This window comes from Pantoea sp. Mb-10 (genome assembly GCF_021272205.1).
In the GTDB taxonomy this organism is placed as follows: Bacteria; Pseudomonadota; Gammaproteobacteria; order Enterobacterales; family Enterobacteriaceae; genus Pantoea.
The window spans coordinates 57125-286552 of record NZ_JAJSDX010000006.1 but is presented as its reverse complement, the minus strand read 5'-3'; the positions used below and the strand labels follow the sequence as shown (position 1 = coordinate 286552).

214 protein-coding genes, 1 pseudogene and 1 riboswitch (1 of these 216 running past the window's edge) are annotated in these 229428 nt (G+C 55.0%); of the genes and pseudogenes, 115 read left to right on the top strand and 100 right to left on the bottom strand.

Annotation, left to right across the window (positions count from 1 at the left end; translation table 11 throughout):
- Both LU196_RS14595 and LU196_RS14590 read left to right on the top strand, forming a co-directional pair.
- A protein-coding gene (locus LU196_RS14595) for an ATP-binding protein (protein ID WP_232760475.1) crosses the window boundary here: on the top strand, positions 1-2212 show its 3' portion. 1088 nt of this gene lie to the left of the window's left edge; 2212 of the gene's 3300 nt are visible here — the last part of the coding sequence; the start codon falls outside the window, past its left edge; the stop codon is at positions 2210-2212.
- Between the two features lie 784 nt (positions 2213-2996).
- A complete protein-coding gene (locus LU196_RS14590; RefSeq protein ID WP_232760473.1) occupies positions 2997-3617 on the top strand; it encodes a LuxR C-terminal-related transcriptional regulator in 621 nt (206 codons plus the stop codon).
- Between the two features lie 646 nt (positions 3618-4263).
- Here LU196_RS14590 and LU196_RS14585 read toward each other — a convergent pair.
- Complete coding sequence (locus LU196_RS14585) at positions 4264-4419, bottom strand: hypothetical protein (protein ID WP_232760472.1); 156 nt, start codon at positions 4417-4419, stop codon at positions 4264-4266.
- A gap of 392 nt (positions 4420-4811) precedes the next feature.
- On the opposite strand from LU196_RS14585, the gene LU196_RS14580 reads away from it, so the two are divergent.
- The 9 genes from LU196_RS14580 to LU196_RS14540 all read left to right on the top strand — a co-directional run bounded on the left by LU196_RS14580 (position 4812) and on the right by LU196_RS14540 (position 16312).
- A complete protein-coding gene (locus LU196_RS14580) occupies positions 4812-6092 on the top strand; it encodes an HlyD family secretion protein (protein WP_232760470.1) in 1281 nt (426 codons plus the stop codon).
- Positions 6073-8202: a peptidase domain-containing ABC transporter gene (locus LU196_RS14575; RefSeq protein WP_232760469.1), complete on the top strand. Its 2130-nt coding sequence runs from the start codon at positions 6073-6075 to the stop codon at positions 8200-8202. Before LU196_RS14580 ends, LU196_RS14575 begins: the two co-directional genes overlap by 20 nt.
- A 421-nt stretch (positions 8203-8623) precedes the next feature.
- Entirely contained in the window at positions 8624-8989 is a 366-nt protein-coding gene (locus tag LU196_RS14570; RefSeq protein WP_232760467.1) for a hypothetical protein, read from the top strand.
- A 135-nt stretch (positions 8990-9124) separates the two neighbouring features.
- On the top strand, positions 9125-10273 hold the full coding sequence (locus LU196_RS14565; RefSeq protein WP_232760465.1) for a dienelactone hydrolase family protein: 1149 nt from the start codon (positions 9125-9127) through the stop codon (positions 10271-10273).
- 94 nt (positions 10274-10367) lie between these two features.
- Positions 10368-11696 carry an FAD-binding oxidoreductase gene (locus LU196_RS14560; RefSeq protein ID WP_232760463.1) on the top strand — a complete coding sequence of 443 codons (1329 nt, stop codon included), beginning with the start codon at positions 10368-10370 and terminating at the stop codon, positions 11694-11696.
- 190 nt (positions 11697-11886) lie between these two features.
- Positions 11887-12828, top strand: coding sequence for an ATP-binding protein (locus LU196_RS14555; RefSeq protein WP_232760462.1), 942 nt, complete (start codon positions 11887-11889; stop codon positions 12826-12828).
- Between the two features lie 9 nt (positions 12829-12837).
- Positions 12838-14094: a hypothetical protein gene (locus LU196_RS14550; RefSeq protein WP_232760460.1), complete on the top strand. Its 1257-nt coding sequence runs from the start codon at positions 12838-12840 to the stop codon at positions 14092-14094.
- A complete protein-coding gene (locus LU196_RS14545; RefSeq protein ID WP_232760458.1) occupies positions 14091-15668 on the top strand; it encodes a methyl-accepting chemotaxis protein in 1578 nt (525 codons plus the stop codon). The genes LU196_RS14550 and LU196_RS14545 overlap by 4 nt, the downstream gene beginning before the upstream one ends.
- Positions 15665-16312, top strand: coding sequence for an OmpA family protein (locus LU196_RS14540; RefSeq protein WP_232760456.1), 648 nt, complete (start codon positions 15665-15667; stop codon positions 16310-16312). The genes LU196_RS14545 and LU196_RS14540 overlap by 4 nt, the downstream gene beginning before the upstream one ends.
- A 258-nt stretch (positions 16313-16570) precedes the next feature.
- Here LU196_RS14540 and LU196_RS14535 read toward each other — a convergent pair whose 3' ends face one another.
- Entirely contained in the window at positions 16571-17857 is a 1287-nt protein-coding gene (locus tag LU196_RS14535; RefSeq protein WP_232760455.1) for a PAS domain-containing methyl-accepting chemotaxis protein, read from the bottom strand.
- Between the two features lie 487 nt (positions 17858-18344).
- On the opposite strand from LU196_RS14535, the gene LU196_RS14530 reads away from it, so the two are divergent.
- Positions 18345-20315, top strand: a complete 1971-nt coding sequence (locus LU196_RS14530; RefSeq protein WP_232760452.1) for an autotransporter outer membrane beta-barrel domain-containing protein — start codon at positions 18345-18347, stop codon at positions 20313-20315.
- A gap of 25 nt (positions 20316-20340) precedes the next feature.
- Here the strand turns inward: LU196_RS14530 and LU196_RS14525 are convergent, their stop codons facing one another.
- Positions 20341-21642, bottom strand: a complete 1302-nt coding sequence (locus tag LU196_RS14525; protein ID WP_232760450.1) for a glycoside hydrolase family 10 protein — start codon at positions 21640-21642, stop codon at positions 20341-20343.
- 218 nt (positions 21643-21860) lie between these two features.
- Between LU196_RS14525 and LU196_RS14520 the strand changes: the two genes are divergently transcribed.
- The gene (locus tag LU196_RS14520; RefSeq protein WP_232760449.1) at positions 21861-22190 is read left to right on the top strand and encodes a hypothetical protein; all 330 of its coding nucleotides are present in this window, start codon (positions 21861-21863) and stop codon (positions 22188-22190) included.
- Positions 22191-22220: 30 nt separating this feature from the next.
- Here LU196_RS14520 and gabP read toward each other — a convergent pair whose 3' ends face one another.
- On the bottom strand, positions 22221-23615 hold the full coding sequence (gene gabP / locus LU196_RS14515) for a GABA permease (protein WP_232760447.1): 1395 nt from the start codon (positions 23613-23615) through the stop codon (positions 22221-22223).
- Between the two features lie 81 nt (positions 23616-23696).
- Positions 23697-24959, bottom strand: a complete 1263-nt coding sequence (gene gabT, locus LU196_RS14510; protein ID WP_232760446.1) for a 4-aminobutyrate--2-oxoglutarate transaminase — start codon at positions 24957-24959, stop codon at positions 23697-23699.
- Between the two features lie 109 nt (positions 24960-25068).
- Between gabT and LU196_RS14505 the strand changes: the two genes are divergently transcribed.
- The gene (locus tag LU196_RS14505) at positions 25069-26577 is read left to right on the top strand and encodes a PLP-dependent aminotransferase family protein (RefSeq protein WP_232760444.1); all 1509 of its coding nucleotides are present in this window, start codon (positions 25069-25071) and stop codon (positions 26575-26577) included.
- A gap of 100 nt (positions 26578-26677) precedes the next feature.
- Here the strand turns inward: LU196_RS14505 and LU196_RS14500 are convergent, their stop codons facing one another.
- From LU196_RS14500 to LU196_RS14490, 3 genes are all read right to left on the bottom strand, one after another.
- On the bottom strand, positions 26678-28144 hold the full coding sequence (locus LU196_RS14500) for an aspartate aminotransferase family protein (protein WP_232760442.1): 1467 nt from the start codon (positions 28142-28144) through the stop codon (positions 26678-26680).
- A gap of 12 nt (positions 28145-28156) precedes the next feature.
- A complete protein-coding gene (locus LU196_RS14495) occupies positions 28157-29542 on the bottom strand; it encodes a diaminobutyrate--2-oxoglutarate transaminase (protein WP_232760441.1) in 1386 nt (461 codons plus the stop codon).
- Positions 29543-29888: 346 nt separating this feature from the next.
- On the bottom strand, positions 29889-30092 hold the full coding sequence (locus tag LU196_RS14490; RefSeq protein ID WP_232760439.1) for a hypothetical protein: 204 nt from the start codon (positions 30090-30092) through the stop codon (positions 29889-29891).
- A 490-nt stretch (positions 30093-30582) separates the two neighbouring features.
- Here LU196_RS14490 and arnB point away from each other — a divergent pair, with 490 nt between their 5' ends.
- The 10 genes from arnB to LU196_RS14440 all read left to right on the top strand — a co-directional run bounded on the left by arnB (position 30583) and on the right by LU196_RS14440 (position 41347).
- Positions 30583-31719, top strand: coding sequence for a UDP-4-amino-4-deoxy-L-arabinose aminotransferase (arnB, locus tag LU196_RS14485; protein ID WP_232760437.1), 1137 nt, complete (start codon positions 30583-30585; stop codon positions 31717-31719).
- 1 nt (position 31720) lies between these two features.
- Positions 31721-32707, top strand: coding sequence for an undecaprenyl-phosphate 4-deoxy-4-formamido-L-arabinose transferase (gene arnC, locus LU196_RS14480; protein ID WP_232760435.1), 987 nt, complete (start codon positions 31721-31723; stop codon positions 32705-32707).
- On the top strand, positions 32704-34683 hold the full coding sequence (arnA, locus tag LU196_RS14475) for a bifunctional UDP-4-amino-4-deoxy-L-arabinose formyltransferase/UDP-glucuronic acid oxidase ArnA (protein WP_232760433.1): 1980 nt from the start codon (positions 32704-32706) through the stop codon (positions 34681-34683). The genes arnC and arnA overlap by 4 nt, the downstream gene beginning before the upstream one ends.
- Positions 34680-35570 carry a 4-deoxy-4-formamido-L-arabinose-phosphoundecaprenol deformylase gene (arnD, locus tag LU196_RS14470; RefSeq protein WP_232760431.1) on the top strand — a complete coding sequence of 297 codons (891 nt, stop codon included), beginning with the start codon at positions 34680-34682 and terminating at the stop codon, positions 35568-35570. The genes arnA and arnD overlap by 4 nt, the downstream gene beginning before the upstream one ends.
- Positions 35571-35582: 12 nt before the next feature.
- Positions 35583-37229, top strand: coding sequence for a lipid IV(A) 4-amino-4-deoxy-L-arabinosyltransferase (gene arnT, locus LU196_RS14465; protein WP_232760429.1), 1647 nt, complete (start codon positions 35583-35585; stop codon positions 37227-37229).
- On the top strand, positions 37226-37558 hold the full coding sequence (arnE, locus tag LU196_RS14460) for a 4-amino-4-deoxy-L-arabinose-phosphoundecaprenol flippase subunit ArnE (RefSeq protein WP_232760427.1): 333 nt from the start codon (positions 37226-37228) through the stop codon (positions 37556-37558). Before arnT ends, arnE begins: the two co-directional genes overlap by 4 nt.
- Positions 37555-37917: a 4-amino-4-deoxy-L-arabinose-phosphoundecaprenol flippase subunit ArnF gene (arnF, locus tag LU196_RS14455; RefSeq protein ID WP_232760425.1), complete on the top strand. Its 363-nt coding sequence runs from the start codon at positions 37555-37557 to the stop codon at positions 37915-37917. Before arnE ends, arnF begins: the two co-directional genes overlap by 4 nt.
- A gap of 175 nt (positions 37918-38092) precedes the next feature.
- Positions 38093-38914 (top strand): TIM barrel protein, encoded by an 822-nt coding sequence (locus tag LU196_RS14450; protein ID WP_232760424.1) that lies wholly within the window; start codon positions 38093-38095, stop codon positions 38912-38914.
- A gap of 28 nt (positions 38915-38942) precedes the next feature.
- Positions 38943-39953, top strand: coding sequence for a Gfo/Idh/MocA family protein (locus LU196_RS14445; RefSeq protein WP_232760423.1), 1011 nt, complete (start codon positions 38943-38945; stop codon positions 39951-39953).
- A 152-nt stretch (positions 39954-40105) separates the two neighbouring features.
- Entirely contained in the window at positions 40106-41347 is a 1242-nt protein-coding gene (locus LU196_RS14440) for an aromatic amino acid transporter (protein ID WP_232760421.1), read from the top strand.
- Between the two features lie 193 nt (positions 41348-41540).
- Here LU196_RS14440 and LU196_RS14435 read toward each other — a convergent pair whose 3' ends face one another.
- The 5 genes from LU196_RS14435 to LU196_RS14415 form a co-directional block, all read right to left on the bottom strand.
- Positions 41541-44318, bottom strand: coding sequence for an autotransporter outer membrane beta-barrel domain-containing protein (locus LU196_RS14435; RefSeq protein WP_232760419.1), 2778 nt, complete (start codon positions 44316-44318; stop codon positions 41541-41543).
- A gap of 178 nt (positions 44319-44496) precedes the next feature.
- The gene (locus tag LU196_RS14430; RefSeq protein WP_232760418.1) at positions 44497-47946 is read right to left on the bottom strand and encodes an ATP-binding protein; all 3450 of its coding nucleotides are present in this window, start codon (positions 47944-47946) and stop codon (positions 44497-44499) included.
- 71 nt (positions 47947-48017) lie between these two features.
- On the bottom strand, positions 48018-48641 hold the full coding sequence (locus LU196_RS14425; RefSeq protein ID WP_232760416.1) for a response regulator transcription factor: 624 nt from the start codon (positions 48639-48641) through the stop codon (positions 48018-48020).
- A 642-nt stretch (positions 48642-49283) separates the two neighbouring features.
- Positions 49284-49853 (bottom strand): hypothetical protein, encoded by a 570-nt coding sequence (locus LU196_RS14420; protein WP_232760415.1) that lies wholly within the window; start codon positions 49851-49853, stop codon positions 49284-49286.
- A 255-nt stretch (positions 49854-50108) separates the two neighbouring features.
- On the bottom strand, positions 50109-51131 hold the full coding sequence (locus LU196_RS14415) for a tyrosine-type recombinase/integrase (RefSeq protein ID WP_232760413.1): 1023 nt from the start codon (positions 51129-51131) through the stop codon (positions 50109-50111).
- A 419-nt stretch (positions 51132-51550) separates the two neighbouring features.
- Here LU196_RS14415 and LU196_RS14410 point away from each other — a divergent pair.
- Positions 51551-51640: pseudogene (locus tag LU196_RS14410) on the top strand (LysR family transcriptional regulator); the annotation flags it as partial.
- Between the two features lie 31 nt (positions 51641-51671).
- Here LU196_RS14410 and LU196_RS14405 read toward each other — a convergent pair.
- Complete coding sequence (locus LU196_RS14405) at positions 51672-52073, bottom strand: VOC family protein (RefSeq protein WP_232760412.1); 402 nt, start codon at positions 52071-52073, stop codon at positions 51672-51674.
- Between the two features lie 177 nt (positions 52074-52250).
- Here LU196_RS14405 and LU196_RS14400 point away from each other — a divergent pair, with 177 nt between their 5' ends.
- From LU196_RS14400 to LU196_RS14385, 4 genes are all read left to right on the top strand, one after another.
- On the top strand, positions 52251-53051 hold the full coding sequence (locus LU196_RS14400) for a restriction endonuclease (RefSeq protein ID WP_232760410.1): 801 nt from the start codon (positions 52251-52253) through the stop codon (positions 53049-53051).
- A gap of 571 nt (positions 53052-53622) precedes the next feature.
- On the top strand, positions 53623-54303 hold the full coding sequence (locus tag LU196_RS14395) for a type 1 glutamine amidotransferase domain-containing protein (RefSeq protein ID WP_232760408.1): 681 nt from the start codon (positions 53623-53625) through the stop codon (positions 54301-54303).
- A gap of 154 nt (positions 54304-54457) precedes the next feature.
- Positions 54458-54787 carry a gamma-glutamylcyclotransferase family protein gene (locus LU196_RS14390; protein ID WP_232760406.1) on the top strand — a complete coding sequence of 110 codons (330 nt, stop codon included), beginning with the start codon at positions 54458-54460 and terminating at the stop codon, positions 54785-54787.
- A 53-nt stretch (positions 54788-54840) separates the two neighbouring features.
- Complete coding sequence (locus LU196_RS14385) at positions 54841-55632, top strand: MBL fold metallo-hydrolase (protein WP_232760404.1); 792 nt, start codon at positions 54841-54843, stop codon at positions 55630-55632.
- Here the strand turns inward: LU196_RS14385 and LU196_RS14380 are convergent.
- Positions 55624-56517, bottom strand: coding sequence for an ABC transporter six-transmembrane domain-containing protein (locus LU196_RS14380; protein ID WP_232760403.1), 894 nt, complete (start codon positions 56515-56517; stop codon positions 55624-55626). The genes LU196_RS14385 and LU196_RS14380 overlap by 9 nt on opposite strands.
- Before the next feature lie 85 nt (positions 56518-56602).
- Between LU196_RS14380 and LU196_RS14375 the strand changes: the two genes are divergently transcribed.
- From LU196_RS14375 to mqo, 5 genes are all read left to right on the top strand, one after another.
- Complete coding sequence (locus tag LU196_RS14375) at positions 56603-57175, top strand: TetR/AcrR family transcriptional regulator (RefSeq protein ID WP_232760402.1); 573 nt, start codon at positions 56603-56605, stop codon at positions 57173-57175.
- Between the two features lie 119 nt (positions 57176-57294).
- Positions 57295-58095 carry a MetQ/NlpA family ABC transporter substrate-binding protein gene (locus tag LU196_RS14370; RefSeq protein WP_232760400.1) on the top strand — a complete coding sequence of 267 codons (801 nt, stop codon included), beginning with the start codon at positions 57295-57297 and terminating at the stop codon, positions 58093-58095.
- Between the two features lie 204 nt (positions 58096-58299).
- Positions 58300-60168: a low affinity potassium transporter Kup gene (gene kup / locus LU196_RS14365; protein ID WP_232760399.1), complete on the top strand. Its 1869-nt coding sequence runs from the start codon at positions 58300-58302 to the stop codon at positions 60166-60168.
- 308 nt (positions 60169-60476) lie between these two features.
- The gene (locus LU196_RS14360) at positions 60477-60782 is read left to right on the top strand and encodes a DUF1471 domain-containing protein (RefSeq protein ID WP_232760397.1); all 306 of its coding nucleotides are present in this window, start codon (positions 60477-60479) and stop codon (positions 60780-60782) included.
- Between the two features lie 344 nt (positions 60783-61126).
- Positions 61127-62773, top strand: a complete 1647-nt coding sequence (gene mqo / locus LU196_RS14355; protein ID WP_232760395.1) for a malate dehydrogenase (quinone) — start codon at positions 61127-61129, stop codon at positions 62771-62773.
- Positions 62774-62845: 72 nt separating this feature from the next.
- On the opposite strand, the gene LU196_RS14350 is transcribed toward mqo, so the two are convergent.
- Positions 62846-63862, bottom strand: a complete 1017-nt coding sequence (locus LU196_RS14350; protein ID WP_232760393.1) for a LacI family DNA-binding transcriptional regulator — start codon at positions 63860-63862, stop codon at positions 62846-62848.
- A 231-nt stretch (positions 63863-64093) separates the two neighbouring features.
- Between LU196_RS14350 and ascF the strand changes: the two genes are divergently transcribed.
- Positions 64094-65530 carry a PTS cellobiose/arbutin/salicin transporter subunit IIBC gene (ascF, locus tag LU196_RS14345; protein WP_232760391.1) on the top strand — a complete coding sequence of 479 codons (1437 nt, stop codon included), beginning with the start codon at positions 64094-64096 and terminating at the stop codon, positions 65528-65530.
- Positions 65531-65544: 14 nt separating this feature from the next.
- Positions 65545-66981: a 6-phospho-beta-glucosidase gene (locus LU196_RS14340; protein WP_232760390.1), complete on the top strand. Its 1437-nt coding sequence runs from the start codon at positions 65545-65547 to the stop codon at positions 66979-66981.
- Between the two features lie 54 nt (positions 66982-67035).
- Here the strand turns inward: LU196_RS14340 and LU196_RS14335 are convergent, their stop codons facing one another.
- Complete coding sequence (locus tag LU196_RS14335; RefSeq protein WP_232760389.1) at positions 67036-68007, bottom strand: UV damage endonuclease UvsE; 972 nt, start codon at positions 68005-68007, stop codon at positions 67036-67038.
- Between the two features lie 1298 nt (positions 68008-69305).
- The gene (locus LU196_RS14330; protein ID WP_232760387.1) at positions 69306-71336 is read right to left on the bottom strand and encodes a choline transporter; all 2031 of its coding nucleotides are present in this window, start codon (positions 71334-71336) and stop codon (positions 69306-69308) included.
- A gap of 243 nt (positions 71337-71579) precedes the next feature.
- Here LU196_RS14330 and betI point away from each other — a divergent pair, with 243 nt between their 5' ends.
- Genes betI through betA form a run of 3 tightly spaced genes read left to right on the top strand, consistent with a single transcriptional unit; the run spans position 71580 to position 75369 of the window.
- On the top strand, positions 71580-72176 hold the full coding sequence (gene betI, locus LU196_RS14325) for a transcriptional regulator BetI (RefSeq protein WP_232760385.1): 597 nt from the start codon (positions 71580-71582) through the stop codon (positions 72174-72176).
- A 13-nt stretch (positions 72177-72189) separates the two neighbouring features.
- Complete coding sequence (gene betB / locus LU196_RS14320) at positions 72190-73662, top strand: betaine-aldehyde dehydrogenase (protein ID WP_232760384.1); 1473 nt, start codon at positions 72190-72192, stop codon at positions 73660-73662.
- Between the two features lie 27 nt (positions 73663-73689).
- Positions 73690-75369, top strand: coding sequence for a choline dehydrogenase (gene betA / locus LU196_RS14315; protein ID WP_232760382.1), 1680 nt, complete (start codon positions 73690-73692; stop codon positions 75367-75369).
- A 126-nt stretch (positions 75370-75495) separates the two neighbouring features.
- Here betA and LU196_RS14310 read toward each other — a convergent pair whose 3' ends face one another.
- The gene (locus LU196_RS14310) at positions 75496-76398 is read right to left on the bottom strand and encodes a LysR family transcriptional regulator (protein ID WP_232760380.1); all 903 of its coding nucleotides are present in this window, start codon (positions 76396-76398) and stop codon (positions 75496-75498) included.
- A gap of 98 nt (positions 76399-76496) precedes the next feature.
- Between LU196_RS14310 and LU196_RS14305 the strand changes: the two genes are divergently transcribed.
- Positions 76497-77828 (top strand): aspartate aminotransferase family protein, encoded by a 1332-nt coding sequence (locus LU196_RS14305; protein ID WP_232760379.1) that lies wholly within the window; start codon positions 76497-76499, stop codon positions 77826-77828.
- A gap of 2 nt (positions 77829-77830) precedes the next feature.
- On the opposite strand, the gene LU196_RS14300 is transcribed toward LU196_RS14305, so the two are convergent.
- The 5 genes from LU196_RS14300 to LU196_RS14280 all read right to left on the bottom strand — a co-directional run bounded on the left by LU196_RS14300 (position 77831) and on the right by LU196_RS14280 (position 84188).
- A complete protein-coding gene (locus tag LU196_RS14300; RefSeq protein WP_232760378.1) occupies positions 77831-78514 on the bottom strand; it encodes a cysteine hydrolase family protein in 684 nt (227 codons plus the stop codon).
- Complete coding sequence (locus LU196_RS14295; RefSeq protein WP_232760376.1) at positions 78507-79817, bottom strand: cytosine permease; 1311 nt, start codon at positions 79815-79817, stop codon at positions 78507-78509. The genes LU196_RS14300 and LU196_RS14295 overlap by 8 nt, the downstream gene beginning before the upstream one ends.
- Positions 79810-81258 (bottom strand): amidase, encoded by a 1449-nt coding sequence (locus tag LU196_RS14290; RefSeq protein ID WP_232760375.1) that lies wholly within the window; start codon positions 81256-81258, stop codon positions 79810-79812. The genes LU196_RS14295 and LU196_RS14290 overlap by 8 nt, the downstream gene beginning before the upstream one ends.
- Before the next feature lie 775 nt (positions 81259-82033).
- Positions 82034-82672 carry a leucine efflux protein LeuE gene (gene leuE, locus LU196_RS14285; RefSeq protein WP_232760373.1) on the bottom strand — a complete coding sequence of 213 codons (639 nt, stop codon included), beginning with the start codon at positions 82670-82672 and terminating at the stop codon, positions 82034-82036.
- A gap of 160 nt (positions 82673-82832) precedes the next feature.
- Positions 82833-84188 (bottom strand): hypothetical protein, encoded by a 1356-nt coding sequence (locus LU196_RS14280; RefSeq protein WP_232760371.1) that lies wholly within the window; start codon positions 84186-84188, stop codon positions 82833-82835.
- A gap of 308 nt (positions 84189-84496) precedes the next feature.
- On the opposite strand from LU196_RS14280, the gene yddG reads away from it, so the two are divergent.
- Together yddG and LU196_RS14270 are read left to right on the top strand one after the other, a co-directional pair.
- Positions 84497-85399: an aromatic amino acid DMT transporter YddG gene (gene yddG, locus LU196_RS14275; RefSeq protein WP_232760369.1), complete on the top strand. Its 903-nt coding sequence runs from the start codon at positions 84497-84499 to the stop codon at positions 85397-85399.
- Between the two features lie 87 nt (positions 85400-85486).
- Positions 85487-85948 carry a YlaC family protein gene (locus tag LU196_RS14270; protein ID WP_232760366.1) on the top strand — a complete coding sequence of 154 codons (462 nt, stop codon included), beginning with the start codon at positions 85487-85489 and terminating at the stop codon, positions 85946-85948.
- Between the two features lie 46 nt (positions 85949-85994).
- Here LU196_RS14270 and LU196_RS14265 read toward each other — a convergent pair whose 3' ends face one another.
- Positions 85995-87194, bottom strand: a complete 1200-nt coding sequence (locus tag LU196_RS14265) for an FAD-dependent oxidoreductase (RefSeq protein WP_232760364.1) — start codon at positions 87192-87194, stop codon at positions 85995-85997.
- A gap of 207 nt (positions 87195-87401) precedes the next feature.
- Between LU196_RS14265 and LU196_RS14260 the strand changes: the two genes are divergently transcribed.
- The 5 genes from LU196_RS14260 to LU196_RS14240 all read left to right on the top strand — a co-directional run bounded on the left by LU196_RS14260 (position 87402) and on the right by LU196_RS14240 (position 93688).
- Positions 87402-89729 (top strand): FdhF/YdeP family oxidoreductase, encoded by a 2328-nt coding sequence (locus tag LU196_RS14260; RefSeq protein ID WP_232760363.1) that lies wholly within the window; start codon positions 87402-87404, stop codon positions 89727-89729.
- A 271-nt stretch (positions 89730-90000) separates the two neighbouring features.
- A complete protein-coding gene (locus LU196_RS14255; RefSeq protein ID WP_232760361.1) occupies positions 90001-90294 on the top strand; it encodes a hypothetical protein in 294 nt (97 codons plus the stop codon).
- Positions 90295-90369: 75 nt separating this feature from the next.
- On the top strand, positions 90370-91071 hold the full coding sequence (locus LU196_RS14250; RefSeq protein WP_232760359.1) for a hypothetical protein: 702 nt from the start codon (positions 90370-90372) through the stop codon (positions 91069-91071).
- 68 nt (positions 91072-91139) lie between these two features.
- The gene (blc, locus tag LU196_RS14245) at positions 91140-91667 is read left to right on the top strand and encodes an outer membrane lipoprotein Blc (protein ID WP_232760357.1); all 528 of its coding nucleotides are present in this window, start codon (positions 91140-91142) and stop codon (positions 91665-91667) included.
- A 311-nt stretch (positions 91668-91978) separates the two neighbouring features.
- On the top strand, positions 91979-93688 hold the full coding sequence (locus LU196_RS14240; protein ID WP_232760355.1) for an ABC-F family ATP-binding cassette domain-containing protein: 1710 nt from the start codon (positions 91979-91981) through the stop codon (positions 93686-93688).
- A 170-nt stretch (positions 93689-93858) separates the two neighbouring features.
- On the opposite strand, the gene LU196_RS14235 is transcribed toward LU196_RS14240, so the two are convergent.
- From LU196_RS14235 to LU196_RS14205, 7 genes are all read right to left on the bottom strand, one after another.
- Positions 93859-94074 (bottom strand): DUF1471 domain-containing protein, encoded by a 216-nt coding sequence (locus LU196_RS14235; RefSeq protein ID WP_232760353.1) that lies wholly within the window; start codon positions 94072-94074, stop codon positions 93859-93861.
- A 111-nt stretch (positions 94075-94185) separates the two neighbouring features.
- Positions 94186-94395, bottom strand: a complete 210-nt coding sequence (locus LU196_RS14230; RefSeq protein WP_232760351.1) for a YdgH/BhsA/McbA-like domain containing protein — start codon at positions 94393-94395, stop codon at positions 94186-94188.
- A 387-nt stretch (positions 94396-94782) separates the two neighbouring features.
- Positions 94783-95676, bottom strand: a complete 894-nt coding sequence (locus LU196_RS14225; RefSeq protein WP_232760349.1) for a dihydrodipicolinate synthase family protein — start codon at positions 95674-95676, stop codon at positions 94783-94785.
- 268 nt (positions 95677-95944) lie between these two features.
- Positions 95945-96184: a transcriptional regulator gene (locus LU196_RS14220; protein WP_232760347.1), complete on the bottom strand. Its 240-nt coding sequence runs from the start codon at positions 96182-96184 to the stop codon at positions 95945-95947.
- 185 nt (positions 96185-96369) lie between these two features.
- A complete protein-coding gene (locus LU196_RS14215; RefSeq protein WP_232760345.1) occupies positions 96370-96927 on the bottom strand; it encodes a rhodanese family protein in 558 nt (185 codons plus the stop codon).
- Positions 96917-97234 carry a helix-turn-helix transcriptional regulator gene (locus tag LU196_RS14210; protein ID WP_232760344.1) on the bottom strand — a complete coding sequence of 106 codons (318 nt, stop codon included), beginning with the start codon at positions 97232-97234 and terminating at the stop codon, positions 96917-96919. Before LU196_RS14210 ends, LU196_RS14215 begins: the two co-directional genes overlap by 11 nt.
- Before the next feature lie 115 nt (positions 97235-97349).
- On the bottom strand, positions 97350-97901 hold the full coding sequence (locus LU196_RS14205; protein WP_232760343.1) for a C40 family peptidase: 552 nt from the start codon (positions 97899-97901) through the stop codon (positions 97350-97352).
- 368 nt (positions 97902-98269) lie between these two features.
- On the opposite strand from LU196_RS14205, the gene hipB reads away from it, so the two are divergent.
- Positions 98270-98503, top strand: coding sequence for a type II toxin-antitoxin system antitoxin HipB (gene hipB / locus LU196_RS14200; protein ID WP_232760554.1), 234 nt, complete (start codon positions 98270-98272; stop codon positions 98501-98503).
- A complete protein-coding gene (locus tag LU196_RS14195) occupies positions 98500-99810 on the top strand; it encodes a type II toxin-antitoxin system HipA family toxin (protein ID WP_370641003.1) in 1311 nt (436 codons plus the stop codon). Before hipB ends, LU196_RS14195 begins: the two co-directional genes overlap by 4 nt.
- Here the strand turns inward: LU196_RS14195 and LU196_RS14190 are convergent.
- Positions 99807-100346, bottom strand: a complete 540-nt coding sequence (locus tag LU196_RS14190; RefSeq protein WP_232760342.1) for a chorismate mutase — start codon at positions 100344-100346, stop codon at positions 99807-99809. The genes LU196_RS14195 and LU196_RS14190 overlap by 4 nt on opposite strands.
- A 136-nt stretch (positions 100347-100482) precedes the next feature.
- On the opposite strand from LU196_RS14190, the gene LU196_RS14185 reads away from it, so the two are divergent.
- The 4 genes from LU196_RS14185 to LU196_RS14170 are packed head-to-tail and all read left to right on the top strand — an operon-like array spanning position 100483 to position 103485.
- The gene (locus tag LU196_RS14185) at positions 100483-101055 is read left to right on the top strand and encodes a peroxiredoxin (protein ID WP_232760340.1); all 573 of its coding nucleotides are present in this window, start codon (positions 100483-100485) and stop codon (positions 101053-101055) included.
- 15 nt (positions 101056-101070) lie between these two features.
- Positions 101071-102297: a protein-disulfide reductase DsbD gene (locus LU196_RS14180; RefSeq protein ID WP_232760339.1), complete on the top strand. Its 1227-nt coding sequence runs from the start codon at positions 101071-101073 to the stop codon at positions 102295-102297.
- Between the two features lie 13 nt (positions 102298-102310).
- The gene (locus tag LU196_RS14175) at positions 102311-102859 is read left to right on the top strand and encodes a sigma-70 family RNA polymerase sigma factor (protein ID WP_232760337.1); all 549 of its coding nucleotides are present in this window, start codon (positions 102311-102313) and stop codon (positions 102857-102859) included.
- Complete coding sequence (locus tag LU196_RS14170; RefSeq protein WP_232760336.1) at positions 102856-103485, top strand: NrsF family protein; 630 nt, start codon at positions 102856-102858, stop codon at positions 103483-103485. Before LU196_RS14175 ends, LU196_RS14170 begins: the two co-directional genes overlap by 4 nt.
- Positions 103486-103565: 80 nt before the next feature.
- Here the strand turns inward: LU196_RS14170 and LU196_RS14165 are convergent, their stop codons facing one another.
- The 8 genes from LU196_RS14165 to kleE form a co-directional block, all read right to left on the bottom strand.
- Entirely contained in the window at positions 103566-104030 is a 465-nt protein-coding gene (locus LU196_RS14165; protein WP_232760334.1) for a KfrB domain-containing protein, read from the bottom strand.
- A gap of 135 nt (positions 104031-104165) precedes the next feature.
- Complete coding sequence (traF, locus tag LU196_RS14160) at positions 104166-104723, bottom strand: conjugative transfer signal peptidase TraF (RefSeq protein WP_232760332.1); 558 nt, start codon at positions 104721-104723, stop codon at positions 104166-104168.
- Complete coding sequence (locus tag LU196_RS14155; RefSeq protein WP_232760331.1) at positions 104720-106636, bottom strand: type IV secretory system conjugative DNA transfer family protein; 1917 nt, start codon at positions 106634-106636, stop codon at positions 104720-104722. The genes traF and LU196_RS14155 overlap by 4 nt, the downstream gene beginning before the upstream one ends.
- A gap of 559 nt (positions 106637-107195) precedes the next feature.
- On the bottom strand, positions 107196-107879 hold the full coding sequence (locus LU196_RS14150) for an IncP plasmid survival protein KfrC family protein (RefSeq protein WP_232760329.1): 684 nt from the start codon (positions 107877-107879) through the stop codon (positions 107196-107198).
- Positions 107880-107900: 21 nt separating this feature from the next.
- Positions 107901-108251 carry a KfrB domain-containing protein gene (locus LU196_RS14145; RefSeq protein ID WP_232760328.1) on the bottom strand — a complete coding sequence of 117 codons (351 nt, stop codon included), beginning with the start codon at positions 108249-108251 and terminating at the stop codon, positions 107901-107903.
- A gap of 500 nt (positions 108252-108751) precedes the next feature.
- Entirely contained in the window at positions 108752-109756 is a 1005-nt protein-coding gene (locus LU196_RS14140) for a ParB/RepB/Spo0J family partition protein (protein WP_232760325.1), read from the bottom strand.
- Between the two features lie 243 nt (positions 109757-109999).
- Positions 110000-110356 (bottom strand): TrfB-related DNA-binding protein, encoded by a 357-nt coding sequence (locus tag LU196_RS14135; protein WP_232760323.1) that lies wholly within the window; start codon positions 110354-110356, stop codon positions 110000-110002.
- Positions 110357-110548: 192 nt separating this feature from the next.
- Positions 110549-110881 carry a KleE stable inheritance protein gene (kleE, locus tag LU196_RS14130; protein ID WP_232760321.1) on the bottom strand — a complete coding sequence of 111 codons (333 nt, stop codon included), beginning with the start codon at positions 110879-110881 and terminating at the stop codon, positions 110549-110551.
- Positions 110882-111301: 420 nt separating this feature from the next.
- Between kleE and LU196_RS14125 the strand changes: the two genes are divergently transcribed.
- The 15 genes from LU196_RS14125 to LU196_RS14055 all read left to right on the top strand — a co-directional run bounded on the left by LU196_RS14125 (position 111302) and on the right by LU196_RS14055 (position 124024).
- A complete protein-coding gene (locus LU196_RS14125; RefSeq protein WP_370641002.1) occupies positions 111302-111715 on the top strand; it encodes a transcriptional regulator in 414 nt (137 codons plus the stop codon).
- 184 nt (positions 111716-111899) lie between these two features.
- The gene (gene trbB / locus LU196_RS14120) at positions 111900-112871 is read left to right on the top strand and encodes a P-type conjugative transfer ATPase TrbB (protein ID WP_255697870.1); all 972 of its coding nucleotides are present in this window, start codon (positions 111900-111902) and stop codon (positions 112869-112871) included.
- A gap of 100 nt (positions 112872-112971) precedes the next feature.
- Positions 112972-113355, top strand: coding sequence for a TrbC/VirB2 family protein (locus tag LU196_RS14115; RefSeq protein ID WP_304622739.1), 384 nt, complete (start codon positions 112972-112974; stop codon positions 113353-113355).
- Positions 113356-113357: 2 nt separating this feature from the next.
- The gene (locus LU196_RS14110; protein WP_232760318.1) at positions 113358-113672 is read left to right on the top strand and encodes a conjugal transfer protein TrbD; all 315 of its coding nucleotides are present in this window, start codon (positions 113358-113360) and stop codon (positions 113670-113672) included.
- Complete coding sequence (locus LU196_RS14105; RefSeq protein WP_232760317.1) at positions 113669-116206, top strand: VirB4 family type IV secretion/conjugal transfer ATPase; 2538 nt, start codon at positions 113669-113671, stop codon at positions 116204-116206. Before LU196_RS14110 ends, LU196_RS14105 begins: the two co-directional genes overlap by 4 nt.
- Positions 116203-116910, top strand: a complete 708-nt coding sequence (locus LU196_RS14100) for a VirB8/TrbF family protein (protein WP_232760315.1) — start codon at positions 116203-116205, stop codon at positions 116908-116910. Before LU196_RS14105 ends, LU196_RS14100 begins: the two co-directional genes overlap by 4 nt.
- A 15-nt stretch (positions 116911-116925) precedes the next feature.
- Positions 116926-117816, top strand: a complete 891-nt coding sequence (gene trbG / locus LU196_RS14095; RefSeq protein WP_232760314.1) for a P-type conjugative transfer protein TrbG — start codon at positions 116926-116928, stop codon at positions 117814-117816.
- Positions 117817-117818: 2 nt separating this feature from the next.
- Complete coding sequence (locus LU196_RS14090; RefSeq protein ID WP_232760310.1) at positions 117819-118250, top strand: conjugal transfer protein TrbH; 432 nt, start codon at positions 117819-117821, stop codon at positions 118248-118250.
- 3 nt (positions 118251-118253) lie between these two features.
- Positions 118254-119690 (top strand): TrbI/VirB10 family protein, encoded by a 1437-nt coding sequence (locus LU196_RS14085; protein WP_232760308.1) that lies wholly within the window; start codon positions 118254-118256, stop codon positions 119688-119690.
- Positions 119691-119701: 11 nt separating this feature from the next.
- On the top strand, positions 119702-120472 hold the full coding sequence (trbJ, locus tag LU196_RS14080) for a P-type conjugative transfer protein TrbJ (RefSeq protein ID WP_232760306.1): 771 nt from the start codon (positions 119702-119704) through the stop codon (positions 120470-120472).
- 15 nt (positions 120473-120487) lie between these two features.
- Entirely contained in the window at positions 120488-120670 is a 183-nt protein-coding gene (locus tag LU196_RS14075; protein WP_232760304.1) for an entry exclusion lipoprotein TrbK, read from the top strand.
- 4 nt (positions 120671-120674) lie between these two features.
- Positions 120675-122234 (top strand): P-type conjugative transfer protein TrbL, encoded by a 1560-nt coding sequence (trbL, locus tag LU196_RS14070; protein ID WP_370641008.1) that lies wholly within the window; start codon positions 120675-120677, stop codon positions 122232-122234.
- Positions 122203-122550, top strand: coding sequence for a TrbM/KikA/MpfK family conjugal transfer protein (locus tag LU196_RS14065; protein WP_232760302.1), 348 nt, complete (start codon positions 122203-122205; stop codon positions 122548-122550). Before trbL ends, LU196_RS14065 begins: the two co-directional genes overlap by 32 nt.
- Before the next feature lie 14 nt (positions 122551-122564).
- Positions 122565-123320 (top strand): conjugal transfer protein, encoded by a 756-nt coding sequence (locus LU196_RS14060; protein ID WP_232760300.1) that lies wholly within the window; start codon positions 122565-122567, stop codon positions 123318-123320.
- A 14-nt stretch (positions 123321-123334) separates the two neighbouring features.
- Positions 123335-124024 carry a TraX family protein gene (locus tag LU196_RS14055; protein WP_370641001.1) on the top strand — a complete coding sequence of 230 codons (690 nt, stop codon included), beginning with the start codon at positions 123335-123337 and terminating at the stop codon, positions 124022-124024.
- A gap of 162 nt (positions 124025-124186) precedes the next feature.
- On the opposite strand, the gene LU196_RS14050 is transcribed toward LU196_RS14055, so the two are convergent.
- The 9 genes from LU196_RS14050 to LU196_RS14010 all read right to left on the bottom strand — a co-directional run bounded on the left by LU196_RS14050 (position 124187) and on the right by LU196_RS14010 (position 130048).
- A complete protein-coding gene (locus tag LU196_RS14050; RefSeq protein WP_232760299.1) occupies positions 124187-124987 on the bottom strand; it encodes a zeta toxin family protein in 801 nt (266 codons plus the stop codon).
- Between the two features lies 1 nt (position 124988).
- A complete protein-coding gene (locus tag LU196_RS14045; protein WP_232760298.1) occupies positions 124989-125240 on the bottom strand; it encodes a hypothetical protein in 252 nt (83 codons plus the stop codon).
- A 232-nt stretch (positions 125241-125472) separates the two neighbouring features.
- A complete protein-coding gene (locus LU196_RS14040; protein ID WP_232760296.1) occupies positions 125473-125724 on the bottom strand; it encodes a hypothetical protein in 252 nt (83 codons plus the stop codon).
- A 240-nt stretch (positions 125725-125964) separates the two neighbouring features.
- On the bottom strand, positions 125965-126216 hold the full coding sequence (locus LU196_RS14035; protein ID WP_232760294.1) for a hypothetical protein: 252 nt from the start codon (positions 126214-126216) through the stop codon (positions 125965-125967).
- Positions 126217-126440: 224 nt separating this feature from the next.
- Positions 126441-126692, bottom strand: coding sequence for a hypothetical protein (locus LU196_RS14030; protein WP_232760293.1), 252 nt, complete (start codon positions 126690-126692; stop codon positions 126441-126443).
- A 160-nt stretch (positions 126693-126852) separates the two neighbouring features.
- Positions 126853-127125: a hypothetical protein gene (locus tag LU196_RS14025; RefSeq protein WP_232760291.1), complete on the bottom strand. Its 273-nt coding sequence runs from the start codon at positions 127123-127125 to the stop codon at positions 126853-126855.
- A gap of 215 nt (positions 127126-127340) precedes the next feature.
- Positions 127341-127592, bottom strand: coding sequence for a hypothetical protein (locus tag LU196_RS14020; protein WP_232760289.1), 252 nt, complete (start codon positions 127590-127592; stop codon positions 127341-127343).
- A 639-nt stretch (positions 127593-128231) separates the two neighbouring features.
- Complete coding sequence (locus tag LU196_RS14015; RefSeq protein WP_232760288.1) at positions 128232-128828, bottom strand: NAD(P)H-dependent oxidoreductase; 597 nt, start codon at positions 128826-128828, stop codon at positions 128232-128234.
- Between the two features lie 152 nt (positions 128829-128980).
- Entirely contained in the window at positions 128981-130048 is a 1068-nt protein-coding gene (locus LU196_RS14010) for an SDR family oxidoreductase (RefSeq protein ID WP_232760286.1), read from the bottom strand.
- Positions 130049-130148: 100 nt separating this feature from the next.
- On the opposite strand from LU196_RS14010, the gene LU196_RS14005 reads away from it, so the two are divergent.
- Positions 130149-131051: a LysR family transcriptional regulator gene (locus tag LU196_RS14005; RefSeq protein WP_232760284.1), complete on the top strand. Its 903-nt coding sequence runs from the start codon at positions 130149-130151 to the stop codon at positions 131049-131051.
- Positions 131052-131084: 33 nt separating this feature from the next.
- On the opposite strand, the gene LU196_RS14000 is transcribed toward LU196_RS14005, so the two are convergent.
- A complete protein-coding gene (locus tag LU196_RS14000; RefSeq protein WP_232760282.1) occupies positions 131085-132194 on the bottom strand; it encodes a lactonase family protein in 1110 nt (369 codons plus the stop codon).
- A gap of 343 nt (positions 132195-132537) precedes the next feature.
- On the opposite strand from LU196_RS14000, the gene LU196_RS13995 reads away from it, so the two are divergent.
- Positions 132538-132783 carry a DUF2543 family protein gene (locus tag LU196_RS13995; protein ID WP_232760280.1) on the top strand — a complete coding sequence of 82 codons (246 nt, stop codon included), beginning with the start codon at positions 132538-132540 and terminating at the stop codon, positions 132781-132783.
- A 48-nt stretch (positions 132784-132831) separates the two neighbouring features.
- Here LU196_RS13995 and LU196_RS13990 read toward each other — a convergent pair whose 3' ends face one another.
- Together LU196_RS13990 and LU196_RS13985 are read right to left on the bottom strand one after the other, a co-directional pair.
- A complete protein-coding gene (locus tag LU196_RS13990; RefSeq protein ID WP_232760278.1) occupies positions 132832-133644 on the bottom strand; it encodes an SDR family oxidoreductase in 813 nt (270 codons plus the stop codon).
- A 498-nt stretch (positions 133645-134142) separates the two neighbouring features.
- Positions 134143-135966: a methyl-accepting chemotaxis protein gene (locus tag LU196_RS13985; protein ID WP_232760276.1), complete on the bottom strand. Its 1824-nt coding sequence runs from the start codon at positions 135964-135966 to the stop codon at positions 134143-134145.
- A gap of 370 nt (positions 135967-136336) precedes the next feature.
- Here LU196_RS13985 and LU196_RS13980 point away from each other — a divergent pair, with 370 nt between their 5' ends.
- Positions 136337-137227: an oxidoreductase gene (locus LU196_RS13980; protein ID WP_232760275.1), complete on the top strand. Its 891-nt coding sequence runs from the start codon at positions 136337-136339 to the stop codon at positions 137225-137227.
- A gap of 65 nt (positions 137228-137292) precedes the next feature.
- Here LU196_RS13980 and LU196_RS13975 read toward each other — a convergent pair whose 3' ends face one another.
- Positions 137293-137826 (bottom strand): GNAT family N-acetyltransferase, encoded by a 534-nt coding sequence (locus LU196_RS13975; protein WP_232760273.1) that lies wholly within the window; start codon positions 137824-137826, stop codon positions 137293-137295.
- Between the two features lie 172 nt (positions 137827-137998).
- Between LU196_RS13975 and LU196_RS13970 the strand changes: the two genes are divergently transcribed.
- Complete coding sequence (locus LU196_RS13970; RefSeq protein ID WP_232760271.1) at positions 137999-138640, top strand: LysE family translocator; 642 nt, start codon at positions 137999-138001, stop codon at positions 138638-138640.
- Here LU196_RS13970 and LU196_RS13965 read toward each other — a convergent pair.
- The 5 genes from LU196_RS13965 to LU196_RS13945 form a co-directional block, all read right to left on the bottom strand.
- On the bottom strand, positions 138611-139429 hold the full coding sequence (locus LU196_RS13965) for an AraC family transcriptional regulator (RefSeq protein ID WP_232760269.1): 819 nt from the start codon (positions 139427-139429) through the stop codon (positions 138611-138613). The two genes, LU196_RS13970 and LU196_RS13965, sit on opposite strands and share 30 nt — an antisense overlap.
- 77 nt (positions 139430-139506) lie before the next feature.
- On the bottom strand, positions 139507-140307 hold the full coding sequence (locus LU196_RS13960; protein WP_232760268.1) for an inositol monophosphatase family protein: 801 nt from the start codon (positions 140305-140307) through the stop codon (positions 139507-139509).
- 14 nt (positions 140308-140321) lie between these two features.
- Positions 140322-141383: an ABC transporter ATP-binding protein gene (locus LU196_RS13955; RefSeq protein WP_232760266.1), complete on the bottom strand. Its 1062-nt coding sequence runs from the start codon at positions 141381-141383 to the stop codon at positions 140322-140324.
- A complete protein-coding gene (locus LU196_RS13950) occupies positions 141380-143602 on the bottom strand; it encodes an iron ABC transporter permease (RefSeq protein ID WP_232760265.1) in 2223 nt (740 codons plus the stop codon). The genes LU196_RS13955 and LU196_RS13950 overlap by 4 nt, the downstream gene beginning before the upstream one ends.
- Positions 143603-143671: 69 nt before the next feature.
- Positions 143672-144700, bottom strand: coding sequence for an ABC transporter substrate-binding protein (locus LU196_RS13945; protein WP_232760263.1), 1029 nt, complete (start codon positions 144698-144700; stop codon positions 143672-143674).
- 216 nt (positions 144701-144916) lie between these two features.
- On the opposite strand from LU196_RS13945, the gene LU196_RS13940 reads away from it, so the two are divergent.
- Positions 144917-145948: a LacI family DNA-binding transcriptional regulator gene (locus tag LU196_RS13940; RefSeq protein WP_232760260.1), complete on the top strand. Its 1032-nt coding sequence runs from the start codon at positions 144917-144919 to the stop codon at positions 145946-145948.
- 49 nt (positions 145949-145997) lie between these two features.
- The gene (locus LU196_RS13935) at positions 145998-147269 is read left to right on the top strand and encodes a histidine-type phosphatase (protein ID WP_232760258.1); all 1272 of its coding nucleotides are present in this window, start codon (positions 145998-146000) and stop codon (positions 147267-147269) included.
- 51 nt (positions 147270-147320) lie between these two features.
- Here LU196_RS13935 and LU196_RS13930 read toward each other — a convergent pair whose 3' ends face one another.
- The 6 genes from LU196_RS13930 to LU196_RS13905 form a co-directional block, all read right to left on the bottom strand.
- Positions 147321-147728, bottom strand: a complete 408-nt coding sequence (locus LU196_RS13930; protein WP_232760256.1) for a DUF2000 domain-containing protein — start codon at positions 147726-147728, stop codon at positions 147321-147323.
- Positions 147729-147775: 47 nt separating this feature from the next.
- The gene (locus tag LU196_RS13925) at positions 147776-148624 is read right to left on the bottom strand and encodes an AraC family transcriptional regulator (RefSeq protein WP_232760255.1); all 849 of its coding nucleotides are present in this window, start codon (positions 148622-148624) and stop codon (positions 147776-147778) included.
- Entirely contained in the window at positions 148593-150398 is a 1806-nt protein-coding gene (locus tag LU196_RS13920; protein ID WP_232760253.1) for a sensor domain-containing phosphodiesterase, read from the bottom strand. Before LU196_RS13920 ends, LU196_RS13925 begins: the two co-directional genes overlap by 32 nt.
- A gap of 435 nt (positions 150399-150833) precedes the next feature.
- On the bottom strand, positions 150834-151835 hold the full coding sequence (locus LU196_RS13915) for a zinc-binding alcohol dehydrogenase family protein (RefSeq protein ID WP_232760251.1): 1002 nt from the start codon (positions 151833-151835) through the stop codon (positions 150834-150836).
- A 123-nt stretch (positions 151836-151958) separates the two neighbouring features.
- Positions 151959-152555, bottom strand: a complete 597-nt coding sequence (locus tag LU196_RS13910; RefSeq protein WP_232760249.1) for a DUF1349 domain-containing protein — start codon at positions 152553-152555, stop codon at positions 151959-151961.
- Between the two features lie 158 nt (positions 152556-152713).
- Positions 152714-153571 (bottom strand): glucose 1-dehydrogenase, encoded by an 858-nt coding sequence (locus tag LU196_RS13905; RefSeq protein ID WP_232760246.1) that lies wholly within the window; start codon positions 153569-153571, stop codon positions 152714-152716.
- Positions 153572-153910: 339 nt separating this feature from the next.
- On the opposite strand from LU196_RS13905, the gene LU196_RS13900 reads away from it, so the two are divergent.
- A complete protein-coding gene (locus tag LU196_RS13900; protein ID WP_232760245.1) occupies positions 153911-154534 on the top strand; it encodes a pyridoxamine 5'-phosphate oxidase family protein in 624 nt (207 codons plus the stop codon).
- Positions 154535-154580: 46 nt separating this feature from the next.
- On the opposite strand, the gene LU196_RS13895 is transcribed toward LU196_RS13900, so the two are convergent.
- On the bottom strand, positions 154581-155753 hold the full coding sequence (locus tag LU196_RS13895; RefSeq protein WP_232760243.1) for an alpha/beta hydrolase-fold protein: 1173 nt from the start codon (positions 155751-155753) through the stop codon (positions 154581-154583).
- A 164-nt stretch (positions 155754-155917) separates the two neighbouring features.
- Positions 155918-156817 (bottom strand): lipid kinase, encoded by a 900-nt coding sequence (locus LU196_RS13890; RefSeq protein ID WP_232760242.1) that lies wholly within the window; start codon positions 156815-156817, stop codon positions 155918-155920.
- 212 nt (positions 156818-157029) lie between these two features.
- Between LU196_RS13890 and LU196_RS13885 the strand changes: the two genes are divergently transcribed.
- Together LU196_RS13885 and LU196_RS13880 are read left to right on the top strand one after the other, a co-directional pair.
- Entirely contained in the window at positions 157030-157779 is a 750-nt protein-coding gene (locus LU196_RS13885) for a YoaK family protein (protein ID WP_232760241.1), read from the top strand.
- Positions 157780-157854: 75 nt separating this feature from the next.
- Positions 157855-158484 carry a LysE family translocator gene (locus LU196_RS13880; protein WP_232760239.1) on the top strand — a complete coding sequence of 210 codons (630 nt, stop codon included), beginning with the start codon at positions 157855-157857 and terminating at the stop codon, positions 158482-158484.
- Between the two features lie 44 nt (positions 158485-158528).
- Here LU196_RS13880 and LU196_RS13875 read toward each other — a convergent pair whose 3' ends face one another.
- The 5 genes from LU196_RS13875 to LU196_RS13855 all read right to left on the bottom strand — a co-directional run bounded on the left by LU196_RS13875 (position 158529) and on the right by LU196_RS13855 (position 162005).
- On the bottom strand, positions 158529-158984 hold the full coding sequence (locus LU196_RS13875) for a hypothetical protein (protein ID WP_232760237.1): 456 nt from the start codon (positions 158982-158984) through the stop codon (positions 158529-158531).
- A 161-nt stretch (positions 158985-159145) separates the two neighbouring features.
- Entirely contained in the window at positions 159146-160111 is a 966-nt protein-coding gene (locus tag LU196_RS13870) for a HesA/MoeB/ThiF family protein (RefSeq protein WP_232760236.1), read from the bottom strand.
- 9 nt (positions 160112-160120) lie between these two features.
- A complete protein-coding gene (locus tag LU196_RS13865) occupies positions 160121-160879 on the bottom strand; it encodes a thiazole synthase (RefSeq protein WP_232760235.1) in 759 nt (252 codons plus the stop codon).
- Between the two features lie 3 nt (positions 160880-160882).
- On the bottom strand, positions 160883-161080 hold the full coding sequence (thiS, locus tag LU196_RS13860) for a sulfur carrier protein ThiS (RefSeq protein WP_232760233.1): 198 nt from the start codon (positions 161078-161080) through the stop codon (positions 160883-160885).
- Positions 161064-162005, bottom strand: a complete 942-nt coding sequence (locus LU196_RS13855; protein ID WP_232760231.1) for an FAD-dependent oxidoreductase — start codon at positions 162003-162005, stop codon at positions 161064-161066. Before LU196_RS13855 ends, thiS begins: the two co-directional genes overlap by 17 nt.
- 109 nt (positions 162006-162114) lie before the next feature.
- A riboswitch (TPP riboswitch) is annotated at positions 162115-162234 on the bottom strand.
- A 171-nt stretch (positions 162235-162405) separates the two neighbouring features.
- On the opposite strand from LU196_RS13855, the gene LU196_RS13850 reads away from it, so the two are divergent.
- The 5 genes from LU196_RS13850 to LU196_RS13830 all read left to right on the top strand — a co-directional run bounded on the left by LU196_RS13850 (position 162406) and on the right by LU196_RS13830 (position 166339).
- Positions 162406-162834 carry a 6,7-dimethyl-8-ribityllumazine synthase gene (locus tag LU196_RS13850; protein WP_232760230.1) on the top strand — a complete coding sequence of 143 codons (429 nt, stop codon included), beginning with the start codon at positions 162406-162408 and terminating at the stop codon, positions 162832-162834.
- A 171-nt stretch (positions 162835-163005) separates the two neighbouring features.
- Positions 163006-163902 carry a metal ABC transporter substrate-binding protein gene (locus tag LU196_RS13845; RefSeq protein ID WP_232760229.1) on the top strand — a complete coding sequence of 299 codons (897 nt, stop codon included), beginning with the start codon at positions 163006-163008 and terminating at the stop codon, positions 163900-163902.
- Positions 163899-164669: a manganese/iron ABC transporter ATP-binding protein gene (locus LU196_RS13840; protein ID WP_304622738.1), complete on the top strand. Its 771-nt coding sequence runs from the start codon at positions 163899-163901 to the stop codon at positions 164667-164669. The genes LU196_RS13845 and LU196_RS13840 overlap by 4 nt, the downstream gene beginning before the upstream one ends.
- The gene (locus tag LU196_RS13835; protein WP_232760227.1) at positions 164653-165516 is read left to right on the top strand and encodes a metal ABC transporter permease; all 864 of its coding nucleotides are present in this window, start codon (positions 164653-164655) and stop codon (positions 165514-165516) included. Before LU196_RS13840 ends, LU196_RS13835 begins: the two co-directional genes overlap by 17 nt.
- Positions 165509-166339, top strand: a complete 831-nt coding sequence (locus LU196_RS13830; protein WP_232760226.1) for a metal ABC transporter permease — start codon at positions 165509-165511, stop codon at positions 166337-166339. Before LU196_RS13835 ends, LU196_RS13830 begins: the two co-directional genes overlap by 8 nt.
- A gap of 33 nt (positions 166340-166372) precedes the next feature.
- On the opposite strand, the gene LU196_RS13825 is transcribed toward LU196_RS13830, so the two are convergent.
- Positions 166373-167098 (bottom strand): pirin family protein, encoded by a 726-nt coding sequence (locus tag LU196_RS13825; protein WP_232760225.1) that lies wholly within the window; start codon positions 167096-167098, stop codon positions 166373-166375.
- Between the two features lie 122 nt (positions 167099-167220).
- Between LU196_RS13825 and LU196_RS13820 the strand changes: the two genes are divergently transcribed.
- Entirely contained in the window at positions 167221-168099 is an 879-nt protein-coding gene (locus LU196_RS13820; RefSeq protein WP_232760224.1) for a LysR family transcriptional regulator, read from the top strand.
- A gap of 35 nt (positions 168100-168134) precedes the next feature.
- On the opposite strand, the gene LU196_RS13815 is transcribed toward LU196_RS13820, so the two are convergent.
- Positions 168135-169370, bottom strand: coding sequence for an MFS transporter (locus LU196_RS13815; RefSeq protein ID WP_232760223.1), 1236 nt, complete (start codon positions 169368-169370; stop codon positions 168135-168137).
- 174 nt (positions 169371-169544) lie between these two features.
- Between LU196_RS13815 and LU196_RS13810 the strand changes: the two genes are divergently transcribed.
- Positions 169545-170258: a GNAT family N-acetyltransferase gene (locus LU196_RS13810; protein ID WP_232760222.1), complete on the top strand. Its 714-nt coding sequence runs from the start codon at positions 169545-169547 to the stop codon at positions 170256-170258.
- Between the two features lie 16 nt (positions 170259-170274).
- Here the strand turns inward: LU196_RS13810 and LU196_RS13805 are convergent, their stop codons facing one another.
- Positions 170275-171444, bottom strand: a complete 1170-nt coding sequence (locus tag LU196_RS13805; RefSeq protein ID WP_232760221.1) for an ROK family transcriptional regulator — start codon at positions 171442-171444, stop codon at positions 170275-170277.
- Between the two features lie 327 nt (positions 171445-171771).
- Between LU196_RS13805 and LU196_RS13800 the strand changes: the two genes are divergently transcribed.
- Genes LU196_RS13800 through LU196_RS13780 form a run of 5 tightly spaced genes read left to right on the top strand, consistent with a single transcriptional unit; the run spans position 171772 to position 176727 of the window.
- A complete protein-coding gene (locus tag LU196_RS13800; RefSeq protein WP_370641007.1) occupies positions 171772-172947 on the top strand; it encodes an extracellular solute-binding protein in 1176 nt (391 codons plus the stop codon).
- Between the two features lie 9 nt (positions 172948-172956).
- On the top strand, positions 172957-173862 hold the full coding sequence (locus LU196_RS13795; RefSeq protein WP_232760219.1) for a carbohydrate ABC transporter permease: 906 nt from the start codon (positions 172957-172959) through the stop codon (positions 173860-173862).
- Positions 173852-174691 (top strand): carbohydrate ABC transporter permease, encoded by an 840-nt coding sequence (locus tag LU196_RS13790; protein ID WP_232760218.1) that lies wholly within the window; start codon positions 173852-173854, stop codon positions 174689-174691. Before LU196_RS13795 ends, LU196_RS13790 begins: the two co-directional genes overlap by 11 nt.
- Entirely contained in the window at positions 174688-175632 is a 945-nt protein-coding gene (locus LU196_RS13785) for a carbohydrate kinase family protein (RefSeq protein WP_232760217.1), read from the top strand. Before LU196_RS13790 ends, LU196_RS13785 begins: the two co-directional genes overlap by 4 nt.
- Positions 175633-175635: 3 nt before the next feature.
- Positions 175636-176727: an ABC transporter ATP-binding protein gene (locus tag LU196_RS13780; protein WP_232760216.1), complete on the top strand. Its 1092-nt coding sequence runs from the start codon at positions 175636-175638 to the stop codon at positions 176725-176727.
- Between the two features lie 42 nt (positions 176728-176769).
- Here the strand turns inward: LU196_RS13780 and LU196_RS13775 are convergent, their stop codons facing one another.
- Positions 176770-178179, bottom strand: a complete 1410-nt coding sequence (locus tag LU196_RS13775; protein WP_232760215.1) for an MFS transporter — start codon at positions 178177-178179, stop codon at positions 176770-176772.
- A 118-nt stretch (positions 178180-178297) separates the two neighbouring features.
- On the opposite strand from LU196_RS13775, the gene LU196_RS13770 reads away from it, so the two are divergent.
- Together LU196_RS13770 and LU196_RS13765 are read left to right on the top strand one after the other, a co-directional pair.
- On the top strand, positions 178298-179146 hold the full coding sequence (locus LU196_RS13770; protein ID WP_370641006.1) for a helix-turn-helix transcriptional regulator: 849 nt from the start codon (positions 178298-178300) through the stop codon (positions 179144-179146).
- Between the two features lie 307 nt (positions 179147-179453).
- Positions 179454-179801 (top strand): hypothetical protein, encoded by a 348-nt coding sequence (locus tag LU196_RS13765; protein WP_232760213.1) that lies wholly within the window; start codon positions 179454-179456, stop codon positions 179799-179801.
- A gap of 33 nt (positions 179802-179834) precedes the next feature.
- Here the strand turns inward: LU196_RS13765 and LU196_RS13760 are convergent, their stop codons facing one another.
- Positions 179835-181028 carry a zinc-dependent alcohol dehydrogenase gene (locus tag LU196_RS13760; RefSeq protein ID WP_232760212.1) on the bottom strand — a complete coding sequence of 398 codons (1194 nt, stop codon included), beginning with the start codon at positions 181026-181028 and terminating at the stop codon, positions 179835-179837.
- Between the two features lie 204 nt (positions 181029-181232).
- On the opposite strand from LU196_RS13760, the gene LU196_RS13755 reads away from it, so the two are divergent.
- A complete protein-coding gene (locus LU196_RS13755) occupies positions 181233-181940 on the top strand; it encodes a phage antirepressor KilAC domain-containing protein (protein ID WP_232760211.1) in 708 nt (235 codons plus the stop codon).
- A 92-nt stretch (positions 181941-182032) separates the two neighbouring features.
- On the opposite strand, the gene LU196_RS13750 is transcribed toward LU196_RS13755, so the two are convergent.
- Complete coding sequence (locus LU196_RS13750) at positions 182033-182263, bottom strand: hypothetical protein (protein ID WP_232760210.1); 231 nt, start codon at positions 182261-182263, stop codon at positions 182033-182035.
- Positions 182264-182630: 367 nt separating this feature from the next.
- Here LU196_RS13750 and LU196_RS13745 point away from each other — a divergent pair, with 367 nt between their 5' ends.
- The 5 genes from LU196_RS13745 to crtB are packed head-to-tail and all read left to right on the top strand — an operon-like array spanning position 182631 to position 188397.
- A complete protein-coding gene (locus LU196_RS13745; RefSeq protein ID WP_232760209.1) occupies positions 182631-183536 on the top strand; it encodes a polyprenyl synthetase family protein in 906 nt (301 codons plus the stop codon).
- Positions 183537-183555: 19 nt separating this feature from the next.
- Positions 183556-184848, top strand: coding sequence for a glycosyltransferase (locus LU196_RS13740; protein ID WP_232760208.1), 1293 nt, complete (start codon positions 183556-183558; stop codon positions 184846-184848).
- Positions 184827-185990, top strand: a complete 1164-nt coding sequence (gene crtY, locus LU196_RS13735) for a lycopene beta-cyclase CrtY (RefSeq protein WP_232760207.1) — start codon at positions 184827-184829, stop codon at positions 185988-185990. The genes LU196_RS13740 and crtY overlap by 22 nt, the downstream gene beginning before the upstream one ends.
- Positions 185990-187471, top strand: coding sequence for a phytoene desaturase (locus LU196_RS13730; protein ID WP_232760206.1), 1482 nt, complete (start codon positions 185990-185992; stop codon positions 187469-187471). Before crtY ends, LU196_RS13730 begins: the two co-directional genes overlap by 1 nt.
- Entirely contained in the window at positions 187468-188397 is a 930-nt protein-coding gene (gene crtB, locus LU196_RS13725; RefSeq protein ID WP_232760205.1) for a 15-cis-phytoene synthase CrtB, read from the top strand. Before LU196_RS13730 ends, crtB begins: the two co-directional genes overlap by 4 nt.
- Here crtB and LU196_RS13720 read toward each other — a convergent pair.
- Positions 188336-188866: a sterol desaturase family protein gene (locus LU196_RS13720; RefSeq protein ID WP_232760204.1), complete on the bottom strand. Its 531-nt coding sequence runs from the start codon at positions 188864-188866 to the stop codon at positions 188336-188338. The two genes, crtB and LU196_RS13720, sit on opposite strands and share 62 nt — an antisense overlap.
- Positions 188867-189125: 259 nt before the next feature.
- On the opposite strand from LU196_RS13720, the gene glsB reads away from it, so the two are divergent.
- Positions 189126-190049 (top strand): glutaminase B, encoded by a 924-nt coding sequence (glsB, locus tag LU196_RS13715; protein ID WP_232760203.1) that lies wholly within the window; start codon positions 189126-189128, stop codon positions 190047-190049.
- A 3-nt stretch (positions 190050-190052) separates the two neighbouring features.
- Here the strand turns inward: glsB and LU196_RS13710 are convergent, their stop codons facing one another.
- Complete coding sequence (locus LU196_RS13710; protein ID WP_232760202.1) at positions 190053-190994, bottom strand: D-2-hydroxyacid dehydrogenase; 942 nt, start codon at positions 190992-190994, stop codon at positions 190053-190055.
- A gap of 184 nt (positions 190995-191178) precedes the next feature.
- Between LU196_RS13710 and LU196_RS13705 the strand changes: the two genes are divergently transcribed.
- Positions 191179-191643 (top strand): DUF2946 domain-containing protein, encoded by a 465-nt coding sequence (locus tag LU196_RS13705; protein ID WP_232760201.1) that lies wholly within the window; start codon positions 191179-191181, stop codon positions 191641-191643.
- Positions 191644-191742: 99 nt separating this feature from the next.
- A complete protein-coding gene (locus LU196_RS13700) occupies positions 191743-193479 on the top strand; it encodes a DUF2534 family protein (RefSeq protein WP_232760200.1) in 1737 nt (578 codons plus the stop codon).
- A gap of 52 nt (positions 193480-193531) precedes the next feature.
- On the opposite strand, the gene LU196_RS13695 is transcribed toward LU196_RS13700, so the two are convergent.
- On the bottom strand, positions 193532-194548 hold the full coding sequence (locus LU196_RS13695) for an NAD(P)-dependent alcohol dehydrogenase (protein WP_232760199.1): 1017 nt from the start codon (positions 194546-194548) through the stop codon (positions 193532-193534).
- Positions 194549-194655: 107 nt separating this feature from the next.
- On the bottom strand, positions 194656-194925 hold the full coding sequence (locus LU196_RS13690) for a hypothetical protein (protein ID WP_232760198.1): 270 nt from the start codon (positions 194923-194925) through the stop codon (positions 194656-194658).
- 248 nt (positions 194926-195173) lie between these two features.
- Here LU196_RS13690 and LU196_RS13685 point away from each other — a divergent pair, with 248 nt between their 5' ends.
- Entirely contained in the window at positions 195174-195734 is a 561-nt protein-coding gene (locus tag LU196_RS13685) for a thioredoxin domain-containing protein (protein WP_232760197.1), read from the top strand.
- A gap of 7 nt (positions 195735-195741) precedes the next feature.
- Here LU196_RS13685 and LU196_RS13680 read toward each other — a convergent pair whose 3' ends face one another.
- From LU196_RS13680 to LU196_RS13650, 7 genes are all read right to left on the bottom strand, one after another.
- Complete coding sequence (locus LU196_RS13680; protein ID WP_232760196.1) at positions 195742-196128, bottom strand: response regulator; 387 nt, start codon at positions 196126-196128, stop codon at positions 195742-195744.
- Positions 196129-196437: 309 nt separating this feature from the next.
- On the bottom strand, positions 196438-197214 hold the full coding sequence (locus LU196_RS13675; protein WP_232760195.1) for an amino acid ABC transporter ATP-binding protein: 777 nt from the start codon (positions 197212-197214) through the stop codon (positions 196438-196440).
- Positions 197211-197897: an ABC transporter permease gene (locus LU196_RS13670; RefSeq protein ID WP_232760194.1), complete on the bottom strand. Its 687-nt coding sequence runs from the start codon at positions 197895-197897 to the stop codon at positions 197211-197213. Before LU196_RS13670 ends, LU196_RS13675 begins: the two co-directional genes overlap by 4 nt.
- A 12-nt stretch (positions 197898-197909) precedes the next feature.
- On the bottom strand, positions 197910-198629 hold the full coding sequence (locus LU196_RS13665; protein ID WP_232760193.1) for an ABC transporter permease: 720 nt from the start codon (positions 198627-198629) through the stop codon (positions 197910-197912).
- A 12-nt stretch (positions 198630-198641) separates the two neighbouring features.
- Positions 198642-199484 (bottom strand): transporter substrate-binding domain-containing protein, encoded by an 843-nt coding sequence (locus LU196_RS13660; RefSeq protein ID WP_232760192.1) that lies wholly within the window; start codon positions 199482-199484, stop codon positions 198642-198644.
- Between the two features lie 7 nt (positions 199485-199491).
- A complete protein-coding gene (locus LU196_RS13655; protein ID WP_232760191.1) occupies positions 199492-200691 on the bottom strand; it encodes a M20 family metallopeptidase in 1200 nt (399 codons plus the stop codon).
- 286 nt (positions 200692-200977) lie between these two features.
- Positions 200978-201910, bottom strand: a complete 933-nt coding sequence (locus tag LU196_RS13650) for an AraC family transcriptional regulator (RefSeq protein ID WP_232760190.1) — start codon at positions 201908-201910, stop codon at positions 200978-200980.
- 160 nt (positions 201911-202070) lie between these two features.
- On the opposite strand from LU196_RS13650, the gene LU196_RS13645 reads away from it, so the two are divergent.
- Positions 202071-202793 (top strand): SDR family oxidoreductase, encoded by a 723-nt coding sequence (locus LU196_RS13645; RefSeq protein ID WP_232760189.1) that lies wholly within the window; start codon positions 202071-202073, stop codon positions 202791-202793.
- Between the two features lie 41 nt (positions 202794-202834).
- Here LU196_RS13645 and LU196_RS13640 read toward each other — a convergent pair whose 3' ends face one another.
- From LU196_RS13640 to LU196_RS13620, 5 genes are all read right to left on the bottom strand, one after another.
- On the bottom strand, positions 202835-203527 hold the full coding sequence (locus tag LU196_RS13640; protein WP_232760188.1) for a DJ-1/PfpI family protein: 693 nt from the start codon (positions 203525-203527) through the stop codon (positions 202835-202837).
- 65 nt (positions 203528-203592) lie between these two features.
- Positions 203593-204597: a magnesium/cobalt transporter CorA gene (gene corA, locus LU196_RS13635; protein WP_370641000.1), complete on the bottom strand. Its 1005-nt coding sequence runs from the start codon at positions 204595-204597 to the stop codon at positions 203593-203595.
- On the bottom strand, positions 204575-205069 hold the full coding sequence (locus tag LU196_RS13630) for a GNAT family N-acetyltransferase (RefSeq protein WP_232760186.1): 495 nt from the start codon (positions 205067-205069) through the stop codon (positions 204575-204577). Before LU196_RS13630 ends, corA begins: the two co-directional genes overlap by 23 nt.
- A gap of 80 nt (positions 205070-205149) precedes the next feature.
- Complete coding sequence (locus tag LU196_RS13625; protein ID WP_232760185.1) at positions 205150-205470, bottom strand: AzlD domain-containing protein; 321 nt, start codon at positions 205468-205470, stop codon at positions 205150-205152.
- Positions 205460-206134 carry an AzlC family ABC transporter permease gene (locus LU196_RS13620; RefSeq protein ID WP_232760544.1) on the bottom strand — a complete coding sequence of 225 codons (675 nt, stop codon included), beginning with the start codon at positions 206132-206134 and terminating at the stop codon, positions 205460-205462. Before LU196_RS13620 ends, LU196_RS13625 begins: the two co-directional genes overlap by 11 nt.
- Positions 206135-206236: 102 nt before the next feature.
- Between LU196_RS13620 and LU196_RS13615 the strand changes: the two genes are divergently transcribed.
- A complete protein-coding gene (locus tag LU196_RS13615; protein WP_232760184.1) occupies positions 206237-206782 on the top strand; it encodes an XRE family transcriptional regulator in 546 nt (181 codons plus the stop codon).
- 88 nt (positions 206783-206870) lie between these two features.
- The gene (locus LU196_RS13610) at positions 206871-207431 is read left to right on the top strand and encodes a GNAT family N-acetyltransferase (protein ID WP_232760542.1); all 561 of its coding nucleotides are present in this window, start codon (positions 206871-206873) and stop codon (positions 207429-207431) included.
- Between the two features lie 51 nt (positions 207432-207482).
- Here the strand turns inward: LU196_RS13610 and LU196_RS13605 are convergent, their stop codons facing one another.
- Positions 207483-208859, bottom strand: a complete 1377-nt coding sequence (locus tag LU196_RS13605) for an aldehyde dehydrogenase family protein (protein WP_232760183.1) — start codon at positions 208857-208859, stop codon at positions 207483-207485.
- A 464-nt stretch (positions 208860-209323) separates the two neighbouring features.
- Here LU196_RS13605 and LU196_RS13600 point away from each other — a divergent pair, with 464 nt between their 5' ends.
- The 6 genes from LU196_RS13600 to LU196_RS13575 all read left to right on the top strand — a co-directional run bounded on the left by LU196_RS13600 (position 209324) and on the right by LU196_RS13575 (position 217594).
- Positions 209324-210253, top strand: coding sequence for a RepB family plasmid replication initiator protein (locus LU196_RS13600; RefSeq protein WP_232760182.1), 930 nt, complete (start codon positions 209324-209326; stop codon positions 210251-210253).
- Between the two features lie 1463 nt (positions 210254-211716).
- Entirely contained in the window at positions 211717-212916 is a 1200-nt protein-coding gene (locus LU196_RS13595; protein ID WP_232760181.1) for an AAA family ATPase, read from the top strand.
- A gap of 7 nt (positions 212917-212923) precedes the next feature.
- A complete protein-coding gene (locus tag LU196_RS13590; protein WP_232760180.1) occupies positions 212924-213895 on the top strand; it encodes a ParB family protein in 972 nt (323 codons plus the stop codon).
- A 468-nt stretch (positions 213896-214363) separates the two neighbouring features.
- Positions 214364-215065 carry an aspartate/glutamate racemase family protein gene (locus LU196_RS13585; protein WP_232760179.1) on the top strand — a complete coding sequence of 234 codons (702 nt, stop codon included), beginning with the start codon at positions 214364-214366 and terminating at the stop codon, positions 215063-215065.
- A gap of 343 nt (positions 215066-215408) precedes the next feature.
- Positions 215409-216515, top strand: coding sequence for an ABC transporter substrate-binding protein (locus LU196_RS13580; protein ID WP_232760178.1), 1107 nt, complete (start codon positions 215409-215411; stop codon positions 216513-216515).
- 257 nt (positions 216516-216772) lie between these two features.
- Positions 216773-217594: a Cof-type HAD-IIB family hydrolase gene (locus LU196_RS13575; protein WP_232760177.1), complete on the top strand. Its 822-nt coding sequence runs from the start codon at positions 216773-216775 to the stop codon at positions 217592-217594.
- 28 nt (positions 217595-217622) lie between these two features.
- Here LU196_RS13575 and LU196_RS13570 read toward each other — a convergent pair whose 3' ends face one another.
- Positions 217623-218030 carry a helix-turn-helix domain-containing protein gene (locus tag LU196_RS13570; protein ID WP_232760176.1) on the bottom strand — a complete coding sequence of 136 codons (408 nt, stop codon included), beginning with the start codon at positions 218028-218030 and terminating at the stop codon, positions 217623-217625.
- Positions 218031-218199: 169 nt separating this feature from the next.
- Between LU196_RS13570 and LU196_RS13565 the strand changes: the two genes are divergently transcribed.
- The 3 genes from LU196_RS13565 to LU196_RS13555 all read left to right on the top strand — a co-directional run bounded on the left by LU196_RS13565 (position 218200) and on the right by LU196_RS13555 (position 222670).
- Complete coding sequence (locus LU196_RS13565) at positions 218200-219252, top strand: NAD(P)-dependent alcohol dehydrogenase (protein ID WP_232760175.1); 1053 nt, start codon at positions 218200-218202, stop codon at positions 219250-219252.
- A 156-nt stretch (positions 219253-219408) separates the two neighbouring features.
- On the top strand, positions 219409-221238 hold the full coding sequence (locus LU196_RS13560; RefSeq protein ID WP_232760174.1) for a methyl-accepting chemotaxis protein: 1830 nt from the start codon (positions 219409-219411) through the stop codon (positions 221236-221238).
- A gap of 364 nt (positions 221239-221602) precedes the next feature.
- On the top strand, positions 221603-222670 hold the full coding sequence (locus LU196_RS13555; protein WP_232760173.1) for a diguanylate cyclase: 1068 nt from the start codon (positions 221603-221605) through the stop codon (positions 222668-222670).
- Between the two features lie 44 nt (positions 222671-222714).
- On the opposite strand, the gene LU196_RS13550 is transcribed toward LU196_RS13555, so the two are convergent.
- Both LU196_RS13550 and LU196_RS13545 read right to left on the bottom strand, forming a co-directional pair.
- Positions 222715-222981 (bottom strand): DksA/TraR family C4-type zinc finger protein, encoded by a 267-nt coding sequence (locus tag LU196_RS13550; protein ID WP_232760172.1) that lies wholly within the window; start codon positions 222979-222981, stop codon positions 222715-222717.
- Positions 222982-223491: 510 nt separating this feature from the next.
- Positions 223492-223695 carry a general stress protein gene (locus tag LU196_RS13545; RefSeq protein ID WP_232760171.1) on the bottom strand — a complete coding sequence of 68 codons (204 nt, stop codon included), beginning with the start codon at positions 223693-223695 and terminating at the stop codon, positions 223492-223494.
- A gap of 721 nt (positions 223696-224416) precedes the next feature.
- Here LU196_RS13545 and LU196_RS13540 point away from each other — a divergent pair.
- Positions 224417-225985 (top strand): methyl-accepting chemotaxis protein, encoded by a 1569-nt coding sequence (locus LU196_RS13540; RefSeq protein WP_232760170.1) that lies wholly within the window; start codon positions 224417-224419, stop codon positions 225983-225985.
- Here the strand turns inward: LU196_RS13540 and LU196_RS13535 are convergent.
- Both LU196_RS13535 and hpxD read right to left on the bottom strand, forming a co-directional pair.
- Positions 225982-226950: a PDR/VanB family oxidoreductase gene (locus tag LU196_RS13535; RefSeq protein ID WP_232760169.1), complete on the bottom strand. Its 969-nt coding sequence runs from the start codon at positions 226948-226950 to the stop codon at positions 225982-225984. The two genes, LU196_RS13540 and LU196_RS13535, sit on opposite strands and share 4 nt — an antisense overlap.
- Positions 226951-226960: 10 nt before the next feature.
- On the bottom strand, positions 226961-227992 hold the full coding sequence (gene hpxD, locus LU196_RS13530) for a molybdenum cofactor-independent xanthine hydroxylase subunit HpxD (RefSeq protein ID WP_232760168.1): 1032 nt from the start codon (positions 227990-227992) through the stop codon (positions 226961-226963).
- Positions 227993-228115: 123 nt separating this feature from the next.
- On the opposite strand from hpxD, the gene LU196_RS13525 reads away from it, so the two are divergent.
- Positions 228116-229030: a LysR family transcriptional regulator gene (locus LU196_RS13525; protein ID WP_232760167.1), complete on the top strand. Its 915-nt coding sequence runs from the start codon at positions 228116-228118 to the stop codon at positions 229028-229030.
- The last annotated feature ends 398 nt before the right edge of the window (positions 229031-229428 follow it).

Below are 229428 nucleotides of genomic sequence, written 5' to 3'. Positions count from 1 at the left end.
CGACGCTACTTTCACCACCCTTATAAATGCACGCTACATTATGCAGGGCTTATACCGGGGACAGCTACATCTTCATCAAGGCCTACCGGTTGCAGATGCAGCTATAGTTTTTGGTGTACGGCACGCTGACCCGGAGCTACGTAGCATACTAAATAAAACCATAGCGTCCTTACCACCAAGAATCATTACTGATGTTCTGGCACATTGGCAATCTACACCGGGCGTTCGTTACGATACATGGAAAATTTATCGTCAAGAGTTTTATGCAGGTGTGGCTGGGGCGTTGGTACTCATAATCGTTACAGTAATTTGGGCTGTAATGCTGCGCCAACAGGTTAGACGTACGCAAGGCGCTAAAACTCAGCTTCGCCAGGAAATTATGTTTCGTGACAGATTGATTAATGGTCCCCCGCGTCCGGTATATGTTGCTCGCTCAGATGGCGAAATTATTCACAGTAATGTTGCTTTTAAGAGCTGCTTTAGCGGAGAAGCTGCAGAGCATCTGAATTTGTCGTTATACGATATCCGCCATCCTCTTCATGAGGTGTGGAGGAACTGCATGCAGAACCCGCCAGTTAACGGCATCCCACAGGAGGCTGAATTTATGATTGAGCCGTGTAGCGGCATGCATCAAAACATACGTCACTGGATAACAAGTTTTGGGGAAGATGGTGGAGGTGAACTAGGCTATATTGCAGGGTGGCAGGACGTCACAGAATACCTCAATATGCAATCTGCCCTACAGCAGTCCCAATGCGATGCTGAGCATGCTAACCGGGCTAAAAGTCATTTTCTCGCAATGATGAGTCATGAAATACGTACACCACTCAGTGCTGTTATTGGATTGCTGGAACTGCAGGTGCAGGAAAAACGGGCCGACACTGAGCTTATACGGGTGGCTCATGAGTCAGCCTTAACTCTCATGTCATTAATAGGTGACGTGCTTGACATAGTGCGTATTGAATCCGGAAAGATGGTTTTGCACCCTCGCTGGAGTTCTCTAGAAGCACTGGTGCGGCCTGTCGTTCAGGCATTTAGCAGTTTGGCACGTCAGAAAAATATTATACTGCATCTTGACATGCCTGATGGCTATGAAATTTATACTGACGATAATCGTCTTCGGCAGGTAATAGCGAACCTTATAAGTAATGCCGTAAAATTTACAGAGCAGGGCAGGGTTCACGTGCAAGTCATTCTTAATGAAGATAAACTTCAAGTTATAGTAAAAGACACTGGCTGCGGTATATCTGAGCAAGATCAAGCACGTTTATTTGAACGCTTTGAGCAGGCAGTAGACCAGACTGCGGGCGGTAGTGGACTAGGGCTTGCCATTTGTCGGGAAATTGCTTCGCTTATGGAAGGAACCCTCATTCTTGAAAGTAAGCTGACTCATGGTAGCACTTTTACACTATGTATACCTGTACAGAGCCGAGCTTACTTGCAGTCTGAATGTATTGATTCGTCGCTACCTACCTTAAATTACTCCCGTAACATACTAATAGTAGATGATCATCCTGCAAACCTTCTATTGATCTCACGTCAGCTTACATTGCTTGGCCATCAACCTTTCACAGCCTCTGATGGTGTAGAAGGAATGCAAATTTGGCGAGCGAAACGTCCTGAAATTATCATTACTGACTGCAGCATGCCAGAGCTAGACGGTTTAGAAATGACTCGTCTTATTAGAAAGGAAGATCAAAATGTGGTTATCATTGGTATTACTGCCAACGCGCAGGAGACCGAACGAGTGCGATGTCTGGCCGCAGGCATGAACCAGTGTCTTTTCAGACCGGTAAAACTCTCTAGCCTATCAGAAGCCATTAATACTTATGAATTTAGCTCTGAACAGGAGAGCGACCTGAGTTGCTGGCTAGATTCAGCGACCTTGGCGTCCTATATTCCTGACAGTCCTAAAGAAGGTAAACAATTTATTCAAACTGTCATTTATGAAACCCGGAATGACCTCCAGGCTGCACGTAAGGCCGTTATGGCAAAAGAGCTATCATCGGCATACCGTTTGTTTCACCGTATGGCAGGTACATTACGTGTAATAGGTGTTGAAAAACTAAGTGATCAGTGTTCAAAATTGGAGGAACTCGCAGAGATGGAAGAAGAAGAACAATTTTTACTCCATAACATTTCAATAGCAGAAGGTCTGCTTGAGGCTTTCAATGACGCTTTTTTGGCAACGTTTAATAATGAATCAGACTAAGACATTACTTACAGCATTGACCGACAATATCTGATTTTATTTTGATCCCACATATCGTGTAATGGTTTCAACAAAATATACGGAATTAAGAATGTTAATCTTGATATAACGAGGAATTATAGCTTTTTTTTTGATATTGTTGGCCACTCTCGTAATAGTTATGCGGGGTTGATCGATAAATATATGGCAAGGAATGAAATTCTGAAAGATCTTCTAAATTAAGTTTTTTAAGAGCCATTTTAAAACATTTCGCAGAGGTCAAAAACACTTAAAATGCTTTCTCTTTTCTTGCAGGCTTTCCACCTGGCACTAGTCAAATCGAAATTATTAATATTTAGGATGAACAGTAATAGGCTACATGAAAATATTTTTTGAAGCAATAGATACATCTCAAAACTTACTTATCGCGATAAAACTAGCGGATATTTTTATTACACGCGACCATTAAGGTAATCTAGTGGTCTTAAAGTTATATAATTAAAAAAACAAATCCTAGCAAAAAACATAGCAATGATAAGGGTGCTAAGGAAAAATTAAAATATTCATCCTTAAAATAATATCCACAAACTCTCCACCCTGAATACATTCTAATGCCGACCATGGAATGTAAAACCAAAAGAATAAAAATTTGAAAGGTAAAGAAACAGCTTGTGTAGGCATGCTTATACAGAACACTCCTAAGCAAATATAAATAATAATATCTATCTTGAATTTACGTTGCACATTCAGGAAAGATGTCAATTCAAAAATAAAAAAACTTAACTATTAAGCAGGGTATGAAAAAATGTTTAAAATAACTGTCTTAGATAACAACGTTTGGGTGTCTGAGGGGATTAGATGCTACTTCAAAAGTAAATATGTTGAAGTCAACATGGTACAATATAACCATTTAGAGAGCGCCTTTGAAAAGATCTACCATTCTGATGTTATTGTTAGTGAGTTATTAATATTCAACCGCAAAAGACCATGCTCTTTTGAGAATATCATGGCTTTGAGAAAAACACTCCGCTCAAAATGCATGATTATACTAACAACCATAGAAGATGAAGCTCTTGTTAATTATGTAAGAAAGAAAATCCCGCAAGCAACTATTTTGAACAAAAAAACAAAAACTTGCGAATTAGCCTTGAAGATTATAACCAAGCTCACCAATGGCGAAAACACAAAAGAGGAGTTAAAAACAAAACCGGGTAAATTAATTTGCCTTACGGACAAAGAGATGGAGATACTACAGCATTTATTAATGGATAAAAAAATAAATGACATTGCTTCACATTTTAGAATTCTGCCAAAAACAGTATGTCACCACAGGAAAAATATAATGCTTAAGCTTAAATGCAAAAGTTCCATCGATTTAAACAACTACATAATAAAAATAAAGCATAAGCTTGGGATTGATAATTAGTTTATTTTTCGACTAAAACATATCGCAGTGTTTTAATTTTTTTAACGGAGATATAAAAACAGGGTTATCAAATGACTTCACCTATATAGTATTTTTTTATGGAAATCTTTGGTTAGGGAATGCCTCTTTTGCTGTATACTTATCAACTCTAACTATGAACATTCCACTATTCATTTCACTGCGGATTGTAGCTGTGTTGATTTCTAGGCCATTAATCTACATGGCGGCATGGCGGCATGGCGGCATGGAGGCATGGAGGCATGGAGGCATGGAGACATGGAGGCATGGAGGCATGGAGGCATGGAGGCATGGAGGCGCCAGATGATGTCAGAGCAGAGTACAGTGGTCAGACGGCGCCGTACGCCCGGCGCAGCCAGTTACTGACTGATATATTGCGCTACCTAACCGCTTCCTTGTATCTGCTAAGCTTGGTCTCATTTTTCTCTTCCTTGAAAAAACTGCCGGGTACAATTTCAAGTGCTTCATTGTAGCATGCAGGGCAGCGCCAGTGCGGAATCGTGTCTTCAGTAAACGCTGTATAGAGAAGAGGGATGCTCTTGGTAGCGTATCTTCTTTAAAGGCGGTCATAGTAAAATGATACACAATTTAGGCTTTGAACCTCCAGTGACCTGCCCCCCGTTGATTTCTATAGGTTCTGGCGTAATTTCGAATCCAAACTTCTTTGATGACGCTTCAAAAGGCCAGGGCCTTGTTGAATGTCAATCGTGGAAATACGTCCAGAAGTGTTTTGTGCAGCCATCCCTTGTGCAACAAGGGTTTTATCAAATATCCATTTGAACATTTTTAATTCTCCTTCTACAAAAAGATTAAGCCATAGGCTCCTCTCCATATTGATTGAAGAACCATCCCTGCCGTGCTTGCCCTTCAAGGTTCATGAGACCACGTGCGTCTCACTCTCGATTATACCCAGATATTTTCTGTTTCAGGAAGTTAAGGGTGTTTTAAAACGCTTAGCTGGCCTTCTTGATAGAGTGGTTGTATTTATTACGCGATCGATTAAATATATTCGATAAATAAAAATTAAAAATTCTTAAATATAAAATTATCTATTTTTTGCTTTACAGTGAAGGTGCTAACCCCTAACTTCATGTCGCGGTTAATGCATTAAATAGAAAGGCCGTTATTTAATGTGCGCACTGTATTGTTTGATGTTTATTTATCTATGGAAAGCTTATGTTCAGAAAGGATGCGGTCACACACCACGCCTGGCATGCACGTGTATTGCTGCTTCCCGGCGTTCCGTGGGGGTGGGTAGCGAGCGGATGTGCGCTGTTTATGGCACTGCTGTTGCTGTTTTTGATCTACGGCAGCTACACGCGACGGGTAACGGTGAGCGGTGAAGTCTCGACTTTTCCCCGTGCGGCTAACCTCTACGCCACCGTGCAAGGCGTGGTGGTCAAGCAGTTTGTCAAAGAGGGGCAGAACGTCAGCGTGGGGATGCCGCTGTATGAGATTAACGTGAGTAAAAGCAGTAAGCAGGGCGTAATGAGCGACAACCAGCGTAAGGAAGTGGAAGCCCAACTCACGCGCATCACGCAAATTATCGATCGCCTACAGCAGAGCAAAAGCAGCGCGCTGGCGATGCTGACGCAGCAAAAAAAGCAGTACGAGCAGGCGTATCGCCGCTCAAGCGACATCGTTACGCGCGCGCAAGAAGGCGTTCGTCTAATGAAAAGCACGCTGGATAATTATCGCGATTACCAGCGCCAAGGCTTAATTACCCGCGATCAGCTCACCAATCAGGCCGCGCTTTACTACCAGCAGCAAAATGGCCTTCTTAATTTGTCGAGTCAGAACGAGCAAAACGCACTGCAAATTGTTGCGTTGGAGAACCAGCTCACTCTGCAGGCCGCGGATTTTGACAATCAAATTCATCAGATGGCGCTTCAGCGTGCCGAACGGCAAAAAGAGCTGCTGACCATCGCGGCCACGGAAAGCGTCATTGTCCACGCCGTGGCCGAGGGGTACGTCAACGCCTTGAGTGTCACCGAAGGACAGATGGTTAACGTTGGGGATAGCCTGATGCAGCTTTTGCCGCAGCGCATTGACCATTATGCGCTGGTGCTATGGGTGCCGAATCATGCGGTTCCTTATCTGGCCGTAGGGGATGGCGTCAATATCCGCTACGAAGCTTTTCCCGCACAAACGTTCGGTCAGTTCGCGGGCACCCTTTCACTGATCTCAACCGTGCCGGCCACCGCGCAGGAGATGCTGACTTGGCAGGGCGCGCCACGCACCGCCATTACGGGCAGCGAGCCGCTGTATAAGGTGGTGGTGCGTCCGGCAAAGCAGACCATCGTGTATCAAGGCAAAAGCGTGGCGCTGAAAAACGGCATGAAAGCGGAAAGCATTCTTTTGCTGGAAACACGCCCACTTTGGCAATGGATGTTCTCACCGTTTTACGATCTCAAACACAGCGCAGCGGGGAGAACTGATGCCTGGTTCGCGGTTTAAGCGCCTGGTCGATCAGCTGGCGATACGGCCGATAAGGCGAAGCACCTTGGTGCAGCAAACTGAAGCGGCAGAGTGCGGACTCGCGTGTCTGGCGATGATGTGTCGCCACTACGGTAAACCCGTGGACTTAATGAGCCTGCGCCATCAATATGCGCGCTCTTCGCGCGGTACGACGCTTGCCAGCTTGTGCGACATCGCCCAGCAGCTCGGCTTAGCCACGCGGCCGCTCTCGCTCGATCTGGATGAAATCACTGCGCTGCGGCTCCCTTGCCTGCTGCACTGGGAATTTAATCATTTCGTGGTGCTGGTGCGCGTAAGCAGGCGACGCATAACGTTGGACGATCCGGCGTTGGGGCGGCGGCATCTCACGTGGAAAGCCTTCTCGAACGGCTTTACCGGCGTAGCTCTCGAGGCGTGGCCAGACAGTCATTTCACTCCCATGGCCGTCCGTCATCAGTTCAGTCCGGGCAAACTGCTGCGCGGGGTTCACGGGCTGAAACCCGCCCTGGCAAAAATCTTCTGCCTGTCGCTGGTGCTGGAAAGCATTACCCTGCTACTGCCCGTCGGCACGCAATTAGTGATGGATCACGCGATCCCTGCCAACGATCGCAGCTTACTCACGCTGATATGTCTTGCTCTGCTGCTCTTCATTCTACTGCAGGGCGCTGTGAGCATGGTGCGCGTCTGGTCCTCGCTGGTACTGGGCACGCTCATCAATGTGCAATGGCAATCCAAACTCTTTACACATCTATTGCGCTTGCCGCTGGACTATTTTGCGCGGCGGAAGCTGGGCGATATTCAGGCGCGCTTTGCCTCACTGGGCGCACTGCGTGACACGTTCACTGCCAGCATTGTCGGCGCGATGATGGACAGCATTATGGTGGTCGGTGTGCTGGTGATGATGCTGCTTTACGGCGGCTGGCTCACCGCGGTTGTCACGGCCTTCATGTTGATTTATGTGCTGATTCGGCTTGTCAGTTACCCCTATTATCGGGCGCTTTCGGAGGAGGCGCTGGTTAAAGACGCGCGCGCCAGCTCGTTTTTTATGGAGACGCTTTTTGGTATTGGCACCGTTAAAATGCAGGGCATGGGGGCGCGCCGCGCTGAACACTGGCTTAATTTGCATATCGACAGTATCAACACCGGTATCCGTCTCAGCAAGGTGGAGATGCTGCTGGGCGGGCTGAACTCGCTCATTGTGGCGTGTGATAACGTGGTGATTTTATGGCTGGGTACGCGGCTGGTCATGGACAACCAGATGACCCTCGGGATGTTCGTCGCCTTCGGCGTGTTTCGCAGCCAATTCTCCGATCGCATCCGCTCGCTGATCGAATTTCTGCTGCAGCTACGCATGACGAGCCTGCATAACGAGCGCATCGCCGATATTGCACTACATCAACCAGAACCGCGCCGCGTTGATATTCCTTATCTCGCAGCCTTGCAGCCCGTCACGCTGCAGGTGCACGCTCTGCATTATGGCTACGAGGGTGATGCGCCCCGCGTATTGCACGACCTTACGTTCACGCTTGCCGCCGGGGAAAGCGTGGCGCTCGTAGGGCCGTCCGGCTGCGGGAAAACCACTTTGATGAAAGTACTCTGTGGACTGATCCGACCTGACAGCGGCAGGATCGAGGTGGACGGTATTGATATTCAGCAATTAGGCATCAACAACTACCAGAAACGTATCGCCTGCGTGATGCAAGACGACAAGCTATTTGCCGGGTCGATTCGGCAAAATATCTGCGCCTTCAGCGAAGAGGTGGATGAAGCGTGGATGCTGACCTGCGCGCGCATGAGCGCGCTGCACGAGGTGATTGACGCCCTGCCTATGCGCTACGAGACGCTGGTTGGCGAGCTAGGGGAAGGGCTCTCCGGCGGCCAGAAGCAGCGGCTGTTTATCGCCCGCGCGCTGTATAAAAAACCGGGACTGCTATTAATGGATGAAGCTACCAGCGCGCTGGATGCTGAAAGTGAGCATCAGGTGAGCTTGGCCATCAAGCAGTTATGTATTACGCGCCTCATCATCGCGCATCGTCAGACCACCATCGCCTCAGCCGATCGCGTGATTGTTTTGTCACCGCCAAACGCGATCGCGCATGCGGCAAGGTAAGCGTTTAATGCGCGCGTGTGCCGCTCAGGGGGGCTGTGTAGAGAGATAGACCTCTGACCAGGCCGCAAAGAACTGAATGAGGTTCACGCCGCGGCACTCACCCGTGACTTGTAAACCTATTCGCCTCATTTATGTTTACAATGCCGCGGCATTTAAGGGTAGTTTGAGGGGCTAAACCGCGAACAGTGACTGCGCGCGCGATAGCGCCGCACCCTGCCGATCGGCCATAAAAGAAACGTGCAGTTATATTATCTTTATTGGTTAACAGTATTAAAAATCACCCTCGGCTTTTATTATTTACTCAACCCTTAACTTAGCTGTTTGTAATTATTTTCAACACTTTTGCACATTGACGCTGTTTACGGATTTCGCTAAATCAAAGCAATATTATTTTAAGGGGTAAGCGCCCGGGTATTTTCTTATGATCGGTGTTCATCATCTTACGCAGACGTTAATCGCCAGATTCAGACAATCCCATAATCTTCTGTTTGCCGCGCACCAGCTGGCGGATAACGATCCCGATTTGGGCTTGATGCTCAGAAGCCTCGCCGACATCTCCGTTGAAATTGAGACGGAGGCACATTTTCTTTCTGTTATTGCTCACGAGCACAACGCGCTGGGTTATCTGGCACCCATCATCAACGCTCAGCACTCGCTGTGGCAATGTATCTGGAATGTGAGTCACTGCAACGAAGCATTAACCTGTCGTGAAGATTTGCTGTGCCTGCGTAGCGATCTCGACGCGTTAGAAATGCTCGCTCCCTCTCTCGCGAAACGGCTCTCTTAAAACAAAGGCGTGTTTATTAACTTAACGACACGATGGCACCTATTAGCCGTATTGAGGACGGGAAATGCTAAAAATAACATCGATCCACCGCATCAAGCATGTCGCGTGCGGAAAGCCATTATGAGGTATGCAGCCATGAAAAGCCCCATTGTCACTTTCACCACGCTTATTGTGACGCTGTTATTCTTATCGGCTCCCGCGCTGAGCGAGAGGTCTTCACAGCAGCAATTCGCTGGCCTTGTGCGAGAGCCTCTCCGCTTGCAGGTGACGTTGAGCAACGGGCAACCGGCGATGCTGGATGCCTTTGTGACGCGCCCGGCAGGGAAAACCGCGCTGCCGGTGGCGTTAATCACGCAAGGTTCTACCGGCAACGCGAAATTCGACCGTGGCGTGATGAACCCGAATTATTTGTCTTCAACGGCGCTGGCATTTGCGCAGCATGGCTATGCGGCGGTAGCGGTCATGCGTGAAGGGTATGGTGACTCCAGCGGCGAGGCGGAATATACCCATGGCACCTGTGCACAGCCGCGTCATACGTTGGCTGGTCAACAGGACACCCGGGATCTGCTCGCGGCGCTGGCTGGCGTAAGAAAACAGCCGTGGGCGTCCGCCGATACGGCGGTGCTGGTGGGCATGTCGGCGGGCGGCTTTGCCGTGCTTGCCGCTGGTGCCGTCAATCCTCCGGGCGTCAAGGCCCTGATTAATTTCGCAGGCGGCAGAGGCGCTATCGATGGCAAACGGCTGTGCGATAAACCGGGCCTGCTGGCCGCTTTTTCTGCCTACGGTAACGGTGTTAACGTGCCTTCGCTGTGGCTGTATGCCGCGAACGATAGCGACTTTTCGCCGACCATGGCGCAGGATTTTTACACGGCTTATACCGCACACCGCGCGCCCGCGCGCTTCAGCGCCTTACCCGCTTTCGGCAACAATGGTCACGTGGTGATGGATACCGCGCCGTCCGCGTTTTGGTGGCCGCCGGTTGGCGCGTTTCTGAAAGAAAACGGTCTGCCGTATCGTGAACAGATCGCGCTGCCTGACAGCCCGCTCACCGCACCCACTCAACTCAACAATGCTGGCGGCAAACAGGCTTTCGCGGCATATCAGCGCGCGCGGCGCTACGAAAAAGCGTTTGCCGTCGGCGAGGACGGCAGCTGGGGCGCCGCCTACTGGGCCCGCACCGCCGATGCCGCCGCAGCAAAAGCGCTAAGCAACTGCAATCAGCACCACGCGGGGCACGTCGGTTGCCGCATCTATGCGGTGGGCGATGCGATCGCGGGAGCTTAACTCGCGCGCGGAATAAAGGCTGCTAACGCACGGGAGATTGGTTACAGTGCAGGGCGAGACTCCGTGCACCCGTTAGAAAAGGTCCCCTTTAGCTATGCGTATTACACTTCGTTGCGTTGCAAACAGTGAGCGTTTTCCCGAAGCCGTGGATGTGGTGGTGATTGGCGGCGGTATTATCGGCGCGTCGGTGAGCTATGAGCTGGCGAAGCAGGGCGTGTCGGTGGCGCTGTTTGAAAAGGGAGTGATTGCAGGCGAGCAGTCTGGCCGGAACTGGGGCTGGGTACGCCAGCAAAATCGTGACCTCTATGAGCTGCCGATGGCGATGCAGAGTCTCGCGCGTTGGGCGGCATTGCGCGCGGAAACAGGACTCGATTTGGGCTTTCGTCGCGCGGGGATCGCCTACGGTACGGTGCATGAACAGGATGTGGCGCGCTGGGAAGCGTGGGGCGCCAAGGCGAAAGAAATGGGGTTTGTGAGTGAGATTCTCACGGCCGAACAAACGCGTGCGCGTCTTGGCACCGGAGCCGCCTGGAAAGGCGGACTGTGGTCGCCGCTGGATGGCCGCGCCGAGCCTGCCCTGGCTGCGCCAGCCATCGCCACCGGGGCTCAGCAACTGGGCGCGTTTATTCATCAACGCTGCGCCGTGCGTGCGCTGGATATCAGCAACGGGCGCGTGTCAGGCGTATGGACCGAGCGCGGTCGCGTAAAAGCCGAGCGAGTGATTTGCTGCGGTGGTGCCTGGAGTTCACGCTTCTGCAAGCAGTACGATATTGAGTTACCGAGCGCGAACATTCTCGGCACCGCCTTCAAAACTACCCCGGCAGCAGAGATTACACAGGGCTGCTTGAGCACCGGCAGCGTTTGCCTGCGCCGCCGCGAAGATGGCTGCTATACCGTGGCGCTGGCGGGCCGCGGTCAGGTCGATCTTGCGCCGCAGAATATCCGCTACGCCCTGAAATTTTATCCGCTTTATCGCAGCAAAATCGCCAAAAAACTGGGCTTCCGGCTGAATCGCGCATTTTTCAGCGGCCCGGAAGCGGCAGGGCGCTGGACGCACCGCGACGTCTCTCCGTTTGAGAAAATGCGCGTGCTCGATCCCACGCCGGATAGCGCGCAAATCCGCGAGGCGCTACAGCAGTTGGTGCAGCTTTTTCCCCCGTTGCAGGGGATTGCGGTCGATCACGCCTGGGGCGGTTGGATCGATACCACGCCGGATTTGGTGCCCGTAATCGATCGCATAGACAGCGTACCGGGCCTGTTTATCGCGTCCGGTTTCAGCGGCCACGGCTTCGGCATTGGCCCAGGCGCAGGCCAGCTGTGTGCGCAACTGGTCAATGAACAGCCGTTGTTCACGGATATCACGCCTTACCGGCTGGCGCGTTTCGCGCAAGGCGCGTCGCTGCGCCAACCGCAGATGATGTGAGCCCTAGGCCAGCCGTGAGTCAAACGAGGCTGCGGCTGGCGCCAGGCAGACACGCAAAAGGTTATCATGCCACCCTCCCGCCTTACGTTACCGTCATACCGCCCACGCTTCTGTTATCACTTAAATTTCATTAAACCTTTTATTAAGCGAGCCGATAAACGTTCCCATAGCGATCAACCAAGGATTGGGTATGTCAACGGCTAAAGCACCCTCTACGCTTCTTAATCAGGCCCGTGAGTTCAATAAGGCCCCGGAAAAACCCCCGACGCAAATACGCAGCCGCACGCCGCGCTTTACGCTTGAACAGGATGTTACGCTGTCGCTAACGGTACAGCAGCAGTTGGCCGAGGCGATGACCAAAATCCAGCACTATGACACCATTTATCACCAGTGGGGTTTTGCAGCGGTCGATCCCACCGGGCAGGGCGTGGCGCTCAATTTTTACGGTCCGCCGGGCACGGGTAAAACCTTGACCGCTGAGGCGCTGGCCGGGTCGCTGCAACAGCCCATCATGATGGTCAGCATCGCCGACCTTGAGAGCAAATTCATGGGGGAAACGGCGAAAAACATCGCCAGCTTGTTCCGCCAGGCGAGCGAAGAGGGGGCCATTCTTTTCTTTGATGAGGCCGATACGCTGCTCGGTAAACGCCTCTCCTCGGTGACGCAGGGCATCGATAACGAAGTCAACGCTATGCGCTCAACGTTATTGATTGAACTGGAAAAACATCAGGGCATTGCGATCTTTGCCACTAACTTCGTTAAAAACTACGATCCTGCCTTTCTTAGCCGCATTACTCAGCATATTGGCTTTGAACTCCCCGGTGAGGCAGAACGGCTGGCGATTTGGTCGAAAATGCTGGTCAGTGGCATTCCACTGGCGGGCGACCGGCAATCTTACCTGCACGAGCTGGTGATGCTCTCTGACGCCCTTTCCGGGCGGGATATCCGTAACTGCCTGCGTCTTGCCTTACCCAAAGCGTTAATGGGGGAAGGCCCACCTCGCTTGACCCTCAGCCACCTTAGCGAGTCGATCGCCCGGGTGCGCCAGGCGTACAGCGCCATAAATTCGGGCGCTGGCAATGCCGCGTCTTCGCAAATTGATGTTGCTAAAAAATTACTCGGTGTGAGCTAAGGAAAAATCATGGGTTGGATAAGAAACGTGTGGTCGTCAGTGAAATCAACCGTCGTGGAGATCGGTTCGTCGCTGGTGGAAAAGGCCAAAAGTTTGGCGAATAAAGCCATCGACTTTATGGCGGAGAAAGCCGAGGGTTTTATCGGTGAGGTCAATCAAATGTGGCAGCGGGTGAAACCGTTCATCTCAACGATACGCATCGTGGTGCAAAAGATCGGCAATCTGATGCCGTTTCCTTGGCTCAGAGGCGCGCTAGTGCTGCTGGACAAAGCGCTGGCCCTACTGGAAAGCATCGACAAAAGTCCCTTGGCGAAAAAAGTGAAGCAGGCCATTGAATGGATCATTAATTGGGCGAAAGAGCAGCAGAAAAAGCGCATGGATGAGGAGGCGATGGCCGAAGCGCGCCGTCATGCAGAGGTGCTGGCAGAAGCGCAGCAGCACCTGCAGGGTGACGCGCGCGGCGCGATCGATGCCATGGCGCTACTCAATAACTATCTGGTGGTCAAGGCCAGCGTCGAGCGCGCGGTTGAGCAAGACGATCTGCAAGACTTTGAATACTACCTGCGGCTGCGCGCCGTACAAAAACTGCTGGCGTATTACGACAGCGCAATGCTGAAAATTGAGCAGGCAGACGATATCAATCAGGATATGTATTTTATCGTTGAAGCGGCACAGGCTCTGATAGAACAGCATGCATCGTTCAGCGATGCGCAAACCCTCCAGCTGGATCACATGACCCAACGCCTGTTCGGCAAACCCATTATTCCGTTTATTTTTGAAGAGATGATCATCGCCTGGGAGATTAACCGTAAGGCGGTAGAAGAAGAGTGGGCGCTGCTGAATAGGCATCTTGCGAAAGACAACATGTTGTTCCGGCGCTTACAGCGTGCCAAAGCCAACGAAGAGTTGGAGCCCGAAGAGGGGGTGCAGCTCAACGATCTCAGCCTAAGTCTGCCACGTGACACCCAGCGGCTCGAGGCGCTGGGTCAGGATTCGCTGGAGAAACGCTTCTACGTCAATGCGGCGGAAGGTTTCCTGCAGATGCTGGAGAAAGACGAAGCCACGCTACTGGCGGAAGGGCGCGACTATCTGCTGGAGCAAGGCGCCATCGTGGGTCAGCTATTGATCGATTGCGCGCAGAACGGTCGCAGCTGGGGATCGCTGTCCGATCAGGAACAGGGGTTGATCGTCGATTTTGCCAACATCTTCGAGCAGGACTGTCAGGCGCGCACTCAACAGGCCCAGCTGGTTGAGGTGGCGGCATGAGTATGCTTCAGGAGGTCGGCCATTTTTTGGTGCCCGGCAACGATCCGATCCAGCTGACGTTTTTTGTCATTATTGCTTTATTGGTCGTGGTGAGCTGTGGGTGTGTCATGAAGAATGCCCGGGAGAGAAACTGGCAGCAAAATTGGCTGCACGGTGCAGCAGAGGGCGAGCCAGCGGGGCTAACCGCGGAGCATGGATCGGCGGCAGAACTCAGCCAGGCGATTGCAACCAAAGCGGAAAAAGTCGCGGTGATCATGCCCGGTATGCTGCTAATCATTGGCCTGCTTGGCACCTTTCTCGGTCTGGGTCTGGCGCTGGATAAAGCGTCGGATATCCTGCAAAACAGCGGCAACTCCGTCGGGGCGATGGACAGCTCAATGCAGGATCTGATGAGTATGATGCAGGGTCTTGGCACCAAATTTAAGACCTCAACGTGGGGAATCATTGCCTTTATCCTGTTGAAAGTATGGGAGTCGCTGTACGGCTTTGAGGAACGTCGGCTGAACTGGTGCATCAACAAGATGAAAGAGGTGATGAACCTCAGCCAGCAGCAGCGCGACGATGCGCAGCGCCAGCAAACAATCCAGCAGCAGGAGCACCGTTTGGCGGCATCCGGGCAGATCGTGGAGGCGCTTTCTGCTCAGACGGCGACTTTGCGTGAGACGTTTACCGCGCAGACAGCGGCACTGCGGGATGAATTTGCGCTGCAGGCCAAGCGCGCAGAAGAGAGCGATGTGCTGCGCCATCAGCATCAGCTGGCGGTGTTACATGATATTGCCGGCATCAACGAGCAGTCACGCGCGCTGCTGGAAATCTATACCACCAGCAGCCAGGAGAATATGGCCGCGCTTCAGCAGGCAGCCAGTACCATGAGCGATGCCTCACAGCGAGTGGCCGGTTCAGCCAGCAGCTTGCAACAGGTGGTGGACACGTTAGGCACCGAGTTGGGCAGCATGATGCAGGGCGTCAGTAAAGAGCTGAGCCAGGTGGTGAACAGCATGAGCGCTGACTTCAACCAAAACATTCAGCAAATGCGGACGCAGCTTGCGCAGTCCAGCGCGGAAATGACGCGCACCATGACCGCAATAAAGGATTCATTGAGCACGTCCATCAGCAATATGGATCAGGCGTTTGTCAACAACATGGGGCAGATGTCGCAGGCGCTGACCGAAACCACCGGAGAAATCAGTCACTCCGTTAACAATATGTCTGCGCAGATCGATCGCACAATGAATCAGGTTAGCGAGGAGACGAAAAAATCCGCCAATAATCTGAAGAATGCCATGAGTGAGTTCTCCGACACGAGCTTGGATCTCAACAGCAAGGTTACCGCGATGACCAAATTCATCGAAAAGGTCACCGCAGAAATTCAGCTGGGGCTACGCGCTGTCTCTAACAGTAATCAGCATACGGAAATGCTGCTTAAACGCTTTGGTGAGATTGCCGAAGCACAGCAAAATCTTCCGCGCGTGCTGGGTGAAGTTGGCGAGCAGATGAGCGGTGTACAAATGGAAGCGCGCCACATGCGTATGCTGCTGACAGAGAAAAAGAGTGAGGCGCTGCCGACAGTATGAAAGAGAAACCCAGTGAGTGGATCTCCATTTCAGACCTGATGGCGGGCGTGATGGCGGTGGTCATGTTGATGCTGGTGCTGTCGGTGTTGCAGAACAAGTTTGCTGCGTTCAAGCGGGAGCAGGAAAAAAATACCGGGCAGGCCGCCGAGCAGCGCAAGTTAAACGATCTGATGCACAGTATGCAGGACGCCGTCGCGCAGCAGGGTGACAGCGGCTTGGTGGCGTTTGATATTGGCAACGGTAAAATTACGCTGCGCGATAAAATCTTCGCCCGCGGCAGCGCGTGCATTACACCACAGGCCAAAGAGGCGTTGGCAAAGATCGCGCCGCGCGTGGCGGAGTTTATTCAGGGATCACCCTCGGCGCAGGTCTTTGTTGAAGGTCACACGGACAATCTGCAGGTTAGTAATCCGGTCACCGACTTTAGCCGATTCTGCACGGTTTATGACGATAACTTTACGCTCTCCGCCGCGCGCGCGCGCGAGGCGCGCAAGTTACTGATCGGCAGCCTTGACGGGCAAAGGGCTACGCGCGTGATCGTGGCGGGGTTTGGTGATTCGCAGCCGCTGCGCAACCTGTCACCAGACGATGAGCGTAACCGGCGAGTGGAAGTCCAGTTTCAAACCCGGCCGATTCGCGAATAACGGTGCTGCGGCATCATTCCTGCGCGAGCGTGGCGGGAATAATGCCGCATAAAGGTGAGTTTTAGGCAGGGTCGGGTTTCCTCAACGGCGCTGCTGTCGTGCTTTTGGGGGGCGCCATAAACGTCAGGCGGGAGCTTGGATTAACACAACGCATTATTCTGGCATTGGCGTGAGGCCCGGAGGCGTCAATGAAAATAGTGATACGGTATGCGGCTTCGCGCTCATGCCAAAGGGGCGCCGCGAAGCGCCCCTCGACCGCTACACATCCAGACGGTTAATCACATTGACAAACTCATGCACGCCGCTGTTGATCTCACGCAAATTGCGCGCCAGCACGCTGATTTTGTCCTGCTCGGAGACCACAAACTGTTTCACCTCACCTAACTGCTGATCCATCTGCTGAATCAGCTGGGTGTTGAGCTCCACCACTTGGGTGATCTTTTTGGTGGCGCTGGCGGTTGAGGCGGCCAGGCGGCGTACTTCATCGGCCACCACGCTGAACCCGCGTCCGGCTTCACCCGCGCGTGCGGCTTCGATTGCGGCGTTGAGCGCCAGAATGTTGGTCTGGCCGGCAATCATGTTGATGGTTTCGACCACTTCATTGATGCTTTTCGCGGAGTCATTCAGCTCAATGCCGATGTCGGTGGCCGCCTTGACCTGCACCGCAACCAGCCCGGAATTACGCACCGTCTCTTCCAGCACTTCATTGGCGTTGTCGGTGATTTGTGAGGTCTCTTCCGAGGTGGTCAGGGCGATATCCGCCACGCGCTTGGCGGCTTCTACGCGTGCGGTAATGTCGGAGGCGATCTTAATGACCTTATAGACATTGCCCTCGGCATCGAACACCGGGTTATAACTCGCCTCCAGCCAGATACGTTCGCCGCTGGCGGTTTTACGCTCAAAGCGGCCAACAAAATGCTGTCCGCGCGCAATTTTGCGCCAGAAATCCGGATTCTCCGCGTAAAACGCGTCAAAGCAGAACAGGCGATGGTGCTGCCCGGCGAGGGCGGGAAGCGTATATCCCATGTGGGTGAGAAAATTGTCGTTAGCGGTGAGAATATGGCCGTCTGGCGTAAACTCAATCACCGCCATGGATCGATCCAGCGCGGCGATCACCGCTTCTTTGTGCTCCAACTCCTGATGACGCTGCGTGATATCGCTGGCGAGTTTAATCACCTTATACACGTGGTCTTTTTCATCGCGCACCGGGAAATAGGTGGCGCTGAGGTAAAAACGCTGCTGCGCTTTATTGATTCGCTCGAAAATACCGGTCACGGACTCACCTGAGGCCAGCGTTTGCCAGAACGCGGCATATTCAGGTGTTTGAGAAAAGGCCGGCGGACAAAACATGCGGTGATGCTGGCCCTGAATGTCACGCAGCGAATAACCGGTAACATCGAGAAATTGCGGGTTTGCCGTCAAAATGTCGCCGTTAGGCGTAAATTCGATCCAGGCGACGTGCTGCTTGATCGCATTAACATCTCTCAGGACATTGCCACCTTTGGAAAAGGGCAGTGGAAGGTTAGCTGTCTTTACCCCGAACATGTGAGACCTCAGGCAAATAGTGATGGTTGAACGAAAAGGCACAGCGGCATACGTTGCGGCTGCGCGGGTTAACTCCGGCCGGACACTTAGGTGCCTCTTTGCGTTTTCGCTGGCCGGGATAGTGTTAAATACTGCCTGGTGTTGGAGTCATTCGCCCTGTTGGGGGCGCGCATAGTCCCTCGCTGTGATTATTATCGGCGTGCTTAAATGAAACTTAAGCTGCGCGCAGCCAGGTAAATCATCGCGCGTGTCACGCAGCGGTAAAAACAGAACAATATGCTCATGCTGAGATGAAATCTTACTCACACAGCTCGCAATTTCAGTTAAGTAAACTGGTATTGCGTTTCCTTCCTGTCTACACCTTAAACGTCCTTGTTCTTACATTAGTTTTTCGCATCACTGATGACAGTTGTTGGCGCGCGCCGCTGCGGTATGACGTGCGCGCCTCCTTGGTATGTCGGGCATTTAGCCTATTACGGAGTGGATAATGAAAAATCGCACTTTCGCGCTGTCTGCGTTGCGCCTTGCAACTTGTGCAGCGCTGCTGTCGTCGGCTTCGGCGCTGGCGTGGGACAATCTCACGGTGTTCGGCGATAGCCTGAGCGACGGCGGCAACGTGGGGCGTTACACCTTTGACGGCAGTCAGCATGCGCTCTACGACGAAATCCTCGCCGCACGGCTGGGGGAAAATTTACAACCGTCTTCCGCAGGTGGGCGCAATTATGCGCAGGGCGGCGCGGTGGCGGTGCCGGCGCTTGATCCTCAGCTCAATACCCAAGATCAGCTGGCGGCGTATCTGCAGTCCACCGGTGGGCGGGCTGACAGCAACGGGCTCTACATTCACTGGATAGGGGCGAATGATATCGGCCAGGCGGTGCTGATGACGCCGTTAACGGCGCGGACGACCGTCACGAACAGCGCGACGGCGGCGGCGTCACAGGTGGGCACGCTGTTGAACGCAGGCGCAGGCACCGTCATCGTGCCCAATGTGCCGCAGTTAGGCGTTACGCCGCTGATCGTGGAATTGATCGCTACCCCGCTGGGGGCTTCGGCACTGACGGCCGCGTTTCAGTCGCTGGATAACGCCACGACGCCGACGCTGGCGGCGCGCAACCAGGCGGCGCTCACGGCCTTTACGGCGGCGGCCGGAGAACTCTCCAGCATCCCGCTGGTGCGCGATGCGCTGGCGCAGCAGTTATACCAACTGTGGCAATCCTCCAGCGCGCTCGCTACGTCGCTGGCGGAGCAATATAACCAGCAGGAGGAAGCACAGTTAGCGACACTCAACGGTAACATTGTGCGCGCGGATATTGCCGGGTTGCTGAATGAGGTGATCGCCGATCCCTACCGCTATGGTCTCACCAACACCTTGGGGTTCGCGTGTCCGGTGGGCACCTCGGCCGCCGATTGCCGCTCCTCAGACGCCGGTTTTAGCACTGAGCAGGCGTATCTGTTTGCCGACCGTTTGCATCCCAGCCCGGCGGTACACGCCATGATTGCGCAATACATTCAGTCGATTCTTGATGCGCCTGCTCAGGTGGCGTCACTGTCACAATCGCCGCTGATGATGACGCGTGATATGCACAACACGCTGGACGGTCATCTGCAGCAGCAGCGCAAGCGTCCTGCGTCCGCGGGTGATGTTACGGTGTTCGGCGGCTATGCGGGACAGCGGCTGGATTATCGCGGCAGCGAACAGGCGGGCGATGCCACCAGCGCCAATCTCAGCGTTGGGGTCGGGTATCAAATCACCGACAACTGGCAAACCGGTGTGCTGCTCTCGGCCAGCGACCAGCGGATGAAGCCTTCCGCCAAATTCGATTATAAATTACGCGGTAACCTGGTGGCACTCTACAGCCAGCTTACCGTGTTTGACCAAGGCTGGGTGAATGCCGATCTGCATTACGCGGATTTGGATGTCGACAGTATTGAGCGCCGTATCGCGATTGGACCGGCCACGCGCAGTGAGCAGGGCAACAGCAGCGGTAAACTGCTGGGGGCGCGGGTGCAGGCCGGATGGGATATTCCTCTCGGCACCCACCTGACCACCGGGCCGGTCGCCAGCTACGCGCTGGATTATGGCCGCATTGGCGGGTACAGCGAAAACGGTGATAGCAGCACGGCGATGCGCTTTTCCGACCAAACTCAGCATTCCCAGATCGGTGCGCTAGGCTGGCGTATTGACAGTCAACAATGGCCTGTTAACCCGTGGGCGCAAGTCACCATGAACCATCAGTTTGGCGATACCGATACTGCCGTACGCGGTGGCTTGAAATCGACCCGCACGGCGTTTACCCGCCGCGTGGATTCAGGGGACAAAAACTGGGTCGATCTGTCGCTGGGTGCCAGCGTGCCGATCGGCGAGACGGTCAGCGCTTTTGCCGGGGTCTCTAGCGTCGCAGGCAATAGCGATTACCATCAGGTGAGCTGGAACGTTGGCCTGAACGCGACGTTTTAACCGTTAGCTCAGCGCCGCCAATACCTTAGTGCTGGCGGCGCATTTCGCTACTGCTTTCCCCCCAGCGCTGGCGCAGATAGTCCACGGCCTGCTGGGTTTGCGGCAGATTGAGGTAATTTTCCCGGAACAATATCGTGCCGCTGATCTGCGGCAGTGCGTCGTTGAGATCGAGCTGCCTTTTCAATTCCGGCACGCCGCCTGCGTCCGTCCATTCAGGCTCGAGCCGCGACGGTTCGCCCACTTTATACAGCGCGAGGCCGATATAGAGGCGCGTATGCGTGGGTTTCACCACGTTGGCCCACCACTTCGCCAGCACATCGTAGCGCGCCGCCTGGCGTGAGAATGGCCAATAAATCTGCGGCGCAATGTAATCCAGCAGCCCCATTTGTACCCAGCGGCGCGTATCGGCATACGCTTCATCGTAGGCGGCGGCACCGCGCGTGTCAGAGCCCGCCGGATCGTGGGACAGGTTGCGCCAAACGCCCGCCGGACTGACGCCGAATTCCACCTGCGGTTTAAGCTGCTTAATGGTACGTGAGACCTGCTCGATCAACTGCTGCGTGTTATGGCGTCGCCAGTCGGCTTTGGTGGCAAATCCCTGACCGTATGCGCGAAAGGTGGCGCTGTCATTCAGGGTTGAACCCGGCGTCTCCGCGTAGAAATAGTCGTCAAACTGCACGCCGTCGATGTCATAGTGCGCCACCACTTCCGCAATGATGCTGGTGATCCAGTCGCGCGCCGCCGGAATACCGGGGTCAAGCACGAAGCGATCGCTGGCGGTGCGGATCCAGTCTCGGTGCAGCACAAACACGCTGGCGGGCTGATCGGATAACGTCTTGTTCAGCGCGTTGACCGTGGCGGGTTTCACATTGGTTGAAACACGGTAGGGGTTAAACCAGGCATGCACGCGCATACCGCGTTTGTGTGCTTCATCCAGCATAAATTGCAGCGGATCGTAGCCGGGATCCTCGCCAATCGTCCCGGTCAGCATATCCGACCACGGCAGGATGCGCGAACGCCACAGCGCGGTGCCATCGGGCTTGACCTGGAAGAACACGGTGTTAATGCCAAGACGCTGTAACGCATCGAGCTTGGTGATGAGGGCCGCTTGCTGCAGGCGAATACGGCTGGCGGGCGCGGCGTTCACCGATGAGACCGGCGGCCAGTCGAGGCGTGATACCGTGGTCAGCCACACGCCGCGTACCGGCGCCTGCGGTGCCACTGACGGTGCCGAGGGAGAAGGCGGAGTCACCGTGGGAAGCGGCGTGACCAGCGACTTAGGGCGCTCCGACGAACAGCTCGCCAGCAGCGCGGCGGCCAGCAGCATTGCCGCGCCTTTTACGCGACCGGGGCGTGAAAAACAGGATGAACAGGCTATGATAAACTCCCTTTCTTTTTAACTTACTGCTCGGGTGGCTCATTCTCCGATCGTCTGCCTTAAAGTCAATCGATCGGCTGATGAATACCGCACGAGAAAGCCTACAGCGCAGGGTGGCCAGTCAAGCGGACGCTGCGGCTGTAGGCGTATTCGCCAGGAATGTCACTATGAATTATGAAGATCTTTATCGTCGCATCGCGCAAATCGTTTTCAGCTGTGGGCCGCAAGGGGCGCAGGCGCTGTATGTTAACGCGGAACTCTTTGCCGACGGCGAAGGGGGACAGTATCAATTTAACTACCTTGATGAAGCAGGGGAGATGGACTGGTTTGAGCCGGATGCGCAGGCGATTGGCGATCTCACTGAGGCGTTGAAAGCGTTCCAGGCCTACTTTGTTGAGCACAATCTGACGGAGGGTAAACCGGTGTGGAATAGCTGCCTGGTGACGATCAACGTACCGGAAGAGTCCATCAGTATTGATGTCCAGTACGCCTCATAGTTCAGGGCATCCTTGCCCGGAAGATGAACCTTAGGAACGCAGCGCGAACACTTTGCTGTTTTTGTGCGCCGCGCGCTTACGGTGAACCAGGCGGCTGGCCGCCAGTACCGCGAGCGTCAGCAGGCCGGTGGCGATGATTTCGTAGCGGTGCTGCGGGTTAAACAGCATGGACGTCAGGACGCCAACGATAAAAATGATGGTTGCCCACGTCAGGCCAGGGAACAGCCACATGCGGTAGCGCAGGACCTGGCCACGCGCCTCTTTCTTTTTACGCAGCACCAGATGCGATGCGGCAATCACCAGATACACCAGCAGGGCGATGGCACCGGAGCTGGCCAGCAAAAATTCAAATACTGCCGCGGGGGCGAGATAGTTGGCGATAACCGTCAGGAACGCGGCGGCAGTGGACGCCAGTACCGCAACCCACGGGGTGCCGCTGGCCGTGGTGCGCGAGGCAGAGGCTGGCGCTTCCTGGCGGCGCGACAGCGAGTAAAGCATGCGTGAGGCGGTGTAAAGCGCCGAGTTCAGACAGCTGCACACGGCAACCAGCACCACGACATCCACAATCTGACGCGCATACGGAATGTTCATCATCTCCATGGCCGTTTGATAAGATCCATTTTTCATCAGGGCTGGGCTATTCCACGGCACCAGCGCCACCACAAAGAAAATAGAGAGCAGATAAAACAGCGCAATACGCCAGATAACCGAATTAGTGGCTTGGGTTATCTGCTTTTGCGGCTCGCGGGATTCCGCTGCGGCAATGGTGACGATCTCAGTGCCCATAAAAGAGAACATGGTGGTAAGGATGGCCGCCAGCACCGCACTGATGCCATTAGGCATGAAACCGTGCGTGTCATAAACATGGGAGATGCCTTGGGTGCTACTGCCCGGCAACAGACCCAATACCGCCAGACTGCCGATCACCAGGAACGTCACGATGGCGACCACTTTCAGCAGCGCAAACCAGAACTCAAACTCACCGTAGTTCTTCACGCTGAACAGGTTACTGACGGTCAATATGATGGTAATGGCCAGCGTGTATTCCCAAACGGCAACCTGCGGAAACCAGGCGTGCAAAATGGTGCCTGCGGCATTGGCTTCCAGCGGAATAACCAGCACCCAAAACCACCAGTAGAGCCAGCCGATGGTGAAACCGGCCCAGCGACCCAGCGACTTCGCCGCATAGGTTGAAAAGGACCCTGAATCCGGCGAGGCGACCGCCATTTCTGCCAGCATACGCATAATCAGCACCACCAGCGTTCCGGCGGCGATATAGGCCAGCAGCACGGCGGGGCCCGCTTCGGCAATGGCGTGGCCCGAGCCAACAAACAGTCCGGCGCCAATCACACCGGCAATGGATAACATTCTGACATGACGTGGCTTAAGGCCTTGCGCCAGCGCATCGGTATTCTGTGAACTCATAAATCATTCTCCAGCGCGTTTTCAGGTGACGTGCAGCAAGATGCCCAACCCGACCTACACTAGGTCGGGCATTTTCAAGGCTTAACCGTTCTGATGCTGACGCAGAACGGCGCTAAGGATATCCAGCGCTTGGCTAAACTGCGCGTCGGGGATAGTGAGGGGATACAGGAAGCGGATCACATTGCCGTGCGGTCCACAGGTCAGCAGCAGCAAGCCGCGCGCCATGGCGTCCTGCTGGATGGCCTGCGCGATCTGCGCACGGGTGAACTCGACCGCCACCATCGAGCCCAGACCGCGGATGTCCGTGATGCTGCTGTTATTGGCGCGCGCGCCCTGCAGAAAATCGTTGAGCTGCGCACCCAGCCGCGCGGAACGATCGCACAGCTGCTCATCGGCAATAATATCCAGCACTGCGTGCGCGGCGGCGATGGCCAGCGGGTTGCCTGCGTAAGTGCCACCCAAGCCGCCCGGACCGGGCGCGTCCATGATCTCAGCACGTCCGCTCACCGCAGACAGCGGCATCCCGCCCGCCAGGCTTTTCGCCATGGTGATGAGGTCGGGCTTCACGCTGTAGTGCTCCATGGCGAAAATTTTGCCGGTGCGGGCAAAACCGCTCTGGACTTCATCGGCAATCAGCAAGATCCCGTGCTCATCGGCCAACTGACGCAGTGCCACCATGAACTCAGGTGGGGCAACGTGAAAACCGCCTTCACCCTGCACCGGTTCCAGCACTATGGCCGCAACATCATGCGGAGCGATATCCTGCGTGAAAATGTCCTGCAAGCTGGCAAGCGCCGCTTCCGTCGTGATACCGGTCACGCTGTTGGGGTAGCGCGCATGCCACACTGAAGCTGGCATAGGCCCAAAATCACGTTTGTACGGTGCGACTTTGCCGGTCATCGCCATGGTCATGAAGGTGCGACCGTGAAACGCGTTGCCAAAGGTGATGATGCCGTGACGACGCGTGGCGGCGCGCGCCACTTTAACCGCGTTTTCGACCGCCTCCGCGCCCGTTGAGAAAAAGGCCGTTTTGGCTTTGCCTTCAATCGGCACCATACGGTTAATGCGTTCTGCGAGCGCGACATAGCTTTCATAGGGCGTCACCTGGAACGCCGTATGGGTAAATTTGGTTAACTGTTCTGCAACCGCCTGAACGATGCGTGGATGACGATGCCCGGTGTTTAATACCGCGATGCCGCCCGCAAAGTCGATCCAGCTGTTGCCTTCAACGTCGCGCAGCGTGGCATTCTCTGCGTGCTCGACATACCACTGACAAAGATTGCCGGTGCCGCGCGGCAGGGCGTCATCTTTGCGTTGCTGCAGTTGGCTGTTTTTACCTTGCATAACCTTTCCTTAGCGATAAGCGTCTTTACAAAACACGACAAACACGCTTATTTATGCCTGCACGGCGCCACGTTGCCAGAGCCACTTTTAGAGAAAAGGAGGGAGCCAATTGCGGAGTTTGTACGCCGATCATGTATTGGAGCGCTTGCAGTTTGTCACGGAGGGAACGTTGCAGCAGCGACTGCTCACCTGCATGCAAACCGCTATCGCCGAAGGGGTGTTTCCCCGTGCGACGCGCTTGCCAGCGACGCGCGATTTGGCGCGGGAGTTATCGGTGTCGCGCAATACGGTACTGAATGTTTATGAAAATTTGATGGCACAGGGCTATGTGACCGCCCGTACCGGCAGCGGCACCTGGATTGCTGAGAACCTGCCCGAGGGCTCGTTAAACAGTCAGCGCACGCCTGAGCCATTTACGGCCTCTCCGCGCAGCTTAGCGGCGATCTCGAAGCGCGGGGCCTCTCTGCTCGGCCACGCCAATGCGTCGCCTTACCAGTGGGGCGCGTTTGTGCCTGGCGCGCCGGATGTTACTCAATTTCCCCATAAGTTGTTCAGTCAGATTCAGGCGCGACTCAGCCGCGAGCCGGAGATAGATCGTCTGATTTACAGCAGCAACGGCGGTTGTCCTCAGCTGCGCGAGGCGCTGGCGGATTACCTCAGCGTCGCCCGGTCTGTGCGTGCGGAACCCGATCAGATCATCATTACCGAAGGCATTCACCAGGCAGTGGATCTGGTGACCCGCGTGCTGTGCGATGCAGGGGATACCGTGTGGATCGAGGAGCCGGGTTACTGGGGCACGCGTAATCTGTTGCGCATCAACGGCCTAAAAATCCAGGCGCGCGAAGTCGACGCGCAGGGCATCGTGCCCGATTTGGCACCGCGAGCGCGGGCACCCAAGATGATTTTCGTGACACCGTCACACCAATACCCGCTGGGGGTCCATCTCAGTCTTGAGCGCCGCAAGCAGCTGCTTGATCTGGCGCGTAAGCACAAGACGTGGCTGGTGGAAGATGATTACGACAGCGAGTTTCGTTTTTCAGGGCAGCCTTTTCCCGCCCTGCAGGGGTTTGAGCCGGATGCCCCGGTGATTTACATGGGAACCTTTAGTAAGACGCTCTATCCCGCGCTGCGCATCGGCTATTTGGTGGTGCCGAAGTCACTGGCACAGCCGCTGCGTATCGCGGCGGCAGAGCTCTATCGCGGCGGGCATCTGCTGGTACAGCGTGCGCTGGCAGAATTTATTCAAAAAGGCCATTACGTGGCGCACATTCGCCGCATGCGTAAGCTTTACAGTCAGCGCCGCCGCTTTCTTGCCGGCTTAATTGAGCGTTATTTGGGGCCGGCATTTATGCCTCAGGCATCCCACGAAGCCGGTTTGCACCTGGTTATCCCTTTGCCGGCAGGCTGTGATGATGTGGCGATTGCGGCGCTGGCGCTGCGGCGCGGCGTGAAGGTGCGTCCGCTGTCGCAATACTACATGCTGCCACAAGAGCGTCGCGGATTGCTGCTGGGCTATGCCTGCGTGGACGAACGCCAGTGTCAGGATGCGTTTGGCACTCTGAAAGCGTGCTTGGTTGACGCGGGGATCCTAAGAAAAGAGGGCGTAGAGCGGGTCTGAGAGGGGCAAACCGCCGCATCATACAGATATACGGTGCGCGGTGCGCCAATAAAAAAGCCGGTCAGGGTGGCCCGTGACCGGCTTGATGCGCTTATCGCACTCAGGCGTTAAGCAGCTGATTGGCGGTTTTTTCCACCAGCGCCAGCAGCAGCGTAATGTCATCCAACGTGACCGTGGGGTTCAGCAGCGTCAGCTTGAGGCACGTCACGCCCTGATGTTCAGTCACGCCCACGTTTGCACGGCCAGATTCCAGCAGCGCATCGCCGATACGCTGATTGAACAGCGCGATTTGCGCGGTATCAGACATCTGCTCAGGGCGATAACGGAACAGAACGCTAGCCAGCTGCGGCTGCATCACCAGCTCAAAGCGCGGCGTTGCGTTGACATACTGTGCCACATCCTGCGCCAGCGTCACGCCATGATCGATGATGGCTGCGTACTGTTTCTGCCCCAGCGCTTCCAGGCCCATCCACAGTTTCAGCGCGTCGAAACGGCGGGTGGTTTGCAGCGATTTGGACACCAGGTTTGGTACGCCAGCCTCTTCGTCAAACTCAGAGTTCAGATAGGCTGCCTGATAGCGCATCAGCTCGTAGTGACGCGCATCTTTCAGCAGGAAGGCGCCACAGCTGATGGTCTGGAAATACTGCTTGTGGAAATCCAGCGTGACAGAGTCCACGCGCTCCAGACCGTTAAGATAGTCACGGTATTTCTCAGACAGCAGCAGGGCGCCGCCCCATGCCGCATCCACGTGCACCCAGATATTGTGCTCAGCAGCGATATCCGCGATCTCTCCCAGCGGATCAATCGCGCCTGCATCGGTGGTGCCCGCAGTGGCGACAATGGCCAGAACTTGCTCGCCGTTGGCCTGCGCCTGCGCCAGTTTGGCTTTCAGGTCATTGAGATCCATGCGCGCAAAGGCGTCTGATTTCACCTGCACCACGGACTGATAGCCGTGGCCGAGCAGCGCCATGTTTTTCTGCACGGAGAAGTGGGCATTTTCCGAGCAAAATACTTTGATTTTGCGCAGATCGCCCGTGATGCCATCCTGCTGGACCGAATGGCCCTGACGCGCAAAGAAAGCATCGCGCGCCAGCATCAGACCCATCAAGTTACTTTGCGTGCCGCCGCTGGTGAACACGCCCGCATCGCCCGCCGGATAACCCACCTGCGCACGCAGCCATTCAATGAGTTTGATCTCGATGATGGTGGCGGACGGGCTTTGATCCCATGAGTCCATGCTCTGGTTGGTCGCGTTAATCAGCACTTCTGCTGCCTGGCTGACGACCAGGCTTGGGCAGTGCAGGTGCGCCACACATTGCGGGTGGTGCACGGACAGGCTGTCTTTCAAAAAATATTCAATCGCGCGTTCAATCGCGGCCTGGTTACCCAGGCCGTTTGGATTGAAGTCGAGCGTGATACGCTCGCGCAGTTCGGCAACGGTTTTGCCTTGGTACATTTCAGGCTGTTGCAGCCACTGCACAACCGCGGCGCTGCTTTGGGCAATCGCCTGCTGGTACGCCTCAATGCTCGATGCGGAGGCGGCCAGAATCGGGTTTACTTCAGACATTTACTCTTCCAATTACACAGGTTTGACGCCAGCGCCAATCAGCGCCTGCTCAAATTTATCCAGGAAAATCGCCAGCTCTTCGTCAGTGATCAGCAGCGATGGCAGCAGGCGCAGTACCGCACCGTGGCGGCCGCCGCGCTCCAGGATCAGACCCGCTTCAAAACACTTCTTCTGCAGCAGCGCAGAGAGTTCACCGTCAGCAGGCAGGCTGCCCATGTGATCGGCGGCTTCGTGCGGCTTGACAATTTCGATACCGATCATCATGCCGAGACCGCGCACGTGGCCGATCACCGGGAAGCGCTTGGCCATCTCTTTCAGCTGTGCTTTCAGCCATTCGCCCTGAGCGGCGACTTTCGCTGCGATGTTCTGCTCGGTCAGAATCTTCAGCGTGGCCAGGCCAGTGGCCATCGCCAGCTGGTTGCCGCGGAAGGTGCCGGTATGGTGACCAGGCGACCAGGCATCAAATTTCTTCTTGATACCCAGCACGGCCAATGGCAAACCGCCGCCGACCGCTTTGGACATCACAATGATGTCTGGCTGAATGCCAGCGTGTTCGAACGCGAAGAATTTACCGGTACGCGCGAAGCCTGCCTGGACTTCATCGAGGATCAGCAGAATGCCGTGCTCTTCTGTCACTTTACGGATGCGCTGCAGCCATTCAGCCGGTGCCGGGTTCACGCCGCCTTCGCCCTGAACGGCTTCCAGAATCACCGCCGCAGGCTTGCGAACGCCGCTCTCAACGTCGTTGATCAGGTTGTCGAAGTAGTAGGTCAGTGCTTTGACGCCTGCTTCACCACCAATGCCCAGCGGGCAGCGGTACTGGTGTGGATACGGCATAAACTGCACTTCAGGCATCATGCCATCCACGGCTTCTTTCGGTGAAAGGTTGCCGGTGACCGACAGGGCGCCATGGGTCATGCCGTGATAGCCGCCAGAGAAGCTGATGACGCCGCTACGGCCGGTGACTTTCTTGGCCAGCTTCAGCGCGGCTTCTACGGCGTCTGCACCAGAAGGTCCGGTGAATTGCAGGCAATACTCTTTGCCCTGACCCGGCAGCAGCGAGAGCAGCGATTCAGAGAACTGGTCTTTCAGAGGTGTCGTAAGATCCAGAGTATGTAACGGCAAGCCGCTGGTAATGACATTTTGAATGCTCTGCAGAACATCAGGATGGTTATGACCAAGTGCCAGCGTCCCTGCGCCGGCCAGGCAGTCAAGATATTGTTTATTCTCAACATCTGTGATCCACACGCCGTTGGCTTTGGCGATCGCTAAAGGCAACTTGCGCGGGTAACTCCTGACGTTAGATTCAAACTCGGCTTGACGAGCCAAGAATGCGTCGTTGTTTCCGTTGAATGAATGGGCACCAAAATTATCAATACGGACTTTATCCGTCATCATATCTCTCCTTCAACCGGGGCTCGTCATGGCTGGCCGATTGACTAAATTGAACAAAAAAGTATCAGCTTTGTAAAAAGCGCGGCCAATATAGAGCCTTTTGACCTACATCACAATCATTAATTTTGTTTTGAAATGTTTATTGTTTTTATAAAAGAATCAGGGCCTTGGCCAGATTTTAGCCACCCTAATTGGGTAAGCGTCTCGGCGCAAAAAGTAAATTATCGAGGGAATGGAATAACTTATCGCTGTCAGGACGTTTTTGGCACCGATTGTAAGCGTCCGATCGCGGTCACATAGGCGAGCGCGCAAGGGGATTTCTCTCTAAAAGGGTGGGGGGTAAAACGCGTTATAACTGCTGCTTAAATTGCGCAATCGCCTCAAGCAAATGGCGGGTGGCGAGAGACATCACGCGTTGTTCATCGAGGAACACCTCATAGTGTCCCGCACTGTAGCGGAACACATAGTGCGCGCCGCGGAAGCGCACGCCTTTGGTTTTGACGCCAATATGGTGACGACGTAGCGCCGCCTCGCCCAATCTGTCTGCTGCCATGCTGCTCTCAATGCTCTGTCAGGATCGTGGGTGGAACTTAGGGAATCAAACTTAATTTAACCTTAAGCCGTGTAGGTATTAGCGGTTAATCCCCTCTTTTGCATCCTCTTTTCTTCCAACCTGCGCGCCTTCGCTTTACGCCATCTGAACGCGGATTCATCTCACTGAAACCAAAGGCGTGCTGAATAGCGGCGGTTCACACAAGAAACTTCTACCAATCTTCAACAGATAAGAAAAAGGCCAAAGAACGCGCGCTTATTTAATGTTGCGTTAAGTTTTCCACCGTAGAGTATTTAGCATTAAATAATAAAGCGTGACTTATGCTTTTATTGGGGTTGCTGGAACTTGACATTTTGTGCTATTTGACCGATTTTCATAAATGTCATGCCTTACATCACCTTAATTGGCGAGTTTTTTCGATGTCTGGTTGGGATGAGTTTAATTGCATTATTTTAGCAACGATGTTTCGCGCAAAATATAAGGTGAGTTTATGACTTTTCTTCCCTTCTCTCGACCATCTCTGGGTGAGGAAGAGCTTGAAGCCGTGAAAGCGGTCTTTGAATCCGGCTGGATTACCACCGGACCTAAGAATGCGGCGTTAGAGCAGGCTTTTTGCGAATTAACCGGCAATCAGCACGCGATCGCGGTCAGTTCCGCCACCGCCGGGATGCACGTCACGCTGATGGCGCTCAATATTCAGCCCGGGGATGAAGTGATTACGCCTTCGCTCACTTGGGTATCCACCATTAACATCATCACGCTGCTGGGCGCCACGCCGGTGATGATCGATGTTGACCGCAATACGCTGATGGTCACGCCAGAAGCGGTTGAGGCGGCGATTACGCCCCGTACCCGCGCCATTATTCCCGTGCACTATGCCGGTGCGCCTGCTGATATCGAGGCGCTGCGCGCCATTGGGGAGCGTCACGGTATTCCCATTATCGATGATGCGGCCCACGCGGCGGGCTGTTATTACAAAGGCCAACACATCGGCGCACAAGGCACCGCCATTTTCTCGTTCCACGCCATTAAAAACATGACCTGCGCAGAAGGCGGTCTGGTGGTGACGGATGACGCAGCGCTGGCCGATCGGATACGTAGCCTGAAATTCCACGGCTTGGGCGTCGATGCCTACGATCGCCACACTCATGGCCGCAAGCCGCAGGCTGAAGTGATGATGCCGGGGTTCAAATATAACCTGCCCGATATCAGCGCCGCGATTGCGCTGGTCCAGCTCAAGAAACTGTCATCTATTAATGCGCGCCGGGCGGCGATCGCCCAGCGCTACCTGCGCGAACTGGCGGATACGCCATTTCTTCCGCTGGCGCAGCCGCACTGGCCGCATCAGCACGCGTGGCACCTTTTCATCATCCGCGTCGATGAAGCCACCTGTGGGCTTAACCGCGATGCACTGATGGAAGCCCTTAAAGCGCAGGATATCGGTACCGGTCTGCATTTCCGCGCCGCCCACACCCACAAGTATTACCGTGAGCGCTACCCGCAGCTTTCGCTGCCAAACACGGAGTGGAACAGCGATCGCATCTGTTCGATACCGCTGTTCCCGGATATGCGCGATGACGATGTTACGCGAGTCATCAGTGCGCTACGCGCGATTGCTGGAGTGTGAGATGTTGGAAGAAAAACCCATTGGTAAAGTTTCGGTTGTCATCCCCGTTTATAACGAACAAGAGAGTCTGCCGGAGCTGGTGCGCCGCACCGATGCAGCCTGTGCCGTTCTGGATATGGATTACGAGATTCTGCTGGTCGATGACGGCAGCGCCGACCGCTCAGGCGAGATGATCGCTGATGCCGCGGACATGCCCGGCAGTCATGTGGTCGGGGTGCTGTTAAATCGTAACTACGGCCAGCACTCTGCCATCATGGCGGGTTTCAGCCACGTCAGCGGCGATCTGATTATCACACTCGATGCCGACCTGCAAAATCCGCCGGAAGAGATCCCGAATCTGGTGCGCGCTGCGCAGCAGGGGTATGACGTTGTAGGCACGGTGCGGCAGAACCGTCAGGATAGCTGGTTCCGTCGTCGCGCCTCGCGCACCATTAACCAGTTAATCCAACGCGTGACCGGCAAAGCGATGGGCGATTACGGCTGTATGCTGCGCGCCTACCGCCGCCATATCGTTGACGCGATGCTGAACTGCCATGAGCGGAGCACCTTTATCCCGATTCTGGCGAACACGTTTGCCCGACGTACCATTGAACTCCCCGTCGCCCACGCCGAGCGTGAATTTGGCGACTCTAAATACAGCTTTATGAAGCTGATTAACCTGATGTATGACCTGGTGACCTGCCTGACCACCACGCCGCTGCGCTTACTCAGCATCGTCGGCAGCATCATTGCGCTGGCGGGGTTTGGGTTCTCGCTGGTGCTGATCCTGCTGCGTTTGGTGCTGGGTGCCGACTGGGCGGGCGATGGCGTCTTTATGCTGTTTGCCGTGCTGTTTATTTTCATCGGCGCGCAGTTTATCGGTATGGGCCTGCTTGGCGAATATATTGGCCGTATTTATAACGATGTCCGCGCGCGGCCGCGCTACTTCATCCAACGTGTGATTCACCCTCAGAAAGATGCCTCCTCTGTACAGGAAATTGAGCAATGAAAACAATTGTCTTCGCTTACGCTGAAATGGGTTGCGCAGGTATTGCTGCGCTGTTGAAAAGCGGTTTTGAAATCGACGCGATTTTTACCCATGCGGATACCTCTTCCGAAAGCCACTTTTTTGACTCTGTGGCGCGTTTGGCGGCAGAACAGGGGATCCCGGTACATGCACCGGAAGATGTGAATCACCCGCTGTGGGTGGAGCGCATTAAAGCCATGGCGCCGGACTATATTTTCTCATTTTATTACCGGGCGCTGCTGAGCGACGCGATTCTGAACAGCGCTCAACGCGGCGCATTCAACCTGCACGGTTCACTGCTGCCTAAATACCGCGGCCGGGCCCCGCTGAACTGGGTATTGGTCAACGGGGAAACGGAAACGGGCGTTACCCTGCACCATATGGTGAAACGCGCCGATGCCGGTGACATTGTTGCCCAACAGCGCGTGGCGATTGATGAGCAAGACAATGCGCTGACGCTGCATCGCAAGCTGGTGGCCTGTGCCACTCAGCTGTTAGAAGGCACGCTGCCGCTGCTGAAATCCGGTGAAGTCACCCCCACGCCACAGAACGATGCCGAGGCCACGGTGGTCGGCCGCCGCACGGCGGAGGATGGGCGCATTTATTGGGAAAAATCTGCGCAACAGGTAAATAACCTGGTGCGTGCTGTGACCTATCCCTGGCCTGGAGCATTTGCCTACGCCGGTACCGTGAAATTCATGGTGTGGAAAGGGCGCGTTCACGCCGATGCACCCGCCGCGAAGCCGGGTACGGTGATCTCGGTTGAACCTTTCCTGATCGCCTGCGGCGAGGGGGCCTTGGAAGTGGTCACCGGACAAAGTGACAACGGCGTCTTTATGAACGGCAGCCAGCTAGCGCAGAGCTTAGGCATGGTGCCGGGCGCGCTGCTCTATTCTCAACCGGTGGCGGCGGTGAAGCGCCGTACCCGCGTATTGATTCTTGGGGTCAACGGTTTTATTGGCAACCATCTCACAGAGCGCCTGTTACAGGATGATAATTTTGAGGTCTATGGGCTGGATATCAGTTCCGACGCTATCAGCCGTTTCCTCGACCAGCCGCGCTTCCACTTTGTGGAGGGCGATATCAGCATCCACTCTGAGTGGATCGAGTACCATATCAAGAAATGCGATGTCGTACTGCCGCTGGTGGCTATTGCTACGCCGATTGAGTACACCCGTAATCCGCTGCGCGTGTTTGAGCTGGATTTCGAAGAGAACCTGAAGATTATTCGTGACTGCGTGAAATACAAAAAGCGCATCATCTTCCCGTCGACGTCCGAAGTGTACGGCATGTGTACCGATCAGCATTTCGACGAGGATCACTCCAATCTGGTGGTCGGCCCGATCAACAAACAGCGCTGGATTTATTCGGTCTCCAAACAGCTGCTGGATCGCGTGATCTGGGCGTATGGCGAGAAAGAAGGTTTGCGCTTTACGCTGTTCCGTCCCTTTAACTGGATGGGGCCGCGCCTGGATAACCTCAATGCCGCGCGCATCGGCAGTTCGCGTGCCATTACCCAGCTGATCTTAAATCTGGTGGAAGGGTCGCCAATCAAGCTCATTGATGGCGGCGCGCAAAAACGCTGCTTTACCGATATCCGCGATGGCATTGAAGCGTTGTTCCGCATCATTGAGAACAAACATCAGAACTGCGACGGGCAAATCGTTAATATTGGCAATCCTGATAATGAAGCCAGTATCAAAGAGTTGGCTGAGCACCTGCTGGCCAGTTTTGAACGCCATCCGCTGCGCGATCGTTTCCCGCCGTTTGCAGGTTTCCGCGAAGTTGAAAGCAGCAGCTATTACGGCAAAGGTTATCAAGATGTTGAGCACCGCAAGCCGTCAATTAAAAATGCGCGTCGCCTGCTGGACTGGACGCCGACGGTTGAGATGGATACCACCATCGATAACACGTTGGACTTCTTCTTGCGCACCGTCGAGTTGCAGGACAAGCCATGAGAAAAGTCGGGTTGCGCGTTGATGTCGATACCTGGCGCGGTACCCAACAAGGCGTACCGGCGCTGCTTGAACAATTCAGCCTGCATCAGCTGCAAGCCAGTTTCTTTTTCACCGTAGGGCCGGACAATATGGGGCGCCATTTATGGCGCCTGCTGAAGCCGCGCTTTTTGTGGAAAATGCTGCGCTCGCGGGCAGCGTCTCTCTATGGATGGGATATTTTGCTGGCCGGCACCGCGTGGCCAGGCCGTGAAATTGGTCGTGGCCTGGAGGCGATTATTCGCGCCACCGCAGATCATCATGAAGTGGGACTGCACGCGTGGGATCACTTTGCCTGGCAAACCTGGGCGGGCGTCTGGCCGGAAGAGAAGCTTCACGCGCAAATCTTACGTGGAAAAGAGGCGCTGGAAGCGATCATCGGTGACAAGGTCACGTGTTCCGCCGTGGCGGGCTGGCGCGCCGATCAACGCGTGGTGCAGGCAAAACAGCCCTTCGGATTTCGCTACAACAGCGATTGTCGCGGCACCGGGCCCTTTGTACCGGTGATGCGTGATGGCAGTGACGGCGCGGTACAAATTCCGGTGACGTTACCCACGTGGGACGAGGTGGTTGGCCAGTCCGTCAGTGCCGAAGACTATAACGACTTTATCCTCGCCCAAATCCACGCGGATACCGGCACCCCGGTTTACACCATTCATGCAGAAGTGGAAGGCATCGTGGGGATTAACGCGTTCGGTGAACTTCTGAAGCGCGCGCGCGAGCAGGGGATTGCGTTTTGCCCGCTGAGTCAGCTGTTACCGGACAATCTCAGCGCGCTCCCGCGCGGTAAAGTGGTACGTGGTCACTTGCCAGGCCGCGAAGGCTGGCTGGGATATCAGGCTTCTCTCTAACAGGAAACAGGGATGCGAACAGGTAGTAAAATCACACTGCTTTTTGCGCTTTTTGCGCTCTATTATCTGATACCCATTGAGTTTCGTAGCTTATGGCAGCCTGACGAAACCCGTTATGCTGAGATCAGTCGCGAGATGATCATCAGTGGCAACTGGATCGTCCCGCACTTCTTTGACCTGCGCTATTTTGAAAAACCCATTGCCGGCTACTGGGTAAATAACATTGGGCAGTTGCTGTTTGGTCATACCAATTTCGGTGTGCGTGCGGGATCGATATTCTGTACGACGCTCACTGCCATTTTGGTTTACTGGCTGGGGCGGCAGATGTTTGCCAGCCGCAAAGTGGCGTTAACTGCTAGCGTGATTTTTCTGACTTCACTGCTGGTGTATGGCATCGGCACCTATGCCGTGCTGGATCCCATTCTACAGCTGTGGCTGATCGCCGCCATGTGCAGCTACTGGTATGCAGCGCAAGCCGTGACGACGCGGCAGCGCTTTATCGGCTACCTGCTGTTGGGATTGGCCTGTGCGATGGGCTTTATGACCAAAGGTTTTTTGGCGCTGGCGGTGCCGGTGCTGGCGATTGTGCCGTGGGCGCTGTGGCAACGGCGTATCGGCGAATTGCTGCGCTGGGGACCCTTTACCGTGCTGGTTGCCGCCGCAGCCAGTGCGCCTTGGGCGTTGGCGATTCACCATCAGGAAGGGGATTTCTGGCACTACTTCTTCTGGGTGGAGCACATTCAGCGTTTTGCGGAAGACGATGCACAACATAAAGCCCCTTTTTGGTACTACGTTCCCGTGCTGCTTGCGGGCTGTCTACCCTGGCTGGCGTTGCTGCCCGGCGCGTTTAAGCACGCATGGCAGCAGCGCAGCCAGCACACGTCGGGCGTCTATTTGCTGAGTTGGGTAGTGTTGCCCTTTGTCTTTTTCAGCATCGCCAAAGGTAAACTGCCGACCTACATCCTGCCGTGCTTTGCGCCGCTGGCGCTGCTGATGGCGCATTATGCGCAGAAAGCGTCCGCGCGGGCTTTTCGCGTAAACGGCTGGATTAATCTACTGTTCGGTGCCGTTACGGCGCTGGTGGCGCTGGTGGTGATTGCGCCTTGGGGAATCGCTAAACATCCGGTCTACGGCAGCGACGATACCACGGCGGTAATCTGTGCCACGCTGGCGTTTGCCGGGTGGGGCCTCGTGGGCGCGCTGAGCCTTAAAACCGGTCGCTGGCAGTTCGCGGCGCTGTGCCCGCTGGCGTTGGCGCTCCTGGTGGGCTTCGCGATCCCGCATAAAGTTCGCGATAGCAAACAGCCGCAGAATTTTGTCCAGGCCATTCATCGCCAGCTTGTCGATAGCCGCTATGTGCTGGTGGATAACCCCGGTATTGCCGCCGCCGTTTCGTGGGAAGCGCGCCGCAGCGATATCACCTTTTTCGACGCCAAAGGTGAGTTGCAATACGGTCTGAGCTATCTCGATGCGCAATCACGCTATGTCGATGGGCAGGCATTTGCCGACTGGTTGCGCGAACATCGTCGTCACGGTCGTGTATCGCTGGTGATGCTGCTGGATTCACACCAGCCGACGCCGGATGCGACATTGCCGCTGCCGGATGATGTTTATCGTCAGGGCCGTTTGGTTTACTACGGTTATAACGCCGCGCCATGAATCTGCTGCTGATCCTGCTCGTGAGCTTGCTAAGCTGCGCCGCCCAGCTGTGCCAGAAACAGGCCGCGCTGGTGAGTCTGCGAAATGATAAACGTGGGCTCATCCTTTGGGTGGGGCTGAGTTTGCTGCTGCTGGGCGTGGCGATGTTGCTGTGGTTGACGGTATTGCAACAGGTGCCGGTTAGCGTGGCCTATCCTATGCTGAGCCTGAACTTTGTGCTGGTCGCGGTGGCTGCGCGCCTGATTTGGCGTGAGACCTTTACGCTGCGACAGTGGATCGGTACGGGGATCATTGTCGTGGGCGTCGCGCTGATGGGAAGCTATCTATGAAAGGGGTGTTATTGGCGCTAGCCAGCGTGCTGCTGGTCACGCTGGCGCAATTAACCCTGCGCGCAGCGATGAGTGATTTTCCGCCGCTGACGTTACTGGCAAGACACCCCTACGCCGTATTGCGGTTGGCGGTTGGCCTGGGCCTGTATGGGCTGTCGATGCTGTTTTGGATGTTGGCGCTGCGCCACATGCCGCTGAATCGACTTTATCCACTCCTCAGCCTGAGCTATGTGCTGGTATGGCTGGCGGCTATCCTGCTGCCGCAGTTTGCAGAACCCTTCCACTGGCAGAGTTTGGCGGGCGTGATCTGTATTGTCGCCGGGCTACTGTGCGTGTCATTACCCGCGCGCAAAATCTAACCTGTCTTCCCCGTCTCAAGCGCAATCGCGAGTCATCGCCATTGCGCTTTTTTTTAGCCCGTCCCTTGATGTAATTCCATCAAGCTTGTACGCGTCTGCGGCGTCTCGACCCTCTATGATTCCACGTACTCCGCCTTTGGTACGCTCAATAAAGCCGATTATTTCAGGAAAAAGCATGACGACTAAAATCAGCAATGAACGCTTCTGCATAAACCGTAAAATCGCCCCTGGCCTCAGTATTGCGCAATTTTTCTCGCTGGTGAGCGGGCTGGGTTTGCACCATGTGGAGTTGCGCAATGACATGAAAAGCGGCAGCGTGACTGATGCCTTGGGTGGTGAAGCGGTACGGCAGTTGGCCGCCCAGCATGCGCTGTCGATTGAAACCATCAATGCGGTCTACCCCTTTAATCAGCTCACCGACGCCGTGCTCGAAACGACTCGCGGCTTACTGGAAGATGCACGACAAACGGGGGCGAAAGCACTGGTGCTCTGTCCTCTGAACGACGGCACCGTCATCTCCGATGCGCAAACCGTGTCGGCATTGAAGACGCTGGGGCCGCTGTTTGCCGAATATGGCATTGCGGGACTGGTTGAGCCGTTGGGCTTTCCGCAAAGCGCTTTACGTTCCGCGGCACAGGCGCAGCGGTTGATTCGCGAGGCCGGCGTGCCGTTCAAAATCGTGTTAGATACCTTCCATCATTACCTGTATGAAGAGGCAGAGCGGGAGTTCGAGAGCGGCGTTGACGTCGCAAATGTCGGGTTGGTGCATCTTTCTGGGGTGCGAGATACGCGTCCCGCGTCGCAGCTCACTGATGAAGAGCGCGTGATGTTGAGTGCACAAGATCGCCTCGGTTCAAAAGAGCAGCTCGCCCGGCTGGAAGCGCGAGGTTATCGCGGTCTGTATGCCTTTGAGCCGTTCTCATCTTGCATGGAGGCATGGCGTGAAGATGACATTGTTCGCGAAATCCAGCACAGCATTGACTACCTCAACCAGTAATTTCCCCTTGATGGACTAAGGAAAAGTGATGACGTTAAATCTCGGCGTAATTGGTACAGGTGCCATTGGGCGTGAACATATTCGCCGCTGCAGCCAAGTGCTGCGCCACGCAAAAGTGGTGGCGCTAAACGATATCAATCGCAGTCAGTGCGAGCAGGTTAACCGCGATCTGGATTTACAGGCGACAATCTATGATAAGCCCGACGATCTTATCGCCGCGCCGGAGGTGCAGGCCGTGATGGTGACGTCGTGGGGCCCTACGCATGAAGCGTTTGTGCTGGCCGCGATTCAAGCGGGCAAAGCGGTGTTTTGCGAGAAACCGTTGGCCGTGACTGCCCAAGGCTGCCTAAACATTGTTGAGGCAGAAATGGCTGCGGGGAAGAGGCTTGTGCAGGTGGGCTTTATGCGCCCTTACGACAGTGGCTATCGCGCCCTTAAACAGGTTATTGAACAGGGCGAGATAGGCCAACCCCTGATGCTGCACTGCGCGCACCGTAATCCCGCTGTGGGTGAGGCATATACCACGGAGATGGCGATTACCGATACGCTCATTCATGAACTCGACGTGCTCCGTTGGTTACTCAACGATGAGTACGTTAGTGCGCAAGTGGTGTATCCGCGCAAGACGTCACGCGCCGCGCCGCACCTCAACGATCCGCAGATCGTGCTGCTGGAAACCACGCAGGGCGTGCGCATCGACGTGGAAATTTTCGTCAATTGTCAGTATGGCTATGATATCCAGTGTGAAGTGGTCGGTGAGAGCGGAGTCGCGCGCCTGCCGGAGCCGATGTCGGTGTCAACGCGCCGTGCGGCCATGCTGGGCAGTGGCATTCTGACCGACTGGAAACAGCGCTTCATTGCTGCCTATGACGTCGAACTGCAAGACTTCATTAACGGTGCGCGAGCGGGGCAGCTCGGCGGCCCTTCCGCCTGGGATGGCTATGCAGCGGCGGTGGCGGCCGACGCCTGTGTGGAAGCGCAAAACAGTGGGGAGATCGTAACCATCACTCTGCCGACGCGCCCTGCGTTTTACGCCTGAAGGCACAGGGTGTCGCCTATCCCATCAACCGAATACGCGTTAGCTGTCAGCCCACGCTGACAGCTCCTTAAAAATAACCTCACCGCGACATGCTGACATTCTCCCTTTCCGCTGTATCATCGCGGCCTTTATGATTTTGCAGGGATTTGGAGATGCCAGAACGTATGCATCAGCGTCAGCCATCGGTGTGGTGGGGCGCGATGATGATCTGCGGCACCGTGGTAGGGGCAGGCATGTTTACCTTGCCGGTGGTCATGGCGGGCGCATGGTTTGGTTGGTCATTGCTGCTGCTGGCCTTTAGCTGGGGTGCCATGCTGCTTTCCGGCCTGCTGTTTATGCAGGTTAGCGTGCAATATTCCCCTGGCGCAGGGTATGACACGATAACGCGTGATTTACTTGGGCGCGGCTGGGCCAGCGTGAATGGGATTAGCATTCTGTTTGTTCTGGGCATTTTGACCTATGCCTATATCTCGGCCAGCGGGCCAGTTTATCAACATTCGCTTAACCAGCTAGGTGTTCCGCTCTCTACTGGCGCCACCAAAGTCACCTTAACGCTTTGCGTTGCCGCGGTGGTGTGTTTGGGCACGCGGGAAGTCAGCCGTTTGGTGACCGGTTGTGTGCTGATCAAAATCGTGTTGTTAATCCTGCTGTTTGGCGGGTTACTGATGCAGATTGATGCGCCTTCATTATTTAGCGCACCGCCGACGGGCGATCGTTATTGGCCTTATGCGTTGGGGGTAGTGCCATTCTGCCTTGCCTCATTCGGCTATCACGGCAATATCACCGGGCTGGTCCGTTATTACCGTCGTCATCGCGGTAAGCTCACGCAGGCGCTTACGCTGGGCACGGTGTTATCACTTACGCTTTACGTGTTTTGGCTGACCTGCACTATGGGCAATGTGCCGCGCAGCGCCTTTCCGCAGGTTGTGCAGCAGGGGGGTGATATTGCCGCGTTGATGTCCGCCCTCGGGGCCAATCAGTATGGCCATGGGGCGAAGATCATGTTGTCCCTGTTTTCCCATTTTGCGGTGATTGCCTCTTTTCTTGGCGTGACTGCCGGACTGTTTGATTTCATCCGCGATCGTTTGGGATGGGGGGATTCACTGTCCGCACGGCTTAAAACGGCGGGCTTAACGTTTTTACCGCCGCTAATGGCATCGCTTTTTTGGCCGGACGGATTTGTGGCGGCCATCGGCTTTGCCGGGCTATTCGCGACACTTTGGGCGGTGATTTGCCCGGCACTCCTCGCGCGTAAAGCAGAGCGGCGCTTTACGTCAATGCCGCGCATGAAGGCGGCTATCTTGCTGGTATTCCTGTTTGGTGGAGTCAATATTCTGGCCTGGCTACTGAGCTGGCTCCATTTGCTGCCTGTGTTTGGACAGGGTAGAGAATAATAGGCATTAAGTTACAACATACAGTTAAGCATTTGTTTAAGATTCCCGTCAGCAGCCACAGCAGATCGATTAAGTTAGCCAAGAAAAATGCCCGGCTCAGTGCCGGGCATTAACGTACATCAAAGTGGTTTTCATCACATTTAACGCATCTTTATCGCGGTGTCTCACACAACACCTTAGTTGAAACACATCGTTAAAAATCGATTTTCAACCCCAGCATCCCTTGCGTATCACGATAGCCATGTGATCCCTGCTGGTATGCTACCCCGGCCCACAGATTCACGCTTTTATTCAGTCTGGCATTGATACCCGCTTTCACTTCAATCCGATTGCGGACGCCAGCTTGCGTAACGTTCGCACCGTCAAGTGACACCGCCGGCGCCTTGCTGCTCTGAAGCCAGTTCACTTCAACCCAAGGCAGCAGAGCAGTGTTGACATTGTCACTCGCCGACAGTGACGCGCGCAGACCCAGTGACGTTTGCAGACCGCGCGCGGAGCGATCTTTTACCTCGGTGCCGTTACGCTCTTTATGTGTCCCGGCAGAGACACCGTGCCAGCTCACACTGGCTTTAGGCTGCAGCCACAGTGCGAAGTCCTGGTTGAAGGTCGCCACTTTCGCACGATAACCAAACTCGGTTGCTCCAGTAAAACCACGCGAGCGGTAGTGCTCCTGAGCCAAGCCTTCGCCAGATACGCTGTTTTTAAACGTGTTATACATCAGCCAGCTGTCAACATAGGCGCCATTCTGATCCGCATCACGTTGTTGCCAGTTGGCATACACACCAAAGCCGTATCCGTTTACGTTCGATCGGGCTTGATACCCCGTCACAGACGATCGCGAGACGTTTTGTGCCTGCGCCATTCCGGCCATTGCACCCACCCGCAGTCGATCTGACCCGGTGAAGCTGTTTTCCAGCAGGTCTGCACCGAGGATAAACGCCGAATAATGGCCTTTTGTTGCAATCTGATTGCTGGAGTCCTTGAATTGGTTACGTCCAGCGACGCTGCGCAGCCACAATCTTTCATCACCGCGAGAGAGGCGATCGTTCAGCGCTGCACCAAACAGGGTGTTTGCCGCGGCCGCGTTAGCAAGGTAGCCTGCTGCTTCCGGTCGCACGGTCATTGCCTTCACGCCTCCCTCAGCCGAGCCGGCAGCAGGCGCAACAGGCACCGACGACACAGGAGAGGGGGAGTGTTCTTCCATTCCTGTATCGCCAACGGGTGCGCTGGTCTTGGCTTCATCCTCTGATGCAACAGGCGCAGTATCACTGTTAACCGGTTCTGCTGGCTGCACAGGTTCGGACGGCGTTTCGCTATTGTCCGGCGTATCATTCTGATGGTCGCCCGGTAAATCCTGCCTGAACTGTGGCTGGCTGGTCAGCATCCAGCGGTGACGGTCGCTGCTGTGCTGAAGCGCGTAGTCGTAGGCACCAGCGACAATGCGGCCTGCTTGTCTGAATTCACCGCCAGCTTGACCGTCCACCTGAATGAGCGTGATGCCCTCGAGGGTTTGCGCGCCGCTACCGCCAATATTGTTCACGGCCACCTCGGTTACGCCGCTGCTGTTGCCCATGATATGCACTTTATCCGTAGGCGAGTTGTCGCCGCCTAATGCACCATTGAGTAACATTTTGGCATTCTCTGCCACATAATCACCCACAATCGTCAGCATCTTAAATCCGGCAGTATTATTGTCGAATCGCAGTTCGCTGTTGCTGATGTTCACTGCATCTACCGATGAATCGCCCGTGATTTCCCAGCGGCTATTGCGATTTAACGTGAGCGATTGCAGACCCTGAATACTTCCGTGCAATACGGAATCATTATCAAGGTTAATTTGGTGATTTTGACGCTGGGCTCGCGTCAGAAACACATTCCCCTCTAATACAGAGCGATCGTTCGCATTGAGCGTAAAGGATTGCGGGATAAAATCGGGGTTACCATCGGTATAGGAGTTGACCAATAACGTTTTACTGGCAATTTCACTGTGATTGAGATTGACGGAAAAGTCAGATTTATTGCCGACTGTAATTGCCGTGCCCGTCGCCAGAGAGAGCCGCGTATCATCAAAATTAACAATTCCGAAAGCTTTTTCTGCAGCAATGCCCACGGCGTTATCGCCTGAAATGTCGATTTCCCCACGATTAAAATATAAATTTGTATTCGGCGCGGTGTAGTCAAAATTAATAAATCTGTTGTTCGCATAACCGGCATCATTACTCAGTGTTGCTTTAAAATTCTCAGCAAGAACAGTTCCAGAATGGCGGATATCGAATAGCGTACCACCTTCTGTTCCCGTTATCTCTCCACCCTTTAACTCGATCACACCACTATTTGCGGTAGCCAACGCTGTGTTATTACTCTGCAAAGTGATATTTGTGTTTTGCAGGTTGAGATAACCCGCATCAGAAAAAGCAGCGGTACCCTCCGCACCGCTTACGTTAATTTGACTATTGGTCAGCGAGCCTGAGGCGTTTTTACCGCTGTAAACAGCATCATAGCCGTTGGTGACGATCTTGACCTCGTCGCCTGTAAAGGTGCCACCGATGGAATCAATACCACGCATTTCAGGGAAAATTTCAACGTGATAAAGATTGGCATGAGCCCCGTCGCGAAGGACTGCCGCGGAACCCGCGTTGGTGAGGGTACTTATCTTACTGTCACTGATATCCAGCAGGGACCCTTGACCCGTGGCATAGAAGCCATCACCCGCAGCACCCGATGCCGTTAGCGTTGAATCGATAACCTGCGCGTATCCACCGTTCTCGATATATAACGCGTGGCTATTATCAACGGTGGTTGTGATGTCTTGCTGATAGATAATTAATGTATTTCCCGCGCCAGAGACTGAAGCCCCATGAAGAGGAGTTACTGCCCCCCAGGCGAAATGTCCTGTGGTTAATACTATCCCAGCGGTAATTAAAGCATCTTTATAAAATCGAATAGAGTAGGCGAGCCGATTATTTTTCATGATGTTCAATACAATCCAGCTATGTTTGTCTAAACACCCGCTGCGAAGCAGAGCGATACCCCACTGCGGAAGGGGGAAAGGTTTTTAATCTTTTCCGCAGTGAGGAAATTTTGACAAACATATTATTTGTTGAACATCAGCGGCAGAGTAGGCGGGTGTAATCCATTTCCTACAATAATTATTTACAACAAGCCTGCGTAAAATCGTGCAGTAAATTTTCGGCTTTATCAACATGACGACCCAGGGTTTCCCACTCTTCGTCCATTTCCACTAACTCCTCTATAAAACGGAATTGCTCGCTCAGCGTGGTGATCCCCAGACCACTCAATGTCCCCACTAAACGGTGTAGCAGTCGCTTAAATTGCTCGACGTCATGTGCCCGCCAGCACTGCTTTAACGCAGCAATATCGTCGTTGCTTTGCACTATTACGCCCGTCAGCATTTGACACTGCGCTGAAATGCTTCCAGGTAAAATGCGGTTGAGCTTTTCCACATCAACCCACTCCTCGGGAACGGCATTGACGTTGATAGTCGGCGCAGGACGCAGTTTGCTCAGGACTTGCGCCAGTTGAGTCAATTCCAGCGGTCGGAAAAGGCACGCGTCCATTCCGGCCTTGAGACAGCGCTCGCGCTCAGAATCCTGCGCATTGGCCGTCAGACCGAGGATCGTCACCGGCTGCGTTTGTTCCTGACGAATCCGGCGCGTCATTTCAGGTCCGTCCATCAGCGGCATACTGCAATCGGTAATGATGACATCGGGCTGATGGCGACGCCATGCCAGTAAGCCCGCTTCGCCGTCTTCCGCTTCAATAACCCGGTGATTTAACAACCCCAGCTGACGCGAAAGCAGCAGACGATTTGAAGGATGGTCGTCAACAATCAATACCCGTAAGGCGCCGTGTTGTGCAGGCATGTCCTCGGGCTCCGCCTCTGAACGAATAAGGTTTGACGTCCGGGTTTCAACCGGTAGCGTGATACGCACGGTTGTGCCTTGATCGAGCGTGCTTTCTAATGAAATCTCCCCTTGCATCAGGGTGATGATGTCGCGGCTGATGGGCAATCCCAGCCCCGTTCCGATTCGTTCACGTTTCTCCGCCTGCTCAAAAGGTTGAAAAACGCGCTCAGTGGCCTCGGGCGTCATACCTCTGCCGCTATCCGCAACCGTAATCGTTAGGGTTTTAAGGGCACCAGGCACATTACTTAACTGGCATTGGATGCAAATTTCGCCTTTTTCTGTGAATTTAATGGCATTGCTGACCAAATTCATCATCACCTGTTTTAAACGCACGGCATCAACGAATATCTCTCGATCCTTGCCGCTGAGATGATGATAGAGATGCAGGCCTTTCTGTCGCGCCAGGTTGGTAAAGACACGCACCACCGGCGTCGTGATTGCATCAAGCGTCACCCACTCTGGCTGCAGCTCCATATGACCCGCTTCAATTTTGGCCATATCCAGTATGTCGCCGATCAGCGCCATCAGGTTACGCGATGCCTCTCTTGCCGTGGCGAGCAACTCAGTATCCGTTTTGCCATCTTTACGTGCGCTTTGTAATTCCAGCAAACCGATGATGGCGCTCAACGGCGTGCGGATTTCATGGCTCATGGTGGCAAGGAATTGGCTTTTACTTTGATTCGCTGTCTCTGCGATTTCTCTGGCCTTCGAAAGCTCGTCGAGCAACGAGAGATATTCAGTTACGTCAGCCCAACCCGCAATAATGCCATCTTCAACGCCTTGGCTATTGATGTACGGCATCATCCAGTGCTGGATATGTCGGACACCTTGCCCGTTATCAAGTGAAAACCGCAGATCTTTACCGCCATCTTCCTGTGCCTCTGTTGCCAGGCAAGCCAACCATATTTCTGCAAGAGGATGACGGCGATCAAATAGAGATAGGCTCAGGCGCTCACGCAACGTCGCGCTGAAAAATTCTCGGAACGCTTTATTACTGTGCAGAATGGTTCCGTTGTTATCCGCCAGATACACTGGCCGAGGAGGACTATCGATCACAAAATCACGAAAGCGTAGCTGCTCTTTTAACTGTTTGCGGGTGCGGCGGTTATACCAAATTTGACGCCATAAAATCAGCGCGCAGGTGAGCGTGGCGGCCAGCACGAGCAGCGTGACGGTTAACCCCTGCTTGTATTCACGCTGATAGAATGTCCACGTATTAAACCGTGCCACCGGTGCCCCTTGCCAGCGGCCTAAAATGCTTAAGGTAATATCTGAAGGTAAGGTCGCCAGGACCTTATTCATGATGCTGAGCAGCTCAGGCTGATTACGCCTCACGCCAAAAGCGATGGGTGCGTTGTTATTTGTGGCCAATACATCTCTTATTTGCAGACTATTTTCGAATAAACGTTGAATAATGTATTTGCTGCTGATCAGCGTATTCACCGCCGCGTCAACCATTCCGTCATCAACCCATTTCAGCGCTAAGGCAGGAGAGCTCGCCTCCACTAACTGTGCATGGGGATATTTTTCCAGCAGCCAGGGGTTAATACCATGGCGTGGATCGACTGCAATGCGCGGACGCTCCGGCAGTTCGTCTTCATTGATACGGGTCACTAATACTTCTGGCGACCAGGTAAAAGGATTCGTCAACAGATAATTTTCTTCGCGCTGAACGCTGACCACAAAGGGGCCCGTAAGCATAATTTCGTCCGCACCGCTTTCGCGGGTTAAGGGATAAAATTCCATGCCGGTTTTAATGCCAATTAGCGCTAAGAGATCGGGAGCAATACCCTGGAATTTGTCTTTTCCTTCATTAATAAAAAAAGGGGAGTCAAGGGAGGAAACGCCTACGCCAACCCGTTTATTGCGCTTTAGCCAAAGCTTTTCAGCTGGCGTCAGCATAATGTCCGCCGCCAGGAAACGCGCCATATTGTCACGCTCCCATTGCGATGCGTTTTCACCATTCACCGAATGTGTATGAAAACCGCTGAGCGCTGCCTCAATACCATGTATTAGCGCCTGTTGCGTATTGGAGATAATAAAACGGTAGGCTTGCTTGGGCATATCATCCGCGCGAGCAATAATACGCAGAGTATTCGCGTAATTTTGCTCAATCAAATAATCCGCTTCGCTGGCAGGCAGAATGGCGCGATTACTGGTGCCGAGCGCAACCGAGGCCAGCATTAATTGGGGTGAGTTGAACCAGCGGATTTTGCTATCTGCGCCATTTGGCGGCGTCTCATCACGCAGCAGCGCCGTGACGGGAGGAACAGCGCTGTCGCGATGAAAATTGAACAAGTTACCTTCACGCCTAACCACCACAAAATGCGCGGGAAAAATATCGATGCTAACGCTGTTATCCAGAGCAACTTGACCACTGGCGGGAGGCTGAAAAAGGATATCAATGCGTTTATTTTTCAACGCAACTGCCGCAGCGTCGAAGGTGTCAAAATAGACAACGGAGGCGCGCAGGCCCAGATTGAATGACAACGTCTGCAGCAGGTTGGGCAAATAGCCTGAAAGCTCGTCTGAGGGATTGAGCCGAATAATGGGGGGGCGAATAGGGCCATAAATCCCCACCACAATTTCTCGTTTCATGCCCAACCAGCTCCAGTCCTGCGCACTGAGGCTGGGAATATCGAACGATATCGGTTGGCTGGGAATGAGTCGCACGGGGCGTTCGCCTGCGTAAACAAGCACGGCTGGCAACAGAAATAGTAAAAGCCAAAAAGTGCGCATGAGGGTTAACTAATATGGTTTATACGCGCAAAATCGAGCAGCTCTTTTTGATTTCGCAGGCTGAGTTTTTCCATTATGCGCGCCTTGTAAGTACTCACGGTTTTATTGCTTATCTCCAGTTGAGCCGCAATCTCAATAATTTCAGCTCCCTCAGATAACATTTCAAGCACTTGGTATTCCCGCGTCGAGAGTTGACGAATTTTACCACCATCGTTGTGCTCACCCTTTTTATTTGGGGGGTCGTATTGTTGCAGCGGAAAGTAAGTATAACCCCCTAATACCGCTTTCACCGCCATTATTAAGTTTTCCAGCTGGTTTTTTTTGCTTATAAATCCATTAGCACCGTAGCGAATGCTTTCTGACGCATAATGTTCGGCGTTTTTTCCGCTCATTACGATGACCGGGATCATTATTTTTTTATCGCGTATAGACTTTAATACTTCAATTCCGTCTTTATCAGGCAGATCGATATCCAGAACCAGCCCTTCAGGCGCATGCTGCTCAATCAAATGCAGTACGCGACGAGAATCACCCGTTTCCGCCACCACTTGATGTCCTTCATTTTCCAACAGCGTTTTAATCGCCATTACCGCCAAGGGGTGATCATCAACGACCATAAATTTAGCCATGATTTTGCGCCTCCAAACAGAGCATAGCCCAACCGAGAGCGTGAAGACTCGCCACGAAACGTACGACAGCGGGGGAGCCGCATTACCTTAAAAAAATGACGTTCACGCTGTGGATGCTATTTGACTCTTTTACCAAAATAGGCACTCCATAAACACGATGGAGTTCATAAAAAAAATAAGCAAATAAAATATTCCGACAATCATAAGCGGCGTACGGTATAACGGGTAATGCCCGATAGTACGCCAGGTGTTTTTTTTATCCACGTCAATGTTTCCCTTAAATCGCTGATGTAATAAGACTGCATTGAGGTCGGCGGTAGTGTGGTTCACGTCAAGCACATTCCAAGGATCGCATTGTTAATCACTTGCTACCATCAGCACACCGGTCCCTAAAGGTAGGAACAGGCCTACAAGACGCCTCATTTAACATAACGTTCAAGCGTTAAATTGATGAGAAAAGAGAATGAACGCAGAGGCGGTGAAAAGAGACGCCAATGCACATGATGGGCATGTTAACGACGGGTTGTCCCAGCCCCCTCAAAACATAGAGGGGTTTAGGGATTCGTGAAGGTGGAGGTTTTCATTCACGCACGTTTAGGGGGAGTAATGTCTGCGAGATACCAAGTTTTGCTGGCCATTCGGTTAGTCGGCGTCAATCGAATTGTTATATTTGGCACGCGTGACTTGCCAGGGCAGGGCAGGTTGGGCACGAATTTTTTTTACGGTGTTACGGGCAAAGAAATAGGTCTGAAGCTCTTCAAAAATTCGATCACGACCTTTTACGTGGAAAGTGATAATGAATAAAATCAAGGGCTTTTCAGCACCATTCCATATTGCTTTTGCTCTGTCCAAGACCTCCGTAAGGTGTTCCTTGCGACTATAGGAAATGAATGTTGAAAAGAAAGGCGCGCCACTCTCAATTCTCAGCTTTTCCAGCTCATTGACGCGGGGCTTGTGTGCGGAAATCCACTCCCACTCAATATTTGTTAACAGTGACTTATTCTCATCCGGATAGCGAATAACAGCATCTGTACGATTACCCTGCTCGAAAAATGCGCGGGCGCCCAGCAACTTCGCACACTGCCTCACCACAAGACCGATATGAATAGTCCAGTTAGCGCGATTTATAGGTCCATCATTCTCGCTTACCGGAAAGTCCTGATACCAAAAGCAGTTAAATAAACAAATGAAGTCCCGTTCAATCCTTTTCATCGCTTTTCCATTGTATTCAAGCCAGTTGCTTAAGAATTATCGGACGTCAACGGATTAGCTTTAGGCAATTGAATGGGTTAGTGCACGCTGCATAAATGTTTGCATCCACATACAACGTTTTGTTTTGATTGTCAGAACAAAGCGTATCGAAAATCCGCAGTTTTCAGGTGTACTGCGGCATCCTGTTATAGTGTCGCTTGTAGACCTGATTTACGCGAACACCAGATGGCAATAGGTTAAATGGCTTATTAAGACTTACTCCTCTTCGTCTTCTAAGATGTTAACCATTGCGCCGCGGTGCGCTTCTACCTTACGGATATAGCGCATCACCGTCTGCGTTTGTGTCCACGTGCCTTCCTGCATAATCTGCGCAATGGATATCCCTTTTCTGGCCATATCCTGGGCAGCACCTACGCGAGCGCTGTGTCCACTCCAGCTGGCATAGCGTCCCTTGTTGGTTTTCAGGCGGAACCTTTCGCCCACTTCACGCCGCGCGCGGCGCCAAATATCTTCGAGGCAGGGGGCGCTCATCGGCTCGGTAGCGATTGCGGTGAGGGTATTTGATCGGTGGACCGGACAGAAAATCACCGCATCCGGCGCGTTGGTAAGATCTGCCGCGCGTATCCATTCTCGCAATCGTTCAGATGCGCGCCTACTCAATGCTTTAACGATACCGCCTGATTGCAGAATGGTTTTTGTCCAACCAACGTCGAGTAAAAGACGTCCATCCGGGGCCTGCGTAATATCACCTATTTTGAGGCGGGATAACTCACTCATGCGCAGTAATGTGCCATAGGCAACATGGACAAAGGCCAAATCTCTCAGCTGCTGCAGTCGGCATGAGTGTTTCCAAAGCGTATCGAGCTGCATCAGGTCTTCACGGCAGAAGGGAACAGCTTGTCCAATACGTTCGCCAGCCACAATGGCCGTGCGGTTAATTTTCTTCCGCGCACGTACTACGTCAGGCGAGACCGTAGGCGGAATCAATCCGGCATTACGGTGTAACATCGCGATAAGCGTTGCATGCACAGAAATGGTTGACGTGGCCCGTCCCATTGCCTGCAGATGAAACAGATAATCTTGCAGATCCTCCGGCGCCATAGGTAAAAAGCAACGCTGATTTTCTTGACACCAACGCCAGCTCATTCGCATGACACTGAGTAGCTGACGCCAGGTATTCGGTGAAAAGGCCTCGCGATGGCGAACAAATGCGGCGAGTTTCTCGGTGAGCGTCTCTTCAGCGGAGATCAAACCCGTAAAATCAGTAATCTCAGTCATGGTATTCAATATTTTTTTGAAGACTGACATCGCTACGTGAATTCTGCGAAATGCGCAGGGATATTACCCGTTAGATTTCGCGTAGCGCTGCCGCTTTTTTGACCTAAGCCAGTATACTTTGCCGCACATATACATTACCGATGAGGTTCAAGCATCGAGTGCATCCGCATGATACAGGCTTCATGGTCATCTGTCTGGCCTTATATAATGTTTATTATATAAGGTTGGCGTGCGTTGACACCATTGGCATTGGATTTAGGCATATTGGGATTAAACAGAGGTAGGGCGAAGCGTACTTAAGATTAGATGTTTAATTTAACATAATCAATGTTATACGCACTGAAGGTAGGCACCCAACTTGGTCATATCACTGTTTAGCTAATTCATCATGTCATTCAGATACAGCGTGTTACCACCATTTTGTAATCGCCCACAGACGCAATTTATCGCAGCGCGTTCGGGCGTTTATGCACTGGACGCAAACGGTGTTAGCGCCCTATTTCGACTAATGCATTAGCTATCGCCGTGACGCGAACGGATTCACCGAGTCGCGTTCTGATAGAGATCCCAGCGATTGCCATAAATATCTTCAAACACCACAACCTGCCCGTACTCCTCCTCACGCGGTTCCTGGCAGAAGGTGACGCCTTTGGCTTTCATCGCGTGGTAGTCACGCCAAAAGTCATCGGTCTGCAAAAATAAAAACACCCGTCCGCCGCATTGGTCGCCAACAAATCTTTCCTGCCGGCTGTTTGAGGCGCGGGCAAGAAGAAGGTGACAATCGCTTTCAGGATTTGGCGTCACCACAACCCAGCGTTTACCCGGCTGCGGTGTATCTTCCAGTAGCGTAAAACCGAGCGTGTTGGTGTAATACTCAATCGCTCGGTCATAGTCGTCGACCACGATAGCGATATATCCCATGCAGCGTTTTTGCGTTCTCATTTCTGCTCCGTAACGGGTTAGCACAGCGGCTTTGTTATCCCTTTTTAACACGATAAAAGCGTTCAACGTTATTTCTCTTGTTAACAAGCATTAACAAAGGGCGGCGGTATCGAATAAGATAAAAAGAAAAATGATGTCTGCACCTATTGCGAGCTCACTGCCAAAGAGAAAGTGATAATGAAACCTGGAACGGCTTTAGAAAAAGATGTGCAACGCGTCTATTCACACCTGCTCAATATGCGTGATGAGGGCGTTGTGGTAGCCAATCGCGTTTTCATGACAGGAAAATCGGGCGTGCAGCATGAGATTGACGTTTATTACGAATTTATGAAAGCAGGCATCCGCCATCGGGTTGCGATTGAGTGCAAAGATTGGGCAACGCCGGTTTCAAAAAGTCAAATTCAAGAGTTTGAATCCAAACTGCGCGATATTGGCAATATCACGGGCGTTATGGTCTCCCGTAATGGCTATCAAAGTGGTGCGGAAGCCTTCGCCCGACACTGGGACATTTTGCCTTTGTTGGTTCGGGATCTGCCTGCTTTTAATATTTTACTCGCGGAGCGGATAAAAACCGTTGCGCTGCCTGATGAAACCTATGTGGGTGAACCGTTCTGGATCATTATGGAGCTGAGAGACGGTAGCATTACGGGCACGCACTGGGGTCAAAAAGATCCGATAACCGGTAAAGGTATTATTCCTCTCACCTTTTCCAGGGCGCACGCAGAACGGCTTTTCAATGAAGCCGGTCTTGATCCCACAGAATGGGCCATTCGCGGCCTACCGCGCTATGCGTTCCGCGCATTCCTGATTCATTTAGAATTTTATGAAAAAATGATGAACGCTGAAGCCGTTATTCTTTTTTTACCGCCTGGTGCACCACCGGACGCGCAATTTGTTGCTATTAAAGCATCAAGGGCGGATTTGATTCGCGATTACTACGGAGAGAAGATACCTTCGATCAACGACGCATCTCAATAATTACGTGTATTTATGGCAATATATTGCATAACATCACAGGCTTTTATTGGCTATGTAATATCTCACCGCGATAATGTTTTTTCAATTAATTTCATGGCAACACAATATACATTTATAACTCTCAAACGGTCATACTTTTAAAGAAAGGACGCTGATAATCTTATGTACTATCCCATTATTCCTGGTTGCATATTACTTGCTATAGGTTTTGCAGGCTTACGCCTCATTCCTCGAGCGCACCGCAGTCTGCGCCAGTTTGCGGCAGGCCTGCTTAATCTGGGCGCTATCTTGCTGATATGCAGTGCCATAGGTTGGGGGTTATATACGTGGTGGATGCTCAACCCTCCGGCTTTTATTAAAGGAATGAACTGACGTAAAGACGCACCCTGTGGCCTTTCATGTGAATCAGAAGAACATGGGTAAAAAACACCAGCGCCTCATGCGTTCGTCGTGAACGAGGGCGCAGACTTAACCATAACGTCGGCTGCTCGCCGCAGGCAAAGCCGCCGTTACGCTAAAACTGAAACCTCTTCTACACTTTCTACTTTGTACACCTGACCAAGGGGAAATGATGAAAGTTTTAATGGTTCTCACATCGCACGATACGCTGGGCGACACCGGTAAAAAAACGGGATTCTGGCTGGAAGAGTTTGCCGCGCCTTGGTATGCCTTCACCGACGCGGGCGCTGATGTGGTGCTGGCTTCACCGGCTGGCGGTCAGCCGCCGCTGGATCCCAAAAGCGATCAGCCCGAGTTTCAAACAGAGTTTACCCAGCGTTTCAAGAACGATGCCGCGGCGCAGCAGGCGCTGGCCAACACCGTGAAGCTGGAGACGGTGCAGCAGGATGCGTTCGACACGGTGTTCTATCCTGGCGGTCACGGTCCACTGTGGGATCTGGCCGAGTCTGCGACCTCCATTGCGCTCATTGAATCTTTTGATCGCGCAGGCAAACCCATCGGCTTTGTCTGCCACGCGCCGGGCGTGCTGCGCCACGTGAAGGGCGCTAACGGTGAGCCGCTGGTTAAAGGCCGTAACGTCACTGGCTTTACGAACGGTGAGGAAGCAGGCGTTGAGCTAACCAACGTGGTGCCGTTCCTGGTAGAAGATGAATTTAAACGCTTGGGCGCGCACTACCACAAGGGCGCCGACTGGAGTGTATTCGTTCAAGAAGATGGCAATCTGGTAACAGGACAGAACCCCGCCAGCTCGGAGGCGGCTGCAAAAGCGCTGTTGGCTAAACTTCACGGCTGATTGTTGTCCCCTGCCCTTCGCCCGGATGCACATATCCGGGCATTGCTCACCTTCGGCCTCGTTAGGCCGTTTCACTTTCTACAATGCGTCTGAGATGACAACCGCGTTTTGGCTCGCTAAAGTCACGGTTTTGTTGATTTTATCAGGGGGAGTCATGAAACCGCTTTTTGTCTACGGTACGCTACAGCCCGGTCACGCCAACGCGCACATTCTGGAAAACATCGGCGGCAAATGGCAGTCCGGCAGCGTCGCGGGAACCTACTACGCGCGCGGCTGGGGCGCAGCGGCGGATTTTCCCGGCATTGTACTCAATAGCCACGGCGACCGTGTTTCCGGTTACTTGTTCTTTTCAGACCAATTGCAGGCACACTGGCCCATGCTGGATGAGTTTGAAGCCGGTTACGATCGCGTTGAGGTCACGGTCTCCACAGAGAATGGCGAAAAGGTGACGGCCTGGATATATCAACTGCAGCCGCCGCAGTAACCTTCGCCTGACAGGCTATGCTTAAACCCAATCATGACGAAAGGAGTTAAGCAATGACTGTTCTTTGTCGCGCCTGCGGCACCGGCTACGACGACACCGCCGGGGCGCCCGCGCAGTGTAAAATCTGTGAAGATGCGCGTCAGTTTGTGCCGTCTACCGGCCAGCAGTGGCTGCCGCTCAACACACTTAACGCTACGCACCAGAACAAATGGCAATGGCACCTGCCGGGATTACTGAGCCTGCAAACCGTGCCCGCGTTTGCCATTAATCAGCGCGCGTTCATCCTGCAAACGCCGCAGGGCAATATTTTGTGGGACTGCCTCGCTAATCTCGATCGCGCCACGCTGGAATTGGTGCAAGCCATTGGCGGACTCAGCGCCATCGCCATTTCGCATCCGCACTATTACACCACCATGCAGGCGTGGGCCGCGGCTTTTTCGGCTCCCATTTATTTGCACGCTGACGATAGCCAATGGATTATGCAAGAGAGCGACTGGATACGTCCGTGGCAGGGCGACAGCCTGGATCTGTTACCAGGCGTTCAACTGCTGCGCCTCGGCGGCCATTTTGCGGGCGGATGCGTGCTGCACTGGTCGCAGCACAAGGGTGTGATCTTAAGCGGCGATATCATTCAGGTCGCACCCAGCGCCGATTGCGTGTCATTTATGTGGAGTTACCCGAATATGCTGCCGCTTTCGGCGGGCGCCGTCGAAACGCTGATGGCGCGCCTTGAGGCGGTGCAGTTTACGCAGCTCTATGGTGCCTTTGAGGCGAGGGAAATTACGGAACAGGCGCAGCAGAGCGTGCGAGACTCCGCCGCAACCTATTTGCGCTGTTTAGGCTAAACCGGTGTTAATGCGCTTACCGATCTCTTTTAACTGCGCATATTTCTCCAGCAGTGCCGGCGCGTCGTCGAGGCTCATCGCGAACATCCATAAATAGGTCATCACCGAATAGATATGGCCTGCGCTCAAGCCACCTTTCAGCGCCATTAAAGCGATAGAGACGGCAAACAGCACTGCAGCAGCGCCACCGATCAGTAAAAACCCCAACGCTTCCCGGTTGGACAAGTGGATGCGCATGCGCGCCAAAAAACGATAGTGGCGTAGCAAGGTTTTTTCCCCTGCACGACCAACAAACCCCACTTCGCGCTCAAGGCGATTGTTCATGCGCGTAATCAGACGCTCGTTTTGACGCATCCAGCCGGGTAGCACGGCAGCAAACAGTGACAGCAGGATAAGGCACGTCAGTCCTGACCACGGCTCAAGGGTCAGCAGCATAATCACCGCGCCGCACATTGAGGCCGTGGAGGTGATGAGCATCGGCAAATGGGTTTCGAAGAAATCCACAAATTGGCGTGACAGCGTCACGCGTGCCGCGATAGCGGAGTGCGTATGGGCTTCCTGGCGCTGTGCAAGAATGACCGGAACCGCTAATTCGGCATAAATGCGGGCAAAGGTGCGCGTATCCATGGTGCGCCGCGCGGCACCGATCAACCACATGACAAACACCAGTCCAGCATAAAACAGGCCATGCAGGGCATTACCCGCCATGATGGCATTGATGGCGAATCCAGCCAGAAGCGGATAAAGCAGGTAAACCACGTTTTCTGTTACCACTAACAGTAGGGTAAACAGCAGTTTCTTTTTATTACGGCGAGCCAGCGCTTTAAGCGTGCTCGCGGCGCTGCGCGTGACCGCAGGGGTGAGATTTTCAGGTATGATTTGCATCGTTTCAATTTCAATAAACTTGAGCGGTTGCTCAAACTCGATAAATTGTATTTGAGCAACCGCTCAAGGTCAACGGACCGTGGTGATGAAAACGTCAGGATCAGGATTACGCGAAAAAATTTTAGAAACCGCCATCGCGCTTTTCAGTGAAAAAGGCATGGAGAATGTGAAGACACGTGAGTTAACCGCCGCGTTGGGCGTGTCGCGCAGCCACATTTATCACTATTTCTCTGACTGGACGACGCTCAGTGTGCAAGCCTGTACCCTGTTCGCGGAACGGGATCTGGCGCGGTTTAACCAGCAGATAAGCACCCTACCGCACAGGCAGCAGCTTGAGGCATTTATTGCCAGCCATCTTCCCCAAGAGCCGGATGCAGAGTGGCAGCTTTACAGTTCGCTTTGGCGCAAAGCCACCCTGGAGTCGCCTTATGCTGCGCTGGCAACCACTATTACCGAGCGCTGGAACGGGGCCATGGCCGCCATTATCGAGGGCGGCATGCAAGCGGGGGTATTTCGTGCAGGTGATGCACATCAAATCGCCCGTCAGCTCAGCGCGATGCTCAATGGCTATGCCGATCTCCTTATTGTGGTGACGGACGAACACGCGCGACAGCAGGCGTTTGAGGATCTTCATGCGTTTATCGATCTGGCCTTGTGACGACTGGCGTTGAGCAACCACAAACCGAACAAAAAAGCACCGATCGCATCAGTGACGGATGTACAGACGTCCAGACGTATAATATAGTCCGAGACCACTTACACGAAGGAATCGGCATAATGAAAAAAATACTCATCACGTCCTTACTGGCCGCCGCGGTTTCTCTGCTCAGTGCCTGCGATAACAACAGCGACAATAAAATCAAAGTGGCGATCAATACCGGGCCCGATGAAGCGCTGTGGCAAACGGTCAAACAGGTGGCGCACGACAAATATCAGCTCGACGTGGATGTGGTGGCGTTCAACGATTACGTACAGCCCAACGAAGCCTTGTTCAATAAAGACGTGGACGCCAATGCGTTCCAAAGCCTGCCGTATCTGGAAATGCAGTCTAAAGAGCGCGGTTATAAATTCGCCGTAGTGACCAACACGTTTGTCTTCCCGATTGCCGGCTATTCACGCAAAATCAAATCGCTTAAGGAATTGCCAGACGGGGCGACGGTAACGCTCTCTAATGAAGCCACCACGCTGGGACGAAGCCTGCTGCTGCTGCAGGCGCAGGGTTTACTGAAAGTGAAGCCGGAGGCGGGCCTGCTGCCGACCACGCTGGACGTCACCGACAACCCGAAAAAGTTAAAGATTGTTGAAGTCGACACGCCGCAGCTGGCGCGTACCCTCGACGATCCGCAGGTTTACCTTTCCATTATTAACAATAATTTTGCAGCGCTGGTGAACCTCTCTGCCTCGCGCGACGGCATGTTCATGGAAGGCAAGGCGTCCCCGTACGTCAACGCCATTGTGGCGCGCGAAGACAACAAAGACAGTCCGAATATCCAAAAACTCAAAGAAGCATTTCAATCACAGCCCGTACTGGATAAAGCCAACGAAATCTACAAAGGCGACATCATCAAAGGCTGGTAACCTGATAAAGGCAGCCTCTCCGGCTGCCTTTTTTCTCTCACGCTGCGGCTTTGCTTTCCTGCGGTATAAAAAAGGTGTAAAAATTTAACGCATTGCCGTAAAAATCCTGTTCACTCTCTCGCCATCCTCTATCAGATTCCTGAATAAACAGGTATTTTCGCGACCATAAAGCTTACCGTTTCGTGCGCTACCATCAGGAATACTATGAGTCAGACAAAGAAAGCTTCCCTGCCCGCAGGCATGATTGCGGCCGCCGGGATCGTGTTTGGTGACATTGGCACCAGCCCGCTCTACACCTTAAAAGAGTGCCTGTCGATTTTGCCCGATGGCGCGCCCTCTGTTACCGCCGTCATGGGATTCCTGTCGCTGATCTTCTGGGCGCTGACGCTCATCGTCACCCTGAAATATGTCTGCTTTGTGATGCGTGCCGATCACGACGGTGAAGGCGGCATCCTGACACTGATGTCGCTGGCGCGTCGCCATGTCAGCAGCAAGATCGCCCCCATGATCATGCTGGCGGGCTTAACGGGCAGCGCGTTTTTTTATGGCGATGGCGTGATTACGCCCGCCATTTCTGTGCTCTCTGCGATTGAAGGAATTAACGTTGTCTCGCCCTCGCTCGGCAAATATGTGGTGCCGCTGGCGTTGACCATTCTCGCCCTGCTGTTTGTGATACAAAAACACGGCACGGAAAAGGTCAGCTACGTGTTTGGGCCGGTGATGCTGGTGTGGTTTATCTCCATTGGCCTGCTTGGCGTGCACGGCATCGCCCTCAATCCCACCGTGTTGAAGGCGCTGAACCCAGCTTACGCGTTTGATTTTCTGCATACCCACGAAGCGCTCTCCTTTGCGGCGCTGGGTATGGTGGTCCTGGCGGTGACCGGCGCAGAGGCCTTGTATGCGGATATGGGACATCTGGGTAAGGCGCCGATTCGTCTGGCCTGGCTGGTGATTGCCATGCCGGCCTTAGTATTGAACTATTTTGGCCAAGGGGCGCTGGTGATTGCTGATGCGAAGGCGCTCGATAACCCCTTTTTCAACCTGGCACCGGCCTGGGCACAGATCCCGCTGATCATTCTGTCGACTTTGGCTACGGTGATCGCCGCACAGGCGGTGATTTCGGGTGTGTATACCCTCACGCATCAGGCGATTCGCCAAGGCTTTCTGCCGCCCATGCGCATTGTGTTCACGTCTAACACCGAATCAGGACAGATCTACATTCCTGTCGTGAACTGGCTGCTGTTCGCCGCCGTGACCGTCATTGTCGTTGCGTTTAAGCAATCTTCCGCCCTCTCGTCGGCGTACGGCATTGTGGTGACCGGCACCATGGTCATTACCGCCTGCCTGATCGGCGTGGTGGCGCTGCGTAACTGGAAGTGGCCTGTACCGCTGGCGCTGGTGTTCCTCGTCGCCATGCTGACGATTGATGTGCCGCTGTTTGTCTCGAACCTGATGAAATTACTCTCCGGCGGATGGGTGCCGGTGATTCTGGCGCTCATCATGATGGGCTTAATGCTGATTTGGAGCACGGAACGCAACCGCTTGATTCGCCGCCTGGACAACGACCCAGAAAGTTTACAGGCCATGATTCGCTCGCTGGAGACCACCCCGCCTAAGCGCGTGCCCGGTACCGCGGTATTTTTGGCGCGCAAAGAACATGAAATTCCGCAGGCGCTGCTGCACAATCTCAAGCACAACCGCGTATTACATGAGCGGGTCGTGTTGCTGCACATCCGCACCACGGAAACCCCGCGCGTCTACAATCAAAAACGCGTGCGCATCACTCAGCTCTCACCGTCGTTCTGGCAAGTGACGGCGGCTTACGGCTGGCGAGAAGTGCCCTCGATGGCGGAGATCTTGCACTTGTGCGGCCTGGAAGGCTTTGGCTGCACGCTGAATGAAGCATCGTTTTTCACTACGCACGATACATTGGTGATGAAAAAACGCCGTGGTCTGCTGCGCATTCGCGGCGGTATCTTCCATTTCTGCCAACGCAACGCCCAGCGTGCCCATGAGCAATTTAGCATTCCGCCTAACCGCGTTATTGAACTCGGCGGTCAGCGCGAGTTTTAATCTCTCACCTGAATGCCCCACAGGCATTCAGGTTATTTCCTCCGTCTGCAGCTGGCTGCACTGCTTTTATTTTCACTTTTGCGATGCGGTGTAAATGTAAGCAGATGCAAGAATATTCCCCAAATATTCACGGAGTTGTGGCTGAACCTTTCTTAACAACTTTTTAGCAACTTTAGCCAAAACGGTCGGTGCCAATCGGTGTTTATTAACATTGAACGCACGCTGTAATCGCTGCGCGAAAAACGATATTGGCAAAAAATAATTCCGTTTTTAAACGGCTCAGTGATGATTAATTGAGGAGCAACGCCATGAAAGCCCTGATTAACGATGTGATCTCTATTTTTACCCCACAGCAGATTAAACCGGTGTTGATTCGTCAGGACCTCACCCATCGCGAATTATCCTCACTGCATCCTGTCGGCGTGACATCCGTCAGCTGGGCGACCTCGATGGAAGAATTAACCGACGCCATCATTCGTAAAGCACGGGCAGCAGGCGCGGTGGGATATCACATCACCGACGTAGAAACCCACGAACCGGCGCACGACGGCCAGTGCGTCATGGCGGCAACGGCAACGCTCTACCATATTCATGATAACGCGGCGCAAATGTGAACACGTGTTTTCCCTTACCTCATTAAGCCTGCCAAACTATCAGGCAGGCTTGATTCTGCTCCTTGCTGTTTTGTAGTGCGCGAAAAGGCCGCTTTTCGCTCATGTGCGTATTTAATTTGACCTAAGTCGCGCAGCCAGATATAAAGAATACCCGCGCATCGTAAGCGGATATTCCGCTACCTTTCCCTGAATCCTGTGGTTATTTCCCTTTAGTCTGTTACAAAACTTAATAAACCCGCATAAATACTTTATTAACTAAAAACAGATTAATCTTTTCGTAACAATCTTTTAATTTGCTCAGCGAATTTTTAACGTTCACCTGCACAGTAAACATCAGGATCAGAATGACTCACCTAAAAAAAATCGCGCCTGCCCTTTCGCTGGCAGCGCTGCTTATTTCTTCAGTGGTTCACGCTGAAAACGCGCCCGAAAAAACCGATGTGCTGCTGATTGGCGGCGGCGTCATGAGCGCCTCGCTCGGCACCTGGCTGCAAGAACTGCAACCGGGCTGGAAACAGCTGATGGTAGAACGCCTGGACGGCGTGGCACTGGAATCCTCTAACGGCTGGAACAACGCCGGTACGGGTCACTCTGCTAACATGGAGCTGAACTACACGCCAGAGCGCGCAGACGGTTCAATCGACGTTAGCAAAGCGCTGGAAATCAACGAAGCGTTCATGATTTCCCGCCAGTTCTTCTCGGCTCAGGTTAAGCGTGGCGTGCTGCACGATCCGCGTTCATTCATCAACTCAACGCCGCACATGAGCTTTGTCTGGGGCGATAAGAACGTTGAATTCCTGACCAAACGTTACGCTGCGCTGCAGAAAACCACCCTGTTCCAGGGCATGAAGTTCTCCACCGATCACAAGCAGATTGAGCAGTGGGCGCCGCTGGTGATGGAAGGTCGCGACCCGAACCAGAAAGTGGCCGCCACCTGGACGCCAGTGGGCACCGACGTGAACTACGGTGAAATCACCCGTCAGCTGATCGGTAGCCTGAAAAAAGATCAGAACTTCACGCTGGAAACCTCCTCGGAAGTGACCGATTTCAAACGCAACAGCGACAACTCCTGGCACGTTACGATCAAAGACGTGAAATCCGGTAAAGATCGCGCGGTTGATGCGAAATACGTGTTTATTGGTGCAGGTGGTGCCGCCGTTAAGCTGCTGCAGAAAACCGGCATCCCAGAAGGTGATAACTACGGCGGTTTCCCGGTCGGCGGCTCCTTCCTGATGACCGAGAACCCGGAAATCACCAATCGCCACCTGCAGAAAGTTTACGGCCAGGCTTCCGTGGGCGCACCACCGATGTCCGTACCGCATATCGATGCGCGTAACCTTGACGGGAAAAAAGTGGTGCTGTTTGGGCCGTTTGCGACCTTCTCAACCAAGTACCTGAAAAACGGCTCGCTGTTTGATCTGCTGAGTGCCACCACAACCAGCAACATCGGACCGATGACCCACGTTGGCATTGATAACTTTGACCTGGTGAAATACCTGATCGGTCAGGTGATGCTGAATGACGATGACCGCTTTGCGGCGCTGAAAGAGTACTACCCTAATGCGCGTAAAGAAGATTGGAAGCTGATTCAGGCTGGTCAGCGTGTACAGATCATCAAGAAAGATGCGGACAAAGGCGGCGTGCTGAAACTTGGCACCGAGATTGTCACTGACAAGCAGAAAACCGTTGCTGCCCTGCTGGGCGCGTCTCCGGGTGCGTCAACCGCGGCCCCAATCACGCTGGATGTGATGAAGAAGCTGTTCCCTGAGCAGTTTGCTTCGCCAGAGTGGCAGGAAAAAATCCGCGCCATTATCCCAAGCTTTGGCCAGAAGCTGAACGGCAACGTGGCGCTGACCCAGCAAGTGTGGGACAACACCGCAGAGACGCTGCAGCTGACCAAGCCGCCAGTGATCAACATGGGCGAGCAGTCTGATGCCCCTGCGCAAGCCAAGCCGCGCGCAGATTCAGCCAAACAGGATATGGCGCTGTAATCGCTGCGCTGCCTGATAAAAAGCCGGACTCTGTCCGGCTTTTTTTATGCACGTAAAACGCGTTTCGGGCGATTACGCAGCATGCGGTCCTGGACCGATCGAGGCGCGAATTTGCAGTTCGCCGCAGAAGTTTTTGCGCTGCCGCAACTCACCGCCGTCCAGCATAAAGGTCAAGCGCTCAAGCGTTTCTTGAATCATGTCAGTGACCGGCATTTTGACGCTGGCGAGCGCGGGAATGGTGTACGGTGCCAGCGGAATATCGTCAAAGCCCAGCACAGCAACCTGCTGCGGCACCGCTATCTGATGGGCTGCCAGCGCCTGCAGCACGCCCACTGCCATTTCATCGTTACTGGCCACCACGGCGCTAAAGGTCACGCCTCGTGCCAGTAGCGTTTCAATCGCCATCACGCCCTGCTGCGCCTGCCATTTACCCTCTACGATTAGCGCATCCTGAATCGTGATGCCCTGCCGCATGAGCGCTGTCTTATAGCCCGCCAGACGCGCCCGTCCAGTGGGCGAATCCAGCGAACCGGTGACAAAGGCAATGTCTCGATGCCCCAGCGCGATCAGCTGCTCCACCGCCTGCGCGCTGGTGAGCTGCTGGTCAACGTAGATGCAGTAGCTGTCGTGCTGGCGAAGCTGACGGTTAATCACCATGATCGGGTGTTTATACTGCGCGACCAGCGCATCCATCTCCTCAATGCTGAGAAAACGCGGATAGATGATAATACCGTCGCAGCGCAAATCGAGCAGGAACTGAATGGCTGCGCGCTCCTCTTCGGCGCTGTGTTTGCCGTCAACCAGCAGCAGCTGCCTGCCCTGCTGCTCCAACATACGCGCTGAGTGCTGCATCAGCTCAGTAAAATAACTGCCTGCGTAAAGGGTATTGGTCATCACTAAACCAATGGTGTGGCTGGACTTGGCGGCTAAGTTGCGTGCCAGCAGATTGGGCCGAAATCCTGTGGCGGCGATGGCTTGAAACACCTGTTCACGCTTGGCCTGACTCACGTAGCCGTTGCCGGACAGCACCCGCGAAACGGTCGCTTTAGAGACGCCTGCGGTTTTTGCCACTTCGGATATGGTGGTCATCTTTCTCTCTTCCTGAATTTCCCTCGCCCCAGTGTACCTAAGCGGCCAACACCATGGAGGATTATCTGCGGCTCCCCTCGTTTCTTACCGGATCCACATCACATAATCAAACATCAAAAATCCAAATAGCTTGATTGCTTTGATTCTGCCTTACATCATTTTGTGAAACCGGTTTCTCATACTCATAACTTATTGCCGGTACCTCTACCCTCAATCAGAGATCAGAACGCCATGGCTAAGAACTATGCTGAAGTTTCCCGCGCGATTGTGGCTGCCTTAGGTGGCTTTGCCAACATCGAGGCGGTGACACACTGTATGACGCGCCTGCGCTTTGTGGTGAAAACGCGCGAACAGATTGATAACGCCGCGCTGAAAGCGATCCCCGGCGTCATGGGCGTGGTGTATACCGATACCCAATGTCAGGTGATTATTGGCAACGACGTTAACCTCGCTTATCAGGAAGTCTTGAAGCTTGGCACGCCCGATAACGCGCCCCATGCGCCCATCAAGCGGAAAATTACGCTACGCACCGTCGGCGCAGGCATTCTGGATGCGCTGGTGGGCACGATGTCGCCGTTGATTCCTGCCATCATTGGCGGGTCAATGGTGAAATTGCTGGCCATGATGTTGGAAATGAGCGGCGTGCTGGTCAAGGGCTCCTCGACGCTCACTATCCTTAACGTGATCGGCGATGGCGCGTTTTTCTTCCTGCCGGTCATGGTGGCCGCTTCTGCCGCGCTGAAATTTAAAACCAATATGTCGCTGGCGATTGCCATTGCGGGCGTGCTGGTGCATCCCAACTTTATCGAACTGATGGCCAAAGCCGCGCAGGGCCAGCCGGTGGAGTTCGCCGGTATTCCAGTCACCGCCGTGAAATACACCTATACCGTTATTCCGGCGCTGGTGATGACCTGGATTCTGTCGCACATTGAGTATTGGATCGATCGCATTACGCCGGCCGTGACGAAAAACTTCCTTAAACCCATGCTGATTGTGCTCGTCGCCGCACCGATCGCCATTGTGCTAATCGGTCCGCTGGGTATCTGGATCGGCAGCGGCATTTCCGCACTGGTTTACACCATCCATGGCTACCTTGGCTGGCTCTCTGTTGCCATCATGGGCGCGCTGTGGCCGCTGCTGGTGATGACCGGGATGCACCGCGTATTCACGCCTACCATTATTCAAACCATCGCGGAAACGGGTAAAGAGGGCATGGTAATGCCTTCAGAAATCGGCGCCAATTTATCGCTGGGCGGATCGTCACTCGCCGTGGCATTTAAAACCAAAAACCCGGAATTGCGCCAGACCGCCTTTGCGGCGGCGGCCTCCGCGATTGTTGCCGGCATCTCTGAACCGGCGCTCTACGCCGTGGCCGTGAGATTAAAGCGTCCGCTGGTGGCCAGCTTGATCAGCGGATTTATCTGCGGCGCCGTCGCGGGTATCGGCGGATTGGCAAGCCACTCCATGGCGGCACCTGGATTATTCACCAGCGTCCAGTTTTTCGATCCGGCCAATCCCATGAGCATCGTCTGGGTAGGCGGCGTGATGTTGCTGTCGGTGGTGCTCTCGTTTGTTCTGACGCTCATCCTGGGCTTTGAAGATATTCCCGTGGCCGATACGCCGCCCCCTGCGGTGGCTGAAGCGGCGAAGACGGTTAACGCTAATTAATGATTGAGGTAGGCATGTCTGACGTTACTTTTCCAGAGGGATTTTTATGGGGCGGCGCGCTAGCCGCTAATCAGTCGGAGGGGAGTTATCTGGCCGACGGCAAGGGATTAACCACCGTTGACATGATTCCACACGGGCCCCATCGCCTGCCGGTAAAACTGGGTTTAGAGAAACGCGTCGCCCTGCGCGACGACGAGTATTACCCGAGCCACGACGCCATCGACTTCTATCGTCGTTATAAAGACGATATCGCGCTGATGGCCGAAATGGGCTTTACCGTATTTCGTACCTCGATCGCCTGGAGCCGCATTTACCCTAAAGGTGATGAGCTTACGCCTAACGCGGCAGGGATTGCGTTCTATCGGAGCCTATTTGAAGAGTGCCGCAAGTACGGGATCGCGCCGCTGGTGACGCTCAGCCATTTTGACGTGCCGATGCACTTGGTCACCGAATATGGCTCCTGGCGTAATCGCCAATTGGTCACGTTTTTTGCCCGCTACGCGCGCACCTGCTTTGAAGCTTTTGATGGTTTGGTGAAATATTGGCTGACCTTCAACGAGATCAATATCTTGCTGCACAGCCCCTTTTCGGGCGCCGGGTTAGTATTTGAACCCGACGAGAATCCAGAGCAGGTCAAATATCAGGCGGCGCACCACGAGCTGGTGGCAAGTGCGCTCGCGACGAAAATTGCCCATGAGGTTAACCCGCAAAATCAGGTGGGATGTATGCTGGCCGGTGGCAATTTTTACCCGTGGTCCTGTAAACCGGAGGATGTCTGGGCGGCACTGGAGAAAGATCGGGAGAACCTGTTTTTCATTGATGTCCAGGCGCGCGGCGCCTACCCGTCTTATGCCGCGCGGCTGTTTCGTGAGAAAGGCATCGAGATTGAATGGCAGGATGGCGATGCGGAGACGCTGCGGCACACCGTGGATTTCGTCTCGTTCAGCTATTACGCGTCGCGCTGCGCCTCGGCAGACATGAATGAGCGTAACAGCAGTGCAGCCAATGTCGTGAAGTCCCTAACGAATCCGCACATTGAACGCAGCGCCTGGGGCTGGGGTATCGATCCCCTTGGATTACGCATTACCATGAACATGATGTATGACCGCTACCAAAAGCCGCTGTTTTTAGTGGAGAACGGCTTGGGCGCGCGCGATGAAAGGGATGCCAACGGCGAGATCCATGACGATTACCGCATCCGCTATTTACAGCAGCATATTCGCGCGATGGGCGACGCCATCGCCGATGGCATCCCGGTGATCGGTTATACCACGTGGGGCTGCATCGATCTGGTGGCTGCCTCAACGGGCGAAATGAGTAAGCGCTACGGGTTTGTCTACGTTGACCGCGACGATAAAGGCAACGGTACGCTTGAGCGCGTGCGAAAAAAATCGTTCTGGTGGTACAAGAAAGTCATCGCCAGTAACGGGCGCGACCTCAGCATGGAATGAGTCCCACGACACAGCGGCTGCCACACCGCTGTGTCGCCTGCCGTGCAGCGTGCATCACGCGTTGATGACGCCACGCTCAACGCCGTAGTGATAAAGCCGGTCGCGCGCCAGATTTTTCATTTTCACCTCACACATGATGTCAAAGGCGCTAAACGAGAGCGCCCAGTCATTCAGCGTGGGGTTGAAGTAATAGTCGGAATGCGCACGCAGCTTGGGTTTGCTGGCAGCAAGGTCATCCTGATCGGGAAAGCCGCTGTCGGGGATTAATCCCTCTTGGGCAATCGAGTAATGCAACACCGGTCGTACACCGCGCCAGGACTCAATAATCAGTGGTATGCGCGCGTCGTCGGGCTTTATAAAGGCGTTTTCTTTAACCCAATGATGGTGAATGTCCAGCACCACTGGACAGAGCGCACGCGCTTGCAGGACATCATCCAGCGAGCAGGAAATTTCGTCATTTTCGACGGTCAGCATATTCTGCGCCGCCGGACTGAGCCGCTTAAACGCCGCGCGAAAGCCTTCAAAGCCCAGTTTGCCGTTCATATGAATGTTGATTTTGAAATCCTGAAACTGCTGGCCGAAGCCCATCATCACGGCACAGAGTGCATGATACTCCACATCCTCAATGGCACGATCTACCACACCCGGATTCTCTGACGCCAGCACCGAATACTGTCCTGGATGAAAGGAGAGCCGAATGTTCTGCGCGCGCGCGTACTCGCCGCAGCGGCTGAATAGCGGACGCAGATCGCTCAAGAGATCGGCATAAACGCGTGTGGCTTCCGGGACCGTATACAACGGCAATAAGTCGCTGCCGATGCGCAACATGCGCAACGCGTCCGGCAGCGTCGCCAGCGACTTTAGCATCTGATAGAGGTTTTCAAGATTCTGCGTCGCCAACTGCGCCAATAGCACCGCGCGTGCGCCATCGTCGAGGCTCAAAAACCGCGTGCGCGTCGTGGTTTTAAATGGAAAAGGCTGTTTAGCCTGCGCATCAAAGTACTTGCATGCAAAACCTAATTTCATGTCATTCCCCTTTTAAGCAGTTTGTTAGTCTAGTTGGCGACAGCAAATAAGCGAGGGGGGACCTGAGCGGGTCATGGGAGCTGAGCGGGATTCCGGCCCGCCAAACCGGTTTGACTCTGCGCGGGTTCCGGCCCGCAAAGCCGGTTTTTACTGAACCCTGAGCGGGTTCCGCCCGCTACCCCTGCGGGAGTTGCAGCCGCCCCGCTGCGGCGTACGGGCAAAGGGCCGATGGGCGCGGCCCTTTGCAATCCGCGCCCTGCGCCAGCCTCCGCTGTTCCCTCACTCCGCCGCGCCAGCCTCACGGACCGCGCGGATTCGCCATCCCTGGCTCATTCCGCCCTCTCAGCGGCATCCATGCCGCTTCGTCCTGGCCGTCACGCTCCGTTCGGCGCTCCGGATGGCGCTCAACACCCTCGCCTGTAAGGGCATTTTTCCTTTTTTGTGTGTGGTGTTGTCTGGGGGGCCGTAAACGGGTTTGCGAAGACAGTGGCTGGCTGAAAAAGAAAATCTGGCTGAAAAATAAATAAAAAGAGTTCTGTTTAAAACTACGCGTGCGGGATGTTACTTAAAAGTCTTACCGCCACGCAGTGACCTTAAAAGACGTAAAAACACGAAAGAAAAGTTTTGCTTAACGCAGTACGGTCTGAATGCACCTTAAAAATCTTCCCGCCGCGCGGCGGCTGCGAAAAAAGTCATGGCTTGCAGCGGGGGTTGATAGCGCCATCCCCACTCGCTGAACGAAGGAGGCCTTCCAGGGCGAGCGGCATGGATGCCGCGAGAGGCGGCGTTGAGCAGGAGCGAATCGACGCCGGTCCGTCAGGAAGGCTGAGGGAGTGAAGGCACCGCGCAGCGGCGAGTGGGGCTGGCGCAGGGCCGGGGAGTGCAGAGGGCGCGGCCTGGCGCCCTCTGCTCGGTCGCCGCAGCGCGGCAAAAGCACCTGCCAGTGCCATGGCGAACGAAACACGCTCGGTGCAAACTGAAAGCACCACAGCCACTGCCCGTGGCGAATCTACCCTCTGCTCGGTCGCCGCAACGCGGCAAAAGCACCTGCCAGTGCCATGGCGAACGAAATATGCACCGCGCCAGCGAAAAGCACCCTAGCCGCTGCCCGCGGCAAAAGCCCCGCCACGGCAAGTGGCAAAAGCACCTGCCAGTGCCCTGGCGAACGAAAGATGCACCGCACCAGCGAAAAGCACGCCAGCCGCTGCCTGCGGCAAAAGCCTCGCCACGGCAAGTGGCAAAGGCACCCTCCCGCTACCCGCGGCAAAAAAAAGCGCACTAACGTGCGCTTTTTGAACTTACATCGACGGATACACGATATTCCCACCGGGGGCTTCACGATGCAGATGAATAAAGTTCAGGTGTCGCTCGTACTGATCGAGAATATCGATAATCACCTGCTCTTTGTTGTAATCCATCAGATCGTTGCCCTGACTGCCCTCAAGCAAAAAGGTTTCGAGACGGAAATAGTGCGATTTGCCGCTGCGTGCGCGGTAGGTAAAGCCGGGTATTGAATACTGCTGCGGCCAAACTTGATACACGAACTCCTGCTCCTCGCCGAGATCCACACGCAGATCGAGATGGCCTAATGGCTGGCCCTCCTCTGCCTCTACTTTTTGCAGCGTCACGCGTGCACCGCGCAGCTCCAGCTCTTTGGCCACATCCTGCATCGCAGGATAGAGCACGTTCTCCATCATCTGCTGGGTATAGCGCGTACCGGGATAGTTCATCAGACGCGACAGGCGCTTTTTCCAGCTCAAGCGATCGTTGCTGGCAGGAATATAGGGCGCGGTGTCGCGGCTGGCGCTGACGCGACGATGATCTTCCACTTTCAACGATTTATACAGCCCGGCCATCACGAAGAAAATCACAAAGCTAAACGGTAAGCCCATGATCACCGTGGTGTTCTGCAGAGCAGAAATACCGTTGGTCATCAACATACCCATGGTCAGTACACCGATGGCAATCGACCAGAAAATACGCAACCAGTTCGGGGCATCGCTGTTGATATCCTTGAGCTTCGAGGTGAAGTTACCCAGTACCAGTGAGCCAGAATCCGCGGAGGTAACATAAAACAGCATCCCGGTAATGGTCGCTACGGAGGCGCTGAGTTTAAACGCCGGATATTGCGCCAGCAGGCTGTAGAACCCGCGTTCCGCATGCGCCATGACTTCCTGCGCAAAACCGGCGTCGCCGTGAATGATTTCATACAGCGCCGCGTTACCAAACACCGATAACCACAGCAGCGTAAAGGTAAACGGAATGATCAGGGTGCCGAGCACAAACTCACGAATGGTGCGACCGCGTGAGATACGCGCCAGGAACAGGCCGACAAACGGTGACCAGGCCACCCACCACGCCCAGAAAAACAGCGTCCAACTGTTCATCCACTGTGTCGGACGGTCAAAAGCAAACGTGTTCAGCGTCATACCCATAAAGCGATTGATATAATCGCCGACGTTAAGCACCAGGGCATTGAGCAGGAAATCGGTTTTGCCCATAAACAGCACGAACAGAATCAGGCCAAGCGCCAGCGCCACGTTTAACTCGGACAAAAAACGAATGCCTTTATCAACGCCCGACGTCACGGAAATGGTGGCAATGATCACCGAGAGAACGATCAGCGCCAATTGCGCGGTCAGCCCCTCCGGCACATCAAACAACACTTTCAGGCCGTAATTCAGCTGTACTACGCCGATGCCCAGCGTAGTCGCAATACCAAAAATGGTGCCGATCACCGCCGCAATGTCGACCGTGTGCCCAATAGGGCCATTGATGCGTTTGCCGAAAATGGGATACAGCGCAGAACGAATGGTCAGCGGCAAATTGTAACGGTAGCTGAAGTAACCCAGCGCAATGCCCATCAGCGCATACATCGACCAGCCGGTTAAGCCATAGTGAAACAGCGTCCACACCATTGCCTGACGCGCGGCCTCAAGCGTCTGCCCAGCACCCTCGGGGGGCTGCATGTATTGCGTAACCGGTTCGGCCACCGAGAAAAACATCAGGTCAATACCGATGCCTGCCGCAAAGAGCATGGCCGACCAACTTAACAAGCTAAATTCAGGTTTCGACTGTTCTGGCCCGAGTTTAATCGCCCCGTAGCGCGAGCAGGCCATGTAGACAACAAATACGATATAGAGCGTCGCGGCCAGCATGTAATACCAGCCAAACGTCGTGGAGACCCAATTCACAACGGCTTGGATCACGCTGGCAGCCAGCTCGCTATAGAGAATGGTGACAAGTGAAAACGTCAGAATCAGTCCGGCTGAGGTGTAAAACACCACAGGATTGATTCTGTCTTTTTCACTGGCAGGTGGATTAATCATCGATTACCTCTGGTTAATTTCCTGTTTAGATTCAATTTATTATTTAGTCCCTGGCCCCAGCCTTTTTGTTCTTCTCGACCGTACTTCCTTAAGGCCGTTCAGGCATGGTCTATGATCTTAGCTCCCGTTTCGCTTTTGTAACAATTGCAGCGCAATATCCTAACAAGATTCTTTTTTATATTGAACGTGCAATCAAAAAAAGTTTTAATAGTGACCAGACATTGCGGTGAAGCGAGACAAGGTATGCCAAAGGTGGGAATGCAGCCGATTCGTCGTCGGCAGCTGATTGATGCAACGCTGGACACCATCAACGACGTGGGCATTAACGATGCCACTATCGCGCAGATAGCACGTCGGGCGGGCGTCTCAACCGGCATCATCAGCCACTATTTCAAGGATAAGAACGGGCTTCTCGAAGCCACGATGCGCGACGTAACGCGCCAGCTTCGCGATGCCGTGGCCGTGCGCTTAAAACCGTTAACGGGCGCGAGCACCGAAGCGCGGTTACTGGCGATTGTGGAAGGCAATTTTGATGATACGCAGGTGCACAGCGCCGCAATGAAAGCCTGGCTCGATTTCTGGGCCAGCAGCATACATCAGCCCCCGCTGGGGCGTTTGGAGCGCGTAAGCAGCCGACGGCTGTTTTCTGCCCTCGCGGTGGAATTTCGTCGTGAACTGCCGCGCGAAAAAGCACGACTTGCCGCACACGGACTGGCGGCGCTGATCGACGGACTCTGGTTGCGCGCCGCATTGAGCGGCAAACCGTTTAACCCTGACATCGCGAAAACGCTTACCGCCCAATTTATTCGTCAGCAATTGGCTGACGCATCGAATCACTGAGGAAGGAGAAAGCATGTCCCGATTCAACGAGCAGCACCTTTATATTGATGGCGCCTACGTACCTGCTGAAGCGGGTAACACGTTTCAGACCATCAATCCCGCTAATGGCGAAGTGCTCGCCGACGTCCATGAAGCCGATCGTGCGGATGTCGATCGCGCCGTCACGGCAGCGAAAAAAGGCCAGAAAATCTGGGCCGCCATGACCGCCATGGAACGCTCGCGCATTCTGCGCAAAGCCGTCGATATTCTGCGTGAACGCAACGATGAGCTGGCTGCGCTGGAAACCCTCGATACCGGTAAACCGTTAAGTGAAACCCAGTCGGTGGATATCGTTACGGGTGCCGACGTGCTGGAATATTACGCAGGCCTGATCCCTGCCCTTGAAGGACAGCAGATCCCCTTGCGCGACACCTCATTCGTTTATACTCGCCGCGAGCCGCTGGGCGTGGTAGCCGGCATTGGCGCATGGAACTACCCCATTCAGATTGCGCTGTGGAAATCCGCGCCTGCGCTGGCTGCGGGCAACGCAATGATCTTCAAACCCAGCGAAGTCACCCCGCTCACCGCGCTGAAACTGGCAGAAATCTACCGCGAAGCAGGCGTGCCCGACGGCGTATTTAACGTGCTTAACGGACGTGGCGCCGTCACCGGCAAACTGCTCACGGAGCATCCCGGCATCGATAAAGTGTCATTCACCGGCGGCGTTGCCAGCGGTAAAAAAGTCATGGCCAATGCCGCAGGCTCGACGCTCAAAGACGTCACCATGGAGCTGGGTGGCAAATCCCCGCTGATCGTCTGCGACGATGCCGATCTCGATTTGGCCGCTGACATTGCCATGATGGCTAACTTTTACAGTTCCGGACAGGTCTGCACCAACGGTACCCGCGTCTTTGTGCCCGCGTCGCTGCGCGCTCAGTTCGAGGAAAAAATTGCCGAGCGCGTAGCGCGCATTAAGGCAGGCGATCCTCATGATGCCGCCACCAACTTTGGTCCACTGGTAAGTTTTGCGCACCGCGACAACGTGATGCGTTACATCGAAACCGGCAAAAAAGAAGGCGCCCGCCTGCTGTGCGGCGGCAACGTGATGCGCGGTGACGCATTTAACGATGGCGCATGGGTTGAACCTACGGTGTTTACCGATTGTCGCGATGAGATGACCATCGTGCGCGAAGAGATCTTCGGTCCGGTGATGTCCATTCTCACCTACGAGAGCGAAGAAGAAGTGATTCGTCGCGCCAATGCCACTGAGTACGGCCTCGCTGCCGGTATCGTCACCCAGGATCTTAATCGGGCGCACCGCGTCATTCACCAGATTGAAGCGGGCATCTGCTGGATCAACACCTGGGGCGAATCTGCCGCCGAGATGCCGGTTGGGGGGTATAAGCATTCGGGCGTAGGCCGTGAGAATGGCCTGATGACGCTGCAAAACTACACCCAAGTCAAATCGGTTCAGCTCGAGATGACCCGTTTTCAGTCGGTATTTTAATCCTGATATTAACCTGAGGAGCGACTAATGGAATTTGATTACATCATTATCGGAGCCGGATCCGCAGGGAACGTTTTGGCGACAAGACTGACCGAAGACAGCGATGTCACTGTCCTGCTGTTGGAAGCGGGTGGCCCCGATTACCGTTTTGATTTCCGTACCCAAATGCCCGCCGCGCTGGCTTATCCGCTGCAGGGTAAACGCTATAACTGGGCCTATGAAACCGAACCCGAGCCGTACATGAACAACCGCCGTATGGAGTGCGGTCGTGGCAAAGGTCTTGGTGGCTCATCGCTGATCAACGGCATGTGCTATATCCGCGGCAACGCGATGGACCTCGATAACTGGGCGCAGCAGCCAGGTTTGGAAAACTGGAGCTATTTAAATTGCCTGCCCTACTACCGTAAATCAGAAACGCGCGATATCGGCGCCAATGATTATCACGGTGGAGACGGTCCGGTCAGCATTACCACATGCAAACCGGGCAATAATCCGCTGTTTGCCGCCATGATCGAAGCGGGCGTGCAGGCGGGATATCCGCGCACCGACGATTTGAATGGCTATCAGCAGGAAGGCTTTGGCCCAATGGATCGCTTTGTGACGCCCAAAGGCCGTCGCTCGAGCACCGCGCGCGGTTATCTTGATACCGCCAAGCAGCGGCCAAATCTAAAAATTATTACCCACGCCACCACTGACCGGATTTTGTTTGAGGGCAAGCGCGCCGTGGGCGTTGAGTACCTGCAGGGCGCAAGCAATGCCAGCCACACCGTTCACGCGCGGCGTGAAGTGCTGCTGTGCGCCGGTGCGATTGCGTCGCCACAAATTTTGCAGCGTTCTGGTGTCGGTTCCGCAGAGCTGCTTAAACAGTTCGATATTCCGGTGGTGCACGATCTGCCCGGTGTCGGTGAGAACCTGCAGGACCATCTGGAAATGTACCTGCAGTATGAATGTAAGGAACCGGTGTCCCTTTACCCGGCACTGAAGTGGTGGAATCAGCCTAAAATTGGTGCCGAGTGGCTGTTTAACGGCACGGGTGTCGGCGCAAGTAACCACTTTGAGGGCGGCGGATTTATTCGCAGCCGCGAGGAGTTCACCTGGCCCAATATTCAGTACCACTTCCTGCCAGTGGCCATTAACTACAACGGCTCCAACGCAGTAGAGGCTCATGGCTTCCAGTGCCACGTTGGCTCGATGCGTTCGCCGAGCCGCGGCCATGTACGGATCAAATCGCGCGATCCGCGCCGTCATCCTGCGATTCTGTTTAACTACATGTCGCATGAACAGGATTGGCATGAGTTCCGCGATGCGATTCGCATTACACGCCAAATCATCAACCAGCCCGCGCTGGATAAGTATCGTGGCCGGGAGATCAGTCCGGGTATCGATTGCCAGACCGATGAACAGTTGGATGAGTTCGTGCGCAATCATGCAGAGACCGCTTATCACCCGTGCGGCACCTGTAAAATGGGCAACGATGAGATGGCCGTTGTGGACGGCGAAGGCCGCGTCCACGGTTTACAAGGTCTGCGCGTGGTCGATGCCTCAATCATGCCACTGATCATTACCGGCAACCTCAACGCCACCACGATTATGATTGGCGAGAAAATCGCGGATAACATTCGTGGTCGCGAGCCACTGCCGCGCAGTACGGCAGATTACTTCGTGGCGGGCGATCGCCCAGTGCGCAGCGAACCCATGCGCGCTTAACTGCTTTCAGGGCGGCACCGTGCCGCCCTGCCTTTCCTGTTTTACCCCTAAGCGCACGGCACGTTGAGATGATATTACCTATCTCACTAACAGTATGTTGTAATTATAAAGGTCGCGCGCCGCGATTTACGCCAACAGCGCGGCCATAAACCTTTCCATTATCGCGTTGGGCTGCTGCGCTTTTCGCGTCACCACCGCTATCGGACTGGTAAAGAAGAAACGCTGCGGTGCCAATGCGCGCAGCGTGCCGTTTTGTACCCACTGCGCCGCGTAATGATCCGGTAAAAAACCCATAAAGCGGCCGGTTAGAATCAAAAAAGCGATGCCTTCACGATCGGAAGCCGTAGCGGTACACGTGAGGGTCTGATGCAGGTCAATAGCAGCCTGGTTCATACGAAACGCGGGCGCGATGGCGTCAAAGTTCTTGAGAATCTGCTCGGTTATCACTTCTTCAGTTGAAAACAGCGGGTGCTGTCGGCTGCAGTAGAGCTGCGAACGTTCATCGTACAACGGCTGATAGGTCAGTCCTGAAATCGGCGCGATCAGCGGTAAGGCCCCCACGTGCAAGCGGCCGTCCAGCAGGCCGCACTCAATCTCTGCCGGCGTCATCATGCTGATGTTGAGGCGGATATCGGGGCCAGCCTCGCGCAGGGCCTCCAGCGCACGCGTGATCTTCATATGCGGTTGGGTAACCAAATTATTGATGAGTCCAAGATTGAGCTCGCCGCGCAGCTGTTTATGCATCTGATTCACCTGCAGACGGAAATGTTCAATCGCCGCCATCATGCTCTCGCTGTGGCGCAATATTTCCCGCCCCTCTTCGGTGAGCGCAAATCCCGCGCGCCCACGCTGACACAGTCGCATACCGAGCCGCTGCTCAAGATCGCTCATATGCAGGCTGATGGCGGAACGCGAGATCCCAAGCAAACTCTCGGCGGCGGAAAAACTGCCGCAGGCGTTCACGGTTTTGAAGATGCGCAGTAACTTAAGGTCAAAATCCGTGACCTGCCCTAAAGGTTTGGCTTTCATTCAGGTGAGTTTTTCCCTATCTGAAGATGCATAAAAAATGATTTATCGTAACTGTCACTTAATTGCAAACTCTCATGACTGACCTGTGGAGAATGCCCATGACAACCCAAAACCCCTCTGCCGACCTGAATTTCCACGCCCACTGGCTGCCCTTCAGCGCAAATCGCCAGTTTCATCGCGATCCCCGTATCATTACCGCCGCGCACGGCCGCTGGTTAACCGACAATCACGGACGCCAGATTTTCGACAGCCTCTCTGGCCTTTGGACCTGCGGTGCAGGCCATACGCGTCCGGAAATTCAGCAGGCCGTCGCAAAGCAGCTGGGCACGCTGGATTATTCCCCCGGCTTTCAATATGCGCATCCGCTCTCGTTCCAGCTGGCCGACCGGATCGCGCAGCGCATGCCCGGTGACTTAAATCACGTGTTTTTTACCGGCTCCGGCTCTGAATCGGCAGATACCGCCGTAAAAATGGCGCGCGCCTACTGGCGCATTAAAGGGCAGCCGCAAAAAACCAAATTTATCGGGCGTGCGCGCGGCTATCACGGTGTTAATCTGGCAGGCACCAGCTTGGGCGGTATCGGCGGCAATCGCAAAATGTTTGGTCAGTTTTTGGATGTCGACCATCTCCCGCATACGCTGCAAAGCGAGCTGGCTTTCACCCGTGGACAAGCGGAGACCGGCGGCGTTGCGCTGGCAAATGAAATGCTGAAGTTGATTGAGCTGCACGACGCGTCGAATATTGCCGCCGTGATCGTCGAGCCGCTTTCGGGATCGGCGGGTGCGATTATACCGCCGCACGGCTACCTGCAGCGGCTGCGGGAGATCTGCACACAGCACGATATCCTGCTGATATTTGATGAGGTGATCACAGGATTTGGCCGCATGGGCCGCTGGAGCGGCGCCGAGTATTTCGGCGTCACGCCGGATTTGCTCAACTTTGCCAAACAGATCACTAACGGAGCCATTCCGATGGGTGGCGTGGTGGCCAGCCGTGAAATTTATCAAACTTTCATGGCGCAATCTCTGCCCGAACACGCGGTGGAGTTCGCCCACGGTTATACCTACTCGGCCCATCCCGTGGCCTGCGCTGCCGCGCTGGCCACGCTTGATCTGCTAGAAAATGACGCGCTGCTGTCGCAGTCCGCTGACCTCGCCCCCGTCTTTGAACGCGCGCTGCATGCGCTACGTCACTGCCCGCACGTCATTGATATTCGTAATGCAGGACTGGTAGGCGCCATCCAGTTGGCACCGCGTGACGGCGATATAACAGTACGCCCCTTCGAGGCCGGGATGGCGCTCTGGAAGGCAGGATTTTACGTGCGCTTTGGCGGCGACACGCTGCAGTTTGGCCCGATGTTTACCACCCAGCCCGCCGAGCTTGATCGCCTGTTTGACGCCGTAGGCGAAGCCCTTGTCGGGCTGGCCTGAGGTCAGATCAACGCTGTCAGTAAGGTTTCAGCATTGGCTACCGCACCGAAAATACCGCCCTGCATGTGGATCATGCTGAGCGCCGCCTCATGATGCTTGCGTTCTGTGGCGGCGCAGCAGTCGCCCAACACCAGACACTCAAAGCCCCGATCGTTGGCTTCTCGCAGCGTGGTGTGCACGCAGACATCGGTGGTAATGCCGGTGAGGATCAGATTGCGGATACCCTGACTGCGTAAAATCAGTTCCAAATCGGTAGCATAGAACGAGCCTTTACCCGGTTTATCAATGATGACTTCGTGCGGCAGCGGCGCCAGTTCGGGGATAATTTCCCAGCCGGGTTCGCCCCGCACTAAAATTCGCCCGCAGGGGCCCGGCGCACCGATCTCCGCGTTCATGCGTTTTGAGCGCCAGCGTTTGTTGGCGGGCAGGTCGCTCAAATCCGGGCGATGGCCTTCGCGCGTATGGATGATCGGGAACCCCAACTCACGCAGCTGCGCCAGCACGCGCTGCAGCGGCGCAATCGGCGCGCGTGTCAGCGCAATGTCATAACCCATGCTGTCCACGTAACCGCCTTTGCCGCAAAAATCCGTTTGCATGTCGATGATCAGCAGTGCCGTGTCCGCAGGGGAAAAAGCACCGTCGAACGGCCACGCGTAGGGCGTTGAGTGCACGCGATATTCAGGCATTTTTTTCCTCCAGGATGCGCAGCGTTTTTTCGCCACGAAGCTTAATGATGAGGGTATAACTGAGGGCCGCTGCGAACAGACCGATCACCGCTTCACCCAATTGCGGGAAAGCCAGATGCGCCACGATGGCGCAGGCGCTGCCAATCGCCCAGGCTGCAAAGGCGCTACCGCGCATGCGCTGCGGCGCACGCTGTTCGCTAAAGCGCGCCATAAAAATTAAATCCACGATCATCACCGCGCCAAACGGCGGCACTACCATGCCGAGCAGGCTTAACCATTCCAGAAAATAGGACCAGACACCGGCCAGCGCGAGCAGTCCGCCAACGGCACCCAGAATCAGCGTCCACACGCGCATCTTGCTGTTAAACAGGTGGCTAAAGCCCACGGCCCCGTTATAAAGACAGTGTGTACATACCGAGCCAAGATTAATAAACACGAACAGGCATGCCACGGTGGAGAGCAGCGCGCCGTGCCCCATCAACAGCGACAGGAAATTCCCGCCGTTGTTTACCGGGTCAACGGCGGCACCCACGGCCACAATCACCACGCCAAACAGGTAAGAGATGACGTTGGCTAAAGGAAACGCGGAGAAGGCGGCGATCACCGCCGAGCGACCATCTTTTGACCAGCGCGTGAAGTCAGCGGTCATGGTGCCGGAGTCGGCGAAGCCTGCAATGACCATCGTCACTGCCGTGCCCATACTCATTGCTCCTGCCGCGCTCGGCGCGCCCTTCCATTGCATCACGGCGCTGAAGTCATGCTGCTGCCCCACCAACCACAGTGCCACCAAGCCCAGCACGACAAACAGCGGTGCGGCGATCATGCCCAGCAGCGAAAGCGCACGCACGCCGAGAAAGGTGACGGCGGTATAGAGCACCATTGAGAAAGCCGTGACGGCCAGCGCATTCCAGCCAAACGTTTGATTAATCACCGTACCGGTTAAGCCGGTTTGAAAGGCATACCAGCCAATTACCACGGTGGAGAGAAAGCCTGAGACCAGGATATAGCCTTTGGTACCGAAGGTACGTTTGGCCTGCAGCGCGAAGTTCATACCGGTTCGCCCGGCAAACCAGCTTAGTGCGCCGACGTAAGCGAAGAGCACCAGGTTGCCCAGCAAAATCGCCACCAGCGCAGGCCAGAAGCCAAGGTGCCAGGTAATGATACCGCCGAACAACGCATTGGTGAGGATCATCGGGAAACCGAACCACACCGCAGAGACCGAGCGTGTAGAATGACGATGGCTCAGCGGCACCGGCTCATGTTCAAATTCCTGCTCAAGCGCAGGGGAAGCGTGTTTATGCATGGGAAGCTCCGAAACAGACAGGACGGAAGGAATTCCAGGGTTGAATGCGCTCAAAAGCGGCACTTGCCGCCAGCACAAGGCCATCGTCCAGGTGACGACCCACGATTTGCAGTCCAATCGGCAGCCCGCCAGCGGTGAAGCCTGCTGGAACGGAGGCTGCCGGTTGCCCGCTAAAATTGAACGGATAGCAGAAGGAGAGCCAGTGATCGTTTCGCACCATGCGGCCATCAATGATTTCCGGGCCTTGCATGTTTAGCGCAAAAGGCGGTACCGCCAGCGTGGGCGTAAGCAGCAGATCATAGCGCTGCATAAAGCGCCACAGCTGATTACAGATCTTTTTCCGTGCGGTGTTGGCATCGGTAAAGGTCTCAGCGCGCCATTCATGTTGTATCAGCGCACGCAGGTGTGGTGACATACCGCTGCCTTGTGTCGCTGCCATCTTTCGCATACCGGTAAGATCGCTCTCAAAAGCCACCAGCGCGGCAAAGGTAGCGCTTTCATCGTTGATATCCGGATGCACCTCTTCCAGTTCAGCGCCAAGTTCACGCGCAAAGCGGCGCGCTGCATTCGTGACAACGTCACGAACTTCCGGATCGACAGCGATATGCCCAAAGTCGACGCTAAACGCAATGCGCAAGCCGCTGAGCGGTTTCTCCAGCGACGCCAGCCAGTCTACGTCGGCGCAGGGAATGGAGTGGCGGTCGCGCATATCGGGGCCAGCCATAATGGACATCATCAGCGCGCTGTCGCGCACCGTGCGCGTCATCGGACCAATGTGCTCCAGTGATTCCCAGCTTGAAACACCGGGATAACGCTCATCGCGACAGCCTGGCCAAAGCGGTACACGCCCCATCGACGCTTTAAAACCGAACACGCCGCAGTGTGCCGCCGGGATGCGTACCGAACCGCCGCCGTCGCTGCCAAGCGCTATCGGGCACAGACCCGCCGCCAGCGCAGCACCCGATCCCGCACTCGATCCGCCCGGTGTTTTGCTGAGGTCCCACGGGTTACGCGGTGACGGAAACAGTGGATTATGGCCTACTGCGCTGTAGCCAAATTCAGGTGCCGTGGTTTTACCCAGCAGCACCGCATCCGCCGCCAGCAGGCGTTCCACACAAATATCGTCGTGCTCCGGTACAAAGTCCGCATAGGCGCGCGAACCCGATGTGGTGCGTACCCCAGCGGTGCAAATGAGGTCTTTCACCGCCAGCGGCACACCCGCCAGCGCGCCGACGGCTTCACCGCGTGCGCGTTTCCGATCTACCGCCTCTGCCTGCTGTAACGCGCTTTCGGGGGTGGGCGTACAAAACGCGTGAATCAGCGGTTCGCGCTGTGACATCCGCTCAAGCGCCGCCAGGGTGAGCTCGCGTGCCGAAACCTCTCCCCGTTTAATCAATGCGGCAAGCACCGTGGCTTCGCTGTCCAGTAACCTGTCAAACATGCTGTTTCTCCCACCGTAAACGATACGGTGCAAGCTGCATAAGCCGTGCCAAAAAAGGGCGGTGTCGGGGTGAACGCGCGGACAATCAGACGGGATACGGGCTTGAATACAAGATCGAATACTTATGCCTGTTTCGGTGGCTTCGCGCAGCCGTGAAAGCACGTTAATCGCGCACGACTGCGCCACAATGGGGAGCCGTACAACGACGTCACGACTTTTGACAGCCTCCGGTTGGCAGCTACGCTTAGTGGGCAACGTTGGGTTGCCTTATTCAGGGAAAAAAAGATGAAAATGATGCTAGCTGGGATGATGTTCGCCGCGAGTTTGTTCACTCTGGCAGGTTGTCAGCACGAAAGTCCGGCCGTGGGAAATGATGGTCGTCCACATGCGCCAAGCGGTGAATCCGTGCCCGGCGGCCCGTTAGGTAAAGGTCCAGTCGGTCAGCCACAGGCTTGATGCCGTATGGCTGCGCACAACAATGCTTAGCATCGAGATAAGCGAAGGCGCAACCTATTGCAGTAATCTGATCAAGCGTGCCACGATTTAGTACCAGCACGTTATGATGAAAGCGTAACACAGCACACGTGTTGCGTACGAAATTAGCTCTGCTCTGAGAGACTTAGCCCGCGCAAGCGGGCCTTTTTCCTGGAAAATCCTTCAGAATTTGACGGCTAAACCGGAGCATAGCTGGCCCTTCCCGCCTTTCTCCCGCACTTTTGGCCACTTACCCGCTTTCGAGAAGGGCGTAATGACGCTGCACATCATCACACTCCGCTTAGCTCTGGGCGCTTACCAGGCGCACCGCAAAGCCAAAGAACAGCATGCCTGTCAGCATGTTTGCCAGCTTCACGAGACGGGTGCGATGGCGCAGAAAGCGCACCATCAGGCTGCCCGCAAACAGCAACGTCGTGTAGTAACTGAGGCTGATCATTTGAATCATCGCGCCCAGCACGGCAAAAGCCGGTCCGGTATGCGTCACGTTGGGATCAATAAACTGAATAAAGAACGAGACATAAAACAAGATGGCCTTGGGATTGGTAAAGCCCAGCAGAATGGCGCGCACAAAGTAATTCTCTTCTTTTACCCCCTGCTCAGATGCCTGACGGCTCTGCTGGCGGAAGGCCGCTAAAATAATCTTGATGCCAAGATAGAGAAGGAACAGCGCGCCCAAATATTTCACTACCATAAAAAGCGTCGGACTGGTGCGAATCAGGGTGGCGACGCCCGCCCAGGCAAGAATAATCAGAAAGATATCCCCGAGCAGCACGCCGGCAATCGCGCGCGACGCAGCGCGTGGCCCCCGGCTCATGCCGGTTCGCAGCACATACAGACTATTGGGACCGGGCAGCAAGATAATGACCAGCGCGCCGGCCAAAAACGTCCATAAATTAATAATTCCTACATCGTGCAACATGACCGCTCTGACTCCAGACTCGCGTCGGTTGTATAACCTGACCGCTTTTAAAGGGAAAATGCGGCACCACCTCGCGCTGCCGCGCGCGTATAGTAGCAAACGCTAAGCGCCCTTGTCCTTATAGCGATAAGTGAGCGTCGCCCTGCTCCGGCGCGAGACATCACTTGGTGTTCTCGGCAGATCGCTGCGCCGGTTCCTGCGTGAGCCAGCGGCGTTTGATGGCCCTGTTGATCCAGCTCAGGGTTCTGCCATAGTGGCCATGGCCGCCTGCGGCTTCCATCACTCGCCGCAGCAGCATGCAATAGTCCATGACCAGGCCCGGCGTCCACGTCATGCCCTCTGCGCGGCTGCGAATCAGGCTCAGCAACCAAAAATCAGGATTGAAAAGCACCCGAAAGCCTTTTAGCCCCTGCGTCCCGAGCACTCCTTCAGTGGCCACATCCAGCGCCTGAATCACATGCGTCGAACAGTTGCGTGAAGTCAGGTTATAGCGGGTATCTGACGCATTGCTTAACCAGAAATTACGCAGCGCAACCTGATTGTAATGAACGAAGCTGAAGCGCTTGTCCGGGCGATAAAGCGCTTTGATCTCTTGCTCCAGCGAGGCACGGTGAAAACCCGGCACGTCAAACTCTTCTCTGCCCCGCAGCGTTTGCAGAAAGCCCCGCAGGTTTATCGACACATCGTTCACCGGATAAAAGCTGATGTAAAGTGCCTCGCCCATCTCAAGCGAGGTATGCCCGGTGGACACGTTACCGTGATGATCGATGGCCGCGACCCAACGGTCAAACCACGGTCGACGTCCACGCACGGCACCCGACCCCAGCGGCGTCCATATGTAGATATTCAGCGGCGTGCTTGCCGTTTGCGCGGTCAGCGGCGGATGTACATAGTCGAAGCCGTGCGGCGCGCGCAGCCCTTTGCGCGTGAATAACGGCAGTGCGGCCACGCTGCTGTGTTCCGGTAAATTGCGGATTTGCTGCGCCATACTCAACAGCGTTAGCGCCCAACCGGCCAGTAAAAACGCGAAGCACAGTGGCACAATAACGTGAGGCGGTAACGGCCAGCGGGTGGCGATCATCACACACAACAGCATCTCCGCAACGCCCAATGTCAGCTTGTGACGCCAGCGGCGGCAGCGGATCAGGCAGCAGGCGATAATGCGAAACCCACCGTCGAGTAAGAAGATCAGCGCAAACACCATAAAAATCGGCAAACTGCTATCATGCGGTGCCAGATACACCGCCGCGCTGAACAACATTAACATCGCCGATTTGGCCAGAAGTGGCCAGGCAATGCCCGAGGGCGAATAAATGGCGCTCAGCGCCTCTGCCAGACCTTCGATCGTCAAAAACACGGCCAGCACATGCAGCGGAAATGACAAATTACCGTGCTGTAGGAGGTCAGACGCGATGCCAAGGCTCGCAGATGCGCTCAGAAAACCCAGCGCCGTTAGCCACGGACCGAGTTTTCGCAGCACTGGGCCGCCGATGAGCAAAAAAAGTAGTCTTAACAAACGAGCACTCCAGCAGGATAACGCACTGCCTGTCAGACGCAGACTTTGGTCTGAAGTTCTGTAGCAGCGAGAGGATACCGATCATGTTTAACCTCGGTTAAACATGAAGCCACTTTACCCGGCAAAGATTAAAATTAACTTAACGCTGTGTGACGGTAAGGGAGCCATCCGCAATAAAACGCGTCAGGCTGGCGATTTCAGGCTGAAATCGCCTTCTGCTCATCGTCGAGCGCCTTGACGCGTCTGCTGGGCGTATTTCATCGCGGTGAGGCGGCGGTCCTCACTCAACGCAAAAGGGAGTCATCACCATGCAGCGACGCGCCACCCTAACGGGACTGTTCGCCATTTTTCTCTGGAGTACGCTCGTCGGATTGATTAAAAGCGTCAGCGACGGCGTTGGCCCCATTGCCGGAGCCGCGCTGATTTACAGCGCCAGCGCCGTTATCCTGGCGTTAACCGTGGGGCTACCCAATCTGAGAACGTTCCCTCGCGCCTATCTGGTGCTCGGCAGCACGCTGTTCGTGCTGTATGAGATCTGTCTGTCGCTGTCGCTGGGTTTTACCCACTCCCACCAGCAGGCCATTGAGGTGGGCATGGTGAACTATCTGTGGCCGGGAATGACCATCGGGCTGACCGTGCTGGTTTATCGGCAAAAAGTGAGTCTGCTGATGGTTCCCGGTCTGCTGCTTGCGGTGATCGGTATATGTCGCGTACTGGCCGCTGACCATGGATTCTCATGGCACGATATGCACGAAAATATCATGGATAATCCGTTGAGCTTCGGGCTGGCGTTGTGCGGCGCGATGATTTGGGCGATCTATTGTGTGGTAACGAAAAAAATGGCGCAGGGATGTAACGGCATTACGCTGTTTTTTGTGCTGACCGCCTTAGCGTTGTGGCTCACCTTTTTGTTCTCGCCCCAACCTCTCGTTGCGCCTTCTCCGCGCACATGGCTGTGTCTGATTTTTGCCGCGCTGGCGATGGGCGGTGGCTATGCGGCCTGGAATACCGGCATTCTGCACGGTAACGTTACGCTGTTGGCCGCTGCGTCGTATTTCATTCCGGTGCTTTCCGCGCTGCTGGCCGCCGTTATGCTGCAGACGCCGCTGCCGTTATCATTCTGGCAGGGAGCAGCAATGGTGAGCGTGGGATCGCTGCTCTGCTGGTGGTCTACACGCGCAGCGTCGCCGCGGCGTGAATCGTCAGCGTAGGTGCTGAAAAGGTGAGCCCGGCGCAGGGATAAGATCTGTTAAACTTACGGCGTTGCACATTAAGGAAGAGATAACCGAGGCGGTAAAATGCGTAATACCCTGGATGATGTTTTACAAGCTGAGCTGGACAGAATTAATCTTGCAGAAAAGCGTAACGACCGGCCCTATTTTGATACGTCGTTTATCAAAGAGTATCCCGGCTTATTTGGCCTCATGTGGGCGCTGTTCATATTGACCATGGCGCTGCTCATCTATTCGGACTCGTTCGGCATGACGGAGTATGTGGTGTGCGGCGCTATTTTTGCCGTGTGTAATTTTTTCTTTTTTTTCCATATCAATCCGTCTTACCGCGCAAAAGACATTGATAAAGGCGCGCTTAAAAATTGCTATACCGGCGATTGGTATATGGAAGTGCACGTGCGTGATGCATTCATTGACCAGTTGATGTCGGAACCGCTGCTGACCGACCAAGAGAAAGCGCGGCTCGCCGCGCAGCGTGAGAAAAAAGGGTTTCTCTACTTCGCCGATATTTATCGTCTGCGTCACTGATCGTGCAGGCAGGCGTTTGGCGCCTGCCTGGCCCTCTTTTCCACTCTCAGTATTTTGGCCGTTCGGTGCGAAACCCCAGCCCAATTAAGCGGCCAAACAGATAGCGCAAAAACGGCATACGGCCAATCATCTTCGGCATTTTACCGGACGGGCGTCCCTGACGTTTACGTCCGCTCATTTTAATCTGCAAAAATTGCGTTGCCACGGTGGGGAATTGTCGACGCTTCTGTACCCGCCGCAAATCGCGCAGCGTAACCTTGCCTCGTCTGAGCGGGCGGATAAGCACATTGGCCGCTGCAACCGCATCCTGAATCGCCAGATTCACCCCCACGCCGCCAATCGGCGACATGGCATGTGCGGCATCGCCAATGCATAAAATCCCCGGCTTCATCCACGCATCTAAGCGATCGATACGGATCGACAGCAGTTTAAGCTGGTCCCAGTCATCCACTTCCGCCAGTCTTTCTGCGTTAAACGGTATCGCCTCAGCCAGTATCGCTTTAAAGCCAGGCAACCCCGCCGCTTTTAGCCCCTCGAACTGGCCCTTCTCAATGCTATAACCGCACTGCCAGTAGTCATCGCGGTCAATTAAAATCATATTCTGCTTCGGTCCATTATGGCCGACGCCCAAGCTCGGATCGCCGGGTTGTTTGCTCAACCGGAACCACACCACATCACGCGGTGCCCCGAAACTTTGGCTGGTGAGCCCGGCGGCCGCGCGTACCCGCGAATGGCGGCCATCGGCCCCGATCACCAATCGCGTGCGTATCATCAGGGTATCGCTGCCGCGTTTGATCTCCACGCCGCTCAGCCCGTTGTTGTCATAGACCAGCTGCTCGAAGCGCGTGGAGTGCATCAGCGTAAAGCCGGGAAAGGCGGCGGCCTTCTCTGCCAAAAAAGTAAGGAAATCCCACTGCGGCATAAAAGCGATAAAGCGGCACGTGACCGGCAGGCGAGAAAAATCCGCCAGGGTGATCTTCTGCCCGCCGATCTCCGCCTCCAGCTTTTCTACCCGCTGATGTGGCAGCGTGAGTAATTCCTCAAGCAAGCCCAGCTGGTGCATGATTTCAAGCGTTGACGGGTGGATGGTATCGCCGCGAAAGTCGCGTAAAAAATCCGCGTGCTTTTCAATCACCGTGACGCGCAGCCCCGCGCGGGCCAGCAGATACGCCAACATCAATCCTGCCGGACCGGCACCCACAATACAGCAGTCAGCGCTGTCCGTGGCGCTTTGTTCTACCTTCATACAGACCTCGCGTTGCGCATAATCATTAACGTCATTGTTATAGCGCATCCCGCCGCTGCCCATAAAGGCACTTGCCGAAAACGCACGATTCGACCGCAGCGCCGTAACATTCTGAAAACATAAAAACGCCTCACAGCTGCCCCTGCGCTTGCGAACCCCGCAGCCTGACCCAGGCTAAAAAGAACGAAAACAGTAAGGTAAGGCGTAATGAAAGAACGAAATCGTAATATTGGCATTGCCCCCTATGGCGGATCGGCAGGTGGCTGGGGCGCACTTAAAGCGGTTGCCGATGCGGTACGCCGCCAGATGGCGTTGAAGCAAGATGCCATCGCCCTCTTCAAAGTTAACCAGCCGCAGGGTTTTGATTGCCCCGGCTGCGCATGGCCTGACCCGCAACATACCTCTTCCTTTGAGTTCTGCGAAAACGGGGCGAAAGCCGTCTCTTGGGAGGCCACCAGCAAACGCACCACGCCGGAATTTTTTGCCGCGCATACCGTGACCGAGCTCTGGCAGCGTAATGCCTTCGAGCTTGAGGGCGAAGGCCGCCTGACCCATCCGATGAAATACGATGCGGCCAGCGATACGTATCAGCCCATTGAATGGGAAACCGCTTTTGCTGAAATTGGCGCACGGCTGCGCAGCTACGAGGATCCCGACAGCGTGGAGTTTTATACTTCTGGCCGGGCATCGAATGAAGCCGCGTTTTTATGGCAGCTGTTTGCGCGGGAATACGGCACCAACAACTTCCCGGATTGTTCCAATATGTGCCACGAACCCACCAGCGTGGGCCTGCCTGAATCCATTGGCGTCGGCAAAGGCACCGTTCAGCTCGACGATTTTGATCATTGCGATCTGGTGCTGTGCATCGGGCATAATCCCGGCACTAACCATCCGCGCATGCTGGCGACCCTCCGTGACGTGGCGAAGCGCGGCGCCACGATTGTGGCGATCAATCCGCTGCGCGAGCGCGGACTGGAGCGTTTTACCTCACCGCAGAGTCCGATTGAAATGCTCTCCATGAGCTCCACTCAGCTCGCCTCTACCTATTACAAAGTGCGCGTGGGGGGAGACGCGGCCATGCTGAAAGGCGTGATGAAAATTTTGCTCTCCATGCACGAGGAGGCAATTGCCGCAGGCGAGAAGCCGGTGCTGGATGAAGCGTTTATTCAGCAACACACCGAGGGATTTGACGCACTCAAGCAGGATCTGAATAACACCGATTGGCCGCACATTTTGAAAGTGTCCGGCATGGACAAAGCAGAGATCCAGAATATTGCCCGACTCTATGCGGCGGCAGAAAACACCATTATTTGTTACGGCATGGGCATCACCCAGCATCAGTACGGGACGCAAAACGTGCAGCAAATCGCCAATTTGCTTTTAATGCGCGGTAATATTGGCAAGCGCGGCGCCGGCATCTGCCCGCTGCGCGGTCATTCGAATGTCCAAGGGGATCGCACCGTGGGCATCACGGAAATTCCGTCGCAAACCCTGCTGGACAGCCTGGAAAAGGTGTTTGGGTTTAAACCCCCTCAGCGTCACGGTCACGGCGCGGTTGCGGCGATCAAAGCTATTCAGGAGGGCAAATCACAGGCGCTACTCTGCCTGGGCGGGAATCTCGCCGAAGCGATATCCGATCCCCAAGCCACTTTTGCCGCCATGCGTAAGCTTGATCTGGTGGTGCACATGGCCACCAAGCTCAATCGCTCTCACCTGCTGATGGCCAAACACAGCTACCTTTTCCCAGTACTGGGCCGCACGGAGATTGACGAACAAGGCTCGGGTGAGCAGAGCGTGACGGTAGAGGACTCAATGTCGATGGTGCACGCCTCACGCGGTGCACTGAAGCCGGTTTCGCCTCACCTTAAATCAGAGCCCGCGCTGGTCGCCGCGCTAGCAAAAGCCACGCTGCCACATACGCGGGTAAACTGGGACAAAATGGTCAACGATTACAGCTTCATCCGCGATGCCATTGAGGCGGTCTTTCCTGCATTTAAAGACTTCAATCGTCGCGTGATGCAGCCCGGTGGCTTCCATTTATACAATGCGGCGGCAAAACGCGAGTGGTTGACGCCAACCGGCCGGGCCCAGTTCAAAGTGATGGAAGGCATTAATGAAGATCCACGCTCGTTACAATGTCACGATTTAGTGCTCACTACGCTGCGCAGTCACGATCAGTACAATACAACCTTGTACGGCCTTAACGATCGCTACCGCGGCGTTAGCGGGCGGCGCGACGTGCTGTTTATTTCCGCTGACGAAGCCGAGAGCCGCAGTCTGCGCGTTGGCGATACCGTGAACATGATTGCGCTTGATCCACAGGGAAATCGCACCGAGCGGCGAATGAATAATCTCACCGTCGTGGTATATGACATGGCGCCCGGCTCGGTGGCCGCTTATTATCCGGAGGCAAACATCATGGTCCCGCTGGACAGTCACGACACAAAAAGTGGCATTCCGGCCTATAAGAGCATTCCCGTGATGCTGGAACACACGATGGCTACGCAAGCCGAAAGTGCAGGCACAAGACGTTAACCGCCTGCGTTCCGCGTCGGCTGCATTCCTGCCGACGCAGAGCGCTGTGTCAGAACGCCGGGTTAAGCATTCCTAAACAGCGCCCACCGCATTTTTTTCGCACTTTCTGCTAAAAAAATGCGTCTGTAATGACGCCATATTCTTGTACGCGCTTCGACGCTTTGTATAACTTTCACCTCAGCCTGTAGAGTGATCCCCCTCATGCCAACGGCGAGACGCGTGAAACAATGCACTAACGAGGATACCCGACGAGCGTAGACAGGTACTGAGAATGAATTTATACCGAAGTGATGAAGAGCGACTGACCGACATCCTGATGGGCGATGCCATACTGCAATTACTCGAAACGGGTTCGGTATCGGATTCCGCGCTGCTCAATAAGCTGAACGATATGGCGTCTTGCGAAAGCGATCCCAAACGCCAACACGCACTCCAGCGGGCTATTGCGGAGGTGCGAAAAAGTATCCAAACCTTTAGCCGCGATGCCATCATCCTTAAAGACGTTGATAACGTCAGACATGTTTTCCGCAATCGCGATAAAATTCGTCGCCACACGCAGCATTGATTTGCCCAACGCAACCGCATTCTCACTACGTTTTGCGCTACACTGACGCATCACGTATTGATGACCAGGATGTTTATGCAAACCCCTCTTGATGCCGCCGATCGTCCCTTTTTAGAAGGCTTACTCGGCGAGCCGCTTGAATACATTGACCACGACGCGCCGCGCCTTCGCCAGGCGCTGGAGGTGGCCCGCCAGCAAAAGCGCCATGAAGCCGACCTCGACTGGCGGCGCAACGCGCTGTTTTTGGCGCTGTTTGTTTTTCTCTATACCGCACTGGGCGCATCCCTGACGCTGGATCTGACGCCACAGGCTTCCACCCATCGCAGTCTGGCTTGGGCGCTGGAAGCCGTCCCGGTGTTGATCGCGTTTTCGGGTCTGTTTGTTTCACTGCTTTATCTGTTTTCCAACCGCAGCAGCGCACGTCGCCTGCACAGCTGGGAGCAGAGCATTCGGGTGCTGGAAAAATACAGCGGAGAAAACCTCAGTCTGCAAATTCACGGCATGGGCTCGCGCACCACGCACTACTCCCAGTCGGCGATCCACATTGCGCTAGCGCTGTTCATTTGCATTACGTGGGTGGTGATGTACAACTTTTTCACCTTTACCACCAGCGGCGTGATTGGCAGCGTCATTTCACTGTTTATCACCACCATGCTTTACGTGATTATGGATATCCAGCTGCTCAAATCGGGTCATACGGTGGCGATTGACGAACCGCTGGTGCCGGCAGAACCTGAAAAAGCGGCTTCCGCGCAGCCAGACGGTCGTCGCGAATAACCTGTGATTGCCTATACTCAGTGCTGAGACTTGCCGCAAGGTAACGGATAAGAAAACAAGGAGCAGCAATGAAACTTTGGCCTGTCGCGGCCGTGGCCGCATTAACCGTCACGCTGGTGGCCTGTAAATCTCCCACGCCGCCGCGCGGTGTTCAACCCATTACGCATTTTGATGCCAGCCGCTATTTAGGGAAGTGGTATGAAATTGCGCGTCTCGATCACCGTTTTGAGCGCGGTAAAGATCACGTTACCGCAACCTATACCGAACGCAGCGATGGCGGCATCGGGGTGGTGAATCGTGGATACGATGTGAAGAAAAAAGCGTGGAGCGAGAGTGAAGGTAAAGCGTACTTCACGGGCGATCGCCACACCGCCGCCTTGAAAGTTTCTTTCTTTGGGCCGTTTTACGGCGGCTATAACGTTATCGCACTGGATGACGATTATCAGTACGCCCTTGTCAGCGGCCCCAATCGCGGTTATCTCTGGATATTATCGCGCCAGCCCACCGTGCCCGAGGACGTCAAACAGCGCTACCTCGCGCTGGCTAAATCGCTTGGCTTCCCGGTTGACGAGCTGATCTGGGTCAACCAGCGCTAAGGGCTTGGGGATCGCAGCGCTCATCGGCGCTGCGATTTAACACTGGCTTAACATCCTTGCACGATCTATCATCGCCTCACCGTTTACTCTCAACTTAAAATAAGGAGGATCGCTATGCCCCCGTGTGAATTGTATGTTCACTCACACTTTTATGGCGATTGGCCGCGCTCAGCTATCTCTGCATTCGTGCTGCGATAATCCGCCTGAGCGAAGTTAACCCTAACATTTTGTCTCTTCCTCCGGCTTACCGGGTTGTCGTCAGCGGTTATTGACGTCAGGCACTTTCACGCCTGTAACTCACGAGTAAGCACATGAGCACACTTCTTTCTGCACAGGCTATTGGCTTTGATAACGCCTTTGGGCCGCTGTTTAACGACCTCAATTTCACCCTGCACAAAGGCGATAAAATTGGCCTACTGGGCGATAACGGCACCGGCAAGAGTACCCTGCTAAAGATTTTAAGCGGTGAACTCGACGGCGCGCGCGGCAGCGTCACGCTGGCAAATCACTGTTTGCTGGCGCGCATAGAACAACACCTTCCGCCCCACTTGCAGCAGATAACGCTGCTGGAGGGCGTGCTGGAAAAGCTGCCTTTATCACAACGCGTAAGCGAAGGCTGGCGAGCAGAAGCGCTGCTGCAGTCGCTCGGCTTTCTTCCTCATCAGCTCCGGCAAACCGCTGACACCCTAAGCGGCGGCCAGCATATGCGACTGATGCTGGCCCGCGCGCTGATTCGTCAGCCCGACCTCCTGCTGCTGGATGAGCCTGGCAACCATCTCGATCTGCCAACCCTGCTCTGGTTAGAGCAATTTCTCACGGGCTGGAACGGAAGTTTTGTCATGGTTTCTCACGACGCCACCTTGCTGGACAACGTCACTGATTGCAGCTGGATCCTGCGCGATGGCGCTCTTCACGCGTTTCGCCAGCCCTGTTCGGCGGCGCGCGCATCGCTGGCCGCACAAGATGAGGCCAATGCTTTGCGCTTTCAGGCCGAACAAAAGGAGATTGACCGCGTGGTGAAAAGCGCCAAACGACTCGCCGTGTGGGGCCGTGCCTATGACAATGAAGGGCTATCGCGTAAAGCGCAGCAGATGGAAAAACGCGCCGCCTGGTTAAAAGCATCACAAACGACCTTAGGCGAAATCCATCCGTGGCGTCTCCAGCTGCAGGGCGAAGCACTGGAGGCCGATCGCGTTCTGGCGTTGCCTGCCATGTCGGTTCGTCCGCACGCTGATGCGCCAACCCTGTTCACAATGCCAGACATGCAGGTGAAAAGCGGCGATCGCATCGCCATCGTCGGCCAAAACGGTAGCGGAAAATCCTCGCTTCTCCGCCTACTGTGGCGCGCTTTCCAGCAACAGCATCCCATGTTTCACCCCCGCGCGCGCATCGGCTATTACGATCAGAGCCTGCATCAGTTAAACGATGCGCATACGCTCAATGAGGCGCTGGCGCAGTTCGCCCCGCTCAGCGAGGAGCAACGCAAAATGGCGCTGATTAGCGCAGGTTTTCCCTGGTCGCGCCACCCGCAGCGTATCGCCTCGCTAAGCGGGGGCGAGCGTTCACGCTTGCTGTTTGTCGGATTGACGCTGGCACGTTATTCGCTCCTGCTTCTGGATGAACCCACTAATCATCTCGACATGACAGGTAAAGATGAACTTGCCGACGCACTTAACGCGTTTGCCGGCGCCGTACTTCTGGTCTCGCACGATCGCCAGCTGGTCGCCAGCACCTGTACTCGCTTTTGGCTGATTGAGGGAGAGAAACTCAGTGAATGGCACGATTTCGCCGAAGTCAGCGCACGTTTGCGCGCTGAACAGGCGGTAACATACCGTGATGCGCCGTCTCCCACTGCGCCAGAGCAACAGGCTGAGGATGAAGATGCAGGGTTGATCGCGCTGCTGGATCTTGAAAGCAAGCTGGAGCAGGACCTCGCACGTAAGCCCAAGCATCAAAAGCCCGCGTTGCAAAAGCAGTGGCATGCAGAAATTCAGCGCCTGAAGAAACAGTTAGCGCTGTAGCCCAGCGGGCGCCGCTTTTGGCGCCCGTTTTTTTTACGCGCGGCTGATAAAAATGATCAATAGCGGGTACTTTCCGCCCACGTAAGCAGGCTGATGAAAGCAGGAGAGGAGTGAGCTGTAGAAACAGCAAAGCCGCCCGAAGGCGGCCTTAATACGCATCCACGTAGAACTTATTTGTACAGTTCGGCGGTCATGTGTACGCGGTTATTGGTATTCGCTTCGGTGATTTTGTACTGCGCACCTTGTTCCTGAGCCACCGCGGCCACTTTCGCTTCCGCACCGTCCAGCGTTGAAGCCGTTACAGAAACGCTTTGTGCAAAGCTGGCAGCAGACAGAAGCGACAGGGCAGCGGCAGCAGCGAGGGTCAATGTTTTAGTGGTTTTCATGATCGTATTCCTTGTATTCAGTTGAGGAAGGCTGCACGCCTTCGATGTGATATATAATAACTTTGGTTATAGTTTCAATATTAACTATTAGTGCTGATATTATATTTCAAATTATTTATACAGCTGTGCTGTCATATGAACGCGGTTGTTGGTGTTGGCTTCAGTAATGGTGTACTGCGCACCCTGCTGCTGCGCAATCGCGGCGACTTTTGCTTCCGCGCCGTCCAGGGTTGAGGCTTCTACAGAAATGCTTTGTGCGAAAGCACCAAACGAGGCCAAAGAAAGTGCCGTAACTGCAACGAAAGTTTTGATAGATTTCATGGTTAATTCCTCATCATTTAGTTTTCCAGGAGGCAGTCTGCCTCGATGTGAGAAATCATAGCGCTGAGTTAGCCACTAAAATAGCGGAGTTATTTGCCATTCTTATTCAAAAAAAATGAAATAAAATACCCATGAAATACTTGTCAACCTCCCCCGGTGCGCAGACCGATGAATCAAGCACTCTTGTCGCATTCGCACGGCATTTGCGTGTTTACCCGCGACAGGAAGCAGCAGAGATTGACGTTTGAAAAAGGCGATTTAGCACAGCGGACGTGAAGAAAACTTAAGCGCGAAGGGATGATTTCACAGAGGAGATAATACCGGATGATGCGCTGAGAGTCTTAACCCTGTGTGCGTGACACGTTCCGCACCCAGGGTTAACGGTGGTTAGGTAAGGCCGAGTTCGGTAATCACGCGCCGCACATCCGCGGTGTCCGCGTCCGTTAACATCCGCAATGGTCGCGGTAAACACACCGCGTCGGCGTCACCCAGCACGTGGGCCGCTGCGGCCATCACGCGCAAACTGCCGTTGTGTTTGCGATAGAGCGCCCACAGAGGTTCGAGCCGCTGCGCCTGCTCATCGGCTGACTGAGCGCCGTTGCCTTTGGCCGCCTCGTAAAGCGCTTTCGCCGTGTGCGGAAACAGGCCAGCGCAGACGGAGTACCACAGATCGCACCCTGCCTGCAACGCCGTCGCGGCAAACTGATCGCCGCTGATGCCAAGGCGAATATGGGCCGGTAATTGCTCGCGCAGTGTCGCAATGCGCTGCTGCGCGGCAGGCAATGCCTCGGGCACCCCGGGGATTTTGAACGACGCAATGTTGGGAAGCGTGGCGATACGGGCGTAAAGCGCGTCAGAGAATTGCGTGTGAGTGGTGCGCGGGTTGTCGTAGACGCAAATCGGCCGCGAAACCGCATGCGCTACATCATGATATAGCCCGTACACTTCTTCCTGCGTGAGTCCCTGATAAGCCAGCGCCGGCAGCAATAGCGCGCTCGCGCCTGCCTGCTGAGCGTCTTCTGCCAGCCTCAAGATCGCGTCGGTGCTGAACGCGCCGATACTGACCATCACCGGGATCCCCTCCGCATGCGCCACGGCCAACTCGGTAATGCGCCGTCGCTGTTCACGGGTGAACCACGCATAGCTGCCGGTAGACCCTAACACGCCTAAAGAATCAACGTTAGCACGCGTCAGGCGTCCCAGCAGACGAAGAAAGGCGTCTTCATCAATGCCAGAGGCATTAACGGGCGTAATGGGAAAGGCACTTAATCCTGTGAACATGGTGCGCTCCTGGACGTTCAGCAAAACAGCATAGTAGCCAGCGCAACGCATTTGTCACGCCAATCTTGCTGCGCCACCGTTTGGCGTTCGCACTCACGCCAGGCCCGTTAATAAGACCTGTTCGGGCGCTTATCCCGTCGCCTATACGTCGTAAACGCGTTCACAACCCGGCTCATGAAGAGCGGCTCATCGCCCTACATTGGGGTGCGATAAGGCTGCCGAGCGCTGGAAATTTCGTGCCGGATAGGCGCGCGGCGTCCGTGATACTCTACTTTTTCGCCTGCGCTTGCAGCTGGTAATGCGGATGCTCGCCGGCGAGTAGAAGCAAAAGTTCATACTCCCCCTGACTCAGGGGCGAAGCGTTTTTCGCTGCTTCTTTCATCTGCCAGACGCGCAAACTCATATCGAACCGCTCAGCGGCCGACGCTTGCGACATACCTGCGGCCAGCCGCAATTCTCGGACGTTATTACAAACGGGTACGGGCCGCAGTAGCAGCTTATTTCCCATGTAAATCTCCTTGCCCAGTCAAATTAACCCGCGCCATCACAGGCACGGTTGTCACTATCAAAATAATCGATATCGATGAATTAATACCATATTTTTTAAGCATAATATGGCAGCAATTATGCCTTTAATGACTCGCTTTTCTCACGCTTAAAGCGTTAATTCACAGCAAATTGATGTTATTGAGTTTAGCAGGCGGGCCGTTTTTTTGCTTTGTGCGTAGCGCTATTCCACGGCATTGCGGCCAGCAATCTGGCCATGCCGCACCAGCCAGTTGTGCCCGCGAAGATCAGTCCCGCGCCAACAAAAGCGGGAATGCCATAAAAAGCGGGATGAATACATGCACCCGCCATCGTGCCGATAAGCGTTAGCGCACCGGCACAAATCTGCACCTGTCGCATAAGCGGCAAAGGCTGATGACGATCTTCTTTCACGGCATAGCCCGCTGCTTTCCAGGCCTCGATCCCGCCCGCGATAACGACCGCGCGAGCAGGATAGACCGCCGCAGCCAGCTGCGACGAAAGGTGTTCCGTTCGCACGCCGCGTTGACAGTGAAAGATCACCGTGTCCGTAGCCTGCAGGTTCGCGCGGCTAAACGCGTCCGACGTCAGGTGCTCAGGGGAGACCGCGCGCGATCCTGTTATATGTTCGCGACGCCACGCTTCTTCGCCCCGGATATCAATCATCATCGTGTGGCGGTCATAGCGCGCATAGGCTTCCGCAGGCGAAACAGTTTCAATCGGCATCGTTGTCTCCAGGGCAATACAGTGTTTTTAGCGTTTTCACTACGGCAAAAACCGCTTTGTCTTTGATGTGATAGCGAATAAAGCGTGCATGCCGCACCCCTTCGATCAGCCCTTGCGATTTCATTAACGCCAAATGCTGCGAGGCCGCAGAGGCGCTAAGGCCGCTCATTCGACTCAGTTCACCGGCTTCAGTATCGGGATGTTCAACTAACATGCACAGAATCAGCAAGCGTTGTGGATGACTTAGCATTTTCAGTAACGCCGCCGCCCTGTCTGCTTGAAGCGGGTCTATTTTGAATGACGTCATAAAATAGTTTAGCAATTTCTAAATTTAGATATTGCTAAAATAACAAGGCGATTGTCAACGGTGCATGAGAGAATATCGCACAAAAAAATCCCCGGACGTGGCCGGGGCGCTTAGGTCAGACTTTGTTTTTATAATTGAAGCTGATTTGAGAGTTCTGCTCGCGCGATAAGCGACGCGCTTCCAGATAAACCGATTTCCAGTACGGATTATTCAAAGAGGAGCGCATCACGCCCTGACTGACGGAGGCGTGAAGAAATTGCTGATCGGTATCGTAAAAGCCGACGTGTAACTCATGCTTAATGCGGAAGAAAACTAAGTCGCCCGGCTGTAAATGGGTTTTGTCCACCGGACGCCCCATGGCAATAAGTTCTCGAGTGGTGACGCGATCCATAGGAATATTGAAGCGATCTTTCAGCGTACGCCAGACAAAACCTGAACAGTCCACGCCAGTCAACTGCGTACCGCCCCACTGATAACGCGTACCTTCCCACGAGTGCATTTGATCGTGCAGCGCGGCGATGACCGGAATTAAATCGGGCTGCTTACCCTCCGCCGCTGACATATCCATGTTTTCATCGGCAGGCGGATGATCGGTTTTGGAGGCACATCCTGCCAGTGCACACATTAACAGGCAGACAAAAAATTTACTGGCCGCGATCTTGGTCATGGAATGTTTTCACTGGGGTGTTTGGTGGTGAAAGATTTATACCGTAAAGCCATGATAAAAATAAATACCTCTACGCGGAAATCTTACTCTCTCCCTTTTATTTACCCAAGCTTACAAATAAGTAACATATTGTATTTACGAAGTAATTTGACTTAGTTTCTCGCTTAAAAGTTGTACAAAAATATGCTAAATCCTGTACAACGTGCGCCATGTTAACGTTGAAAATACGCTTCTGCAGACGGCAGGTAGAGCACGACGTCACGTTTACACTTTTACCCCCACCCAAGGATAAAATTGATTTTATCCTTCTTGGGGGATAAATTATCTTTTATCCTGTGTCGAGGATAAGTCTAACCTGAGGCCGCATGATGATTTACAGCCCCCGCCAATTGGCGAGTCATATCAAACTGCTACGTCAAAAAAATCATTGGACGCAAAGCCAGCTGGCACAACGAGTCGGGCTAAAGCAGGCCACCATCTCGCATTTTGAAAACAATCCCGATCTCACAACGCTCAGCACATTATTTAAGATCTTACAGTCGCTTGAGTTGACGCTGGAAGTGCGAGAAAACAGCGCGGCCGCGCAGGAGGATGAGTGGTGAAGCAGCAATTAGTTGCATGGATGAACGGTGAGCGCGTCGGCACCCTCTTTCGCGACACAAACGGGGCGCACAGTTTTCAATATCATGAGAGCTGGCTCGATCACCGCTTGGCCCGGCCGCTTTCGCTCTCTCTGCCGTTGCAGCAGCCGGTCATCTCCGGCGCGGCGGTCATCAACTATTTCGATAACCTATTGCCTGATAACCCGCAGGTGCGCGAGCGCATTGTGGCACGCTATCAGGCACGTTCGCGCCAGCCGTTTGACCTGTTGTGGGAAGTCGGTAAAGACAGCGTGGGTGCCGTGATGCTGTTGCCACCCGAACACCCGCCGCAGACGTCGACGCTGGATTATGAAACCTTAACCCATGAAAAACTGGCGCGCGTACTCAGCGCTTATCAGTCAAATATTCCGCTGGGCATGATTACCGACGCCGGCGATTTCCGGATTTCAGTCGCGGGCGCGCAGGAAAAAACCGCCCTGCTAAAAACTGAAAACGGCTGGGCTATCCCGCACGGTGCCACCGCGACATCGCACATCATCAAGCTGCCGATGGGTGAAATCAAACAGCCTTACGCCACGTTGGATATGCGTGAAAGCGTGGAAAACGAATTTGTCTGCCTCGCGCTGGCAGACGCGCTGGGGTTTGCCGTGCCCAACGCCGAGATCATTCAGGTGGAGGGGATCCGCGCACTGGCGGTGGAACGTTTTGACCGGCGCTGGAACAGCATGCGCACGCAGCTGCTGCGTTTGCCACAGGAGGATATGTGCCAAACCTTTGGCCTCCCTTCGGCAATGAAGTATGAATCTGACGGGGGGCCGGGGATCAGCGACATCATGGCACTCCTGATGGGATCACGTCAGGCGCTGGAAGATCGCGCCACTTTTATGAAATTTCAGCTGTTCCAATGGCTGATTGGCGCGACCGATGGTCATGCCAAGAATTTTTCCCTGTTTATTGAGCGCGGCGGTGGCTATCGACTGACGCCGTTTTACGACATCATTTCCGTGTACCCCGTAATGGGCGGCACCGGGCTCCATCGGCGCGATTTGAAACTGGCAATGAGTCTTAAAGGCAGTAAAGGCAGAAAAAACGCGATCGAGACGATTTTTCCGCGTCATTTTCTTGCCACCGCCAAACAGGTGGGATTCAGTGAAAATCGAATGATTGGCCTTATTGATGAATTCGTTGCTGAAACCGCGCCCGCCATCGAGCGCGTTGTACGTCACCTGCCGGCGGATTTTTCACCGCGCATCGTCGACATCCTGTTCGAGCACACGCTGCGCATGCTGGCGCGCCTAAAAGATTAGTGCGTCAGCGTGATGCGCTGTAACGCTTTCCAAAGGCGCAGTTTATCCGCTTCTGAGAGATGCGGTTGGTTAAGGCTTTTCATAAACGCATGCTGCTGAGTGAAGCGATCGCCGCGATGGAGCTGCGCGCTGATTCCCTGCAGCACTTCACTGCTCAACACCCCGATTTTTGCCCTGACCTGATCCAACGGCGCGGGCTGCCAGTTAGTCTCTGGCGAAGCAAGCCAGTCAGCACGATAGCGGTACTGAATAGCTTTTGCGGCATCCATTTGTGCCTGGACAAAAGGCTTAACCGAGTCGCCGTCAAGCCCCAGCGACTCGGCTTCTTTGACCGAGCTGGCCAACACTTTGTCTTCTTGCGCCAAATCCTCAATCGGTAAGTGATGGACCGCTTTGTAGCCTGCAACGTCCTTCATGTAAGCAAGTCGCTGATTGATCAGCGTCGCCACATCCGGCTGTTTCACCGGGGCAGCCAGCGCCGTTAAAGAGAAGAATAATCCCGCCATGAGCAGCACGCATCCTGTTGTATGAGCCATCTCAGTTCGCCTCATTGACAATTAATGAACAGATACGAAAACTTTTTTTAGAGCAGCGAAACTTTACCTGCTCTTGCAGCGTACTGAAAGAGTGAGACAGTTCAATAACAACGCATTGCAATGACAGGAGTGATGAATGAAAAAGGTGAAAAAATTTGTAACCGGCCTTTCGCTGACGGCGGCTCTGGCGCTGTCTACCACCGCATTTCACGCCAGCGCCGCGTTGCCCGTAGGCGCAAAGGCGCCTGACTTTACCCTTCAGGGCGCGTTAGCGGGTAAGCCCATCACGTTTTCGCTGCAAAAAGCGCTGCAAAAAGGCCCGGTCGTGCTCTATTTCTTCCCGGCGGCGTTTAGCGCGGGCTGCACGGTAGAAGCGCACGCCTTTGCCGAAGCCACCGACAATTTCAGCAAAATGCACGCGACCGTCATTGGCGTAACCGCAGGGAATACCGAGCAGGTCAGCGATTTTTCTAAGCTGGAGTGTCGCGACAAGTTTGCGGTGGCCGCTGACCCGGGCGCAAAAGTGGCTGCACAGTATCAAACCACGATGCAAATGAAAGGCAAAACGCTTTCCGATCGCACCTCTTACGTCATTGCGCCGGACGGTGACATTCTGCTGAGCTACACCGACCGCAATCCAGAAACGCATATCGATAAAGCAATGGCGGCCGTGAAACAGTACGACAGCAGCCACCCGCAAATTCAATAAAACCGGAGGCCAGCAATGTTCACTGCGATGCTGGCCGCCTTTATTGGCGGCATCATTCTCAATTTAATGCCCTGCGTCTTTCCGGTGATCTCGCTAAAAGCGCTTGGCCTTTTGCGGCACACGGACAATGCCACGCACGCGCGGCGTGAAGGGGTGGGGTTTTTACTGGGTGTTGTGGTCGCCATGATGGCGTTGGCCGGGCTATTGCTGGCCGCGCGCGCCGGCGGCGCGGCGGTTGGCTGGGGGTTTCAACTGCAATCGCCGCTGGTGATCGCGCTACTGGCCCTCATTATTTTGGCCGCTGCGCTGAATTTATTGGGCGTGTTCGAGGTGGGTCTCGCTGTACAACGCGTGGGCGCGCTGGAGATAAACCGCGGCGCGTTCTTGCGCTCAGCGTTGACGGGGGCCCTCGCGATTGTGGTGGCCACGCCGTGCGCCGCACCGTTTATGGCAAGCGCCATCGGCTATGCGCTGGTGCAGCCGCCGACCGTTGCACTCGTCATCTTTTTTGCGCTCGCGCTGGGGTTTGCGGCGCCCTTTACGCTGCTCTCTCTCTTTCCGCATTTGGCCCGGTTTTTACCGCGTCCGGGTGCCTGGATGGACACGCTAAAACGCGGCCTGGCCTTTCCAATGTTTGGCGCCTATGCCTGGCTGCTTTGGGTCTTGGCGCAGCAGGCAGGCACCACCGCGCTGGCCACGTTGTTGGCCGGCTCGGTGGTGCTGGCATTTGCCAGCTGGCTTTATGGCATGGCGCAGCATCGCCATTTGGCGGGGAAAGGGTACAAAGGCCTTTATGGTGTCACCGCACTCTTAGTCGTGGCGGTGCTGGCTCCCTTGCCGGGTGTGCTTAAACAGCAGGAAACACAAACCGTTCGGGCTGATGCCTCATCCACGAAAACGGCGTGGACACCGCAAGCGGTTGCCGCGCAGCGGGGTCGCGGCAAACCCATTTTTGTCGATTTTACCGCGGCCTGGTGTATAACGTGCCAGGTGAATGAAAAAACGTCGCTCTCCACGCCAAGGGTGAAAGCGGCACTGGCAAAAGCCGGCGCGGTGTATATGGTCGCCGATTCGACAAAATTTAATCCAGATGTGGAAGACGCCATGAGCGAGTTTGGTCAAGGCGGCTTGCCGATGTATCTGGTGTATCCTGCGGATGGCGGTCCACCTAAGGTGCTGCCACAAGTGCTGACGCCAGCGATTGTGGTCAATGCGCTGGAGGCAGCAAGCCGCAAAACGTAATCCAAGGCGGAATATGCAAACACGCGACAGTGCGCGCGATAACTGGCCCCTGTTAATGGCACGCGCTCAGACCGGGGACAAGCAGGCTTATGCCCGCTTGCTTAACGCGCTGGTGCCGGTGATCCGCGCGCAAACGCGTCGATACATCAGGGATGAGATGGCGGTGGAGGATGTGATCCAGGAGGTGCTGCTTACCGTGCATCGGGTGCGACATACCTACGATCCCGCCTATCCCTTTATGCCTTGGCTCACGGCCATCATTTCTACACGCTGTGTGGATGCACTTCGGCGCCGCGGACGGCGTCAGCAGTGGGAAATCGATCAGCCCATGCTGGCAGAGGACGCTGCCGCACCGGACATGAGTGGTTCTGACAGGCAAGAGGAGCTCGCAGGATTTTTGCGTCAGCTGCCAAGCCGTCAGCGCACCATCGTTGAACACGTTCATCTGCGCGAAATGAGCCTGTCAGAGGCGGCGGCCCATCATAACCTCAGCGTGGCCGCCGTGAAGTCGTTGTTGCACCGCGCGTTGACCAATCTCCGCAAATTAGGAGCAAAATCATGAGCGATCACGACCTGTTAATTAAACGGTTAAGTGATGATATGCAGCCCGTGAAGCCGCTGCGTGCAACGCGCTGGCGCGTGATAACCTGGCTGGCGCTGGCGCTGCCCTGCGGCATTGCCGCCAGCTTTTTGGTGCCGCGTACGCTAACCGACTGGTCTGAACCCGGCGCCCTGCGCGCGCTGATTCAATCGGTTCTGGCATTCATGTTGAGTCTGCTCGCCGTGGGCAGCGCGTTGAACATGAGCATTCCTGGACGGCGCGGCATCAGCGGAAAAGTACTGATAACGCTGGCGCTGGTATGGCTGGGATTGAGTTTGAGCAGCATGCCGGGAGCCATGTCAGAAGGTCATGACCCCAGCAATACCCGCTGCTTTAGTTTTTTGCTGGTGGTGAGTACGCCAATGATGGTGCTGATCATCGCCACGCTACGACGTTCGCGCGCGCACCGACCCTTACAATCGTTGGCGATGGCCGGGCTGGGCGTGGCCTGCCTGGCCGTCTCGCTGCTGGCGTTTTGCCATCCGGTTCATCTTCAGCCGCTGGATTTTCTGCTGCATCTGGCTGGCGTGGCGGTCGTGGTCAGCGTCACCGTTTTATTCGGCAGGCGTTGGGTAAAGTGGGATTAGCAGCGCGTAGGCTAAAAACGCTGAAATCCTGGCCGGGCACATGCCCGGCTGCTGGTCTGCCGCACCAAGGGATTCATCCCCTATAGCGAACGCGAACGCGACTGGCTTTGGCTCAGTTTCTGCGCGGCTTCCTGAGTCAGTTCGCCCTTTACCTTGCCCACGCCCCGGGAGTAAGCGACTTCGTAGTTTTGCCCCACCGTTGGCTCTTTTTCCCACAACCCGCGGTTGTGCTGCACCACACCTTTTTGCGACAGCTGATAAACGTGGCGATCGTCAACGTGCAGCACCTGTCCGACATGCGTGTGCGGATGGACGTTTTTAGCCGCCTGCTGCGCGTCAGAAAGCTGGTAAATCCCTTTCGGTAAGCCCGCTTCCGGCAGCACTTTCTGCGTGAGCCATTCGCCATTTACCACTTTATCAACCTGACGAGAACCGTTAAGCACACAGATTTTCATCGACCCTTCAGGCTTCATAATAACGCCCATATCCTTGCTGTTTCGTCCTGCAGGCATGGCCGCATCTTGGGTATAACTGCGCTTCTGCATCTGTTCAACTCCTTCTTGTTTGCCGCTGGCTCGTGACTGCCTAGCGAAGGTCTTCTATCCGGTGCGCTCGCTTACATTCAAACGTCGCAGGCGTCACTCCCCTGTGTTAGCGCTTTGCCCTATCCCGCCCTGTTTTCAATTAGCGATATCGTTGACCGATCGCCATATCAACAAGGGAGAAACGACGGCGACCACCTGTGACGCTGTCACAGGGCCAAAGTAGCGCGCGTCAAATGAAGACGCGCTTTGATCGGTCATCAGTAACAGCTCGCCTTTTCCCATCGTATGCTCCATACGCAGCGCAGGAAGCGGTCGGCCGCTCGGATCAAGCGTAAGGGGAGCACTAAACGCAAGGCGCTGGCCGTTAACGTAAACACCGCGGGTGCGAAAGCCAACGCTGTCCCCTTCTACCGCCACGATCTGCTTCATCATTTCTCCGTATCCTGCCGGACAAAAACCGCTGCCGATGTAACCACGCTTATGCGCCAGGGAAAAAATGGCGTGCTCCGGCGGGCAAAAAATCACGTAGTCACCTTTGTGTGGCGCGCGCGAGGCGATTTTATAAAGCCCAACCGGAATACTGCTGGTGATATTCACGCGTACCCCGGCCACATAGCCGAGGCCGCATAAGATCGCCCCTAAACTGGCCACAATCAGAATGCTCAAGGTGGCCAACCGAATAACGCTTTTCATCCCGCCGCAGACGCAGAACGGATGCGATCGGTCGCGCTGGGTTCAGCAATGGACGCCCGCATCGAGAAGATTTCATCCTGGAAGAACAGCGGCTGTTTGCCGTAAATAGCCGGAAAGCCGGCAACGTAAATCACCATATCTCCGCGCTCGGTGATCATCCCCTCGGCGTTCTTCTTCGGACCCGGCATGCGCAGGCATTCATCCACGGTCAGCAGCGGACGCTGCACCTCTTGCATGGTTTTCGACACGCCGCCCAGCATTGCGCTGGCGCGCTTGCCGCTGGTGGTGATTTGTTCTTTGATCACCGTGGTCTGGCCGGTTAATTTCGACAGGTGCTCCGCAGTTTCGGTGCGGTTTGGCGGATACGCATTCTGCACATGGCAGTTGGAGGTGATGGTCTCATCCGGGCCATAGCCTGTCTCGCGGCTGCGCAGCTGGTTGATATCCTGACAAATAAGGTAAAACTTAATGCCATAGCCCGCTAAGAACGCCAGTGACTCCTGAATAATCTCCAATTTTCCTAAGCTCGGGAATTCGTCAATCATCGCCAGCAGGCGGTAGTTATACGTTTTTTTCGCCTGTACCCGCTGGGTATTTTTCGGTGCGAAGCCCAGCGCCTTTTTAATCCGTTGCGTCGCCGTAAGCGCATTATCCACGCGCTCAAACTCCATTTTGTCTGCGAGCAGGCGAACAATCATGTTCAGCATGATGCGCACTAAGGGGCGCAAGCGTGCTTTGTCATTGGGCTGAGTGACGATATACAGCGAGACTGGATCGTCATGGTTCATCAGATCCCTGATCTTAAAATGCGATTCGCTAACGTTGCGAGCCACCACCGGATCGCGATAAAGCGCGAGGTAAGACTTGGCGGTGGAGAGCACAGAGCCCGCTTCTTCTTGCGGACGATCCATCATGTCACGGCCCGCTGACCCCACGACGGGATGGTTTTCACCATTGACGTGTCCGTACTGCGTCATCTCCATCCACAGTTCGCCCGTATCGCGCTCGGGATCGGCCATGATGGAATCGACATACGGCAGCGAGGCTGGCGTGCCGTCATTTTTATGTTTGTACAGCACGTGCAATATCACGCCGACCAGCAACGCCTGGGAGGTTTTCTGCCAGTGATCATTGAGCCCCTTACCGTCAGGGTCGACGATGAGTGTAGCCAGATTTTGCACATCACCCACTTCGTATTCCGTTCCCACCCGGATCTCTTCCAGCGGATTCCAGGCCACAGAACCATTGGCAGCCGCCGGTTCAAATTTCAGACACACATTTTTGGCGTACTGTTTACGCCAGCCTGCGGTCATGGCCCATAACTCGCCTTTGAGATCGGTGATCACCGCGGACTGTGGCCATGAGAGCAGCGTCGGTACCACCAACCCTACCCCCTTACCTGAACGCGTTGGTGCATAGGTCAGAACATGTTCCGGTCCATTATGACGCAGATATTGTAACTGGCCGTTTTTGTCTTCCCACGCGCCGACGTACACCCCTTCATTGTTGCCCAGCAAACCTGACTGCTTGATATCCTGCTCATCGGCCCAGCGCGCCGACCCGTGCAGATGCGCATTAGCTTTGGAAGAGTTGGATCGCACCATGGCGGTGAGCGCGGTTAACACCAGGCCACCCGCGGCCACCACGGTGCCAACACTCCCCGCCGCCTGCAGCGCATCGGGTAAGCGTTCGTGCCACGCGGCGTACCATTTGAAATAAGACCACGGCGCGTAAATATGATTAAAGTGCGGACCCAGTAGCGCCTGATAGTTGAAGCTGTAGGCAAAATACTGGGTGGCGGCCTGCACACCTGCCGCCAGAGAAGCGAGGGCCATAACGGGGATCAATTTCCCTCTTGCCGCTTTCCCTTTATTACGGACCTGAGGCCCGACAGCGTTATTTGGCTTTCTCACATTAACTCTCCATAATTTGCCATTAAGCAACGGTGTGAAACGTTGCGACAGCGGTTACACGCTTGCCACCTCATAAGCGTTTTGCGGCGCTGTTTACCTTCCGGCGCCAGGCCAGCGATAAACCGCTCTACGTTGAAAGGCGTGTTGCGCGAAGCGATCCTGATTCCTTGTAATACACCTTGGGCCATGGCGCATCGTGACCATGCAGCCTAACGCGGCCCTATGTTAACATCAGTATAACGCCTTTATTTCGTTATATCGAACACTTTGCGCGGTTTTATTGCGGCTTTGTACGATTTTGCGACGCAGTCAATGAACGCATCTTTGCGCTCACGCAGCGCGCGTAATGGTCGCGCGGTCACGCACAGATTTCCGCATCGCTGAGAAAAAAACGTGTTTAACAGGTTGGTTTGTGCGATTAGCAGGGAGGGTTTAGCTCGCCTTCGCCTCATGAGACGCAGCATAAGAGAGGTAGCCCGTTTAGCCGCTAAATTTTAGCGGCTAAACGGGGTCAATAAGGAGATAGAAAACGGAAACGCCTGACAATAAAAGGGGGAAGTCAGCCGATCGTTCGGGTAAGACTCTGCCGTAGCCCCATGCCCTGTGAGACAACCTGCTCTTGACTCAGGCTCGCTTTGTTTTCTTTAGCCTGTTTGCGCATTAAATTCTCATGCGCGCGCTGGGCCTCACGCATTTCATCCCAGCCTTCAGCCAGTAGAGGCCGATCGTGACGCACTTTGGCCGCAGCCAACTCCTCAATACGCGTGCCGTGCAAGCCGATACCCTCATGTATCTCTTTGACCGTATCGAGCCGGCTATGCAAACGGCTAACCAACGCCTGTTGCTGCTGCACCTGAGACTGCCATTTGGCTTTTTGGCTCGGCAAAGAGAGAATGCCTGGCTGACGACTCATAATTTGTTGCAGTACGCTCTCCTGCTTATCAAGCAGTGACTCCAGACGATTTTCAAGGGTTTCTGCCTGCATCTCTTTCTGCTCAACGGCCGCATCCATAGCCTCTTTATAGGCCTGAGCGACATCGCCTCCTTCGTTAACATCCTGAGACGGTGTAAATGTGCGCTCTTCGGAAGAGACGGGCATATCGTGCAGCTGCTGTACCTGATTCTGAATATCTGCCGCTTCAGCCTCGGCCATGGGATCGCTTTGATGCACGGGCTGAGGTGGCGGACGGAGATGAGAGTCCCGGCCTAAACCGGGATGGCGTGATGTGGGGATCGATTTCATTCAGGGCTCCTTTGCTGTTCGCTAACGGGAGAGCTTCCGGGCCTGTTTTTCTGCGTCTGCGATGAGCGCTTTGCCGGAAGCCTGGTCATAAGAAATATTTTTTTCTGACCCAACTTCAGGCAGTTTATCGAAACTTTGTCGATCGTGCTTAAAAATCTGTTTGCCTACCTGCTGATAAATCGACTCTTTATCGGCGTGTATAATAGCCCCATTGTACGCGGTGGCCTTATCGGGGCCTTTGGACAAATAGAGTGGATAAATGCCAGGTTTAATGCTGCCTGCTTTGTCCACGTTATCATTTTTCCACTTGCCTGCTTCTTCGCTTTGCAGCACTCGCTGGCCGTTCATGACAAGAACACGCTGTTTGCTCATGTCGGAGTCACTCCTGATAATTTCATCTGCAGCCAGTTAACGCTGTCCGCTAATTGTTCTAATAATGCCAGCAAGCATCGGCGTCGTTGCATCAATCGTTGTCATTCCGACCACGACTTCTGAGTCTCACCACGCAGTGAGTCATGCACACTACGCCTATGCTTCACTGTTATCGTGCTGCCGCACGCTGGATATTTGACGTCCGTTTGCAAGCTAAAGATGGCTTTGCAGTGTAAGTCGTTAAAGGTCGCGAAAGCATGACTTTTTTCGGGCTACAAATAAATCAGTGCGTCAGCCATGTCGCCTCTTTTCAGCAAGTTGCCTTCGTTCCTGAAAGCCTTAAAAGGGACTCAGTTCAGATGAAACGTCGTGAGAGCAACGGCTATTGCCTAAATTGTTTAGCTATATAATAAATATTTTAGCCGCTAAAATCTCGCCCTAGGCCAAATTTTTTTAACGAAAAATGTGTTGTTAGCGAGATAATAGTCAAAACTGGTGCATTATTCTTCAGTAAGGCAAATTATTCGGACGTTTTTAAGATTTAATTCTTCTTCTCTGCCCGATCGGTCAAATTTAATCCACGCTTTTCCTTCTTCGCTGGGAAGCCTGGTGAGTAAAATGCAGCCCTGCTCTCCTTCGTAATCGACCACGAGCCGCGCTCTCTTAAGCTTGCCGCGCTTGGCAGGGGGTTCAGGCGCATCGCGTGCTTCCTCAGGGAGAGGCTCAACCTCTTCAACAGTTTGTAGCGGTAACGGGTCGTCGGCAAAGCTGTTAAACGCTTCTATTGCGTTAAAATCTTGGCGATTTGACTCTTTTTCATCGAGAAATTCCCGGAACACTTTAACCGCGCTGCGGGTGATATCTTCGCCCGCGTTCTCTTGAAGCAGTTTTTTTACTTCGCCAGCATCTTGCTTGTAAGCCGTGACCAGTTCGTTCACTACTGTGACATCACGAATTAAACCCTGATTAAACGCATCAGCAATGCAATCCGGCAGGTCGAGTAAAGCAGCATGTTGCGTCACGAAGGCAGGTGATTTGCCGAGAATTTTGGCAATCTGAGATTTGGTTAAGCCCGCCGCAAGTTTTCGCCCAATGTGCACGGCAACCTCGCGCGCGGTAAGATCGTTGCGCTGAATATTTTCAATCACCTGATCATCATCGCTGTAGTCGTTATCAATAAACGCAGGAATGTGCGTTTTACCGGCAACCTGGCTTCCACGCCAGCGGCGCTCACCGTGGTTGATAACATAGCGACCAGGCTTGGCCGGATTCTCACGCACGGATATCGGCATTTTCACGCCGCGTAAAGCGATGGTGTTCGCCAGTTCCTGAAGGGACTCCTGAGAAAAGCCTGGGTTGTCGGATTGACGCGGTTGATTCGGATCGGGATCAATCATCGTGATATCGAGCAACAGCGGTTTACCCGGGGAGAGAGAGGCAACATGGACGTGCGCAGGTTGAACAAGGGCGTCAGGGCCATGCGCGGAAGAACTTTTTTTACTCATGCTTCTCTCCAAATCTTGTTCATTAGTCTTGTTTTTCGTCAGAGAATGCAACGTTAACAATAGGTTAAAGTCACTTCCTACTACCACGGGCGTCGTTTTTTAAACGTGCAGGCGCGCCAGCACGTTTAGGCGCACACATATTTCGTCAGCAGGGTCCTTACAGTGCAGTTAACCCCGTTCAAACCGGTCAGCGCAGCCGAGCGTGATTCACGGTGAAAAATGCGCGAGTGCCCGGCATCAACGCTATTCTTCCTGCTTCCGCTTGGCCTCATCTGCCCACTTTTTCACAATAAATGCCTGGCGCTCAGGCAGAATCACTTCCAGGCGTACGTAGCCGTTAGGGACTTCCTGCTTATACGCTTCCCAAACGCGGTTCACCGCCTGCGAGACGGCACCGCGTGAGATGCTTAGCGTCTCTGCAAACCCCTTTTGCGGTTTACCTTGCACCAAAACCCCATAGGCAATGTCGAGGGTTTGCTGACCGACATTCAGTCCCTTTGTAACGCGCTGGAATTGTTCCCTGGTAAGGTGCTTTTTCTCGCCTTTCTCATGGCAAGATGCACGACTGCCGTTAACGTTGAAGTCCTTAAGGATCGTCATAGTTTCACTTCCAGACTCATACAAAGTTGGCCATAGCACTGTCTAAAATTGAGCGTCTAATTCTTATATTTATGAAAACGTAATTTTATAGAAACGTTTATTAATTATGGCCTTAAAAGAGGCATGGCTTACGCTTCCATCGTGCATTGCTGGTCAAACGGCGTCTGCACACCGAGTGATGTCGGTGGAAGCCTACGGCGTTTTGGGTTTCCAGGTTGTCATAAAAAACGTAAACGCTGACGCGACCAGGAAACTCAGCGCAAAAGGCCAAAATGCCGCAAATGCACCGTTGTGCCAGTTGATCATCATTCTGAAAAATTGGATGACGACATTCGTGATTAACATAAATCGGATGGGCACCCAGAGACTTGCCGCGACAATATAAATGACGCCGATGATCCCGTGTAAAATATTGCGGCGCGTTTCATTGGTCGGCTTCGGCTCAACGCGTTGCGGCTGTTCAGGTGGAGGCTGATGCTCAGGCTCTTCCTTCTTGTTACGTGGAAACTTCACGACATTATTCACACTTCCCTCCTGCCAAGCCCTTATAAAATAGGCATTTGCGACATTGCCGCCAAAAATTTAGCTATCCAAGCCGTCAGTTAAGGATTGAACCTAATAGGTTGCAATGCTCTTTAGTCTCAAAAATTGTTGAGAACGGCTAATCCCTCAGGAATTTGAGACCGAACTCAGTGTATTCGCACAATAAGGCATCATACAATCATCTTATGAGGCTTTTAACGACTATATCGAAAATAAACCTCGAGATTGGCTTGCCGTGCGCCGAAAGCTGTGTCTTTGGTTAATTTTCCTATAGACTGATTTTTGGCAGTTTGGGACTTATCGTCCTTTCGCACTACACATAAGAGAGATTTAAGTTTAGCTATAATATTACGGCAGGCGTCTTTTTAGCCGCTAAAATACGAGTTGAGGCGATCGCGTAACGTGTACAATCTAATTTTCTTTACAAACATTCTCAGGCTGCTGGACAAAAGGAACATGACTAAGCAGGAGCTTTCACTACAAGCGGGAGTCTCCATCTCATTTTTATCTGATCTAACCAACGGTAAAGCTAATCCTTCCCTGCGCGTCATGGAGAGTATTGCCAACGCACTTGATGTTGCGTTGCCAGAGCTGCTTGAAACAACCGATCTTGACGAGAACAGCTTGATGCTGATGGCCGACGGCCACCCGGTGAAAAGCCTGCCGCCCGGTTATGTCAGAGTATCGGTGATTCTGTCAGAGCAACAGGCCTTTCAGGTACGTAAATGGAGTGAAACCGCGCGTCAAAAACTGGGCGAAGAAGCCAAAGAATTACTGGCTGAATTGCAACAGAACTCGTCAAACCCTACCCACTGATCTTGCCTCAGGAAATCCGCTGCAGGGACGCAGATTTTAGCCGCTAAAACTCATTTGCCATCTTGTCAACTATCAAAATTATTTCACTTTAATGTGGGTTTAAACTTGCCTGCGTTCAATTTTCTGTATATCGTTTGCCACGTATTTCTATTGTAAATACAGTGTAAAGATTAAAGGGGATTTTATGAGCGCTGTGGATGGCATTGCTTTAGATACTGTAAGTGCAAGGACTATTGAGAAGCTCAAAAGGGATATGGGCGCTCATATGATCAATACGCTTGAAGACCCCAGCACCCTCGAACTGATGCTCAACCCGGACGGTCAGTTATGGTGTGAGCAATTTGGGCGCCCCATGTTCTGCATGGGCACCGTCGATCCGATGCGGTCCAAGACCATCCTGCAAACCATCGCCGGTTTTCATGGCAAAATCATCGACCACAGCTCCCCGTTTCTGGAGTGCGAATTGCCTATCGACGGCTCGCGCTTCGCGGGCCAGATTCCCCCGCTGGTGGCAGGTCCCTCCTTTGCCATCCGTAAAAAAGCGTCCCGTATTTTTCTGCTGAGTGAGTACGTCGAATCCGGCGTCATGACGCAGGCACAGGCTGACTACATCTGTCAGGCCATCTCAGACCACAAGAATATTCTGGTAATTGGTGGAACGGGTTCGGGCAAAACCACCCTGCTGAACGGCATCATTGCCGAAATCGTGCGCCAGTTCCCTCACGAACGTATCTGCATCATTGAAGACACTGGCGAGCTCCAGTGCTCGGCGGAGAATTACGTTCAGTACCACACCACGGTTAACGTCACGATGACGGAGATCCTCCGCCTGATCCTGCGTATGCGTCCCGACCGTATTTTCGTGGGCGAAACGCGTGGCCCTGAAGCGCTCGATATGCTCGATGCCTGGAACACCGGCCATGAAGGCGGCGCGGCCTCCCTGCACGCCAATAACACGGCATCTGCGCTGACGCGTCTGCGCTCCCTGATTTCACGTAATCCGTTTGCGCCACGTGAAATTGAGCCCGTCATCGGCGAAGCCGTGAACGTCATTGTGCAAATAGGCAAGACCCCGCAGGGTCGCCGCATTCAGGAAATTCGTGAAGTTCAAGGGTTCGAGAACGGCGATTACCTTTCCCGCCTGATCGCCGCTTAACTCGCGCTTAGTCTAAACAACATTCGATTGTTACACCTGCGAGCGGGTTTACAGCTCACTTTTTTACAACCTAAACCAACCTTTACTAAGGGGTCATTGAATGAAATCTGGTCTTTCGCAAGTCATGCTTAGCAAGCACGCTTTTATTGCGTTTCTTGGCGCGCTGCTGTTTTTCGTCGCCGCTGAGCCTGCGCTGGCGTCTAACACCTCCGGCGGTGGTCTGCCGTTTGATAGCTGGCTGACCAATATTCGTACGTCTGTCACCGGTCCCTTTGCCTACACCGCCTCCATCATCGGTTTAGTCGCGGCGGGTGCCATGTTGATTTTCGGCGGCGACATGAACGGTTTCATGCGTACCCTGATCTTCATCGTCTTGGTACTGAGCTTCCTGGTTGCCGCGCAGAACACGCTGTCTGCCATCACCGGTCAGGGCGCAGAACTGGCCGCCGTCTTGACAGCAGGTAAAGCCGGGAGCGTTGCATAACCATGCCTTTACGCACGATCCCCATCCGCAGGGTGGCATCACGTTCGAACCTTTTCATGGGCGGGGACCGTGAAATGGTTATGTTTTCAATCCTATTGGCAGCGGTCCTGATCTTTACCTCACAGGACTGGATCGCTGCCGGTGTCGGCGTCGCAATTTGGGGCGTTTCTCTGGCGCTTTTACGAAGAATGGCGAAATCCGACCCCATGCTGCGCCAGGTTTATCTCCGCAGCCTCAAGTACAACCAGCCGTATTATGCGCCTCGGGCTACGCCGTTCCGCGTCAATACGACAGCTCAGGGAAACCGATATAAATGAACACAGCAATTCCTGTCTTAGTTGCGGTGATAGGACTCGTCCTGCTGGGCATGATGCTGGCTGTCTATCAGCGCATGGTGAAGGAATACCACCTTAAAAAACACCGCGCTAAAGATGAAGCCTTTGCTGATTTGCTCAATTATGCCGCGGTTGTGGACGATGGTGTCATCGTCTGCAAAAACGGCTCTTTTATGGCCTCATTTTTTTACAAAGGCGCTGACAACGCGAGCGCAACCGACCAGGAAAGAGAACTCGTTTCATTTCGCATCAACAAAGCCGTCGGTAAACTCGGCAATGGCTGGATGATGCACGTTGACGCAATGCGTAATCCCGCGCCCTCCTACAGTGAGCGCAATGCGTCACACTTCCCCGACCGCATTTCTGCCGCCGTGGATGAAGAACGTCGTCGCCTGTTTGAAAAAATGGGTCAGCTGTATGAAGGGTGTTTCGTGGTGACGTTCACCTGGTTTCCACCGCGTCTGGCTGAGAGCAAATTCACCGAACTGATGTTTGATGATGAGCGTGAAGCGGCCAGCGATCTGGCGACCACCCGTAATTTACTGGACCGGTTCAAGCATGAGATTTCCGTGATTCAGTCCAACATGTCGCAGGCCGTAACGGTAGAGCGCTTGGGCGGATTGAAAGTGGAGCTGGAAGACGGTTCGGTTGCCACCATGGATCAGCAACTGGAATATCTGCAGTACTGCGTGACCGGCATGCAACATCCGGTGCGTCTGCCAAACAACCCTATCTATCTTGACGCGCTGATTGGCGGCCAGGAATTTTATCCGGGGATCGTACCGCGCATTGGTAAAAACTTTGTGCAGATCGTGGCGCTCGAAGGCTATCCCACCGAGTCTTATCCCGGCATCCTCACCAAACTGGCCGAGCAGCCGTGCGAATACCGCTGGTCTACCCGCTTTATTTTCCTCGATTCTCACGAGGCGATTTCTAAGCTGACTGCGTATCGCCGCAAGTGGAAGCAGAAAGTGCGTGGCTTTATGTCGCAGCTTTTCAACACCAACAATGGCTATATCGATGAAGATGCGCTGTCGATGGTGAATGATGCGTCTTCTGCCATTGCGGAAACCAACTCCGGCATGGTCAGCCAAGGTTACATGACCAGCGTCATTGTGCTGATGAACGACGATCGTAAACGCGTCGAAGACGCCGCTGAATTTATGCGTAAAGCCATCAATAACCTGGGCTTTACCGCGCGTATTGAAACGGTCAACACCGTCGACGCCTATTTCGGCTCCCTGCCCGGCCACGGCGTGGAAAACGTGCGTCGTCCACTGGTCAACACGCTTAACCTGGCCGATTTGATGCCCACCAGCACCATTTGGCCGGGTGAAAACCGCGCGCCAAGCCCGATGTTTGACGCTGGCGCACCGCCGCTGATGCACGGCGTGACCTCAGGGAATACGCCGTTTCGCTTTAACCTGCACGTACGCGATCTCGGCCACAGCTTCATGTTTGGCCCGACGCGCGCCGGTAAATCAACCCATCTGGCGTTGACGGCCATGCAGTGGCGACGCTATGCCGGCTCGCGCATCTACGCCTTTGATAAAGGCCTGTCGATGTACCCGACGTGCAAAGCGGTGGGCGGTAATCACTTCACTATTGCAGCGGACGACGACCAACTGGCCTTTGCTCCCCTGTCGCGCCTGGATACCGCTTCCCGCCGCAGCTGGGCGATGGAGTGGATTGAGTCCATCCTGATTCTCAATAACGTTCACGTTGATGCCCCGATGCGTAACGCCATTGCTGATGCCATTAAAAGTATGGCCGACAGCGGCTCAAAAACCCTATCAGAGTTTTCCGTTACTGTTCAGAGCAACGAAATCCGTGATGCGCTCAAGCAGTACACCATTGATGGCAACATGGGACATCTGCTGGATGCCGAAGCAGACGGGCTCGACATGTCGGACTTCATGACCTTCGAGATCGAGAACCTGATGAACATGGATCAGAAATACGCGATGCCGGTGCTGCTGTACCTGTTCCGTCGTATCGAAGAGTCATTGGATGGCCGCCCTACGCTGATCATTCTGGACGAAGCGTGGCTGATGCTGGGCCATGAAGCGTTCCGCGGCAAAATCCGCGAATGGCTGAAATCCATGGCGAAGAAAAACTGTGCAGTGCTGATGGCAACACAGCAGCTGGGCGACGCGGCGAAATCCGGCATTCTCGACGTCATTATTGAATCCACCGCCAGCCGTATCTTCCTGCCCAATCCGAATGCCCTGCAAGAAGAGGCCATGCCGCTCTATCTCAACATGGGCTTGAACCGTCGCCAGGTAGAGATCATCGCCTCCGCCATTCCTAAACGCGAATACTACTACGTGTCGGAAGAGGGACGCCGTCTGTATCAGCTGGCGCTCGGTCCGCTTGCGCTGGCTTTCGTGGGCGCAACCGATCCTGACTCTATCGCGACGATCAAAGAATTAGCCCAAACATACGGCGACAAGTGGGTGGACGAATGGCTGCGCACGAAGGGCCTGGAATTACATGACTACGAGGTTGCAGCATGAAACTCTTTAAAAACAAAAATACGCCTCAGCCGGATACCGCTAACCCGTATCTGAACGCGCGGCGCTCATGGAACATTCATATGGGCCACGTTCAGCAGTTTGGTGCGCTGGGCATTTTCTTTGGCGTGGCGGGCCTGCTGGTGGGCCTCGCGGCGGTAGGCGGCATCACCTATATCGGCAGCCAGCCGAAATTTGTCCCGATGGTGTATCAGCAGGATCGCGCGGACAACTATGTCAGCCTGACGCGCGCCGACCGCCTGCCAGCGGCGAAAGTGGATGATTTCCGCAGCGCCGCCTGGAACTTTATCGATCACATTCGTACTGTCACGCCAGACAGCGAGATGCAGCGTAAAGCCGTGCTTCAGACCTACGCCTTCCTCTACCCGGATGACGCGGCGACCATTAAAGCCAACGAGTTCCTAAACGGTTCTAAAGAGCGTAATCCGTTTACGCGCGCGCAGACCGAAATGGTCAGCACCGAGCTGCTCTCCGCTATCCAGCAGTCGCCGGATACGTGGCAGGTTGACTGGATGGAAACCACGCGCAACCGCGACGGCACGCTGAAAGCACAGCCAATAAGAATGCGTGCGCTGATCACCATTTATCAGAACACCGATTTGAACGCCAACATCACGGAAAATAACGATGTCATGAACCCACATCGTATTTTTATCAAAGATTTTAACTGGTCAAAACAACAGTAAATTCGGGACCGAATAATGAAAAAGTCAATTATCGCAGCGTTAATGATGAGCTTTCCGCTTCTGGCTAGTGCGGCTCCCGGTAGCGATCCGCTGGCAGACCAGTATTTCTCTAAAAATGAACCGCAGCTGACCCCACAGGAACGTGCGGCCATCGGCATTGGTCAAAAATGGCAAACCGGCGCAGGCAGCGTCAGCAGTAAACCGTTTGCCGGTCCGGATGGCGCAATCAACTACGTTTACACCACCGGGCAGACGCAGGTGGTCTGCGCCGTGCTGCAAGTGTGCGATATCGCGCTGCAGCCTGGCGAAAACGTCAACAACATCAACAGCGGCGATCCGCGCTTTGTGGTAGAGCCGTCGATCACCGGTTCTGGCGCAGCGCAGCAGCTGCATCTGATTATCAAGCCGCTTGATGTGGGTCTGGATACCTCGCTGGTTGTCACCACCGATCGCCGCACCTATCGCTTCCGCCTGAAATCGAGCCGCAAAGAGTTTATGCCTTACATCGCCTTCACCTACCCGGAAGACGCGCAGGCAAAATGGGATGCGATCCGCACGCGTGAGGCGAAGCAGCTCAGCGACAACACCATTCCGCAGACCGGCGAGTATCTCGGCAATCTCGACTTTAACTACTCCATCAGCGGTTCAGCGAGCTGGAAACCGGTGCGCGTTTACAACGACGGCGTGAAAACCATTATCCAGTTCCCGAAAAACATCGCGTCTGGCGAGACCCCCATCCTACTGGTGGTGCGTAAAGAAGGCGGGCTGTTCTCTAAAGATGAGACACAGCAGGTCAACCTGCGTACACAGGGCGACAGAACCATTGTGGATGGTCTGTTTGAAAAAGCCTACCTGGTTATCGGCGTCGGTTCGAGCCAGGAAAAAGTCACAATTACAAGGGGCTAAGAATGAAAGGAATTCATTTACGCGCTGCGCTGGTGCTGGCTGCCGCGCTGATCGTCACGGGCTGCGCGTCGGGCTACGGCAACTACTCTAGCGCCACGCCCCTCGCCTCCAGCAGCATGGCGGATAACACCGTGTCTCAGCTGGCTGCGCTCTATCCGCCGGGTCGCACCACGTTTGCCATGCAGCAGCCAACCGACGATGCGTTCGGCGCGTCACTGGTGCAGCGTCTGCGCGCGCGCGGTTACGCAGTGGAAGAGTTCACTAAAGACGGCCAATCGCAAAACGCGACGCCCATCGGCTATGTGCTGAACACCGTGGCCCCGAACCTTTACCAGGTCACCACTTACGTGCGCGGCATCAGCTTGACGCGCGGTTTCGTGGTAGCAACAGATGGCAAAGCCTACCCGGCTGGCCCCTGGACACGCGAGGAATAAAGGATGGCTGACAACGATAAAATGTCTCCGGACGCCTCTCCAGGCTCTGCGAACAAAACCGGCGTGCGCCGCGTCAACAAACGCCCGATGTACATTGCGCTGGCAGGCGTGGCCGCGTTTTGTTTAGTCGTGGCGTATGTCGCCAACAAGCGCGCCAGTCAAAGCGCGGCGGAGAATGCGGAATCCACGCAGTCGCACAGCGGGAATCGTACCTCTTCAGCTATGGCGAATGAGGTACTGGGCGGCGGCAGTAGCGGGCTGATTGAAGCCCCGGCCACCCCGCCGACGCTGCCAGAGCAGAACAACACGCTCGCGGAGAAGAAACCGACCACCGCCCTGCCGTCTGTGCCGGTTGCGCCGGTCGCTAACCCGGATGAGCCGCCGGTCCCCGAGCGCACCGCGCAGGCACCGCAGCAGAACGATCCCGAGCTGGATCAGATGCGCCGCAATAAAATGCGCGACTTCATGGACGCGGTAAAAGCGAAAACGCAGGTCAACCTGCCGGATCAGTTAGGCCAGCGTACCCGCGCCAGCGGTAACACGCCGCAGTCACGCGACGAAATGCTGCAAGAAATTGCCAACGTGCGCCGTCAGATGGATCAAAACAACACCGATCCCACCTCGAGTTATGAGGCGCAGGTGCAACACATCCGTTCCACCATGAACGGTGGCAACGATGGCAGCGGTGGCGGTATGGGCGGCGGTGGAAGCGGCGGCGGCGGCATGTCGTTGGCATCCGTGGGCGGTTCGCCCGTGGGCCGTAACGACATCAACCAGTATGGCAAGAAAGGCAGCGGCGACCGCTGGTTGCTGGATGAGCAAGTTTCCGCCCCGCACAGCCCGTATGAGCTGCGCGCTGGCTGGGTGATCCCTGGCGTGATGATCAGCGGCATCAACTCCGATTTGCCAGGCCAAATTGTCGGCCAGGTATCGCAGGATGTGTATGACACCGCCACCGGCAAATACCTGCTGATTCCGCACGGTACGCGCGTCGTGGGCACCTACTCCAGCGATGTGGCCTACGGTCAGGAAGGGGTGATGATCGCCTGGCAGCGTCTGGTGTATCCCGACGGCAAAGCGCTGGACTTAGGCTCAATGCCGGGCGCCGATATGGCGGGCTATTCAGGCTTCCGCGATCAGGTCAACAACCACTACTTCCGCATCTTTGGGAACGCGCTGCTGCTGTCCGGTATTACGGCCACCATCGCTTACTCGCAGGATCGCGATCAGAACAACGGCACCACGTCTAATCAGGCGCCGAACATGAGCAGCGAAATGAGCGCGGCGCTGGGCCAAGTGTTCGGTCAGGCTATCGCGCAGGTGGTGCAGAAAAACCTCAACATCGCACCGACGCTGGAAATTCGCCCGGGCTACCGTTTCAACATTATGGTGACGAAAGACCTGGCCTTCACCAAGCCGTATCAGTCCTTTGATTACTAGGAGAGAAGACGATGCATAACCGTTTATTTTCCACGGCCAAACGCGCATTACTGGCCTCCCTTGTGGCCTCGGCTCTGATCGTACCGGCGCAAGCCGGTATCCCGGTCATCGACGGCACCAACGTGGTGCAAACCACCATCAGCGCGGTCAATAACGTTGAGGCGGTTGCCAAGCAGGTTCAGCAGTATCAAACGCAACTGCAGCAGTATGAAAACATGCTGCAAAACACCGTGGCGCCCGCCGCCTACGTGTGGGACCAGGCTAACTCCACCATCAATAAGCTGCTGCAGGCGCAGGACACGCTGAACTACTACAAGAATCAGACCGGGAGCTTAGATTCGTATCTCCAGCGCTATCAAGACATCAGCTACTACCGCTCTTCACCCTGCTTTAACAGCAATGTGACCTGTACGGCCGATGAAATTGCCAAGCTTAACGATACCGATAAAGACAGCTCGGAGGCGCGCAAAAAAGCCAATGATGCCGTATTTAAAGCGCTGGACCAGCAGCAGGACACCCTTCAGCACGACGCCGATAACTTGCGCGATTTGCAGTCGCAGGCCACCGGCGCCAAAGGTCAAATGGAGGCGATTCAGGCTGGGAACCAGCTAGCCAGCGCGCAAAACAATCAGCTATTGCAGATTCGCTCTCTGTTAGTTGCTCAGCAAAATGCGGCGACGACCTTAGCACAGGCGCAGGCAGATAAAGAGGCACAGCAATCTGCAGCATCTCAAGCATTTCGTTCAGGTTCATACACAAAAAGCCCTGAAGTGGGCTGGTAAGGAGAAAAGTTAATTATGAAAAAGACAATCATTTCCGCTTTCATGCTTGTGTCCATCATCTCAATGACGGGATGCGATCAAAAACCTGAGCCCGGCAAAGTTGACTGTGGCAAAGCGGTATCAAGCATGACTGAGCAAGAAAAAACGACGTGTGGTAAAGCAGGCCAATACACCAAGAGTCCTGAAAAAGGTTGGTGATGTGATGAAATTTTCGACTTTCTTCGGTCCTGCAGTCATGATTTTAATACTGTTTACCAGTATTGAAGCGCATGCTGCAGCGGGAGAATTAAATAGCTCGGGCTTGTTGGATGATATTCTGAGGCGTTTTTCTCAAGTTGCAGAGGGCTGGAGAAAAGTCATTACCTCGTATGCAACGTATTTATTTTGGAGCTTAGTATTGATCAGCATGGTTTGGACGTTTGCCATGCTGGCAATGCAAGGTGATGGTATTCAAACTGCGCTTGCAGAAATTGTTCGCTTTTTTGTGGTTGCCGGTTTTTTTTGGTATCTATTACAAAAAGGCCCTGAAATTTCGATGTCGATTCAGGATTCATTACGCGAATTGGCAGCGAGTGCCTCGGGAATGAAGCAAAAGCTTTATCCTTCGGGCATTGTTGATATTGGCTTTGATATTGCCTCACGAGCTGCCGATCAGTCCTCTGTATGGAAACCTGCGGATACCACCGTGGGGCTTCTGCTTGCCGCAGCAATATTATGCATCTTGGCCTTAGTGGGAATTAACATGCTTATATTGTTAATTACCGGCTGGGTGCTGAGTTATGCAGGGATAATTCTGCTTGGCTTAGGCGGAGCAAGATGGACCTCTGATATTGCCATTAACTATTTTAAAACCGTCCTTAATGTCGGTCTTCAGCTATTTACAATGGTTTTAATTGTAGGCATCGGTAAATCATTCATAGACCAGTATTATCAATCTATGGGTGATGGAACTATGCAAATTAAATCCATGTTTGTCATGCTGGTGGCCTCACTGGTCCTTTTGGTACTCGTTAATAAACTTCCCCCAATGATAGGCAGTATTGCGGGTGGCGCATCAACAGGTGGAATCGGTGGTTTCGGTGCAGCCTCTCTAATGACTGCCGCATCAGCTGCTGGCGCTGCAATCGCAACCGCTGGCGCAGCGGCGGCTGCAGGTGCAGCGGCTGCCGCAGGCGGTGCTGATGCCCTGAAAGCGGCCTTCCAATCAGCACAGTCAGCCATGGCAGATGAATCCGGGTCCGGTGGCTCCAGTGGGGGTATGGGTGGTGGCGGTCAAGACACGGGCAGCGTCGATGCTGGCGGTGGCGGCGGTGATGCCGCTGGCGGTTCAGCAGGCGGCGGCAGCTCCGGCGGGGGAAAGAGCGCGGGCGGAGGCAGTAGTGGCTTCGCCCAGTCCTTCTCGCGTGCGGGAAAAATGGCATCCCATATGGCCAGCAGCCTCGCCAGCGGTATGGCCGCGCGCAGCGCTGAAAAGCATAGCAGCAAGATGAGTGCGGCCAGAGACGCGATCGCCCAAACCGCAGGTGGCCAACTGGCGGCGCAGATTCGTGCGCAAACCGCAGCACGCCAGGAAGGTGGTGGCGCAGGGTCGATGGTTTCTGATGAAACCGCATTGCAGGGCGCCTTTGCCAGCAACGCCTCAGGCGGCGCGACCGGCAGCGACCAGGCGCAGAACACCGGAGCAGATACCGGTTCCGTAAATCAGCAATCTTCTCAAGGCGGGGATGAATATGAACAGTTTAAAAACAAACAAAGCTTCTAACGGCATCGCGCTGAAAAGCGCCCTGCCGGGTATGCTGCTGGCGGTCGCGGCGTTAGCGGTCACCGCGCCCGCAAAAGCCGCCGATCCTTGTGAGCAGGTGCTGTGCCTAGCCGGCGTCATGGCCGGCAAAGGCGTCGTCAGCGGCTGTGCCAATCCGGTGGCGGACTACTTCGATATCGTTGAAACCAGCCACGGCGCGTTCCTGCCGGATCACACCTCAAGAAAGCGCAAAAGTCAGCTGGATAAGTGCCCGGCGGCAGGGTCGGACACCATTGAGAAAATCAACGACAAATTTGGTCGTCTGCGCGGCTTGTAATTAAGGAGAGCAGTATGCCGTATTTAGATGTGCCTCCCGCCATGGTGGAGCGCGTAGTGTGCTCCATTACGGCCGCGATCAAATATCAGGTTCCGGCCAACATCATGTTGGCGGTAGCTGAAAAAGAGGGTGGCAAGCCGGGTCTGGAAAACAAGAATCGTAACGATAACGGCACCTATGACATGGGGCCGATGCAATTCAATACGGTGTATCTCAGAGACCTGGCAAAATATGGCATTACCGCAGAAGATGTGGCCCAGCCGGGCTGCTACTCCTTTGATTTGGCCGCGTGGCGTATTCGCGGCCACATTAAAAACGATCGCGGCGATATCTGGACCAAAGCCGCGAACTATCATTCGCGCACGCCCTATTACAACAGCATTTACCGCAGCGATCTGATCCGCAAAGCCGCAAAATGGCAGACGTGGATCGAGGCGCGTTTCAATACCTTCGATGCCACCGCCCCGGCTCCTCAGCCACCGCAACCGCAGCTGGCGGCGCAGCAGGCCGCCCCGCAATCAGTGTCTGTTAAACCGACTCAGCCTGAGGTGGACACGGCGGCGCACTCTCTGCCGCTGCCAACTGCAGCGGATTCCAGCACCACGCCTGCCACGCCGGAACAATTGGTGGGCTTCACAGCCTCTGTGAAAACCTTGCCGGTGAGCCGGGTCTCGCAAAATGATTACCGCGAGACGGTGCAGCCGCTGCAATTTAATAAAGCCGCAGCCGATGCGCTGGCCGCAGTCTATGGCCGTGTCAAACTGCGCTAATTTTAGCGGCTAAAATGATGCAGATTAAAAACCTCACTCTCATTAAATGGCTGGCCCTTTTTTTAATGGTGGGCGATCACGTCAACAAATACTTATTGAATGATACCGTCCCCTTTTTATATAACGTCGGACGTATCGCCATGCCTTTATTCTGCTTTGTATTGGCGAGTAATTTAGCGCGCAGCGGCAATCGTGAAAATGGCACCTATTTGCGGGTGGCGGCACGTCTGACGATATTTGCCCTATTCGCGACGCCGGCTTATATTGCACTCGGCGGAATTCTCTACGGCTGGTGGCCGCTCAATATTTTATACACCTTGCTTGCCGTTACCCTGATCTGTTACTGCCTGGAGAATAACGAGCCCCGCTCTCACATTTACGCCCTTCTGATTTTTGTGGTTGCAGGGTCGGCGGTGGAGTTTTGGTGGCCTGCCATTGCCATGGCCGTTAGCCTCTGGCTCTACTTGAAAACCACCCGCACGCGCTATGCGCTACTGGCATTACTTTGCTGTGCCTCGCTGGCAACAGTGAATCATAATTTTTATGCGCTCTTGGCCGTGCCGATCGTTATCGTGCTTGGCCGCGTTTCACTTCCCCTTCCCCGCATGAAGTGGTTTTTCTACGCGTTCTATCCGCTGCATCTTTATCTGATCGTCTTGCTGCGCATGTACCTCTCCCGCCAGGGATATCTGTTCTTCACCTGAAAGTGCTCAGGCTGCATGTCACTTGGCATGAACAGTGACATTGAGATGAAAGTATTGAGGCGTAAAGTCAGCCGATCACGGCGCAGTAAGAACCCAGAGAGAAGATAGTAGAGAAAAGGCAGAAGGCAGAAGCCGCGACGCGGCTTCTGTTTAACACAGGCATCATCGAGAGTAACCTTTACTTTTTTTCACTCCCTGAGTATTTTCAGCCGCTTTTTCCAGCTCGCGCTTCACGGCATACTGCTTAGTCGGGTTAAATATATCTTTTAAAACTTCGCTGGGTTTGATGTCCTGCTTATTTTGTGGTGGAAAAACTTGTTTGTTATCACCCTGGACCGTTCTTTCCCACATTTCGAATTTGGCCTCAGGATTATTCTGCATGATCTTGTCCACGTTATTTTTCAACGCGTAGACGCATTTATCATGGAATTCTATCGGGACGTCTCGCGGCGTTTCGCCACGCTGAAGTGCTTTATCGTAACGAGCCTGAATCCCCGCTCGGCTTAAAGCAGGATTACAGGTCTGAACGATAACGTTAACGCCATAGCCGCTGTTTTTAAACTCATCCAGGCGCTTCTGCGTTGATTCTAGCGTTTTCATCGTGCCTTCAACGCTGACATTATAACGTCCTTCAAGGGCCTTTTTTACTAAGCTGTCGCGCACCGCATCAGCAAAGGCGTTGGTATAAGCTGGTGAGTTATCGCCATACTTCTCTTGGATTTTTGCAAAGTTGGGGTGTGCTTCTCGGAACTCATCTACATTAACTTCTAAGATATTTCCGGCATGGTCCTGTTGAATACGATCAATAGAGCTGGATTTACCTGCCCCGGGTTGGCCACCAATGAAATAGCCCTGAGGTTTTTCAACTGGCGCAAGTCCTTCACGCACTACCAGTTCTGTCCAAAATTTTTCTTTGACAGTTTCAACTTGTTTTGCTGTAAACTCTTCTAAATTAATATTCATTTTACTCCTCGATATCTGGAAGAGCAGAATATTTAGTTTTCATACTATTAATGAAAGCCCATTCAGCATCATAGTCAATATTATCGGGTTCAGTCGTCCTATAGTATTTATTTTTATCCGCAACGGCTTGTGCATCAGCATCTTGCTCGGGCGTCAAATTTTCTAAAGGAATTTTTTTAAACATAAGCACTCTAAGGCTGTTCAATCCACTTCGTAACACGTAGTGCTCGTGAATAATATCGATCTTATTCATTTCCGTTTCCTCCAGTAGTTATCTTTAAAATTCAAATTACATTATAAAACAGTTTAAATACAATGACACCCTAAAATAATATCAAACCTAAATAAAAGTAGGCAACCACCTGATTGTTAAGGGCATCACACGAAATTAAAATAATTTGGGTAAATTTAGGAGTTTAGCTTAACAGGTCGCTAAGTAAGTCCCATTAATTTACTTAGGCAGCTATTTAGCTCATTTTTTCTATTTATGATGTGACATCCTGAAGATCAGAATATTTAGCCTTTAGTCTATTAATGAACGCCCACTCCACATCGTAATCAATATCATCAGGATCGGTCATAAAGTAGTACTGATTTTTATCAGCAACGGCTTGTTCATCTGCATCTTGGTCAGGAGTAAGATTTTTCAAATCATTCTTTTTATTCATTAACGCTCTGAGGCTATTCAAACCGTTTCTTAGAACATAATGTTCATTGCCATTTTCATGCTTGCTCATCTTTTATCTCCTGGTTAATTGCTGCAGGTCTTCGATACATATTATGTTATAGAATATATTTAAAAAGCATGGCAACCCAAGATACGAAGAAATTAAATCATAGTACGTCATCACACAATAATTTATTGGATTAAAGAAATTAAAAATCGTGCAAGTACATCTGGTGATGTTTAGCTTAAAAGCTCGTCAAGTAAATCTCTTTGATTTACCCAGGCAGCTATTTAGTTCAAACTTTCCATTTCATGACGTGACATCCGGGAGTACGGAATATTTAGTCTCCAATCTATTAATGAACACCCACTCCGCGTCATAATCAATATCTTCTGGATCAGTCATCCTGTAATATGTATTTTTTTCCGCAACGGCTTGCTCATCAGCATCTTGCTCGGCTGTCAAACCTTCAAGGGGAATCTTCTTCCCCATAAGTGCACTCAGGCTATTCAAACCACTTCGTAACACGTAGTGTTCATGAATCATATCAATTTTTTTCATTTAATTTTCCTCATTGATTTACATTAGCGAATCTGATTAGGATAATTTTAAAAGCATAACTCCTTAAATCACGACAAATCCTAATAAAATAAGCCAACCACACTCTAATTTAATTCATTCCAGAAAATCAAAATTCTCTAGGTACATTTAGGAATGTAGTTTAATAAGTCGCCAAGTCATTCCTTTTATTTATCTAGCCAGCCTTTTATTCCAGCCTTTTCTTTTCATAACTCAATATCCGGGAGAACGGTGTATTTCTCTTTCAAGGTATCAATAAATACCCATTCAGCATCAAAGTCGATATCATCAGGTTCCGTTATGGCGTAGTACTGTTCTTTCTCAGCAACGGCTTTTTTATCGGCAAGTTGTTCAATGGAAAGCTTTTCAAAATCTGTTTTTTTGTCAATCAGCACGCTAAGGCTATTCAAACCGCTTCTTAAAAAATAAAGCTCATTTACATTTTTATACTTGCTCATATTTTTCTCCTTGATTAGTGACTGTATGCCTGCGCTACATATTCTAGAGCTTTTGCAAAAAGCATGGCAGCAAAAGATACGACAAATAAAATTATAGAAATACACGTGACGGGATTAACTTATTAGGTGAAAGGTAAGTTAATTTTATCCAGTCAGCTAGTCATTTATTCCTTGCTTTCCTTTTATGCTCAACATCCGGAAGAACGGAGTATTTCGCTTTAAGGGCATTTATAAATGCCCACTCCGCATCGTAATCAATATCATCAGGATCGGTGATGGAGTAGTACTGATCTTTATCAGCAACGGCTTGCTCATCAGCATCTTGCTCGGGTGTCAAATTTTCAAAGGGAATCGTCTTCTCCATTAACACGCTAAGGCTATTCAAACCGCTCCGAAGAACATAAAGCTCATTCACATTTTTCTGGTTGCTCATATTTTATCTCCTTAATTGCTCACTGGCCGTATGTCTGGCATAGCATAGAATAAGTGCAATAAACACGGCACATAATAAATCGATGAATTTAAGTTATTAAATGACAATGTAGTAGATTAAGCACTTACACATCGCTATATTTCATCTGGTGAATTTAGCTTAATAAATCGTTTGTCATATCCCGTTCTTCAACCCTTTAGTTCAGCTTATCTTGTTCATGAACCGATATCAGCAAGAACAGCATATTTAGCCTTCATCGATTTTATAAAATCCCATTCGGCTTCATAGTGGATATCGTCAGGCGCTGTGATTCTGTAATATTTATCTTTATTCGCAACGGCTTTCTCATCAGCAATTTGTTCCAAGGTAAGATTTTCAAGCGGGTTCTTTTTATTCATCAGTGCTCTTAAACTGTCTAAACCACTGCGTAAGACATAATGTTCGTGAATCATATTGATCTTATTCATTTAGGCCTCCTTGAGACGTTAATTTAGCCAATCTAATTAGGAAAGCGATAAAACGGCACTCTAAAAAAACGTTCAATTCGACTAAAAGGATGTAGCCACATGACAATGTAATGCACCACAAGAAAATAAAAATCGTGTAGATGTATTTTGTGCATTTCGCTTATAAATTACGCGTCTTATTGCCCGTTATCTTATTTTGTTAGCCTATAAATCCAGGGTTTTCTCCAAAATTCGATATCAGGAAAAGTATTTCTATTACGACAACGCTTTAGCGTCGTATTTTTACGTTTAGGGTTATGTAGGATTTTATTGCTGGATCATGCACTGTGGCATCGAACCGAATGTGGCCCATGAGCCTGCTGTGATGGTTATGCCCTTGGCTTCCTGCAAGGCCCGCTTGTGGGTGGCGGGTTTGACGTCACTTTCCGTGTTTTCTATTAATACTATTGCATCTCTTTAAGGCGTTTTCCAGCGCCATCCTGTTAAAAAGGGCGCTTTCAAGGGCGTTTTGCCGTGATTCTTTATCGCACGCTGTAAACTTTGATTTACTAACTCAGCGAAAGCTGTGCCTTCGAAGGCGGTAAATACGCGTGCGCAGCGATACGCACGCTTCTCATTGTCTTAGAAGCAGAGCAGGCGTCATGCCTTAACGGGCTGAGCACCGAGCGTCTGCCCCAGCGCAAAGGCTTGCGCCAGGCCTTGCTGCTGGCTCTCTGCATCCAACGGATGCAGCAGCACGCTATCAAGCGCGTGAATGCCGCAATAATCAAAGATGCCTTCCACAATTTGCGTCTGTATGGCATCGCGATAGCCCCGACGCACATACGTTTCCTGCGGGGCACCCGCAATGCCGACGATCATCGCTTCGAGGCGCGTCAGGCGCTTTATCAGGCCCGTGGAATCGTAGTCAAAGGCCCAACCGCCGGTGAAGACGCGATCGATCCAGCCTTTCAGTAGCGCGGGCATTGACCACCAATAAATAGGGAAAACCAGCACCAGCCGATCGGCACGGTCGATGCGCTGCTGTTCAGCCAAAATGGCCGGATCGGGTGCGCCGCTGCCGCTGAAATAGGCGTAATCCTGCGGCGTAAAGCGGGGATCAAAGTGTTCACGCGCCAGATCGGCGACTTCCACGCTATTGCCCGGAGCGGCAGTCAGACCCGCCGTTAACTGGTTAACCACGGCTTGGGTATAGGCGTTGTCACTGGGATGTGCGGTGACGATAAGGGTATGCATAGCCCAATCTCTCCTTCAAGTAAGGTCGTCAGGCTATAGCATAGACGGGGATACGGGTCCGTTTGCCGAGACAGCAATAACGGTTAAACGGGCGCACACCCTGTCTTTGTGCGGCAGGAATGACATCGGGCGCGGGGCGCCCGATGTTGAGATCATTGAGGAATGATCTTCTCCGCTTTCAGCTTATCGAACAGCGCGGTGAAGGAATCCAGCGTGGAACGGTAGCCGGTAAAGCCCGCCTTGCGACTTTTACTCATGTCGGTGAAGGCTTCCATTGGGCGGCCCAGATCGGCATCGGTGTGCCACCAGGACGCCAGCTTACCGATATCCGCCTCACGCAGCTGGTGTTTCGCAGCGACCTCACGCCACGCCTCAGCGGCGTCCTGCATACGGCCTTCCAGCGGCATCATCTGCGCGGGATACTCGGCAGCGTCGAGGCCAAAGTAAGCAGCCAGACGCGGCCACAGCCAATTCCAGCGGAACACGTCGCCGTTCACGGCATTGAAATCTTGATTCGCCGCGCCTTCGGCGGTGGCAGCCCAGTGCAGCTGTTCGGCCAGCAGTCCGGCATCGGTGACGTCAGACACACCCTGCCACTGTTCTGGCGAACCGGGGAAGATAAACGGCCAGCCTTTTTCACGGCACAGCGTGGCATACACCGCCAGCGTCTGCCCCATGTTCATGGCATTGCCGAGCGCGTAGCCCACAATGGTGTGCGGACGGTGCACGCTCCAGCGGTAGCCATACTTTTCAGCGCCCGCAAACACTTCATCTTCCTGCGCATAATAGAAGTTGTCGACCGGCTGACGACCCTGCTCTTCGCGGAACGGCGTGACCGGTGCGGCGCCTTTGCCGTAGGCTTCGAACGGACCGAGGTAGTGTTTCAGGCCGGTGACCAGCGCCACGTGCGCACCGTGCAGGCGCTCGCCTAAAGCTTCAATGACATTGCGCACCATGCCGCCGTTAACGCGAATATTGGCTTTTTCATTTTCCTGACGCGCCCACACGCTAAAGAACAGCGCATCAGGTTTTTCCTGCGCGAGCGCCTCGCGCACCGCGTCCGCATCAGTCAGATCGGCCGTGAGGCTGCGGCATCCTTCAGGCACCGCGCCGCGACCGCGCGACAGTCCGGTGACCTGCCAACCTTCGCGCTGCAATTTCTCTGCCAGCGCGCGTCCGATCACGCCGCTGATACCCACAATTAATGCCTGCTTTTGCATTTCAAATCTCCTCTGGTTCAGTCATGATAAGCGTAATAGAGAATTTAATTCTTATCTCTGGCATTTATTCACGGCATTCATAATCTGAGTTCACGAATCTATGCACGATCAGCGTTTAAAAGATATCGTTCCCTTTGTGGCCAGCGTGGAGAGCGGCAGCTTTGCCGCCGCCGCAAAGCGGTTGCATGTCACCGGGTCGGCGGTGAGTAAAAGCGTCACGCGGCTGGAAGCGCGGCTGGGCTCACGCCTGCTGGAGCGCACCACCCGCAGTCTGAGTCTGACCGATGCCGGCAGCGCTTATTACCAAACCTGCCTACGCATTATGGAGGAGCTGGCCGAAGCCGAGGCGGTGTTAGCCGCCCAGCGCACCATTCCATCTGGTCGTTTGCGCATTGCAGTGCCGAGCACCTATGGCCGACTGTGTGTGATGCCCTTGTTGCTGCCGTTTAGCCAACAGCATCCGGACGTTGCCCTTAACCTCACCTTTTCTGACCGCTTTATCGATCTCTTTGACGAAGGCATTGATGTCGCGGTGCGCATCGGGGGTTCCCCCGATCTGCCTGCCTCGCTGGGTAGCCGTCACATGGGGCGCGAGCGCATGGTGTTTTGCGCCGCACCAGGCTATCTGGACACGGCCGGACGCCCCGCAGGTGAGAAGGCGCTGTTGACCCACAAAGCTATCGTGTATGAGCGCGCTGACGGCAGCGCGAAACCCTGGCTCTTAACCACTCGCGACGGGCATCCGCACTGGCGCAGCGTGGCGCATCGCATGTCGTTAGGGGACGTGGACGCACAGTTACAGGCGGTACGCGCGGGATTGGGCGTGGCGCAAATGCCCTCCTGGCTGGTGCAGGACGCGCTGGCGCGGGGTGAACTGGAGATTATTCTGCCGCAGCAGCAACCGGATGGCCTGCCGCTGACGCTGATCTGGCCGCGCCGCAAACAGCTGTTGCCTAAAGTGGATGCGCTGCTCACGGCGTTGTCTGCGTTGACCATTCGCTAAGCCCCGGCGATGAGCACGCCGGGGACGAGGGCGTTAATTGAAGAATTTTATATCGGTAGGCGTGGATACGGTTGCCGCGACACCCGCAGACGTTAGCGCACCGCTCTGCGCATCGAAATCAAAGCGGGTGATGCTGTTGGTAAACACGTTAGTCACGTAAAGATGCTGACCGCTGGCGTCGAAGGCGAAGGCGCGCGGCTCAATGCCGCCAGCGGCATAGCGTTTTGGCGCGCTCAGCGATCCATCTTGCTGCACGGCAAACACCACCACATGGTTATCATCGCCCCGGTTGGCCGTCACGATAAAACGCCCGTCTGGACTAAAAACAATCCCACTGGCACTTTTATAGGCCGCCGATGCATTTTCCGCGTTGAGTTTTACCGCGCTTTTTTGGGTGAGATGTCCGTCTTTCACGGCAAACACCACTACTTCCCCGCCCATCTCTACGGTGACGTAGGCGTGTTGACCGTCGGGGGAAAACACCATATGGCGCGGCCCCGCACCGGCAGAGAAACGCACATCGCGAGCGCTATCCGCTTCCAGCGGCTGCGCGCGATCGGCGTGATAGCGGAAGGCGTGCAATTTGTCGTCGCCCAAATCCGCGGCAAACAGGTAATGGCCATCAGGGGTAAAGGTGGTGGCGTGCGCATGGCCGCTTTGCTGGCGATCTTTCACCGCGCCGCTGCCCGCATCAAAGGCAATATGCTGTACTGCCGCCCCCAGTTTACCGTCGGCCGCCACCGGCAGCACGGTCACACCCGCCCCGCCTTTGGCGACGGAGTAATTCGCCACGAACAGGAATTTGCCGTCCGGGCTCAGCGTGGCATGCGTTGGCTGCTGGCCGTGGCTCGATACCTGATTCAACACGGTCACGTCGCCGTTGGCGTCGATAGCCAGTGCCGTGACCATCCCCTCCACCTCTTCGTTGGTGGTGTAAGCAAAGCGGCCGTCGCGCGATTTAACAATCCACGACGGGCTTTTCATTTTCACCACGCCCAGCGGCGTCAGGGTGCCGTCACCGTTCACCCGCATGCGGTACAGCCCTTCGCTGGCCCGATCGGGCTTTTGCACCTGCGGTGCGTCAGGAATGGCGGTCCAGGTGCCCACCAGAGCCGTTTCAGGATGTTGCGTTGCGTTTGCCATGGCACTCCCCGCCAGTGAAAAAAGAGTCAGCGATAATGCCACGGTTAAGCGACATGCTAAACCGTTGCCCACTGTTTTTGTTGTGTTTTTCATTTATTCGCCACTTACCGTAACCGGAACGTGTTACGACTATAGTGGTAATGGCAAACCGCAGCGTGCGCACGCGGTGATCGCCTTCACACTCTGCATGAATAAATACGCGGGGTGCTGCACAACGTGAGGAATTTGTCGACAGCCAACAGGGATAACAGGAGGAGAGCTGCCCGTGCAGGCAGAAGGGATGTTATCCTTGAAGCATCGCAGAAAGCCGTCTGGCTTTTTATCGTTAATGCTGGAGTATCAGATGAAAGACACCATCCCAATGAAGTTTTACGATATCACCGAAGAGTACGCGCAAGAGGCAGCGACGCCTGTGCAAGAGACCGAACACGACGCCTTAGCGCATTACTTTGAGTTACTGATTACACGTTTAATGAACGGCGAAGAGATCAGCGAAGCGGCGCAGGCCGACATGGCGCAGCAAGCAGGCATTAATCCGCAGCGCATTGATGATATTGCCCAATTCTTGAATACGTGGGGCAATGAATAGCGAAGTGGTCGGCAACGTGGCGGCTCGCTTGAGTCGCTCTGCCACGGCTTACCGTTCTTGAACACTCTCTTTTGCCTGCGAATAGAGTATGCGATCAATCGCGGGCATTTTCTTCTGCAGCAGATAGTCCACCACGCTGGGCAACAGCGCATTCAGCCGGATAAAGAGTCTTTCCAGTCGGCCCATCCGACTGCGCGGTCGGTTTCGCAGTAGCGCAGACATCACGTGAACGGCGACCTCTTGCGGCTCATCGGAGCGCTGACCTGGCGCGTGCGGCATGGCCACGGCTGCACCGGCGTGCAGCGCGGTGCGTAGCCTTCGAGGCGCGACATAGATGACAGACAGCCCGGAAGGCGCAAGCTCGCGGCGCAGCGCGTCAGAAAAAGCCAGCATGCTGGCTTTTGTCGCACCGTAAACGCTGTAGCCGGGATGCCCCAGTTCGCCCAGCACCGAGCCCACGTTGAGGATAACGCCGCCCGCTGCAAAATGATGAATCAGGGCGCGAGTAAGCAGCAACGGGATCTCGCTGTTCACCCTGAGCTGTAACCGAATCTCCTGGAATGATTGCTGTGCAAGCAGCGCAAAGCGGCTGGTGTCGGCGTTGTTAATCAACACGTCCAGTCGCTGTCCGGCGTGAAAGCAGGCGGCCAGATTAATGATCTCATCGTCACTGTACTCTGTGACGCAAAACACCGTGTGACGTCCCGGCTCTCTCAGCGAGGCGCGCAATGCCTGCAGCGCGCTGCGGTTACGTCCCACCAGCCACAGGCAGGCGCCCTGGTCCGCCAGCTGTCGCGCCAGCGCCTGGCCAATACCGCCGCTGGCACCGGTTAAAATCACATTTTTATTAAGAAGGTTCACTGCTCACCTCATACACGCCTGACCGCGTTTCGTTAAGCGTGGAGACGTTCGCGCTTTCTTATTATTACTTGCCCTTTCACCGCGACCAACTCATGACATATCGCGAAATGAAACCTGTTGCAAAAGCATTCCCGTGGTGTTGTGCACAATTATTCACAGCTGCCAATAACGCCTGCCGATGCGGCGAAAAAGCGTGCCGCCGGGCGTTATTATTTTTTGCCTTAATGGGTCTATGTTGCGCAGTATCGCGAAGAAAGATTAGTCCAGCCTTAATAGTGGACATTTTTGAAATAAAAATACGGCAGTGATAGCGAAGCGGTAATAGCGAAGCGGTAATGGCGAAGCGCTAATAGCGGAAGGCGCCGAGTGATTACGACGCACTATCCGTGTTATTTCCCTGCCGCGCTGGCATAACGATCGCTCGCGCGGCGGAAGCGGTGACAGCGAGCTGCCCGGCGGCGGATCGCTGTCACGTGGCACTGAAACGCTGGATCTGACTCAGGCCACCACGAAGCGCGCCACCGAGTCCTCAAGCGTCGAGGCCTGATCGCGCAGCGCGCTGGCCGCGGCAGACGATTCCTGAACCAGCGCCGCATTTTGCTGCGTCACGCTATCCATCTGCACGATGGCAACGCCCACTTGTGAAATGCCGCGATTCTGCTCGTCAGAGGCCTGGGCAATTTCGTCCAAGATGCTGGTCACGTTGCCCACTGAGTTAACAATTTCCTCCATGGTTTTGCCCGCCTGATCCACCAGCTGCGATCCACTGCTAATGCGGCCTACCGATTCCGCAATCAGCATTTCAATCTCTTTCGCCGCCTGCGCGCTGCGCTGCGCAAGGTTACGGACTTCACTGGCGACCACAGCGAATCCGCGTCCCTGCTCACCGGCGCGCGCGGCTTCTACCGCTGCGTTCAGCGCTAAGATATTGGTCTGGAAAGCAATGCTGTTGATCACCGTGGTGATTTCGGCAATTTTTCCTGAGCTGGCGCTGATCTGATTCATGGTCTCCACCACGTTTTTCACCAGCTCGCCGCCTTTATTCGCGGTTTCTGAGGTCAGTCGCGCCAGCTCGCTAGAGTGATGAATATTTTCAACGTTTTGTTTTACGGTGGCCGTTAACTGTTCCATACTGGCCGCCGTTTGCTCCAGCGCCGCTGCCTGCTCTTCTGTGCGCGCGGACAGATCGTTGTTGCCTGCCGCAATCTCTGAGGACGCATGGCTAAACTGCGTCACGCCGCGGCGAATATCAGCGATGATGCCGCGCAGATCCTGGCTCATGCTGCCCACGGCCTGCATCAGCGCACCCAATTCATCTTTACGTGAGGTCTCCAGCTGCGCGCTCAAATCCCCCTGCGCAATGCGACGCGCCACGTCGAGCGTCGCGGCCAACGGGCGCGTGATCTGACGGGTAATGATGATGGCGATCACCACGCTGGCGACCACGGCGGTGGCGAGCAGCACGGCCATCCAGAAAATCGCCCGACCAATATCACCGTGGGTGGAGGCTAATTGCTGGGAAAAAAGGGCGTTGCTGGTGGTGGTCAGGTGCGCACCGGCCTGCGCCAGCTGGCGCGTAGCTTGCGCTTCTGCCTGCGAGGAAGCTTCATAGGCCTCTACGCTGTCGCGTCGTGAGCCCAGCAGCGTGGTGAGCTTCTCCAGCGCGCTGCTGTCTTCCGCACGCAAGCGCGGGCGGGCTTTTTCGATCAGTTGAATGGTGTCGTTCAGAAAACTCATCAATGACTGGCGATTGGCATCGCTGTTTTCCAGTGAAAGCAGTTTGACGCGCACGCCGACGCCGGTGAGGTATTTACCGATCTCTTGCAGCGCCGCAGCGCTGTCATCCTGCACGCCGCTGTAGCTTTTCGCCATGCTATAAAGCGTGCTGCTCTCATCGGCGAATTTCAAATTCTCAAGAATGGTTTGACGCTTACGGGCTTCGTTTACGGTCTCCGTGCGCTGCTCACGGTATTGGCTCATTGCACCGGGCAGCGAATCAATCATCGCCGTTTGCGCGTCATCCCATGACCAGCTTTTCAACTTCGTGATGCTGTTGTCGGTGAATTTCAGCTGTGCTTCGTTGTCAGCGATGAATTTTTCATCATGGGTTTTTAGGTATTGCTGCCGTGCATCTTTGGCCAGCGCGAACTGATCGTTAATACTTTTTAACTCACTGAGTTTGTCGGCACGCACCGCGATATCCTGCAAATTCTTAATGCCACAGGCCGCAACCGCAATGCTCAGCAGCAGTAACAGGCCAAACCCCAACATGAGCTTTTTGCCGACGCTGATATTTTCCAAAACAGCACGTAGTGTTTTCATAAGAGTGAATATCCCTGGTTGATTATCATCCACGCGTTGAGTCGCGGGTTAAGGGTTATCGGCAGGGCAAGATATAATTTCAGTTCCAATAATTAATTTAGTGATAATTACAGAAACCAATTAATAAACAAGGATGTAGCAACGCGGCGATGCGCACCAGGAAGGCTTTAGTCAGGCTGTAGTATGGGGGAATGAAAGCGTGCCGGAGAAGTATTGATGCCCTTTCGCCATTTGTCCAGGCGGACCGTGAGAAAAAGTGGCAATGCCATTGGCGGTAGAGGGCCAGGCGTTATACCTTAAAACGTGTTCACGCGGTTTGCCGTTCAGGAGAAAACTGACAATCCGCCCACTGGAAGCAGGAGACACGTCCATGTCCGATCGCCCAACCGTTGCGCTGGTGGGGCCGGGTGCCATTGGCACCACGCTCGCCGCGCTGCTTCACGCCGTCCATCGCACGCCCATGCTGTGCGGACGAACCGCTTATCCGCAGTTGCGCCTGCGCGATGAAAATAACGCGATCACGGTGCCCGGCCCGGTGAATACCGATCCCGATGCGGTCGCGGGTCCGGTCGATGTGGTGTTGCTGGCGGTAAAAGCCACACAGGTGGTAGAGAGTGCGCCCTGGCTTGCCAGGCTATGCGCAGCCCACACCCTGGTGTGTGCGCTGCAGAACGGCGTTGAGCAACACGCGGCGCTGACGCCGTGGGTTAACGGTGCCGAAGTGCTGCCCTCAGTGGTGTGGTTTCCGGCACAGCGTGAAGCCGATGCGTCGGTATGGCTGCGCGCCAGCCCGCGCCTGACGTTGCCCAACGTTCCGGGTGCGCAACGCATTGTCGAGCTACTGCGCGACACTGGCTGTGAGGTGGCGCTGGCAGATGACTTTGTTTCTGTTGCCTGGCGCAAGCTGCTGCAAAATGCCGCCGCAGGCGTGATGGTGCTGGCCAATCGGCGAGCTGGGGTGTTCGCGCGCAGCGATATCAGTGCCCTGACGCTAGTCTATCTGAACGAGTGCCTCGCGGTCGCGCGCGCGGCGGGCGCCACGCTCGACGATAGCGTCATTCATGACATTTTGGACGGCTTTCATCGCGCCCCGGCGGATTTGAGCACGTCGATTCTTGCCGATCGTCAAGCGAATCGCCCACTGGAGTGGGACATTCGCAACGGTGTGATTCAGCGCTACGGCCGCCAGTACGGCATTCCTACACCCGTCAGCGATGTGATGGTGCCGCTGCTGGCCGCCGCCAGTGAAGGTCCAGGATGACCCTATCGCGGCGAATACGCCACATTGCCAGGGATAGCAGTGACAATGTCACTGCCACACGGGGTTTACCGCGAAGGTATCCAGTCTTGCCGATAAAGGTTGTACATCAAACTGGGCGTGAGCCCTTCCAGATCGCACACTTTTTTGAGAAAGCGCAAACCGGCTTTTTCCAGCACGCGGCGTGATGCGAGGTGATTCTCACGCACCACGCCGACGATCTCGGCGACGCCAACCTCCTCAAAACCAAAACGCACCGCGCGGCGTGAAAGTTCTGTGGCATAGCCTTTGCCCCACGCATCAGGGGCGAAGCGATAGCCTAGATTAATGGTCTGGCGTCCATCAAACTGGCTCACGGCAATGCCGCCAAAGCCAATAATCCGCTCAGGCTGGGCCTTTTCCGCCACCGCCCAGTCGCCAAAGCCCTGTTCTACGTAGGCGTTTAGCCGGCGTGAGAGTGATGCCTGTGCGTAGTCCAGATCGGGATAAGGACCGTGCGGATTAAACCGGTGCGTTTCCGCATCGCCGTAAATTCGAAAGAAATCGCCGAGATCCTGCGGGCGCAAATAGCGATACACTAAACGCTCTGATTCCCATTCCATGCTACTTTCTCACGCACTGTTCATCATCTCACGATAATACGCAGCGCATCAGGCCAGAGACAACGCCTTTCTGCATCCACCGCACGCACCTTCACCGAGCGCAATTCTTTCCAATCAACCTGATACGCGATGGTGTTTACTGGTTGTTTTAGCGAATACAGGAAGCCACTGCATGACGTTGCCGTTCACCCAAGGTTTTTTACTTAGCCTTTCGCTCTGTCTGGATATCGGGCTGGCGAATATCGCCATGATCACGCTGGCAATGCAGCGCGGCTATTTACAGGGGTTCTCACTGGGCATCGGCACCTGTATCGGTGACCTTATTTATGCGCTGCTGGCGCTGGCGGGTATGGCCGTGGTGATGCAATTCACCGCCGTGCGATGGGTGTTGTGGATCGGCGGCGGCGCGGTGCTGCTGTGGTTTGCCGGCAAAATGGTGCTGGCGGCGCTGCGTCAGCCCGCCCCGCTGGACACCGCGCAGGCCCATCCACCTCGATCGCTGGTGCGCGAGTGCAGCCGCGGCGTGATGCTCGCCTTGTCCTCACCCAGCGCCATTCTGTGGTTTGCCAGCGTTGGCGGCGCGCTGATTGCGCGCATGGGACACGGCAGCACCCACTCCACCAGCCTGTTTCTCAGCGGTTTTTTTATCGCTGGCGTGCTCTGGAGCGGCGTACTGTGCTTGATGGGCAGCCTGGGAGGACGACTCTTAGGCGCACGCTTGCTGCGAGTCTCTTACTGGGCGTCTGCGCTGATTTTCAGCTACTTTGCGGTTTGGGTTATCGCGTCAGGCTATCGGGAATTTATCCTGCGTTAGCCCAAGCTGTTGCACATAGTGATGGGGCGTGATGCCCATGACTTTGCGGAAGGCGTTGATAAAATGACTTTGATCGTAAAAGCCCAGCTGCAGCGCTGCATCAAGAGGATGTACGCCTTGGCGCAGCAGCGTTCGTGCCCTTTGCAGGCGCAGCTGCATATGGTATTGCAGCGGTGGCATGCCGGTTAGCTGCGTAAAACGGCGCACCAAATGGTATTTACTGAGTCCGGCCACCTGCGCCAGCGTTTCGAGCGGGGGTTTTTCGCTAAGGTGTGCGCACAGGTAGTGTTGAACCGTGTCTATTCTCTGCGCATCATCCGCGTGGGCGTGATGCGTATCGTCCAGCAGCTCTCCACACAGCCACAGTAGCTGCTGCTCCAGCTCTGCCTCATTGCGCGCCCGCGCCGCGGCGTCAACCCCACACAGCGCGCGGAACAGGGATGCGTCGGCGATCACCCCTTCACGCAAGCTGGGTGCCTCGTCGCGACTTTGCAACCCTAACTGCGTCACGGCGTCGCGCAGCAGCGCCTGCGGCAGGTGCACACTGATAAACTGCACCGGCGGCGTGCTGAAACAGGAGGCCTGTATGGATCCCGGGTTATACACCGTCACCTGCCCGGCAAACGCCTCCATCTCGCGCCCATCCAACCAAATGGCTTCGCGTCCGCTCAGGTTGGCGCAAATCACGTATTCGTCATGCCAATGCCGAGGAAAACGGCTAGCGCTGGCGCTGACGCGCGAATACTCAATGCCATCACGGCAGAACCAGTCGGTGGAAACAAGCGACACGGGCTTTTACTCGGTAAGGTGCAAACCGCTATAACACCATCCGCACCGCCGGTTTGCAATCCTCATCTAACGCCGCGCTAAAGACCGGCGATGCGGCGTAAATCTGCCTCAGCACCGGGAGCGACAGCCAGCACCTGCGCCCCTTTTAACAGCCGATCCCCTTCGGTATTAAAGGGGTGATACCAGCCACCCGCCTCTTTGACCAGGCAGTAACCGGCCAGACAATCCCAGGCGTGCATATAGGGTTCGTAGTAGCCCACCACGCGACCGGCAGCCACCCACGCCAGCATCAGCGCGCCGGAGCCAATACGAATAAAGTTGCCGCCCGCCGTCAGCAGCGATGCCAGAATCTGCCCGACCTCCTCCGGGCTGACATGGCTATTCGCACCAAAGCCGGTGACGTGATTTTGCAGCGTGCGGCTGGGATCGACCTGCAAACGTTGTCCATTCAGCGTCGCGCCCTCGCCAAGCGCCGCGACGTAGCACTCTTGATAGGTGGGTGCAAAAATCACGCCGATCACCGGTATCCCGTCATGCAGCACGGCCACCGAAACGCACCAGTTCGGCATCCCATTCAGAAACGGACTGGTGCCATCAATGGGATCCACTACCCACGTGTAGCCCGACTCTCCTGCCTCCAGGCCAAACTCCTCGCCGAGAAAACCGTCCTCGGGGAAGTGCGCGCGTATTTCTTGACTAATAAACTGCTCGACCTCGCGATCGGCCCGCGACACGACATCCTGTAAATCATATTTGGTTTCCACCTGCAGCGTATCGCGCTGATTAAACCACGCTAGCGCCTTGTCTCCGCCGGCGCGCGCCACCTGTTCTGCCAGCGCCAGACGGGCGCTGAGTGCGGTATAGTGCGGGTTGCTCATTCTCTGTCCTTAGGTTATCCGGCTATCAGGGCTAATCCCTGAGGTTTAAAATCCACGGCGACCCGTGAAGCCAGCGGCAGCCGCTGCTCCATCTGCGCATCAACGATAAACAGCGCCCCCAGTTCGGTAGCCACTTCATACTCGATGTGGTCGCCAAGCCAGGTGCTGTGCGTCACTTCACCCTGCAAGGCACCGGGGCCCTCACCGCGCAGCGTGATAAATTGCGGGCGCACGGAAAGCTGCGCGTCACCACAGGCCGCGCCATTGCTGCGCAGGCGATAGCGCTGGCTGCCGACGCGAACCCATGCTTCGCTGCCCTCAAGCTGCTCCACTTCGCACGGCAGGATATTGGCTTCCCCCATAAAGTCAGCAATAAACACCGAGTTTGGCGCGTGGTACAAACTCTCTGGTGCGCCCTGCTGAGCAATATCCCCCTCTTTCATGACAATAATCTTATCGGAGACCGCCAGCGCCTCTTCCTGATCGTGGGTGACGTAGACCGCTGTGAAGCCGAGCCGCTGCTGTAAGTCGCGAATATCGGTGCGCACCCGACGACGTAAACGTTCGTCCAGGTTCGAGAGCGGCTCGTCCAGCAGCAGTACCTGTGGCTCCAGCACCAAGGCGCGCGCAACGGCGATGCGCTGCTGCTGGCCGCCGGACAGCTCCGACGGCAGCCGATTGCCCTGGCTCTCCAGCCCAACCAGCTGCAACCCCTCGCGCGCCCGATCGCGCGCTTCGCCCTTAGGAATGCCCGAGGCGTGCAGGCCATACAGCACATTGTCCAGCGCGCTCATATGCGGAAACAGCGCGTAGGACTGAAACACCATCGCCACATCGCGCTCGTTTGCCGGCAAATGCGTAACCTCTTTTCCACCAATCAAAATACGCCCGGAGGTCGGATGCTCCAGCCCTGCCAGCAGCCGTAGCGTGGTGGTTTTGCCGCAGCCGGAAGGGCCGAGCAGCGTGACCAGCGTACCCGGCTCCACGGTCAGGGATAAATCAGGCAGCGCGTTGAAATCGGCAAAGCGCTTGGTCACGTGTTCAAACACCACCGAACCGGCTTGAATTTGGGTCATATCGCTCTCTCCTGCGTAAGCGCCGTGGCGGCTGGGGCAGCCGCCACGGCAATCGGACGCGCCGCGCGGCGCAATTTGCGTTCCCCGACCAGCCACTGGAATATGCCAATGATCAGCAGCATCACGACAATCAGCACGGTTGAATAGGCAATCGCGACGCCGTATTCACCATTTTCCACCAAGCCAACAATGTAAGAGGTCGCCATGTTGTACTGCGCACTGACGAGGAAAATCACCGCACTAATCGAGGTAATGGCCCGGACAAACGCATACACCAACGCGGCACTGATCGCCGGTTTCAGCAGAGGAAGCACCACTTTACGCAGCGTGCGGAAGCTGTTTGCCCCCAGCGTCAGTGACGCTTCATCCAGACTTTTATCGAGCTGACTCATGGCCGCAATGCCACCGCGCACGCCCACGGGCATGTTACGAAACACAAAGCAGGCCACTAAAATCAGCGCCGTACCGGTGATCTCCAGCGGTGGCAGGTTGTACGCCATCACATAACTCACGCCGATGACGGTGCCGGGTATGGCAAAGCTCAGCATCAGTAAAAATTCAAACGTCTGGCGTCCGGCAAACTTTTGCCGCACCAGCAGCCAGGCGGTGAGCAGCCCAACCAGCGCCGTCAGCGGGGCGGCAATCAGGGCAATCTCCAGCGTGGTCCAGAAGGAATTCCACGCCACGCCGCGCCAGGCAATGTGCCCCTCATTGAACGTGATGCCGAACGCGCGGATGTAGTGATCGAACGTGAGGCTATTGTTTAACCCCCATGACTGCACAAACCCGCCGAACACAATCATGCCGTAGATCGCCAGCGTGAACAGGCCCCACGGTATCACCACGCCATAGACACCATAGCGCAGTAAACGCGGCAGCTGCACGTGGCGACCACCATCGCCTTTGCCAGTGACGGTGGCAAAGTTTTTGCCGCCCAGCCACCAGCGCTGTAAAACGAAGGCCGCCAGGGTAAAACTCAGCAGGATCATCGCCAGTACGGCGGCGCGGCTGGGGTCGTTTTGCGCACCCACCACGGAGAAGAAGATTTCAGTTGAGAGCACGCCGTGACTGCCGCCCAGCACCATGGGGTTACCGAAGTCCGCCATGCTCTCGATAAAACTAATCAGAAACGCATTCGCCAATCCGGGCGCCATGAGCGGCAGCGAAACGCGGCTGAAGGTGCGCCAGCGGCTGGCACGCAGGGTTTGCGAGGCTTCCTCCAGCGACGGACTCACCCCTTCTACCACGCCTATCAGCACCAGAAAGGCAATCGGGGTAAACGACAGCACCTGCGCTATCCAGATGCCGGTTAAACCATAGAGCCAGCGGCCGGGTTCAACGCCGAAGAGCGCCGCGACGTGCTCGGTCACCACACCGGAGCGCCCAAACAGCAGGATCAGCGCCAGTCCAATCACAAACGGTGGCGTAATGATGGGGAGGATCGTCAGCATCCGCAGCGCTTTCTTAAAGGGCAGCGGCGTGCGCGTGGCGGCAAGGGCAAAGGCCAAGCCCAGCAGCGTCGAGCCGCTCGCCGTCATCAGCGCCAGTCCCAGCGTGCGCCAGGCGGTGCCGCATGAGCCCCCTTTCAGGCACGACAGGCTCCAGATAGCGGGATCCTGAATGTTGCGTATCAGCCCGTCGGGCTGAAAGCTGCCGTCGATACCCTGCACCGAGACCGTGAATAGACTGAGCACGGGATAGAGCACAAACAGCGTCACCAGCGCGGTGAGCAGCACCAGCGAGGACACCACAAACGCATCGCCCTTGAGCACGCCGCGTTCGACCAGGGCGAACGAGAACAGCAGTAAAAAGGTGGTCAGCAGCAGCAGTGCGCCTGCGCCCATCCCGGGCTGGCCTTGTGTTAAGGCGCCAAATCGCTGTTCCAACCACAGCCAACTCCAGCCGCTGTAGCCAATCGCATGGCCCTCCACCACCAGAAAGATCACGCCTAACGCGCTGCATATCAGCAGCGCGCTGCTGCGCAGCCGATGAGGCAAAAACGCGCTGGCGCCACACAGCAGCAGCAGCGCCAAAGCGATGCCGAGCCAGGGATGGTCATACAGTTGCCCGATGGCGGGCCGCTCCGCCGCTTCGCCCCACAGGGAAAACAGCCAGCCGCCCTCAAAAAAACCCGCTTCAAGGCTATACCAGGGCAGCAGCAGTATCGCTGCGGCGCCCAACAGCAACGCCCCACTCACACGTCGATTACTTGCATTCATAAGACACCTCAGTTGATCCCGCAGCACGCCCTTTACGCGGCTGCGGTGCGGTTTGTCTTCGAGGGGGAATTACTGCGCGCTGGCGCCAATTTCTTTATCCCAGCGCCCCAGCAGGGCTTTACGTTTCGCGGCGTCGCCGTAGGTCTTGAAGTCGTAGTCGATCAGCTTGATGTTCTCGAAGCGCGGCGCATAGGGCGAAATCTCGGCCTGGCGGTTCGAGGGCAGCTGGAAGGATTTGGCATCTTTCATGTGCGATTGCGCCTCTGCGCTCAGCGCCCAGTCGTACCAGACCTTGGCATTGGCGAGGTTGCGCGCCCCTTTGACAATCGACATTGAACCAATTTCATAGCCGGTCCCCTCGCAAGGCGCGACGGTCTTGATGGGGAAACCGTCCACCTGCATCGCAACCGCGTCGTGCATGAACACAATGCCCACCGTGGCTTCGCCGCGCGCGGCGGCCTTCACCGGAGCCGACCCCGATTTGGTGTATTGCGAAATATTGGCGTTGAGTTTTTTCAGATAGGCGAAGGCCTGATCCTCACCCATGATCTGCACCAGCGTCGCCAGCGTGTTATAGGCCGTGCCGGAGGAGTTAGGATTGGCGATCTGAATTTCACCTTTAAAGCCTGGATCGAGTAAATCAGCCCAGCAGGCGGGCGCTTTTAACTTCTTCTCTGCCAGCAGCTTGGTGTTGTAACCCCAGCCCAAAGCACCGGCATAAATGCCCACCGTCCGATAACCGGCATTTTCCGCCTGTTTACGCGCCCAGTCTTGCTGTTGATCCAGCAGCGGTGATTGATACACCTGCGTGAGGCCCTCTTCGGCAGCCTGCATATGGGGATCGCCCGTGCCCGCCCACCAGATATCGGTACGCGGGTTACGCGCTTCGCTGCGCAGGCGGGCATAAGCTTCGCCCGCTGACAGGCGCACCATACTCACTTTGATATCGGGGTGGCTTTGGCTGAAGAGGCGTGTCATCTGCTCACACACCACCACATCAGCAGAGCAGACCATGTTGAGATTGCCTGCCGCTGAAGCGGCAAACGATAACGCGGTGCCGCTCAGCGTGAGGGCAACGGCAATAGCAGTGGCGCGCATGGTGTTCTCCTAAACGGGTGAAGTGGACGCAAGAGTGCATCCACTTTTGCACATGTGTGCAAATTAGTAATGAACCTGAAACATCCTGTCAAACGCCTTAACTCGCAAGCATCGTGTCGCGTCACAAAATTTCAACAAATGAGATCTCAATCAATTTGCACAGCTTTGCAAATTAATGCAGACTCTTAGGCAGCCGCGATTGATGCAGGAAAAACTATGTTGAGTGATAAAAATACCGTCAGCGCCCAGGACGTGGCGGAGCGTGCGGGCGTCTCGCGTTCAGCGGTGTCGCGCGTGTTTACGCCGGGTGCCAGCGTATCGGCGGCCATGCGCGCACGCGTGATGAAAGCCGCACAAGAGCTGGGTTATCACGTTAACCATCTGGCTCGCGGATTGGTACGCAATCGCAGCGGCATTGTCTGTTTGATCGTCTCGGAAATGGCGACGCCCTATCGCGCCAGCCTGGTACGCTCCCTGACGCAGCACCTGCAGGAAGCCGGGAAAATCGCCATGCTGATCAACACGGATCGCTCGGATAACAGCGTCTCGGCGGCTCTCCAGCAAGCGATTAATTTCCGCGCAGACGCCTCCATCATTCTGTCCGGTATGCCGGATCGCACCATTACGCGTCAGTGCTACCAGCACGGTCAGCGAATCATCCTGATTAACCGTGATGAAGCCCTGCCGGGCTCGCTCAATATCGACTTAGATGCCGCGAGTGCGGCGGCCACGGCGGTCCAGGCGTTTCAACGTGCGGGCTGTCGGCACTTGGCATTCGCGAACTCATTGGCGGGTACGCCAAGCCTGCTGAAGCGCGAAACCGCGTTTGTGGCCGAGGCGCAGCGTGCCGGCCTCAGTGTGGTGGTGGAGCGCTTCGGCACCACTTCCTATGAGAGCGGACAAATACTCGCGCACCGTCTGCTGACGCGCGCCCAGCGCCCCGATGCCGTGTTTTGCGTCACCGATCTGATGGCCTGCGGCTTAATGGACGAAGCGCGTCAGCGTTTCGCGCTGCGCGTGCCACAGGATCTCTGCTTAATCGGGTATGACAATATTGCGCAGGCGGGTTGGACGTCCTACAACCTGACGACCTTCGCGCAGCCGGTAGAGCAATTTGCCCGCGACGCCGTGCAGTGGTTACAGCACGAAGAAGCGCAAGAAAATACGCCACGGCATGACGATCAGCAGCACCATCGGCGGGTATACCAAGCCGATGTGGTCTGGCGCGACTCGGTGCGCGGGGGCTGAGGCGCACCCTGGCATTCTCCATTTTTTAACCACCTAAAAAGGAAACGCTATGCTGTCTCGTAAACATCCGCTCGCCGCTGGCCTGTTTATCGTCAGTTGCCTGTGGTTAACCGCCTCGCCGGTGCACGCCGACGAGCGATACCAGTTGGAAAAGGTCGTGGAACTGAGTCGCCACGGCGTACGGCCGCCAACGCCAGGCAATCGCAAAGATATTGAGGCGGCAACCGGACGTCCCTGGACCGTGTGGAGCACGCACGACGGAGAGCTGACCGGACACGGCTACGCGGCCGTGGTCAATAAAGGCCGCTGGGAAGGTGAGCACTATCGCCAGCTGGGTTTACTGGCGGCAGGCTGCCCCACTTCACAAGCCGTCTACGTTCGAGCCAGTCCGCTACAGCGCACCCGCGCCACCGCTCAGGCGCTGGTCGACGGTGCATTCCCCGGCTGCGGCGTGGCCGTTCACCGCGTAGAGGGCGAGAGCGATCCGCTGTTCCAGACCGATGACTTTGCGGCGACCCGCACCGACCCGGCGCAACAGCTCAAGGCCGTGCAGCAGCAAGCCGGCGATCTGGCGGCCCGGCAGCAGGCGTTGCAGCCTGCGGTGCAAGCGTTGAAAAATGCCGTTTGTCCGCAAGCCACGCAGTGCACCCTGTTTAGTCAGCCCTGGCGCGTTAAGCAAAGTAAAAACGGCAACGTGAATGTGGAAGGACTGAGCGTGATGGCCAACATGGTTGAGACGCTGCGCCTCGGCTGGAGTGAAAATTTGCCCCTCAGCGAATTGGCATGGGGAAAAATCACCTCTTCGCAGCAAATCACCGCCATTTTGCCGCTATTGACCGCCAATTATGACCTGAGCAATGACGTGCTTTACACCGCACAGCGGCGCGGATCGGTGCTGCTCAACACCCTGCTGCAAGCGGTAGGTCACGACGGCCCCGATCGGCCGCAGGCGCGCTGGCTCCTGCTGGTGGCGCATGACACCAACATTGCCATGGTACGGACGTTGATGAACTTCACATGGACGCTACCGGGCTACACGCGCGGTAACATCCCACCAGGCAGCAGTCTGGTCCTGGAGCGCTGGCGCGATAGCCAGAGTGGGGAGCGCTTTTTACGCGTCTATTTCCAGGCACAGAGCCTTGACGATTTGCGGCGATTGCAGCCCGTAGACGCGGCCCATCCGCTGTTGCGCACCGAGTGGCAGCAAAGCGGCTGTCGTGTCACGTCAGTAGGGACACTCTGCCCGCTGAAACCGGCATTGGCTGCGTTGAGCAAGCAGCTGGACCACGCGGCGATTCCGCCGATAACCTGGACACCGTAACACCCACAAAAAGACCTCATCGCGCGGTACGCAGGACGCACCGCGCGTTTTTTATGCGTGAAGCGCCAGGCCTTTGATCGCTTTGTCCACCGCCTTTTTCGGCCCGCGCAGCGCCAGCCCCACTAAGTTAAGGTTGTCGGGATCTTCCGCGCGAAACGCCGCACGATTTGCCTCATCGTGTCCGGTAGAGAACATCGCTTCCACATACGGAATGAGGGTTAATTCGCGCGTCAGGGCTTGCTGATGGGCACGCTGTAAGCCATTCAGGTCAGCGGCAAACACCCGCATCGGTTGTCCCGCCATGTTGCCATAGTACCGCCCGTGGCCGTCAATGTAGGGCTCACCCATCATCTCAGGGGCGGCGGCGGCCAGCCCCGTCGCCAGGAAAGCGACCACATTTAAGCGCTGCCAGGTGGCTAAGTCATCGCGCACGATCAGTGCAATTTTGGTTTCAAACATCAGGTTTTACTCGGCTGCAAAAAGAGCCGGTATTGTTTCGCAGCGCGTCAGGCGGGGTATAGAACGTTTGTGCACTGGCGCTGATAGGTGGCGGGCGTGATGCGATAGGCGCGCTGGAACCAGCGGCCCAAGTGGCTTTGATCGGCAAAGCCCACCTGCGCGGCGACCTGCACCGGCGTCAGGCCCTGCGCCAATAATTGACGCGCCGTGCGCAGGCGTAAGCGCACCAGATACGCGTGCGGAGATTGACCAAATGCCTGCTTAAACTGGCGCGTCAGCTTGAAGCGGTTCATGCTCGACAGGCGCGCCAACTCATCGAGGCCAATATCCTGCGCCATAAAATCGTGCAGGTAGTCGCGTATCAGCAGCATCTGGCGCTGCGCATCCACCAGATCGACAGGGGGGCGCGACTCAAGATGGCGCGACAGCAGCGTAACAAGATGATCAAGACTTTGGTCGCGTGCCAGACGCCCTTCACGATAATGGACGGCAAACCACGCCTGCTGAATCGCACTGGCCAGCGCCGTATCGTCAGTCAGCGTATGGCGAAATGCCCCCTGGATATTGGCCACATCGCCCAAGCCGCGACGCTGCATCATCCCTGCAACCCACGGCTGGGGGAGATAAAGCATCACATAAGTAAAACCTGCGGCATCCGGGGCATGGCCATCGTGCACCGCGCCTGGCTCGATCAAAATGGCCCGGCCAGGCGAACTGGTGTGCAGAGCCCGGCGACAGTGGAAGCGCTGCAGCCCCTGCTGCGTAATGCCCACCAGCAGCTCATCGTGATCGTGCGGATCGTACGCGTGTCCGCAGAAATGCGCATTGACGCTTTCAATGCCGGTCTCATCATCGCGACGAAAATCAACCCAATCGCGGCTCGGCGTGTGGCTCATAGCGTCGTAAATTCTCCTGCAGCCATGCGGTCATGGGCGCGGGGGTGAGTGGTCGCGAGTAGTAATAGCCCTGCGCCTGATCGCAGCCATAGGCCTGTAAATCCTGCGCCACTTCGGCACACTCCACCCCTTCTGCCAGCACCGTGTAGTTCAGCTCTTTGAGCATTAGAATAATACTGCGGGCAATGACCCGCGAAGCGGTATCTTGCGACAGCTGCATGATCAGCGACTGATCGAGTTTGATGATATCCAGCGGCAAGCGGCGTAAATAGCCAATATTACTGTAGCCGGTGCCAAAATCATCCAGTGCGATAGAGAAGCCGTTGCGTTTCAGCTTTTCCAGACCGTTGATGGCATCAGCGTTCTCGCTAATACGCTCCGTTTCAAGGCATTCAATTTCCAGCAGTGCGGGGGGTAAATTCGCACGGCGCATTTTTTGCACCAGCGCCTCGACAAAGTGTGGTCGGGCAAAATCTCTTCCACTGAGGTTAACCGAGACCGTCAGCGTAATGCCTTCTTGCTGCCACACTTGCAGCTGCGTAATCACCGCATCGATCAGCCAATGGGTAAGATCGGTCAGCACGCTGGTTTGTTCAATGAGTGGGATGAAGCGCGCCGGGCCAAGTTCTCCAAAAACAGGATGATGCCAGCGAATCAACGCTTCCAGCCCGACCGCCAGCCCTGTGCTGATAGACACCTTGGGCTGGTACACCACATAAAGTCCGGTGTTATGCGTGATCGCCTCGACCAAATCGTTGATCAACATAAAATCGGCGGTACGACGCTGATCAAAGGCTTCGTTAAACGTCATGGTACTGACATCAAGCTTTATCGCCTCATGCAGCGCGCTGACGGCTTGCCGCACCACTTCTGCTGCGTCGTCACTGCGCGCAACGAAATGGCTTTCGCCGGTGGTAATGGTGAGATCGATGGACATGCCATTTTCCAGCCGGATCCGCTCGCCTTCAAGCTGCGCGGCAATGCGGCCCGCATCCAAATCGCGTTCAAGGGTAGTCAGCAAGGCAAACCGGCCCGGCGCAAAAGCATAAAACAGATCGTCCTGACGCAGCGCAAGACGTGCGGGGATGACGTAGGCCATTTCACGCAGCAAGCCTTCCACTGGCGCCAGGCCGATGAGACGCGAGAGTTCATAGGCGCGCGCGATGTCGATACAATCAATCAACACCAGCCTGCGTGGCGTGACATCACCCTGGCTGGCCAGCTGCTGCATATCACGCAGCAAGCAGGGGCGATTGGGCAGCGTGGTAATTACATCCTGATAGCCCGCCGCCTGCCAGGCATTCAAAAATGACATCACCAAATTGCTCAACAGACGCAGCGTTTTCACTTTTTCACTGCCAAATGCGTGCGGTTTGGTATCGGTGACACACAGCGTGCCATAAACCAACCCTTGCGCATTTTTTAGCGGCACCCCGGCATAAAAACGAATATAGGGTTCACCCACCGCAAACGGATGATGTTGAAAGTACGGATCGATTAATGTATCAGAAATGATCAGGGGTTCATCTTTATCAACGACATACCCACAGAACGCGTCCTCCCGCGAGGACGAGATTAAATCAAAGTTGCGGGAAGCTTTAATATATTGACACTTATCGTCTACAACCGAAATAAAACTGCCTGGGATGTCCAGCACCTGACTGGCCAGTAATACAAATTTAGCCAAGACCTCATCACGGGTTTGTTCAGGGGAAATCAGCGCTTGCAGGAAAGCGGTTTCGGCGGACTTAGCCGCATCAGCGTTATTGGACATCCGGCGTGCCATCCTCGTGTATTGCGCAATGCGTAAAGGTAAACGTAATGGCGGAATAATAGTAATTGGGAGAGAAATTAATTGGATCTTAGCGCTGAAAGTCAGCACTGTCACATTATTTAAATCGGCAGCCAGACATTTTATTTAAGTCAAATAGTTAAATAATCATCAAAATAAAAATCTTTTCGCGATTAATAGCAGTACACCGCTTACAAACGCGATTAGACAAGATTTTATCTGGCATTTATCTCACCGAAGCGTCAGCGCACATCCAAACAAACCGCACGGTTAAACACAGCGATTTTCATGCAGGCTAAGTAATGTTTTGCAGGATGGGCGTTGAGGGCGTATGGCAGGGGATGAAAAGATCAAAAGGGGTTTTGGCCAAGCCGCCAGGGCGTGCACCGCTTACACGGCGGTGCACGCCCTACCGTGTTAGAAACCGCTCAGCACAATTTTGCCGCGCGCTTGCCCGCTCTCGATCAGCGCGTGCGCTTTACGCAGGTTCGCGGCGCTAATCGTGCCAAGGTGCTCACCCGCCGTGGTTTTCAGCGTATGATTGTCTACCAGTTCACTGACCTGCTGCAGGATCTCATGCTGACGCTGCATATCCGCCGTTTGGAACAGCGAGCGGGTAAACATTAACTCCCAGTGCAAGGAGATGGCTTTGCGTTTCAGCGGCATCGCATCCAGCGTTGCGGGGTCATCAATCAGTGCCAGCTTACCTTGCGGGGCCAACACCTCCACCAGCTGCGGGAAGTAGGTGTCAGTATGGGTGAGCGAGGCCACATAGCGCACCGTTGGCTGGCCAATCGCCGCCAGTTGCTCAGCCAGCGGCTGATGGTGGTTGATGACATGATGCGCCCCCAGGTCTTTTACCCAGCTCTGCGTTTCCGGGCGAGAAGCCGTACCAATAACGGTTAAGTGGGTGAGTTTGCGCGCCAGCTGCGTCAGGATCGATCCCACGCCGCCGCCAGCCCCCACGATCAGTAGCGCAGCCTGCTCCTCCTTTTTTACCTCCAGGCGATCGAACAGCATCTCCCAGGCGGTCAGTGAAGTCAGCGGCAGCGCCGCCGCATCGGCATCACTCAGGCTGCGCGGCTTATGCCCCGCGATGCGCTCGTCTACCAAGCCATATTCGGCATAACTGCCTGGACGGCTAATATCCCCGGCGTAAAATACGGCATCGCCAACCTTAAAAAGCGAGACCTCAGCGCCCACCGCCTCAACCACGCCAACGGCATCCCACCCCAAAATGCGCGGTGTCTCGGTGGGGGCGCCGTTGCGCACCTTGGTGTCAACCGGGTTAACGGCAATCGCGTTGATCTTCACCAGCAGATCGCGTGGCCCCGGCTGCGGTTTAGCCACGTCGGTGTCATAAAGCGAATTTTCATTGGAAATCGGTAAACCGTGTTGGCTGTATACAATGGCTTTCATGCGTGGTTCCTTTAAATCAGCAGTATGTTGAGGACGTTAACCACAGCTTAGTCAGCGTTCTGGCGTTGAAACATCCCCGCAATAGGAAAACACTTTCACTCGCGGTGTGAAAATCGTCGTTCGTCAGGAGAGATCGTGCAGCGGCTTGTTAAGCGGTGCGCCAAGGTAAAAGTGGGTGAATGTCACCTCTAGCCCGGCGCGCTGCGGTGTACAGGCCATCACGCCAACGAAATAGCGCCGTCCGGAGGGCCAAGGGCATAATCTCAGCAGCGGCCACGTCGTCCCGTCGGTGGAATATTGTAGGCGTAGCGCATCGTCGGCCAGGGTCGCCCGCATCCAGAAGCGGCCAGGATCGCCAGGGAAGAGCCCGGTGGACCAGTCGGAGGTGTGCCGCGTAAGCACGCTCCCTATGGCCGGTTTAGCATCATTGTATTCTATACCCGCCTTAACCCAATGCGTCTCATCCTCCAGCAGCAGGATCCCCGCTTGGTCGTAAAGATGCGAAAAAGCCGCAGTCACCTTGACCTGTACCGTAAAATCCCCGTTCACGTAAAACCCAAACGCGTGACCACTGTGGTGCCTGAAACCGTAATAGGTTTGCTGCCAAAAATCGGTCTCGGCGTCAGTGGTGAGTCGTAATGCCTGCGCATTCAGGGCGTACTCGGCGGGTGGGTTCAGCCACTGACCGCCTGTGGCGGCGAGCGTATCAATGGTACGCATCTTTAAACCTCCTGTTTTATGAAGGAATCGGCGGGCCGTTTGCGTGGCCGCAGCAAAAGAGTATGGCGGCTTTTTTTAACCTGACGCGCGGTTTTTTAATGGCATCGAAGGAGGGGCGAACCCGCCCGGCATCGCTGCGTGGGCGGGCGAAGCGGCAGTCAGATGACGGCGACGCCACCTGTCACAGCGACGGTTGCGCCTGAAATATAACTGGCCTCATCGCTGGCTAACATCACATAGGTAGACGCCAGTTCAGCCGGCTGTCCCATGCGCTGCAGAGGCACTTGTCCGCCAAAACTTTCTACCTGTTCCGGCGGCATGGTCGCGGGGATCAGCGGCGTCCAGATGGGGCCAGGCGCAACCGCATTCGCGCGGATGCCTTTATCGGCCAACATCGCCGCCAGGCTGCCGGAGAAATTCACAATTGCGGCTTTGGTGGCGGAATAAGCAATCAGCATCGGCTTAGGCTGATCGGCGTTGACCGACGCGGTATTAATAATGGAAGCGCCTGACGACATGTGTGGCACGGCGGCTTTGCACAGATGGAACATCGCATAGAGATTGGTTTTCATGGTGCGATCAAACTCCTCCTCGCTGATCTCATCCAGCGAGGCGCGCGTCATTTGGTAAGCGGCGTTGTTGACCAAAATATCAATTTTATTGAAGCGCTCAACGGTTTGGTTAATCACGTCACGGCAGTGCGCCGAATCGGTGAGATCGCCGGCAATGAGCACTGCCTGCTGCCCCGCCTCTTGAATCAAGCGGGCGGTGTCGTTGGCATCGTCGTGCTCGTCAAGATACGCAATCACCACGTCTGCGCCTTCACGGGCATACGCAATGGCCACGGCGCGACCAATACCGGAATCCCCCCCTGTGATCACGGCGGTCTTTCCCTGCAAACGTCCCGACCCTTTATAGCTTGTTTCACCATGGTCAGGTTTAGGCTGCATGGAGAGAAAACTTCCCGGCCATGTTTGCTGCTGCGCCTGCTGTGGATGTTGAGGACGATCTGTCATGGCGGTCTCCTTAATAACGGCTGAGGTAAAGCACCAGTGCGCGATGCGCAAAACGGAGCGCACCTACGCCTGCTGCAACCTGTTTCAGTGTAGCAGTCACCGTGAAATCGCAAGCCAGACGCAAAACGTAACAGGTTGATAGAAAATCCATTTACAGCAAAAACATTTACTTATAGGCAATTGATGCCAAAAATCGCTTCGCTTAGCTATTTATTGATTTATTCATCGCAGCTGCACCGTCTTTTCCAGAGAAACGGGACGTCAACAGTGGCCTGAATGAAAGGCTTGGGTATACACTCATCGTTCGGTTTCTGTTCTCGTTGAAAGGAAGTGCATCTCATGGCAGAAGAGGAAATGCGCATCACGCGTATTGAGGAGCTGGAAGCACAGTATGGCGCGGTAGCGCAACCTTCGCTGACCAAAGTCGCCGATCACATTCACCCCGCGTATCGTCCGTTTATTGAGGCATCGCCCTTTGTGGCGCTGGCCACAATGGGACCGGAAGGTCTGGATGTGTCGCCGCGAGGCGATCCTGCGGGGTTTATCCATATTGAAGATGAAAACACGCTGCTGTTGCCTGACCGCCGCGGCAACAATCGCATCGACAGTTTGCGCAATATCTTGCATGACCCGCACGTCGCGCTGCTGTTCCTTCTCCCCGGCATTGGTGAGACGCTGCGCGTAAACGGCGTCGCCGAAATCCGCACCGATCCCGCGCTGCTCACGCGCTTCGCACTTAACGAGCAGCGGCCAAAAACGGTGTTACGGATTACGGTTAGCAGCGTGTTTTTCCAGTGTAGTCGTGCCGTTATCCGCGCAAAGCTGTGGGATGCTGCCACGCATATTGATAGGCGCTCGCTGCCTAGCACGGGATCGATCCTCGCCATGCTGTCGCAGTCAGCCATTGACGGTGAGGCATACGATGCCGCCTTACCGGAAAGGTTAAAAAACACGTTGTATTAAGGTGATACCCAGGCGGCGTCGGCTCGATGCCGCGCCGCCACAGGCGTTATTTGAAAAGTTTTTGGACGAAATCAACGTAAGCTGGGCGCCAGACGTCCATTTCATGGTTCAGACCCGAATACGCTTGGTAGTCGAAATGCACGCCCTGCTTTTCCAGCTCCGCTTTCAGTCCGGCGATGTCTTTGCCAGTAACAGAATCTTTTTCCCCGACAACCACCGTGAAATTACGCAGCTGGGCATTGATCGCCTGCGGTTTCTTCAGTTGGGCAGTGACGCCCGCATCCGGCACCGTGGTGGTGGTCACGCCGCTGAACGTCGCGAGCCAGCCAAAGCTGGCCAGATGGTTCATGCTGGACACCAACGCCTGGTAACCGCCCTGCGATAAGCCTGCAATCGCCCGGCCTGCGGCATCGTTGCGCACGTTAAACCGGCCGTCGACCAGCGGAATAATGTCGTCCATCAGCTCGCGGTCAGCCGCTTTGGCATTGAGCGGATAAAAGATTTTACGCCGATCCTTTGGCGGATAATTTTCAGCTATCGCTTGGGTAATATCCGTTTCGGTATCCGGCACCACCACCAGCATGGGTTTGATTTTGCCCTCCGCCAGCAGGTTATCCATGATCTCCGGCAAACGGAGCTGCTGGATGGCCGAAAGGCCGGTATCACCAAAGCCGTGATAGAAATAGAGCACCGGCAGCACCTGCCCTTTCCCGCGATAGCCCGGCGGCGTCCAGATATACACCTGCCGCTCTGAATTGAGCGCACGTGAGTGATAAGTCACCGTGAGAAGATCGCCGTGCGGCACTGCGCGCCGATCCAAAATGCTGCCCGGCACCAGAATCAAACTGGTGTTCACCTGGCGCTGCGGCTTTTGATACGCGCTGCCGGTATCCGCTGAACGGAAGCCGTCAATGTCAAAGAAGTATTCGTAAAGGTTGGGGGCCAGCGGCGCACTTTTCCATGACCAGATGCCGCGCGCGTCTTTGGTCATATCATGTGAAACATAACTATCCGGGGTTGATCCAGTGACCACTGCCACCTGCCTGGCCTGCGGCGCGAACACGCGGAACGTAATACTTTTGTCCGCGTTGAGCTGCGTCACGTACTCTTTTACAGGAATGGATAAGTCTGGCGTGGCGGGCAGCGGAGCCGCTTCAACAGAGATCGCCGTATTGGCCAGCAGTAGCGCCAGCGCGATTGCAGTAAGACATTTATTCATTATTCTCTCCCTTTTCCTGCGCAAAAGGGGCATCAAGCAGGCGAAAGACGCTGTCGATACCCCCGTTTAACCCTTGGCTGTCGCCGTACACGCTACTGTAAGACGGGGAGAAATAACAGGGTTTGGCGCAGCATGCAGGCGTTGACCTGCACCGACAGCCAGCGTCAGCGCGATGTGGCCGCAGGCGCAAACACCTGCATCGCACCGTTGAGCAGACGAAAATGCGCAGGCGTTGAGCCGATAATTTCACCATCCGCGTTGATATCGTGCGGACGCCGCGTGTGCAAGGTAAACGACGTGCCGCTAAGCGTGCGGACGCTGCCCCAGCGACCGTGCGTGCCGCGCCGCAGGGAAGGAAATAGGGCCAGCATCTGCCAACCGTGGCGCACCTCCAGACTGTAAGCATCGAGTCGGCCATCATCGGGCGCCGCGTCTTTATCAATCGTCATGCCGCCGCCGTAAAAGCGACCATTACCTACCGCGAACTGCAGCGTTTTAATCTGCTCCTCGCCCTGTTCATGGCTCAGCGTCGCACTGAACGGACGGCTCTGATGCAGCAGACGCAGCGCGGCTAACGCGTAACCCAGCGTACCCCACTTCTTTTTCGCGACCGCCGTAAGGTTTCGCGCCAGGCTGGCAGAAAAGCCGACGCTGGCGACATTCAAAAAGAGGTGGCCGTTGACGTCACCCAGATCAATGCGACGCGTTTGCCCAGCGGCGATGACGCGCACAGCTTCTTCCAGGTTGAGTGGAATGGAGATTGTGCGAGCAAAGTCGTTCGCGGTGCCCAGCGGCAGAATGCCGAGCGGCAAATCACACTGCACGATCCCTTGCGCCGCAGCGTTCAGGCTTCCGTCTCCGCCGCCAACAATCACGCTGTCCACCGCGTGTTGATGGTCGCGGATAATATCACTGTAGGGACGTTGATCGGCGCTGTCGGGCTCGGTAAGGATAAATCCTGCCGCTTCCAGCAGCGTTTTAGCCCGGGTGGCCTGCAGGGCCCCACGGCGCGAGTGGCGATTTATTAACAGCAAAGCACGGGGGCGTTGAGCGTCGTGGCGCATCGTTTTCTCACGGACAGGGACCTGCAGCGAAAAATAAACGGCGTTACGCTTACTGACAATCTTCCTTAGATAACTTTACGTCGATAATAAGATTTATCTATTTCTGTGGGTTATTAAGAATCTCTTAAGATGGATCTGCTCCACTTATTTTCACACGGCACATGGTTGTCGCAACGGAATAACCCACCAGTTTGGCGAGGATGAGCGAAGATATGTTGATTAAACTTAAGCGCACGCGAACGCACCACGAAGATCGTAACCTGGCGCTGTGTCTGGCCACGTCGGCAGGACTGTTAAATGCCGTGGCGCTGGCGGCTTTTGGCTTCTTTCCTTCCCATATGTCCGGCAATGTCTCGCAGATCTCGCCCGATTTAAATCAGATGGATCTCTATAACCTGAAAATTTTTGTTACGTTGATCGCGGCCTTTGTGACGGGTGCGGTGGTGGCACGCATTGCGGTAGTGATGGGCATTATCAAAGGTATTCGCACCATCTTCAGCTGCATATTGTTAGCCGAAGGCGTGCTGTTAATTTTGACCTCTCTCTTTGAGCTCTATTTTTTCTCCATGCAAAACAACGTGGAAGTGTTATTACTGCTGGCCTTTCTGATGGGCGTGCACAACGCGACTTCCACGCAGCTTTCTAACGGACGCGTGCGCTCGACCCATATTACGGGCACCCTGACTGACGCGGGGATCTCTCTCGGGTCGGTCTTTATGGCCATGCTGCGACGCGATCCCTCTAAAAACATTCGCGCGTTTCGCCAGCAATTCACCACGCACCTTGTGACCATTTTTTCTTTCCTGACGGGCGGTATCGCGGGCTGGCTGTTTTACAATGCGTTAGGTTTTGGTTCGCTTATGGGACCGGGCATTGTATTAGTGTTGATCGCTTCGCTGTCGATACTGTTCACGCTCTATAAGGTCAAAACCCGCCGCTGCGGCAGCGCACTGCGCCAATGAATGCGATAAAGCCATGGTGATTCGGCGTTACGGACGCTATAACGGAGGTTCATTCCCCCCTATGGAAAGGACATCATGGCGCTTTCACACGAGCTTATCTTGATTTACACCACCTATTTTATTGCCGCTGCCAGCCCCGGCCCCAGCACCATGGCCATCATGGGGACCGCCATGAAGCAGGGCCGCGGTGCCGCGCTAGCGCTGGCGTGCGGCGTGATCTGCGGTGCCATGACGTGGGCGCTGCTGGCCGCTTGCGGCGTGTTAACGGTGTTGGCAACCTTTGCACAGCTCTTGATCGCGTTGAAAATTGGCGGCGGCGTCTATCTGCTGTGGCTGGCGTGGAAAGCAGGAAAATCCGCGCTGACCTATGCCGACTCGGCAGGGGCTCAGCGTCCAGACGCGGCGACGTCATTTTCCCGACTGTTTCGTCAGGGGATATTGATGCACGTGGGCAACCCCAAAGCCATTCTGACTTGGGTCGCTATCATGTCGGTTGCGCTCAAGCCTGGGGCGGCGGCGTCTACGCTTCCTCTGATTCTTGCAGGCTGTGCGACGCTTTGCGTAGGGATATTTTTTGGCTATGCGCTGCTGTTTTCCACCCCGCTCATGGCGGCCTTTTACCGCCGCATCCGACGCGGGCTGGATGCACTTCTGGCCTGCTGTTTTGCCGTGGCAGGCATTAAGTTACTGCTAAGCCGCAGCTGAAGCTCACGACGCAATGCGGCATTGGGCCGCATTGCGTAAGCGCATCAAGAGTTGTTGACGGGGGTGGTTTTCTCGCCGCTGGCAGTCTCGCTAAAGGCAGGCTTTTGACGCGTAACCGAGTAAACGACATTTTTGGCACCCTGCGTATCCGTGGTGACCGCTACAGGTGGAATAGTCACTTTGCCAAAGCCAAACAGCGTTTGCACGTAACCTCCTACCTGGTGTTTACCTGCTGGGACGCGAATTTCTTTTTTCTCGCCTTTGGGTAATAAGCCAGCCTCTTCGCCGTCCACCGTTACATAGACCGTTGAACCGTCGTCGGTACGCGTGACCAAATGCGAAACGTTGATCACCGTGGGGCCACTCTCGAACTGCGACGGCGTGTTGTCATTTTCGACAGGCGCGGCCTGCGCGCTTGCGCTGCTATCAGCGGTGTGACGCGCGCAGCCTGAAAGCATAAGTGCGGCCATCAACGTGGCCAGAGTAAAACGCGAAAACATCGTGACGGAATAACCTGTGCAAATGAGACGTGTTTTTTATTTTAGCGCGCCTCAATCAGTGATAACAGTCACAAAATTCCAGTATTTTCCGAAAACTGTATCACGGTTTTACCTGGATACGCGCGCCACGCCCTGTCGGCTGCGGCTGCGCTATGCCCGCCTCACGCACGGCCCGCTGCCAGAATCGCAAGTTGCGTGCAGCCGCGCTGCGCCAGCGCTGATGCGGCTTGCGCGGCGCGCATGCCGCTGGCGCACACCAGCACGATGCGGCGGGCGGGCGGCGGCTGCCAGGCATCAATGAGGTGCGGCATAAGGCGAATTGCGCTTTCCGTCACGCTCACCGGCGCTTCTGTCTCGCTGCGCAACTCCACCACACAGTCGTCCGCGCGCAGCAGCGGCGCATCAATAAACGGCACTGCCTGGCCAGGCTCCTCCGCGGCATCAAAGCGGAACGCGTTGAAATGCCAATTGACGAAATCGCAGTTAATCACGCAGCCCAGCGGTGAAGGCGCTAATCCCAGCAGGACACTGAGCGCCATCTGCGCTTGCATCCCACCCAGCGTGGCGACGGCGGGGCCCATCACACCTGCCGTATTGCAGTTGGCAGCCACCCGCGGCAGCGCGGGAAACACCGCACGATAGCTCGGTGCACCGCCGCAGAAGCCGCCCACGTATCCCTGGCGTCCCAGAACCGAGGCGCTGATCAGCGGTATCCGCGCGCGGTAACAACTGTCTGATAGGGAATAGGTCACGGCAAAGTTGTCCGCCGCATCAATCACCAGATCGATGTCGAGAAGTAATGTGGGCAGTCGGCTAGCCCCAACGGCCAAGCGTACGGCATCAATCTGCACCGCGCTGTTGCGCTGCCGCAGCGCCTGCTGTGCGCAGGTGACTTTGGGCTGCCCCACCTGTTGTTCAGTGAACAGCGTTTGCCGGTGCAAATTATGCAACGCCACATGGTCGTCATCGCACACCCGCAGATAGCCCACGCCGGCACCCGCTAACTGCGGCAGCAGCGTCGCGCCCAGCCCGCCCGCGCCAACCACCAGCACGCGTGCGGCATGCAGCCTTTGCTGCCCCTGCGGGCCGATTTCAGGTAGCATCGTTTGGCGCTGATAACGTTCCATTTCCGCTCCTTAAGAAAAATTGGCCAGTCCAAACAGAGGCGTCGACGCCACCGCCATATCGCGCTGCTCCATCAGCCCAGATGACCGCGCCGCCAGACCCGCTTCAACCGCAAGCTGGAAAGCGCGCGCCATGCCGACAGGATCGCCCGCTTTCGCCACCGCCGTGTTAAGCAGCACGCCATCAAACCCCATTTCCATGGCCTGAGCCGCCTGGGACGGTGCGCCAATCCCCGCGTCAATGATTAATGGCACATCGCTGAACCAGGCACGCATCGCGCGCAGCCCCTCAATGTTGCGCAGTCCCTGCCCGGAGCCAATGGGCGCGCCCCAAGGCATTAATAGGCGACAGCCCGCTTCCAACAGCTTTTCGCCCACAATCAGATCCTCGGTGGTATACGGGAACACCTGAAATCCGTCGTCACACAGAATGCGGGCAGCTTCAACCAGCGCAAAAGGATCGGGTTGCAGCGTATCAGCGTGACCAATCACTTCGAGTTTGATCCACGGCGTATTAAACAGTTCGCGCGCCATGTGGGCGGTGGTGATCGCCTCTTTCACCGTATGGCAGCCCGCCGTATTGGGCAGAATGCGCAGGTTGAGTTCGGTCAGCAGCGCACGAAACGCACCACCCGCCTCCCTTTCGCGCCGCAGGCTGACGGTAATGATTTCCGTGCCCGAGGCAGCAATCGCCTGCTGCAAAACCGCCGGTGAGGGATAACCTGCAGTGCCGAGTAACAGCCGTGACTGCGGCTTAACGTCGTAAAACATGCCTTAGCCTCCCTGCATCGGAGACAGGACTTCCAGCCGATCGCCTGCCTGCAGCTGCCGCTCGGCATACTGGCTTTTCGGCACAAAATCGCCATTGATGGCGCTGGCGACGGCGTTAAGATCAATCTGCTGCTCGATCAGCAATTCTGCCAGCGTGGTGGCGCGGGTCGCGAGCGTGCGGCCGTTAAGCTGAATATTCATGACGCGGTTCTCCCAGGCGCTGCATCAGCTGTTCCGCCAGCATTGGTGCCAGCAGAAAACCATGTCGATACAAGCCGTTAAGATAAAAGGTTTGGTTTTCGTAGTGAATTTCCGGCAGGTTTGCCGGATAGGCAGGTCGTAGCCCGCTGCCGCTCTCAACCACGCGCGCCTCCGCCAGCGCCGGATGGATGGCATAGGCTGCGCTTAGCAGCTCCATCATGGCACGGGCGCTGATAGCGCTGGCGTCATGGCTCTCCACCATAGTGGCACCGAGCATAAAATGCCCGTTGCGACGCGGCACCAGATAGCAGGGAAAACGTGGGTGGAGCAGGCGAATAGGTCGGCTAAACGTCACTTCATCGCTTTGCAGGATCAGCATTTCACCTCGCACGGCGCGCAGCCGCGGCAACGCCGCGCGGGCATGGATGCCACGGCAGTCGATGACCTGTCCCGACGGCTGGCGTGCATCAAAATTTACGCCGCGCTGTTGCAGGGCGGCGCGCAGCTCAGCCAGCGCCTGGCGTGGATCGAGATGCGCCTCGCGCGCAAAAAACAGGCCACGCGCGAAACGTTCCGCCAGCAGCGGTTCGATGTGACCAGGTTCAACCCACTGATGTTGCGCTGTCATACGGGCAAAACGTTGGAGTTCCGCAGTATCGCGTGCGGGCGCAACCACCAGCGTGCCGTGCTGTTCTACGTCGCTGACGCGGCGCTGCCACCAGGCGGCGGCATACTGCCCAAGCGTGATGACCTCAGGAGGCGCGCTTTCGGCTTCGCACCACGGTGCCAACATACCGCCAGCATACCAGGAAGCCGGCACGCGGCTGGTATCGTCGATGACCTCAACCTCTTCGCCGCGCTCAGCAAGTAAGGTGGCTACGCATAAGCCCGCAACGCCGCAGCCTAAAACTGACCAGCGGCTCATGTTCGATGTACCGGAAAAGGGATGTTCACAGTGGCCTCTCATTGATTAGAGACCCGAGGGATACTGGAAGGGGAAACGGGCGCACAAAGGCAGCGCGCAAAATCGCGCACCCAAGCGCGATCGGTCTTCCTACGCCAGTATCAACTGGGTCAGGTTCAAAGGGTCGCTAAGCCGCGCAGTGCGCTTTTAGCCTCTCAGTCTCTCAGGCGAGACTCCCCCGACGGGATTAGTTTTAGTGCAGCGGCACCCCGCCGTCAAGCGGGTTTTGTGGGAGCATTTTAAGGAGTTGTGCTCCGCGCAAGTGCGGTGGAATGCACATGTAACATATGGTATACAAAAGGATTATTGCTCATTTTGGGCACCCATCTTTGACAGGTGAAGTCAGTTAGGACAAGAAAATATGCGAGTTGCCTTTATTAAAGCGAGTTGGCACAAGGAGATTGTGCACAATGCCCTGGTGGGATTTGAGCAAGCGTTAAACGCGCTGGACGTTCAGGCTAAGATTAAGGTGCTGGAAGTGCCCGGCGCCTTTGAGATGCCCCTGCTGGCAAAGCGTTTAGCGGAAACCGGCAACTATGATGCCATTGTCGCTGCCGCGCTGGTGGTAGACGGCGGGATCTATCGCCACGATTTTGTCGCGGCAGCGGTTGTAGACGGCTTAATGAACGTGCAGCTCACCACCAACGTGCCGGTGTTCTCGGTCTCGTTAACGCCGCACAATTTCCAGCCGGTGGACGTACTGGAAAATTTTTACGCCGATCACTTCATTAAGAAAGGCCAAGAGGCGGCACGCGCCGCGCTGGCGATTCACCAGCTTTCGATCGATTGATCCTCCCGCAAAGGGCGCTCGCTTCTGCGCCCTTTGCGTGCGACACACTGCCTCCAACTTCAGCTAAGGTAAATTTTTGTCCTGAATGGCAAATAAGGCGACTCTGCGCTTCACTCTCATAGCTCTTACTATACTGTATAGCAAAGGCTATACAACATTGAGGAGAGGAAGATGCCCTGCCCACGCTTGTTATCTGCTGTGCTACTGCTGTTCGGCTTGAGTGCTTCGTCAATCGCCACCGATAAACTCAAGGTCGTCACCACGTTTACGGTTCTGGCCGATATGGCAAAAAATGTCGCGGGCGACGCGGCAGAGGTGACTTCCATCATCAAGCCCGGCGCAGAGATTCACACCTATCAACCCACGCCGGGCGATATTCGCCGCGCCCAGCAGGCCGATCTGATTCTGGCCAACGGCTTTAACCTTGAGCTGTGGTTCGCGCGCTTCACCTCGCGCCTGAAAGGCGTGCCGGAAGTCACCGTGACAACGGGCATTGTACCGATGGGCATTAACGCCGGTCCCTATCGCGATAAGCCCAATCCTCATGCGTGGATGTCAGGGGAAAATGCGCTCATCTACGTGGATAATATCCGCAATGCCCTGCAAAAATACGATCCGTCCAATGCGGCAGTTTATCAGGCTAACGCAGAGCGCTATAAACGACAGATCCAGCAAACGCTGGCTCCGGTACGCGCAGCCATAGCAACCTTGCCCAGCGATCGGCGCTGGCTACTCACCAGCGAAGGCGCCTTCTCTTACCTGGCGCGCGATCTCGGCCTGAAGGAACTGTATCTCTGGCCGATCAATGCCGACCAGCAAGGTACGCCGCAGCAAGTGCGCACCGTTATTGACGCCGCGAAAGCCCAGCGTATTCCGGCAATTTTTAGCGAAAGTACGGTGTCCGACAAACCCGCACGTCAGGTAGCGCGTGAAGCAGGCATTCATTACGGCGGCGTTTTGTATGTGGATTCATTGAGCAACGGCGCCCCGGTGCCCAGTTACCTCGATCTGCTGCGGGTCACCGGTGAAACCCTGGTGCAGGGCCTGCGCCACGGGAGACCGCAATGAGCGTACAGGTTAATCAGGTTAGCGTGACCTATCGCAACGGGCATACCGCCCTGCGCGATGCCACCTTTTCCGTGCCCGCTAGCAGCATTGCCGCGCTGGTGGGTGTTAATGGCGCCGGTAAATCGACGCTGTTTAACGCCATCATGGGATTTGTGCCTCTAACAGCGGGCAGCGTGACGCTGGCTGAGATGCCGGTAAAGCGCGCGCTCAAGCAGAACCTCGTGGCCTACGTACCGCAGTCGGAGGAGGTGGACTGGCACTTCCCAGTGCGGGTGGAGGATGTGGTGATGATGGGGCGCTACGGCTACATGAATATGCTGCGCCTGCCGCGCGCCGTAGATAAACAGTGCGTGGATGAAGCGCTGACGCGCGTCGGGATGGGTGCTTATCGGGAGCGTCAAATTGGTGAACTCTCTGGCGGTCAGAAAAAGCGGGTGTTTTTGGCGCGTGCGCTGGCCCAGGACGCGCGCATCATCCTGCTGGACGAGCCTTTCACCGGCGTGGATGTGAATACCGAAGCAGCCATCATTACTCTACTGCGCGAGTTGCGAAATGAGGGCCGGACGATGTTGGTCTCAACCCACGATCTCAACGCCGTGCCGGAATACTGCGATCGCTGTGTGCTGGTTAACACTACCGTGATCGCCAGTGGTCTGCTGGCGGAGGCGTTTACCGCCGATCACCTCGCTCGCGCGTTTGGCGAACAACGCTCGCGCGCAGGCGGCTTTTCCCGGCCGGCGGAGGTGCCTTATGGCGTGGATAAGTGAGCCCTTCGGCTATCAGTATATGGTCAATGCCATGTGGATAGCCGCGCTAGTCGGAGCCATCTGCGCCTTTCTCTCTTGTTTTTTAATGTTAAAAGGCTGGTCGCTCATGGGGGATGCGCTGTCGCACGCTATTGTGCCCGGCGTGGCGGGTGCATGGATGCTGGGGTTGCCCTTTTCGCTCGGGGCGTTTCTTTCCGGTGGGCTGGCCGCCGGCAGTATGCTGTTTCTCAATCAACGAACGCGATTAAAAGAAGACACGATTATCGGCCTGATCTTTTCGGCCTTTTTTGGCATCGGTTTGTTTATGGTCTCGCTGAATCCCACCGCAGTGAATATTCAAACGCTTGTGCTGGGAAACATTTTAGCCATAGCCCCGGCTGATATGTGGCAGCTTGCCGCGATCGGCACGATAACGCTGCTGATATTGCTGCTGAAGTGGCGCGACCTGATGTTAACCTTCTTTGACGAGCGCCACGCGCGTGCCATTGGCCTGAATCCCCCCGCGCTAAAGGTACTGTTTTTTACCCTGCTGGCGGCCTCTACCGTCGCCGCGTTGCAAACCGTGGGGGCGTTTATGGTCATTTGCCTGGTGGTCACACCGGGTGCGACCGCCTACCTGCTTACCGATCGTTTTCCGCGTTTATTACTGATAGCGGTGGCGATTGGCTGTCTGACCAGCTTTCTTGGGGCATGGAGCAGCTACTATCTTGACGGCGCAACCGGCAGCATTATTGTGGTGGCGCAAACGGGCGTGTTTCTCCTGGCGTTTTTTTTCGCCCCCAAACACGGCGTGTTGAGCATGCGGCTACGCGCGCGGCTGACGCAGCGGGAGCGTGAACATGATTGAACTGCTGCTCAGTCCCTTTTCTTTTGAATTTATGAATATGGCGCTCCTGGCGACGCTGTTGCTGTCCCTACCCTGCGCGCTGCTTTCAGCGTTTCTGGTGTTAAAAGGGTGGTCGCTGCTGGGAGATGCGATGAGCCACGCGGTGTTTCCTGGTGTGGTGCTGGCGTGGTGGATCGGCTGGCCCTATGCCCTTGGCGCGTTCATCGCCAGCATGTTGTGCGCGCTCTCCAGCGGCTTCATCAGCGCTAACAGCCGTATCAAACCCGATACCGTTATGGGCATTGTCTTCTCCGGCATGTTCGGTGCGGGGGTTCTGCTCTATTTGCAACTTAAGCCGGATCTCCACCTCGACCACATTCTGTTCGGCGATATGTTGGGACTTAGCTGGCGGGATATGGGCCAAACGGCGGCGATTTCCCTGCTGGTCGCGGCGGTTCTGACGGTGAAATGGCGCGATCTTATGATGCATGCCTTTGATCCGCATCAGGCGCGCGCCTGCGGGTTAAATCGTTCTTTGATGCACTACGGGTTACTGTGTCTGATTGCGCTTACGCTGGTGGCATCGCTTACGGCGGTAGGTGTGATTTTATCGATCGCGATGCTGATTGCGCCGGGCGCCATCGCCCTGTTGATCGCCCGACGTTTTTCTCACGTGCTGCTACTGGCAACGCTGATTGCCGCTACCACAGGCATCCTCGGCGTTTACGCGTCGTTCTTCATTGATAGCGCGCCGGGTCCCACCATTGTGGTGTTGTATAGCCTGGTGTTTGTTGCGGTGTTCTGTGTGGTGTCGCGCCGTGAACGCCAGCAGAAAGCGGCCTGAGGCAAGGGGCGCACGGCTGCGCCCCGCTTAGCCTTAACGTTGCGGATGGTTCACTTCCAGCGGCCGCAAATCAAACAGCAGCACTTCCGCGTTATCACCCTCGGTGAAGTGCAGTTCGGTTTCGTTGCGCACGCGCGCGCCGTCACCTGCCTTGAATGCAATGCCATTGACCGTCACACTCCCGCGCGCCACGTGAATGTAGGCGTAGCGATCCGCGGGCAGGGTCATGGTCTGTTGCTCTGCGCCATCAAAGAGGCCCGCATAAATCCGCACGTCCTGACGCACCTTCAAGCTGCCCTCTTGCCCATCCGGCGAGATAATCAGGCGCAGTTTGCCGCGTTTCTCACTGTCCGCCACCGAAATTTGCTGGTAGCCCGGCTGCGTTCCATTCGCGTCTGGGACGATCCAAATCTGCAGAAAGTGCACGCCATCGGTAGCGGAATGGTTAAATTCACTGTGCGTTACCCCGCTTCCGGCACTCATCAGCTGCACATCGCCTGGGACGATAACCGAACCGGTTCCCATGGAATCTTTGTGCTCAAGCGCCCCTTCTAACACGTAGGAGATGATCTCCATATTTTTGTGTGGATGGGCACCAAAGCCGCGCGCTGGCGCAACGCGGTCATCGTTGATCACCAGCAAATCAGAGAAACCGGTCTGCGCAGGATCCCAATAGTTGGCAAAGGAAAAGGTGTGATGAGAGTTCAGCCAGCCGTGGTCAGCCACGCCGCGCTGCTCTGCTAAACGTTGTTCAATCATGATCTGCTCCTTAATTATGGGGGGAGGAACGGATGTTCTTCCTGATGAGAGTGAGTATAGGTAAACTTAACGGCCAAACAAGACGCCAAAATGACATTAACTGTCACATTAAAGTGGACAATATGCAGATAGACGATCTTCGAATTTACGTTGCGGTAATCAATGCCGGTAACTTCACCGCCGCCGCCGACCAGCTGATGCTGTCCAAACAGTATGTGAGCCGTCGTATCGCCGCGCTGGAAGCTTCGCTAGGCGTGCGCCTGTTGAATCGCAATACGCGCAAGCTCTCTATTACGGACAGCGGCCACGTTTTTGCCCGGCACGCGCAACGCATTCTTGATGACGTACAGGAGGCGGCGCTGGCGGTGTCGGGTCAGCACCAGACTCTGCAGGGCACTTTCCGCCTTAGCGTGCCGCTCTCGTTCGGCATCAGCCATCTGTCACCGTTTATCGCCGACTTTCTCAGCCAGCATCCCGGCTTACAGTTTCAGGTTGAATTGGCTGACCGCTACGTCGATGTGGTGGGCGAAGGTTTTGACATGGCGTTGCGTATCGGGTCACTACCGGACTCCAGCCTGATTGCCAAGCGTTTAGGGGAATTTCGTCGTGTGATCTGCGGCAGTCCCGCCTACTTGCAAGGTGCGGGCGCCCCGCGTGCGCCGGAGGATCTGCTCAACCACGCCTGTTTGCGTTACGGGCGGGAAAGCCAAACCGGATGGGAATTATTTAACGGCGAGCAGCGCAAAGTGATGGCCGTTCAGGGACCGATGATTGCGAACAATGGCGAAATGCTGCGCGATGCGGCGATGGCGGGTCTCGGTTTAATTTTACTGCCGGAGTTTATCGTGGCACCTGCGCTGGCGAGCGGTGCGCTCATTACCGTTTTGGCGGAGTGGCAGCCGGCCTCACTGACGCTAAACGCGCTCTATCCGCAGCATCGGCAGCGCAGCGAGGTGAACCGACGCATTATCGCTTTTCTACAGAAAAAGCTGGCGTCATAAGTTCAGGGCAGCGCAACCACCGCCCTGCTCCCCTGCTAGCCGCTGTGGTGGGTAGCGAAAGTAATGGATTTCTTGCGTGCATCACGCATCGCTACCGCGTGTACCAATAAGCCTAACACCGCCAGCAGCGCGCCAACCCAGCCGGTGGACTGCCAGCCGAATCCCGCAGAGATGGTCACACCACCCAGCCAGGCACCCAAGGCATTGGCAATATTGAACGCGGAGTGATTCAGCGCCGCCGCCATGGTTTGCGCATCCCCGGCAACGTCCATCAGACGTATTTGCAGCACGCTTGCCAGCGCAACCATGGTGCCGATTAACATCACATTAAGCGATCCGGCCACCGCAAAGTGCGCGGTAAACACAAAGGCGCTCAGCACCAGCACGGACCAAATCAGGACCGCGCGAATGGTTTTTTCCAGGCCGCGATCGGCCAGTTTCCCGCCTGCCACATTGCCGAGGATCATGCCGAGGCCAAACAGCGCCAGCACCAGCGGGATCCAGCTTACCGGCAGCTGGGCGAGGTCCGTGAGCGTCGGCTTAACATAACTGAACACCGAAAAGAGGCCACCGCTGCCGATGGCCCCAATCGCCAGCGTCAACAGCACCTGCTTACGCGTTAGCGCGGAAAGCTCGCGCAGCGGGCTGGCGTTGCGATCGCCGGCCACTTTGGGCACCCACAGTCCCACCAGCGTTAACGTCAGCAGCGCCAGAACCCCGACGATGGCAAAGGCTTCGCGCCAGCCGAAAATTTGTCCGATGGCGGTGACCGCGGGTACCCCCAGTAAATTTGCAATCGTGAGGCCAAACAACACCATGGACACCGCCTGGGCGCGCCTGCCGCGCTCAACCAGTCCGGCAGCAACCAGCGCCGCCACGCCAAAAAAGGTGCCGTGAGGAAAACCGGCGAGAAAACGCGCCAGCAGCATACTGTAATAGCCCGGTGCAATGGCACTGAACAGATTACCCAGCGCGAAGAGACCCATCAGCGTCATCAAAAAATCACGCCGTGCAGCGCGGGCGCCAAGAATGGCCAGCAACGGGGCGCCGATCACCACGCCAAGCGCGTAAATACTGATTAAGTGCCCGGCGTCAGGGATGGAGACGTGAAGTCCCGCAGCGGCATCGGGCAGCAGGCCCATAATGACAAATTCGCCGGTACCAATAGCAAAGCCACCGGTGCCGAGGGCAAACAGCGCCTTGAGCACGCTACCGCGTGACAGCGGCGCAGCATCGGTGGATGATGGGGTTTGATGAGGTTGTGAAGACATGATTTTCCAGAAAAGCAGGTAAAGAATCGCTCGCACCCGCGAGCCGATAACAAGCCGCGTATCATAGCGTAAGTGACGATAAATGTGTTGCCACTCATTATTAGGTAGCTAATAAATTCGCCACCTGCCTATCGCATACCCGATTTCCCCCTTCCACGCCACGCAGGAGACACCATGCCGCACGTCAATCACTATGGTCAACCTGTCGGTGTACCGCTTCCGGACTGGCAGCCCCTTGCTGCGCCACCGCGCCACGCGTTGCCAGGACGCTTTTGTACACTGACGCCACTGCAACATGCACACGCTCACGATCTGCACGCCGCCTTCGCGCTGGCCCCCGACGATCGCGACTGGACTTGGTTAGGCAGCACCCGGCCGTCGTCGCCCGCCGCGATGCACGACTGGATCGACATCAAAATCAATGATCCGGGATTAATCAGCTTTGCCGTAATGGACAATCGCAGCCAGCAGGCGGTCGGCGTGGTGTGCTATGCCAATATTGAGCGGGAAAACGGCGCGATTGAGATTGGCCATGTGACATGGTCACCGCGCATGCAGCGCAATGTGCTCGGCAGCGAGGCCATCATCTTGCTTCTGCGACAGGCTTTTGCATTGGGATATCGTCGCGTGGCGTGGCGCTGTGATTCACTCAATCACGCCTCTCGCCGCGCTGCAGAGCGCCTGGGATTTACCTTTGAAGGCCGTTTTCGCCAGGCGATGACGCGCAAACAGCGCAACCGTGACACCGACTGGCTGTCGATGATTGACAATGAATGGCCCGCTCGCGCCCGCGCGTTCGATGCGTGGCTGGCGCCCAGCAACATTGATGATGCCGGTCACGCGCGTCATCCGCTGCGCGACTTTTACCGGACAGACGCGCCTTTCTGAATCGCGTGCAGGACATTCACTTCATGAGCACCTGAAATTGTGGATTAAATTCATCGAAGATGGGCAGCGCGGCGGCACCCAGCGCGGCGGTGTCGCTGCCGGTTAACCCCCTTTTCAGGCGCGAGGCGGTGAGATAACGGCTGCGCACCGACTGATAAAGCGGCGGAAGACGCGCAATCATTTTGTCCAGCAGCGCGGCGGGCATCATGCCGCCGATGATCACGCTCTCGGCGTCAAAAATACACTCCAGCATATTAATTGCCTGCCGCAGCGGCGTCAGCACGGTGTCAATCCAGTCGTCAAAGCGCGCCGGATCGACGGCCAGCAGATCGTCAGGCAGTGCGGTCATAGGGTCCAGTCCACAAAACTCATACGCGGCCTGCAGCGAGACGTAGCGCTCCAGACAGCCGTGGTTACCGCAGTAACAGGCCCGTCCGCCAGGCTCCACCACCACATGACCGATCTCGCCCGCGTTGTGCGCGTGTCCGCTGTAGATATGACCGTCCATAAAGATCCCCGCGCCCAATCCCGTCCCGATATACAGATAGATAAACGAGTTAAGTTGTCGGGCGACGCCGTGGAAGCGTTCGCCGATGGCGGCGACGGTGGCATCGTTTTCCAGTGTGACCGGCAGCTGACTCATCGCCGCGAGCTGCGCCTCAATATCCACCTTTTCCCAGCCATGCAGCGTGGTTGGGCCGATGGACGAAATCCCCTCGACGCCAAACGGTCCTGGCATCACCACACCAATCCCCAGCACCTTCTGCCAGCGCGCACCGAGTTGCGCTTTGATCTCATCCAACACCTCGGCAATGCGCGCTAACGTGGCATCCGGCTCGGGCTTTTGCACCATAATAAGGCGGCGAAAGTGAATTTCACCGGTTAGATCCACCAGCACAATCAGCAGCGTTTGATGATCAAGATGGATGCCGATGGAAAAGGCGCTGGCCGGATTAAGCGTGACGGGAATCGCCGGTTGCCCACGGCCCTGCTTACGCGGCTGGCGGCTGACCAGCAGCTCAGCCGTTTCCAGCTCGGCCACGATATTGGAGACGGTTTGCGGGGTGAGCGCCGTTAGGCGCGCCAGCTCCGCCCGCGTCAACTCGCCGTGCAGGCGAATCGCTTCAATGATCACCCGGCGATTGTGCGCCCGCGCGTGTTCCAGATTGGTTCCTGAGGTTTTCATCGTCCTGTCTCTCTTTTCACACCCGACGCATCCGCGCATCAATATCTATGATCGGCGACACAATTTACACCCGCTTTGCCTGACAGCGTTAAAAAAGTGTGCAAAGTAGAGTGCTCTGGCAACCCGGTTTTATGCCTGGCACAGCGTTTGCTTGAACTTACTGATGTCAGCCGCAGCAAACTGACACCTTTGACCGCAATTAAATCAATCAAATTGATTTAATTAATACTCCTTTACACAGCAAGGTGAAACACAATGCGTATTCGATTCCCGGCTCCCCTGAAGAGCTGCGCAATAGCGGTACTGCTGACCAGCGCAGGCCACGCCATGGCGGCGACCACCCTCAATGCCCTGTTTATGACGCAAGCGGCCTACAGCGAAAATGACATCCGTGCGATGACCACTGCGTTCCAGCAGGCGCACCCGGACGTGCAGGTGAATTTGGAGTTTGTGCCTTACGAAGCGCTGCACGATAAAATCGTGGCGGCGCGTGGCGCAGGCGGCAAAGGCTATGATGTTGTGTTGTTTGATGCCATTTGGCCCGCTGAGTTTGCCAAATTCGATCTGCTGCAGGATGTCAGCAGCCGCATCCCGGCTGACGTCAGCGCGCAGATTTTCCCCGGCGCCATGCATACCGTGGTGTTCAAGGGCAAAACGCTGGGAATGCCGTGGATCCTTGATACCAAATATCTCTATTACAACAAAGCCATGCTGGAGAAAGCGGGCATTACCGCCCTGCCGGAAACATGGCAGCAGGTAATGGATGATGCCCAGGTGATTAAACAGAAAAATATCGTGAAATACCCGCTGGTATGGAGCTGGTCGCAGGCAGAAGCACTGGTGTGTGATTACACCACGCTGGTGTCTGGCTTCGGCGGCACGTTCTATCAGAACGGCAAACTCGATTTCTCTACGCCCGCCTCGCTGCAAGCGCTCAAGCTGATGAAAAGTTCGCTGGATGAAGGGCTCACCAATCCTGCCTCGCGTGAGTATCTGGAAGAGGATGTGCGCAAAGCGTTTTCCAATGGCGATGCGGCCTTCGCGCTTAACTGGACCTACATGTACAACATGGCCAACGATGCGAAGCAGAGTAAAGTCGCAGGCCAAGTGGGGATCATGCCCGCGCCGGGCGATGCGCCGGGCAAAATTGGCGCGGTTAACGGCTCAATGGGCTTGGGCATCGCCAAGGGCAGCGAACATCCCGATCAGGCGTGGGAATACATCCGCTATATGACCTCCCAACCGGTGCAAAATCAGTACGCTACGCTCAGCCTGCCTATTTGGAAAAGTTCTTATCAGGATGCCGCGGTGCAGAAAAATCAGGACGCGCTGATCGCCGCGGCGGATAAGTCGCTGAACGTGATGCTGTCGCGCCCGGAAACCGCTGATTACTCACGCCTTTCAAACACGCTGCAACAGCAGTTACAGCAGGTGCTGGTGGGCAGCGCGACGCCTGAAGCGGCGATGCAGGCGGTCGACAAAAGCGCTGCGCGGCTGCGATAGGGAGCCATCATGCTGAGTTTGCGTCAACGCGAACAGCGGCAGGCATGGGTGCTGCTGGCACCCATGCTGTTAGTCATGCTGCTGCTTACCGCCTGGCCCCTGATACGCACCATCTGGTTAAGCTTTACCGATGCTGGCCTGATCGGCAGCGATGCGCCCGGCTGGGTGGGGCTGGAAAATTATATTTATGCGCTCACCGATCCGGATTTCCAGCAGTCGCTGGGGCGCACGCTGCTGTTCACCGTGGTGTCGGTGGCATTTGAAGCCGCGATCGGCGTACTGGTTGCGCTGCTGCTCAACCAGCGGTTCTATGGTCGTAACCTGCTGCGCGTGCTGGTGATTTTACCGTGGGCGCTGCCAACCATTGTGAATGCCATGATGTGGCGACTTAATTTCAATCCTGACTACGGCAGCATCAATGCGCTGTTGACGCAGCTCGGCATCCTCGACGGCTATCGCAGCTGGCTGGGATCGCCTGACTCGGCGCTGGGTGCGGTCATGTTTGCCGATATCTGGAAAAACTATCCGCTGGTGACGCTGCTGGTGCTGGCGGCACTGCAATCCGTGCCCGACGATCTTTACGAAGCAGCCCGCCTCGACGGCGCCTCCGCGTGGCGACGATTCCGTGCTATCACGTTTCCCGCGATTGTTGGCGCACTCAGCGTTGCCGTGGTGTTGCGCACCATCGACGCCTTCAAAATCTTTGACCTGATTTATGTCATGACACGAGGCGGGCCGGTGGACAGCACGAAGACCCTCAGCTTTTTCGTTTATCAGGAGTCTTTCAGCTATTTGCGTGCTGGCAGCGGCGCGGCGTATGCGATGTTGATGACGCTGCTGTGCGCGGTATTGATTGCGATTTACCTGCTGCTACTGTGGCGCCAGAGTCGCCGGGGACGTGCTTATGAAGCGTAAACTGCGCACCGTGGCCAAATACGCTGCTGCGCTGCTGGTGGCCTTTTCCGTGTTAGCTCCCATGGGCTGGCTATTTTTGATGAGCGTGAGCGCGAGCAGCGATTTAACCCGCGTTCCGCTGGAGTGGCTGCCGCGACAGTGGGATTTCAGTCGCTACGGCCGGTTACTCTCGCTGGCACCCGGCCAGCCAGGCACGCTGTTCTTGCATGCGCTGGGGAACAGTTTACTGGTGGCGACTGGCGCCACGGCCATTTGCCTACTGCTGGCGATTCCGGCGGCCTTTAGCTTCTCGCGCTATCGCGGGCGCGACGGTTGGCTGTTTGCCGCGCTGGCCATCTATATGGTACCGCCGGTGGCCTTTGCGCTGCCGCTCTACTTCTTGCTGCAACAGTTTGACCTGCTCAATACCCGTCCCGGTTTGATTGTCGTGTACTGTTCGCTGATCCTGCCCTTTTTGACCTGGATGTTGAAGAACCAGTTCGACACCCTGCCGCAGGACATTGAGCAAGCCGCGCGGCTGGATGGCTTGCGCGTCTGGCAGGTGCTGCTGCGCATCACGCTGCCGCTGGCAAAACCTGTACTGGGCGCCGCCGCCCTGTTTGGCTGGCTGCTGGCGTGGGATGAATTTTTCTATGCGCTACTGTTTACCAGCAATATCGCCGCGCAAACCCTGCCGGTGACCATTGCGGGCTTTACCGCCGGTCGCGCCACCGACGATGGTCTGATTGCTGCCGTCGGTATTCTGGCATCAATTCCACCGCTTTTTATTGCTATTTGGCTGCAGAAAACCCTGGTCAGCGGCTTGGCCAGTGGCGGGAGTAAAGGATGAAACACACCAACGCGACCCTCTACGTTGCGGGCAACATTAACGTCGATATGATCATGGGCACCCTCGACAACTGGCCACAGCGCGGCACCGAAGTAATGGTGGCACAGAGTGAGCTGCGCCCCGGTGGCTCCGCCGGGAACTGCGCGCTGGCGCTGGAAGCCATGCAGGTGCGCCACCGGGCAATCGCCAATCAGGGCGATGACGGACTCAGCGCCTGGCTGGCTGGCCACTTTCCCCACAGCGCGGACGCGTGGCCGCGCTATGCCTGCGAAACTTCCCTGACCGTGGGCGTTACGCACTCCGATCATGAACGATCGTTTATCAGCAATCGCGGCCACATCGTTCGCCTCAGCGCAGACGATGTGCTGGATCAGCTGCCGCCGCAGGCGCACGCCGGTGACATCGTTCTGCTGTGCGGCACGTTTCTGTGCTTGCAGCTCTATGCCGATTACCCTGCGCTGCTGACCGCGCTGCGCCAGCGTGGCTATGTCATTGCCGTGGATACCGGCTGGCCGCCGCAGGGCTGGACCGCAGAAGTTCGCCAGCAGATTACCCACTGGCTGCCGCTGTGCGATTGGCTGCTGTTGAATGAGGTCGAAACGCGCGGATTGGCCGCATGCGAGACGCTGGAAGCCAGCGCGGCACAGTTGGCGCAGCGCCTAAGCGGACGCGGCGGTTGCGTGGTGAAGCGCGGCGCCCAAGGCGCTGGCTGCTGGCAGCGCCATCAGCATACGCTGCACGCTTCGCAGCCTGTCACGGTGGTCGATACCATCGGTGCCGGTGACAGCTTTAACGCCGGATTTCTCACCGCCCTGTTGCATCAGCACGCACCCGACACCGCGCTACGCTGGGGGATTGCGGTGGCATCATTGGCAATCAGTACGCAGCCGCGTCGTTATCCCGACTGGCATCAACTGCAACTATCTGCTCAGGAGCGTTAAATTATGGCCGGTGTTGAATTAGTAAACGTGGCCAAGCGCTACGGCAAGCAAGCGGTTTTGCATCCGCTCAGTCTCACGATTCCCGACGGCAGTTTCACCGTGCTGGTGGGGCCTTCGGGCTGCGGTAAATCCACGCTGCTGCGCATGCTGGCGGGGCTGGAGAGCCTGTCAGAAGGCGCAATAATGATGGACAGCGTCGCGATTACCGATCGCGACCCTGCCGATCGCGATATCGCCATGGTGTTCCAGAGCTATGCGCTCTATCCCCATCTGACGGTGGCGGAGAATCTGGCGTTTCATATGCAGGTAAAGAAAGTCAAACGCGAGGAGCAGCGCAGCAAAATCGCACGTATCGCCGGTATTTTGGGGATCGATAAACTGTTAGACCGCTACCCGCGCGCCTTGTCGGGCGGCCAGCGCCAGCGCGTCGCCATGGGCCGTGCAATGGTGCGGAATCCGCAGGTGTTTCTGTTTGATGAGCCCCTTTCCAATCTCGATGCGCAGCTGCGCATGGAGCTGCGGGCGGAGATTAAATCTCTGCACCAGCGCTTTAAAACGACCATGGTGTACGTGACGCACGACCAAGTGGAAGCCATGACGCTCGCCGATCAAATTGTCGTGATGCGTGAGGGACGCATTGTTCAGCAGGGTGCGCCGCTAACGCTGTATGACCGTCCGGCAGATACCTTTGTGGCGCGCTTTATTGGCTCACCGCCCATGAACCTGCTCGCCGCGCAGTTTTCCGCGCGCAACGGCATTATCGGCGTGCAGTGCCAGGATCTCTGGCAGCCGTTGCCGCCCCGCTGGGTGGACGTCGCACAAGGTCGCGAGGGCACGGACGTGACGCTTGGCGTACGCCCGCACGATCTGCTGGAAGCCGCTACCGGAACGCTGGCGTATGTTCAGGTTGTTGAAGTTACAGGGGAGTCCACGTTGCTGCACCTTGACTGGCAGGGCCAACCGCTGCATATGCAGTGCGCGGGACGCCACGGAGCCAGCGCAGGCGGGGCCATTCGCATTGGCTTCAACATGGAAAAACTGCATCTGTTCGATCCTGAAACCGGCCAACGCCTGGCTGAAACGCCCGGGGCATAACAGCGGCCTGATCGACGTGCCCTCTCATGAGGGCACGTCTGTTTATCCTTTTACCGTGGCGCACTGAAACGTGGTGCGATTGACACTTGCCGCCAACACCAACACGCTCATCATGATCAGTTCTGCCACCAGCGTGCCGGAAATTGCCGTCAGCGGATTGCCGTGGCGGGCAATCTGTGTATAGATCGCCCCCAGTAGCATCGGCCCCAGTCCCAGCGCCGTCTGCTGTACCGTAGAGAGCACCGCGCTGGCGGCGCCCGCCTGGTGATGCGGCACGCCTTGCATGCCAATGCGATAATAGGTGCTGACAATAAACGATTGTCCGAAGCCAATGAGCAGCGTGGCCGGGATGAGCGTCGTCACGCCGAGAGACGACCAGTGAAGCTGAAACGTGGCGATCAGCGCCAGCAGCCCGCTCATCTGAATTGCACAGCCCGCCAGCAGCGTGGTGCGCTTGCCGTAGCGTTCCACCGTGCGCGTGGACCGCATGGCACCAACGAAATAAGCGGCGCCCAAGGCAATAAAGGCATTACCCGATTCAAACGCCGTCATATGTAAGCTGGCTTGCAGCGTCAGCGCCACCGCAAACATGAAGCCGCTCCAGCAGGAAAAAAACAGCACCGCCAGCGTTAACCCAAAGCGCACGCTGGGCAAACGCAGCAGAGACGGTGGCAACAGCGGAACACCGCCTGCATTTTCACGGCGTATCGCACTGCGGCGTAAACGCAGGAGCAATGCCGGGAACAGCGCCAGCAGCGCCCAGCATGGCCATGACCAGTGCAGCAGCGGGCCCAGCGCCAACGCCAGCATCAGGCAGCCAATCGCGCTTGCCAGCAGCAGCGTACCGGCAATATCTACCGCGACGCGCTGCGCGTTTCGGGTTTCCGGGATTGCGCGGCGCGCGGTCATCAGCACAAACAGACAAAGTGGCAGGTTAATTAAAAACACGCTGCGCCAGCCGGATCCTGCGATGTCAGCTTTGATCAGAAAGCCCCCCAAGACCTGACCAATGATGAACGCCAGCCCGCCGATCCCGCCGTACAGGCCGATGGCCCGCGCGTGGTCGCGGCCGCTGAGGGTCACGTGCAGGGTAGCGAGGATCTGCGGCACAATCAGCGCCGCGCCCACGCCCTGTAGCGCCCGGGCAAACATCAACAGCGCGACGCTGTGCGCGATACCACACAGCAGCGAGGCCACCCCGAAAATGGCCACGCCCGCCTGAAACACCGTGCGGCGTCCCACGTTGTCGCCTAAGCGTCCTCCCATTGCCAGGCAAATGGCGAAAGCGATGCCGTATACCGCCACGATGAGCGCGAGTTCTATAGGGCTGGCGCGTAGCGTCTGGGACATGGCGTCCAACGCAACATTAACAATAGAAAAATCAATCATGGGCAGCAGTTGTCCTGCCAGCAGAACCACCAGCCCGGTGCGTTTGAGTTGTGATGTATGCATGAGTCAAACCTTGTATTTAAACGCCGTAGAACATAGCATCACTGAAGTTTTAAACGGGTACCAGTGCTTGATTATCATGGTATAAACACTACCCGGCTCACCAGGAGAACCGTCCATGATGCCGACTGCAAGCGATGTGATGACCGACCAAAGTAACCGCAAATTATTGGGTACCTTTCTACGTAAACGCCGGGAGAGCCTCGATCCGCAGCGTCTCGGTTTGCCACGGTTGCGGCATCGGCGCACGCCGGGACTACGGCGAGAAGAAGTTGCACAGCTCGCAGACGTCGGCGTGACTTGGTACACGTGGTTGGAACAGGGCCGTGATATCAACGCTTCGCCAAAAACGCTCACGGCTATCGCGGCCGCGCTGCAGTGCAATGATGTCGAAACCCAGCATCTTTTTTACCTTGCCGGGCACGCGCTCCCTTCTGTCAGCGTCGCCGCCGCCTGCTGCAAAATTGCGGCGCATAATCAACAGATGCTGGATGCGATTCAGCTGCCGGCGATTATTGAGACCCCGCGCTTCGACATCATCGGCTACAACACGGCTTGGTGTGCGCTGATGGGCGTGGATTTAGCCAGCATTCCGCCTGAAGATCGCAACTGCATTTGGCTGGCGTTCAATCATGAAGAATGGCGCAAAGCGATGCGTAATTGGGACGAGATGATGCCGCAACTGGTGGCGATGTTTAGGGGACAAATGGGCGAGCACTTAGGCGATCCGCACTGGGAAAATTTTCTGGCGCGGCTAATGACTAGCTCAGATGAATTTGCACAAACGTGGCAGCGCTACGAGCTCTGTAAAGTGGAGAACCGGGTAAAGCGCTTCTACCGTGAGCCCGTAGGTGAGTTGACGCTGCGGCAAAATAACTGGTGGTCTGCCTCGCGCAACGGCGATCGCCTGCTGGTGTATGTCCCCGACGATGACGCCAGCGCGGCGGCCTTGAAGACGCTGATGTCATAACGGCCCGCCCCGTACTCAAACGGGGCTTTTTTTTATCTGTATCTGGCGACAAAATAAATAAGACGCGTATTTATGACTATGCTTTAAATAATAAAAAACCAAGGAGAGCTTATGAAGTTTCTTTATTTCGTTTCGCTTATTTCCTCTGCGCTTTATATTTTAGCGTTCTTGCCAAAACTCCGAACTCGCCGCGAGCCCGTTGCCTATTGGGGCTGCTGGGCTTATTTGGGCGTCAATATTATTTACTGGAGTGTTTACGCGTTCCGGTTTTATATTTTCCATTGAAATCATCAATTAGGGAGAAAGCATGTCTGAGAATAAATCCGATCGCATGCCTTACCAGCTGTATTACTATCGCCAACGTTTACTGATTGAGAATATTGACGGCCACGTTGTCGATATCGGCAGCGTTGAACTCCGGAATGACACGCTCTTATGGCAACTTGACGGTAAAGACGCTTCCGGCGAGACGCCCAACGATACCGACGTATTATTTAATGACGTGACTCACGCGTTGAGCTTTTTGTTTGTTGATGGGCAATTTACCAGTTTGCCAGACGTTAGCGCAGAGTATGGCGATCGTCTGGATAACGCACCGTCACGCGAGCTGGTGCTGTCAGAATTGAACGATCGCGATGAACAACAGGTGCGCTAATGTTATCAGGCTGACGGGTCAGCCTGATACGTCTTACGCGGCGGGTGTGGTTGAGGCCATGCCCGGCACCAGAATCACCTTGCGGCACTCTTCTTTCCGTTTTTCGAAAATTTCGTAACCCCGCGCTGCGTCTTCCAGCGGCATATGGTGGGTGACAATCTCTTCCGGCGTTAATAATCCCTGTTCGATTAAGGAAAGCAGCCGGGGCAGATAGGCGTGAACGTGCGTCTGGCCCATTTTGAACGTCAGCCCTTTGTCGAACGCATCGCCAAACAGGAAACCATGAATGAAGCCCGCGTACACACCCGGCACACTCACCACCCCGCCCCGTCGTACCGCCGCGATGCACTGGCGTAACGCTTTCCCGCTGCTGCCCTCCAGTTTTAAATTCGACAAAACGGTTTCCGTCAGGCTACCTTTTGCCTCGAATCCTACTGCGTCGATAACAGCATCAACCCCCCGATTGCCTTTGGTATGTTCAATGATCCAGGCCGCCGGATCGTCGATATCGTCGAAATTAATCGGCGTCACGCCATAGCGCTGTTGTGCAAATTCAAGACGATACGCGTTGTGGTCAATCATAAAGATCTGCTCGGCACCTTCAAGCCGCGCGCACGCTGCGGATAATAATCCCACCGGTCCTGCACCGAATATGGCGACGCTTGATCCTTTGGTCAGGCCCGCATTTTGTACCGCCTGCCAGGCGGTGGGGAGAATATCTGAGAGAAAGAGTACTTTGTCATCAGGCAGGGTAAAGGGCACTTTAAACGGCCCGCTATTCGCTTTAGGCACGCGGACATATTCAGCCTGACCACCCGGCACCCCACCGTACAACTTGCTGTAACCAAACAGCGCCGCGGGTGACGTAATGCTTTTTTTATTGAGGATGGCACCACGGCCTGGATTGGTGGTTTCGCACGCGGCGTACTGCTGTAGCTGGCAGAAAAAACAGTCGCCGCAGGCAATCACAAACGGTACCACCACGCGATCGCCTATAGCAACCTGCGTCACCGCGCTGCCCGCTTCCACCACTTCACCCATAAACTCATGGCCAAATATATCGCCGTGATCGGTGCCGGGTATTTTGCCGCGATAGAGATGCAGATCAGAGCCGCAAATGGCCGTTGCGGTAACGCGCAGAATAATGTCGTCAGGCTGTTCTAAAGCCGGATCCGGCACGGTTTCAACTTTTACGCGATGCGGTCCGTGGTAGGTTAGCGCTTTCATATATTCTCTCCTGATGATGTCTATCGGCGAATAGCGTAAATCGCAGGCTGGTTGCTTGAGCGTAGTAACCCAGAGCCATTAGGCAAGCGCATCGGCGGGGGCAACGGGTGAATTTATCACCAAAAAATACTGGTTATAAAACCAGTATACTGTATACTTATTCAACAGCCAGATGGCTGCATTGGTTGGTATGAGGTGATATTTATGATGATCTCGATGGATAACCTGTCTGCTCTCAATCCTGGATTGACCATGAGCAGTCGCGAAATTGCCCGCGTCACGGGCAATACGCACGGCGAAGTGAAGCGCCTGATTAAAAGTCTGGAGACCGCGCAGCGCCTCTCTCAGCCTGTGACGGTGAATCAATTTGAGCATGAAGGTGAGATGCGTCAGGAATTTCTCCTCAACAAACGCGACTCCCTGCTTGCGGTAGCACGCTTGTCACCCGGTTTTACCGCTGAACTGCTCGATCGCTGGCAGGCAAAGGAACAGCGCGTGCAACTGCCGGATTTTACCAATCCGGCCGCCGCCGCACGGGCGTGGGCTGAACAATATGAGCAGCGGCGTCTCGCCGAACAACAGCTCGCGGTAACGGCGCCGAAGGCCGCGTTTTTTGACAGTTTCATCGAAACCAATGAAACGCTGGGTTTTCGCCAGCTTTGCAAAATGCTGAAGGTGAAAGAGAGCGATTTCCGCGACTTTTTGCTGACGCGCAACATCATGTTTCGCGATAAGGGTGTGCTTACCCCTCAGCAGCACCATTTACAGGCAGGCTATTTTACGGTGCGCTGCGGTCATGGTGAAAACGAGCACGCCTTTTCCCAGGCACGTTTCACGCGCAAAGGGGTGAAGTGGGTAGCGAATTTGTGGGCCGGGCATGTGCTCACCCAGCCAAAAGGTGTCGCGGCCTGATCCGCGCCCCCCTTCTTCTGGCCCTTTACGTAAATAAAGCCTGGTGCAGCGCATCAGGCTTTTTTGCTTAGGCCACTTTTCAGCACGCCGCTTCAACGCCTGCGAACGGCGCCTCTCTGCCGCATGCGCGTCAGGCTGAGTTTGAAGTGCTGCACTTCCTGCGGTGCCCAGCAGCGACGCGAAAGCGGCACATTTTCATCAACAGCGGCGGGCAGCGGAACGCGCTCCAGGCTGCCTCGATTGCAAATCGCGCAGGCCAGCGTAGCAGGTGATACCCCAACATAACGCGCCATTTCGCCTAAGGTCATCGTGGCGTTACGCATGAGCTTCTCCTTCTGTCAGTGGAATAGCCTTTAGCGTTGAGCAAGCAAGCCACTGACGCATTGATCGCGATCAGCTTTAGCATAAATTTGACTTAAAAAAGGCGTCAGCAGGCCGGAGATCCGGAGTGCTTCGCCCTTCCCGCGCCATTTCACCTTTTTCCTTCAGTTAAAAGTGGTGCTAGCGCCTTATTTTTAGCAAACGGTTAAAAAGATAGCGTAATAATGAAGCCCGCCTCTTACCTTTTCTATCAACTCTGTTACGCTCAGCCGAGTGGGAAATGCCGCTGCGCTCGCTGGCAAACTCGCCCCACGCAGTCTACGGTTAATGAAAAAACCATAACAATTCAACTGACAATGGAAAGCCGCTATGACCGACCACGTCGACATTACCGCTGATCAGGAAAGCGACCTTCTTCATTTGCAGCAAACTTTGCATGCTCATCTTGAGCATTTATTGCCTGCGGGTAATCCTTCAGACAAAGTACGCGCCGCCATGCGTGCGGGTACGTTAGCCCCGGGTAAGCGCATTCGCCCGCTCCTGTTGCTATTAGCGGCACGCGATATGGGCTGCGACCTGCATCAGCGTGGGATTTTCCATCTCGCTTGCGCCGTAGAAATGGTGCATGCCGCTTCGCTGATTCTTGACGATATCCCCTCAATGGATAACGCGCTGATGCGCCGTGGCCGCCCCACCATTCATCGTGAGTACGGTGAAAATGTGGCCATTCTCGCCGCCGTGGCGCTGCTGAGTCGCGCATTCGAAGTGATTGCCGTTGCGCCCGATCTTTCTGCCGGACAAAAAACAGAAACCATCGCCGAGCTCTCGGCTGCCGTTGGTTTACAGGGTTTGGTACAAGGGCAGTTTCAGGATCTGCACGATGGGGCCAAAAGTCGCAGCCCGGATGCCGTGGCGCTGACCAACGAGTTGAAAACCAGCGTGCTGTTTCGCGCCACGCTGCAAATGGCTGCCATTGCTGCGGATGCCTCGCCGCAGGTGCGCGAGAATATGCGTTTTTTCGCCCAAGATTTAGGGCAGGCATTTCAGCTGCTTGACGATCTCATTGACGGCTGTAAACACACCGGTAAAGACCCTTTTCAGGACCAGGGTAAATCCACCCTGGTTCAGCTGCTGGGCACGCAAGACGCAGAGCAGCGGCTGCGCGAACATCTGCGCAGTGCCGAAGGACATTTAAATAGCGCCTGTGACCGCGGCGTCGCGACTCGTCAATATATGCACGCGCTGTTCACCCAGCAGCTTGCCCTGTGTCACTGAACGCGGGTCGGTGCTGAATATGGCCCACTTTGCCGTTGTCGCGCCGCCGCTCTATAGCCATTTCCATGCGCTGCAGGCGCTGTCACAGGCGCTCATGGCACGCGGACACCGCATCACGTTTTTACAGCAAGCCGACGCGCGCACGCTCTTGAGTGATGAGCGCATCAACTTTGCCGTCACGGGAGAACGCACGCATCCTGTTGGTTCTCTGGCGCAGGCGTTGCACCATCTGGCCTCTCCGCTTTCTCTGCTTCGCGTGATCAACGACATCAGCGCCAGTACCGATATGCTTTGCCGCGAACTGCCGGGCAAACTCAACGCTCTGCAGGTGGATGGCGTCATCGCCGATCAAATGGAAGCGGCGGGCGGGCTGGTTGCGGAGGCGTTGGGACTGCCGTTTGTTTCTGTGGCGTGCGCGCTGCCGGTCAATCGCGAGCCGGGCATTCCACTGGCGGTGATGCCCTTTCGCTATGGCCAAGACGCGCGCGCTTTAAAGCGTTTTCAGGCGAGCGAAGAGATCTATGACCGTATCATGCGCCGTCATGGCCAAGTGATTGCGCAATACGCGCAGAATTTTGGTCTGTCACCGCGCCACGGCTTGCACCAATGTCTCTCACCGCTGGCGCAGATTAGCCAGCTAGTGCCCGCGTTTGATTTTCCTCGTCAGCAGCTACCGGCCTGTTTCCATGCCGTGGGGCCGTTATATACGCCACCTATGGGCACCGCTGCGGCGGCGCCCTGGCCTGGCCTGCGGGAACCGGTGGTTTACGCCTCGCTGGGGACGCTACAAGGTCAGCGATTCTCACTATTTATGCGCCTTGCGCGCGCGTGTCGCCAGCAGCAGTTGTCGCTGGTGGTGGCCCACTGCGGCGGGCTCAATGCCCGGCAGGTCCACCAGCTTGAATTGGCGGGTGCGGCGTGGGTAACGGACTTCCTCGACCAGCGCGCAGCGCTGCAACATGCACAGCTGTTTATCACGCACGCTGGCCTCAACAGCACGCTTGAGGCCTTAGAGTGCGGCACGCCAATGCTCGCCATGCCCATCGCGTTCGACCAACCCGGCGTTGCCGCGCGCATTGCGTGGCACGGCGTAGGCATTCGCGCTTCGCGCTTTAGCCGCCAGTCACTATTGGAGCACCATATTCATACCTTACTGAACGACCCGCGTTACCGGCTGCGCATGTCAGCGATTCAGGCGCAGCTACAGCGTGCGGGCGGCTGCGCACGCGCCGCAGAAATTGTCGAACAAGCACTATGCCAACAGCAGGTGGTGCTGGCGGAGGGGACACGATGCGCACCGATTACGATGTAATTTTGGTGGGCGCCGGTCTGGCAAACGGGTTGATTGCCCTGCGCCTGCGTCAGAGCCAACCGCAGCTTCGCCTCTTGATGCTGGAACGTGACAGCGCGCCTGCGGGCAATCACACGTGGTCATTTCATCGCGACGATCTCAGCGACGAACAATTTCAGTGGATTGCGCCCTATATTTCGCATCAGTGGCCGGGTTATCAAGTGCGCTTTCCGGCTTTGCACCGCACTTTCACCGGCGGGTATTGCGCGATCGCGTCCGAGGCGTTTGCTCACCACGTGGCTGATGCCTTAGGCGAGGATCTCTGGACAGACTGTTCCGTGCAGGCCGTTACGCCTGAAAGCGTCACGCTGTCGGACAACCGTACGCTACATGCTGCGGCGGTGATTGATGGCCGCGGCTTGCAAGCGACTCCGCATCTGCAACTGGGTTATCAGGCGTTTGTTGGCCAGGAGTGGCAATTGACAGCACCCCACGGCTTAACCCAGCCGATTCTCATGGATGCCACGGTTAATCAGCAGCAAGGTTACCGCTTTGTCTATACGCTGCCGTTGACCCCTGAGCGTCTGTTGATTGAAGACACCCACTACATCAACACGCCTTCGCTAGCGCACCGCGCCGCACGTGAGAATATTCAGGCTTATGCGCAACAACAGGGCTGGCAGCTCAAGCTTTTGCTGCGTGAAGAGCACGGCTCACTGCCGATTACGCTTAGCGGCGATCACCGCCTTTTTTGGCAGCAACAGCGCGGGCAGCCTTGCAGCGGCTTGCGCGCCGGTCTGTTTCATGCCACCACCGGCTATTCGCTGCCCAGCGCCGTGGCCTTGGCCGATCGCATTGCGCACATGCAGCCCCTCAGCGCGGCGGCGCTGGCGCAACAAACCGCGCAGTTTGCCGCAGCACAGTGGCGCGCACAGCGCTTTTTCCGTCAGCTTAATCGCATGCTATTCCTGGCCGGTAAGCCGGAGCAACGCTGGCAAGTGATGCAGCGTTTTTATCGGCTTGATGCCGGCCTGATCAGCCGTTTTTATGCCGGGCAGCTTCGCCTGAGCGACAAAGCGCGCATTTTATGTGGCAAACCCCCGGTGCCGGTCGGTGAAGCACTGCGCGCCCTGTTTATGACCTCATCACCACGGAAGACATAATGAAACGCACTTATGTAATTGGCGCAGGCTTTGGCGGCCTGGCATTGGCGATCCGTCTGCAGGCAGCCGGCATTCCCACAACGTTGCTGGAGCAGCGCGACAAACCCGGCGGGCGCGCCTACGTCTGGCAGGATCAGGGCTATACCTTCGACGCCGGCCCAACGGTGATCACCGATCCCAGCGCCATCGAAGAACTGTTCACGCTGGCAGGAAAAAAACTGAGCGACTACGTCGATCTGATGCCCGTGACGCCGTTTTATCGTCTGTGCTGGGAAGATGGCACCCGCCTGGATTACGACAACAACCAGCCCGAGCTTGAAAAGCAGATTGCGGCGTTTAATCCCGACGATGTCGCTGGATATCGCCGCTTCCTGGCGTATTCCCGCGAGGTATTCAAAGAGGGCTATCTCAAATTGGGTACCGTGCCCTTTTTGCACATCAGCGATATGCTACGTGCGGGCCCGCAGCTAGCGCGCCTGCAGGCGTGGCGCAGCGTTTACAGCATGGTATCGCACTTTATTAAAGACGATCATCTGCGTCAGGCGTTCTCTTTTCACTCGCTGTTGGTTGGCGGTAATCCTTTTGCAACGTCGTCCATTTATACCTTAATCCATGCGCTGGAACGGGAATGGGGCGTATGGTTCCCGCGCGGTGGCACCGGCGCACTGGTTGAAGGAATGGCGCAGCTGTTCCGCGATCTAGGCGGCGAACTGCTGCTGAATGCTGAAGTAGGCGAGCTGGAGACACAGGGCAACCGCATCAGCGGCCTCCGCTTGAAAGATGGACGCCAGTTCGACGCGGCGGCGGTGGCGTCGAATGCCGATGTGGTACACACCTACGATACGCTATTAAAGCAGCACCCGGTCGCGCAAAAGCGCGCAACAGGTCTAAAACGCAAGCGCATGAGCAACTCGCTGTTTGTGCTCTATTTTGGCCTGAATCAGCCCCACACCCAGCTGGCGCACCATACCGTCTGCTTCGGACCGCGTTATCGCGAACTGATTGACGAAATTTTTAACAGCAGTGCGTTATCAGAGGATTTTTCGCTTTATCTGCACGCGCCCTGCTCCAGCGATCCGTCGCTGGCACCTGAAGGATGCGGCAGTTTTTACGTTCTTGCCCCGGTTCCGCATTTGGGTACGGCAGACATTGACTGGCATCAGGAAGGGCCGCGCTTGCGCGACCGAATTTTTGCTTATCTGGAGGAGCACTACATGCCGGGATTACGTCAGCAACTCGTCACACAGCGCATGTTTACACCGTTTGATTTCCGCGACACGCTGCACGCGCATCAGGGTTCCGCGTTTTCTCTGGAGCCGATCTTGACGCAAAGCGCCTGGTTCCGCCCGCATAATCGCGATGCCGATATTCACAATCTTTATTTGGTAGGCGCAGGCACGCATCCGGGTGCCGGTGTACCGGGTGTGATTGGTTCGGCAAAAGCCACCGCGCAGCTGATGCAAGAGGATTTAACCGGATGAACCAACCGCCGCTGCTTGAGCAGGTTACGCAAACCATGGCGGTGGGCTCAAAAAGCTTTGCCAGCGCCACCAAACTGTTTTCCGGGCCAACGCGACGCAGCACGCTGATGCTCTATGCCTGGTGCCGCCATTGTGACGACGTGATTGACGGGCAAACGCTTGGCGAGGTGGGCACGCAACACCGGGTGGAGGACGTGCAGACGCGCATGCAGCATCTGCAAATTGAAACCCGCCGCGCCTACAGCGGGGCTCACATGGATGAGCCCGCCTTTAGAGCCTTCCAGGAAGTGGCCTTGACCCACCAGCTCCCCCCGCAGCTGGCCTTTGCCCACCTTGAAGGCTTCGCCATGGACGCCCGCGAAACGCATTACGAGACCTTCGATGATACCCTACGCTACTGTTATCACGTTGCAGGCGTGGTGGGCTTGATGATGGCGCGCGTCATGGGCGTACGCGACGAAGCGGTACTGGATCGCGCCTGCGATTTAGGCCTGGCGTTCCAGCTCACCAACATTGCCCGTGATATCGTGGAAGATGCGCAAAACCATCGCTGCTATTTGCCGCAGCGCTGGCTTGACGATGCGGGTCTCACAGGCAAACCGCTGGCCGATCCGCAGTACCGCCCTGCGTTGGCGCAGCTCGCCGCGCGGCTGGTAAATGAAGCCGAGCCTTACTACCGCTCAGCGCACGCGGGCTTACGCGGCTTGCCGCTGCGTTCAGCATGGGCAATCGCCACCGCACACGGTGTCTACCGGGAAATTGGAATAAAAGTACAACGGGCCGGTGCGCACGCCTGGGATAGGCGGCAGCGCACCAGCCGGAGCGAAAAGCTGGTGCAGCTGCTGAAGGGAGGTGGACTGGCGCTTACTTCACGTCTGACTCAGCCTGAACCCCGTCCAGCGGGCCTTTGGCAGCGTCCGCGTTAACGTTTTTATTGCGCTGACGCAGCGTGGCTTGCAGCGCATGCAGCGGCGGCGCCCAGAGAAAACCAAACGACACGCACCCTTCTCGCCCGCGCACCGCATGATGCATGCGGTGCGCCATATATAATCGTTTCAGATAACCTTTGCGCGGTATGTAGCGAAACGGCCAACGCTGATGCACTAAACCATCATGCACCATGAAATAGAGCGCGCCGTAGAGCGTGACACCCGCGCCGATCCACTGCAGCGGCCATACGCCATGCACGCCGATATAGATGAGCGCGATAGCCACAAACATAAACACTACCGCGTAAAGATCGTTACGTTCGAAGGTTCCGCTGTGGGGTTCATGATGTGATGCATGCCAGCCCCATCCCCAACCGTGCATGATGTATTTGTGCGTCACCGCTGCCACGATTTCCATCACCAGCACCGCCGCGAGCACGATCAGCGTATTCCATAACCAGAGCATTGTTTTTCCATCAGTCTTGAGCACCAGCCTTAAAGGTGGACGCGGATGCGTTGAGATGCAAGAGGCGCGCGTCATGCTGCGCACAATTAAGTATGCCTTGCGCGCCGTGCGGCGCCGTGTTCGCCTCACTAAGGCCGTTTCATCAGCGGTTCACAGAATTTCGAGCGAGCCATTGACGCCGTAATGACAAATCACCATTATCCGCGCCACGGCGACTACGCGGCAGCGTAGTCAGATGAAGGATTATACGGAGCCACCCGTGTCAGAACTCAGTAATGCGCTTCTTGAAGAATTAGTTCACGACGTGCGTCCGCTCACGTGCGCGGGCAACGTTGCCGATTACATTCCCGCCCTCGCGGACGTCGATCCTCACCAGCTGGGGATTGCTATCGTGACGCCTGAGGGCAAATGCTACCAGGCGGGCGATGCCACCACGCGTTTTTCTATCCAGTCTATCTCGAAAGTGCTGTCGCTCAGCGTGGCACTCACGCTGTATGAGGATGCAGAGATTTGGCAGCGGGTGGGCAAAGAACCGTCCGGTCAGGCATTTAATTCACTGGTTCAGCTTGAACTCGAACAGGGAAAACCGCGGAATCCCTTTATCAACGCCGGCGCACTGGTGATGTGCGATTTGCTGGAAAGCCGCCTGACAGCACCGCGACAGCGCATGCTGGAGATTGTGCGCCGCCTTGCGCAACAGCCCGATATCCAGTACGACCGCACGGTGGCACGCTCAGAATATGAGCACTCGGCGCGTAACGCCGCTATCGCCTGGCTGATGAAATCCTTTGGTAATTTCCACAACGACGTCAGTAAAGTGATGGAAACCTATTTTCATTATTGCGCGCTGTCGATGAACTGCGAAGAGTTAGCCCGCACGTTTCTCTATCTGGCTAATCAGGGGCGCAGCCAGCAGGATGAATGGGCGGTAATTACGCCGCGCCAGGCGCGCCAGGTTAACGCGCTGATGATGACCAGCGGCATGTATGACGGCGCGGGCGAGTTTGCCTGGCGCGTGGGCATGCCAGCAAAATCGGGCGTCGGTGGCGGTATCGTGGCGGTGATCCCCGGTGAAATGAGTATTGCGGTGTGGTCGCCCGCGCTGGATCACTCGGGCAACTCACTGGCAGGTACCGCGCTGCTGGAGAAACTGACAGAACGGTTGGGCCGCTCGATCTTCTAACGATCAACTCACGAGGTTTTGCGCGGCGCCTTGCTTAAAACTGCGCAGGTTGGCGTTGATACCGCGCAGTAAATTGGTCACGCCTTGCTGACTTGCCCAGGCAATGTGCGGCGTTAACAGCAGATTGGGCACCGTAGGCTGCAACAGCGGATGATCGGCGGGAGGCGGCTCAGTGCTTAATACATCCAATGCGGCACCCGCAATAATTCCCTGCCGCAGCGCATGGGCCAAATCGCTTTCGTTGATCAGTCCGCCGCGGGCGGTATTGATCAGCACCGCTGACGGCTTCATCTGCACCAACGCGTCCAGATCGATCAGCTGATGCGTGTGCGGTGTCAGTGGACAGTGCAGGCTCAAAACGTCGCTGCGAGCCAGCACATCATCAAAGGCGTGATAACCGGGCCGGACCGTCGTTGCGCCTTTGCGCTCGGCATACATGACGTGCATACCGAGCGCATGCGCCAGCGACCCCACGGCACGGCCAATATCGCCCTGACCGATGATCCCCAGCGTGGCACCGTGGATATCCAACATGGGCTGCTGGTGTACGCAGAAATGGGCAGACGCAGGCCACGCCGTTCGCGCACTCTGCGCATACGACAACAAGTGCCTCCGCATTGCAAACAGCGCCGCTATCACGCCTTCCGCCACGCTGCGGGTGGAGTAACCCGGCACATTACTGACCAGAATGCCGCGTGCGCGGCAGGCCTCTAAATCAATGCAATCGTAACCGGTCGCCGCCACGCAGATGTAACGCAGATCGGGCAAGGCTTCCAGCACCTCAGCACGCAGTGGCACTTTATTGGTAATGGCGATCTGTGCCCCTTTAAGCACGGTCACAATCTCATGCGGCGCGGTGGTCTGACGAAAATCCCACGCGGTACACCAGTCTGGGGGGGTAAGTGGCAACGGCAGCGTATCGCCATCCAGGGTCACTATTTTCATCACATCTCCATTGAAGTGTTTGAAGGCTGTTTTTTTAAGGTTGCAATAAGGTTAACAAACGCAGCGCATAGCGTGACATTTTTCAAAAGGTGCGCATTTTTCCTTAAAAAACTGGGCTTACGTTAACCCTCGCGCGGCAATCGCGGTACACTTCTGCCTCTTTTGTTAAGCTACGCGCTATGTCATGACGTTTTCATCGCCCCTTCGCCAACGCATTACCGCCTGCATCGCCATCCTGGCGGTGTTGTTGCTGTTTGTCGCGCCGATGGTCTCGAAAACGCTCCAGACGCAGCAAAGCCGGACAAACGCCCAGTCTGATTCGATGACGATGAGTTACGTCGCCATGCCGCAGCACGCGGGTATGGCGCATGACGCCATGGCGCCGATGTCTGAATCAGCGCATCACGCCATGATGATGGATGGCATGATGCCAGACATGGCGCATAACACGCGCAGCGACAGCGTAATGGCCTGCGGCTATTGCGATCTGCTCATCCACGTGCCGCTGATGGTGTGGGTCTTTATTCCTTTTATCTGGCTCACGCTGATTATCGCGCGCGCCCCCCCTGTTCCCGGCATTACGCCGCCGCTTGTCCGCCACGAAACCTACACGCATCCGCCGCGCGCACCGCCCGCCTTCGCCTGCTAACCCTTCGAATATAGGACACAACGGGACGTGCCGATGCGTGTTTTCGCGCCGCGGCGCGGCGTTGTGCTTGATGATGCTTTTACCGGAAGGAAGACAGCTTTGCCTGCTGATAATGCTGCTGTACCGCGCGGCGCGGTACTGAATTTATTACGTCGTCTGCATTTTTATATCGGTCTGTTTGTGGCCCCCTTCATCTTTGTCGCGGCGCTCACCGGCACGCTGTATGTGCTCACGCCGCAGTTGGAGAACCTGGTCTACGCCGAGGCCTTAACCGTTACGCCACAGGGGCAATCCCAGCCGCTGTCGGCGCAGATCCATGCCGCCCGTGTCTATGCGGGTGAACAACAGCGCATCTATGCCGTGCGCCCCGCGCCGGGTGAAACGGATACCACGCGCGTCCAGTTCAGCGACGCGACGCTTGGCGCATCGCAATCGCGAGCAGTGTTTGTCAATCCTTACACATTGAAAATACAGGGAGACATGCCGGTGTATGGCACCAGCGGTGTGCTACCGCTGCGCACCACGCTGGACTTGCTACACAGCAATCTGCTGCTGGGCGACGTAGGCCGTAACTACAGTGAGCTGGCGGCGTCGTGGCTGTGGGTTGCCGCGCTTGGCGGTCTGCTCCTGTGGTGGGGAACGCGTCCCAAGCGTCAGCGCAAAACGCCGCGCAGCGGCTTTGCGTTAAGCCGACACTGGCATACCACGCTTGGCTTAACGCTGCTGGTGGGTCTGGTCTTTTTCTCCGCGACTGGCCTGACCTGGTCGCAGTGGGCAGGCGCCAATATTGATAAAATGCGTAGCGCGCTGAACTGGATGACGCCGCAGGTCAACGCCGCGCTTAATGGCGATGCCTCGTCCGCGCCGGCGGATCCCCATGCCGACCACCACAGCATGCCAGAGATGGCAATGGCAGGCATGTCGATGGCTGATATGGGCACTGCCGCCGCGACTCCCCCACCGCCGCCGAAAAACGCGCCGGATGGCGATTGGGATAGCGTGCTGCACGCTGCACGCCACGCAGGCCTCAGCGCCAGTAAACTTGAGCTGCGCCAGCCGAAACGGGCCGATTACGCCTGGACAGTAAGTGAAATTGATCGCAGCTGGCCAACGCATGTCGATGCGGTATCGGTCAACCCGCATAACTTTGACATCGTCGATCGGGTACGCTTTGCTGACTTCCCGCTGGTGGCGAAGCTCACGCGCTGGGGCGTTGACGCGCACATGGGCGTGCTCTTTGGGCTGCCTAATCAGCTGCTGCTCGCGGCGTTTGGCTTAGGGCTGTGCAGCATGATTGTGCTGGGCTACCGCATGTGGTGGATAAGGCGGCCTCAACAGCCTGACGCCAGTCCGACGCACACGCTGACCGCAAGCTGGCTGGCGCTGCCGCACTATGTACAAGGCGTGAGCGTGATGGTGGCGATGACGTTAGGCTACGCGCTGCCCGTGATGGGTGTCAGTTTGCTGGCGTTTCTACTGATAGACATGCTGCGCTGGCGTCGACAGCAGCGTCCCGCAATGAGCGAAGCCGAACTGCTGGCGGCACAGCAATCGCCGCTGGGCATCATTCGCGCCCGGTTTGCCGTGAAGCGTAAAGAGATGCGCTACTATTTGCGCGGCGTGGGTATTCTGGCATTGGTTGTTGGAACCGTCATGGGCAATGCCATTATTGGTGGCGTGATCGATCAGTACGGCATTCCCTTTGACCAATGGTCATTAACCATGTACATCACGCAGGGCTTTATGATCGCGCTTTACACCACGGTGTTTACCGCGTTGTTATCGATTCCACTGTGGTATTTCTTCCTCGGTGAGAAAGACGATTCTCAGGGCTGATGAGGCGGTGCGCAGCGATGCGCACCGCCTTTTTCTTCGCTTGCGCTGTGCCTTAGAAATCGGCTTTCAGCACCACGCGATAGTTGGCTTTACCGGCGCGCACGTGTTCCAGCGCGTCGTTGATTTTCGACATTGGGAACTCTTCAACCGTCGGCGCGATATCCGCGCGCGACGCCAGCTTCATCAGTGAGCGCAGCTGACCCGGTGAACCCGTTGAAGAGCCGGTGACCGCGCGATCGCCCATAATCAGGGTAAACGCCGGCACCTGGAACGGCTTCATCACTGCACCCACGGTATGGAATTTTCCGTGCGGCGCCAGCGCCTGGAAATAGGGCTGCCAGTCGAGGTCAACGGCAACGGTGCTGATAATCAAGTCAAACTGGCCTGCCAGCGCCTTCAACGCCTGAGGATCGCGGCTGTTCACCACGCGGTCCGCGCCCATGGCTTTAATGGATTCGGTTTTGCTGGCATTGGAGCTGAAAGCCGTCACGTCTGCACCCATAGCATGCAGCAACTTAATCGCCATATGGCCCAGTCCGCCGATGCCAATCACGCCGACGCGGCTGGTGGCGGTGATGTTGTGCATCAGCAGTGGTTTGAATACGGTGATCCCGCCGCACAGCAGCGGCCCTGCCGTTGTGATATCGATGGATTCCGGAAGCGGGATCACCCACTGCCAGTCGGCACGTAAATGGCTGGCGAAGCCGCCTTTGTTCATGATGGTCGGCACAGACCCGTTTTCGCAGTTCACCTGTTCGCCGTTGATACAAGCGTTACAGTGCTGGCAACTTTTTGCGGTCCAGCCGATACCCACGCGCTGACCCACTTTCAGGCCTTTGTCCTGTGCAGCCGTGCCCAATGCGCTGATACGACCAATCACTTCATGGCCGGCGATGACGGGGAATGCGGAGATGCCCCATTCGTTATCGATCATCGAGAGATCAGAATGGCATACGCCACAGTAATCAACTTCAACCTGCACTTCTTCAGCGGCCAGTTCACCGGCCTCATACTCGTAAGGCACCAGCGCTTCACCGGCTTTAAGCGCAGCATAACTTTTGATTTTCATGACAGTCCTCTTTCAGCGTTTGAGCTCAGGAGTGTAGCAGAGCATATTCCAGGATAATGCCGAATTATCAGTCGATTAGCCTGTAAGGAAAGGAAAAGCATTCAGGGTTAAAGCGGACCGCGAAGCGACGCCTCGCGGTCCGCGTCACGGGCCGCCGCGAGCAATTCTGTGACCGACACTTTGGGCGGTAGGCGCATCAGCACTTTGCTGGCCTGCCAGTAGCAAAGCAGCAAGGCTTCATCAGATTCGTTTTCGGCCATGTCCTCAAGCCGGTGCATCAGGGAGATGACATCCAGCATCTGGTGGTCGTCAGCCCGGCCAGCAATGGTCTGTTTGATTAACTGCTGGATGATTTTCAGGGAAACATCCGTAAGCACACTCTTCACCTCATGACGTTTAGCCTTTTGACATCCTGCGCGGCTGTCGCGGCGCATTAGCAAAACAGCCTAACTATAGCTGTTTATTTTCTGTGCACCCAGCAAGCGCGGCGAGTTTTGCGCGTAGCACAGCCCATTGGGTGTGCTAAGCGAATGGATTAGTAACAAAAAAAAGCGAAACGCGACTGGAGCTGCATCCAAGGCTTTGCCACAGTTACACTCTCTTTCACTGACACGAGGGCATAAGAATGAGTGAACGCCATACGCTACGGGCCGATCCGTTGATTTGGGGCAAGGGTGAGGCGATATTTGAAGTTTTTCTTGAGCCGACCTGCCCGTTTTCCGTGCGCGCCTTCAACAAGCTGGACGCGCTGCTGAAACAGGTGGGGGAAGAGAAGATGACGCTGAAAATCCGTTTGCAGTCGCAGCCCTGGCATCTCTATTCCGGGGTGATTGTGCGCTATATTCTGGCCGCGTCTACGCTGCCCGAAGGAAAAGCCGCCGCAAAAAAAGTGATGCAGGCGGTGGCCGATCATCGCGAAGAATTTGAGTTTACCGATCATAGCCATGGGCCCAACATGGACGCGACACCGAATCAGATCCTGACGCGTTTACGGGAGTACAGTGGCGTCGACGCACGTGCGGCCTTTGAACACGCTGCGCTGCAGAACGACATCAAATGGCACTGCAAATATGCGCGTCAGAATGGCATTCATGTTTCGCCCACGTTTATGATTAATGGTTTAGTACAGCCTGACATCGGCAGTGGCGATGAAGTCGGCACTTGGGCGCAGCGGCTGCTTGCCTGATTGCCCCTTATCGATCCTGCGTCACACGCTGAAGGCTTTGCTGGGTCGCCTGCTGTACGCTTTGCAGTAGCAGAGCGATCTCCAGCGGTTTGGTGTAAAACGCAAACGCACGCTCACCCAGCGCGCGACGGCACGCTTCAAGGGTATTCTGACCGGTCATAATAATCACAGACAGCAGGGGATGACGGTTCTCCTGCTCTGTGAGCCAGCCCATGCCTGGCACGCTCAAATTAACCAATAAACAGCCACGCAGCGGCGGCTGCACGGTCGTCGCCGCATCAAACGCCGCTAAATCGGCAAAATCTGCAACGTCGTAATCCAGCGCTTTCAGCAGAAAGCCGAGCGACTCACGTAAAGATACATCCTCATCTACCAACCATACTTTTGCGTTCATTCCATTACTCCGCCACGGGAAAATCATTTATTAGCGCCTCTGTTGTGCGCGTTATCAGCCGAGGCTGATGCTCTCTCACTCTTTCGCTTCGGCCTGCCCCGGAACGGGCAGCGCACAGGCCCGGAGGCAACCCCCCTTTTCTCATGCAGGCGATGAAGACGATGCGCGTGTGGGCTGCCGTGCGATGTCCTACTTGATTGGCAAATTAACGGCGGCGACGTCCGATGCTGCGCAAAAAAATTCGCCCTACCGATGAAGGAGGGCGATCTTTCCATAATTCAGGTGGGAAAACTATTAGCACTAATCTGGTTAACGGTTTCGCTCAAGGTGGCTGCGCACAAAAGCACGGCAGCGCGGTGAAACCGGCTCGCTGAAAAGTTGTTCAGGAGCCCCTGCTTCTTCGATCCGCCCCTGATGAAGGAAAATCGCCTTGTTGGCGACTTCACGGGCGAAGCCCATCTCATGCGTCACGATGATCATGGTCCGCCCCTCTTCTGCCAGCGCACGAATCACCCGCAGCACTTCCCCCACCAGTTCAGGATCGAGTGCCGACGTCGGTTCATCAAACAGAATCGCCTTTGGCTGCTGAGCCAGCGCGCGGGCAATCGCCACGCGCTGCTGTTGCCCCCCCGACAGCTGCGCGGGCCAGGCGTTGCGCTTATCGTACAATCCGACTTTATGCAGCAGCGCTTCCGCTTCTTCCAGTGCCGCGTGTTTGCTGCGCTTTTGCACGTGTATCGGCGCTTCGATGATGTTTTGCATCACCGTTTTATGCGGCCACAAATTGAATCCCTGGAACACAAAGCCCAGCTGCATGCGCATCCGTTTAATCGCCCGCTGCTGCTCACGACTCAGTTTGCCTTGCGCATTGTTCAGGGTCACGGTGTGATCGCCAACGGTGATCTCACCACCCTGCGGCACCTCCAGAAACGGAATGCAGCGCAGCAGCGTGCTTTTACCTGAACCACTGGCTCCGATCAAAGAGATAACATCCCCATCTTGCGCGGTAAGGCTGATGTCATGGAGCACGGCCTGCCCGCTGTAACTTTTTTGCAGATTACGCAGGGTAATCGTGGGAGTGATCATGGTCGCGCTCCAGCGTGATAAGGCGATAAATAGCGCTCAAGCCGCGCCATACCGTAGCTAACCAAAACCGTTAACAGCAGGTAGATTGCGGCAGCGCTGAGAAAAACCTCCAGCGCGCGGAAGGTTTCGGAAACAATCGAATCGGCAATGCCGGTCATCTCCATCAGGCTAATGGTGCTGACCAGCGAGGTGGATTTCAGCATGGAGATAATCTCATTACTGTAGGCAGGCAGCGCCTGACGTACGGCGAGCGGCAGGGTAATACGGCGCAGCGTGGTGAGCCGCGACATGCCACACACCCGCGCCGCTTCAACAGATTGCGGGCTAACAGCATTCAGCCCGCCGCGTAAAATCTCTGCGGTGTACGCGGCATCGTTCAAGATGAGCGCAATCAACCCACACCAATAAGGATCGCGCAGCAGTGGCCAGAGCAGGCTCTCGCGCACTGCCGGCAAACTACCGAGGCCGTAATAAATCATGAAAATCTGGATCAGCAGCGGCGTGCCGCGAAACAGCCAAACATAGAAACGGGTGACATAACTGCCCACGCGGTGTTGACGCAGCAGATTGAGCAACAGCGCTAACAGCGCGCCGCCCATCAGCGACAGGATGGCCAGGTTGAGCGTGAGCGGTAATCCTCGCCATAGCGCAGCGAAGGTGTGCTGTAAAAATGTAAAATCCATGGTCGCGGCCCTTTACCAACGCGCGCGCGGCTGACCGCGCATGGCGATTTTTTCCACGTAGCGGAAAACCCAATCGGAGCAGGTGGTGATAATCAGGTAGATCACTGCGCCCACGCTGTAAAAGAAAAAGGGCATCTGCGTGGAGTTGGACGCCGTTGAGATCTGATTCATGGTCTCAACCAATCCCGTCACCGACACCAGCGCCGACTCTTTAATCACTGATTGCCACTGGTTGCCCATGCCCGGCAGCGCGGTGCGCAGCGCCTGCGGCACGATGATGCGGCGGAACAGCATCAGGCGGCCCATGCCGGTCACCGTGGCAGCTTCGAGTGTGCCTCGCGGAATGGCATAAAACGCCCCGCGAAACACGCCGCTTTGGTAAGCGCCAGAGATCAACCCGATAGCAATCGCACCCGCAACGAAACCGTTGACGTCAAACGGGCCCGCCAGGCCCAGCTTTTCGCCCACGAACGACACAACCTGACGACCGCCAAAGTAAAAAAGATAGATCACCAGCAGCTCAGGAACGCCGCGAAACAGCGTGATATAGCCGTGGGCGAGGCGCTGCTGCCAGCGCGCGCCGCTGACTTGCATCCAACACAGGACGCTGCCCAGCACCGCGCCCAACAGCCAGGCACAAAGCGAAACGGACACCGTGACTGCGGCGGCGTCCATCAGCACGCCGCCCCACCCTTCATCACCCAAGCCTAAGAGTTGCCAGTCGATAGTCATAGGCGTTCAGCATCACTCCGCTGGCGCGACGTTTTCGCCGAACCATTTTTGTGACAGCTGTTTAAGCGTGCCATCTTTGATCATGGAAACCAGCGCACTGTCCAGCGCGGCTTTGAGTTCAGGGTTATTTTTTCGGATCGCAATCGCCGACCCTTGGCCCAGCACGCCACCGACAAAACCGTAGCCGGTGCTGTTAACGCTATCGAGATGTTTTTTAACGTAGGCATTCAGATTGGTGCGTGATGCCATTACCGCATCTACGCGCCCGTTTAACAGGTCAGCAAACGTTTCAGGACCCGACTGGTAGGTGCGGATAGTGGCGACATCAGCCAGATATTTGTTGAGAAAATCCGCCTGGATAGTGGCCACCTGGACTGCGATGGTTTTACCTTTAAACTTCTCTTTAAGCGCATCGATCGCCTTCGTCATACCGGCGGCATCATCGGCTTTTACCACTTCGCCGTTGCCCGGCAGCGTATCCACCGCACTGCCCTTCATGGTGACGAAACCGGAAACAGAAACCGTGTATTGATGGGTAAAATCCACCACTTCCTGCCGTTTTGGCGTGACCGTTACGGCATCGATCACCGCATCGTATTTGCCATCCACCAGACCGGGAATCATGCCCGACCACTTCTGCGCCACAATCTCGTATTTAAAGCCCGCGCGCTTCGCCAGCTCCGCCACCATATCCGGTTCATAGCCCACAATCTTGCCGCTCGGTGTCGATTGGTTAAACGGCGGATACGCGGCTTCCGTCGCAAATTTCAAGGTGCCAAAATCCTTCGCCTGCACCAGCGCTGACGCCAGTAGCAGCATGCCCGCAGACAGGGTAAACAGTCCTTTACGCATCATAGAAACCTCAGTGTGATTTAGGTGAAAGGAGATCGATAGCAAGGCGAGCTAGCGCCTGCGTGCCTGCGTGCAGGCTGCGTTCATCGGGCTGATAGTCCGAGTTATGGAGATGGTCGTCGCGTCCAGGCGCGCCTGACCCGATATGGATCTGACACCCTGGTGCCCGTTCGGTGAACAGCGAAAAATCCTCTGCGCCAAAGCTGAGGCTGGGTTGGGCGACGATGGATTTACCAAACTGATGAGAAAGAATAATCTCAAGGGCGCTGACCAGGTTGTCATCATTCATCAGCGGCGGGACGCCGTGCTGGTACTGGATCTCAATGCGCGTGTTCGACGCCAGCGCCACGCCTGCGCAGATACGCCGGAAGGCCGCTTCTATCGCCGCACGCGTTTCGGGGGATTTGGCGCGCACCGTGCCCTGTATCAAGCAGCTATCAGAAATAATGTTATGCGTGGTGCCCCCGTGAATGTGACCAATGGTTAATACCGCTGAGTTCGCGGGATCAAGCTCGCGGGATACAATGGTCTGCAACTGGCTGATGAGGGTTGCCGCGGCGATAATGGGATCGGTGCCCATGTGCGGACGCGCGGCGTGCGTCGATTTGCCGTGAATAACGATGTCAAATTCGTCGCTGGACGCCGTGCTGGCTCCGCGGGTTAACGCGACCTCCCCGGCCGCCAGCTCCGGCTTATTATGCAGCGTGATGGCATAATCAATCCCGTCCGCCGCACCATCAGCAATCATGGCTTGGGCACCGCTTTCTGCGGTTTCTTCCGCCGGCTGAAAAATCAGTCGCACCGTGCCGTGCAAACGCGCCCGGTAATGCGGCAGAATGGCGGCCACGCCTAACAGCGTTGCGGTATGAATATCATGGCCGCAGGCATGCATTTTACCAGGGTACTGACTGCTAAACGGTAAGCCGGTTTGTTCGTGGATCGGCAACGCATCCATGTCCGCACGCAGCAGCAGCGTTTTGCCGGGCTGCGCCCCCACAATATCCACTACCACTCCGGTGCGGCCGACGCCGGTTTTGGGCGTCAGCCCCAGACGCAGCAATTCCTGATTAACCAATTCGGCGGTGCGTACCGTGTCAAATCCCAGTTCAGGATGGGCGTGAATGTCACGTCGCAGCGCAATGAGATGGGCTTCTAAGCGTTCACTTCTTTCACAAATTTCCCGGGCTAAAATGGCGTTTACGTCTGTCATAAGTGCGGTTTTCTTGCAGGCTGGCGCCTGGCCTTGATGGCATTTTTATGAATAATGTCACTTTATTTATTCACAGCACCGCACAGATTGCAACGCACAACCCGGCAAATTACTCATTGAAATTACGTGATTTTTGCTAATCATTTGCGTGAAAAGAATAAAAAGCACAAAATGCATGTTTACGCATCGATAACATTTATAATTCTTCCAGCCTAATCAGTTTTACTGATTATTCTCTGCAATAAACAGCCCGCTTCGAAGAGACCCCGGCAAGCCGTCTGCCGCATCAGTGCGGCTCGACGCGTCCGAATTGCTGTTCCGCAGGCAGGAGTGCGAAAGCACGCTTCATCACGCGCGCCTCGTCCGCCGGACTGCGTCCGAACATCCGCTTAAATTCGCGGCTAAACTGGGAATCGCTCTCATAGCCCACGCGCGCTGCCGCGCCTGCAGCGGTGACGTTGTCGCGAATCATCATCAGGCGTGCCTGATGCAGACGCAGCGATTTTACATACTGAATCGGTGACGTTTGGGTTAGGTTTTTAAAATGCAGGTGAAAGCGCGGCACGCTCATTCCCGCTTCCCTGGCGAGAGAAGGCACGTCTAACGGCCTTCGCCAGTCGGCATGGATGCGGTGCAGGGCGCGGGCGATGCGGCCAAAATGCCCCTGAAACGTCAAGGCGGCTCGCACCGCCGCACCCTGCGGCCCCATTAATACGCGAAAGCACACTTCTTCTGCGCGCGCTGGGCCGAGGATTTTTGCCTCCAGCGGCTCGCTCAGCGCCTCCAGCAGCCGCAGGGTCGCTTTCGCCAGCGCCTCATCAATGGGCGTGGAGACCATACCTGCCGGCGGCTCACGCGTGACAGCCACCGTTCCCGGCAGCTGAGCGACTAAGCGAGACACCTTATCAATATCAAGGCGTAGTGCCAGCCCCAGCAGCGGCTCGTGCGAGGTCGCTTCTGTCTCGGCCGAAAACGGCAGCGGCACCGAAAGCACCAGATAGTGCTGCGCATCATAGTGGTAGAGACGATCGCCGAGAAACGCGCGTTTCGCGCCCTGACAAATAATGATGATGCTGGGTTCGTACAGCACCGGCGTGCGGGCCCACTGTTGATTGGCGCGCATAAAACGCACGCCGTCCAGTAACGATTCGGTATAGCCTTCGTGGCGCGCTAGCTGACTAAGCCGCGCGCAAATTTCCTGACGTAACGCCGACGACATGCCCCTTCTCCGTGAGAGATTTTTAGGCAAAGCATAGCGGCCTATTGCAATGCCTGGCAACGCTGGCGAGAGAATCAGGCAATGATGCGCGACGTTCAGGCCTGTTTATCCTTCATGCACTTTCCCACAATGGCCTCGTCAACTTCACGAGGAGATTAACATGTCGAAAGTGATTGTCTTAACCGGCGCCAGCAGCGGTATTGGCGAAGCCATCGCGCGTCATCTGGCGCAGCAACAGTACACCTTAATTCTGGGCGCGCGCCGCACCGAAAGACTCGCTGCATTGTGCGAAGCACTGCGCGCGCACGGTGCCCGCGTGGACTTTCTCGCCACGGATGTCACGCGTCGTGATTCCGTGCAACAGCTGGCAGACTTCGCACTGGCGCAGTATGGCCGCATTGACGTCATGATCAACAATGCAGGTGTGATGCCGCTATCGCCGATGCACGCGTTGAAAGTGGAAGAGTGGGATCGCATGTTGGACGTCAACGTACGCGGGGTGCTCTATGGCATTGCCGCTGTACTGCCGACGATGGCGCAGCAGCAAGCGGGTCACATCATCAACATTGCGTCGATCGGCGCGCTGACGGTATCGCCTACCGCTGCCGTGTACTGCGCAACAAAATTTGCCGTTCGCGCACTCTCTGATGGCCTGCGGCAGGAGTCGCGTCATTTGCGCGTTACGGTGATTAACCCCGGCGTGGTGGAATCAGAATTGGCGGAGAGCATCACGGATGAAGTGGCCCGGGAAGCGATGAGGCACTATCGGCAGATTGCGTTGAAGCCCGAGGCCATCGCCAAAGCCGTCGCATGGGCGATTGAACAGCCTGGCGAGGTTGACGTGAATGAAATCACGCTGCGCCCTACTGCCAGCGGGCATTAAGGCAAATAAACCTTGGCGATTTCAGGCTGAAATTCACTGCCTTAGCGCGTCAATTTTGCAGCAGCCGCTTCGGTTGCTGCTCGCCGCCGGGCGATGAATTCTTTCATTTGCGCGCGCGCCTGGTTTAGCCGTGCTGCACTGGCGGTGCGTGGAGAGCCGCTGGTAAACGGCGGATCGGGATCGTATTCCATTTGCAGCTGAATGAGCTCAGCCGTTTCGCGTCCCGCGATGGCTTCCGTTACGGTGAGCGCAAAATCGATACCGGAGGTGACGCCCGCACCGGTGATGCGGTTGCGATCGCACACCACCCTCTGTTCAACCGGGATTGCGCCCAATAGGCTGAGCTGTTCAAGCGAGCCCCAGTGTGTTGTGGCGCGATAGCCGCGTAATAATCCTGCCGCACCGAGCACCAACGAACCGGTACACACCGACGTCACCCATTTTGCCGCGCGCGCCTTTTCCCGAACAAACGCGAGCGTTTCGCTGTCGTTCATCAAAGCAATCTGGCCCGGCCCACCGGGGATGCAGAGAAGATCGAGCGCTGGGCAGTCGGCAAAGGTGGTATCAGGCAAGATGGCCATGCCGCGATCGGCGATAACCGGTTGGCGATCTTTCCAGATAAGGTGCAATTTAACACCCGGAAGCCGAGCAAACACTTCCCACGGCCCCGTGAGATCAAGCTGCGTCAGCGCAGGGAACAGTAGAAAACCGATCGTTACAGATGAATCAGGCATAATGCGTTCCGTCAGGAGATATCAGGACGTTATCATGGCGCGAACCTCAGGCAGAGGCAAACACCTTACAGCCAGCCCGCCTTTTTGAAGCGCGCCCACATGATGCCACAAATGGTGAACGTGGCGACCAGCACGGCCGGATAACCAAAGTGGCTTTTTAGCTCAGGCATGTCGGAGAAATTCATGCCATACATGCTGAAAACGATGGTTGGCACAATCAGCACCGCCCCCCACCCTGCCAGTTTTTTGTTCACTTCGCTCTGCTGTACCGAGACCAGCGCCAGATTCACCTGCATCGCGCTGGTGAGCATTTCGCGCATGTCTTCCGTATCCACCACGACATGATGGGCATGATCCTGCACGTCACGCAGATACGCGCGCAAGTTTTTAGGTATAAAATCTTCATGAAAGCGCATCAGTTGGGCACAAATCTCCGTGACCGGCATAGCGGCATTGCGCAGCGCCAACAATTCTCGACGCAGGCGGTAAACGCCTTGAAGCGCCTGGCTGTCGAAACGCGTGGTGAACATCCCCTGCTCCAGATCGCCAATACGCTCACTGAGCGCTTCGGTAATATTGGCATATTGGTCGACAATAAAATCCAGCAGGCAGTAGAAAGCGTAGCCCGGTCCCTCACACAGCATGGCTTGGTTTTTTTCGGCCTTGGCACGAATGGCCGCATAGCCTTCTGCGGAACCGTGACGCACAGTGATCAGGAAATTTTTGCCGAGGAAAAAGTGCGTTTCACCGAAGCAGATACGTTGCCCATCGTTCAAATGTGCGGTTTTCGCCACGATAAAAACGGATTCGCCATACTGTTCAATTTTGGGCCGCTGATGCGCCACCAGCGCATCTTCAATGGCCAGTTCGTGCAGGTCGAACTCCTGCTGCAGCGTTTGCATAAAATCCGGTTCAGGTTGATTCAGCCCAAGCCAGACGAAAGATTTTTCCTCTTTAAGGACTTCACTGATCTCTGCAATATCCACGTGCTCTTGTCGTTTGCCGTGGCGATACACCACGCAATTAATCACTTTACTGCTGTTCACGTTAGGGTCTCTTGTCATGATCATGATGAATGACGCGCGTCATTTCTACACACGCCAGATCGGCCTGCGCCAGCGCAGAAGGATAGCGCGTCTCGCGCACGGCAGTGAATCCGTGGCGCAGATAGAAGCCGCTAGCGTTAGGCGTAGCGGCAAGCCAGAGCTGCGTGAAGCCGCGCTGCCGCGCCTCGCTGATGAGTGCTTCCATAATTGCGCTGGCGTAGCCTTTACCGCTGCACTCTGGCAGCGTGAAGATCGCCTCAATGCTGCCGCCGTTCAGATCGAGAAAGCCCGTGGCGGCCACGCCATAGTGCGCATCGTCAACGACATAGAAAGGGTTATTTTGAATGACCGTGCTAAAGCCACCGGGGTGTGCGTCAGGCGTCCACGCCGTAATGATCTCGGGCGGGTAAACGGACTGGCATCCGTGGCGAATGGCAAGATTGCGCACTCGCCACAGCGCATGAACCTCTTCTTGATGTGCAAGGCGCGGCGTCATAATGACTTCCCTGAAATCGAAAATGCGAGAAATGAGAGTAGCAAAACTGGCGGCAAAGCGGATCCGCCCGTTGTACAGCGTTAAGGTACACCGAAATAGCGCAACAGTGCCGTCATTGCTGCGGCGCCAAGGATGATCAGTATTAGCGGCGCGCGGCGCCATGCCAGGAAAACCGCGAAAAGCACGCCCACTACACGCGCCACGCCAGAAAATTGGCTGCCTTCAAACAGCGCAGTCGTGACGGCTACCGCCAACAGCAGCACCGTGGCGGCATCGGAGAGCATGGCACGCACGCGCGGAGACATCGACATGCGACTGCCTAATCGGTAGCCCGCAAAACGGATGGCATAGGTGCCCACCGCCAACAAAACGATACCCGCCAGAATGATATTACTGTGCATCTTTTTTCTCCCGCCAGCCAAGCAGCCCCAGCAGCGAAAACAACACAGGCATGCCCGCCGGTACAAAGGGTGTTACACCAACCGAGAGCGCTGTGCCGATCATGGCGGGTAGCCGGGTGCGCCGCTGGCGCAGCGCCGGGAAAATCAGCGCAATCAGAATGGCGGGAAACACCGCATCCAGTCCAATGACGCTGACATCCGGAATAAATCGACCTAGATAAGCGCCGCTGATCACGGATAATGGCCAAATGGCGAAGATGCCGAGCCCACACACCCAGTACGCTGCGCGTCGCTGCGCCAGCTGAGACTGTGAAATGCCAAACACCACGCTTTCATCATTCATGATATGGCAGCCCAACAGACTGCGTCCGCCTCGCCCGACCAAGTCCTTAACCGCGATACCAAAGGGCAAATGGCGCGCGTTGACCAGCAAACCGGCGGCGGCGGCCGTTATCGGACTGCCGCCGCCGGCAACGATACCAATGAAGAGAAATTCGGACGCCCCCGCCAAAACCAGCGTAGACAGCATCAGGGGCACCCAGAGCGGAAATCCCTCCGCTGCGGCGAGTGAACCATACGAAAGTCCGACGATGCCGTCGGCGAGACACACGAGAAATATCGCTTTGATTACGCCGCGATCAAGCGGCACCGCATCCAGACGTATCACAATTTAATCTCATATCGAACAGGTTAGCCGTTATAATGAACGCGCCCCGGATGTTTTACAAGATGAACAATTTGTTCGATATAAAGAACAGGAGTCACGGTGACACCCATAGATATTATTGCTGCTGGCTTGGTGCGTGAGCGCCAGCTCGCCGGACTTTCGCTGTCAGAAGTGGCGCGACGCGCCGGGATAGCCAAATCGACGCTGTCTCAACTCGAAGCCGGCAACGGCAATCCCAGTATCGAAACGCTGTGGTCCCTGTGTGTGGCGCTTAATATTCCGTTTGCTCGGCTGATGGAGCCTGAAGTGAAACGCTTACAGGTGATTCGTCGCGGTGAAGGAATGGTGGTCTCTGCGGAACTGTCGGATTATCAGGCCGCCCTGCTTGCAACCTGCCCTCCCGGCGGCCGACGTGATCTCTACCTGATTACTAGCCAGCCAGGCGCGCCACGTGCCTCTAAGCCTCATCCTCCCGGTTCGGTTGAACACGTTATTATAGCGCGTGGCCGCGCACGTGTCGGACCCGCACATTCCCCGGTTGAATTGCATCCTGGCGACTACATTTGCTATCCCGCAGATGAGCCGCATCTCTTTGAAGCATTAGAGCCTGATACGCTAGCGGTGCAGCTGTCAGAGCAAAATTAGCCATCGCAATTTCCTCTTACTGCTTCCGGTGATTTGGTTTACGTAATGTGCCATGCTGGTTCTCTGCATGTCAGCCTGTGAGCAACAGATGGAGATTATTCCCGCACGACCGCACCACGCGGCGGCCATTCAACACATTTACGCCTGGCATGTGCTGCACGGTTGCGCCACGTTCGAGACAGAACCGCCGGATGAAGATGAAATGTCTCGTCGCATCAACGATGTGACGCAGCGTGGCGGATTTTGGCTGGTGGCTCAGGAGAGAGGCCGGGTAATAGGTTACTGCTATTTAACGCATTATCGCCCTCGCTACGCCTATCGCTTTACGCTGGAAGATTCAATTTACCTCGATCCTGACTACGCCGGCCGTGGGGTTGGCCGAGCGCTATTGCAACACGCTCTAACCCTTGCTGAAACGGCTGGATTTCGTCAAGTCGTGGCAATTATTGGTGATAGTGCCAATCAGGCATCGCTGGGGCTACACCGCGCGTTGGGATTTGCGCAAACGGGTGTTCTAAAATCGGTAGGGTTTAAGCACGGGCGCTGGCTGGATACCGTGATCATGCAGCGCCCTTTGGGAGAGGGTGATGCGCAGCTGCCTGAAACGTTTTTGGCAGCGATGCCTAATAAGCGGAAAGATTCACTGTAATCAGTAATCCTTCAGGATTATTTCCGGGTGCCAACGGCACCCGGTCAGTGCTTAACGGCGATTTTTCCATATGGTTTGCACATTGCAGAACTCGTGCACGCCAAAGCTGGAAAGTTCGCGCCCATAACCGCTCTTTTTCACACCGCCAATTGCAACGCGCGGATCAGAGGCACCGTTGCCGTTAATAAACACGGCACCGGTTTCTAGCTGAGCCGCCAGCTGGTTAGCCATCGCCTCACTACCGCTCCACACCGTGGCGCTAAGTCCAAAGTCGCTGTCATTAGCCAGTTCCAGCGCGTGTTGTGCATCTTTGGCAACGGTAATGGCTGCTACAGGGCCAAAGATCTCTTGGCGGAACGCGGTCATCTGCGGCGTAACGCCAGCAAGAATTGTCGGCGCGTAGTAATTTCCTGCCCCCTCGATCTTGTGTCCGCCCATGACCAGACGAGCCCCCTGCTGCACGGTCTCCTGTACCTGGCGATCGAGCTCATCCCGCAGATCGTAGCGTGCCATAGGGCCAATAAAGGTCTCTTCCTCAAGGGGATCGCCTATTTTAAGGGCTTGCACTGCTGCGCTAAAACGCCGCTCAAACGCCTCAGCAACGCTCTCCTCGATAATGAAGCGTTTGGCAGCCATACAGACTTGTCCGGTGTTTTGATAGCGTCCTGCGACGGCTGAAGCGACCGCAGCATCAAGATCCGCATCGGCAAGGACAATAAAAGGATCTGCTCCCCCCAATTCGAGCACTGTCTTTTTTAATACGGCGCCTGCCTGTGCGGCAATCGCGGCTCCGGCGCGCACGCTGCCTGTGACCGCGACGGCAGCAATACGAGGATCGCTGATGGCGGTAGAGACGCCCGCGTTATCCACATTGATCAGCGTGAAACCGCCTTTGGGTAAATCTGTCGCGTCGAACAACGAAGACAGGAGTTCGGCGCAGCCCATGACGCCAGGCGCATGTTTAAGAACGTAGGTGTTACCCGCCAGCAGCATGCTGACTGCACCGCGCAAAACTTGCCAATAAGGGAAATTCCACGGCATGACGGCCAAAATGACCCCTAATGGACGAAAAGCTTGCCACGCCTGTTGATTCTCAACCAAGGTGGGTTTGTCCGCTAACATGGCAGGCCCCTGCTCCGCATACCAGTCGCAGAGATTGGCACATTTCAGCACTTCGGCTCGAGATTGCGCGATAGGTTTGCCCATTTCTAACGTCGCCATTTTCGCCAGTTCATCCTGACGCTGACGCAATTGCTCCCCCAGTTGGCGCAAAACGTTAACGCGTTTCTGCAGAGAGGTATCGCGCCAAACAGTATAAGCATCGGCACTTTGCTGCAGTGCGGCTTCAAGTTGATGCTCAGTAAGCAGCGGATAAGTCGCTATGATGTCACCCGTGGTCGGGTTGCGAGAGAGGACGTTATCTGACATGGATGCCTTCCTGTTGAAGAGTGGGTTCAGAGAACAGCTACCGTACGCCGCTTAGGTGATGATGAAAAATGAATATTCTTGAGGAAGTTGTTCTGTGTAAATGAAAGCTCGATGCTCAAGGTCAATAATGCCTGCTCAGAAGCGTAACTTGTCCAACGTGGCTCTATTCGACAATCTTCTCGCTTATCAACATGATCTTGAGAAGACTTATCCAGTTATACAGTGAATAGATCTCTAAAAAGATCATTAAGAGATCTAAAAGAGATCCTAAGAGATCCCCGATCGCGCGAAGCCGCATGGGACAAGGCCTGAGAAGGTGATCGCGTTCACTATAATGAGTAAAATGTTCACTGTAACCAGTAGATTATTCACTATACACTGTGGAATGTTCACTATAATCGGTGATACTGTTCACTGTAATCAGAAATCGATCCTTTTCATCCACAGCGTGAAGATCATATCCCATGGCAGATAAAGATAGCGAAAACAAAGCGTTACTAGAACCTTTTCTGTCTGTTACCAAAAACAGCGGTGAAGTTATTCAGCTTCACCCTAATAAAAATAACACCGTGCAACCGGTCGCGCTGATGCGTCTTGGCCTGTTTGTTCCGACCTTAAAATCCACTGCGCGGGGTAAATCAGGCGCAATGGCGTCGACCGACGCCACGAAAGAACTGAAAAACCTGTCGTTAGTGAAAGCCGAGGGGTATGAAAAAATAACCATCACGGGTGCTCGGCTGGACATGGACAACGATTTCAAAACGTGGGCCGGGATCATACAGTCATTTTCTCGTTATCCTTCAAAAGGAGACACGGTAACCCTGCCGTTTATCGATTTTGTGAAAATGTGCGGGATCCCCTCAGCCAACTCCTCTGCGGCGCTGCGTAAACGCTTAGATGCCTCACTCAGGCGTATTGCGACCAACACGCTTTCGTTTGAAGGTAATGGCAAAGCCTACCATACGCACCTCGTCCAATCGGCCTATTATGACCGGGAGAAGGATCTGGTGCGCATTCAAGCCGATCCTAAGCTTTTCGAACTGTATAATTTCGATCACAAGGTCTTGCTGCAGCTACGGGCCATTTCGCGCCTGAAACGCAAGGAATCCGCTCAGGCGCTTTATACCTACCTGGAAAGTCTTCCCATCAATCCTGCACCGATATCGCTTGCCAGGCTGCGTATGCGCCTTAATTTAGGCTCTAAGACCACCACCCAGAATCATGTGGTGCGACGAGCCATGGAACAGCTCAAAGAGATTGGCTATCTGGACTATTCAGAGGTAAAGCGCGGGCGCTCGGTGTTTTTCATCATTCACAGCAGAACGCCCAAGCTGGATGGAATTAGCAATCTGGAGAGCATTGATGTGCTGGATGACATCGAGTTTGAAGACTGATTTTCCTGTTCACTGTAGTCAGTAAGTTGCCTCAGCGGGTGTCACTATTGAGTAAAAAGTGACACCGTTACCCGTTTCATACCCCCTTATTATCCTGCCTCTGCGCGATGTTCACTGTAATCAGCACTATTCACTGTAATCAGTATTTCCTCTCTGGGGAGTTCCTCGGCACTCTGACTCTCACAAGCCTTTTTGACGATTTTATTGGTTTATATCGATAGTAAGTGCTCACATATTGATGTAATCCCGCTTTATCTTGGCTGTTTAGCTTGAGGTTTACTGATTACAGTGAATTTCGGTATCGCTAGTGTCGGTACCTATTACATTGGCTAACACAGTGTGTGCCTGACCGAACGCAGTGAACGTTAATAAATAACCTATTGATATAAAATAATAATTACTCGGCATACTAAACGTTCACTGTAATCAGTTCTTTCACTGTAATAAACACCAGTAAAAGTGACAGGGTTCGTAGCTGCTACTGATTACAGTGAATCTTTCCGCCTGCGCCATACGCCCCTCCCCCTACGCTCCCCTACACCAAAGCCGTTAGCCAAACGCTCGCCACCCTTAAAGTTTGCTGCCAATATCGTAATGGCGTTTGTGTCTCTGCTTCACTGTACAGAGGGTGGCCAAGCTGCTTTCTCTCGCAGCCAGTCACGCTGGATAAATGCTGTTGCTGATTACAGTGAATGCCAACGCATCATAGCTACCCGACTACTGATTACAGTGAATGTCATCTGGGGTCGCAGCTAAAGCACGCGTCAAACAGTGCTGATTACAGTGAATGTTGTGAGCGAAGGTCAATACGAAACGCGGCTTGGCCTGCAGTAATACTGATTACAGTGAATCTTTACAGGACGCCGTGAATAAAACGGCGAGAAATTGCCTTGGCCAGGGGAGCATAAAGGGATTTTACTGATCTCTATTTTTACTGATTACAGTGAATATCTCAGGTGCGTTTTCGCAACGTATCTAGCAAATTCAATGGCATGCTCACAGGATGGCCCACTGATTACAGTGAACATATGGATGCGCAGCTTTTCCAGTTTAGGATGGGGAGTGGGCATAAGGTCAGAAGATATACTGATTACAGTGAACGTTTGAGTATGCAGGGGCTTACCTTGGTGAACGCCTGCTGATTATAGTGAATGTTCACCGTCCTCTTGCTGATTAGAGTGAACGGTTAACGTTCTTCTTCGCTTTTTACTGATTACAGTGAATCCCTGTTTGGCCAGGCCGTGAATGCGCCTCCCTTGCAATGTCTGACTACAGTGAATGTTTGCAGTATGTTCCCTTCCTCTTGTTTAGCTTCTCACGCGGTCAGCTGACTACAGTGAATGTTTCCCAGCTTTTAGAGGGGATGCAGCCAACTCATGATTATTCAGAAGTAAATGATATAAATTTGCCTCATGTGCAGGATTTATGTATAAAGTCACAAATCCTACATATGTGGAGCAAGTATGGCTAACGATGAGAAACAAGTGCTGAAGGTTGCTCAACGTTCTGAAAGAATGCTGTTAAGTCTGACAGAGCAGATTCAGGCACAAAAACAAGAACTCCGTGAGAACACGTTCTACCAAGTTTATGCCAAAGCCGCGCTGGCGAAATTACCAAAATTAACGCGCGCAAACGTTGACTATGCGGTTAATGAGATGGAAGAAAACGGTTATCAGTTTGATAAACGTGCTGCGGGTACGTCAACAAAGTATGCGATGTCGATTCAAAACATCATCGACATTTATCACCATCGCGGCGTTCCTAAATATCGCGATCGTCATGCTGAAGCATTCACGCTGTTCGTGGGTAATCTAAAAGGCGGTGTATCAAAAACGGTCTCAACGGTGTCTCTTGCTCACGCCCTGCGCGCGCATCCGCATCTGCTTTTTGAAGACTTGCGTATCCTGGTCATTGATCTCGATCCCCAATCTTCCGCTACCATGTTTTTGAATCATGAGCGTTCAGTTGGGCTGGTGGAGGCCACTGCAGCGCAGGCGATGCTGCAAAACGTCAGCCGGGAAGAGTTATTGAACGAATTTGTCGTACCCTCAATTGTGCCGGGTGTAGATGTACTGCCCGCCTCTATCGACGACGCCTTCATTGCCTCGCGCTGGGAAGAACTGTGCAGTGAACACCTGCCCGATCACAACGTTCACGGCGTGCTGTATGAGAATGTCGTGTCAAAGCTCAAAAAGGATTACGACTTCATTTTCATTGACAGCGGTCCGCACCTGGATGCTTTCCTGAAAAACGCGATTGCGGCGTCGGATTTGTTAATGACTCCGGTTCCGCCTGCACAAGTGGATTTTCACTCAACGCTAAAATACCTGACGCGCCTGCCAGAACTGATCGCCATCATTGAAGACTCCGGAGTGCCGTGCCGACTACAAGGCAATATCGGTTTTATGTCCAAGCTCTCCAACAAGGCAGATCACAAGCTTTGTCATAGCCTTGCCAAGGAAATTTTTGGCGGTGACATGCTGGATGCGGCCCTACCACGACTTGATGGTTTTGAACGCTGCGGCGAATCCTTTGATACGGTGATTTCTGCTAACCCCTCAACCTATGTCGGCAGTACTGAGGCGCTTAAGAACGCACGGTCAGCCGCCGAGGATTTTGCCAAAGCGGTGTTTGACCGCATTGAATTTATTCGCCTGAACTGAGGTTATTATGAGCGCAAAACGCATTACGATTGGCCGTACCTTCAGCCAAACGCCTTTGCAGAATGACAACGATTCAGCGGGCCATGCACAAACTTTCATTCTCTCAACGGGTAAGCGCGCCCTGTTTACGCTGCAGCATATCGCGGCTAAGGACATTGAGGCGCAGACCTATGTGGTGATGGAAACCAATGGACGCGATCAATCGGGTCTTACGCCTGAATCGCTGCGCGATATTATTCGCACGATCAAGCTCCAGCAATTCTTTCCTGCCATCGGTGTTAAACGCGACAATCGCATCGAAATCCTTGACGGTTCACGGCGACGTGCGGCAGCGTTACACTGTAAAACGGGCCTGGATGTATTAGTCACCGAGTCGGCTATTTCAGCGGAAGAGGCGCGTCGTCTGGCGCAGGACATTCAGACTGCCCGTGAACATAACCTGCGTGAAGTGGGTATGCGACTGATGTCGTTGAAAGAGAGCGGCATGTCCCAAAAAGAGATCGCTGAGAATCAGGGGTTATCACAAGCTAAAGTCACGCGTGCGCTTCAGGCAGCAAGCGTTCCGCTTGCGCTGGTCTCGGTGTTTCCCAATCACTCTGAACTCTCTTACCCTGACTACAAAACCTTGCTTCAGGCTTGCGAAAAACTGCAAGAAACGGGTCAGACGGTCGATGCACTCATTGATACGATCGCCAGCGATATCGATAGCGTATGCGCCCGTGACGGACTTGCAGAAGATGAGGTGAAAAATGCGATTTTGCGTCTGGTGCGCAACGGTAGCCAATCACTTTTACCGTCTCCGGCAAAAGATTCCGTTGTCACAACGGCGCTGTGGTCATTTGCGGATAAAGACCGCTTTGCACGTAAAAAAACGCGTGGCCGCATGTTTAGCTATGAATTTAATCGTCAGTCAAAAGAGCTGCAGGATGAGCTAGATCGCGTCATTAATGAGACATTAAGCAAATACCTTAACCAATAAAACAGGCCGCCGAAAGGCGGTTTTTTGTGGTTTCGCCAACGTGTTTTCATCCCTAACAGTATGAAATTAGGCAATTATTGAGAAAAATTTCAGGCTGAAATCGCCACGCTGTTTTTGCATTAAATGAGGGTAAACCGCTGGCTCACCCCTTTTAGCTGAGGGTTAAGTAGCCAAAATGATTATCGGCATGAATCATGCGCTATCAAAAGACGAAAACGGTCAACAACCCGTGAAATCTATTTCTTTCGCCGTGATAATTTCGTGTTTATCTCTTTGAATTAATTGTTTTTTGTTAAAAAATTTCAGCCTGAAATCGCCAGAATTTGATTTCCTATTCTACTCTGCCAATACAGAACCATTAGGGTTAGCCAACGATTATTCAATAGTTTATCCACAGAAAAAGTGGATAACTTTCCCAGCTGCGGTATCGTCTTGTAAACAGAAATCCATTTACTAAGGCAGCAACCCATGAAATTAATCGGCCTGATTGGTGGCATGAGCTGGGAATCCACTGCGCTCTACTACCGCATCATCAACCAGCAGGTAAAACAGCAGTTAGGTGGTTTGCACTCTGCGCGTTGCGTCATATATAGCGTGGATTTCTACCAAATCGAGACTTTGCAATCTTCCGGTGAGTGGGAGAAAGCAGGAAAGATTCTCGCTGATGCGGCAAGAAGCCTTGAGGCAGCAGGTGCAGATTTTATTGTGCTCTGTACTAACACTATGCACAAAGTGGCACAGGCGATTACAAACGCGGTTGCCATCCCCCTTTTGCACATTGCCGATGCGACGGCCGCACAAATCAGCCACGAAAAATTTAAACGCGTGGGTCTGCTGGCGACAGCTTTTACCATGGAGCAACCCTTCTACATTGAGCGCTTCGAACGGTCTGGCATTGAGATTATCGTGCCTGACACGGCTAATCGTAAGACGATACATGACATCATCTATCAAGAGCTTTGCTTAGGGGTCATCCGCGATGAATCACGACGGCGCTATTGTGAAATAATGGCAGCGTTAGTGCATCAAGGCGCCGAAGCCATCATTTTAGGCTGCACCGAAATTACCCTATTGGTGGGTGCACAAGACGCCTGTGTTCCGCTATTCGACACCACGCAAATTCACGCTGAGGAAGCAGTACGCTTTGCCCTGTGCGGCAGCTCTCGATAATCTATCGATAAAACACCTGAAGGGTTAACGGGTGACGCACTATCAGCTGTGCACTAACCGTTAGTCCTCTCAATGTTACGCGTACATGATTGCGTGTAGCGTTCACTGAATCAGGCTTACTGTTGGAGTAAGCGCACCGCGCAATGCATTTAATGCAAAGGAGATTGGAGCCTCTATTCTGCTCTAGCGCTAGACATCATTCCAGGTGGACGGCGCTTATTGGCCTTAGGCAGGAGAGTAAAATTCCCTTACAAGCTGGCTGACACGACCGTTTTTAACGGTGTAAGGCTTGTGGTAAAGTTATTGATAATAATTACCATTACCTTTCAACAGGGAGTTTTTAATGATGAAGCCTTTGCTGGCAGCTATTGGCCTTTTGGCGTCAACAGCCGCAGTCGCTACCACTTATCCGCTGACTATTACCGATTTAGACGGCCATAAGCAGGTTATTAAACAAGAGCCACAACACGTTATTTTACAAGATGGGCGTGACATTCTGTCACTGGCACTCTTGGATCGCGACAATCCGTTTCATCGCGTCGTGGCATGGAATAATCTGCCAAAAAAACAGGATATCCAAACGTGGGAGATGCTAAAACGCCAGTGGCCGGAAGCGGCGAACATTAAAGACATGGGCTTTAACGATCAGGGACAGGTTGATCTTGAGAGCGTATTGGCGAAGAAGCCCGATTTAATGATCGCACAGCTACGTGCAAAGGATGCCTTGCAGCAGTCCGGTGTGTTAGCGACGCTGCAACGACTCAATATTCCCGTGGTGTTCCTTGACTATGAGTTACACCCGGCACAGAACACGGCGCCGAGTATCACGCTGCTGGGCAAGGTGCTTAATCGCGAGCGCGAAGCAAAAGCCTACGTTGATTTTTATCAGGCGAAGTTTGCCCGAATAACGAAAGCTGTGTCTGAAGCCCACACAAAGCACACCGTATTCATTGAACCCATTGCCGGCAATAGCGATAACTGCTGCTTCACACACAGCCATAACGGCTGGGGTGGGCTGGTTGAAGCCGTCGGAGGTAAAAATATCGGTTCCGCACTGCTACCGGGTAACTCTGGATTTGTGTCCATGGAAAAGATTATCGCCATGAAACCTGACGTCTACATCATGACCGGTTCAAAACGTCCAAACGCCAATGTTCTGCCCTTTGGCTATGGTGTGCAACCCAGCGAAGTCAGCGCGACCTTCCAGACATTGCTGAAACGTACGGGTGTCGCGCAAATTGAACCGGTTAAGCAAAAGCGCGTCTATGGTGTTTACCACCATTTCTATAACCATCCTTACAACATCATTGGCATGGAGATCTTAGCCAAAGATCTTTACCCCCAACAGATGAAAGATGTCACGCCAACCGCTGATTATCACACGCTGATTAAAACGTTTACCCGCTTACCGGACGAGGCCATTACGCTCAGCTATCCCGACAACCAATAAGCGATCTCTGGACCAGCGCGCAATGCAATACACCGTATTGCGCGCTGTCAGCAACCGCTGCGCCTGCATGAATATCCTCTCTGCCTGGCTTCTTCTTGTTGCAAACGCGCCCGCCGTGATACCTCAATCGCGAGAAAGCTCTGAAAGCGGTTAACAAACTCATTATTCACATTCTCAATAATCCTTAGCGCGAGTAAGCTTAATGAAAACCTTTTCACAGCCGAACGGAATAGTGGTTCACAATACAGGAGCGCAAAATGGCAGTTAAATTGATCGCGGTGGATATGGATGGAACGTTTCTTGATGACAACAAACAATACAATGCGCAGCGTTTCGCGCGTCAGTATGCGTTACTGAAAGAACAGGGTATCCATTTTGTGGTCGCAAGCGGGAACCAGTATTTTCAGCTACAGCACTATTTCCCAGAGATAAAAGATGAAATTGCCTTCGTCGCGGAAAATGGCGCATGGGTATCCCAAGGTGATGAGGTCATTTTTTGCGGGGAATTGGCGCCAGAGCGTGTACATCAGGTGCTCGACATTTTGGCAAAAGAGCCAGATATCAGCACGGTGGTGTGCGGACGTAACGGCGCGTATGTCCACGCCTCTATGCCCGATGAGGTGATGGCCATGCTGGCTAATCATTATCGCCGTCTCGAAAAGCGCGATGATTTATACGCCATAGATGACACCATTTTTAAATTCTCTCTGAACCTCGCTCACGAAAATGTGGATGCGCTGCTGGAGCGCTTACACGGGGAATTAGGCGCGATTGAAAATATTATGCATCCGGTCTCCAGCGGTTTTGGCTTTGTGGACTTGATCATCCCCGGCTGTCACAAGGCACACGGCATTGCGCTGCTGCAGCAGAAATGGGGCATTGATGATTGTGAAGTGCTGGCTATCGGAGATAGCGCGAACGACCTCGAAATGCTGCGCCAGGCGTGTTACAGCTTCGCCATGGATAATGCGGCAGACGCCGTAGCAAAAGTTGCGCGTTATAGAACACAAAGCAATAACGAGGAAGGGGCGCTCAATGTGATTGCACGCCTGCTGGCGCGTGAGACGCCATTTGCGTAATGCCCGTCGTTAAAGCGTGGTTCACGCTTTAACGTTCACTGTCGTCAGGGGGCGTCAGATGCGCTGAATGCAAATGGGCTTCCATGGCATCGAGCGCCGTCTGGTGCGCCAGACCCCATTGATACATCTGCTCAATGGGCTCTGCAAACGTCTTACCCAGCGGGGTGAGACGATAGTCCACTTTAGGCGGCACGACATCGTAAACGTGTCGTGCGATCAGCCCTCTCAGCTCCAATTCTTTCAGCGTTTGAAACAGCATTTTTTTTGAAATGCCCTGCAAACTTCGCTGCAATTCTCCGGTACGCGCCCGCCCCTCGGGCCAATGATAAAGCGCGTGCAGAACCATGCTGCTCCACTTCAGCGAAAAAAGATCCATCAATCGACGCGGGGGAGAGTCCGCATAGAAAACCAATTTACCGTCGACCCAAGCTGGCATAGCGTCTCCTCATTACAGTGAATGTTTATATCTTTCCGAGAGCGTATGCAGTTATCTGCTGCCCGCGCATTATTGTGGTAACCAAAAGGTAACTACTATCAAAATGGCACCGCATTCACTATAGTCTGCCGCCTTTCGCACTCTGACGCCAACACTCATGAGAGGCTCGATGAAAATCAACGCACTGGTTGCCCACGATGCAACACAACCGCTTATTACCGACGCGATTACGCTGCGCGCCCTGCAGCCCCATGACGTCAAAATTGATATTCTTTATTGCGGCGTTTGCCATTCCGATCTGCATATGGCGCGAAACGAATGGGCCGTCAGTCGCTACCCGATGGTGCCTGGCCACGAAATCATCGGCCGCGTGGCGGCCACGGGATCTCACGTTTCCCGCTATAAAGCAGGCGACGTGGTGGGCGTGGGCGTGATGGTAGACGCTTGCCGTGAATGCCACTTTTGTCAGCAGCAGGAAGCGCAATACTGCGAAGCAGGGTTTACGCCAACCTATAACGGTATCGACAAATATACCGGCGACAGCACGTGGGGCGGCTATGCGCAGCATACCATTGTGAATGAAGACTTCGTGGTCGCGGTGCCGGGCAATTTACCGCTGCCCGGTGTAGCCCCCTTATTGTGTGCAGGTGTGACGGTTTGGTCTCCGCTGCGACACTTCAATGTATCCGCCGGCGACAAAGTGGGCGTAGTAGGATTGGGCGGGTTAGGGCACATGGCCGTAAAACTGGCGTCCGCAATGGGTGCAGAAGTCACGCTCTTTACTACGTCCCCGGAGAAAGGCGACGATGCGCGTCGTCTCGGCGCGAGCAATGTGGTGGTCTCACGCGACGCGGCGCAGATGGCTGCGGCGCGAACGTCGTTGGACTTTATTATCGATTGCGTCTCCGCGCCGCACGACCTGAATCCTTACCTGGCAACGCTTGCCACCAACGGACGCTTGGTGCTGGTGGGGATCCCCGAGTCACCCCATCTGGCGCCGGATGTGACACCAATGGTGTTTCGTCGGTTGAGCATCAGCGGATCGTCCATTGGCAGTATCAAGGAGACGCAGGAAATGCTGAATTTCTGTGGTCAACACAACATCACTGCTGACGTTGAATTAATCACAGGCGAGGGCGTCGAAACTGCCTTCTCTCGCATGTTGAAGGGTGACGTTAAGTATCGCTTTGTGATCGATATCGCTGCCACGCAGTGGGCGTAAAAGATAAAAAGGGCGATTTCACCCTGAAATCGCCCTGTCCAACGCGATCATCTACTGAAATTTTTCTTTTTATTACCAGCAAGTTAAATCTTTCTTTGCCCGCACCGATAACTCTCTCACGAAAGCGATAAAAATAATCATCTCAGGAGCGAGAACATGGGACTGCTATCCCGATTACGGAATGTCCGCATTACACGTAAGTTATCAGCAGGATTTGGCATCGTACTTTTGTTAGTGGCGCTCGCTACCGGGCTTAGCGTGCAGCGCTTCACTGAAATCCACGACATTTATCAAAAAACGAACCTGATTTACGACGTCAATATCGACGTGTTTCAGGCCAAGATCAATCGACTCAAGTATCTCTACGGTGACGACAAAGCGGGACAGGCGATGGCGGACTACGTTAGTCACGCGCAGCGTATGAACCGAGAAGCCAAACAGCTTTCATGGAGCCGAGACGCCGAGGCGCTGATTAATCAACTCGACGAGCACCTCGCGGCCTTTCAGAACAGCATCGGCGCGATGACGCAGGCCACGGCGCAGCTTAATGCGCAGCGCGCGCAGTTGGATTCTCTCAGCCAACAAGATATGACGGCGCGTTATATGCAGCTGATTCAGACTCCCGTCAGTGACCCCGCGATAACCAACAAGATTTATCAACAGCTGTTTACCATCAGCAACGTGCGCGAAGAGGCATGGGCGCTGCGCTTTAATGCATCGGATACGCTACGGGCCACGCTGGAGACGCATTTCCGCCAGGCCAGCGATGATATGAAATCTCTGTTAGCGCAGTTGCCCGCGGAGCAGCAGAGCGGTTTTACCTCGCTCTGGCACGATACCGAGCGCTTCAAAGATCTTAGCCTGCAGGCAGCAAACAGCTATGCGCAGCTTCGCAGTGCGGAGAATACCGTTAAAGTGGCAGGCGACAGCAGCAGCGCCACCATTAAGAAGATCATCACGATAGTGAAAGCGCGTAACGACGTGCTTGCCAAAGGCTCGGCAGCGCTGATGATGCTCATCGGTGGCTTAGCTATCCTGTTTGGCGTGCTGGTAGCGTGGTATATCATTCGTCAAATTACCCGTCCCTTATTCCACAACCTGGCGCTGGCAGAGCGCATTGCCAGTGGCGATCTGCGTTCTCATATTACCGCCGATCGGCAGGATGAGTTTGGCAAGCTCACTGCGGCGATGGGGCGCATGAATGCGCGTCTTCAAAGCATGATAGGCGATGTGCGCAACAGCGTTGACAGTGTTTCACAAGCGGCAAGTGAGATTAATCAGGGTAATCTGGACCTCTCTTCCCGTACGGAACAGCAAGCGGCGGCGGTAGTAGAAACGGCGGCGAGCATGGAGCAGCTGACATCTACCGTGAAAAACAATGCCGATAATGCGCGCCATGCCAGTCAAATTGCCGCAGAGGCCCGGCGTAACGCCAATCAGGGCGGTGTCGCGGTGCGTGATGTGGTAAGCACCATGGGTGACATTTCTGAGAGTTCAAAGAAAATTGCCGATATTACCGCCGTCATTAATAGCATTGCTTTTCAGACCAATATCCTCGCGCTGAATGCCGCAGTTGAAGCGGCTCGCGCGGGCGAGCAAGGCCGTGGCTTTGCGGTGGTGGCGAGTGAAGTGCGTAATCTTGCCCAGCGCAGCGCAGGTGCCGCGAAAGACATTGAGCAGCTGATTGGTGAATCGGTTTCCCGCATCAGCAGTGGTCACCAGCAGGTCGCACGCGCCGGTGAAACCATGGAGCAGATCGTGGCCAGCATTAACCACGTCAACGAGATCATGGAAGAGATTTCCGCCGCCTCCGATGAGCAAAGTCGCGGCATTGAGCAGATTGCCCGCGCGGTAGGAGAATTGGACACCACCACTCAACAAAATGCGTCTTTAGTCAGTGCCTCCTCGCATTCTGCCCATTCGCTTGAAGAGCAGGCTGTGCGATTGTCGCAGCTGGTAACGCAGTTCCGCCTGCAGAACGGCTAACCTCAAGGACGGATGTTTGCCCTGAGTCAAAAAAGGATCGCGCATTGCGATCCTTTTTTATTTCCCGTTTCCGCCACGAGCGCGGGCATCATGCGCTTATTCGTGCAGTTTCACCTTTCCAGCGTGATTCAAAAAGTTTACGGCTGATCTTACAAAATGTTCTTTTATCGGCCTCGCAAAGCGAGAGGGGAGGGGGATGGCTTAACAGGATTCACTGTAATCAGTTCAGCGCGCGAAAACACGAGCAACTTTAATCAAAAGGCGATGAATTGTTTAGGCAAGGAGAAAATTCTTAAAAATAAATTAAAGGCAAGCGCGTTTTCCCGTTAACATAGCGATTACCGCCACCCTTGATCGCTTACCCATGAATTATTATTCGCCTGATGTCGGCCATCTTAAACGGCGTTCCCAGCGTTTCGTGCGCAGAATGTTTATCATGCGTCAACTCGGCACGATCCTCTGTTTTTTCCCGATTTTATCGGTACTGCTTGAGCAGCACCGCAGCCCGTTTATTTGTCTTCTTTTGTTTATTAACGCTTATTTTTGGCCATGGCTTGCGCATCATCGGGCGCTGCGAGCAGAAGACAGCACGGTTGTTGAGCGACAAAATTTGACGCTGGATGCCGCCTTTGGCGGGATATGGGTGGCGCTAATGGCCTTAAGCCCTTTGCCTTCGTTTGTCATGATGGCGGTGCTCGCGTCGGATCGTTACTCGGCGGGTGGCGGTTCGCTCCTGCTCGCCGCGCTAAAAGCCTTCTTTTGTGGGTTCGCGCTGACCTGGTTAATGGATGGCACAAAGCTTACGCTTCACTTCAGCATGCAAACCGTGTGGCTGACGCTGCCGCTGGCAACGTGCTATCTCCTCGCGCTGAGTGTGACCTCCTACAATCTCACGCTGCAGCTACGCAAGCGTAACCGCGAGCTGGAACGCATCGCATTAATGGATCCCGGTTTGCAGCTTCCCAATCGACGCCTGTTTGAACGGCATCTGGAAAGCGAGTTTTTATGTACCCGTCGTGGTGAAAGTGCGGCTTATCTGCTGCTGATGGACGTCGACCATTTTAAAACGGTGAACGATACGTGGGGGCATGAGGCGGGTGACTTTTTGCTCGCTGAGATCTCAGCGCTGCTGCGCAATTATGTTGGCCTGCAAGACATACCGGCGCGGTTGGGCGGCGATGAGTTAAGCGTGATTATTCACCATGCCAGCGATGAATCCGTGGTGATCCTTGCCAGAAGGTTGCAGGAAAAGATAGCCACCGTACGTCTACCCGCCGCGCAAGCATATCGCTGCTCGGTCAGCATTGGCATCGCTTCTGCCAGTCGCGCTGAATCACTGACCCAATGGTTGCGTCACGCTGACGAAGCACTCTACGACGTTAAGCGCGCCGGGCGTAATGATGTACGCTTATGGCAAGAGCAGAGTACCTGAATATTGAGCGCAAACAGGCTGCCATGCGTCTTGAAGGCGGCCAGTCAGCGCAGTTGGCTATCCTTACTGCCTCGCCGATTGTACCCGCTGTGACTTGCCTCTTTTTCATCCAGCTTTTGCTGACACGCTACGCAGTATTGCACGCCGGGTAACGCCAGGCGGCGCGCTTCCGGTATCGGTTCACCACACGCTTCACAATACTGTGCACTTTTACCCTGATTGAGATGGCTGCGCGCCCTGGCGACAGCGTCATCAACGGTGGCATCAATCTGTTTTTGCACCGCACCATCTTCGGACCAACCGCCTGCCATGCTGACCTCTCTTGATTCGTATTCCTGCTGCAAAAATTGTTTGCAGCGTACTTACACACTGTAGCCAGGATTATTGAACGCAGATCACCGCGTGTGCGATCGGTACGATACCAAGCGGCATAACATGCCTGTGCAAAGGGGTGCGAAACGCAGGTTATAAACCAGGCAAAGTGAGACAGCGTTAATTGCTAAATAAAAGTGCTAATAATAAATATAGGTTCTAAAAAGGAGGTTAACAAAAGTGTACAATCATGTGTGATTTGTACAAATATAAAATATGAAAAGCGTGATAATAACTGAGCGCTGATTTAAAAAAATAAGAAATAGCAGTTACAGCCTCGCAGGTAAGCGTGACGATAAAACCACTTTTGCGATTAATAAGACGCCAATTACGCCCTGAAGAAAGAGATAACTCTCCCGATGCTGATTTAGCGAAGCGGTAACGCAGCGTCAGGAGAGCGCTTGGATAATGCAACAAAGAAAACTACTATTCAGAAAACGGCTCAGAAATTACTTACGACGGCTGATTTTACCTCCTTTGCGGCCCGCTTCGATAGCGCGCTGAGGATCGTTTTTGAAGTTGCCGCCACTGACCTGACCACCCTTACGGCCTGCTTCAGCAGCTCGCTCTTTGTTCTCAGCAAAGTTACCCGCGCCGCCTCGCCTCTGCTTCTTTTGTTCTTCCTCTTTAACGAGATCGTGAGAATCCGTCATTTTTCGTCCTCTTAATATTTATACCAATGTAAAGCAAAAAATAAATGTAGTGCTGTTTTTACCACAATCAAGGTTCGATGAATCTTAATGATTAATATTTATCGTTGCGTTCGATCAGGGATAACGCAATTTTACTGCGACTTGCGCAAAAGTGGTATGAAAAATGATTGTTATCAGATTTTATTCATCATGCGAAGCGAAATTTTTTAATTATTTAAACGGAGCGGTAAAATCAGGAAGGTTTTTCTTAATTTATATTACTGTCAATCGTCATATTCGCAAACGGACCACTTTCATGTGGAATAATCCTCATTTTTACCGCTTCGCTTAAATAGGAAAGGTGTTAGCCAGTGCACTTCGCCTATTAATTTCTCTTTTAAATAATGCATGACAGGTATTATTGATGAGCGGGACGAGAAGGTCAGCCCGTTGTGGCGGGATGCACGCCGCCCCCTACAGTCTCGCTAATGAACCTTGTGATTGTTGATGATGCACTGTGCGGCACATCAGTGTGCTTTGCGTCGATCCCTGCCAGCTTTCAATTGATAGGAACGATAATAGCAATAGGAATTAGTTATAGTTACGTAAAGACGCTCAGATAAGCCCAGCGACAGACGATAACAACTGTATTGCTGAAACAAGGACCACGTAGCGGCAAGTTGCATTCGCTTTTCCTTTCTTAAGCCACATTTCACCTTGTTATCGAGGCCTCTGGATGAACATGATTCAAGCATTTTCACGCAATGTTACGTTGCGTACGAAGTTAGTTGTCTCATCGCTGGCGAACATTGCCATGCTGCTTTTTGTTGCTGCGTTAGGGTTAAATTCGCTTAAGCTTGCTGACAAAGGCGTCAATGGGATTATGCAGGATGATTATCCCTCTATATCACTGAGCAACCAGCTCATTGATGAAATCAATGTTTCCATTCATCAGCAAGCCCTGTTGCTGAGCCCGATTAATGTCGAACAGCGGCGCGCGATTACCGATTCGCTCACCCATGCTTCGCAGCAAATTTCCGCACTTTATAAACAAATTGAGGGGATTTCGGATGACCAAGAGTCAAAAGATTCCCTCAACGTGATCAACGGCAAACGTGATGCTTATCTTACTCATCGCGATCAGTTTTTGCAGTTGCTGAACGGCAACAATGCGCAGGCGTTAGCGTTTTATTTCAACCAATTGGCGAAAGTGCAGGGCGACTATACCCAAGCGGTCGAGGGATTTATTGCGCTGCAAGAAAAGCAAATGCAGCAGTCCTACGGCGAGTTTGTGCGCTCGTATAACGCCACCAAAATTTTCATGGTGGTGATATTTATTGCCGCCGTGATGCTCTCCACCGCGCTGGCATGGCTGATCATTCGCTCAATTACGGTGCCGTTGAAAAACGTTATCGCGTTTCTTTCACGCGTTGCAGACGGGGACTTGAGCAGCGCGTTTCATGAAAAACGCCGCGATGAAATGGGGCTGTTGATTAATGCTATTCAGCACATGCAGCAAAAAATGTCGCTGATCGTCAGTCAGATTCGCCAAAGCGCAGAGCAAATTTCAGGCGGCGCCAGCGAGATCATGTCTGGAACGCAAGATTTGGCCGCGCGCACCGAGGAGCAAGCCAGTTCCGTGGAACAAACCGCAGCGTCGGTCGAAGAGTTCACGGCGACCATCAGCAACACGCGCAACAATACCCATTTTGCCGCGGATTTATCCACTAAAGCGGAAACGGCCGTTGATCAAAATGTCATGATGATGAATCACGTCTCCGGCAAAATGGCAGAAATCCACGACTCTGCGAGCCGGATGTCAGACATCATTAACCTGATTGATTCCATTGCGTTCCAAACAAATATTCTGGCCCTGAACGCCGCCGTTGAGGCCGCCCGCGCTGGCGAGCATGGCCGCGGTTTTGCCGTCGTGGCGCAAGAGGTACGTGGACTGGCGCAAAAAACGGCCACGTCGTCGCGTGAGATTCGATCGCTAATTGAAGAGTCCTCGACGCGCATCGTTGATGGGCGCGACTCCGTCACGGAGGCCAACAAACTGATGTCGGACATGATGCTCAACGTCGCTAATATGAAAGAGGTGCTGGCCCAGATTAATCAGGCCAGCAGTGAACAGGCGGATGGCATTAGCCAGATCAACATCGCCATCAGTCAAATTGACCTCACGACGCAGCAGAATGCGTCGCTGGTTGAGCAATCTCTGGCGGCCTCGTCGATGTTGAACGAACAGGCAAACCAGATGCTTAAAAGCGTAAGCGTATTTAAGTTGGCGCCTGAACCCGCCGCGATTTAGAGATCCAGCACCAACTCGGGCGTTTTACTGCGCGAGCAGCACAGTGCAATGTGCTGCTCGGCACCGCTTTTTTCTGCCGCAGATTGAACCGTATCGCGGTGATCGATCTCGCCGGCGGTGACGCGCGTTAAACAAGCCCCACACATGCCCATTTCGCAGGATAAAGTCACGGCGATGCCATTATCCTGTAACACGCGCGCAATGGTCTGCCCTGCGGGTACCGTGCACTGCCGCCCAGAACGCGCCAGCGTGACGGTAAAAGCGCCCTCCTCGCCCAGAATCGGCGCCGCTTGCACTGGCTTGAAGGCCTCGGTATGGATCGCCTCAGCCGGCCAGTTATACGTCAGCGCCTGCTGTGTTACCTGTTGCATAAAGCCTGCCGGTCCGCACACATAGAGATGTCTGTCTGGTTCGTGCGACAGCACCGCCGCAGGCAAGGCGCTGCGGGGACTGTTGCCCTCGCTGCTGTACCAAATTTTGCACTGACCTTGCGCCATATAGCGTGACAGTTCGGGCAGGAACGCTTCATCGCCACGCTGCTTGACGAAGTAATGCAACACAAAAGGGGTGCCAGCGGCATCCAACGCGTCGGCCATGGCATACAGGGGCGTAATGCCAATACCGGCTGCCAGTAATGTCACGCTTTCTGCGGACACCAAAGGGAAAAGATTGCGTGGCGGTGAGATTTTGAGACGCTGACCGGGCCGTAGCGTGTCATGCACATAACGGGAACCGCCGCGCGATTGCGCGTCGCGTGCGATGCAAATGTGGTAAGCCTGCTGGTCGCGGTTGGACCCCGTGAGTGAATATTGGCGCACCAACCCGGCGCGTAAATGCACATCAATGTGAGCCCCAGGCTGCCAGACGGGGAGGGGGGCGAAATTTTCCGCCACCAGCCTGACGCTGAGATTGTGGCGGCCCTGGCGGAAGATACCGTCTACCACCACGTCAAATTCTGTGCTCATCATGGCCTCCTCATACCAAAAAGAAATCGCCAAAGCCCATACGCTTCAGGCCGCGTCGGTAGGCAATCGAGCTGCGATCGGCGGGGATATGTGCCTCCATGCTTAAATCCAGCGGCAGCCGCTCTGGTTTTTGCGTTTCAACCATCAAGCGATCTTCCTCGAAGACCCGCAGGTTAAAGGCATGAACATCCTCAACCGGTACGTGCAGATCAAAGTTACGCGCAATCGGCGCAAACATACGCGTTTTACGCGCAGATACCGGCGAAGCGGCATTCATGATGACCAGGCGCGACTCGCCAGGAAAATGGATAGTCAAGGTAGCGGTAAAGGGTAAATGCATCTCAAAATGGCGCAGCCATTCGAAGCCCTCCGGTGCCTGCTGCGGGCTGTTGGCGGCAAAATTACTTACGCTGCTCCAGTAATCCACCACAAAACCGGTGTCGGTTTCCATTGGCGCGTACTCGGGCACCACTTGATTGGTGGCATCGGCAAAGGTCTCGGTGTGCACCCAGGCAAAGTGCGCGACGTCAAGGAAACCCTCTACCTGACGACCGGCAAAGCCATTCACTTCAAAACCGGGGCAATTGATCTGCTGAAAGCCGTCATCGTCCCAGTGCGGCATTGACGGCAGCGGTGCCGGATTATCTGCATCGGGTGCCAAACAGACCCAGATGAGCCCGTAGCGTTCTTCAACCTGATAGGTGGTGAGATGAAGCTTAGCGGGCACGGCCTGACCGGGACTGGAGGGAATGCGATTGCAGCGCCCCTGCTCGCCAAACCGCAGACCGTGATAAGGGCAGACGATGCCGTGCTCGTCATGAAAACCCAGCGTTAAAGGCACGCCGCGATGCGGGCAGACATCCCGAGCGACCACGACCTGACCGTTGATGCGGTATACCACCAGTTGTTCATCCAGCAGCGTGGCTTTTTCTGGCGCGCCAGTGATATCGCAGGCCCGTGCCACGGGGTGCCACTGCTGTGCCAGGCGTAACCAATCGTCGGGTTCAAATGTGCAATGTGCGGGAGGCGTAATGCTGCTCATGGCGATGTCCTGTAACAAGTGGCAAAAGGCTTCATTTCTGTCAGGACATTGTGAATACTAAGCAGTGTACAAATCCATCATCAATAATTCAGCAATGTGTTGCAAAAAACAGAACAGGTGGCCATGAGTCCTTTTTCCCGCTTTTCCCTGTATTTCACCGAAGTGGCGCGCAGCGGCAGCTTGCGAAGGGCGGCGGAGAAGCTGCACGTCTCGGCATCCGCCATTAACCGGCAAATTCTTCAGGCGGAAGCCCATTTCGGAACGCCGCTGTTTGAACGCCTTCCCGAGGGGCTGCGCATGACCACGGCGGGCGAATTGCTCTACGACGACGTGATGCGCTGGCAGCGCGAATTTCGTCTTACGCGACAGCGTTTTGATGACATTCAGGGGTTAAAACGTGGCAATGTCAGTATGGGATTAGTCCAGTCGTTGACGCGCGGCGGCGTCGCGGATGCCATTGGGCAGATGGCGCGCGAGTACCCGTGGCTGCGACTTGAATTGACCGTGGACAGCAGTCACGCGATCAGTCAGATGATTCGTCATGCAGAGATTGATTTCGGTCTGATTCTTGACCCGGCCGGGCAGGCAGGACTGGACGTGCTGGCGTTTGCCGAACTGGAGATGGGCATTGTGATGCCCGCCGCACATCCGCTGAGCGGACACGCCGCGCTGTCGCTGAGCGATCTCAGCCACGAGCGCCATATTTTACCGGGAGAAGCGCTGGTGGTGCACGAACGCGTGGCGGCGCTTTACCGCAAGCAGGGGATGGCGCCGGACAACATCATAGCCTGTAATGATATCCGTTTAATTCGCAGTTTGATTGCCCAAGGCACTGGCGTGTGCGTGTTGAGCTTGCTTGATGTGCTGACCGAAGTGCAAACCCATCAGCTCTGTTTTGTTCCGCTCAAGCACAGCGTCATGCGCCCGTTGACGCTGGCGTTGTGTACCGCACCTTCTCGGCAGTTGTCGCGTGCGGCTCTGCGGGTCATTCAGCGGGTAACCGAAGCGATAGAAACCTTGTCTGCCCGGCAAGCGTGAGCATAAAACGGCGGCACCGCCGAGGGAGCGGCAAAAAAAGAGCCCCCATACGGGGGCAACAGGAGTGACTCTTCTCTGTGCTTCGTTGGATTTCGTCACAGAGCCAGTTAAATATAAAGCACAGCGACCGCTTTGCCGCTGTGTTTATCAGTTTTTTAGCTTATAAAACATAACATTAACGACAGTAATATTTTTAACCGCTTGTTTTTCGGTCGGTAATTTCTAATGAAAACGATTACTGAGAATGCTCTTAAAACGCGTATCACATAGTGAGCGAAGGCATTGCAGGCGACGTCCAGCCAGTGCTGCGCCTCCTACAAGAGGATCTCGCCCTCAGACAGTCACCCACTGACGTCCTCGCGCAGGCAGGCGTTGAGACTGCGAGTCATGTTGGGTCA

Excerpts from the sequence above, each read along its gene's own strand:
- LU196_RS14590 (WP_232760473.1), top strand. The coding sequence starts at position 2,997 with ATGTTTAAAATAACTGTCTTAGATAACAACGTTTGGGTGTCTGAGGGG.
- LU196_RS14585 (WP_232760472.1), bottom strand. The coding sequence starts at position 4,419 with ATGTTCAAATGGATATTTGATAAAACCCTTGTTGCACAAGGGATGGCT.
- LU196_RS14580 (WP_232760470.1), top strand. The coding sequence starts at position 4,812 with ATGTTCAGAAAGGATGCGGTCACACACCACGCCTGGCATGCACGTGTA.
- LU196_RS14575 (WP_232760469.1), top strand. The coding sequence starts at position 6,073 with ATGCCTGGTTCGCGGTTTAAGCGCCTGGTCGATCAGCTGGCGATACGG.
- LU196_RS14570 (WP_232760467.1), top strand. The coding sequence starts at position 8,624 with ATGATCGGTGTTCATCATCTTACGCAGACGTTAATCGCCAGATTCAGA.
- LU196_RS14565 (WP_232760465.1), top strand. The coding sequence starts at position 9,125 with ATGAAAAGCCCCATTGTCACTTTCACCACGCTTATTGTGACGCTGTTA.
- LU196_RS14560 (WP_232760463.1), top strand. The coding sequence starts at position 10,368 with ATGCGTATTACACTTCGTTGCGTTGCAAACAGTGAGCGTTTTCCCGAA.
- LU196_RS14555 (WP_232760462.1), top strand. The coding sequence starts at position 11,887 with ATGTCAACGGCTAAAGCACCCTCTACGCTTCTTAATCAGGCCCGTGAG.
- LU196_RS14550 (WP_232760460.1), top strand. The coding sequence starts at position 12,838 with ATGGGTTGGATAAGAAACGTGTGGTCGTCAGTGAAATCAACCGTCGTG.
- LU196_RS14545 (WP_232760458.1), top strand. The coding sequence starts at position 14,091 with ATGAGTATGCTTCAGGAGGTCGGCCATTTTTTGGTGCCCGGCAACGAT.
- LU196_RS14540 (WP_232760456.1), top strand. The coding sequence starts at position 15,665 with ATGAAAGAGAAACCCAGTGAGTGGATCTCCATTTCAGACCTGATGGCG.
- LU196_RS14535 (WP_232760455.1), bottom strand. The coding sequence starts at position 17,857 with ATGTTCGGGGTAAAGACAGCTAACCTTCCACTGCCCTTTTCCAAAGGT.
- LU196_RS14530 (WP_232760452.1), top strand. The coding sequence starts at position 18,345 with ATGAAAAATCGCACTTTCGCGCTGTCTGCGTTGCGCCTTGCAACTTGT.
- LU196_RS14525 (WP_232760450.1), bottom strand. The coding sequence starts at position 21,642 with ATGCTGCTGGCCGCCGCGCTGCTGGCGAGCTGTTCGTCGGAGCGCCCT.
- LU196_RS14520 (WP_232760449.1), top strand. The coding sequence starts at position 21,861 with ATGAATTATGAAGATCTTTATCGTCGCATCGCGCAAATCGTTTTCAGC.
- gabP (WP_232760447.1), bottom strand. The coding sequence starts at position 23,615 with ATGAGTTCACAGAATACCGATGCGCTGGCGCAAGGCCTTAAGCCACGT.
- gabT (WP_232760446.1), bottom strand. The coding sequence starts at position 24,959 with ATGCAAGGTAAAAACAGCCAACTGCAGCAACGCAAAGATGACGCCCTG.
- LU196_RS14500 (WP_232760442.1), bottom strand. The coding sequence starts at position 28,144 with ATGTCTGAAGTAAACCCGATTCTGGCCGCCTCCGCATCGAGCATTGAG.
- LU196_RS14495 (WP_232760441.1), bottom strand. The coding sequence starts at position 29,542 with ATGATGACGGATAAAGTCCGTATTGATAATTTTGGTGCCCATTCATTC.
- LU196_RS14490 (WP_232760439.1), bottom strand. The coding sequence starts at position 30,092 with ATGGCAGCAGACAGATTGGGCGAGGCGGCGCTACGTCGTCACCATATT.
- arnB (WP_232760437.1), top strand. The coding sequence starts at position 30,583 with ATGACTTTTCTTCCCTTCTCTCGACCATCTCTGGGTGAGGAAGAGCTT.
- arnC (WP_232760435.1), top strand. The coding sequence starts at position 31,721 with ATGTTGGAAGAAAAACCCATTGGTAAAGTTTCGGTTGTCATCCCCGTT.
- arnA (WP_232760433.1), top strand. The coding sequence starts at position 32,704 with ATGAAAACAATTGTCTTCGCTTACGCTGAAATGGGTTGCGCAGGTATT.
- arnD (WP_232760431.1), top strand. The coding sequence starts at position 34,680 with ATGAGAAAAGTCGGGTTGCGCGTTGATGTCGATACCTGGCGCGGTACC.
- arnT (WP_232760429.1), top strand. The coding sequence starts at position 35,583 with ATGCGAACAGGTAGTAAAATCACACTGCTTTTTGCGCTTTTTGCGCTC.
- arnE (WP_232760427.1), top strand. The coding sequence starts at position 37,226 with ATGAATCTGCTGCTGATCCTGCTCGTGAGCTTGCTAAGCTGCGCCGCC.
- arnF (WP_232760425.1), top strand. The coding sequence starts at position 37,555 with ATGAAAGGGGTGTTATTGGCGCTAGCCAGCGTGCTGCTGGTCACGCTG.
- LU196_RS14450 (WP_232760424.1), top strand. The coding sequence starts at position 38,093 with ATGACGACTAAAATCAGCAATGAACGCTTCTGCATAAACCGTAAAATC.
- LU196_RS14445 (WP_232760423.1), top strand. The coding sequence starts at position 38,943 with ATGACGTTAAATCTCGGCGTAATTGGTACAGGTGCCATTGGGCGTGAA.
- LU196_RS14440 (WP_232760421.1), top strand. The coding sequence starts at position 40,106 with ATGCCAGAACGTATGCATCAGCGTCAGCCATCGGTGTGGTGGGGCGCG.
- LU196_RS14435 (WP_232760419.1), bottom strand. The coding sequence starts at position 44,318 with ATGAAAAATAATCGGCTCGCCTACTCTATTCGATTTTATAAAGATGCT.
- LU196_RS14425 (WP_232760416.1), bottom strand. The coding sequence starts at position 48,641 with ATGGCTAAATTTATGGTCGTTGATGATCACCCCTTGGCGGTAATGGCG.
- LU196_RS14420 (WP_232760415.1), bottom strand. The coding sequence starts at position 49,853 with ATGAAAAGGATTGAACGGGACTTCATTTGTTTATTTAACTGCTTTTGG.
- LU196_RS14415 (WP_232760413.1), bottom strand. The coding sequence starts at position 51,131 with ATGACTGAGATTACTGATTTTACGGGTTTGATCTCCGCTGAAGAGACG.
- LU196_RS14405 (WP_232760412.1), bottom strand. The coding sequence starts at position 52,073 with ATGAGAACGCAAAAACGCTGCATGGGATATATCGCTATCGTGGTCGAC.
- LU196_RS14400 (WP_232760410.1), top strand. The coding sequence starts at position 52,251 with ATGAAACCTGGAACGGCTTTAGAAAAAGATGTGCAACGCGTCTATTCA.
- LU196_RS14395 (WP_232760408.1), top strand. The coding sequence starts at position 53,623 with ATGAAAGTTTTAATGGTTCTCACATCGCACGATACGCTGGGCGACACC.
- LU196_RS14390 (WP_232760406.1), top strand. The coding sequence starts at position 54,458 with ATGAAACCGCTTTTTGTCTACGGTACGCTACAGCCCGGTCACGCCAAC.
- LU196_RS14385 (WP_232760404.1), top strand. The coding sequence starts at position 54,841 with ATGACTGTTCTTTGTCGCGCCTGCGGCACCGGCTACGACGACACCGCC.
- LU196_RS14380 (WP_232760403.1), bottom strand. The coding sequence starts at position 56,517 with ATGCAAATCATACCTGAAAATCTCACCCCTGCGGTCACGCGCAGCGCC.
- LU196_RS14375 (WP_232760402.1), top strand. The coding sequence starts at position 56,603 with ATGAAAACGTCAGGATCAGGATTACGCGAAAAAATTTTAGAAACCGCC.
- LU196_RS14370 (WP_232760400.1), top strand. The coding sequence starts at position 57,295 with ATGAAAAAAATACTCATCACGTCCTTACTGGCCGCCGCGGTTTCTCTG.
- kup (WP_232760399.1), top strand. The coding sequence starts at position 58,300 with ATGAGTCAGACAAAGAAAGCTTCCCTGCCCGCAGGCATGATTGCGGCC.
- LU196_RS14360 (WP_232760397.1), top strand. The coding sequence starts at position 60,477 with ATGAAAGCCCTGATTAACGATGTGATCTCTATTTTTACCCCACAGCAG.
- mqo (WP_232760395.1), top strand. The coding sequence starts at position 61,127 with ATGACTCACCTAAAAAAAATCGCGCCTGCCCTTTCGCTGGCAGCGCTG.
- LU196_RS14350 (WP_232760393.1), bottom strand. The coding sequence starts at position 63,862 with ATGACCACCATATCCGAAGTGGCAAAAACCGCAGGCGTCTCTAAAGCG.
- ascF (WP_232760391.1), top strand. The coding sequence starts at position 64,094 with ATGGCTAAGAACTATGCTGAAGTTTCCCGCGCGATTGTGGCTGCCTTA.
- LU196_RS14340 (WP_232760390.1), top strand. The coding sequence starts at position 65,545 with ATGTCTGACGTTACTTTTCCAGAGGGATTTTTATGGGGCGGCGCGCTA.
- LU196_RS14335 (WP_232760389.1), bottom strand. The coding sequence starts at position 68,007 with ATGAAATTAGGTTTTGCATGCAAGTACTTTGATGCGCAGGCTAAACAG.
- LU196_RS14330 (WP_232760387.1), bottom strand. The coding sequence starts at position 71,336 with ATGATTAATCCACCTGCCAGTGAAAAAGACAGAATCAATCCTGTGGTG.
- betI (WP_232760385.1), top strand. The coding sequence starts at position 71,580 with ATGCCAAAGGTGGGAATGCAGCCGATTCGTCGTCGGCAGCTGATTGAT.
- betB (WP_232760384.1), top strand. The coding sequence starts at position 72,190 with ATGTCCCGATTCAACGAGCAGCACCTTTATATTGATGGCGCCTACGTA.
- betA (WP_232760382.1), top strand. The coding sequence starts at position 73,690 with ATGGAATTTGATTACATCATTATCGGAGCCGGATCCGCAGGGAACGTT.
- LU196_RS14310 (WP_232760380.1), bottom strand. The coding sequence starts at position 76,398 with ATGAAAGCCAAACCTTTAGGGCAGGTCACGGATTTTGACCTTAAGTTA.
- LU196_RS14305 (WP_232760379.1), top strand. The coding sequence starts at position 76,497 with ATGACAACCCAAAACCCCTCTGCCGACCTGAATTTCCACGCCCACTGG.
- LU196_RS14300 (WP_232760378.1), bottom strand. The coding sequence starts at position 78,514 with ATGCCTGAATATCGCGTGCACTCAACGCCCTACGCGTGGCCGTTCGAC.
- LU196_RS14295 (WP_232760376.1), bottom strand. The coding sequence starts at position 79,817 with ATGCATAAACACGCTTCCCCTGCGCTTGAGCAGGAATTTGAACATGAG.
- LU196_RS14290 (WP_232760375.1), bottom strand. The coding sequence starts at position 81,258 with ATGTTTGACAGGTTACTGGACAGCGAAGCCACGGTGCTTGCCGCATTG.
- leuE (WP_232760373.1), bottom strand. The coding sequence starts at position 82,672 with ATGTTGCACGATGTAGGAATTATTAATTTATGGACGTTTTTGGCCGGC.
- yddG (WP_232760369.1), top strand. The coding sequence starts at position 84,497 with ATGCAGCGACGCGCCACCCTAACGGGACTGTTCGCCATTTTTCTCTGG.
- LU196_RS14270 (WP_232760366.1), top strand. The coding sequence starts at position 85,487 with ATGCGTAATACCCTGGATGATGTTTTACAAGCTGAGCTGGACAGAATT.
- LU196_RS14265 (WP_232760364.1), bottom strand. The coding sequence starts at position 87,194 with ATGAAGGTAGAACAAAGCGCCACGGACAGCGCTGACTGCTGTATTGTG.
- LU196_RS14260 (WP_232760363.1), top strand. The coding sequence starts at position 87,402 with ATGAAAGAACGAAATCGTAATATTGGCATTGCCCCCTATGGCGGATCG.
- LU196_RS14255 (WP_232760361.1), top strand. The coding sequence starts at position 90,001 with ATGAATTTATACCGAAGTGATGAAGAGCGACTGACCGACATCCTGATG.
- LU196_RS14250 (WP_232760359.1), top strand. The coding sequence starts at position 90,370 with ATGCAAACCCCTCTTGATGCCGCCGATCGTCCCTTTTTAGAAGGCTTA.
- blc (WP_232760357.1), top strand. The coding sequence starts at position 91,140 with ATGAAACTTTGGCCTGTCGCGGCCGTGGCCGCATTAACCGTCACGCTG.
- LU196_RS14240 (WP_232760355.1), top strand. The coding sequence starts at position 91,979 with ATGAGCACACTTCTTTCTGCACAGGCTATTGGCTTTGATAACGCCTTT.
- LU196_RS14235 (WP_232760353.1), bottom strand. The coding sequence starts at position 94,074 with ATGAAAACCACTAAAACATTGACCCTCGCTGCTGCCGCTGCCCTGTCG.
- LU196_RS14230 (WP_232760351.1), bottom strand. The coding sequence starts at position 94,395 with ATGAAATCTATCAAAACTTTCGTTGCAGTTACGGCACTTTCTTTGGCC.
- LU196_RS14225 (WP_232760349.1), bottom strand. The coding sequence starts at position 95,676 with ATGTTCACAGGATTAAGTGCCTTTCCCATTACGCCCGTTAATGCCTCT.
- LU196_RS14220 (WP_232760347.1), bottom strand. The coding sequence starts at position 96,184 with ATGGGAAATAAGCTGCTACTGCGGCCCGTACCCGTTTGTAATAACGTC.
- LU196_RS14215 (WP_232760345.1), bottom strand. The coding sequence starts at position 96,927 with ATGCCGATTGAAACTGTTTCGCCTGCGGAAGCCTATGCGCGCTATGAC.
- LU196_RS14210 (WP_232760344.1), bottom strand. The coding sequence starts at position 97,234 with ATGACGTCATTCAAAATAGACCCGCTTCAAGCAGACAGGGCGGCGGCG.
- LU196_RS14205 (WP_232760343.1), bottom strand. The coding sequence starts at position 97,901 with ATGACCAAGATCGCGGCCAGTAAATTTTTTGTCTGCCTGTTAATGTGT.
- hipB (WP_232760554.1), top strand. The coding sequence starts at position 98,270 with ATGATTTACAGCCCCCGCCAATTGGCGAGTCATATCAAACTGCTACGT.
- LU196_RS14190 (WP_232760342.1), bottom strand. The coding sequence starts at position 100,346 with ATGGCTCATACAACAGGATGCGTGCTGCTCATGGCGGGATTATTCTTC.
- LU196_RS14185 (WP_232760340.1), top strand. The coding sequence starts at position 100,483 with ATGAAAAAGGTGAAAAAATTTGTAACCGGCCTTTCGCTGACGGCGGCT.
- LU196_RS14180 (WP_232760339.1), top strand. The coding sequence starts at position 101,071 with ATGTTCACTGCGATGCTGGCCGCCTTTATTGGCGGCATCATTCTCAAT.
- LU196_RS14175 (WP_232760337.1), top strand. The coding sequence starts at position 102,311 with ATGCAAACACGCGACAGTGCGCGCGATAACTGGCCCCTGTTAATGGCA.
- LU196_RS14170 (WP_232760336.1), top strand. The coding sequence starts at position 102,856 with ATGAGCGATCACGACCTGTTAATTAAACGGTTAAGTGATGATATGCAG.
- LU196_RS14165 (WP_232760334.1), bottom strand. The coding sequence starts at position 104,030 with ATGCAGAAGCGCAGTTATACCCAAGATGCGGCCATGCCTGCAGGACGA.
- traF (WP_232760332.1), bottom strand. The coding sequence starts at position 104,723 with ATGAAAAGCGTTATTCGGTTGGCCACCTTGAGCATTCTGATTGTGGCC.
- LU196_RS14150 (WP_232760329.1), bottom strand. The coding sequence starts at position 107,879 with ATGAAATCGATCCCCACATCACGCCATCCCGGTTTAGGCCGGGACTCT.
- LU196_RS14145 (WP_232760328.1), bottom strand. The coding sequence starts at position 108,251 with ATGAGCAAACAGCGTGTTCTTGTCATGAACGGCCAGCGAGTGCTGCAA.
- LU196_RS14140 (WP_232760325.1), bottom strand. The coding sequence starts at position 109,756 with ATGAGTAAAAAAAGTTCTTCCGCGCATGGCCCTGACGCCCTTGTTCAA.
- LU196_RS14135 (WP_232760323.1), bottom strand. The coding sequence starts at position 110,356 with ATGACGATCCTTAAGGACTTCAACGTTAACGGCAGTCGTGCATCTTGC.
- trbB (WP_255697870.1), top strand. The coding sequence starts at position 111,900 with ATGAGCGCTGTGGATGGCATTGCTTTAGATACTGTAAGTGCAAGGACT.
- LU196_RS14115 (WP_304622739.1), top strand. The coding sequence starts at position 112,972 with ATGAAATCTGGTCTTTCGCAAGTCATGCTTAGCAAGCACGCTTTTATT.
- LU196_RS14110 (WP_232760318.1), top strand. The coding sequence starts at position 113,358 with ATGCCTTTACGCACGATCCCCATCCGCAGGGTGGCATCACGTTCGAAC.
- LU196_RS14105 (WP_232760317.1), top strand. The coding sequence starts at position 113,669 with ATGAACACAGCAATTCCTGTCTTAGTTGCGGTGATAGGACTCGTCCTG.
- LU196_RS14100 (WP_232760315.1), top strand. The coding sequence starts at position 116,203 with ATGAAACTCTTTAAAAACAAAAATACGCCTCAGCCGGATACCGCTAAC.
- trbG (WP_232760314.1), top strand. The coding sequence starts at position 116,926 with ATGAAAAAGTCAATTATCGCAGCGTTAATGATGAGCTTTCCGCTTCTG.
- LU196_RS14090 (WP_232760310.1), top strand. The coding sequence starts at position 117,819 with ATGAAAGGAATTCATTTACGCGCTGCGCTGGTGCTGGCTGCCGCGCTG.
- LU196_RS14085 (WP_232760308.1), top strand. The coding sequence starts at position 118,254 with ATGGCTGACAACGATAAAATGTCTCCGGACGCCTCTCCAGGCTCTGCG.
- trbJ (WP_232760306.1), top strand. The coding sequence starts at position 119,702 with ATGCATAACCGTTTATTTTCCACGGCCAAACGCGCATTACTGGCCTCC.
- LU196_RS14075 (WP_232760304.1), top strand. The coding sequence starts at position 120,488 with ATGAAAAAGACAATCATTTCCGCTTTCATGCTTGTGTCCATCATCTCA.
- trbL (WP_370641008.1), top strand. The coding sequence starts at position 120,675 with ATGAAATTTTCGACTTTCTTCGGTCCTGCAGTCATGATTTTAATACTG.
- LU196_RS14065 (WP_232760302.1), top strand. The coding sequence starts at position 122,203 with ATGAACAGTTTAAAAACAAACAAAGCTTCTAACGGCATCGCGCTGAAA.
- LU196_RS14060 (WP_232760300.1), top strand. The coding sequence starts at position 122,565 with ATGCCGTATTTAGATGTGCCTCCCGCCATGGTGGAGCGCGTAGTGTGC.
- LU196_RS14055 (WP_370641001.1), top strand. The coding sequence starts at position 123,335 with ATGATGCAGATTAAAAACCTCACTCTCATTAAATGGCTGGCCCTTTTT.
- LU196_RS14050 (WP_232760299.1), bottom strand. The coding sequence starts at position 124,987 with ATGAATATTAATTTAGAAGAGTTTACAGCAAAACAAGTTGAAACTGTC.
- LU196_RS14045 (WP_232760298.1), bottom strand. The coding sequence starts at position 125,240 with ATGAATAAGATCGATATTATTCACGAGCACTACGTGTTACGAAGTGGA.
- LU196_RS14040 (WP_232760296.1), bottom strand. The coding sequence starts at position 125,724 with ATGAGCAAGCATGAAAATGGCAATGAACATTATGTTCTAAGAAACGGT.
- LU196_RS14035 (WP_232760294.1), bottom strand. The coding sequence starts at position 126,216 with ATGAAAAAAATTGATATGATTCATGAACACTACGTGTTACGAAGTGGT.
- LU196_RS14030 (WP_232760293.1), bottom strand. The coding sequence starts at position 126,692 with ATGAGCAAGTATAAAAATGTAAATGAGCTTTATTTTTTAAGAAGCGGT.
- LU196_RS14025 (WP_232760291.1), bottom strand. The coding sequence starts at position 127,125 with ATGAGCAACCAGAAAAATGTGAATGAGCTTTATGTTCTTCGGAGCGGT.
- LU196_RS14020 (WP_232760289.1), bottom strand. The coding sequence starts at position 127,592 with ATGAATAAGATCAATATGATTCACGAACATTATGTCTTACGCAGTGGT.
- LU196_RS14015 (WP_232760288.1), bottom strand. The coding sequence starts at position 128,828 with ATGCATACCCTTATCGTCACCGCACATCCCAGTGACAACGCCTATACC.
- LU196_RS14010 (WP_232760286.1), bottom strand. The coding sequence starts at position 130,048 with ATGCAAAAGCAGGCATTAATTGTGGGTATCAGCGGCGTGATCGGACGC.
- LU196_RS14005 (WP_232760284.1), top strand. The coding sequence starts at position 130,149 with ATGCACGATCAGCGTTTAAAAGATATCGTTCCCTTTGTGGCCAGCGTG.
- LU196_RS14000 (WP_232760282.1), bottom strand. The coding sequence starts at position 132,194 with ATGGCAAACGCAACGCAACATCCTGAAACGGCTCTGGTGGGCACCTGG.
- LU196_RS13995 (WP_232760280.1), top strand. The coding sequence starts at position 132,538 with ATGAAAGACACCATCCCAATGAAGTTTTACGATATCACCGAAGAGTAC.
- LU196_RS13985 (WP_232760276.1), bottom strand. The coding sequence starts at position 135,966 with ATGAAAACACTACGTGCTGTTTTGGAAAATATCAGCGTCGGCAAAAAG.
- LU196_RS13980 (WP_232760275.1), top strand. The coding sequence starts at position 136,337 with ATGTCCGATCGCCCAACCGTTGCGCTGGTGGGGCCGGGTGCCATTGGC.
- LU196_RS13975 (WP_232760273.1), bottom strand. The coding sequence starts at position 137,826 with ATGGAATGGGAATCAGAGCGTTTAGTGTATCGCTATTTGCGCCCGCAG.
- LU196_RS13970 (WP_232760271.1), top strand. The coding sequence starts at position 137,999 with ATGACGTTGCCGTTCACCCAAGGTTTTTTACTTAGCCTTTCGCTCTGT.
- LU196_RS13960 (WP_232760268.1), bottom strand. The coding sequence starts at position 140,307 with ATGAGCAACCCGCACTATACCGCACTCAGCGCCCGTCTGGCGCTGGCA.
- LU196_RS13955 (WP_232760266.1), bottom strand. The coding sequence starts at position 141,383 with ATGACCCAAATTCAAGCCGGTTCGGTGGTGTTTGAACACGTGACCAAG.
- LU196_RS13950 (WP_232760265.1), bottom strand. The coding sequence starts at position 143,602 with ATGAATGCAAGTAATCGACGTGTGAGTGGGGCGTTGCTGTTGGGCGCC.
- LU196_RS13945 (WP_232760263.1), bottom strand. The coding sequence starts at position 144,700 with ATGCGCGCCACTGCTATTGCCGTTGCCCTCACGCTGAGCGGCACCGCG.
- LU196_RS13940 (WP_232760260.1), top strand. The coding sequence starts at position 144,917 with ATGTTGAGTGATAAAAATACCGTCAGCGCCCAGGACGTGGCGGAGCGT.
- LU196_RS13935 (WP_232760258.1), top strand. The coding sequence starts at position 145,998 with ATGCTGTCTCGTAAACATCCGCTCGCCGCTGGCCTGTTTATCGTCAGT.
- LU196_RS13930 (WP_232760256.1), bottom strand. The coding sequence starts at position 147,728 with ATGTTTGAAACCAAAATTGCACTGATCGTGCGCGATGACTTAGCCACC.
- LU196_RS13925 (WP_232760255.1), bottom strand. The coding sequence starts at position 148,624 with ATGAGCCACACGCCGAGCCGCGATTGGGTTGATTTTCGTCGCGATGAT.
- LU196_RS13920 (WP_232760253.1), bottom strand. The coding sequence starts at position 150,398 with ATGTCCAATAACGCTGATGCGGCTAAGTCCGCCGAAACCGCTTTCCTG.
- LU196_RS13915 (WP_232760251.1), bottom strand. The coding sequence starts at position 151,835 with ATGAAAGCCATTGTATACAGCCAACACGGTTTACCGATTTCCAATGAA.
- LU196_RS13910 (WP_232760249.1), bottom strand. The coding sequence starts at position 152,555 with ATGCGTACCATTGATACGCTCGCCGCCACAGGCGGTCAGTGGCTGAAC.
- LU196_RS13905 (WP_232760246.1), bottom strand. The coding sequence starts at position 153,571 with ATGACAGATCGTCCTCAACATCCACAGCAGGCGCAGCAGCAAACATGG.
- LU196_RS13900 (WP_232760245.1), top strand. The coding sequence starts at position 153,911 with ATGGCAGAAGAGGAAATGCGCATCACGCGTATTGAGGAGCTGGAAGCA.
- LU196_RS13895 (WP_232760243.1), bottom strand. The coding sequence starts at position 155,753 with ATGAATAAATGTCTTACTGCAATCGCGCTGGCGCTACTGCTGGCCAAT.
- LU196_RS13890 (WP_232760242.1), bottom strand. The coding sequence starts at position 156,817 with ATGCGCCACGACGCTCAACGCCCCCGTGCTTTGCTGTTAATAAATCGC.
- LU196_RS13885 (WP_232760241.1), top strand. The coding sequence starts at position 157,030 with ATGTTGATTAAACTTAAGCGCACGCGAACGCACCACGAAGATCGTAAC.
- LU196_RS13880 (WP_232760239.1), top strand. The coding sequence starts at position 157,855 with ATGGCGCTTTCACACGAGCTTATCTTGATTTACACCACCTATTTTATT.
- LU196_RS13875 (WP_232760237.1), bottom strand. The coding sequence starts at position 158,984 with ATGTTTTCGCGTTTTACTCTGGCCACGTTGATGGCCGCACTTATGCTT.
- LU196_RS13870 (WP_232760236.1), bottom strand. The coding sequence starts at position 160,111 with ATGGAACGTTATCAGCGCCAAACGATGCTACCTGAAATCGGCCCGCAG.
- LU196_RS13865 (WP_232760235.1), bottom strand. The coding sequence starts at position 160,879 with ATGTTTTACGACGTTAAGCCGCAGTCACGGCTGTTACTCGGCACTGCA.
- thiS (WP_232760233.1), bottom strand. The coding sequence starts at position 161,080 with ATGAATATTCAGCTTAACGGCCGCACGCTCGCGACCCGCGCCACCACG.
- LU196_RS13855 (WP_232760231.1), bottom strand. The coding sequence starts at position 162,005 with ATGAGCCGCTGGTCAGTTTTAGGCTGCGGCGTTGCGGGCTTATGCGTA.
- LU196_RS13850 (WP_232760230.1), top strand. The coding sequence starts at position 162,406 with ATGCGAGTTGCCTTTATTAAAGCGAGTTGGCACAAGGAGATTGTGCAC.
- LU196_RS13845 (WP_232760229.1), top strand. The coding sequence starts at position 163,006 with ATGCCCTGCCCACGCTTGTTATCTGCTGTGCTACTGCTGTTCGGCTTG.
- LU196_RS13840 (WP_304622738.1), top strand. The coding sequence starts at position 163,899 with ATGAGCGTACAGGTTAATCAGGTTAGCGTGACCTATCGCAACGGGCAT.
- LU196_RS13835 (WP_232760227.1), top strand. The coding sequence starts at position 164,653 with ATGGCGTGGATAAGTGAGCCCTTCGGCTATCAGTATATGGTCAATGCC.
- LU196_RS13830 (WP_232760226.1), top strand. The coding sequence starts at position 165,509 with ATGATTGAACTGCTGCTCAGTCCCTTTTCTTTTGAATTTATGAATATG.
- LU196_RS13825 (WP_232760225.1), bottom strand. The coding sequence starts at position 167,098 with ATGATTGAACAACGTTTAGCAGAGCAGCGCGGCGTGGCTGACCACGGC.
- LU196_RS13820 (WP_232760224.1), top strand. The coding sequence starts at position 167,221 with ATGCAGATAGACGATCTTCGAATTTACGTTGCGGTAATCAATGCCGGT.
- LU196_RS13815 (WP_232760223.1), bottom strand. The coding sequence starts at position 169,370 with ATGTCTTCACAACCTCATCAAACCCCATCATCCACCGATGCTGCGCCG.
- LU196_RS13810 (WP_232760222.1), top strand. The coding sequence starts at position 169,545 with ATGCCGCACGTCAATCACTATGGTCAACCTGTCGGTGTACCGCTTCCG.
- LU196_RS13805 (WP_232760221.1), bottom strand. The coding sequence starts at position 171,444 with ATGAAAACCTCAGGAACCAATCTGGAACACGCGCGGGCGCACAATCGC.
- LU196_RS13800 (WP_370641007.1), top strand. The coding sequence starts at position 171,772 with ATGGCGGCGACCACCCTCAATGCCCTGTTTATGACGCAAGCGGCCTAC.
- LU196_RS13795 (WP_232760219.1), top strand. The coding sequence starts at position 172,957 with ATGCTGAGTTTGCGTCAACGCGAACAGCGGCAGGCATGGGTGCTGCTG.
- LU196_RS13790 (WP_232760218.1), top strand. The coding sequence starts at position 173,852 with ATGAAGCGTAAACTGCGCACCGTGGCCAAATACGCTGCTGCGCTGCTG.
- LU196_RS13785 (WP_232760217.1), top strand. The coding sequence starts at position 174,688 with ATGAAACACACCAACGCGACCCTCTACGTTGCGGGCAACATTAACGTC.
- LU196_RS13780 (WP_232760216.1), top strand. The coding sequence starts at position 175,636 with ATGGCCGGTGTTGAATTAGTAAACGTGGCCAAGCGCTACGGCAAGCAA.
- LU196_RS13775 (WP_232760215.1), bottom strand. The coding sequence starts at position 178,179 with ATGCATACATCACAACTCAAACGCACCGGGCTGGTGGTTCTGCTGGCA.
- LU196_RS13770 (WP_370641006.1), top strand. The coding sequence starts at position 178,298 with ATGCCGACTGCAAGCGATGTGATGACCGACCAAAGTAACCGCAAATTA.
- LU196_RS13765 (WP_232760213.1), top strand. The coding sequence starts at position 179,454 with ATGTCTGAGAATAAATCCGATCGCATGCCTTACCAGCTGTATTACTAT.
- LU196_RS13760 (WP_232760212.1), bottom strand. The coding sequence starts at position 181,028 with ATGAAAGCGCTAACCTACCACGGACCGCATCGCGTAAAAGTTGAAACC.
- LU196_RS13755 (WP_232760211.1), top strand. The coding sequence starts at position 181,233 with ATGATGATCTCGATGGATAACCTGTCTGCTCTCAATCCTGGATTGACC.
- LU196_RS13750 (WP_232760210.1), bottom strand. The coding sequence starts at position 182,263 with ATGCGTAACGCCACGATGACCTTAGGCGAAATGGCGCGTTATGTTGGG.
- LU196_RS13745 (WP_232760209.1), top strand. The coding sequence starts at position 182,631 with ATGACCGACCACGTCGACATTACCGCTGATCAGGAAAGCGACCTTCTT.
- LU196_RS13740 (WP_232760208.1), top strand. The coding sequence starts at position 183,556 with ATGGCCCACTTTGCCGTTGTCGCGCCGCCGCTCTATAGCCATTTCCAT.
- crtY (WP_232760207.1), top strand. The coding sequence starts at position 184,827 with ATGCGCACCGATTACGATGTAATTTTGGTGGGCGCCGGTCTGGCAAAC.
- LU196_RS13730 (WP_232760206.1), top strand. The coding sequence starts at position 185,990 with ATGAAACGCACTTATGTAATTGGCGCAGGCTTTGGCGGCCTGGCATTG.
- crtB (WP_232760205.1), top strand. The coding sequence starts at position 187,468 with ATGAACCAACCGCCGCTGCTTGAGCAGGTTACGCAAACCATGGCGGTG.
- LU196_RS13720 (WP_232760204.1), bottom strand. The coding sequence starts at position 188,866 with ATGCTCTGGTTATGGAATACGCTGATCGTGCTCGCGGCGGTGCTGGTG.
- LU196_RS13710 (WP_232760202.1), bottom strand. The coding sequence starts at position 190,994 with ATGAAAATAGTGACCCTGGATGGCGATACGCTGCCGTTGCCACTTACC.
- LU196_RS13705 (WP_232760201.1), top strand. The coding sequence starts at position 191,179 with ATGACGTTTTCATCGCCCCTTCGCCAACGCATTACCGCCTGCATCGCC.
- LU196_RS13695 (WP_232760199.1), bottom strand. The coding sequence starts at position 194,548 with ATGAAAATCAAAAGTTATGCTGCGCTTAAAGCCGGTGAAGCGCTGGTG.
- LU196_RS13685 (WP_232760197.1), top strand. The coding sequence starts at position 195,174 with ATGAGTGAACGCCATACGCTACGGGCCGATCCGTTGATTTGGGGCAAG.
- LU196_RS13680 (WP_232760196.1), bottom strand. The coding sequence starts at position 196,128 with ATGAACGCAAAAGTATGGTTGGTAGATGAGGATGTATCTTTACGTGAG.
- LU196_RS13675 (WP_232760195.1), bottom strand. The coding sequence starts at position 197,214 with ATGATCACTCCCACGATTACCCTGCGTAATCTGCAAAAAAGTTACAGC.
- LU196_RS13670 (WP_232760194.1), bottom strand. The coding sequence starts at position 197,897 with ATGGATTTTACATTTTTACAGCACACCTTCGCTGCGCTATGGCGAGGA.
- LU196_RS13665 (WP_232760193.1), bottom strand. The coding sequence starts at position 198,629 with ATGACTATCGACTGGCAACTCTTAGGCTTGGGTGATGAAGGGTGGGGC.
- LU196_RS13660 (WP_232760192.1), bottom strand. The coding sequence starts at position 199,484 with ATGATGCGTAAAGGACTGTTTACCCTGTCTGCGGGCATGCTGCTACTG.
- LU196_RS13655 (WP_232760191.1), bottom strand. The coding sequence starts at position 200,691 with ATGACAGACGTAAACGCCATTTTAGCCCGGGAAATTTGTGAAAGAAGT.
- LU196_RS13650 (WP_232760190.1), bottom strand. The coding sequence starts at position 201,910 with ATGTCGTCGGCGTTACGTCAGGAAATTTGCGCGCGGCTTAGTCAGCTA.
- LU196_RS13645 (WP_232760189.1), top strand. The coding sequence starts at position 202,071 with ATGTCGAAAGTGATTGTCTTAACCGGCGCCAGCAGCGGTATTGGCGAA.
- LU196_RS13640 (WP_232760188.1), bottom strand. The coding sequence starts at position 203,527 with ATGCCTGATTCATCTGTAACGATCGGTTTTCTACTGTTCCCTGCGCTG.
- corA (WP_370641000.1), bottom strand. The coding sequence starts at position 204,597 with ATGATCATGACAAGAGACCCTAACGTGAACAGCAGTAAAGTGATTAAT.
- LU196_RS13630 (WP_232760186.1), bottom strand. The coding sequence starts at position 205,069 with ATGACGCCGCGCCTTGCACATCAAGAAGAGGTTCATGCGCTGTGGCGA.
- LU196_RS13625 (WP_232760185.1), bottom strand. The coding sequence starts at position 205,470 with ATGCACAGTAATATCATTCTGGCGGGTATCGTTTTGTTGGCGGTGGGC.
- LU196_RS13610 (WP_232760542.1), top strand. The coding sequence starts at position 206,871 with ATGGAGATTATTCCCGCACGACCGCACCACGCGGCGGCCATTCAACAC.
- LU196_RS13605 (WP_232760183.1), bottom strand. The coding sequence starts at position 208,859 with ATGTCAGATAACGTCCTCTCTCGCAACCCGACCACGGGTGACATCATA.
- LU196_RS13600 (WP_232760182.1), top strand. The coding sequence starts at position 209,324 with ATGGCAGATAAAGATAGCGAAAACAAAGCGTTACTAGAACCTTTTCTG.
- LU196_RS13595 (WP_232760181.1), top strand. The coding sequence starts at position 211,717 with ATGGCTAACGATGAGAAACAAGTGCTGAAGGTTGCTCAACGTTCTGAA.
- LU196_RS13590 (WP_232760180.1), top strand. The coding sequence starts at position 212,924 with ATGAGCGCAAAACGCATTACGATTGGCCGTACCTTCAGCCAAACGCCT.
- LU196_RS13585 (WP_232760179.1), top strand. The coding sequence starts at position 214,364 with ATGAAATTAATCGGCCTGATTGGTGGCATGAGCTGGGAATCCACTGCG.
- LU196_RS13580 (WP_232760178.1), top strand. The coding sequence starts at position 215,409 with ATGATGAAGCCTTTGCTGGCAGCTATTGGCCTTTTGGCGTCAACAGCC.
- LU196_RS13575 (WP_232760177.1), top strand. The coding sequence starts at position 216,773 with ATGGCAGTTAAATTGATCGCGGTGGATATGGATGGAACGTTTCTTGAT.
- LU196_RS13570 (WP_232760176.1), bottom strand. The coding sequence starts at position 218,030 with ATGCCAGCTTGGGTCGACGGTAAATTGGTTTTCTATGCGGACTCTCCC.
- LU196_RS13565 (WP_232760175.1), top strand. The coding sequence starts at position 218,200 with ATGAAAATCAACGCACTGGTTGCCCACGATGCAACACAACCGCTTATT.
- LU196_RS13560 (WP_232760174.1), top strand. The coding sequence starts at position 219,409 with ATGGGACTGCTATCCCGATTACGGAATGTCCGCATTACACGTAAGTTA.
- LU196_RS13555 (WP_232760173.1), top strand. The coding sequence starts at position 221,603 with ATGAATTATTATTCGCCTGATGTCGGCCATCTTAAACGGCGTTCCCAG.
- LU196_RS13550 (WP_232760172.1), bottom strand. The coding sequence starts at position 222,981 with ATGGCAGGCGGTTGGTCCGAAGATGGTGCGGTGCAAAAACAGATTGAT.
- LU196_RS13545 (WP_232760171.1), bottom strand. The coding sequence starts at position 223,695 with ATGACGGATTCTCACGATCTCGTTAAAGAGGAAGAACAAAAGAAGCAG.
- LU196_RS13540 (WP_232760170.1), top strand. The coding sequence starts at position 224,417 with ATGATTCAAGCATTTTCACGCAATGTTACGTTGCGTACGAAGTTAGTT.
- LU196_RS13535 (WP_232760169.1), bottom strand. The coding sequence starts at position 226,950 with ATGAGCACAGAATTTGACGTGGTGGTAGACGGTATCTTCCGCCAGGGC.
- hpxD (WP_232760168.1), bottom strand. The coding sequence starts at position 227,992 with ATGAGCAGCATTACGCCTCCCGCACATTGCACATTTGAACCCGACGAT.
- LU196_RS13525 (WP_232760167.1), top strand. The coding sequence starts at position 228,116 with ATGAGTCCTTTTTCCCGCTTTTCCCTGTATTTCACCGAAGTGGCGCGC.